The 226,411-nt window shown below is 63.0% G+C and carries 208 protein-coding genes, 1 other RNA gene and 1 pseudogene (2 of these 210 only partly in view); 97 read left to right on the top strand and 113 right to left on the bottom strand.

The window, feature by feature from the left end; all coding sequences use genetic code 11:
• The 3 genes in view from folC to GYH29_RS11595 are tightly spaced (at most 3 nt apart) and all read right to left on the bottom strand, a layout consistent with a single transcriptional unit that may run on beyond the window.
• A protein-coding gene (folC, locus tag GYH29_RS11585; RefSeq protein ID WP_107731842.1) for a bifunctional tetrahydrofolate synthase/dihydrofolate synthase crosses the window boundary here: on the bottom strand, positions 1-321 show its 5' end (the start). It extends 948 nt beyond the left edge of the window; only the first 321 of its 1,269 coding nucleotides appear in the window; its start codon is at positions 319-321; the stop codon falls past the left edge of the window.
• On the bottom strand, positions 318-761 hold the full coding sequence (locus tag GYH29_RS11590; protein ID WP_043590671.1) for a protein YgfX: 444 nt from the start codon (positions 759-761) through the stop codon (positions 318-320). Before GYH29_RS11590 ends, folC begins: the two co-directional genes overlap by 4 nt.
• Positions 762-764: 3 nt before the next feature.
• A complete protein-coding gene (locus GYH29_RS11595) occupies positions 765-1,118 on the bottom strand; it encodes a hypothetical protein (protein WP_019102281.1) in 354 nt (117 codons plus the stop codon).
• A gap of 123 nt (positions 1,119-1,241) precedes the next feature.
• Here GYH29_RS11595 and GYH29_RS11600 point away from each other — a divergent pair, with 123 nt between their 5' ends.
• Positions 1,242-3,152 (top strand): ATP-binding cassette domain-containing protein, encoded by a 1,911-nt coding sequence (locus GYH29_RS11600; RefSeq protein ID WP_161523796.1) that lies wholly within the window; start codon positions 1,242-1,244, stop codon positions 3,150-3,152.
• A complete protein-coding gene (locus GYH29_RS11605) occupies positions 3,149-3,709 on the top strand; it encodes a C40 family peptidase (protein WP_019102279.1) in 561 nt (186 codons plus the stop codon). Before GYH29_RS11600 ends, GYH29_RS11605 begins: the two co-directional genes overlap by 4 nt.
• Before the next feature lie 660 nt (positions 3,710-4,369).
• On the opposite strand, the gene GYH29_RS11610 is transcribed toward GYH29_RS11605, so the two are convergent.
• The 8 genes from GYH29_RS11610 to GYH29_RS11645 all read right to left on the bottom strand — a co-directional run bounded on the left by GYH29_RS11610 (position 4,370) and on the right by GYH29_RS11645 (position 14,522).
• Positions 4,370-5,725 (bottom strand): glycosyltransferase, encoded by a 1,356-nt coding sequence (locus GYH29_RS11610; RefSeq protein ID WP_161523797.1) that lies wholly within the window; start codon positions 5,723-5,725, stop codon positions 4,370-4,372.
• Between the two features lie 128 nt (positions 5,726-5,853).
• Positions 5,854-7,491 carry a methyl-accepting chemotaxis protein gene (locus tag GYH29_RS11615; protein ID WP_081574562.1) on the bottom strand — a complete coding sequence of 546 codons (1,638 nt, stop codon included), beginning with the start codon at positions 7,489-7,491 and terminating at the stop codon, positions 5,854-5,856.
• Between the two features lie 466 nt (positions 7,492-7,957).
• Complete coding sequence (locus GYH29_RS11620) at positions 7,958-9,028, bottom strand: protein-glutamate methylesterase/protein-glutamine glutaminase (protein WP_019103205.1); 1,071 nt, start codon at positions 9,026-9,028, stop codon at positions 7,958-7,960.
• A complete protein-coding gene (locus GYH29_RS11625; RefSeq protein WP_019103204.1) occupies positions 9,003-9,884 on the bottom strand; it encodes a CheR family methyltransferase in 882 nt (293 codons plus the stop codon). The genes GYH29_RS11620 and GYH29_RS11625 overlap by 26 nt, the downstream gene beginning before the upstream one ends.
• Positions 9,885-10,427, bottom strand: coding sequence for a chemotaxis protein CheW (locus GYH29_RS11630; protein ID WP_019103203.1), 543 nt, complete (start codon positions 10,425-10,427; stop codon positions 9,885-9,887). It abuts the gene before it with no gap.
• A gap of 13 nt (positions 10,428-10,440) precedes the next feature.
• On the bottom strand, positions 10,441-12,102 hold the full coding sequence (locus tag GYH29_RS11635) for a methyl-accepting chemotaxis protein (protein WP_019103202.1): 1,662 nt from the start codon (positions 12,100-12,102) through the stop codon (positions 10,441-10,443).
• Positions 12,103-12,130: 28 nt separating this feature from the next.
• On the bottom strand, positions 12,131-14,230 hold the full coding sequence (locus GYH29_RS11640) for a chemotaxis protein CheA (protein WP_019103201.1): 2,100 nt from the start codon (positions 14,228-14,230) through the stop codon (positions 12,131-12,133).
• The gene (locus tag GYH29_RS11645) at positions 14,217-14,522 is read right to left on the bottom strand and encodes an STAS domain-containing protein (protein ID WP_019103200.1); all 306 of its coding nucleotides are present in this window, start codon (positions 14,520-14,522) and stop codon (positions 14,217-14,219) included. The genes GYH29_RS11640 and GYH29_RS11645 overlap by 14 nt, the downstream gene beginning before the upstream one ends.
• 159 nt (positions 14,523-14,681) lie before the next feature.
• Here GYH29_RS11645 and GYH29_RS11650 point away from each other — a divergent pair, with 159 nt between their 5' ends.
• Both GYH29_RS11650 and GYH29_RS11655 read left to right on the top strand, forming a co-directional pair.
• Entirely contained in the window at positions 14,682-16,376 is a 1,695-nt protein-coding gene (locus GYH29_RS11650) for a methyl-accepting chemotaxis protein (RefSeq protein WP_019103199.1), read from the top strand.
• Positions 16,377-16,422: 46 nt separating this feature from the next.
• Positions 16,423-18,168, top strand: a complete 1,746-nt coding sequence (locus GYH29_RS11655; protein ID WP_019103198.1) for a methyl-accepting chemotaxis protein — start codon at positions 16,423-16,425, stop codon at positions 18,166-18,168.
• Between the two features lie 93 nt (positions 18,169-18,261).
• On the opposite strand, the gene GYH29_RS11660 is transcribed toward GYH29_RS11655, so the two are convergent.
• Positions 18,262-19,011 carry an endonuclease/exonuclease/phosphatase family protein gene (locus GYH29_RS11660; RefSeq protein WP_043590664.1) on the bottom strand — a complete coding sequence of 250 codons (750 nt, stop codon included), beginning with the start codon at positions 19,009-19,011 and terminating at the stop codon, positions 18,262-18,264.
• Between the two features lie 444 nt (positions 19,012-19,455).
• Between GYH29_RS11660 and GYH29_RS11665 the strand changes: the two genes are divergently transcribed.
• From GYH29_RS11665 to GYH29_RS11675, 3 genes are all read left to right on the top strand, one after another.
• Complete coding sequence (locus GYH29_RS11665) at positions 19,456-21,102, top strand: methyl-accepting chemotaxis protein (RefSeq protein ID WP_052051982.1); 1,647 nt, start codon at positions 19,456-19,458, stop codon at positions 21,100-21,102.
• 434 nt (positions 21,103-21,536) lie between these two features.
• The gene (locus tag GYH29_RS11670) at positions 21,537-21,926 is read left to right on the top strand and encodes a hypothetical protein (RefSeq protein WP_118267728.1); all 390 of its coding nucleotides are present in this window, start codon (positions 21,537-21,539) and stop codon (positions 21,924-21,926) included.
• A 533-nt stretch (positions 21,927-22,459) separates the two neighbouring features.
• Positions 22,460-22,654: a hypothetical protein gene (locus GYH29_RS11675; protein WP_019102482.1), complete on the top strand. Its 195-nt coding sequence runs from the start codon at positions 22,460-22,462 to the stop codon at positions 22,652-22,654.
• Between the two features lie 149 nt (positions 22,655-22,803).
• Here the strand turns inward: GYH29_RS11675 and GYH29_RS11680 are convergent, their stop codons facing one another.
• Both GYH29_RS11680 and GYH29_RS11685 read right to left on the bottom strand, forming a co-directional pair.
• The gene (locus GYH29_RS11680; RefSeq protein WP_161523798.1) at positions 22,804-24,423 is read right to left on the bottom strand and encodes a methyl-accepting chemotaxis protein; all 1,620 of its coding nucleotides are present in this window, start codon (positions 24,421-24,423) and stop codon (positions 22,804-22,806) included.
• A 122-nt stretch (positions 24,424-24,545) separates the two neighbouring features.
• A complete protein-coding gene (locus GYH29_RS11685) occupies positions 24,546-26,165 on the bottom strand; it encodes a methyl-accepting chemotaxis protein (protein WP_161523799.1) in 1,620 nt (539 codons plus the stop codon).
• Between the two features lie 172 nt (positions 26,166-26,337).
• Here GYH29_RS11685 and ggt point away from each other — a divergent pair, with 172 nt between their 5' ends.
• The 6 genes from ggt (at position 26,338) to aac(6') (ending at position 30,981) form a co-directional block, all read left to right on the top strand.
• The gene (ggt, locus tag GYH29_RS11690; protein ID WP_019099901.1) at positions 26,338-28,095 is read left to right on the top strand and encodes a gamma-glutamyltransferase; all 1,758 of its coding nucleotides are present in this window, start codon (positions 26,338-26,340) and stop codon (positions 28,093-28,095) included.
• Between the two features lie 200 nt (positions 28,096-28,295).
• Positions 28,296-29,057, top strand: a complete 762-nt coding sequence (locus GYH29_RS11695; RefSeq protein WP_019099900.1) for a substrate-binding periplasmic protein — start codon at positions 28,296-28,298, stop codon at positions 29,055-29,057.
• 273 nt (positions 29,058-29,330) lie between these two features.
• Positions 29,331-29,705: a DMT family transporter gene (locus GYH29_RS11700; RefSeq protein ID WP_019099899.1), complete on the top strand. Its 375-nt coding sequence runs from the start codon at positions 29,331-29,333 to the stop codon at positions 29,703-29,705.
• Positions 29,702-30,022 carry an SMR family transporter gene (locus GYH29_RS11705; RefSeq protein WP_019099898.1) on the top strand — a complete coding sequence of 107 codons (321 nt, stop codon included), beginning with the start codon at positions 29,702-29,704 and terminating at the stop codon, positions 30,020-30,022. Before GYH29_RS11700 ends, GYH29_RS11705 begins: the two co-directional genes overlap by 4 nt.
• 300 nt (positions 30,023-30,322) lie before the next feature.
• On the top strand, positions 30,323-30,454 hold the full coding sequence (locus GYH29_RS25040; RefSeq protein WP_254894676.1) for a hypothetical protein: 132 nt from the start codon (positions 30,323-30,325) through the stop codon (positions 30,452-30,454).
• 83 nt (positions 30,455-30,537) lie between these two features.
• The gene (aac(6'), locus tag GYH29_RS11710) at positions 30,538-30,981 is read left to right on the top strand and encodes an aminoglycoside 6'-N-acetyltransferase (RefSeq protein WP_081574553.1); all 444 of its coding nucleotides are present in this window, start codon (positions 30,538-30,540) and stop codon (positions 30,979-30,981) included.
• A 127-nt stretch (positions 30,982-31,108) separates the two neighbouring features.
• Here the strand turns inward: aac(6') and acnB are convergent, their stop codons facing one another.
• Positions 31,109-33,694 carry a bifunctional aconitate hydratase 2/2-methylisocitrate dehydratase gene (gene acnB / locus GYH29_RS11715; protein WP_161523800.1) on the bottom strand — a complete coding sequence of 862 codons (2,586 nt, stop codon included), beginning with the start codon at positions 33,692-33,694 and terminating at the stop codon, positions 31,109-31,111.
• A gap of 216 nt (positions 33,695-33,910) precedes the next feature.
• Between acnB and gcvA the strand changes: the two genes are divergently transcribed.
• A complete protein-coding gene (gcvA, locus tag GYH29_RS11720) occupies positions 33,911-34,804 on the top strand; it encodes a transcriptional regulator GcvA (protein WP_019101926.1) in 894 nt (297 codons plus the stop codon).
• 33 nt (positions 34,805-34,837) lie between these two features.
• On the opposite strand, the gene GYH29_RS11725 is transcribed toward gcvA, so the two are convergent.
• Positions 34,838-35,611 (bottom strand): substrate-binding periplasmic protein, encoded by a 774-nt coding sequence (locus GYH29_RS11725; protein ID WP_052051980.1) that lies wholly within the window; start codon positions 35,609-35,611, stop codon positions 34,838-34,840.
• Between the two features lie 199 nt (positions 35,612-35,810).
• Here GYH29_RS11725 and GYH29_RS11730 point away from each other — a divergent pair, with 199 nt between their 5' ends.
• Positions 35,811-36,818 (top strand): class 1 fructose-bisphosphatase, encoded by a 1,008-nt coding sequence (locus GYH29_RS11730; RefSeq protein ID WP_019101924.1) that lies wholly within the window; start codon positions 35,811-35,813, stop codon positions 36,816-36,818.
• A 63-nt stretch (positions 36,819-36,881) separates the two neighbouring features.
• On the opposite strand, the gene GYH29_RS11735 is transcribed toward GYH29_RS11730, so the two are convergent.
• Positions 36,882-37,430 carry an NADAR family protein gene (locus tag GYH29_RS11735; protein WP_039755177.1) on the bottom strand — a complete coding sequence of 183 codons (549 nt, stop codon included), beginning with the start codon at positions 37,428-37,430 and terminating at the stop codon, positions 36,882-36,884.
• Positions 37,431-37,860: 430 nt separating this feature from the next.
• On the opposite strand from GYH29_RS11735, the gene GYH29_RS11740 reads away from it, so the two are divergent.
• Positions 37,861-38,097 (top strand): helix-turn-helix domain-containing protein, encoded by a 237-nt coding sequence (locus GYH29_RS11740; protein WP_019101921.1) that lies wholly within the window; start codon positions 37,861-37,863, stop codon positions 38,095-38,097.
• A 17-nt stretch (positions 38,098-38,114) separates the two neighbouring features.
• Here GYH29_RS11740 and GYH29_RS11745 read toward each other — a convergent pair whose 3' ends face one another.
• From GYH29_RS11745 to GYH29_RS11760, 4 genes are read right to left on the bottom strand one after another with little or no spacing between them, the layout of a single operon-like run.
• Positions 38,115-39,263, bottom strand: a complete 1,149-nt coding sequence (locus GYH29_RS11745) for an osmoprotectant ABC transporter ATP-binding protein OsmV (protein ID WP_019101920.1) — start codon at positions 39,261-39,263, stop codon at positions 38,115-38,117.
• On the bottom strand, positions 39,263-39,922 hold the full coding sequence (locus GYH29_RS11750) for an ABC transporter permease (RefSeq protein ID WP_019101919.1): 660 nt from the start codon (positions 39,920-39,922) through the stop codon (positions 39,263-39,265). The genes GYH29_RS11745 and GYH29_RS11750 overlap by 1 nt, the downstream gene beginning before the upstream one ends.
• Before the next feature lie 10 nt (positions 39,923-39,932).
• Entirely contained in the window at positions 39,933-40,853 is a 921-nt protein-coding gene (locus GYH29_RS11755) for a glycine betaine ABC transporter substrate-binding protein (RefSeq protein WP_019101918.1), read from the bottom strand.
• Between the two features lie 53 nt (positions 40,854-40,906).
• Positions 40,907-41,623 (bottom strand): ABC transporter permease, encoded by a 717-nt coding sequence (locus tag GYH29_RS11760; RefSeq protein WP_161523801.1) that lies wholly within the window; start codon positions 41,621-41,623, stop codon positions 40,907-40,909.
• Positions 41,624-42,099: 476 nt separating this feature from the next.
• Between GYH29_RS11760 and GYH29_RS11765 the strand changes: the two genes are divergently transcribed.
• Positions 42,100-42,981, top strand: coding sequence for a LysR family transcriptional regulator (locus tag GYH29_RS11765; RefSeq protein ID WP_232060583.1), 882 nt, complete (start codon positions 42,100-42,102; stop codon positions 42,979-42,981).
• Between the two features lie 39 nt (positions 42,982-43,020).
• Positions 43,021-43,794 (top strand): 3-oxoacyl-ACP reductase FabG, encoded by a 774-nt coding sequence (gene fabG, locus GYH29_RS11770; protein ID WP_019101915.1) that lies wholly within the window; start codon positions 43,021-43,023, stop codon positions 43,792-43,794.
• Here the strand turns inward: fabG and GYH29_RS11775 are convergent.
• The 6 genes from GYH29_RS11775 to GYH29_RS11800 are packed head-to-tail and all read right to left on the bottom strand — an operon-like array spanning position 43,791 to position 49,930.
• Entirely contained in the window at positions 43,791-44,222 is a 432-nt protein-coding gene (locus tag GYH29_RS11775) for a GNAT family N-acetyltransferase (protein ID WP_019101914.1), read from the bottom strand. The genes fabG and GYH29_RS11775 overlap by 4 nt on opposite strands.
• Positions 44,219-45,139, bottom strand: a complete 921-nt coding sequence (locus GYH29_RS11780; RefSeq protein ID WP_019101913.1) for an EamA family transporter — start codon at positions 45,137-45,139, stop codon at positions 44,219-44,221. The genes GYH29_RS11775 and GYH29_RS11780 overlap by 4 nt, the downstream gene beginning before the upstream one ends.
• Entirely contained in the window at positions 45,136-46,413 is a 1,278-nt protein-coding gene (locus tag GYH29_RS11785; RefSeq protein ID WP_161523803.1) for an aspartate aminotransferase family protein, read from the bottom strand. Before GYH29_RS11785 ends, GYH29_RS11780 begins: the two co-directional genes overlap by 4 nt.
• Positions 46,397-47,887, bottom strand: a complete 1,491-nt coding sequence (locus GYH29_RS11790; protein ID WP_019101911.1) for a hypothetical protein — start codon at positions 47,885-47,887, stop codon at positions 46,397-46,399. The genes GYH29_RS11785 and GYH29_RS11790 overlap by 17 nt, the downstream gene beginning before the upstream one ends.
• Positions 47,888-47,929: 42 nt before the next feature.
• Positions 47,930-48,931, bottom strand: coding sequence for a heme oxygenase-like domain-containing protein (locus GYH29_RS11795; protein ID WP_161523804.1), 1,002 nt, complete (start codon positions 48,929-48,931; stop codon positions 47,930-47,932).
• A 9-nt stretch (positions 48,932-48,940) separates the two neighbouring features.
• The gene (locus tag GYH29_RS11800; RefSeq protein WP_198001670.1) at positions 48,941-49,930 is read right to left on the bottom strand and encodes an iron-containing redox enzyme family protein; all 990 of its coding nucleotides are present in this window, start codon (positions 49,928-49,930) and stop codon (positions 48,941-48,943) included.
• Between the two features lie 597 nt (positions 49,931-50,527).
• Here GYH29_RS11800 and GYH29_RS11805 point away from each other — a divergent pair.
• A complete protein-coding gene (locus tag GYH29_RS11805) occupies positions 50,528-52,117 on the top strand; it encodes an ABC transporter substrate-binding protein (protein WP_408610195.1) in 1,590 nt (529 codons plus the stop codon).
• A gap of 51 nt (positions 52,118-52,168) precedes the next feature.
• Here GYH29_RS11805 and GYH29_RS11810 read toward each other — a convergent pair whose 3' ends face one another.
• Positions 52,169-52,642 carry a hypothetical protein gene (locus tag GYH29_RS11810; protein WP_161523806.1) on the bottom strand — a complete coding sequence of 158 codons (474 nt, stop codon included), beginning with the start codon at positions 52,640-52,642 and terminating at the stop codon, positions 52,169-52,171.
• Positions 52,643-53,090: 448 nt separating this feature from the next.
• Here GYH29_RS11810 and GYH29_RS11815 point away from each other — a divergent pair, with 448 nt between their 5' ends.
• Entirely contained in the window at positions 53,091-53,363 is a 273-nt protein-coding gene (locus GYH29_RS11815) for a hypothetical protein (protein ID WP_043590637.1), read from the top strand.
• 31 nt (positions 53,364-53,394) lie between these two features.
• Positions 53,395-53,694, top strand: a complete 300-nt coding sequence (locus tag GYH29_RS11820; protein WP_043590636.1) for a DUF1484 family protein — start codon at positions 53,395-53,397, stop codon at positions 53,692-53,694.
• 56 nt (positions 53,695-53,750) lie between these two features.
• Here the strand turns inward: GYH29_RS11820 and GYH29_RS11825 are convergent, their stop codons facing one another.
• Complete coding sequence (locus tag GYH29_RS11825) at positions 53,751-54,761, bottom strand: arginine deiminase-related protein (protein WP_019101903.1); 1,011 nt, start codon at positions 54,759-54,761, stop codon at positions 53,751-53,753.
• Between the two features lie 103 nt (positions 54,762-54,864).
• The gene (locus tag GYH29_RS11830) at positions 54,865-55,980 is read right to left on the bottom strand and encodes a succinylglutamate desuccinylase/aspartoacylase family protein (protein ID WP_043590635.1); all 1,116 of its coding nucleotides are present in this window, start codon (positions 55,978-55,980) and stop codon (positions 54,865-54,867) included.
• Between the two features lie 120 nt (positions 55,981-56,100).
• Here GYH29_RS11830 and GYH29_RS25045 point away from each other — a divergent pair, with 120 nt between their 5' ends.
• Entirely contained in the window at positions 56,101-56,574 is a 474-nt protein-coding gene (locus GYH29_RS25045) for an Lrp/AsnC family transcriptional regulator (protein WP_019101901.1), read from the top strand.
• On the opposite strand, the gene GYH29_RS11840 is transcribed toward GYH29_RS25045, so the two are convergent.
• From GYH29_RS11840 to GYH29_RS11855, 4 genes are all read right to left on the bottom strand, one after another.
• Positions 56,566-57,294 carry an ABC transporter permease gene (locus tag GYH29_RS11840; protein ID WP_019101900.1) on the bottom strand — a complete coding sequence of 243 codons (729 nt, stop codon included), beginning with the start codon at positions 57,292-57,294 and terminating at the stop codon, positions 56,566-56,568. The genes GYH29_RS25045 and GYH29_RS11840 overlap by 9 nt on opposite strands.
• A 10-nt stretch (positions 57,295-57,304) precedes the next feature.
• A complete protein-coding gene (locus tag GYH29_RS11845; RefSeq protein ID WP_019101899.1) occupies positions 57,305-57,979 on the bottom strand; it encodes an ABC transporter permease in 675 nt (224 codons plus the stop codon).
• Positions 57,980-58,177: 198 nt separating this feature from the next.
• The gene (locus GYH29_RS11850) at positions 58,178-58,936 is read right to left on the bottom strand and encodes a transporter substrate-binding domain-containing protein (protein ID WP_081574541.1); all 759 of its coding nucleotides are present in this window, start codon (positions 58,934-58,936) and stop codon (positions 58,178-58,180) included.
• A gap of 247 nt (positions 58,937-59,183) precedes the next feature.
• Positions 59,184-59,945 (bottom strand): dimethylarginine dimethylaminohydrolase family protein, encoded by a 762-nt coding sequence (locus tag GYH29_RS11855; protein ID WP_161523807.1) that lies wholly within the window; start codon positions 59,943-59,945, stop codon positions 59,184-59,186.
• Between the two features lie 278 nt (positions 59,946-60,223).
• Between GYH29_RS11855 and GYH29_RS11860 the strand changes: the two genes are divergently transcribed.
• Positions 60,224-61,132 carry an aspartyl/asparaginyl beta-hydroxylase domain-containing protein gene (locus GYH29_RS11860; RefSeq protein ID WP_019102598.1) on the top strand — a complete coding sequence of 303 codons (909 nt, stop codon included), beginning with the start codon at positions 60,224-60,226 and terminating at the stop codon, positions 61,130-61,132.
• 6 nt (positions 61,133-61,138) lie between these two features.
• Here the strand turns inward: GYH29_RS11860 and GYH29_RS11865 are convergent, their stop codons facing one another.
• The 7 genes from GYH29_RS11865 to GYH29_RS11895 all read right to left on the bottom strand — a co-directional run bounded on the left by GYH29_RS11865 (position 61,139) and on the right by GYH29_RS11895 (position 66,941).
• Positions 61,139-62,122 carry an amidohydrolase family protein gene (locus GYH29_RS11865; RefSeq protein ID WP_043590632.1) on the bottom strand — a complete coding sequence of 328 codons (984 nt, stop codon included), beginning with the start codon at positions 62,120-62,122 and terminating at the stop codon, positions 61,139-61,141.
• Positions 62,123-62,368: 246 nt separating this feature from the next.
• The gene (locus tag GYH29_RS11870; RefSeq protein ID WP_043590630.1) at positions 62,369-62,932 is read right to left on the bottom strand and encodes a 3-hydroxyanthranilate 3,4-dioxygenase; all 564 of its coding nucleotides are present in this window, start codon (positions 62,930-62,932) and stop codon (positions 62,369-62,371) included.
• Positions 62,933-62,974: 42 nt separating this feature from the next.
• A complete protein-coding gene (locus GYH29_RS11875) occupies positions 62,975-63,391 on the bottom strand; it encodes a RidA family protein (protein ID WP_019101631.1) in 417 nt (138 codons plus the stop codon).
• The gene (locus GYH29_RS11880) at positions 63,388-64,167 is read right to left on the bottom strand and encodes a 2-keto-4-pentenoate hydratase (RefSeq protein WP_043590628.1); all 780 of its coding nucleotides are present in this window, start codon (positions 64,165-64,167) and stop codon (positions 63,388-63,390) included. Before GYH29_RS11880 ends, GYH29_RS11875 begins: the two co-directional genes overlap by 4 nt.
• On the bottom strand, positions 64,164-65,183 hold the full coding sequence (gene dmpG, locus GYH29_RS11885) for a 4-hydroxy-2-oxovalerate aldolase (protein WP_081574539.1): 1,020 nt from the start codon (positions 65,181-65,183) through the stop codon (positions 64,164-64,166). Before dmpG ends, GYH29_RS11880 begins: the two co-directional genes overlap by 4 nt.
• 10 nt (positions 65,184-65,193) lie before the next feature.
• Entirely contained in the window at positions 65,194-66,132 is a 939-nt protein-coding gene (locus tag GYH29_RS11890; protein WP_081574538.1) for an acetaldehyde dehydrogenase (acetylating), read from the bottom strand.
• A complete protein-coding gene (locus GYH29_RS11895) occupies positions 66,129-66,941 on the bottom strand; it encodes a 2-keto-4-pentenoate hydratase (RefSeq protein WP_081574537.1) in 813 nt (270 codons plus the stop codon). Before GYH29_RS11895 ends, GYH29_RS11890 begins: the two co-directional genes overlap by 4 nt.
• A 171-nt stretch (positions 66,942-67,112) precedes the next feature.
• On the opposite strand from GYH29_RS11895, the gene GYH29_RS11900 reads away from it, so the two are divergent.
• The 3 genes from GYH29_RS11900 to GYH29_RS11910 all read left to right on the top strand — a co-directional run bounded on the left by GYH29_RS11900 (position 67,113) and on the right by GYH29_RS11910 (position 71,046).
• Positions 67,113-68,090, top strand: coding sequence for a LysR substrate-binding domain-containing protein (locus GYH29_RS11900; RefSeq protein WP_043590620.1), 978 nt, complete (start codon positions 67,113-67,115; stop codon positions 68,088-68,090).
• Between the two features lie 125 nt (positions 68,091-68,215).
• The gene (locus GYH29_RS11905) at positions 68,216-69,679 is read left to right on the top strand and encodes a 2-hydroxymuconic semialdehyde dehydrogenase (RefSeq protein WP_019100651.1); all 1,464 of its coding nucleotides are present in this window, start codon (positions 68,216-68,218) and stop codon (positions 69,677-69,679) included.
• Positions 69,680-69,699: 20 nt separating this feature from the next.
• Positions 69,700-71,046, top strand: a complete 1,347-nt coding sequence (locus GYH29_RS11910) for an MFS transporter (protein ID WP_198001671.1) — start codon at positions 69,700-69,702, stop codon at positions 71,044-71,046.
• 10 nt (positions 71,047-71,056) lie between these two features.
• Here GYH29_RS11910 and GYH29_RS11915 read toward each other — a convergent pair whose 3' ends face one another.
• A complete protein-coding gene (locus GYH29_RS11915; protein ID WP_146176135.1) occupies positions 71,057-71,527 on the bottom strand; it encodes a hypothetical protein in 471 nt (156 codons plus the stop codon).
• Positions 71,528-72,041: 514 nt separating this feature from the next.
• On the opposite strand from GYH29_RS11915, the gene wecB reads away from it, so the two are divergent.
• The 13 genes from wecB to prmB all read left to right on the top strand — a co-directional run bounded on the left by wecB (position 72,042) and on the right by prmB (position 85,379).
• Positions 72,042-73,232, top strand: a complete 1,191-nt coding sequence (gene wecB / locus GYH29_RS11920) for a non-hydrolyzing UDP-N-acetylglucosamine 2-epimerase (RefSeq protein WP_174243639.1) — start codon at positions 72,042-72,044, stop codon at positions 73,230-73,232.
• A 2-nt stretch (positions 73,233-73,234) separates the two neighbouring features.
• Entirely contained in the window at positions 73,235-74,836 is a 1,602-nt protein-coding gene (locus GYH29_RS11925; protein ID WP_198001672.1) for a glycosyltransferase family 2 protein, read from the top strand.
• Positions 74,833-75,846 (top strand): hypothetical protein, encoded by a 1,014-nt coding sequence (locus tag GYH29_RS11930; protein ID WP_019100656.1) that lies wholly within the window; start codon positions 74,833-74,835, stop codon positions 75,844-75,846. Before GYH29_RS11925 ends, GYH29_RS11930 begins: the two co-directional genes overlap by 4 nt.
• The gene (locus GYH29_RS11935; protein WP_019100657.1) at positions 75,843-76,808 is read left to right on the top strand and encodes a hypothetical protein; all 966 of its coding nucleotides are present in this window, start codon (positions 75,843-75,845) and stop codon (positions 76,806-76,808) included. Before GYH29_RS11930 ends, GYH29_RS11935 begins: the two co-directional genes overlap by 4 nt.
• Complete coding sequence (locus GYH29_RS11940; protein ID WP_019100658.1) at positions 76,805-78,682, top strand: polysaccharide deacetylase family protein; 1,878 nt, start codon at positions 76,805-76,807, stop codon at positions 78,680-78,682. The genes GYH29_RS11935 and GYH29_RS11940 overlap by 4 nt, the downstream gene beginning before the upstream one ends.
• Positions 78,683-78,743: 61 nt before the next feature.
• Positions 78,744-79,541: a YaiO family outer membrane beta-barrel protein gene (locus GYH29_RS11945; protein ID WP_157222003.1), complete on the top strand. Its 798-nt coding sequence runs from the start codon at positions 78,744-78,746 to the stop codon at positions 79,539-79,541.
• On the top strand, positions 79,538-80,323 hold the full coding sequence (locus GYH29_RS11950) for a hypothetical protein (RefSeq protein ID WP_019100660.1): 786 nt from the start codon (positions 79,538-79,540) through the stop codon (positions 80,321-80,323). The genes GYH29_RS11945 and GYH29_RS11950 overlap by 4 nt, the downstream gene beginning before the upstream one ends.
• 103 nt (positions 80,324-80,426) lie before the next feature.
• Positions 80,427-80,684 (top strand): hypothetical protein, encoded by a 258-nt coding sequence (locus GYH29_RS11955; protein WP_019100661.1) that lies wholly within the window; start codon positions 80,427-80,429, stop codon positions 80,682-80,684.
• A gap of 181 nt (positions 80,685-80,865) precedes the next feature.
• Positions 80,866-81,435, top strand: coding sequence for an aminodeoxychorismate/anthranilate synthase component II (locus tag GYH29_RS11960; protein ID WP_161523810.1), 570 nt, complete (start codon positions 80,866-80,868; stop codon positions 81,433-81,435).
• A complete protein-coding gene (locus tag GYH29_RS11965) occupies positions 81,435-81,830 on the top strand; it encodes a lysozyme inhibitor LprI family protein (protein ID WP_161523811.1) in 396 nt (131 codons plus the stop codon). Before GYH29_RS11960 ends, GYH29_RS11965 begins: the two co-directional genes overlap by 1 nt.
• Before the next feature lie 57 nt (positions 81,831-81,887).
• Complete coding sequence (trpD, locus tag GYH29_RS11970; protein WP_161523812.1) at positions 81,888-82,916, top strand: anthranilate phosphoribosyltransferase; 1,029 nt, start codon at positions 81,888-81,890, stop codon at positions 82,914-82,916.
• Positions 82,917-82,985: 69 nt separating this feature from the next.
• Positions 82,986-84,362 carry a phosphomannomutase/phosphoglucomutase gene (locus tag GYH29_RS11975; RefSeq protein ID WP_043590612.1) on the top strand — a complete coding sequence of 459 codons (1,377 nt, stop codon included), beginning with the start codon at positions 82,986-82,988 and terminating at the stop codon, positions 84,360-84,362.
• 102 nt (positions 84,363-84,464) lie between these two features.
• Positions 84,465-85,379 (top strand): 50S ribosomal protein L3 N(5)-glutamine methyltransferase, encoded by a 915-nt coding sequence (gene prmB / locus GYH29_RS11980; protein ID WP_019100666.1) that lies wholly within the window; start codon positions 84,465-84,467, stop codon positions 85,377-85,379.
• A 118-nt stretch (positions 85,380-85,497) separates the two neighbouring features.
• Here prmB and GYH29_RS11985 read toward each other — a convergent pair whose 3' ends face one another.
• The 4 genes from GYH29_RS11985 to GYH29_RS12000 form a co-directional block, all read right to left on the bottom strand.
• The gene (locus GYH29_RS11985; RefSeq protein WP_161523813.1) at positions 85,498-86,232 is read right to left on the bottom strand and encodes a hypothetical protein; all 735 of its coding nucleotides are present in this window, start codon (positions 86,230-86,232) and stop codon (positions 85,498-85,500) included.
• Positions 86,233-86,238: 6 nt separating this feature from the next.
• The gene (locus tag GYH29_RS11990; protein WP_019100667.1) at positions 86,239-86,790 is read right to left on the bottom strand and encodes a neutral zinc metallopeptidase; all 552 of its coding nucleotides are present in this window, start codon (positions 86,788-86,790) and stop codon (positions 86,239-86,241) included.
• A gap of 206 nt (positions 86,791-86,996) precedes the next feature.
• Positions 86,997-87,626 (bottom strand): LysE/ArgO family amino acid transporter, encoded by a 630-nt coding sequence (locus GYH29_RS11995; protein WP_043590608.1) that lies wholly within the window; start codon positions 87,624-87,626, stop codon positions 86,997-86,999.
• Between the two features lie 69 nt (positions 87,627-87,695).
• Positions 87,696-90,086: an EAL domain-containing protein gene (locus tag GYH29_RS12000; protein ID WP_152596893.1), complete on the bottom strand. Its 2,391-nt coding sequence runs from the start codon at positions 90,084-90,086 to the stop codon at positions 87,696-87,698.
• Positions 90,087-90,275: 189 nt separating this feature from the next.
• Here GYH29_RS12000 and GYH29_RS12005 point away from each other — a divergent pair, with 189 nt between their 5' ends.
• Both GYH29_RS12005 and GYH29_RS12010 read left to right on the top strand, forming a co-directional pair.
• Positions 90,276-91,166, top strand: coding sequence for a LysR family transcriptional regulator ArgP (locus GYH29_RS12005; protein ID WP_161523814.1), 891 nt, complete (start codon positions 90,276-90,278; stop codon positions 91,164-91,166).
• 87 nt (positions 91,167-91,253) lie between these two features.
• Positions 91,254-91,682, top strand: coding sequence for a cytidine deaminase (locus GYH29_RS12010; RefSeq protein WP_019100671.1), 429 nt, complete (start codon positions 91,254-91,256; stop codon positions 91,680-91,682).
• A 7-nt stretch (positions 91,683-91,689) separates the two neighbouring features.
• Here the strand turns inward: GYH29_RS12010 and GYH29_RS12015 are convergent, their stop codons facing one another.
• On the bottom strand, positions 91,690-92,583 hold the full coding sequence (locus GYH29_RS12015; RefSeq protein ID WP_161523815.1) for a TraB/GumN family protein: 894 nt from the start codon (positions 92,581-92,583) through the stop codon (positions 91,690-91,692).
• A 258-nt stretch (positions 92,584-92,841) separates the two neighbouring features.
• On the opposite strand from GYH29_RS12015, the gene GYH29_RS12020 reads away from it, so the two are divergent.
• Both GYH29_RS12020 and GYH29_RS12025 read left to right on the top strand, forming a co-directional pair.
• Positions 92,842-94,386 carry a tyrosinase family protein gene (locus GYH29_RS12020; RefSeq protein ID WP_081574528.1) on the top strand — a complete coding sequence of 515 codons (1,545 nt, stop codon included), beginning with the start codon at positions 92,842-92,844 and terminating at the stop codon, positions 94,384-94,386.
• 58 nt (positions 94,387-94,444) lie between these two features.
• Positions 94,445-95,200, top strand: coding sequence for a copper chaperone (locus GYH29_RS12025; RefSeq protein WP_161523816.1), 756 nt, complete (start codon positions 94,445-94,447; stop codon positions 95,198-95,200).
• Positions 95,201-95,299: 99 nt separating this feature from the next.
• On the opposite strand, the gene GYH29_RS12030 is transcribed toward GYH29_RS12025, so the two are convergent.
• On the bottom strand, positions 95,300-96,919 hold the full coding sequence (locus GYH29_RS12030; protein ID WP_019100676.1) for an NAD(P)/FAD-dependent oxidoreductase: 1,620 nt from the start codon (positions 96,917-96,919) through the stop codon (positions 95,300-95,302).
• Positions 96,920-97,183: 264 nt separating this feature from the next.
• Positions 97,184-98,818: a methyl-accepting chemotaxis protein gene (locus GYH29_RS12035; RefSeq protein WP_019100677.1), complete on the bottom strand. Its 1,635-nt coding sequence runs from the start codon at positions 98,816-98,818 to the stop codon at positions 97,184-97,186.
• A 260-nt stretch (positions 98,819-99,078) separates the two neighbouring features.
• On the opposite strand from GYH29_RS12035, the gene GYH29_RS12040 reads away from it, so the two are divergent.
• The 5 genes from GYH29_RS12040 (at position 99,079) to GYH29_RS12060 (ending at position 104,286) form a co-directional block, all read left to right on the top strand.
• On the top strand, positions 99,079-100,512 hold the full coding sequence (locus tag GYH29_RS12040; protein WP_081950282.1) for an efflux transporter outer membrane subunit: 1,434 nt from the start codon (positions 99,079-99,081) through the stop codon (positions 100,510-100,512).
• Entirely contained in the window at positions 100,509-101,024 is a 516-nt protein-coding gene (locus GYH29_RS12045; RefSeq protein ID WP_043590600.1) for a MarR family winged helix-turn-helix transcriptional regulator, read from the top strand. Before GYH29_RS12040 ends, GYH29_RS12045 begins: the two co-directional genes overlap by 4 nt.
• Entirely contained in the window at positions 101,011-103,170 is a 2,160-nt protein-coding gene (locus tag GYH29_RS12050) for an FUSC family protein (RefSeq protein ID WP_161523817.1), read from the top strand. Before GYH29_RS12045 ends, GYH29_RS12050 begins: the two co-directional genes overlap by 14 nt.
• Entirely contained in the window at positions 103,160-103,357 is a 198-nt protein-coding gene (locus GYH29_RS12055) for a DUF1656 domain-containing protein (protein WP_019100681.1), read from the top strand. The genes GYH29_RS12050 and GYH29_RS12055 overlap by 11 nt, the downstream gene beginning before the upstream one ends.
• 71 nt (positions 103,358-103,428) lie before the next feature.
• The gene (locus tag GYH29_RS12060; RefSeq protein ID WP_019100682.1) at positions 103,429-104,286 is read left to right on the top strand and encodes an HlyD family efflux transporter periplasmic adaptor subunit; all 858 of its coding nucleotides are present in this window, start codon (positions 103,429-103,431) and stop codon (positions 104,284-104,286) included.
• A gap of 209 nt (positions 104,287-104,495) precedes the next feature.
• On the opposite strand, the gene GYH29_RS12065 is transcribed toward GYH29_RS12060, so the two are convergent.
• The 8 genes from GYH29_RS12065 to GYH29_RS12100 form a co-directional block, all read right to left on the bottom strand.
• Positions 104,496-105,008 (bottom strand): phosphatidylglycerophosphatase A family protein, encoded by a 513-nt coding sequence (locus GYH29_RS12065; RefSeq protein WP_019102384.1) that lies wholly within the window; start codon positions 105,006-105,008, stop codon positions 104,496-104,498.
• Positions 104,992-105,942, bottom strand: a complete 951-nt coding sequence (thiL, locus tag GYH29_RS12070; protein WP_019102385.1) for a thiamine-phosphate kinase — start codon at positions 105,940-105,942, stop codon at positions 104,992-104,994. The genes GYH29_RS12065 and thiL overlap by 17 nt, the downstream gene beginning before the upstream one ends.
• An 80-nt stretch (positions 105,943-106,022) precedes the next feature.
• Positions 106,023-106,469, bottom strand: a complete 447-nt coding sequence (nusB, locus tag GYH29_RS12075) for a transcription antitermination factor NusB (protein WP_019102386.1) — start codon at positions 106,467-106,469, stop codon at positions 106,023-106,025.
• Positions 106,470-106,535: 66 nt separating this feature from the next.
• Entirely contained in the window at positions 106,536-107,006 is a 471-nt protein-coding gene (gene ribH / locus GYH29_RS12080; protein WP_043590598.1) for a 6,7-dimethyl-8-ribityllumazine synthase, read from the bottom strand.
• Positions 107,007-107,085: 79 nt separating this feature from the next.
• A complete protein-coding gene (ribBA, locus tag GYH29_RS12085) occupies positions 107,086-108,192 on the bottom strand; it encodes a bifunctional 3,4-dihydroxy-2-butanone-4-phosphate synthase/GTP cyclohydrolase II (protein WP_019102388.1) in 1,107 nt (368 codons plus the stop codon).
• 111 nt (positions 108,193-108,303) lie between these two features.
• On the bottom strand, positions 108,304-108,966 hold the full coding sequence (locus GYH29_RS12090) for a Dph6-related ATP pyrophosphatase (RefSeq protein WP_232060586.1): 663 nt from the start codon (positions 108,964-108,966) through the stop codon (positions 108,304-108,306).
• A complete protein-coding gene (locus tag GYH29_RS12095) occupies positions 108,963-109,580 on the bottom strand; it encodes a riboflavin synthase (RefSeq protein WP_019102390.1) in 618 nt (205 codons plus the stop codon). The genes GYH29_RS12090 and GYH29_RS12095 overlap by 4 nt, the downstream gene beginning before the upstream one ends.
• 97 nt (positions 109,581-109,677) lie before the next feature.
• The gene (locus tag GYH29_RS12100) at positions 109,678-111,921 is read right to left on the bottom strand and encodes a TonB-dependent receptor domain-containing protein (RefSeq protein WP_052051973.1); all 2,244 of its coding nucleotides are present in this window, start codon (positions 111,919-111,921) and stop codon (positions 109,678-109,680) included.
• Positions 111,922-112,033: 112 nt separating this feature from the next.
• Between GYH29_RS12100 and GYH29_RS12105 the strand changes: the two genes are divergently transcribed.
• The 3 genes from GYH29_RS12105 to GYH29_RS12115 all read left to right on the top strand — a co-directional run bounded on the left by GYH29_RS12105 (position 112,034) and on the right by GYH29_RS12115 (position 115,273).
• Positions 112,034-113,644, top strand: coding sequence for a peptide chain release factor 3 (locus GYH29_RS12105; protein ID WP_019102237.1), 1,611 nt, complete (start codon positions 112,034-112,036; stop codon positions 113,642-113,644).
• A gap of 20 nt (positions 113,645-113,664) precedes the next feature.
• Positions 113,665-114,531: a mechanosensitive ion channel domain-containing protein gene (locus GYH29_RS12110; RefSeq protein WP_019102236.1), complete on the top strand. Its 867-nt coding sequence runs from the start codon at positions 113,665-113,667 to the stop codon at positions 114,529-114,531.
• A gap of 97 nt (positions 114,532-114,628) precedes the next feature.
• Positions 114,629-115,273, top strand: a complete 645-nt coding sequence (locus GYH29_RS12115; RefSeq protein ID WP_019102235.1) for a TetR/AcrR family transcriptional regulator — start codon at positions 114,629-114,631, stop codon at positions 115,271-115,273.
• 69 nt (positions 115,274-115,342) lie between these two features.
• On the opposite strand, the gene aroF is transcribed toward GYH29_RS12115, so the two are convergent.
• The 4 genes from aroF to pheA all read right to left on the bottom strand — a co-directional run bounded on the left by aroF (position 115,343) and on the right by pheA (position 118,706).
• Positions 115,343-116,359 (bottom strand): 3-deoxy-7-phosphoheptulonate synthase, encoded by a 1,017-nt coding sequence (gene aroF / locus GYH29_RS12120; RefSeq protein WP_161523818.1) that lies wholly within the window; start codon positions 116,357-116,359, stop codon positions 115,343-115,345.
• 22 nt (positions 116,360-116,381) lie between these two features.
• Entirely contained in the window at positions 116,382-116,951 is a 570-nt protein-coding gene (locus GYH29_RS12125) for a hypothetical protein (RefSeq protein ID WP_181248042.1), read from the bottom strand.
• A gap of 18 nt (positions 116,952-116,969) precedes the next feature.
• Positions 116,970-117,551, bottom strand: coding sequence for an LOG family protein (locus GYH29_RS12130; protein ID WP_174243640.1), 582 nt, complete (start codon positions 117,549-117,551; stop codon positions 116,970-116,972).
• An 81-nt stretch (positions 117,552-117,632) separates the two neighbouring features.
• Complete coding sequence (gene pheA, locus GYH29_RS12135) at positions 117,633-118,706, bottom strand: prephenate dehydratase (protein ID WP_043590587.1); 1,074 nt, start codon at positions 118,704-118,706, stop codon at positions 117,633-117,635.
• Between the two features lie 200 nt (positions 118,707-118,906).
• On the opposite strand from pheA, the gene GYH29_RS25110 reads away from it, so the two are divergent.
• The 3 genes and pseudogenes from GYH29_RS25110 to GYH29_RS12145 all read left to right on the top strand — a co-directional run bounded on the left by GYH29_RS25110 (position 118,907) and on the right by GYH29_RS12145 (position 120,521).
• The gene (locus GYH29_RS25110; protein ID WP_332086351.1) at positions 118,907-119,257 is read left to right on the top strand and encodes a transposase; all 351 of its coding nucleotides are present in this window, start codon (positions 118,907-118,909) and stop codon (positions 119,255-119,257) included.
• Positions 119,244-119,614: pseudogene (locus tag GYH29_RS25115) on the top strand (transposase); the annotation flags it as partial. The gene GYH29_RS25110 and the pseudogene GYH29_RS25115, both read left to right, overlap by 14 nt.
• A 108-nt stretch (positions 119,615-119,722) precedes the next feature.
• Positions 119,723-120,521, top strand: a protein-coding gene (locus GYH29_RS12145) for an IS5 family transposase (RefSeq protein WP_161523837.1) whose coding sequence is annotated in 2 segments (ribosomal slippage) — positions 119,723-119,986 and positions 119,988-120,521 — 798 coding nt in all. Because the reading frame shifts where the segments join, the coding sequence is not laid out codon by codon here.
• Positions 120,522-120,852: 331 nt separating this feature from the next.
• Here GYH29_RS12145 and GYH29_RS12150 read toward each other — a convergent pair.
• Together GYH29_RS12150 and GYH29_RS12155 are read right to left on the bottom strand one after the other, a co-directional pair.
• Positions 120,853-122,061: an MFS transporter gene (locus GYH29_RS12150; protein ID WP_161523819.1), complete on the bottom strand. Its 1,209-nt coding sequence runs from the start codon at positions 122,059-122,061 to the stop codon at positions 120,853-120,855.
• A 127-nt stretch (positions 122,062-122,188) separates the two neighbouring features.
• On the bottom strand, positions 122,189-123,643 hold the full coding sequence (locus tag GYH29_RS12155) for an aminoacyl-histidine dipeptidase (RefSeq protein WP_161523820.1): 1,455 nt from the start codon (positions 123,641-123,643) through the stop codon (positions 122,189-122,191).
• A 440-nt stretch (positions 123,644-124,083) separates the two neighbouring features.
• Here GYH29_RS12155 and bluB point away from each other — a divergent pair, with 440 nt between their 5' ends.
• From bluB to trpC, 3 genes are all read left to right on the top strand, one after another.
• Positions 124,084-124,722, top strand: coding sequence for a 5,6-dimethylbenzimidazole synthase (bluB, locus tag GYH29_RS12160; protein ID WP_019102227.1), 639 nt, complete (start codon positions 124,084-124,086; stop codon positions 124,720-124,722).
• 59 nt (positions 124,723-124,781) lie between these two features.
• The gene (locus GYH29_RS12165) at positions 124,782-125,294 is read left to right on the top strand and encodes a prolyl-tRNA synthetase associated domain-containing protein (protein WP_118267783.1); all 513 of its coding nucleotides are present in this window, start codon (positions 124,782-124,784) and stop codon (positions 125,292-125,294) included.
• A 79-nt stretch (positions 125,295-125,373) separates the two neighbouring features.
• Entirely contained in the window at positions 125,374-126,180 is an 807-nt protein-coding gene (trpC, locus tag GYH29_RS12170; protein WP_118267785.1) for an indole-3-glycerol phosphate synthase TrpC, read from the top strand.
• Between the two features lie 8 nt (positions 126,181-126,188).
• Here the strand turns inward: trpC and GYH29_RS12175 are convergent, their stop codons facing one another.
• The 3 genes from GYH29_RS12175 to GYH29_RS12185 all read right to left on the bottom strand — a co-directional run bounded on the left by GYH29_RS12175 (position 126,189) and on the right by GYH29_RS12185 (position 130,569).
• Positions 126,189-127,103: a lipase secretion chaperone gene (locus tag GYH29_RS12175; protein WP_019102224.1), complete on the bottom strand. Its 915-nt coding sequence runs from the start codon at positions 127,101-127,103 to the stop codon at positions 126,189-126,191.
• Positions 127,100-128,029 carry an esterase/lipase family protein gene (locus GYH29_RS12180; RefSeq protein ID WP_019102223.1) on the bottom strand — a complete coding sequence of 310 codons (930 nt, stop codon included), beginning with the start codon at positions 128,027-128,029 and terminating at the stop codon, positions 127,100-127,102. The genes GYH29_RS12175 and GYH29_RS12180 overlap by 4 nt, the downstream gene beginning before the upstream one ends.
• A 278-nt stretch (positions 128,030-128,307) precedes the next feature.
• Positions 128,308-130,569, bottom strand: coding sequence for a patatin-like phospholipase family protein (locus tag GYH29_RS12185; protein ID WP_161523821.1), 2,262 nt, complete (start codon positions 130,567-130,569; stop codon positions 128,308-128,310).
• Positions 130,570-130,730: 161 nt separating this feature from the next.
• On the opposite strand from GYH29_RS12185, the gene GYH29_RS12190 reads away from it, so the two are divergent.
• The gene (locus GYH29_RS12190) at positions 130,731-132,188 is read left to right on the top strand and encodes a PilZ domain-containing protein (protein WP_232060394.1); all 1,458 of its coding nucleotides are present in this window, start codon (positions 130,731-130,733) and stop codon (positions 132,186-132,188) included.
• An 80-nt stretch (positions 132,189-132,268) separates the two neighbouring features.
• Here GYH29_RS12190 and GYH29_RS12195 read toward each other — a convergent pair whose 3' ends face one another.
• The 9 genes from GYH29_RS12195 to GYH29_RS12235 all read right to left on the bottom strand — a co-directional run bounded on the left by GYH29_RS12195 (position 132,269) and on the right by GYH29_RS12235 (position 145,236).
• On the bottom strand, positions 132,269-133,471 hold the full coding sequence (locus tag GYH29_RS12195; RefSeq protein ID WP_019102934.1) for an acetyl-CoA C-acyltransferase: 1,203 nt from the start codon (positions 133,469-133,471) through the stop codon (positions 132,269-132,271).
• 194 nt (positions 133,472-133,665) lie between these two features.
• Positions 133,666-136,041: a 3-hydroxyacyl-CoA dehydrogenase/enoyl-CoA hydratase family protein gene (locus tag GYH29_RS12200; RefSeq protein WP_081574511.1), complete on the bottom strand. Its 2,376-nt coding sequence runs from the start codon at positions 136,039-136,041 to the stop codon at positions 133,666-133,668.
• 475 nt (positions 136,042-136,516) lie between these two features.
• A complete protein-coding gene (locus GYH29_RS12205) occupies positions 136,517-137,971 on the bottom strand; it encodes an OmpP1/FadL family transporter (protein ID WP_043590578.1) in 1,455 nt (484 codons plus the stop codon).
• A gap of 190 nt (positions 137,972-138,161) precedes the next feature.
• A complete protein-coding gene (locus GYH29_RS12210) occupies positions 138,162-138,539 on the bottom strand; it encodes an acyl-CoA thioesterase (protein ID WP_019102937.1) in 378 nt (125 codons plus the stop codon).
• A gap of 126 nt (positions 138,540-138,665) precedes the next feature.
• The gene (locus GYH29_RS12215) at positions 138,666-141,119 is read right to left on the bottom strand and encodes an acyl-CoA dehydrogenase (RefSeq protein ID WP_161523822.1); all 2,454 of its coding nucleotides are present in this window, start codon (positions 141,117-141,119) and stop codon (positions 138,666-138,668) included.
• A gap of 90 nt (positions 141,120-141,209) precedes the next feature.
• A complete protein-coding gene (locus GYH29_RS12220; RefSeq protein WP_019102939.1) occupies positions 141,210-141,857 on the bottom strand; it encodes a TetR/AcrR family transcriptional regulator in 648 nt (215 codons plus the stop codon).
• A 203-nt stretch (positions 141,858-142,060) separates the two neighbouring features.
• Entirely contained in the window at positions 142,061-143,248 is a 1,188-nt protein-coding gene (locus GYH29_RS12225; protein ID WP_161523823.1) for an O-succinylhomoserine sulfhydrylase, read from the bottom strand.
• Between the two features lie 131 nt (positions 143,249-143,379).
• The gene (locus tag GYH29_RS12230) at positions 143,380-143,991 is read right to left on the bottom strand and encodes a M15 family metallopeptidase (protein WP_161523824.1); all 612 of its coding nucleotides are present in this window, start codon (positions 143,989-143,991) and stop codon (positions 143,380-143,382) included.
• 21 nt (positions 143,992-144,012) lie between these two features.
• Complete coding sequence (locus GYH29_RS12235) at positions 144,013-145,236, bottom strand: D-amino acid dehydrogenase (RefSeq protein ID WP_161523825.1); 1,224 nt, start codon at positions 145,234-145,236, stop codon at positions 144,013-144,015.
• Positions 145,237-145,369: 133 nt separating this feature from the next.
• Here GYH29_RS12235 and GYH29_RS12240 point away from each other — a divergent pair, with 133 nt between their 5' ends.
• From GYH29_RS12240 to GYH29_RS12285, 10 genes are all read left to right on the top strand, one after another.
• Positions 145,370-146,950, top strand: coding sequence for an ABC transporter substrate-binding protein (locus GYH29_RS12240; protein WP_019104303.1), 1,581 nt, complete (start codon positions 145,370-145,372; stop codon positions 146,948-146,950).
• Positions 146,938-147,888 carry a succinylglutamate desuccinylase/aspartoacylase family protein gene (locus GYH29_RS12245; protein WP_161523826.1) on the top strand — a complete coding sequence of 317 codons (951 nt, stop codon included), beginning with the start codon at positions 146,938-146,940 and terminating at the stop codon, positions 147,886-147,888. The genes GYH29_RS12240 and GYH29_RS12245 overlap by 13 nt, the downstream gene beginning before the upstream one ends.
• Before the next feature lie 214 nt (positions 147,889-148,102).
• Positions 148,103-148,291, top strand: a complete 189-nt coding sequence (locus tag GYH29_RS12250) for a DUF1843 domain-containing protein (RefSeq protein ID WP_043590571.1) — start codon at positions 148,103-148,105, stop codon at positions 148,289-148,291.
• A gap of 72 nt (positions 148,292-148,363) precedes the next feature.
• A complete protein-coding gene (locus GYH29_RS12255; protein WP_161523827.1) occupies positions 148,364-148,984 on the top strand; it encodes a DUF1842 domain-containing protein in 621 nt (206 codons plus the stop codon).
• Positions 148,985-149,023: 39 nt separating this feature from the next.
• Positions 149,024-149,626, top strand: a complete 603-nt coding sequence (locus tag GYH29_RS12260) for a DUF1842 domain-containing protein (RefSeq protein ID WP_039756881.1) — start codon at positions 149,024-149,026, stop codon at positions 149,624-149,626.
• Between the two features lie 223 nt (positions 149,627-149,849).
• Positions 149,850-151,316 carry a GDL motif peptide-associated radical SAM/SPASM maturase gene (locus GYH29_RS12265; RefSeq protein ID WP_043590567.1) on the top strand — a complete coding sequence of 489 codons (1,467 nt, stop codon included), beginning with the start codon at positions 149,850-149,852 and terminating at the stop codon, positions 151,314-151,316.
• A 219-nt stretch (positions 151,317-151,535) separates the two neighbouring features.
• The gene (locus tag GYH29_RS12270) at positions 151,536-152,537 is read left to right on the top strand and encodes a substrate-binding domain-containing protein (protein WP_161523828.1); all 1,002 of its coding nucleotides are present in this window, start codon (positions 151,536-151,538) and stop codon (positions 152,535-152,537) included.
• 205 nt (positions 152,538-152,742) lie between these two features.
• The gene (gntK, locus tag GYH29_RS12275; RefSeq protein ID WP_019104565.1) at positions 152,743-153,270 is read left to right on the top strand and encodes a gluconokinase; all 528 of its coding nucleotides are present in this window, start codon (positions 152,743-152,745) and stop codon (positions 153,268-153,270) included.
• Position 153,271: 1 nt separating this feature from the next.
• The gene (gene gntU / locus GYH29_RS12280) at positions 153,272-154,609 is read left to right on the top strand and encodes a gluconate transporter (RefSeq protein ID WP_161523829.1); all 1,338 of its coding nucleotides are present in this window, start codon (positions 153,272-153,274) and stop codon (positions 154,607-154,609) included.
• A gap of 75 nt (positions 154,610-154,684) precedes the next feature.
• Positions 154,685-155,590 carry a GGDEF domain-containing protein gene (locus tag GYH29_RS12285; RefSeq protein ID WP_118267800.1) on the top strand — a complete coding sequence of 302 codons (906 nt, stop codon included), beginning with the start codon at positions 154,685-154,687 and terminating at the stop codon, positions 155,588-155,590.
• A 143-nt stretch (positions 155,591-155,733) separates the two neighbouring features.
• Here GYH29_RS12285 and GYH29_RS12290 read toward each other — a convergent pair whose 3' ends face one another.
• Positions 155,734-156,585: a DAHP synthetase I family protein gene (locus tag GYH29_RS12290; RefSeq protein ID WP_161523830.1), complete on the bottom strand. Its 852-nt coding sequence runs from the start codon at positions 156,583-156,585 to the stop codon at positions 155,734-155,736.
• A 379-nt stretch (positions 156,586-156,964) separates the two neighbouring features.
• Here GYH29_RS12290 and dhbC point away from each other — a divergent pair, with 379 nt between their 5' ends.
• Genes dhbC through GYH29_RS12310 form a run of 4 tightly spaced genes read left to right on the top strand, consistent with a single transcriptional unit; the run spans position 156,965 to position 161,461 of the window.
• Positions 156,965-158,149 carry an isochorismate synthase DhbC gene (gene dhbC, locus GYH29_RS12295; RefSeq protein WP_161523831.1) on the top strand — a complete coding sequence of 395 codons (1,185 nt, stop codon included), beginning with the start codon at positions 156,965-156,967 and terminating at the stop codon, positions 158,147-158,149.
• Positions 158,146-159,792, top strand: a complete 1,647-nt coding sequence (locus GYH29_RS12300; RefSeq protein WP_019101764.1) for a (2,3-dihydroxybenzoyl)adenylate synthase — start codon at positions 158,146-158,148, stop codon at positions 159,790-159,792. The genes dhbC and GYH29_RS12300 overlap by 4 nt, the downstream gene beginning before the upstream one ends.
• A complete protein-coding gene (locus GYH29_RS12305; RefSeq protein ID WP_161523832.1) occupies positions 159,789-160,670 on the top strand; it encodes an isochorismatase family protein in 882 nt (293 codons plus the stop codon). The genes GYH29_RS12300 and GYH29_RS12305 overlap by 4 nt, the downstream gene beginning before the upstream one ends.
• On the top strand, positions 160,667-161,461 hold the full coding sequence (locus tag GYH29_RS12310; protein ID WP_161523833.1) for a 2,3-dihydro-2,3-dihydroxybenzoate dehydrogenase: 795 nt from the start codon (positions 160,667-160,669) through the stop codon (positions 161,459-161,461). The genes GYH29_RS12305 and GYH29_RS12310 overlap by 4 nt, the downstream gene beginning before the upstream one ends.
• A 431-nt stretch (positions 161,462-161,892) precedes the next feature.
• Here GYH29_RS12310 and GYH29_RS12315 read toward each other — a convergent pair whose 3' ends face one another.
• From GYH29_RS12315 to cysD, 3 genes are all read right to left on the bottom strand, one after another.
• A complete protein-coding gene (locus GYH29_RS12315; RefSeq protein WP_019102171.1) occupies positions 161,893-162,897 on the bottom strand; it encodes a BMP family lipoprotein in 1,005 nt (334 codons plus the stop codon).
• A 301-nt stretch (positions 162,898-163,198) separates the two neighbouring features.
• The gene (cysN, locus tag GYH29_RS12320) at positions 163,199-164,635 is read right to left on the bottom strand and encodes a sulfate adenylyltransferase subunit CysN (RefSeq protein WP_081574496.1); all 1,437 of its coding nucleotides are present in this window, start codon (positions 164,633-164,635) and stop codon (positions 163,199-163,201) included.
• A complete protein-coding gene (gene cysD, locus GYH29_RS12325) occupies positions 164,635-165,561 on the bottom strand; it encodes a sulfate adenylyltransferase subunit CysD (RefSeq protein WP_019102169.1) in 927 nt (308 codons plus the stop codon). Before cysD ends, cysN begins: the two co-directional genes overlap by 1 nt.
• 208 nt (positions 165,562-165,769) lie before the next feature.
• Between cysD and GYH29_RS12330 the strand changes: the two genes are divergently transcribed.
• On the top strand, positions 165,770-167,926 hold the full coding sequence (locus GYH29_RS12330) for an HDOD domain-containing protein (protein WP_161523834.1): 2,157 nt from the start codon (positions 165,770-165,772) through the stop codon (positions 167,924-167,926).
• A 98-nt stretch (positions 167,927-168,024) separates the two neighbouring features.
• On the opposite strand, the gene GYH29_RS12335 is transcribed toward GYH29_RS12330, so the two are convergent.
• From GYH29_RS12335 to GYH29_RS12345, 3 genes are all read right to left on the bottom strand, one after another.
• Positions 168,025-169,383 (bottom strand): aspartate aminotransferase family protein, encoded by a 1,359-nt coding sequence (locus GYH29_RS12335; RefSeq protein WP_161523835.1) that lies wholly within the window; start codon positions 169,381-169,383, stop codon positions 168,025-168,027.
• 152 nt (positions 169,384-169,535) lie between these two features.
• Positions 169,536-169,748 carry a sigma factor-like helix-turn-helix DNA-binding protein gene (locus GYH29_RS12340; protein WP_019100111.1) on the bottom strand — a complete coding sequence of 71 codons (213 nt, stop codon included), beginning with the start codon at positions 169,746-169,748 and terminating at the stop codon, positions 169,536-169,538.
• A 189-nt stretch (positions 169,749-169,937) separates the two neighbouring features.
• Positions 169,938-171,176, bottom strand: a complete 1,239-nt coding sequence (locus GYH29_RS12345) for a TIGR03862 family flavoprotein (RefSeq protein ID WP_081574492.1) — start codon at positions 171,174-171,176, stop codon at positions 169,938-169,940.
• 240 nt (positions 171,177-171,416) lie between these two features.
• Here GYH29_RS12345 and GYH29_RS12350 point away from each other — a divergent pair, with 240 nt between their 5' ends.
• From GYH29_RS12350 to GYH29_RS12365, 4 genes are all read left to right on the top strand, one after another.
• Positions 171,417-173,045: a methyl-accepting chemotaxis protein gene (locus GYH29_RS12350; RefSeq protein WP_019100113.1), complete on the top strand. Its 1,629-nt coding sequence runs from the start codon at positions 171,417-171,419 to the stop codon at positions 173,043-173,045.
• Positions 173,046-173,131: 86 nt separating this feature from the next.
• Positions 173,132-174,511 carry an ATP-dependent RNA helicase DbpA gene (gene dbpA, locus GYH29_RS12355; RefSeq protein ID WP_161523836.1) on the top strand — a complete coding sequence of 460 codons (1,380 nt, stop codon included), beginning with the start codon at positions 173,132-173,134 and terminating at the stop codon, positions 174,509-174,511.
• Between the two features lie 66 nt (positions 174,512-174,577).
• The gene (map, locus tag GYH29_RS12360; protein ID WP_254894682.1) at positions 174,578-175,405 is read left to right on the top strand and encodes a type I methionyl aminopeptidase; all 828 of its coding nucleotides are present in this window, start codon (positions 174,578-174,580) and stop codon (positions 175,403-175,405) included.
• Positions 175,406-175,561: 156 nt separating this feature from the next.
• Complete coding sequence (locus GYH29_RS12365) at positions 175,562-176,419, top strand: flagellin N-terminal helical domain-containing protein (RefSeq protein ID WP_019100116.1); 858 nt, start codon at positions 175,562-175,564, stop codon at positions 176,417-176,419.
• 42 nt (positions 176,420-176,461) lie between these two features.
• On the opposite strand, the gene GYH29_RS12370 is transcribed toward GYH29_RS12365, so the two are convergent.
• The gene (locus GYH29_RS12370; protein ID WP_161523837.1) at positions 176,462-177,259 is read right to left on the bottom strand and encodes an IS5 family transposase; all 798 of its coding nucleotides are present in this window, start codon (positions 177,257-177,259) and stop codon (positions 176,462-176,464) included.
• 345 nt (positions 177,260-177,604) lie between these two features.
• Between GYH29_RS12370 and rnk the strand changes: the two genes are divergently transcribed.
• Complete coding sequence (gene rnk, locus GYH29_RS12375; RefSeq protein WP_019100117.1) at positions 177,605-178,009, top strand: nucleoside diphosphate kinase regulator; 405 nt, start codon at positions 177,605-177,607, stop codon at positions 178,007-178,009.
• Between the two features lie 60 nt (positions 178,010-178,069).
• On the opposite strand, the gene GYH29_RS12380 is transcribed toward rnk, so the two are convergent.
• The 3 genes from GYH29_RS12380 to dnaB form a co-directional block, all read right to left on the bottom strand.
• A complete protein-coding gene (locus GYH29_RS12380; RefSeq protein ID WP_019100118.1) occupies positions 178,070-178,678 on the bottom strand; it encodes an alpha/beta hydrolase in 609 nt (202 codons plus the stop codon).
• Complete coding sequence (locus GYH29_RS12385; RefSeq protein WP_019100119.1) at positions 178,678-178,986, bottom strand: (2Fe-2S) ferredoxin domain-containing protein; 309 nt, start codon at positions 178,984-178,986, stop codon at positions 178,678-178,680. Before GYH29_RS12385 ends, GYH29_RS12380 begins: the two co-directional genes overlap by 1 nt.
• A 176-nt stretch (positions 178,987-179,162) precedes the next feature.
• A complete protein-coding gene (gene dnaB / locus GYH29_RS12390) occupies positions 179,163-180,572 on the bottom strand; it encodes a replicative DNA helicase (RefSeq protein WP_039753396.1) in 1,410 nt (469 codons plus the stop codon).
• 156 nt (positions 180,573-180,728) lie between these two features.
• Between dnaB and GYH29_RS12395 the strand changes: the two genes are divergently transcribed.
• Positions 180,729-181,067: a nuclear transport factor 2 family protein gene (locus tag GYH29_RS12395; protein ID WP_161523838.1), complete on the top strand. Its 339-nt coding sequence runs from the start codon at positions 180,729-180,731 to the stop codon at positions 181,065-181,067.
• Between the two features lie 115 nt (positions 181,068-181,182).
• On the opposite strand, the gene GYH29_RS12400 is transcribed toward GYH29_RS12395, so the two are convergent.
• The gene (locus GYH29_RS12400) at positions 181,183-182,355 is read right to left on the bottom strand and encodes a BaiN/RdsA family NAD(P)/FAD-dependent oxidoreductase (protein WP_161523839.1); all 1,173 of its coding nucleotides are present in this window, start codon (positions 182,353-182,355) and stop codon (positions 181,183-181,185) included.
• Between the two features lie 118 nt (positions 182,356-182,473).
• Here GYH29_RS12400 and GYH29_RS12405 point away from each other — a divergent pair, with 118 nt between their 5' ends.
• Positions 182,474-183,058: a superoxide dismutase gene (locus tag GYH29_RS12405; protein WP_019100123.1), complete on the top strand. Its 585-nt coding sequence runs from the start codon at positions 182,474-182,476 to the stop codon at positions 183,056-183,058.
• A 59-nt stretch (positions 183,059-183,117) separates the two neighbouring features.
• Here GYH29_RS12405 and GYH29_RS12410 read toward each other — a convergent pair whose 3' ends face one another.
• The 3 genes from GYH29_RS12410 to GYH29_RS12420 are packed head-to-tail and all read right to left on the bottom strand — an operon-like array spanning position 183,118 to position 186,681.
• Complete coding sequence (locus GYH29_RS12410) at positions 183,118-184,731, bottom strand: GMC family oxidoreductase (protein ID WP_107732616.1); 1,614 nt, start codon at positions 184,729-184,731, stop codon at positions 183,118-183,120.
• Positions 184,728-185,252, bottom strand: a complete 525-nt coding sequence (locus GYH29_RS12415) for a hypothetical protein (protein WP_019100125.1) — start codon at positions 185,250-185,252, stop codon at positions 184,728-184,730. The genes GYH29_RS12410 and GYH29_RS12415 overlap by 4 nt, the downstream gene beginning before the upstream one ends.
• Position 185,253: 1 nt before the next feature.
• Complete coding sequence (locus GYH29_RS12420; RefSeq protein ID WP_081574487.1) at positions 185,254-186,681, bottom strand: coniferyl aldehyde dehydrogenase; 1,428 nt, start codon at positions 186,679-186,681, stop codon at positions 185,254-185,256.
• A gap of 102 nt (positions 186,682-186,783) precedes the next feature.
• Between GYH29_RS12420 and GYH29_RS12425 the strand changes: the two genes are divergently transcribed.
• On the top strand, positions 186,784-187,968 hold the full coding sequence (locus GYH29_RS12425) for a vWA domain-containing protein (protein WP_161523840.1): 1,185 nt from the start codon (positions 186,784-186,786) through the stop codon (positions 187,966-187,968).
• A gap of 158 nt (positions 187,969-188,126) precedes the next feature.
• Positions 188,127-188,261, top strand: a complete 135-nt coding sequence (locus GYH29_RS25050; RefSeq protein ID WP_269473790.1) for a hypothetical protein — start codon at positions 188,127-188,129, stop codon at positions 188,259-188,261.
• 76 nt (positions 188,262-188,337) lie between these two features.
• Here GYH29_RS25050 and GYH29_RS12430 read toward each other — a convergent pair whose 3' ends face one another.
• From GYH29_RS12430 to GYH29_RS12445, 4 genes are all read right to left on the bottom strand, one after another.
• Positions 188,338-191,274: a DNA translocase FtsK gene (locus GYH29_RS12430; RefSeq protein ID WP_408610147.1), complete on the bottom strand. Its 2,937-nt coding sequence runs from the start codon at positions 191,272-191,274 to the stop codon at positions 188,338-188,340.
• A gap of 190 nt (positions 191,275-191,464) precedes the next feature.
• Positions 191,465-191,812, bottom strand: a complete 348-nt coding sequence (locus tag GYH29_RS12435) for a hypothetical protein (protein WP_019100131.1) — start codon at positions 191,810-191,812, stop codon at positions 191,465-191,467.
• A 223-nt stretch (positions 191,813-192,035) separates the two neighbouring features.
• Positions 192,036-192,662 carry a YbhB/YbcL family Raf kinase inhibitor-like protein gene (locus GYH29_RS12440; RefSeq protein WP_114152391.1) on the bottom strand — a complete coding sequence of 209 codons (627 nt, stop codon included), beginning with the start codon at positions 192,660-192,662 and terminating at the stop codon, positions 192,036-192,038.
• A 95-nt stretch (positions 192,663-192,757) separates the two neighbouring features.
• Entirely contained in the window at positions 192,758-193,957 is a 1,200-nt protein-coding gene (locus tag GYH29_RS12445; RefSeq protein ID WP_269473811.1) for an amino acid aminotransferase, read from the bottom strand.
• A gap of 222 nt (positions 193,958-194,179) precedes the next feature.
• On the opposite strand from GYH29_RS12445, the gene GYH29_RS12450 reads away from it, so the two are divergent.
• Positions 194,180-194,458, top strand: a complete 279-nt coding sequence (locus tag GYH29_RS12450) for a hypothetical protein (protein WP_019100134.1) — start codon at positions 194,180-194,182, stop codon at positions 194,456-194,458.
• A gap of 216 nt (positions 194,459-194,674) precedes the next feature.
• Here GYH29_RS12450 and GYH29_RS12455 read toward each other — a convergent pair whose 3' ends face one another.
• Complete coding sequence (locus tag GYH29_RS12455; RefSeq protein ID WP_019100135.1) at positions 194,675-196,063, bottom strand: sodium-dependent transporter; 1,389 nt, start codon at positions 196,061-196,063, stop codon at positions 194,675-194,677.
• Between the two features lie 185 nt (positions 196,064-196,248).
• Positions 196,249-197,421, bottom strand: coding sequence for an acetylornithine deacetylase (gene argE, locus GYH29_RS12460; protein ID WP_019100136.1), 1,173 nt, complete (start codon positions 197,419-197,421; stop codon positions 196,249-196,251).
• A 159-nt stretch (positions 197,422-197,580) separates the two neighbouring features.
• Between argE and ffs the strand changes: the two genes are divergently transcribed.
• Positions 197,581-197,679: signal recognition particle sRNA small type (ffs, locus tag GYH29_RS12465), an RNA gene on the top strand.
• Between the two features lie 271 nt (positions 197,680-197,950).
• The gene (locus tag GYH29_RS12470) at positions 197,951-198,274 is read left to right on the top strand and encodes a helix-turn-helix domain-containing protein (protein WP_019100137.1); all 324 of its coding nucleotides are present in this window, start codon (positions 197,951-197,953) and stop codon (positions 198,272-198,274) included.
• 125 nt (positions 198,275-198,399) lie between these two features.
• Here the strand turns inward: GYH29_RS12470 and GYH29_RS12475 are convergent, their stop codons facing one another.
• Positions 198,400-198,849: a universal stress protein gene (locus tag GYH29_RS12475; protein ID WP_019100138.1), complete on the bottom strand. Its 450-nt coding sequence runs from the start codon at positions 198,847-198,849 to the stop codon at positions 198,400-198,402.
• Between the two features lie 117 nt (positions 198,850-198,966).
• Between GYH29_RS12475 and GYH29_RS12480 the strand changes: the two genes are divergently transcribed.
• From GYH29_RS12480 to xerC, 4 genes are all read left to right on the top strand, one after another.
• A complete protein-coding gene (locus GYH29_RS12480) occupies positions 198,967-199,404 on the top strand; it encodes an acyl-CoA thioesterase (RefSeq protein ID WP_039753400.1) in 438 nt (145 codons plus the stop codon).
• Between the two features lie 12 nt (positions 199,405-199,416).
• Positions 199,417-199,830, top strand: a complete 414-nt coding sequence (locus tag GYH29_RS12485) for a tellurite resistance TerB family protein (protein WP_039753403.1) — start codon at positions 199,417-199,419, stop codon at positions 199,828-199,830.
• Between the two features lie 65 nt (positions 199,831-199,895).
• The gene (locus tag GYH29_RS12490) at positions 199,896-200,750 is read left to right on the top strand and encodes an AAA family ATPase (RefSeq protein ID WP_039753405.1); all 855 of its coding nucleotides are present in this window, start codon (positions 199,896-199,898) and stop codon (positions 200,748-200,750) included.
• Position 200,751: 1 nt separating this feature from the next.
• Complete coding sequence (gene xerC, locus GYH29_RS12495) at positions 200,752-201,636, top strand: tyrosine recombinase XerC (protein ID WP_161523841.1); 885 nt, start codon at positions 200,752-200,754, stop codon at positions 201,634-201,636.
• 156 nt (positions 201,637-201,792) lie between these two features.
• Here the strand turns inward: xerC and GYH29_RS12500 are convergent, their stop codons facing one another.
• The 3 genes from GYH29_RS12500 to orn all read right to left on the bottom strand — a co-directional run bounded on the left by GYH29_RS12500 (position 201,793) and on the right by orn (position 204,585).
• Positions 201,793-202,281: a CinA family protein gene (locus tag GYH29_RS12500; RefSeq protein ID WP_373454791.1), complete on the bottom strand. Its 489-nt coding sequence runs from the start codon at positions 202,279-202,281 to the stop codon at positions 201,793-201,795.
• 23 nt (positions 202,282-202,304) lie between these two features.
• Positions 202,305-203,954: a glucose-6-phosphate isomerase gene (gene pgi, locus GYH29_RS12505; protein ID WP_107732620.1), complete on the bottom strand. Its 1,650-nt coding sequence runs from the start codon at positions 203,952-203,954 to the stop codon at positions 202,305-202,307.
• Between the two features lie 85 nt (positions 203,955-204,039).
• A complete protein-coding gene (gene orn, locus GYH29_RS12510) occupies positions 204,040-204,585 on the bottom strand; it encodes an oligoribonuclease (RefSeq protein ID WP_019100145.1) in 546 nt (181 codons plus the stop codon).
• An 81-nt stretch (positions 204,586-204,666) separates the two neighbouring features.
• Between orn and GYH29_RS12515 the strand changes: the two genes are divergently transcribed.
• From GYH29_RS12515 to GYH29_RS12535, 5 genes are all read left to right on the top strand, one after another.
• Complete coding sequence (locus tag GYH29_RS12515; RefSeq protein ID WP_019100146.1) at positions 204,667-205,911, top strand: M48 family metallopeptidase; 1,245 nt, start codon at positions 204,667-204,669, stop codon at positions 205,909-205,911.
• A 1-nt stretch (position 205,912) separates the two neighbouring features.
• The gene (locus tag GYH29_RS12520; RefSeq protein WP_107732621.1) at positions 205,913-206,239 is read left to right on the top strand and encodes a 4a-hydroxytetrahydrobiopterin dehydratase; all 327 of its coding nucleotides are present in this window, start codon (positions 205,913-205,915) and stop codon (positions 206,237-206,239) included.
• The gene (gene rsgA, locus GYH29_RS12525; RefSeq protein WP_019100148.1) at positions 206,236-207,111 is read left to right on the top strand and encodes a ribosome small subunit-dependent GTPase A; all 876 of its coding nucleotides are present in this window, start codon (positions 206,236-206,238) and stop codon (positions 207,109-207,111) included. The genes GYH29_RS12520 and rsgA overlap by 4 nt, the downstream gene beginning before the upstream one ends.
• Before the next feature lie 114 nt (positions 207,112-207,225).
• A complete protein-coding gene (gene phbB, locus GYH29_RS12530; RefSeq protein WP_039753408.1) occupies positions 207,226-207,966 on the top strand; it encodes an acetoacetyl-CoA reductase in 741 nt (246 codons plus the stop codon).
• 106 nt (positions 207,967-208,072) lie between these two features.
• Positions 208,073-208,555, top strand: a complete 483-nt coding sequence (locus GYH29_RS12535) for a GAF domain-containing protein (RefSeq protein WP_118267830.1) — start codon at positions 208,073-208,075, stop codon at positions 208,553-208,555.
• Positions 208,556-208,915: 360 nt separating this feature from the next.
• Here GYH29_RS12535 and GYH29_RS12540 read toward each other — a convergent pair whose 3' ends face one another.
• From GYH29_RS12540 to GYH29_RS12550, 3 genes are all read right to left on the bottom strand, one after another.
• On the bottom strand, positions 208,916-209,152 hold the full coding sequence (locus GYH29_RS12540; RefSeq protein WP_118267832.1) for a hypothetical protein: 237 nt from the start codon (positions 209,150-209,152) through the stop codon (positions 208,916-208,918).
• A gap of 101 nt (positions 209,153-209,253) precedes the next feature.
• On the bottom strand, positions 209,254-210,321 hold the full coding sequence (locus GYH29_RS12545) for a DNA-binding protein (RefSeq protein ID WP_118267834.1): 1,068 nt from the start codon (positions 210,319-210,321) through the stop codon (positions 209,254-209,256).
• Positions 210,322-210,495: 174 nt separating this feature from the next.
• Positions 210,496-211,164: an OmpA family protein gene (locus GYH29_RS12550; protein ID WP_118267836.1), complete on the bottom strand. Its 669-nt coding sequence runs from the start codon at positions 211,162-211,164 to the stop codon at positions 210,496-210,498.
• Positions 211,165-211,379: 215 nt separating this feature from the next.
• Here GYH29_RS12550 and GYH29_RS12555 point away from each other — a divergent pair, with 215 nt between their 5' ends.
• The gene (locus tag GYH29_RS12555; RefSeq protein WP_019100154.1) at positions 211,380-212,645 is read left to right on the top strand and encodes an Hsp70 family protein; all 1,266 of its coding nucleotides are present in this window, start codon (positions 211,380-211,382) and stop codon (positions 212,643-212,645) included.
• Between the two features lie 113 nt (positions 212,646-212,758).
• Here the strand turns inward: GYH29_RS12555 and GYH29_RS12560 are convergent, their stop codons facing one another.
• From GYH29_RS12560 to GYH29_RS12570, 3 genes are all read right to left on the bottom strand, one after another.
• Complete coding sequence (locus tag GYH29_RS12560; protein WP_081574475.1) at positions 212,759-213,121, bottom strand: hypothetical protein; 363 nt, start codon at positions 213,119-213,121, stop codon at positions 212,759-212,761.
• A 252-nt stretch (positions 213,122-213,373) separates the two neighbouring features.
• Positions 213,374-214,375 carry a hypothetical protein gene (locus GYH29_RS12565; RefSeq protein WP_019100156.1) on the bottom strand — a complete coding sequence of 334 codons (1,002 nt, stop codon included), beginning with the start codon at positions 214,373-214,375 and terminating at the stop codon, positions 213,374-213,376.
• A gap of 112 nt (positions 214,376-214,487) precedes the next feature.
• A complete protein-coding gene (locus tag GYH29_RS12570) occupies positions 214,488-215,216 on the bottom strand; it encodes a pseudouridine synthase (protein WP_019100157.1) in 729 nt (242 codons plus the stop codon).
• A gap of 267 nt (positions 215,217-215,483) precedes the next feature.
• Here GYH29_RS12570 and GYH29_RS12575 point away from each other — a divergent pair, with 267 nt between their 5' ends.
• Positions 215,484-216,995 carry an amidase gene (locus GYH29_RS12575; RefSeq protein ID WP_161523842.1) on the top strand — a complete coding sequence of 504 codons (1,512 nt, stop codon included), beginning with the start codon at positions 215,484-215,486 and terminating at the stop codon, positions 216,993-216,995.
• Here GYH29_RS12575 and GYH29_RS12580 read toward each other — a convergent pair.
• The 6 genes from GYH29_RS12580 to GYH29_RS12605 all read right to left on the bottom strand — a co-directional run bounded on the left by GYH29_RS12580 (position 216,985) and on the right by GYH29_RS12605 (position 221,667).
• Positions 216,985-217,575 (bottom strand): PqiC family protein, encoded by a 591-nt coding sequence (locus GYH29_RS12580; RefSeq protein WP_161523843.1) that lies wholly within the window; start codon positions 217,573-217,575, stop codon positions 216,985-216,987. The two genes, GYH29_RS12575 and GYH29_RS12580, sit on opposite strands and share 11 nt — an antisense overlap.
• Entirely contained in the window at positions 217,572-219,200 is a 1,629-nt protein-coding gene (locus tag GYH29_RS12585; protein WP_161523844.1) for a PqiB family protein, read from the bottom strand. The genes GYH29_RS12580 and GYH29_RS12585 overlap by 4 nt, the downstream gene beginning before the upstream one ends.
• Positions 219,190-219,822 (bottom strand): paraquat-inducible protein A, encoded by a 633-nt coding sequence (locus GYH29_RS12590; protein ID WP_081574470.1) that lies wholly within the window; start codon positions 219,820-219,822, stop codon positions 219,190-219,192. The genes GYH29_RS12585 and GYH29_RS12590 overlap by 11 nt, the downstream gene beginning before the upstream one ends.
• Complete coding sequence (locus GYH29_RS12595; protein WP_161523845.1) at positions 219,804-220,430, bottom strand: paraquat-inducible protein A; 627 nt, start codon at positions 220,428-220,430, stop codon at positions 219,804-219,806. The genes GYH29_RS12590 and GYH29_RS12595 overlap by 19 nt, the downstream gene beginning before the upstream one ends.
• The gene (locus tag GYH29_RS12600; protein WP_161523846.1) at positions 220,430-220,720 is read right to left on the bottom strand and encodes a helix-hairpin-helix domain-containing protein; all 291 of its coding nucleotides are present in this window, start codon (positions 220,718-220,720) and stop codon (positions 220,430-220,432) included. The genes GYH29_RS12595 and GYH29_RS12600 overlap by 1 nt, the downstream gene beginning before the upstream one ends.
• Before the next feature lie 182 nt (positions 220,721-220,902).
• Positions 220,903-221,667, bottom strand: coding sequence for a sulfite exporter TauE/SafE family protein (locus GYH29_RS12605; protein ID WP_196783762.1), 765 nt, complete (start codon positions 221,665-221,667; stop codon positions 220,903-220,905).
• A gap of 115 nt (positions 221,668-221,782) precedes the next feature.
• On the opposite strand from GYH29_RS12605, the gene GYH29_RS12610 reads away from it, so the two are divergent.
• On the top strand, positions 221,783-222,703 hold the full coding sequence (locus GYH29_RS12610; protein WP_039753440.1) for a LysR family transcriptional regulator: 921 nt from the start codon (positions 221,783-221,785) through the stop codon (positions 222,701-222,703).
• An 85-nt stretch (positions 222,704-222,788) separates the two neighbouring features.
• Here the strand turns inward: GYH29_RS12610 and purL are convergent, their stop codons facing one another.
• On the bottom strand, positions 222,789-226,411 hold the 3' portion of the coding sequence (gene purL / locus GYH29_RS12615; protein WP_161523848.1) for a phosphoribosylformylglycinamidine synthase. Its footprint extends 337 nt past the window's final position; 3,623 of the gene's 3,960 nt are visible here — the last part of the coding sequence; the start codon falls outside the window, past its right edge — the gene reads right to left on this strand; the stop codon is at positions 222,789-222,791.

A 226,411-nucleotide genomic window follows, 5' to 3' on the forward strand; every position in this document is an offset into this window, starting at 1 on the left:
GGCGTCTATCGCCTCGAAGCTGGCGACAATGCGCTCGTCGCTGGCCGGGGCCAAATCAATGGCGATGCGCTCGTTGTAGCGCAGGATATGAGGAGAGGTGTAAGTGCCCACCTTGAAGCCGGCGCAACGCAACATCGCGGACAGCATCGCGCAGACCGAGCCCTTGCCGTTGGTGCCGGCCACCATCACCACAGGGCAAGACGGTTGCAGATTCATTGCGGAGCGCACCCGCTCCACGCGGGCCAGGCCCATATCGATGGCGGTGGCGTGCAGGCTTTCCTGCCAGCTCAGCCACTCGGCCAGAGTCTTGTGTCCAGTCATTTCGTCTCAGTATCGTCCGCGGCTTGAAACCACAGCAAATAAGTCCGCAAGCGGCGGCGGCCGTCCGCCGGCGCCGAATCCGGCCACAACATCACTGCGCGCCGACGGCCGCCGATGCGCACATTCAGCACCGTCAGCCACGGGGTGACAAAGCAGTCGTCTAGCATGCTGGCCGGCAGAGGGGACTCGCGCCACAAGCGCAAACGCCCCAGGCCGTCCACTTCCAGCCGTCTGAAACGGCCGGCGTCGCCCCAGCCGTCGGCGTGCAAGGCCCGCCAGAGCAAGAAGGCCGCAACCGGCAACACGGCCAGCCAGGCCGGCGGCAGGTGGCGGATCACCGCCCAGCTCAGCAGCGCGGCGGCGGCCGCCGTCAGCGCCAGCCAGAGGCGGGAGGGCCTCAGTTCGAAGCCGAAAGGCTCCAGCCGCTGCCGCCGGCTCATTGCTTAGAGATCCAGCGCCGGGTTGTTGCTGATGTCGGCGTCCACGCTGTCTATCACCGTGGAATGGATCTCCACGTCGAACCACTCCCAGAAGGCCTTCAAGGACAGATCCTTGGGCCATGTTTCTTCGTCCTCGTACCAGGACGCCAGTTCCATCTTGAACAATTGTTCATAGATTTCGTCGATGTAGGCGACGCCCTCTTCCGGCTCGTCGAACTCCGGCAGCAGGATCACGGTGCAGTCGGTGCGCAGGCTGTCCAGCGCCAGATCCATGTCGTTGTCCGGGGCCTGGTTCAGCCAATCCAGGAACGGTTGTTTCGGTTTGATCACGGCCACCGAGCGGTCAACGAAGTACATAGCATGCCTTTCATTCAAGTTTGGCCGGCATTGTAACAGCACAAACCGCGCGGCGCTAAGCGTGGAAGCGTGACCGGCATGTTACAATCCGTGCATTTTTCCATACAGAAAACAACACGCACCATGGCTCTGATTACCGTCGAAAAAGCCTGCCTGGCTTTTGGTCACCACGCATTGCTGGATAACGTCGATTTTGCGCTGGAGCCGGGCGAAGTGGTCGGCTTGATCGGCCGCAACGGCGCCGGCAAGTCCTCGCTGCTCAAAAGCGTGGCCGGCGCGGTGGCGCTGGACGACGGCCGCGTCAACATCAAGGGCGACGTCAAGGTAGCCTATGTGCCGCAAGAGCCGGAGCTGGCCCCGGAGCACACGGTGTTCGAAGCCGTGGCCGAAGGCCTGGGCGACTTGAAAAGCCTGCTCACCGAGTACCATCAGGTCACCCATCAACTGACCCAGGCGGACGCGGACCACGAACAGACGCTGACGCGGATGGAGCATATCCAGCACGAACTGGAAGCCCGCGGCGGCTGGCAGTTCGACGCGCTGATCTCCTCCACGCTCTCGCATCTGAACCTGAACCCGGACGCGCGGATCAGCGAACTGTCCGGCGGCTGGAAAAAACGCGTGGCTTTGGCGCGCGCGCTGGCCGCCAAGCCGGACGTGCTGCTGCTGGACGAGCCCACCAACCACCTGGACGTATCCGCCATCGAATGGCTGGAAACCCTGATCAAGAGCTATGGCGGCAGCGTGCTGCTGATCACCCACGACCGCCGCTTCCTGGACAACGTCGCCACCCGCATCGTGGAGCTGGACCGAGGCATTCTGCGCAGCTATCCGGGCAGCTTCTCCAGCTACCATGTGCGCAAGGCGGAAGAACTGGCCATAGAGGAAGAGCAGAACCGCATCTTCGACAAATTCCATGCCCAGGAAGAAGTGTGGATCCGCAAGGGCATCGAGGCGCGCCGCACCCGCAACGAAGGCCGCGTGCGCCGGCTGGAAGCCATTCGCCGCGAGCGTTCGGCGCGGCGGGAGCGTGTTGGCCAAGTCAACTTTCAGCTTAACGCCGGCGAGCGCTCCGGCAAGCTGGTGGCGGAGCTGGAGCACATCAGCAAGGGCTTTGAGGGCAAAACCCTGATCCGCGACTTCACCACCCGCATCCTGCGCGGCGACAAGATCGGCCTGATCGGCCCCAACGGCGCCGGCAAAACCACGCTGCTCAAACTGATTCTGGGCCAGCTGGACGCGGACAGCGGCAGCGTCAAGCAGGGCAGCAAGCTGGAAATCGCCTATTTCGACCAGTTCCGCGAGCAACTGGACGAAGACAGCAGCGTGGCCGACATCATCAGCCAGGGCAACGACTTCGTGGAAGTCGGCGGTGTGAAGAAACACGTGATGAGCTATCTGGAAGACTTCCTGTTCTCGCCGCAACGCGCGCGCAGCCCGGTGCGTTCCTTGTCCGGCGGCGAACGCAACCGCCTGCTGCTGGCTCGGCTGTTCACCCGCCCGGCCAATGTGCTGGTGCTGGACGAGCCCACCAATGATCTGGATATCGACACGCTGGAACTTCTGGAAGACGTGATCGCTCAATATTCGGGAACCGTGTTCCTGGTCAGCCACGACCGGGCTTTCCTCGACAACGTGGTCACCCAGGTGATCGCCTTCGAAGGCAACGGACGGCTGGAAGAATATCCAGGCGGTTACCAGGACTGGATCGACACCAAGGCGCGCATGGCGGCGATGAAACCCGCGGAAAAGCCCCGGGAAGCCGCCGCTCCGCAGGAAAAGGCCAAGGACAAGCCCAAATCCGCGCGCAATAAACTGTCCTACAATGAGACGCGAGAACTCGCCGCGCTGCCGGACGAGATCGCCGCGCTGGAAACCGAGCAAGCCAGCCTGAATCAGCAATTGCTGGACCCCAACTGCTACCGCGACACGCCCAAGGAGGCCATCGCCTGGCAGCGCCGGGTGGAGGAAATCGACGAATTGCTGATGGACAAGCTGGCGCGCTGGGAAGAACTGGAGTCAAAGCAACAATGAGCAAAACCCTGCCGCCTTCGCCTTCTTCGCCGCTGGACCGGCGCGCGCTGCTGCGCGGCGCCGCGCTGCTGTCGCTGGCCGGCTTGCTGGCCGCCTGCGGCACCACGCCCTCCAAGGTGGCGGGCGGCCGAAAACCCCGTCCCTCCGGCGACCTCAGCCTCTCCGGATTGAAAGCCGACGGCGCCAGCCGGGAAATCCTCATCTACACGCTGGGCCTGCTGGGCCTGGACTACAAGTTCGGCGGCACCAACCCCGAGGCCGGTTTGGATTGCAGCGGCATGGTCGGCTACATCTACCAGAACGCCGTCGGCGTCACGCTCCCGCGCACCGCCGCCGAAATCGCCAGCGTGGCTCGCCCCATCCCGGACAGCCGTATGCGGGTTGGAGACCTGGTGTTCTTCAACACCATGAATCGCCCGTTCTCCCATATGGGCATCTTCATAGGCGACGGCAAGTTCGTGCACGCGCCGCGCACCAATAGCTCCATCCGCGTGGCGCGGCTGGACAACAGTTATTTCGCGGCCCGGTATGAGGGCGCGCGCACGCTGTTCAGCTAAGAAGCTGTTCAAAGTCTGCTGCGCTTCGGCGATACGGTGTTGAAACTCGCTTCGAAATGCTCATGTACCGCATGTACATTCCGCTTTCTCAGCCGGTTTCGCCTTGTCTCGCTCTAGCTCGCTAGACTTTGAAAGCCGCATAAAGCTTGCTGCGCTTCGGCGATACGGTGTTGAAACTCGCTTCGAAATGCTCATGTACCGCATGTACATTCCGCTTTCTCAACGGGTTTCGCCTTGTCTCGCTCTAGCTCGCTAGACTTTGAAAGCCGCATAAAGCCTGCTGCGCTTCGGCGGGATTTTAGACAAAGGCGCTGAAACCCGCTTCGAAATGCTCATGTACCGCATGTACATTCCGCTTTCTCAGCGGGTTTCGCCTTGTCTCGCTCTAGCTCGCTAGACTTTGAAAGCCGCATAAAGCTTGCTGCGCTTCGGCGATACGGTGTTGAAACTCGCTTCGAAATGCTCATGTACCGCATGCACATTCCGCTTTCTCAGCGGGTTTCGCCTTGTCTCGCTCTAGCTCGCTAGACTTTGAAAGCCGCATAAAGCCTGCTGCGCTTCGGCGGGATTTTAGACAAAGGCGCTGAAACCCGCTTCGAAATGCTCTTGTACCGCATGTACATTCCGCTTCCTCGGCGGGTTTCGCCTTGTAGAGCCTCGTCACCCCTCCGCCAAGGCCGGCCTGGCGCCGGTTTTTTCCGCCGCGCGTCCGGGTTTCCCCAGCAAGGCCTCCTCCACGCAGTCCAGCGCCCGCGTCGGCTCCGCTTCGGCCGCCATGCGCGCGGCCAGTTCGCGGCAGGCCCGGTCCGCGCCCGGCCCGCTCAGCAAGCGGGCCAGCACGCGTTCCATCCGCCGCGCGGACACGCGCTGCGCCAACAACACCTCGGCCACGCCCAAGCGCTTGGCGCGCTGGCCGTTGTCGAACTGATCGTAAGCGTAAGGCACGATCAATTGCGGAATTCCGGCGCGCATCGCGTCCGCCATGGTGCTGACGCCGCCGTGATGCGTCAGCGCCGCCACCCGCGGCAACAGCGCGGCGAAAGGCGCGTGCGCCTGCCACAGCACGCTGGCCGGCAAAGCCGGCGGCAACTGCGCCTCGTACGGCGTGATGAAGATCCCGCGCCGGCCCAGCTGCCGCAAAGCCCGCAGCGCGGTGCCGAAGAAGGCCGCCGCGTGCCGATGCCCAGTGCCCGGCGTGAACACGATGGGCGCATCGCCAGCGGCCAGAAAGGCCTCCAGCTCGGCGGACAGCCCCGCGCCCTGCTGCGCGGCGGGCAGCAGGAAATCCCCTTCGAAGAACGGCCGCGGCCAATCCGGCTGCAAGGCGGCGAACCAACGGGGAAACAGGCCCACCGAGGCGTTGGGGGCTCTCAGCATATGCTCGAAAAAATGCGGCTCCGCCGGCAGGCCGCGCTTTGCGCGGGCCGCGTTCAGGCCGGGCAAGGTCTGAGCGTTGAACCAGCGATGCAGCGCCCACCACAACAGGCCGGCTCCGGCCGGCGGCAACCAACCGGGAATCCGCAACGAGCCCAGGGTGAGCAGGTCGTGGCGGCTGCACAGATTGGACGGCGCGAGATAGGCCGTCACAATGCGCAAATTCGGCCGCGTTGCTCGCGCCAGCGCCGCCATCGGCACCAAGACGGGGTGGCACAAGACCACGCAGTCCTCATCCGCCGGCAGATCCCTCACCCGCTCCCGCAAGGCGTCCAGATCCGGAACCAAGCTACCCCAGAGCACACCCCAGCTCTTACGCTCATGCCATAGATCGGGGTTGTCCAGCGCCGCCTGTTCCCGCTCGATGCTACCGAACAGCCAGTACGGCAAGCCGGCCGCCCGCGCAGCTTCCTCCTGCAAGGCCGGCGCCAGCATTCGCACCCGGTGGCCGCGCTCGCTCAAGCCGCGCGCCAGCGTGACGAAGGGCTGCATGTCCCCGCCAGTGCCGCTGGAGGCCACGATGATCAAAGGACCGCGCGCCGGGTCCGCGCCGGCATGCGACAACGACAACTCCCGATCCATGACCCGCCTCCTTCCTTTGGGACGACAAGCCACATTACGTCAATGTCATTTATTTGGCAAAAAGAAAACCGCCTCGAGGGCGGTTGCGTACACACAGTACTGCGCGCATCGTGACTTTGAACAGGCGCTTATAGCGTGAACTGCTGCACCACCCCGCGCAGCGACACCCCGCGCTCCAACAGATTCTCCACGCCTTGCTGCGCCTCTTCCGCCGCAAGCCGGTTTTCCTCGGCCGAGCTGCTGACCGACTCCACGCTGCCGGCCAGGTGCTGGGAGGCGTTGGCCTGCTCTCGCACCGCCGCGGAGATATCGCCCATGCCGCGCGACACGCCCTGAATCTGAACCGAGAAGCCCTGCAAGGTGTCCTGGGCCTCGCCTGCGTGATTGACGCTGGCATCCACGCGGTTCACCGCCGCGCGCATGCCGGAGATGGCGGAAGCGGAATCCTGCTGCACGGAATCAATCATCGAACCGATCTCCACCGTGGCGTTGGCCGTGCGCTCGGACAGCTTGCGCACCTCATCGGCCACCACCGCGAAACCGCGGCCCTGTTCGCCGGCCCGCGCCGCCTCGATCGCCGCGTTCAAGGCCAAGAGATTAGTCTGATCCGCGATATCCTTGATCACCGCCACAATCATATTGATCTCATTGGTGCGCGAATCCAGTTGATCCAGTTTGCCGGCCAGCTGGGTCACTTCCTGCTGCACCGTCCGCATGCCCTCCACCGCGTTCTGAATATATTGCACCGTGGTCTGGGTCTGTCCTTCGAACGAAGACATCAGCTTGGCCGCGTCCTCGGCGATTTCCGAGACATGGGCGATGCTCACCGCCAGCTCTTCCACCGCCGCCGCGCTGCCGCGCACATCTTCCGCCTGCTGGCCGGAACGCGCGGCCACGCCGCCCACCAGTTGATCTATATGCTGGGACTCGCTCTGCACCGCGTCGGATTCGCCGCGGATCTCCAGCAGGCGCTGACGCAGCGCCTCCATGAAAGTATTGAACGAAGACGCGATTCGGCCCACTTCGTCTCGGCTGCGCACCGGCATGCTGCGCGCCAGGTTCCAGTCGCCGCCAGCCAGCTGTTGCAAGGCCACGTTCAACTCATTCACCGGCCGCACCATGCGATTGGCCAACAGCAAGGCCACCAGCTGGGACATCAGCAACAGGCCCAGGCCCACCGCCCCGCTTTGCCACAACACCTGAGTGCGCAAGGCCTCCACTTTTTGCAAGGAGGTGTCCACCCCCACCACGTAGCGCATGCCGCTGGCCGAGGTAAACGGCACGAACACCGAACGGAACAGGCCGAACTCGCCCTGGTACTCCTCGTACTGGACGCTGCCGCTATTGAAGGCCGCGGCCAGGCCGGCAGGCACATCTTTGTACTCGGCAAGGAACCACTGTTGGTACTGGCCGGACTTCACCTCGTTCGGGCTGGCGGAAGAACTGGTATACAGCACCCGGCCGCCGCGCTGAATGGTGGAATACGCGTAAGCCAAGCCGCTGTCCCTCGCAAAATCGGTCAGTTGCTTGGTGGTGACCTGACTATTGGGATTGCTGTCCGGCAATTGATCGTGGAAATTCTCGCCCACCATCTGACGCGCCGCGTAGGCGGCGGTCAGCAAGGTCTGATCCACGCCTTTCATTTCGGAGTCCACGGTGCTGCGATAGGCGTAGATCGAATAAACCGCCACAATCAGCAAGCTCACCAAAGTAAAAGCGGCGGATAGTTTGGCCCGCAAGCCCCAGTCCTTGTTCAAGACACTCATACGGATGCATTCCCTCGACATTCATTCCAAAAACAACTCCCCGCCGGCGGTGCATCCGGGACGCGCCGGACCGGCGCCGCAAGTCCAGGCAGTGGATCATTCAGTAATCGACAAGAGGCGATGACGACGCCGCAAAGTGATGCGGAGCGAGCGGGGAAAGATAGACAGGCGGCGGCGCAAGGACAGGCAGCCCGTTGCGGCGGCGAGCGCTGAATATGGAAAGTGATGATAACGCCAATTAAACGCGAATCAATGCGGCTGGCTTTGGTAGTTTGCACATAGCAAGTGCATAATCGCTTTTTCTCCAGATAAAGCGACCCAGCTCCGCTTTGTTTTTAAAGGATATTTTACAAATAAGCCCCAGCAAGCAATGGCGTTTACGTAAAAACACCTATCGTCGCTGTATCTATCTTCAGGCCCTGCGTATCCCAGCCGCCCGGCGGGTGGCAAATAGCCTCACGGGTTCTCAGGCGCGCAAACCCTGCAACAACCTCGCCAACCGCTCCAAGGACATCACCTCGTCCACCCCGCCGCGGGCGATGGCCGCCTGCGGCATGCCGAACACCACGCAAGAGGCCTCGTCCTGCGCCAGCGTGCGCGCGCCGGCGTCATGCATCTCGCGCATGCCGCGCGCGCCGTCGTCCCCCATGCCGGTAAGAATCACCCCCACCGCATTCGCCCCTGCGCTCACCGCCACCGAACGAAACAGCACGTCCACCGACGGCCGGTGCCGCGACACTGGCGGCCCGCCCTTGACCTCGGCCACAAACTGCTTCTGCCGGCGGTGCAGCAACAAATGCTGGCCTCCCGGCGCAATCAACACCGTGCCGGCGCTGACCACGTCGCCGTTCCTCGCCTCCCTCACCTCCACCTGGGCCAGTTGGTTGAGGCGGCTGGCGAAGATGGACGTGAAGCCCTCCGGCATATGCTGCACCACCGCCATGCCCGGGCAGTGCGGCGGCAAGCGTTGCAGCAGGAACTCCAGCGCCTGGGTGCCGCCGGTGGAAGCGCCCAGCGCGATGACGCGCTCCGTGCTCTGGGCCGGCCGGCGGCGCTCCGGCGGCGCGTCCAGGATGGCGTCGGCGGTCAGCTTGGGCGCTGGATAACCGGACGGCGCCGCTTGCTTCAACGCTTCCACCCTCACCCCCGCAGCCGCGTACACCTCCTCCACCAGCCGTTTGGCGTTCTCGGCGAAATTCGTCTTCGCGTTGACCAGCGGCTTGAGCAACACGGACACCGCGCCGGCGCTCATCGCCTCCAGCGACACCCGCGCGCCCTCGGTGGTCAAGGCCGAGCAAACAACTACCGGCGTGGGACGCTCCGCCATCACCTGACGCAAAAAGGTCAACCCATCCATTCGCGGCATCGCCAGATCCAGAATGATCACGTCCGGCCAGCGGATTTTCATCCGATTCATCGCGTAAATGGGATCCGGCGACGCGCCCAGCAGCTTGATGTCCGGCGCGGTGGCCAGCATTTGGCTCAGCATCTCGCGCGCCACCGCGGAGTCGTCAACTATCAGAACACTGATGCTCATCGATTCGTCCGCTCGCAAGATGGGAGTCCAGTCGATAACGCGACGGCGCCTCTTGCGCCAGAGGCAGCGCCAGGTGCCGGATGGATTCCGAATGTCCGATGATCAAATGCCCGCCCTGCCGGAGTTTGTCGCATAACGAGAGCAGGACTCGCAGCTTGGTGGCCTCGTCGAAGTAAATCAGCACATTGCGCAGGAAAATCACATCGAAATGGCTATGGGCGAAGTGGGAAGCGTGCAGCAGGTTCAGATTGGAAAAGTTCACCTTCTTCGCCAACTCCGGCGCCACCCTCACCATGCCTGCGTACTCGTCGCGGCCTCGCAGGAAATAACGCCGCCACAGTTCCGGCGGGGTCTTGCGCGCGCGCTCCACCGTGTAGACCGCGCGCCGGGCCAGGTGTGTGACCCGGGTGTTGATGTCGGTGGCGTACACCCGCCAATTGCCCTGCAAGCCCAGCGCCTCGGCCAGAATCATCGCCACTGTGTACGGCTCCTCCCCGGTGGAACAAGCCGCGGACCACACCCGAAACTCGCCCTTGCCCTGCAAGCGCGCCGCTTTTTGCCGCAGCCAGAAAAAATGTTCCGGCTCACGGAAAAAATAGGTTTCGTTGGTGGACAACAGATTGATCGCGTACTGCCGCTCCGCCTCGTTGGCCGGGTCCGAAATCAAGCGCCAGTAAGCCGCGTAGCTGTTCAGGCGCAAATGGCGAATACGCTTGGCCAGCCGCGACTGAATCAGCGAGCGCTTGCTCACGGGCATGGAAATGCCGGCGGTCTGGTAGATAAAGCGGCGCAACTGGAAAAACTCCCCATCCGTCAGCAAGGGCGTGGCGGCCAGCGACTCCTCCAGGGCAAGCATCTATAGCGCCTCGATGTCGTCGCTCAGAAACTGCTGAGTCACCGCCTCCGCCATCTCGCTGAGCTCGGACACTGACAGCGCCTGGCGCACATTCAGCAAAATGGCGAAGCGCTGATTGATGGTGGCGATGCCCTGGATGAAGTCGCTGCGGATATTGGAGCCGAAACTGGGCGAGGGGTCGATCTCGCTTTGCGGGATCTCCAGCACCTCGCACACCGAATCCAGCAAGATGCCGATGTCCGCGTAACCGCCCTCCAGCCCCGGCAGCGAAAGAATGGCCACGCAGGTGGACGCCTTCAAAGCGGTCTGGCCGCGGCCGAAGCGCACCGACAAATCGATCACCGGCACCACCGCGCCGCGCAGATTGATGATGCCGCGCACGAAATTGGGCATCATCGGCACCTCGGTGATGCCGTCGAACTCGATGATCTCCCGGATGAAGTTGATCTGAATGCCGAACAAATCCTCGCCCAGAATGAAAGTGACGCAATGGAATTTCTGGCCGCCACCGTCCTGGCCGGCCGGCTGTTCGCTGTTTCTCATCGCCGCGCTCCTCTCAATACTTGGAGAACTTGTCCTCGTCCACGCTCAGGTCCATGTCGTCATCGTCTTCCATCGGCGGCGGCGGCGCGGCCTTGCCGGCGTGCAAGTGCCCTATGTGCACCATGCGGGACTTGCGTCCGCGGGTATTGCGCAGCTTGAACTGCTGCATCAGCTCCTGCAACTGCATCGCCGCGGAGCTCAACTCCTCGGAGGTGGAGCTTAGCTCCTCGGCCGAAGTGGCCGAGGACTGCATGCCGCTGCTGATCTGCGTCACCGCGCTGTTGATCTGATCAATGCCGGAGCGCTGCTCGCGCGAGGCGGCGGAAATCTCCTGCACCAGGCTGGCGGTCTGATCTATGCCGGGCAGCATCTCTTGCAATAGCGTGCCGGCCTTCTCGGCCACGCTCACGGAACGGCTGGCCAGATCGCCTATCTCCCTGGCCGCCACCTGGCTGCGCTCCGCCAGCTTTCTCACCTCCACCGCCACCGTGGCAAAACCTTTGCCGTGCTCGCCGGCGCGCGCCGCCTCGATCGCCGCGTTGATGGCCAACAAATCCGTCTTGTTGGCGATATCGTTGATCACCGTGATCCGCGACGCGATCTCCTTCATCGCGTGCACCATATCGCTGACCGCGCTGCCGCCCTGAGTTGCGCTGGACGCGGACTTGGACGCAATGCCCTCGGTTACGCGCGCATTGTCCGCGTTCTGCGTCACCGTGGCCGCCATCTCCTCCACCGAGGCGCTGGTCTGCTCAATGCTGGACGACAGCTCGGACGAGGTTTGCGCCAGGGAATTGGCGGTGGACGACACCTCCTCGGACGCCGAGCCTATCGCCTCCGACATTGCGCTGACCTCGGACAGCGTCTCTGACAAACGGTGCGCCATGGACTTGATCGAATACAACAGGCTGGAGTTATCGTCCGGATGCAGCTTCACCGGCACGGACAAATCCCCTGCCGCCACCCGGCTCACCACCTGCACCGTATAGGACGGGTCCCCGCCCAGTTGCTTGAGCAGGCTGCGCGTCACCATCACCCCCAACGCGATGCTCAACAATATCGCCGCCACCGCGATGCCCACCAACATCCGCAAAGCGTCCGTGCTGATGACCTTGGTTTCCACCAACGAGTTGTCGGCCAGCTTGGCGTTCAGGTTCACCAGTTCGGTCAGCACCGCGTCTACGGCCTGAAAGGCTGGCCAGCCCTTCTCCGCCATCAGCTTCAGCGCCAGCTTGTTGTTCTCGCCGTCGCCGCGGTCGGTGTAAGACAACCGTTTCACCTCGGTGGCGTAGGGCTGGTAAATGGCCCAGGCGGCGTCAAAGCGACGCAGCGCGTCCACCTCCGGCGGCGTCAAATCCGTCTTGCGGTAAGTGTCCAGGCTGGCGTTCATGCTTTTGTCAAAGCCCGCCATTTCCAGCTCCACCGCGTCCATCATCTTAGTGTCGCTCTCGGCGATATAACGGTACAAAGAACGGTTGCTCGCCATGGCGTAGCGCGCCGCGTTGCCGATATCTTTTATCGGCGTCAGCTGATTATCGAACAGATTCACCATCACCATGGTGATGCGCTCGGTGGCGGTGTAGCTGACAAAGCCCAGCGCCAGCAAAAAGCACAGCACCACGCCAAACGAAAGACCCAGCTTGGTCTTGACCTGCGCATTGTGAAACCACTGCATGGCCTACCTCCCGGCGCGCGCAAGCGCGCTAAATAACGTCGCTCGCCTGCGCCTCGCTGGACTGGCGAATCCGCCTGCGCTCGCGGCGGCAGGCGTGATGAATCAACTGCGGAATATCCAGCACCAGCGCCGGCTTGCCGTTGCCCAGGATAGTGGAGCCGCTGATGCCGCGCAGCGATCGGAAAATCTCGCCCAAGGGTTTGATCACCGCCTGCACTTCTCCCATCAAACGGTCCACCACCACGCCGGCGCGGTTTTCCCCGTAATGCACAATCACCACGTACTCCGGCTGCGCGGCCGGCGGCAGATTGAACAGCTCGCGCAAGGACACGAACGGCAGCCAATCGCCGCGCACATTGATCTGACGCGCGTTCTGCCGCATGGCCTCCTCCGGCATGTCCACGCACTCGATCATCATGTCCAGCGGCATCACCAGCGACGAATCGTTCACCTCCACCCGGAAGCCGTCGATGATGGCCAGGGTCAGAGGCAGCCGCAGCCGGAACGTCGTACCCTGGCCCGGCAGGGAAAAGATTTCGATCTCGCCGCGCAAGAGCTCGATATTGCGCTTCACCACGTCCAGACCCATGCCGCGGCCGGACAGATCGCTCAAAGCGTGTGCGGTGGAAAAGCCGGGCAGGAAAATCAGCTGCAGGGTTTCCTGCTCGCTCAACTGGCGGCCCTCGCTCAGCAAACCACGCTCCAGCGCCTTGGCCAGCACCTTGCCGCGGTCTATGCCGCGGCCGTCGTCCTGAATCTCCACCACCACCGAACCGGCGTCGTGAAAAGCGTTCAACGTCACCTTCCCCGTTTCCGGCTTGCCCGCCTCCCGCCGCTCCGCCGCCGTCTCCAGCCCATGATCCACCGCGTTGCGAACCAAGTGCATCAGCGGATCGGTCAAGCGTTCCACCATGGATTTGTCGATCTCGGTGTCCGCGCCTTGAATCGTCAGCTGTATGGATTTACCCAATTGCCGCGACACCTCCCGCACCATGCGCGGGAAACGGCAGAACACCTCATCCACCGGCACCATGCGCAAAGTCAGCGCGTCGTCGCGTATGCTTTCCACCAGCGTGTTGATGATGGCCACGGACTCCAACAGCTCGGCGTCGCAGCGGCTCTGCGCAATCAGCTTGGTGCCGGCGGACGCGATTACCAGCTCGCCCACCCGGTTGATCAGCCGATCAAGCTTGCCGGCCTCCACCCGGATATAGTGACTGTCGCCGCGGCCCGCCCTGCCCGCCGCCGCCCCCGGCTCGCCGCGCGCCTCGCTCTCCGGCCGCGCCAGCCAGGGCGCCTCGCGCACCCGCTCCGCCTCCGCCGCCGTCAAGGCCCCTCGCGCCATCCAGCGCGACAGCTGCGGCTCTATCGAATCGCCCAGGCGCTCCGCCAGCGAGCGGAACGCCGCCAGCGGCGCGTGAGGCGGCAGAATGCCCAGCAAGCTGCCCTCGGCCACAAACTCGAAAGCATCGCAAACCTGCTCAAGGCTGGCCTTGGACTCCAGGCTCAACTCCAGGCCGATGAAACAATCCGTCGGCTCCAACTCGGCGAAGGCCGGCAGCGGCGGCCAGACCAACTCCACCTCGCGCAGCGCGCCCAACTGGCTGAGAAAGCGCAGACAGGACAGCGGATCAAAGCCGTCTCGGAACAAATCGGGATAAAAACGCAGCGACAATTGCCATAGCGGCGTGGCGGCGGCGTCCAGCGCGTCTTCGCCTGCCACCGCGCAGGCCGCCCCGTCCAACAAGAACAATTGCAAACGCTGTAGCAGCGGGGCCCCGTCCGGCCAAACCGGTTCCGCATCCAGCGCGGAGGCCTCCACCGCCTCCAGCATTCGTCGTAAATGATCGTTGCAGCTCAATAGCAGGCTGACCAAGTCCTCGCCCAACGCAAGCTTGCCGCGACGCAGCCGTTCCAGCACGCTCTCCATCGCATGGGCGAAAGCCACCAGCGCGTCGAAACCGAAAGTGCCGGCGGAACCCTTGATGGTGTGCGCGGTGCGCAGCAGCAGGTTGAAGGTTTCGGCGTCGGCGGGAAACGCCGCCGGGTCCAGCAGCGCGCCTTCCAGCGCGTCGCACAGCTCGCGGGATTCCTCCAGGAAAATCGCCCTGGCCTTACTCCAGTCCATCCTCGCCTCCCGCCGGCGGCGCGGCCAAGGCCACGCCCAGCAACTGAAACGCCTCGCTGACCAAGGGGTTGTCCGCCAGCAGCTCCAGTTGCCTCAGCTGCCGCCCAAACGCCAGCAGCAACTGCAAGGCGCAGCCGTCCACTTCCGTCACCCCGGCAAAGCTCAGCGACACCGCCTCGTGCGCCAGCAACGGCAACAGATCGCTTTTCAGCTGCTCCGCCGTGTAAATGCTCAATTCGCCGCTCAGGCTGGCCTTGGCCCAACCCTCGCCGATTTCGACATGCAAGGTCATTCCGCCCCCAGACCAAACGCCAAGCGGGTGTTAACTCAATGTTTTTACTTAAGTGTCAATACTAAAAGTAGTCAAGAAACAGATTGTTTTATAAAAAACAGTAACCAGGCCTGGCGCGCGGCGGCGCGGACACGGCAAATGCAGCATGGCGGGAGGCCTATGAAACTGAGCATCAAATCTCTGCTGACAGCCAGCGCCGGCGTCTTCGCCCTGCTCTTGCTGCTGCTCCTGCTCTGCACCCTGCGCCTGCGGCATGAATTGGGCCTGCAAGCCCAAGCGGAATCGCAACGCAATCAAAGCTATCTCCTCGCCAACGAGCTGCGGCAAAGCTCGGACGATCTCACCCGTCTGGTTCGCACCTACGCGGAAACCGCGGACCCGCGCTATGAACGGCAATACTGGGCCGTGCTGGCCATCCGCAACGGCCAACTACCGCGCCCTCAGCACTACAACCGCATTTATTGGGACTTCATGGCCGCTGACGACAACAAGCCGCAACCGGACGGCCAAGCCGTCCCGCTGCAACAACTGATGCGGCAGGCCGGCTTCACCGACGCCGAATTCGCCAAACTCAAGGAAGCTCAGGCCAATTCCGACCGGTTGGTGAACACCGAAACCGTGGCCATGAACGCGATGAAGGGCCGCTTCGCCGACGGCCAGGGCGGCTTCTCCCGGCAAGGGCCGCCCGATCCCGAGCTGGCCCGGCGCATCCTGCACGACCGTCAATACCATCAGGACAAGGCCGCCATCATGCAGCCGGTGGACGCGTTCTATCAGTTGATGGAGCAGCGCACCAACCAGGCCGTCTCCCAGGCTCAAACCCAGGCCGGCTTATGGCTGGCCATCGTCATCGGGCTGATGCTGGCCTGCTGCGCGCTGGGCCTGCTCATGTTCTGGACCATCTACCGCCGCCTGTTCGCCATGCTGGGCGACGAACCGCTGCGCGTCACCCAACTGATGCGGGCGGTGGCCGCCGGCGATCTAGCCGCCGCCGCTCCGCCGGGCGGCTACCCGGCGGACAGCCTGGCGGAGGCCATACTCCAGACCGTCACCACGCTGAGCCGTGCGATAGCGGACTCCCAGCGCGGCGCCGGCCATCTGTCGATGATGTCGGCTCAGATCAGCCACAGCTCCCAGCAACTCTCCCTCAATACCAGCGAACAGGCGGCCGGTCTGGCCGAGGCCGCTTGCTCGCTGGAACAGATCTCCTCCGCCATCAACCAAAGCAGCCACAACGCCACGCTCACGGAAACCATGGCGGCCCAGGCCGCGGACGACGCGCGCCAGGGCGGCGAAATCGTCGACCACACCGTGCGCAGCATGGAGCGCATCGCCGAGCACATCTCGGTGATCGACGACATCGCCTATCAAACCAACCTGCTGGCGCTCAACGCCGCCATCGAAGCCGCCCGCGCCGGCGCGCAAGGCAACGGCTTCACCGTCGTGGCCCAGGAAGTGCGCAAGCTGGCGGAGCGCAGCCAGGTGGCCGCCCGGGAAATCAGCGGCATGACCGCCAGCGGAGTCCAGCTTGCCGGCCAGGCCGGCGCGCAACTCGCCGCCATCGTCGCCTCCAGCGGCAAAACCGCCAGCCTGATCCGGGAAATCGCCATCGCCGCCAATGAGCAAGCGCAAGGCGTAGGCCAAATCAACGCCACCATCCAGCAACTGAGCGCCGCCACCCAGCAAAACGCCAGCCTGGTGGAAGAACTCGCCGCCATCTCGGCGGATAGCCGCGGCCATGCGGACCAAGTGCACGCCCAGATGCGGCGCTTCCACGCCGCCGCCCCCGCTCCCCAAGGAGGAGAAACCAGCGCCGCCGGCCGCGTCCACGCGGGCCATGGACCCCGACATTGACCGGCCACCACCACATCGTTCAGCTGCACTGTGAGGACATCTCCACATGAAAAACCTACGCGCCAACCAGGCCATCACCGGCCTGCTGCTTCTCATCGCGCTCACCTTCATCGGCGTGATCTACACCTTCGTTTCCATGCGCCAGGCGGTGGACGTGATGAGCGCCGCCAGCGAAAGCCGCTACCACTCCTACCTGCTGGCCTCCGAGCTGCGACAAAGCTCGGACGACCTCACCCGGCTGGGCCGCACCTACGTCGTCACCGGCGACCCCGGCTATGAGCAGCAATACAACCGCGTGCTGGACATCCGCAACGGCAAGGCGCCGCGCCCGCAGGAGTACAACCGCATTTACTGGGACTTCGTCGCCGCCGGCCAGGAAAAACCCCGGCCGGACAGCGAAACCGTGCCCTTGCAAACCCTGATGCAACAAGCCGGTTTCACCGACGCCGAGTTCGCCAAGCTCAAAGAAGCTCAAGCCAACTCCGACGGCCTGGTCAAACTGGAAGTGCGGGCGATGAACGCGGTCAAAGGCAAGTTCGCCGACGCCCAGGGCCAATACACCGTCAGCGGTCAGCCGGACATGGAACTGGCGCGCAAACTGGTGCACAGCAAGGAATACCACCAGTTCAAAGCCCAGATCATGAAGCCCATCGACGACTTCTTCGTGCTGCTGGATCAACGCACCAACGCCGCGCTGGCGCAGGCCAAGGACAGGCTGTCCAACGCCCAGCTGCAGTTCCTCACCGCCATCGTGCTGCTGGTGGGCGAAATCCTGCTGCTGATCCTGCTGGGCCGCCGCCAGATCCATACCCAGCTGGGCGGCTCCGTCACCGATATCGAAGGCGTGCTGCAAGAAATCGCCTCCGGCAACCTGGCGGTGGATGTGCCCAAAGCGCCGGAAGCCAGCGCGCTGGGGCAAATCGGCGTCATGAACCAGCGGCTGCGCCGGCTGATAGGCGAAGTCAACAACAACGCCGGGGAACTAGTCAGCGCCGTCGGCTCTCTGCACCAAACCACCAGCCGGATCAGCGAAGACGCGGACCAGGTCAACCAAGCCATCAGTTCCAGCGCCGCCACCATTGAGCAGATCACCGTCAGCGTCACCCATGTGGCCGACACCACCGCCGACGCCAACGCCATCATCTCCCAGGCCAACAGCAGCGCCGAACGCGGGCGCCAGGCCGTACACCAAGTGTCCGCCGAAGTGGGCAAACTCTCCCAGGCCATGTCCACCCTCAGCGACACCCTGCATTCGCTGGGCAACCGCTCCGAGGAAATCAGCTCCATCGTCAACGTGATCAAAGACATCGCCGATCAAACCAACCTGCTGGCGCTCAACGCCGCCATCGAAGCCGCACGCGCCGGGGAAATGGGCCGCGGCTTCGCCGTGGTGGCGGACGAAGTGCGCAAGCTGGCCGAACGCACCGCCCAGGCCACCACCGAAATCACCAATATGACCCAAGGCATGCGCCAGCAAACCGCCGGCACCGTCGCCAGCATGCAGCAGGCCCGCACCACCGTGGACCAGAGCGTGGACCTGGCCCAGGGCGCGGCCAGCGAGATCGAAAACATCGGCGGCCTGATGCGGCAAGTGGTGGATACCTTTACCCAGATCACCCACGCCACCCGCGAGCAATCCACCGCCGTCGGCAACATCGCCCACACCACCGAACACATCAACGGCATGACCCGCAGCACCTCGGAAGTGGCCCAAGGCGCCAGCGCCACCCTCAGCGAACTGAACGACCACGCCAGCAAGCTCAAAAACGTAGTGGAACGCTTCCACCTTTGAACCCGGCCCTACGCAAAGCAACAGGGCTCCGCAATGCGGAGCCCTTCTTGTTGGATATCGTCTCTGGACGCGCGGCAGATCGTGAGCCGATGATCAAACCGGTACCAGGCTGGCGGACAGCGGCAAATGATCGGACAAGCGCGACCACGGCGCGCCCTTCAGCACCTCCGCCCCCAAGGGCTTCAGCCCGCGCACATAAATCCGGTCCAAGGGCAGCATCGGCATCCGCGCCGGAAAGCTGCGCGCATGGCGGCCAAACAACTGATCGAACACCTCCACCAAGCCCAAGCTGTCCATCAGGTGGTCGGAGGCTTCCTCACGCCAATCGTTGAAATCACCGGCCAAAATCAGCGGCGCATCCTCCGGCACGTTCTCGCGCACATAACGCGCCAGGTCCAGGAACTGCTTGCGCCGGTCTCGCGCCAGCAAATTGAAATGGCCGCACAGCGTCACCACCGGCCGCTTCCAACCCGCAGGCGTCAGTTGGCAATGCAGCAGGCCGCGGCTTTCGAAGCGGTTGACCGAAATATCGCGGTTGCACCAGGTATTGATGGGGAAACGCGTCAGCAAGGCATTGCCGTGATGGCCGTGCTCATACGCCGCGTTCAGGCCGTAAGCCGCCTTGTGATCCAGCCGGCGCGCCAGGAAATGATGCTGCGGCAGCTTGGGCCAGCTGGCGTGCTGCAAGGCGCGCTCAATGTTCTTGCCTTGCACCTCCTGCAAGAACAGCACATCGGCGTCTATGGACTCCAGCGCGGAAGCCATATCGCCCAGCCGCACATGGCGGTTCAGCGGCGACATGCCCTTGTGGATGTTGTAAGTGGCTACGGTAATGGCTTTCATACGATATGCTTCTTTATCGGGCGGACGCTCGGCCCGCCGCTTCTTAAGAGCCTGTTCACGATCTCGCGAGCCAGAGCGAGACAAGGCGAAAACGAGCGAAAAAGCGGAATGTACACGTGGTACATGAGCATTTTGAGCTTGTTTTTAACGCCGTATCGCCGCAGCGCAGCAGATCGTGAACAAGCTAACTCAGACCACCGGCCGCAAGCCCCGTTCCCCGCGCCATTGTCCGCCGCCTCAGTTTCAAAGATAAGCGCTGACGGCGTAATTTCAATCTTCACGCCCGCGGATGCCTGTAACTGAAAATCATTCTCCTAATACGTATTGCATGACTGCAAAATATCCAACATCCAGCATTGCAAGATGAATACAGCTGCACTACACACTTATAACAGTAGCTAGAAAACAATGTGTGGTTATCGGCGGAAGTTTAGGGAGCGAGCGATGGGAAACTTTCTTGCGCAGTTCAGCATCAAGGTCAAGATCTTTGGGCTGATCGTGCTTGGCGTGCTGGCCAGCGTGATTATTGGGGGAGTGGGCGTCAGAAGCACGTCGGATATGAACGACCTCACTGTCGATATGCACGACAATTTATTGATGTCCGTCTACTGGGTGGCGGTGGCCAACCAGAACGCCATCTACATCAGCCGCGCCGATTACCGCTTCATCGCCGAATCCGACAAAAAGCAAATGGATCAAGTCACCGCCAACCGAGCCAAATTCTTGGCGGAAATGAACCGGCTGATGGACCTCTATCGCAAAACCGTACTCACCCCGCCGGAAGTAGAAGCGCTCAAGCGCTTTGACGCCGCCTGGCCGGCCATGGAGGAAGCCTGCAAAAAAGTGCGCGACCTCAGCTACAGCGACACTGGCGACGGGGTCAATAACAAGAAAGCGCTGGAACTGATGTCCAAGGAGTGCCGGCCCAAATTCCAAGTGGTCGACGACATCATGAGCCAGATCGTCGACATCAACATCAAAGTGGCCGACCAGGCCTTGAAAGACGCCGCGGCCAAATATGAACGCGCGCGCAACACCGTCATGGTCGTACTAGCCGCCGCCGTGATCGTGCTGCTGGCCTTGGGCGTGATGATTCAAAACGGCATCGTCGGCAGCCTGAAAAAAGGCATGGCGGCGCTGTTCCAGCTGGGCAGCGGCGACCTGACCGGCGAGATCGAAGTACAGGGCAAGGACGAAGTGGCCCAGATGATGCAATCGCTGTCCGACACCCAGAAAAAACTGCGCGTCACCGTGGGCGACATCATCAACTCCGCCTCCAGCGTGGCCGCCACCGCCGAGGAACTGGCCGCCTCCACCGAACAAGTCAGCGCCAGCATCGGCCAGCAGGTCAACGCCACCTCCAGCGCCGCCGCGTCGATCGAAGAACTGACCGTCAGCATCGACCAATGCTCCAACAATGCCTCGCTGGCGGACTCCCAAGCCAGCGCAGCCGGCAGCCAGGCCAAGATAGGCAACAAAGAAGTTCAGGACTCCACCCATCAGGTGCGCAAGGTCAACGACAGCGTGGCCGCCTCCGCCAACAACCTGGAATCCTTGTCCGAGCAGGCGCAGATGATCAGCAGCATCGCCACCGTCATCAAGGAAGTGGCCGATCAGACCAACCTGCTGGCGCTCAACGCCGCCATTGAGGCCGCGCGCGCTGGCGAACAGGGCCGCGGTTTCGCCGTGGTGGCCGACGAAGTGCGCAAGCTGGCCGAGCGCACCACCGGCTCCGCCACCGAAATCACCCAGATGATCGCCAAGATCCAGGCCGGGGCCAAGGAGGCGGTGGACAGCATGCGCAGCAGCCGCCACATCGTCAGCCAAGTAGTGGAATCCTCGGAACACGTATCCACCACCATCAGCTCGGTGGAAGAAAGCGCGGAAGGCGTGGTAGGCGCCATCAGCGACATCGCCATGGCGATGCAGGAACAGCGTCAGGCCAGCACCGAACTGGCCACCCGCGTGGAAGCCATCGCCCAGATGTCCAAGGAAAACGGCATTGCAGTAGATGTGTTCTCTCAAGCCACCCGCGAACTGGCGGTGGTGGCGGAGAGGTTGCAGCAGACCACGCTGGCCTTCAAGCTCTAAGCCAGCGATTCAACGGCTTCATCCTCCGCCCCGCCGGCCTGGTCCGCGGGGCGGTTTTTTTTCATCCTTGCCGTCCCTGCATTGACAGCCAACACCCGCCTCGCCAACAATAGCCCCGCGCCGCTGCAATTGCGGCGTTCGGGCTTGGACTCCCGATATACGGTATCCCGGCAGACCGCGGCCTCCCCGCGCTCTGTCTCGCTATTGCTTTGCCCATTCGGGCGGGCCGTGGCGAGGGCACCTCGCGGTGCGCCGGTTTTGGGATAGCGTCCGGTAGTCCAACCTTGTCATGCGCCCGCCTAGCCGCGCCCCGCGGCCAGGCCGGCATCCGCTTGAGGAGGTAGCAATGTCGACATTCATTAGCCGCGTATCCCGCTCCGTTTCCCCGTCTTCCCCCGCATCGGCGCTTGCCTGTTTCAACCAGGAGGCCCGCCATGAGTAAATCCAAAGAAGAACTGCGCGCCTTCTACCGCCTGCTGGAGGCCCGCGAAGCCAAACTGCCCTTTGTCGGCCCCTCGCCGGACCGCAGCCATCCGCATTACTGGCGTGTGCCTCTGTGCCGGGACTTTTCGGAGGCCTACGCGCTGGGCGAACGCCATGGCCAAGCGCTGGTTCAGCTCTTCCGCCAACACCCGGACCACGCCGGCCACGGCCTGCTCTCCCGCATCGCCCATGATATGAACTTGTTCGATTTCAGCCCGCAACGCGGCACATGGGCCGGCTTCTTCGACCATCTGGAAGTGCTGATCGCCGTCAGCATCCACATGCACGAGAGCGACGCGGAGGCGCAAGCCCAACGGCCCTCGAACGTGTTTACGCTCTAGCGAGCGCAGGCGAAAACGGCGGAGACATCCGGATGAATAGGCGGTAAATGAGAATTTCGAAGCCGTTTTCAACGCCCTTGTCTCAACAACCCCGCCGACGCGCAGCGGAACGTAAACAAGCGCTTAGCGCCCGGACTTTCCTTGTCCGGGCCGCTCAGCCGCGCCACAATGGGGAATGTGACAATAGCTGGCGTGGGCAATCTATGGTAAAAAGCCTGCAATCCTTGCTGGAAAGCACAAGCAAGGCGGCTGCGCGAGTCACCTGTTTGATCCATTCACCCTCCCTCTTGGTGCCGGATAAAAACCACAGGCGGGTGACTCGCTCAGCCGAAATGCTTGTCATTTCCACCTGCCCCTCCCCAGATTTTCCACGCTCCTAGGAACGTACCGCTGAAGCGCAGCGGAGATTGCACAGGCTCTAACTGCATTCGCGTTCATCCCCCCACTGTCAACGACCTGAAAGGTCCGGTGTTTATTCTCCGCCAGGCCGTACCATGGGGGTTCGATTCATCAATCCGTAAAGGAGAGTCTGAATGGCCAAAATCAAACGCGCCGCAAAAAAACTGGCGGCGTTGGCGGACAAGGTACGCGGGCAGAAGAAGGCCACTAAATCGGCTAGAAAGCTGGCCGCCAAGGTGCTGAAGCACCCGATGACCGACAAGCCGGCCAAGAAGAAGGAACAAAAACGCGCCAAGCGGGACAAGGCCGAAAAGCAGCAAGCTGAATAAGCCTTAAGCGCAACACTGCCAAGGCCTTGAATAGGCCTGCGGCTTCGTCCAAGGGCGGTGCCGGCGTTTCCGCCGCGCCGCCCTTGGAATGTCTTTACGATCTCGCGAGCAAGGCCTGAGTGTCCGATCAAATCGGAACTTCTGCATCTTTAGACCTGATAAGCCGACACCGTCTGCAAAATCACCCGCGCTTGCTGGCTCAACTGCCCGGCGGCGTCCGCAGAGCCGCTGGATGCCGAAGAGTTTTCCTCCGCCATCTGGGCGATCTGCTCCACGCGCTGGGCAATGGTGTTGCTGGCCACGCTCTGCTCCGCGATGCTGTTGGAAATGTCGCGCACCAATTCCATCGCCTTGCCGCTGCTGTTCCGTATCTGGTCTATGGCGTCGTTGGCGGCGCGGGTGTTGGCGGTTTCCTGATGCACCTGCTCCACCACTTTTTCCATGCTTTGTACCGCTTCCATCGTGCTGCCCTGCATCTTGTTGATGATGGCGGCAATTTCAGTGGTGGAACTGGCGGTGCGTTCCGCCAGCTTGCGCACTTCGTCCGCCACCACGGCGAAGCCGCGTCCCATCTCGCCGGCGCGCGCCGCTTCGATTGCCGCGTTCAAGGCCAGTAGATTGGTTTGATCCGCGATGTCCTTGATCACCCCCATGACCGAGGCGATAGTGGCGCTGTCTTCTTTCAATTGTCCAATGCGCTGCGCGGCGTCGGTGATCGCGCCGGCCACCTCGGTGATGCCGCGCACGGTGGCGGAGATCACTTGGCCGCCTTCAGTCGCCATCTCGCCGGCCTGCTGCGACTGACCCCGTGCCTCTTGGGCACTAGAGGCAACATGGTTGATACTCACCGTCATCTGCTCCACTGCCGCCGCCATCGCGGCGGCGGATTCGCTTTGCATCTCCGAACTGCGAGCAATCTCATGGGTGTTGTTGGCCAGGCCGGACATCGCGCCGTCAATGGCGCCGATGCTGTCGCGAATGTCACGAAAGCTGCGTTGCAGATTCTCCAGCAATTGGTTGAAGGCGGACGCGGTTTCTCCCACCTCGTCCATGCGCCCCACCGGCGCCCGCAAGGTGAAGTCTTTTTGCTGGTTCACATTGAACATGGTGGAGCGAATCTGATGCAGGCTCAGACGGATATGGCTGAACAGGAGCCAGCCCAGGCCTCCGCTCAGTAACAAACAGGCCGCGATCACCGCGACTGAGCTGCCGAAGGCCATGCTGTAAGCGGCGGCATTGTCTTTTGAAAGACTATCAGCCAATGCGTAGTTGAAGTCGATATGGTCGTTGAGATCCTTGGCCAGCACCTTGGCGGAGTCCGGGAGCGGCCCCGCCACCAGCATCGCTTGCGCCTCCGCGCCCGGATGCTCGCGTGAAGCTTTCAAAAAGCTCTCCCGGTTATTACGGTAGGTTTGCAGATCCGCCCGGTCCTGCTGCAACAGCTTGCGGTCCGCGTCATTGGACAGCAGGTCTTTTTCATAAACGGCCAACACCTGATCCAGCGCTTTATCGCTTTCGGCGATCTGCGCCTCGGCCTCCGCCTTGCGTTTGGCGTCGACGGCGATGCCGTGGCGATACGCGGCGACGCGTATCTTGGTTAAGGCCTGCAAGCCCTGATCCAATGCCTTGATACTGGGGAAGGTATTGACCTTCAGATAATCAAACCGCTCATTAGCGCTGTGCAATTGCCACAGGCCGTAACTGCCGACGCCGATCAAGGCCAGCATGGCCACCATCATGGTCAACATAAGCCGCTGTGAGATATTCATCCTTATTCTCCGTTTCTTCACCCGATGCCGCATGTAGCTTTGTTATAGGCATAGCGAGAAAACAGAATAAAGTACTAAATAAGAATATCCACTTAATATGCAAAATCAGCAACGGCGCGGCTTTAGACTTGATATTGGGTCACGGTGTCCAGGATGTTTTTGGCCTGCTGTTGCAATTGCTCCGCCGCGTCCGCCGAGGCGCTGGAGGCGGACGCGTTCTCTTCCGCCATCTGCGCGATCTGCTCCACCTTCTGAGCAATGGTATTGCTGGCGCTGCTTTGCTCGTTGATGCTGCCGGAAATGTCCTTGACCAGCTCCATCGCCTGGCCGCTGCTGTCCTGAATCTTTTCAATCACATTGCTGGCTTCGCGGGCGTTGTCGGTTTCCTGATGCACTTGTTCCACCACTTTTTCCATGCTTTGCACCGCTTCCAACGTGCTGCTTTGCATCTTGTTGATGATGGTGGCGATTTCCGTGGTGGAGCTGGCGGTGCGTTCGGCCAGTTTGCGGACTTCGTCCGCCACCACCGCGAAGCCTCGGCCGGTTTCACCTGCGCGCGCCGCCTCGATCGCCGCGTTCAGGGCCAAGAGGTTGGTCTGATCGGCAATGTCCTTGATTACTCCCATGACCGAGGCGATGGTGGCGCTATCCTCCTTCAATTGCCCAATGCGATGCGAGGCGTCGCTGATTGCGCCCGCCACCTCGGAAATGCCGAGCACGGTGGCGGAAATCACCTGCCCGCCCTCGTTGGCCATGCTGCCCGCCTGCTGCGCCTGGGTGCGCGCCTCCACCGCGTTGCTGGCCACATGGTTGATGCTCACCGTCATCTGTTCCACCGCCGCCGCCATGGCTCCGGCGGATTCGCTCTGCACCTCCGAGCTGCGCGCAATCTGATTGGTGTTGGCCGCTAGGCCGGAGGTGGCTTTGTCTATCTCGGAAATGTTGTCGCGTATGCCCCGGAAGCTGTGTTGCAGGTCTTCCAGCAAGCGGTTGAACGCCGCGGCGGTGCGGCCGATCTCATCCTTGCGCAAGACCTGTGCGCGTAGGCGGAAGTCCTTGCTGGCGCTGACCTGATCCAGGGTTTCGCCTATCTGGTTGAGGCTGCTGCGGATGCTGCGGAACAAGGCGATGCCCAGCGCGCCGCTGAGGATCAAGGCGGCCACGATGGCGACCAGCGAGGAGACGAAGGCCTGCTCGTAGGCCACGGCGTTGTCCGCGGACAGTTGCTTGGCCAGCTTGTAGTTGTAGTCGATGTGGTCCTTGATGTCCTTGACCACGGCCTTGGCCACGGGCAGCAGCGGCCCGTTCACCAGTTCCTTGCGGGTGGTTTCCGGCGACTGCTCGCGCGAAATCTTGAACACGGCGTCGCGCTGCTGGCGGTAGACATGGATATCCGCACGGTCCTTTTCTATCAGCCGCCGGTCCTCGTCGTCGGACACTAGGTTTTTCTGGTAATGATCCAGCGCCGTGTCCATCTGCTTGTCCAGCTGCGCAATGTTGGCTTCTATGTCGGCCTTGACCTTGGCGTCTTCAGTGATGCCGTGGCGATAGGTCAGCACCCGCATATCGGTTTGCGCTTGCAGCGCCTGATCCAGCGTTTGGATGCTGGGAAAAGAGTTGGTTTGCAGATAATCGAAGCGTTCGTTGGCGCGGTGCAGTTGGAGCAGCCCGAAGCCGCCGACAATGAACAAGCCGAGCAAGGCAACCGCCAAGGTCAGCAGCAAGCGTTGGGATATGCTCATGGTAGCCCCCTAGGTTCGTCACTTATGAAACTCGATTCTTTATAGGCGTGGTTCCTTGGAATTTTCAAATCATTTGGCATGGAAAATCAGGCTTTTGCGACTTGCGCCGGCACCGTAGAATGTTCTCGCAATCACAACATTCATAAAACGCAAACAACAAAGGAGAATCACCATGACGCCATTCCGTACCCGCCCAAGACTGCTGCTAAGCGCGCTGGCCTTAAGCCTGAGCCTGGGCTTCAACGCCCCGGCCCTGGCGCTGAGCCCGCCGGCGGCGCCGCAGGTCAAATACGATTACGACTACGATGTTTTCCACCCGGTCTACGCTCGCAACGGCATGGTGGCCACCGAGCAAGGCCTGGCCACCCAAGTGGGGCTGGACATTCTGCGCCAGGGCGGCAATGCGGTAGACGCCGCGGTGGCCGTGGGCTTTGCGCTGGCGGTGACGCTGCCCAACGCCGGCAACCTGGGCGGCGGCGGCTTCATGGTGCTGCACGACGCCAAGAGCGGCCGCAATATCGCGCTGGATTTCCGCGAGATCGCGCCGGCCAAGGCCAGCCGCGACATGTATCTGGACGCTCAGGGCAAGGTGGTTGACGGCCGCTCTCTGTACACCCACCTGGCGGTGGGCGTGCCCGGCACCGTGGCCGGCCTGGCCCACGCCCAGCAGCGCTGGGGCACCCTGCCGCTGGCCAAGGTGATCGCGCCGGCGGTGAAGCTGGCGGAGCAAGGCTTCGCGGTGTCGCAGACGCTGGCGGAAATGCTGGAGGTGGAAAAAGACAATCTGGGCCGATGGGACAGCAGCCGCGCGGTGTTTTTCCGCGACGGCCGCCCGCTGCGCGCCGGCGAAAAACTGGTGCAGCGCGATTTGGGACAATCTCTGCGCCTGATCGCGCAACAAGGGCCGAAAGCCTTTTATCAGGGCAGCATCGCCGACAAGATCGTGGCGGAGATGGCGCGCCACGGCGGCCTGATCAACAAGGCTGACCTCGCCGGCTACAAGGTGGAGGAGCGCGCGCCGGTCAACGGCAGCTACCGCGGCTACCAAGTGGTGTCCATGCCGCCCCCCAGCTCTGGCGGCATCCACATAGTCCAGATCCTGAACCTGCTGGAACGCTATCCGCTGGCCGATTACGGCCCCAACAGCGCGCAAACCATCCACTATCTGGCCGAGGCGATGAAACTAGCCTACGCCGACCGCTCGGAATACCTGGGCGACCCGGCCTTCGTCAAAGTGCCGCAGGCCGGGCTGACCTCCAAGCGTTACGCCGACCAATTGGCGACGACGATAGACCCGGTCAAGGCCCGGCCCGCCGCCGAGATCAAGCCCGGCAAGCCGCAGCCCTATGAAAGCGACCAGACCACCCACTACTCCATAGTGGACAAGCAAGGCAACGCGGTGGCGGTGACTTACACGCTGAACCTGAACTTCGGCAGCGGCATCGTTGCCGGCGGCACCGGCATTTTGCTCAATAACGAGATGGACGACTTTTCCGTCAAGCCCGGCGTGCCCAACGCCTTCGGCCTGATCGGCGGCGACGCCAATGCGGTGGCGGCCGGCAAGCGGCCCTTGTCGTCGATGTCGCCGACGCTGGTGCTGAAAAACGGCAAACCCTGGCTGGTGACCGGCAGCCCTGGCGGCGCGCGCATCATCACCACCACCTTGCAAACCATCGTCAACGCCATCGATTTCGGCATGAACCCGGCCGAAGCCGCGTCCACGCCGCGGGTTCACCACCAGTGGCTGCCGGATGAGCTGCGGGTGGAAAAAGGCCTGAGTCCGGACACGCTGCGGCTGTTGCGCGAGCAAGGCTACAAGATCTCGCTCAAGCCCAGCATGGGCCGGACCCAGACCATACAACTGCGCGACGGCGGCTTGTATGGGTATTCCGACCCGCGCAACCCGGACGGCGCCACGATGGGCTATTAAGAACTTGCTCACGATCCGCCGCACAAGATCGTAAACGCGTTCCAAGTCGCGCCGGCCAGGCGGCTCCCCGCTATCAGCGTCAAGGAAGCGCCTGGCCGGCCGATAAAGCGTTAAACCGGCATGAAAACTCAACCATAATGTAACAACGCATCCGAACCTGGCCGCCGGTCCAACGCCGTTCATTGGGGAGAAGCCCGCACATGCTGAAATTGCTGAGCAGCGCCGCGCTGGCCTTGTCGTTGCCGCTCCATGTCGACGCGGCCACCCTGCACTTCGTCACCCAGGATTTCCCGCCCTTCATCGAAGTAACCGAAAAACCCCAGCCGCAGGGACTGATGGTGGACACGCTGGTGGCGGTATGCCAGCGGCTGAACTGGAGTTGCGAAGTTCAGGCCATGGTGTGGCGCCGCGCTTTGTTGCTGGCAGAGGAAGGCAAGGTGGACGGCATCTTTCCAGTCCAGGACACGCCGGAGCGCAGGATATCGCTGGCCTTGAGCGCGCCGGTGTACAACAGCAGCTACGGCCTGTTCGCCACCGCCAGCTCCACCTTCCGCTACCAGCAAGCGCAGGATCTGCAAAACCACCGCATTGCGGTATACGGCCCGTCGGTGACGCAGAACGCCTTGGACAAGCTGATTGCCGGCCTGCCCAATATGAACATTTCAGTGGAAAACAACCAGGAAACAGTGTTAAAGAAATTGGCCGCCATGCGTTACGGCTCGGACGCGGTGGCTTTTGCCAATGAAGACGTTACTCGCTATATTATCCGCCGCGAAGCGCTGAGCGGCCTCCGCCCGCTGGCCACCATCCAACCGCTGACCTACCTCTACGGTTTCCCGTTAAAGTCAGTCAAACCGGGCATGGTGGCGGATTTCAACCAAGCCTTGAACGCGCTGTGCCACGACGGCACGCTGCCCCGTCTGGCGCGCCGCTACAACGTCCGGCTGGCTGCTTGCAAATAGCATTTGAAAGTTTTTGCTATCAATTAAATTGAACATCCATTAGCGATGTGTTATATTTGTTCAAAATTTCAAACAGCCACCATAAGCGCCACGCCATTTTTGGCGCTTATCTTGCGCTTCAATGCGATAAACAACCCTTCTGCCCCAAACGGTTTTACGGGGCGGTCTAAGCGACCGACTGTCTTTGCTGACGGCGTCATCCGCGCTTTTCGCGGAGCGTTGTTGCGCCTCTAGCGCATGTGGCTTCCGGATTTCCAATCACAGGAGCGTAGCATGCAAACTCAATCTTCTCCCCACCCCTGGCTGGGCTGGGCTTTTCTGCTGGTAGCCATCGGCACCGAGATTCTAGGCACGTCCTTCATGGCTTACGCCGCACGCACCGAAAGCTACTGGGGCTACGGCGTGATGGCGGCGGCATTGGCGCTGTCCTATTACTTCCTGTCTCTCGCCATCCGCACCATCTCCGTGGGCGTGGCTTACGCCGCCTGGGAAGCCCTGGGCCTGGCCGGCCTGGCGCTGATCGGGGTCTATCTGTTTGGCGAAACCTTGCTGACTCAGGAAATCATCGGACTGGGTCTGTCTGTGGTGGGCATTGCCTGCGTGGTGTCCGGCGAAGCCGATGAACAAGCCCAGGAGCAAAACGCATGAAAACCGTATTCTATTTATTCGTGGTGTCCTCGGCCCTGATCGAAGTGGCTGCCAACCTGATGCTGGAAAAGTCCAACGGCTTCCGCAACAAGGCCTGGGGCTTCGGCGCCATCGCCATGGTTTGGGTGGCTTTCACCCTTCTTGGCCAGGCGGTGCGGGGCATCGACCTTGCCGTTGCTTACGCGCTGTGGGGCGCGCTGGGCATCATCGGCACCGCCATCGGCGCCCGCGTCTTTTTTGGCCAGCGGCTCAAGCCGCTGGGCTGGGTGGGCATGGCGGTGGTGATTTCCTCGGTGGTGGTGCTGACCACCGCCTGATAAACCTCGGCGGCGCTTCGTGACGCTGTTAGAACGTGTTTACGATCTCGCGAGCTAAAGCGAGACAAGGCGAAAACGGCTGAGAAAGCGGAATGTACGAGTGGTACATGAGCATTTTGAAGACGGTTTCAACGCCGTATCGCCGACGCGCAGCAGATCGTAAACAGGTTCTTATGACGCGCCGCCGCGCTCGACCTGTCCTATCTGAGTATGGCGACGCGCGCCATAACGGTTTAGGGTACGGGCTCCATCCAAGCAATGAAAGGCTGAGACATGCAACAGTATCGAGTTGTGAGCAGCATGAGCCAAGAGTCCTTGGAAAACACCCAAGCCTTGCTCACCCTCTGCGAGCACTGCGCCAGCGATGTCGGCATCCTGGCCATCCATGGCGAAACAGATCAACCTTGCGAGCTGTGCGGCGAAGCCGATTGACACGCCGCCTTCGACCACACAGCGGGCCGGCCATGCCGGCCCTTTGTTTTTCCCGGCGCCTCCGCGCCGGCACGGGAATACCGATGCCGATTCAAAAACTGGACCGCGCCGCCCTGCCAGACTGGGCGGCGCTGCGCCAACAACTCTGGCCGCACCATGCCCCCACCAGCCACTACCAAGACGGCGAGGCCATTCTCGCGTCGGGCCACCTTGCCGCCTTCCTGGCGCGAGACGCCGCCGGCCAGGCCGTGGGCTTCGCCGACGCCGCGATCCGGCACGACTATGTCAATGGTTGCGCCAACAGCCCGGTCGCCTTCCTGGAAGGCATTTTCGTGTTGCCCGCCTGCCGGCGAAACGGCATCGCCCGGCAATTGGTGGCGGCGGTGCAGGCCTGGGGCTTGGAACACGACTGCATGGAACTGGCGTCCGACGCGCCGCTAAGCAATGTCGATTCGCAGCGCATGCACGCCCGCTTGGGTTTCGAGGAGACGGAGAGAGTGGTGTTCTATCGAATGCCGCTGCGCTGAATCAGGCTTGCATCCAATAAAAATACCCCGCTAGCGCGGGGTATTCTTTTGGGGGTATGTCTGGGGGTATCCAATGATACACCCCGGACACCTCGCCAGGGATCCGACAATCAAATCATTGATTTGCTTACACCTTCACGGTATCCGCCAGTTCCTGATAGTCGGCGATCTCGTTGAAGTTCATATAGCGGTACACTTCGCCGGCCTTCTGATTGAGCACGCCGATGTCGGCCATGTATTCCTCCTTGGTCGGGATGCGGCCCAGACGGGAGCAGATCGCGGCCAGTTCGGCGGAACCCAGGTACACATTGGAGTTCTTGCCCAGACGGTTGGGGAAGTTGCGAGTGGAGGTGGACATTACGGTAGCGCCCTCCTTCACCTGCGCCTGGTTGCCCATGCACAGCGAGCAGCCCGGCATTTCCATACGCGCACCGGCGGTGCCGAAGGTGCCGTAATGGCCTTCCGCGGTCAGCTGTTCAGCGTCCATCTTGGTGGGCGGCGCCACCCACAGTTTCACCGGGATGTCGCGCTTGCCTTCCAGCAGCTTGGAGGCGGCACGGAAGTGGCCGATATTGGTCATGCAAGAACCGATGAACACTTCGTCGATCTTGGCGCCGGCCACGTCGGACAGGGTTTTCACGTCGTCCGGATCGTTCGGGCAAGCCACGATGGGCTCGTGGATGTCGGCCAGATCGATCTCGATCACCGCCGCGTATTCCGCGTCGGCGTCGCCCTTCAGCAGCTGCGGATTGGCGATCCAGGCCTCCATCGCCTTGATGCGGCGCTCCAGCGTGCGCGCGTCCTGATAGCCGTTGGCGATCATGGTCTTCATCAGGGTGATGTTGGAGGTCATGTATTCGATGATGGGCGCTTTGTCCAAGTGCACCGTGCAACCGGCGGCGGAGCGCTCGGCGGAAGCGTCGGACAGCTCGAAAGCTTGCTCCACCTTCAAATCCGGCAGGCCTTCAATTTCCAGAATGCGGCCGGAGAAGGCGTTTTTCTTGCCGGCTTTGGCCACGGTCAGCAGGCCTTGCTTGATCGCGTACAGCGGGATGGCGTTGACCAGATCGCGCAGGGTCACGCCCGGCTGCATCTTGCCCTTGAAGCGCACCAGCACCGATTCAGGCATGTCCAGCGGCATCACGCCGGTGGCGGCGGCGAAGGCCACCAGGCCGGAGCCGGCCGGGAAGGAGATGCCGATCGGGAAACGGGTGTGGCTGTCGCCGCCGGTGCCCACGGTGTCCGGCAGCAGCAGGCGGTTCAGCCAGCTGTGGATCACGCCGTCGCCCGGACGCAGCGACACGCCGCCGCGGGTGGAGATGAAGGCCGGCAGTTCTTTGTGCATCTTCACATCCACCGGCTTGGGATAAGCGGCGGTGTGGCAGAAGGACTGCATCACCAGATCGGCGGAGAACCCCAGGCAGGCCAGATCTTTCAGTTCGTCGCGGGTCATCGGGCCGGTGGTGTCCTGCGAGCCGACGGTCGTCATCTTCGGTTCGCAGTAAGTGCCCGGGCGCACGCCCTGGCCTTCCGGCAGGCCACAGGCGCGGCCAACCATTTTCTGAGCCAGGCTGAAACCCTTGCCGGAATCAACCGGGGATTTGGGCAGACGGAACTCGGTGGACGCCGGCAGGCCCAGCGCTTCGCGCGCCTTGCCCGTCAGGCCGCGGCCGATGATCAGGTTGATGCGGCCGCCGGCGCGCACTTCGTCCAGAATCACTTCGGACTTGAGCGTGAAGTCCGCGATCTTCTGGCCGGCCTTCTCGATCTTGCCTTCATACGGGTAGATGTCGATGACGTCGCCCATCTCCATCTTGGACACGTCCACTTCGATCGGCAGCGCGCCGGAGTCTTCCTGAGTGTTGAAGAAGATGGGAGCGATCTTGCCGCCCAGGCACACACCGCCGAAGCGTTTGTTCGGCACGTAGGGGATGTCTTCGCCCGTGCCCCAGATCACGCTGTTGGTGGCGGATTTGCGGCTGGAGCCGGTGCCGACCACGTCGCCCACGTAGGCAACCAGGTGGCCTTTTTTCTTCAGGTCCTCGATGAACTGCATCGGGCCGCGCTTGCCGTCTTCTTCCGGAGTGATGCCGGGACGAGCGTTCTTCAGCATGGCGAGATAATGCAGCGGGATGTCCGGGCGGCTCCAGGCATCCGGCGCCGGGGACAGGTCGTCGGTATTGGTTTCGCCGGTGACCTTGAACACGGTGACGGTGATTTTCTCAGCCACCTCCGGGCGGCTGGTGAACCATTCAGCGTTGGCCCAGGACTCCACCACCTGCTTGGCGAAGGCGTTGCCCTTGTCCATTTTTTCCTTCACGTCGTGGAAGGCGTCGAACATCAGCAGGGTTTTCTTCAGGCCGTCCGCGGCGATCTGGGCCACGGCGGCGTCGTCCAGCAGGTCGATCAGCGGCTTGATGTTGTAGCCGCCCAGCATGGTCCCCAGCAACTGGGTGGCCAGTTCGCGGGAGATCAGCGGGGATTGGGCGTCGCCCTCGGCCACGGCGGCCAGGAAGGAAGCCTTGACCTTGGCGGCGTCGTCCACGCCCGGCGGCACGCGGTGGGTGATCAGTTCGACCAGGGTGCTTTCTTCGCCCTTGGGCGGGTTTTTCAGCAGTTCCACCAGCGCTTCCACTTGCTTGGCGGACAGCGGCAGCGGCGGGATGCCCAGCGCGGCGCGCTCGGCCACGTGTTGACGGTAAGCTTCCAGCATGACTTTGGACCTTTATGGCTTGGGTTGTTGGCAGCGTCCCCGGCAAGGCCGGGACTCCGACGCTGCGGGACATGGGGTAAGGCGATTGCTGCGGCCACCAAGGCCGCGCTGCGACACCCATTGGCGCGGCCTTGATTTCATGCCTGAAGATTACGCTGTTAGCCGTCCGCTTTCAAACGAGTTATCGCAACATAGATTGTGAGTTAAAATCACAGCATGAGCACTTACCCCCCTCTCAACACCCTGCGCATTTTTGAGGCAGCGGCCCGGCTGGAAAGCTTTTCCGCCGCCGCAGGCGAACTCTTCGTCACCCACGGGGCTGTGAGCAAGCAGATCAAGCAATTGGAGGATTGGCTGGGCGTGCCGCTGTTCGAGCGCAGCGGCGGCAGGGTCAAGCTGACCGACCCCGGCTGGCGCTATCTGGTGCAAGTGCAAGACGGCCTGGACCTGATCGCCAACGCCACTTCCCAACTGCTGCAAGCGGACAGCCGGCGCCGGGTCAGCATCAATTCCACGCCCACCTTCGCCATGTACTGGCTGCTGCCGCGGCTGAGCCGTTTTCGCGGGCAGTTTCCGGAGCTGGAACTGCACCTGGCCACATCGGACCGCGACATCAGCCGGTTGGACAGCCCGTTCGACATCGCCATCCGTCGCGGCCCCGGCGATTGGCCCGGCCACATCGCCAAGCCCTTCCTGAAAGAATGGGAGCTGCCGCTGTGCAGCCCGGCGCTGCTAGCCGGCGCGCCCATCGCCAGCCCGGCGGATTTGGCCCGCCACACCCTACTCTACGCCGACACCCGCCCCACCGCGTGGCCGCGCTGGCTGACCTTGGCCGGGGTGCCGGAGCTCAAACCGGCCAGCGCCCTGCACTTCGATAGTTTCTCGCTGGCCTTGCAAGCGGCGATGGATGGCTTGGGCGTGGTGCTGGGCCCCATGCCGATGGCGCAGGCGCAGATAGACGCCGGCGTTCTGCTCTCGCCGTTGCCGGCGCCGGTGGCCACGGTGCGCGATTACTGCTGGGTGGCGCCGCGCGCGGCGGCGGAGGACGCCGCCGTCGCCGCATTCTGCCGCTGGCTGGAAAGCGAGGCAGCCCGCCCCGACACGGCCTGAACCCGTATCGAAGCCGCGCGAACATGGGTGAAATCAATGTCCGGAGCCGGGTTGCAGGCCAATCAGCTTGACATCCATAGGCGCAACGTCGCGCGGCAGCCATTTGTTGTAAATGCGTTTGAAGCTCCCGTCTTTCTTGACGGCGCTGAACGCGGCCTGCCAGCGCTTCACCTCCGCCGCCGAGGTGCCGCGCGAAAACGCCAGATACAACTCCAGCGTTTCCAGCACTCGCACCACTTCCACTGCGTCCGGCGGCTGGTGGATATCTTTCAGCACCGATGCGACGACGAATCCGCCTTCCGACCACATATCGTAGCGGCCCACCAGCAGCTTCTGCGCGGTGATCTGCGGAGTGGGCGCCAGGTCCACCTCCACAAAACCGGCCGCAATCGCCGCGTCGGCGAAAATGCTGCCGCGGTAAGCGCCCACCGGCCGGTGATAGATGCCGTTGCCCAAAGCCAGTAAGCCGGCCGCTTCGCCTTTACGCGCCAGCAACACGGTCTGAGAAATGGCGATGGGCCCCAGCAGCGTCATCTGTTTCTCCCGTGTGTCGTTTCGACCCACGGTGAACAGCATTACCCCCGGCGTAGTCAGCAACTCCTTATACCCGCGCGCCCAGGGCACCACGTCGATGGCGCTGTTGTCGTGCATCCGCGCCTGGATTTCGCGCACCACTTCCACCGCCATGCCGTCCGGCACGCCGTTGTGTTGGAAAGTGATGGGAGGCCAGTCCTCGGTGTAAATGGTGATCGCCCGCGCCTGCCAAGCCGTCAGCAGCAATAGCAGCGCCAATAAACCCTTAGCCATGATCTTTCCCCGTGCCGCGTGAACCCGCTTTTATTCATAGCCGTTTCACGCGCCGCCTGCCGGCCATTTCCGCCGCCCGCCGCGCCGCCAGGGGCATAACGACCGCAAGACGCTTATCCGTTATAATAAGGCGGTCAAGCCGGCGCAGCCGGCATATCGAGCATTTGTTTCGCGCACCCACCCAAAGCTAAGGATTGCCATGAGCCGCATCACCCTCTCCCGCTTTTTGATCGAACAGCAACGCAAGGCAGGCACGCTGCCGCCTGAGTTGCGCTTGCTGATCGAAACCGTAGGCCGCGCCTGCAAAGCCATCAGCTACTCGGTGAACAAGGGCGCGCTGGCCGACGTGCTGGGCGAAGCCGGCACCGGCAACATACAGGGCGAGGCGCAGAAAAAGCTGGACGTGATCGCCAACGACTACCTGCTGGACGCCAATGAATGGGGCGGCAGCCTGGCGGCGATGGCCTCAGAGGAAATGGAGCTGCCTTACCACATCCCCGGCGAATACCCGAAGGGGGAGTACCTGTTGATGTTCGATCCGCTGGACGGCTCATCCAATATCGACGTCAACATCTCGGTGGGCACCATCTTCTCCATCCTGCGCTGCCCCCAGGGCATCGACCACGCCACCGAGAGCGCCTTCCTTCAGCCCGGCACCGAGCAAGTGGCGGCCGGCTACACCGTGTACGGCCCGCAAACTTTATTGGTGCTGACCTTTGGCAGCGGCGTCCACGGCTTCACGCTGGACCGCGAACAAGGCTCTTTCGTGCTGACCCACCCGGACATGAAAGTGCCGGAAAGCACCGGCGAATTCGCCATCAACATGTCCAATATGCGTCACTGGGACGCGCCGGTGAAACGCTATGTCGACGAACTGCTGGCCGGCAGCACCGGTCCGCGCGGCCGCGATTTCAACATGCGCTGGGTGGCGTCCATGGTGGCCGAGGTACATCGCATCCTGACACGCGGCGGCATCTTCATGTACCCGCGCGACGCGCGCACCCCGGACCAGGCCGGCAAGCTGCGCCTGATGTACGAAGGCAACCCGATGGCCTTCGTGGTGGAACAGGCCGGCGGCGCGGCCACCAACGGCCATCAGCGCATCATGGACATCCAGCCGCAGAAGCTGCACGAGCGGGTGGCCGTGTTCCTGGGCTCCAAGGAAGAAGTGGAACGCGTCACCGCCTACCACGCCGAACAGCGGTAAGCGCGCGCCAAAAGAAAAACCCCTGTCAAAACCGACAGGGGTTTTTCTTGCTTGCCGCCCACGCTAGCGCAGGCGCTCGCGCACTTCCATCAGCGCGAAGCCCAACAGATTGCTGCCGTCCCACATGTCCGGCAGCCGGGCCTGCGGGTCGTCCTCGGCCCAGCCTATGCCCCAGACGCAATCCACCGGGCTGGCCTCCACCAGAATAGCGTCGCCGGTGGCGCGCAGAAAATCGCCCAGCGCCGGGTTTTGCTCAAACTTGGCCAGATTGCCCCGCATCACCACTTCGCAGCAGCACTGCTGCCAAAAGTCGCTGTCGAAGCCCCGCACCTGACGTCCCAAGGCCTTGGCCTCGGCCGGCGTGGCCGCGGCCAGTATCCTGCTCCGAATCTCCGCGTCTTCGAACAAACGCGCCTTTTCCGCCATCATGTAATGCTCGGCGCTGGCGTACCCTACTCCGTCAAGTTCAAAACCAGCGGGGAACCACTGGCTCAGACAGCTCTTGCAAACACTGCCTTCATGTTTAGGTCTATGCCCCCAGAAAAACAGAAAATCCAGGGTTTCGCCGGCCGCAGCCCGCTTGCGCAACTCACTTACTGTCCGGATCGCCATGGTCCGCGTCCTCCACTTCCTGCGCGGCCATATGCCGCAAAAATGCCAAGAGCCCCTCTTTGTCCGCTGTCGCCGCGGCGCTGAACATCTGCATGGCCATCACTATAAAGAGCCGGAATCGGGTTAGACAAGCGCGGCGCGCAGCCGACCCGCGCGTGAATCCACCGGTTTCCACGTAAACAGACAAAAACAATGATTAATTACCGCATGACGATGATTTGGCCGCATCCGCCCATATTCCGGGCGCAGTGGATATGCAACACCGCCCTACCAACATAGGACCGACCACCCCGCTTGCCCATGGGTAAAACTACTCAGCGCAAGCGCAACCGTCCGCATTGCCATGAAGCGGCGTAGCGGAGTATGTTTTCCCCCATAAGGCTGATAAGCCGCTGTTGGAAAAGACATTACAAGCCCTGGGGAGACCGGCATGGCTATCGTGATCACGCTGGACGTCATGCTGGCTCAACGCAAGATCAAATCCAAGGATCTGGCGCGGGCCATCGACATCACGCCGCATAATCTGTCGCTACTGAAACTGGGCAAAGTCAAAAGCCTGCGCCTGGATACGCTGGACGCGCTGTGCCGGCAGTTGGGCTGCCAGCCCGGCGATTTACTGACCCACGTGCGGGAAGCGGACCCGACGGACGGAGAGCCGTCGGTCTGATTCTCCGCCCGCCCGCGTCAGCGGGCCGTCTGACGCGGACCGCGCGCCGAGGTGCGGCCCGAATTCAAATAGCCGGCGATGTAGTCTTGCGACACCTCGCCGTTGTAGCGGCCGTCGTCATCCAGCACCGGCATCCAGGTCAGGTTGTGCTCATACAAGCGGGACAGCACCACGCGCAGGTTCTCGCCCGCCGCCGCTGTCACGCTCACCGGCTTGATCTTGTCCGCGCACACGCCGTCCGCGCCGCGCGCGTCGCGACGACGGACAAAACCCAGCGGCTGGCCGTCTTCGTCCACCACGGTCAAGTGCATCAGGTCGTTGTCGTCCATCAGGGCGTAAGCCGCCGCCAGCGGCGTATCCAGCCGCGCGGTCAGCGTTTCCTGCTGATCGGCCACTTCGCCGGCCTGTACCAGCAACAGGCGCTTGAGCGTGCGGTCCTGGCCAACGAAGCTGGCGACGAAATCGTCCGCGGGACGCGCCAGAATTTCGTCGGAGCCGGCACACTGCACCATGCGGCCCTGACGGAACACCGCGATGCGGTCTCCCAGCTTGATCGCTTCGTCGATATCGTGGCTGACCAGCATCACGGTCTTGCCCAACTGCCGCTGCATTTGCAGGAACTCGTTCTGAATCTGCTCACGGTTGATCGGGTCCACCGCGCCGAAGGGTTCGTCCATCAGCAAGACCGGCGCATCGGCCGCCAACGCGCGGATCACGCCGATGCGCTGTTGCTGGCCGCCGGACATCTCGCGCGGATAACGCTGCAGGAAGCGGTTGGGGTCCAAGGCCACCATGCTCATCAGTTCGCGCGCGCGCTCGCGGCAGCGCTTCTTGTCCCAGCCCAGCATCCGCGGCACAACAGTGATGTTGTCCTCAATGGTCATATTGGGGAACAGGCCGATTTGCTGGATCACATAGCCGATCTGGCGGCGCAGCGTCACGCTGTCGATGCCGGCGGTGTCCTCGCCGTTGATCAAGACCTTGCCAGACGTGGGTTCGATCAAGCGGTTGATCATTTTCATCGTGGTGGTCTTGCCGCAGCCGGACGGGCCCAACAACACGCAGATCTCGCCTTCCGGCACATGCAGATTGACATTGTCCACCGCCTGGAAGACCTGGCCGTTTTTCTGGGTAAATTGCTTGCAGAGGTTTTGCAGTTCAATCATCAACGAATTCCTTTCGGGGTCAGCGCGCGCTGAGCGCGCAGCAACAACCAATCCATCGCGACGGCGAGCACGCTCACCGCCACCGCGCCGGCAATCAGCTTGCGAATGTCGCTCTGGCTGATGCCGTGCAATATCAGAGTGCCCAAGCCGCCGGCGCCGACGATGGCGGCTATCGCCATCACGCCGATGTTCAGCACCACCGCGGTGCGGATGCCGGCAAAGATCAGCGGCGTGGCCAGCGGCAGTTCCACCCAGCGCAAGCGCTGCCAGAAGGTCAGCCCCAGGCCTCGACCGGCCTCGCGCACACCGGGTTCAAGATGCGTCAGCGCGGTATGGGTGTTGCGCACGATGGGCAACAGGGAATACAGGAAGGCGGCGGTGATGGCCGGCACCGCGCCGATGCCCTGCCCGATCATGGAAAACAGCGGCACCATCAAGCCGAACAAGGCGATGGCCGGAATGGTCAGCACCACGGTGGCCAGGCCCAGCACCAGGCCGGCCAGCGCCTGGAAGCGCACGATCAGCACGCCCAAAGGCACGCCCAGCAGCACCGCCAGCCCAACGGCGATGCCCACCAGTCTCAGGTGCTGCTCGGCCAAAACCGCGATTTGCGGCAGGTTTTGCCAGATGAACTGGCAGGTTTGCAATAGGGTTTCCATGCGGCCTCCTTTAGATCAGGCCGCGCTGGCGCAGGAACTCGCTGGCGACTTCCTTCACCGGACGGTGTTCGATGTCCACCTTGGCGTTGAGCTCGGACATGGTGTCGTTGTCCAGCAAGGCCGCCAGCTTGTTCAGTTCGTCGGCGAGGCCGGGGTTGCGTTCCAGCGTGTCGCGGCGCACCACCGGCGTGGCGGCGTAGGCCGGGAAATAACCCATGTCGTCCTGCAGCACCACCAGATCAAAGCCTTTTACGCGGCCGTCGGTGGTGTAGACCAGGCCGGCGTCGACGAAGCCGTCGCGGATGGCGTTGTACACCAGGCCCGGATCCATCTGGCGGATTTGCGGGCGGCTCAATTCCATGCCGTAGAGCTGCTGCATTGGCTTGAGGCCGTCAGGACGTCCGGCGAACTCCATGTCGAAACCCAACTGCCAGCGCTTGGAGCCGCCGTTGTTTTCATTGACCCGCCGCGCCAGATCGGACAGCGTGCGCACGCCCTCGGCCTCGGCGCGCTCGCGTTTCATCGCCAGCGCGTAGGTATTGTTGAGCGGAGCCGGGTTCAGCCAGATCAACCCCAGGGGTTCGTCCAGCTTCTTGACCGTGGCGTAAGCCTCCTCGTTGCTCATTTTCTTCTGGATGCCGTGATGAATGATCAGGCCGGTGCCGGTGTAGTCCCACACCAGATCCAGTTGGCGGTTCTCCAGCGCGTTGCGCAGGATCACCGTCGCCAGGTCCGCCTTTTGCGTGACCTGGTAACCCTTGCTGCCCAGGTACTGCGCGGTGATATCGGACAGCAGGTGCTGTTCGGTGAAGTTCTTGCTGCCCAACACCAGGCCGGCGGCAAAGGCCGGCACTGCGCTCAGCAAGGCCGCCAGCGTCAGCGCGCGGCGCGCCAGCTTGCGCCAGGGCGAGAAGAAAAGTGCTTGTGTCATAGATGTCCTCCGTGCGAGCGCCCGCCGGAACGGGCGACAGGGGGGTATTCGAATCAGGCCAGGCCGCGGGCGGCGGCCAGACGGCCCAGGCCGGCCAGCGTCATGTCCAGCGTCAGCGCGATCAGCGCGGTGCCGCCGGCGCCCAGCAGCAGCGCGGTATGGTTGTTCAGATAGATGCCGGGGAAGATCAGCTCGCCGTAGCTGCTGGCGCCAATCAGGAAGGCCAGCGGCGCGGTGCCCACGTTCAAGGCCAGCGCCACCCGCACACCGGTCAGTATCACCGGCAAGGCGTTGGGCAGCTCCACCCGCCACAACCGTTGACGCGGGGTCATGCCCAGCGCGTCGGCGGCTTCCAGCAGCGCCGGCTGCAGGCCGGCCAGGCCGGCGTAGGTGTTGCGCACAATGGGCAGCAATGACGCCAGGAACAGCGCCACGATGGCCGGCGCGTCGCCGATGCCGATCAGGGCCATCGCCAGCGCCAACACCGCCATGGGCGGCAACGTGTTGCCGATATTGAAAATCTGCATCCAGTGCTCGGCGCTGCCCCGCAGCCGCTGGCGGCTGAGCAACACGCCGCAGGGCAAGCCCACGGCCAGAGCCAGCGCCATGGAGACGCCCACCAGATAAAGATGTTGCCGGCCCAGGTAGATCAGATCTTCCCGGTACTCGGTCCATACGGCTGGGCTTACACCGTAAATCAATCCCGCCGCCGCTACGGCGACCAGGATCAGCCCGATCATGCTGCGCTTGCTAAACGCTCTTTTGTGCATCTGCGTCCTCCTTGGCGAAAGCAATGGCCGGCAAGGCCACGGCGATCCGCTGTAATGATCGCGACAACTAGAGAGCTGCCAGTAAATAGACATCCGGCGCGGGCCGGACATGAGGTGCGTTTAAACGCGAGGCTCGACGGCGCTAAACCATCGATTTTGAGTGGCGCGGTGTGCGCCTGATGAAAAACCTAATAAGTTATAACACTGTTTGTATCGAACATGCAAATTTTCTAATGTTCACGACAACACTTAAAGAGCAAGGGCAAGGCATTGAAAAAGCAATCTTTCTTTTTGTTCACATCAAACAAAATAGATAATTTGGCCGCTCTCCTTCGCCCAGCCCTATAAGGTACGCGCGCGTTGGGCCCGCTCGCGCCGTCCCAACGGCCACTTGCCGCCGCTCGGCCCCGAAGCCAGAATGCGCTGTTTCGTCCGTTGCAACAATCACGGCAAAAAATATGGATCGATTGCATTTGATGACTGTATTCATCGCGGTGGCGGAAGCGGAAAGCTTCGCCGGCGCGGCGCGTAAACTGGGCATGTCGCCGCCGGCGGCTACGCGCGCGGTGGCGGCGTTGGAGGCGCGGCTGCAAGCCCGCCTACTCAACCGCAGCACCCGCCATGTGCGCGTTACCGAGGCCGGCCAGCGGTATCTGGAAGACGCTCGCCGCGTGATCGCCGCGGCGGACGAGGCCGACGAAGCCGCCTCCGGCGGGAATGCGCCGCCGCGCGGCTTGCTGACCATCACCGCGCCGGCGCTGTTCGGCCTGCGCTACGTGATGCCTGGGATCAACGACTACCTGCTGCGCCATCCCGAGGTGACGGTGGACGCCTTGCTGCTGGACCGCGTGGTCAACCTTCTGGAAGAAGGCGCGGACGTGGCCGTCCGCATCGGCGAGTTGCCGGACTCCAACCTGAGCGCCCTGCGCGTTGGCCAAGTGCGGCGGGTGGTCTGCGCGGCGCCGGCCTATCTCGCCGAGCGCGGCGCGCCGCACACGCCGACGGACTTGCAGCGGCACTCGCTGATCGCCTCTCGCGGCGTGGGCTCCAGCCACGAATGGCGTTTCAGCGACGGCGGCAAACCGCTGAGCGTGCGTCTCAAGCCCAGGCTCACCGTCAGCAACAACGAGGCGGCCATCGCCGCCGCGGTGGCGGGCCTGGGCCTTACCCGCCTGCTGTCTTACCAAGTGGCGCCGCTATTGGCCGCCGGTCAATTGCAACAGGTGCTGGCCGAATACGACGACGCCAGCCAGCCCATCCATATCTTGCATCAAGAAGGCAGGCTGGCCTCGGCCAAAACCCGGACCTTCATCGACTTGATGGCGGAGCGGCTGCGCGGCCACCCCGAGCTGCGCTAACGCCATCGACACCGCCATCCCCCCACAAGGAGATTCATCATGTTGACCCCGCTCAAGGACAAAAGCGTACTCATCACCGGCGGCACCGCCGGCATCGGTCTGGGCCTGGCCCGGGCCTTCGCCCGAGCCGGCGCGCGCGTGGCCATTAGCGGCCGCAGCCGGGACAAGCTGGACGCCGCGCTGGCCCGCCTGCGCGCCGAAGGCCTGAACGCGTCCGGCCATATTGCCGACGTGGGCCGGCCCGAGGATGTCGCCCGCCTGATGGCGGACACCGCGACGCAAAACGGCTTGGACGTGCTGTGCTGCAATGCGGGCGTGTTCCCGTCCGCGCCGCTGGAGAGCATGAGCGCGGAGGAGTGGGACCAGGTGCAGCACACCAATGTGCGCGGCAACTTCCTCTGCGTGCAGGCGGCGCTGCCCTATCTGCGTCAAGCTGAATACGGCCGCGTTATCCTGACCTCCTCCATCACCGGCCCGGTCACCGGCTACGCCGGCTGGAGCCATTACGGCGCCAGCAAGGCGGCGCAACTGGGCTTCATGCGCAGCGCGGCCCTGGAGCTGGCGCGCGACGCCATCACCATCAACGCGGTGCTGCCGGGCAATGTGCTGACCGAAGGTTTGCGCGAGCTGGGCGAGGACTACCTGGACAAAATGGCCGCGGCGGTGCCGCTGCGGCGGCTGGGCAGCGTCGACGACATCGCCAACGCCGCGCTGTTCTTCGCCAGCAAGGAGGCGGGATTCATCACCGGCCAGACCCTGATCGTTGACGGAGGCCAGGTCTTGCCTGAGTCGCTGGACGCGCTGGCCGGCTAGCCCTGATAGACATCCGGCCGGTGCAGCTCCATATAGCGTTCCGGATGCTCCAACGCGGCGAAGCCGAACGGCCGGTACACCGGATGCGCGTTGGAAGTCACCAATACGATGCGCCGCAGCCTGGCCAAGGCCGGCTCGGCGACGACGCATTGCATCAACTGCCGCGCATAACCCCGCCCGCGGCATTCCGGCACCACGAACACATCGCATAGATAACCGAAGGTGGCCAGATCGGTCACCACGCGGGCAAAGCCCACCTGCCGTCCGTCCAGATACGCGCCGAAGCACAGCGAGCCGGCGATCGCCTGCTCCACGGTGGCGCGAGGAATGCCCTTCGCCCAGGGGGCGTGATCATGCAGAAAAGCGTGGATCAGCGCCACGTCCAGCCTGTGCTTGTCGGTGGAGATGTCCAGTTCCGGCTTTCTCATCGCGGCGCGGCTCCCTTGCTCAGGTGGACCCGCGCGAGCCAAGCGCGCAAGACGCCCAGTTTGCCCGCGTAGGTGTTCAGCGCCAGCGCCGCCACGATCAAGGCCGACGCGACGATGCTGAGCGCGTCGTAGCGCTCGTTCAGGATCAGATAGCCGCCCAGCAGGCCGAACACCGGGCTGAGCAGCGAAAACGGCGCCACCAGCGTGGCCGGATACAGGCTGAGCAGTTTGCCCCAACTGCCCAGCGCGAACAGCGTGCCGATCAAGGCCAGGAACAACAGCGCCAGCGTGGCGGTCCAGCCGAAGCCGGCCAACGCGGCCCAAGCCGCCGCCGGGCCACCCTCCAGCGCGAAGGACAGCAGCAGCAGAGGCAGCGGCGGCACCAGGCTCATCCATACGGTGAAGGCGAACATGTCCACTTTGCCGGCCCGCTTGAGCTCCACATTGCCCCAGGCGAAGCCGGCCGAGCCGATCAAGGCCAGCGCCAGCGGCAGCAAGGGCAAGGCGTCATGATAACGAGCGTAACCTAATAGCAGCACGCCTAGCAGGGCCAGCGCCATCACCGCCTTTTGCAGCAGGGATCGCGTCTCGCCCAACAACAGGCTGGCCAGCAGCAAAGTGATGAACACCTGCAACTGGGCCAGCACCGACACGATGCCGGCCGGCATGCCCAGCTTGATGGCGGAGAACAGACAGGCGAACTGGATCACGCCCAGGCACAGCCCGGCGCGCAAATACCAGCGCCAAGGCAAGGACGGCCGCGAAAACCACCAGGCCCCGGCGGCGAACACCACCACGAAGCGCAAGGCCGCCAGCAAAAGCGGCGGGCACTCGGTCAAGCCTATCTTCACCACGATGAAGCTGAGGCCCCAGATGGCCGCCACCAGCACCGCCAGCAATACGTGTCCTATCTTCATGATGTCGTCGCCTCTTGCTCCAGCGCGGCGATCGCGCGCCGGCAAGCTTCCAGGAAATAATCCAACTCTGTCTCCGCCACGTTCAGCGGCGGCAGCAAGCGCAACGCGGCGGCGTCGTGCGCCGCCGGCGCCGTCAGCGCGCCCTCTTGCAGCAATTGCAACCACAGCAGGCCGGCCGCGCCCTCGCCCAGCCGCTCTTGCGCCGCCGGGCCGGCGCGCAGCGCCAGCATCAACCCCACGCCCTCCAGCTCAAAGCCCTCCAGCCCGGCTCCGCGCCAGCGTCGCCGCAAAGCTTCGCCGCGCTCCCACGTTCGCGCCGGCGCGTCCAATTGGCGCAGCAGGCTCAGCATGCGCAGTCCGCAGCACAACGCCAGCCGGTTGCCCCCAAAGGTGGAACCGTGGATCTTGGCGCAGCCGGGGCGGGCGAACACCGCCTGGTAAATATCTTCGCGAAACAACAGCGCCGACACCGGCAGCACGCCGCCGCTCAGGCCCTTGGCCGCAATCAGCATATCCGGCGCCGGCGCGCCCAGCGCCTGGTAAGCAAACCAGGCGCCGCAGCGGCCCAGGCCGGACAAGGCCTCGTCGTAAATCAGCCGCGCGCCGTGGCGGCGGCACAGTTCAGCCAGCTCCGACAAGGCCTCGCCGCGCCAAGCGCGCGCCCCGGCGCTGCCCTGCACCGGCTCCAACAGCACCGCGGCCACGTCGCCGCGCGACAGCTCGGCCGCAGCCGCGGCCAGATCACCCCAGGGCAGCACCGCACAGTCCTCGCTCCTCGGCAGCCCCTGCCGCCAGAAATCGCTGCCCGCCAGGCTGGTGGCCTCCAGCGTAAGACCGTGGAAGCCGCCGTCGAAACTCAGCGCGCGCCTGCGGCCGCTGGCCATGCGCGCCAGCTTCAGCGCGCCCTCAACCGCCTCGGCGCCGCTGCTGGCGAACAGGGCCTTGCCGTCGGCGAAGCCGGCCAGCGCCAGCAGCTCCGCCGCCAGATCGCCGGCCAAGCCGGAAAACCCCAGCGGATGGAGATTGGGCGCGGGATCGAACAGGTCTTCGGCCAAGCCGGCCAGCAAGGCTTGCGGCCGATGGCCCAATACCGCCGCGCCGTAGCCGGCGACGAAGTCCAACCAACGCCGGCCATCCTCCAGCCGCAGCCAGCAGCCCTCTGCCTCCAGCGGCCGGGCGTCCAGCCCGCATTGCCGCAACACGTCCAGCCAAGCCGGGTTGACGCTGGCCGCGTAGGCCGTTTGCGTCGCCTCGCGCTCAGCCGGCGACGGCATAGCTGTCCAGCGAGCAGACGGCCAATTGCGACTGCGGGCCGTAAAAATCCGCCACCTGGTCCATCGCCCGCAGATTGAGCTCCAGCAGATACGCCAGATTGGCTAGCGCGCGCTGCTGCGTCAGCGGCGACAAGGCGCTGATTTCACGGAAAAACAACCGCGACAACGCCGCGTGATTAAGCTCGACGTTGAGATCGTCGTGGCGCTTGGCCACGCGCTGGTAATCGGCGCGAAACTCCACCAGCGATTCCAGCCGCTCGTGCACCGGGTTGTCCACGCCCAGCATGCCCTCGGTCACCATGATGGAGCTCAGATAGCCGATTGGATCGTAGCGGCCCAGCACGGTGAAGGCGTCGACATAGGCCTGAAACAGCGGCAAGGGCAGCGCCTGATCCAGCCAGGCCGGCGGCACCCCCAACGCTTCGCAGGTGGCGCGCTCGTAGACCTCATGGCCCAGCTCTTCCTGGAAGTAACGGTAAACGCGTTGCTTCAGCGGGCTGCGCAGCCGCTTGGTCATCAACGGCGCGATGATTTCGACGAAGCGCTGAGTGACATGGTATTGCTCGATGAACAAGCCTTGCACCAAGGGGCCGAAGCCGGCGTCCTCGGCGTTCACCCGGCTTACGTAGCGCGATTCGCCCAGCTGGGCCAGGCCGTCCAGCGCAAACTGCTCGGCGCGGCGCATGAAGTTGACGCCGCTGTCCACCGTGGACGTCGGCTCCCGGCTGAGCAGCCTACGCCGCGCCTGAGGCTTGGGCGCCAGCAGCAGCAAGTCCGCCAGACACAGCAAATAGGCTTCCAGATGCGCCGGGCAGTAGAAGCCGTCGCTGGCGGGGTCTTCCTCCGCGCGAGCCTCCCGGCGGCTGAGCCCGACAAAGCCGGCGCCGTCGGCAAAGCCGTTGAGCACCCGCCGCCACAGCGTCAGCGCCTGCGGGAGGTTGTCGGCCAGATACAGCTTTTGCAGGTAGAAGGTTTGCAGCGCGAAATTGTCACGCCACTCCGGCGCGCCCACATCGTCAATGCAAAAAGCGTCGGCCCGCGGCGCCGGCTCATCCAGCAAGCGCAGCATGCTCAGCACCACCGGCGCGTAAGCGCCGCGCGCGTCCGCGGCGGTGGCCGCCAACATTTTGTCGACGCAGCGCCGGATCAAGGCGTCCCACTGCCTGCGTTGCCGCGCCAGCGCCGCCGGGTCCGCCGGCGCGTCGCGGATCAGAGACAAGGCGTCTAGCTGCTCCGCCAGCGACAGCTGCCAGGACGGCGCCGACCCGGCGTGGATGTCGAACCAAATCTCCGCGTCCGGATTGGCCATGGCCAGCACGCTGTCCAGCACCCGGCCGCCTTCCACGCCGGAAAACTGGATTTCGTACTCCTTGGCGTCCGCCGCCAGCACCACGGTCTGGCCGTCGTCGGCCAGGTGAGCGCTGAACGGCACCAGATGCGGCGCGCGATAATGGGTGACTTGCCAGGCTTCCATCGCTCTCTCCTTGACTGCCGTCTCGGGGGCTACTGCGGGGGCTTACAAATACAGCCGCGGCATCAAAGCGTCCGGCCGGCTGTAGTAATCAACGATTTCCTCATCCTGCAAGGCCATGGTTTCTATGGTCAGCACCAGGTTTTTCTCCACTACCAGCTGCTCCTCGCGGCTGATGGCGCTGATGTCCTGCAACAACTCTGCGGTGATGTCGTCGTGCCCCAGCGTGTCGTTGAGGTAGGCGTGGCGCAGCAGCGGCTCCCAAAAGCCCTTGTCCAGCCCGGCGCGCTCGCAGCAACGCACCAGCGCGCGGTTGAACTCGTCGCCGGGCATTTCGAACAGAAACAACACGCTCTTGAACGACAACAAATGCTGACGCGCGAACACACCCAGCGCCGCGCACAAGGCGAAGGTGGACGGCAGCGGCTGCAGGTGGTCCAGCCCTTCCACCTCCATGTCCACGCTGGCCAGGCTCTCCGCCAGCATCTGATCGTGATCCAGCTCCGACACCAGGAAGCGCTGGATGCTGCGTTGATTCTGCCGGCTGTCCGCGTGCGACAGCGCCGAAGCGATCAGGCCCGGCGCCGCGCGCACCAGGAAGTAATACTCCAGCGCGTAGCCGATCAGCACATTGCGCAGCGCGCTGCCGTCGGACAACATGCCGTAAAGCCGGGAGTGGCCGCGCTTGCGCATCGCCCGCTGCGCCAGATTGCGCAGCCGGGTGTTGAATTCGCAGCCGGACAGCGCGTCGTCCGGCAATTCAAAGCTCGCCTCGGTCACTAGGCCCAGGCGGTCCAGCTCTTCCAGCAGGCCGGGAATCGTCCCCGCCAGTTCGGGATGCGCGGCGCGCAACGCGGACATGCTGGCCGGCGCGCGTTGCAGGTCGTCCAGCAAGGCCAGCAATTGCAGGCGGCCCTCGTCGGCCACTTGCAAGTCGCAGGACTGCTCGCGGTACAGCAGGGCTACGCCGCCGTCCTGCTGCTGGATTTCCACCCCGGGCCGCAGCGCCGGGCAATGAAACAGATCATGAGTGCCGGGTCCGTGCATATTGCCTCCTCAGTAATGCTCGATGCGGCGCAGCAGGGTGTCGGCGTGCAGATAGTGCCGCCAGACCGCGCTGTAGAAAGCGTCGTAGAGTTCGACGAACAAATGGGTTTGCGCCAGCAGGCGCCGCGCCGTCTCCTGGTCCACCACCGGAATCTGCGCGAAGATCTTGCGGGTCAGGCTGCCGTGCTCGCCCTTCAGATTGATGTCCGAGTGCGCCTTCACCGGGCGCAGAAACTCCGCGTCCACGCCCAGGCGGTAAGCGGCGTCCAGGAAGGAATCCTGACGGATGTCCTTGCCTTCCAGAATGCCCAACGTGGTGAAGAAGAACAGCGGATCGTTGTGCGACCAATACGCCAGCGCGTTGCACAGCGCCATGGTCTGCGGCAGGGGCACGGTGTGCGCCAGGTCCTCGCGGCTGACGCCGATGCGGTTCAAGGCCTGCAACAGCAGTTCGTCGTGGCCGTATTCCTCGGCGAAGAAAGCGTTCATCGCCAGCCGCACCTGAGTATTGGGCACATAGGACAGCACCGGCGCGTCGAAATAGCTTTCGCGGAACAAAAAGTGATAGTTCTCTATCACCATGCCGTGGAACACCCGCTCCGGAATATCGCCCGGCTGGCTGGCGTTCTGGCAGTGGGTCCAGAACGGATTGCGGTACAGCGTCTGGTACAACAGGCGGTTGGACAGATCCTCCACCTCCAGCAGCACCTCCAGCCCGGTCTTGCCGCGGGCCGGCGCCAGCGGGCGGATGACGCCGTAGTTTTCCAGGCTGACCAGCAGGCGCCGCACCTCGTCGGCGGATTGACGCGGCAGGATGCGCTCCGCGTCCAACTGGCTGCAGCCCCGCGCCAGCCGCGCCATCAGCGCGCTAACCTCCTCCGCGTTGGCTAGGCCGGCGGAAATCTCCAACTCCTCGTCGCCGGCGGTCTTGACCACCAGCGGCGTCTGCGAAATCACATCGCCGTTCAGGCAAAAACGAAGATCGGACGGATGGGACACGAGGACGTCTCCTCTTAAAGATGAGCGCGGCCGCCGGCAAGCCGGCGGCGCGGAATCCGGATCGGTCAGGGCCTTGCGCCTGAAACGGCAGCCCCGCCATACCCGATTACAAGTGAACCGGTACCAGGACCGGACGCGGATTGCGGGGTTTGACCACGACCACCGCTTCTTGCGTGCTGGCTTGCATTTGGCTCTCCTTGGCTTAAGAGAAAACAAAAACGCCCTTTTGCAGGCAACCCTATCTTATGCCTGCCGCCGCCCCGCAGAAACGGCAAAAAACTGACACAAATAACTGTTTTTAAATGCCATTCGTAAAACAAGGTGACCTCATCGAAACGGCGTATTGCGAATGCGGACGCGGCCGCGCCGCAGCGCACGATTGACGCCGGGCGAACAATCTATATGCTGGCAAGGTCTTCCATTCCCTCCTTCGCCACTCGTCCCTGCGTTGAATTTCACCCAAACGCATGCCGGTTCGCCAAACGGCGGGAATTGGACAGACTGACAAATAGAAAGCCCTCAAGGGCCTGCAATGCACTCTCGAAGAAGGCGCTCGCCGCCCTTCATCGCTCTGCAAATAGGGAAATAGAAATGAAAATGATCCAACCGCAACTGTTGGCCGCGGCCTGCTGCGCCGCTTTCGCCGTATCCGTTCAGGCCGCCGGCACTCTGGTTTACTGTTCCGAAGCCAGCCCGGACGGCTTCGACTCCGCCCAGTTCACCTCCGGCACCACCTTCGATGCCGCCGGCCACGCCATGTTCGACCGCCTGGTGGGCTTTGAGAAAGGCTCGACCAAGGCCATTCCCAGCCTGGCCACCTCCTGGAGCGCCTCGCCGGACGGCAAGATCTACACCTTCAAGCTGCGCCAGGGCGTGAAGTTCCACACCACCGACTATTTCAAGCCGACGCGCGACTTCAACGCCGACGACGTGGTGTTCACCTTCATGCGCATGTTCGACAAGAACCACCCCTTCCGCAAAGCCTACAACACGGAATTCCCCTACGCGGTGGACACCGGACTGGCCAGCAACGTCAGCGCGGTGGAAAAAGTGGACACGCAAACGGTGCGCTTCGTGCTGAAGGCACCGGACGCCGACCTGGCGATCAAGATCGCCATGCCCTTCGCCTCCATCCTGTCCGCGGAATACGCCGACCAACTGCTCAAGGCCGGCCGCGCCGCCGACATCAACCAAAAGCCGGTGGGCACCGGCCCCTTCATCTTCAAGCGCTACCAGAAAGACGCGCAGATCCGCTACGCCGGCAACAAGGCGTACTGGGACAAGGGCGCGGTCAAGGTGGACAATCTGGTGTTCGCCATCGCCACCGATCCCTCGGTGCGCTATCAGAAGATGAAAGCCGGCGAATGCCAGATCATGTCCTACCCGCGCCCCAGCGACTTGGTGGTAATGAAGACCGACCCCAAGCTGAAGATGCTGACCGCGCCCGGCTTCAATATCGGCTACCTCAGCTACAACATGGACAAGCCGCAGCTGAAAAAACGCGAGGTGCGTCAAGCGCTGGACATGGCCATCAACCGCCAGGCCGTCATAGACGCGGTCTACCAGGGCCAAGGCCAAGCCGCCAGCAATCCCTTCCCATCCTCGCTGTGGTCCTACAACAAGAGCCTGAAGAACGCGCCCTACAACGTGGCCGCCGCCAAGGCGCTGCTGGCCAAGGCCGGCTATCCCAACGGCTTCGAGCTCAGCCTGTGGGCGATGCCGGTGCAACGGCCGTACAACCCCAACGCCAAGCTGATGGCGGAGATGATCCAGTCGGACTGGGCCAAGATAGGCGTGAAGGCCAAGATCGTGTCCTATGAATGGGGCGAATACCTGAAGCGGATGAAGCGCGGCGAGCACGACGCCGGCCTGATGGGCTGGACCGGCGACTACGCCAGCCCGGACAACTTCCTGGGCGTGCTGCTCAGTTGCGAGGCGGTGAACGGCTCCAACTACTCGCGCTACTGCGACAAAGAGTTCGACACGCTCGTGGTCAAGGCGCGCACCCTGAACGATCAGGCCGAACGCGCCAAGCTGTACTCGCAGGCGCAAACCATCTTCAAACGCGACCTGCCGTGGACCACCATCGCCCACTCCATCGTCAACCAGCCTATGCGCAAGGAAGTGACCGGCTTCAAGATCAGCCCGTTCGGCGACTATGAGTTTACCGGCGTAAGCGTGAAGTAAGTCTCTACAGGGCGCCGTCCAGCGGCGCCCTGAAACCCATCTAGGCCACGCTTACATGCCGGCCGCAGCCAACAACTCCGATAGCGTCAAACCGCTCAACTGCATCATCGCGGCGATGATGGCGATCAATACCGCAAGCAGCGCCAGCGCGAACAAGAGTCCAATGCCGGCGGCTCGCCATTTAGAAAACACCGAGCCACCGCTTGCGCCGTGCGCGGCCAGCGCCGTCTCAAAACGTTGCTTGGCCAGCATTTGCATGACCACCGTCTGCGCAACGGTAAAAACCATGCCGGGCACGCTGTCGGGCAAAACCAGGCTAAGCGCCAGCATCACAAACGGCAGGCCGACACCCAAACCCCATACCTTCTTCAACTGATCGCGCTGCCCCAGCATCTTGCAGTTTTCCGCCATCAGCCAGGCGCCGGCCAAGCCGGAGCCAATAAAAGTAGCAATCGCCACCGCCGCCGGACTGTTCAATTTATATGTCGGCGCAGTGTGGTCAGCGGTGAAGCCAATATCCGCCATGTCTTTTCCTCTTAAAAAATGACGAGAATATTAACAGTTTCTTGGCTACGCCGTGGCGGCTCATGCTAGGCAAGCCGGATTTGAGCTTGGCTCTCGACATGCGAATTCCACTGCGCGTCGAAGACAAGCATCTCCATGCTTTCACCCTGGACAATCCACACCACCATCAGCTTGACGCTCCAGCCCCGCCTCAGTACCCTTTGTGTCGCGCAGCGCCCAATCACGCCGCGCAGGGTTTGGAAGCCCAGAAATCTCTAGATCGCAGACTCATTTGTGTCAGTTTTGGCACAACCACGTCTGCTGCCACGCTGTGCCCATTCGGATAGGCCGTGGCGGGGAGTTCCTTGTGAACTACCGGTCTTTGATCTAGGGTACCGGTCTTCCAACCTTGTCACGCGCCTGTCCAAGCATCGCCGGACAGGTTTCCAACGCTGACTTGGAGACCGCAATGACTCCCTTTTCCCCCTCGACTTTTGCCAAACCACCCCCAGCCGCCCAACTGCGCCAGCTGTCCCAAACCCTTGACGCTTGCGCGCTGGCCTTGAACTGCTTCTCCCAATTACGGTCCACTCTGACCGCGATCCAAGCCCAAACCACGCCCTCCTCCCATCAGCATCTATTGGCATGTCTGTCCCTCGAGGTGCTGGACAACTACGCCGCCCAGCTGCGGCACATCAACGCCACGGCCCAAAACGAACACCAAAGCCTGTCCCCAACGTAATTGCGCATGCCAAAGTGGAAGGAGAATAGCGATGGAACGCCACTTACCCGTGATAGAGGAATTGAAGCAACTGAATCAGGATTTGCTCAACGCCCAAGCCGACCAAACCCTCTTGTCCCATCTGGGCCGGCAGTGCGCGGAGATGGACGCCTGTCTGCTGCAAAGCCAGATAGAGCTGCGCGCCGCTCATATCGGCTTGCAAGCCATCCTGACCCTGCTTCAACGCCGCGATGAGCCGCTGCTGTTCAGCAGCGATGAAGCGGTGGCGCTGCTGGAGCCGGTGCAACAACGCCTCAGCCATGGCTTGAGCTGCCTGGAACGCTTGGTATAAGCCCTCGCTCCCGCACGGCCAGCGCAGAGCGGCGCTGGCCGTTGCCGGGGCAGCCGTTAGCGGACGCGCGGCAGGAACAACTCGGCCAGCATGCAGCGGCAACTGCCGCCGCCCACCGCTTCTATGGTGGGGATGGGGTTCACTACCGGCTGGCCGTGGCGCTCCAGCACTTGTTGCTGTGCAGGCGTGAAGCCGTTCCAAGCCTGCTCCGACATCGCGATCAGCGGCTGGCCGCCGGCCCCGCGCAGCTGCAGGATATTGCCGCAGAAGCTGCGTTCCACCTGGGCCAGGCTGATGTCTATCACGTCGTGATGCTCGCCCAGCGCGCTCAGCACTTGCCGCCGCTGCTCCGGCCGGTGCAGACTTTCGGAACAGATCACCGCGAAGCCCTCGCCCACGCTCATCATCACATTGGTGTGGTAGATGGGGACGCCGCGGCTGTCCACGGTGTCGAACAGGTGTACCGCCTCCAGACCGCGCCGGCGCGCGTAACGATACAAGGCGCTCGGGTGGCAGCGCTGTGAACGCGCCGCGTACACACGCTTGCGCGGGTGATCGAACACCATCACCCCGGTGCCCTCCAAAATCAACTCCTCTTCCAGCGGATGGCCGGCCCACACCACTTGCTCCACGTCGTAACCATGGTTCAACAGCAATTGGCACAGCTCTTCCACTCGCCGCTCCCGACGGCGGTTTAGCGTGTGCATCGGATAGACGTGCAGGCTGCCGTCGGCGCTGGTGGTGAACCAGTTGTTGGGAAACACGGCGTCCGGCGTCGGATAGCCGTCCGGGCTTTTCTCCAGCACCAGCACTTCTACGCCGTGATCGCGCAGCCGCTGCGCCATGGCGTCGAATTCGGCCAGCGCCAGCGCGGTGACCTGGGCCGCCGGCAGTTGCAGCCGGTGCTGGAACACGTTGTCTGCCCCGGTTTGTTCATTGAAGGCGAAGTCGTGAGGACGCACCATCACAACAGCGCGGGCCAGTTGGCCTTGTCTCGCGCGGAGCCAGAGCGGCTCCAGATTTTCTTGCGGCGCCGCATCTGCGGCGGCGATAGCTTGGGCTTGCATGGTAGGCGACTCTTGGGTGGGTGGTTGCATGGCCGCCCGCGGGCGGCAAATCATTCTACTGACAGTACGCGTTCCGGCCATGCCGGAAACATGACGCTAACGTTCAAGCAAGCGACACGCGCGCGCTGGCGTCTGCCCGACCCAGAATGCGACACAATTCCATGCCGGCCTGGGCGTAGCGCAGCGGGTGGCTGACGTAGAGCAGGCCCTCAGCCGGGCTGAGCACCGGCGTGACGCGGTTTTCCAACGGGTCTATCAGTTCCAGTAGCGGTTGGCCGCGCTTGACCTCCGCCCCAACCACGCAATGGCGCAGCACCAGGCCGGGCGTGGGCGCGCTCACGCTGGCCATGCCTCGCCAGGTCCACGGCGCGGGCACCGGCGGCGGCATAGCCGGCGCGCAGCCGCCTATATGGCCCCGGAGTTGAAGATAGGCGTACAGCGCCTCCGCGTCCCGCCGCGCCTGACCATGATCCAGATCGCCTTGCCCGCGCAGCTCCACCGTGGCCGCCACGCAGCCTAGCGGCAGCGGTTGCGCCGGCCCCAGTTCGCCGGCCAGCCGCCACCAACTCTGGCCGCAGGACTCCTCAAAAGTCGTGCCGCCCGGCTCGTCATTCAGCACCACCGCGGCCACGCCCAGATAGCGCGCCAGCGGCTCCAGCGCCGGCCAGAACGGCGCGTCGGCGTATAAATGCAGCAGCGCCTGGCTGTCGCAATGCAGGTCCAGCACCAGATCGCTGTCCAGCGCCATCCGGCTTAGCTCCAGACGCAAAGCGTCTAGTTCCGTGACCGGCGCTTGCGCGTCCAGCGCGGCGCGCATCCGGGCGCGCACCGTCCGTAGATTGGCGTCGGCGTCGTTGCCCAGGCAGTCTTCCAGACCGGAGCGCAGCAGCGGGTGGAAATCGGTGAAGCGGCGATTGAAGTTTTCGCCGCTGCGCAGCTCGAAACGCCCCGGCTGCTGATGCAGCAAGGCTTGGGCCAGGCCGATGGGATTGGCCGCCGGCGCCAGCACGATTTCGCCGCGCAGCAGGCCGGCCGCCTCGGCCTGGTCCAGCAGCCGGCGCAGATGGTGGATCACCAGCATGCCGGGCAGTTCGTCGGCGTGCAGGCTGGCCTGCAAATAGGCCTTGGGCCCGTCGCCGCGCCGGCCGTAGTGCAAACTCAGCAGTTCGCGCCGCATGCCTATGCTGGCCTGCGGCAAAACCCGGCTGACGATTTCCATAAAGCGCCCTCCTTTTTCATGCCGTTCAATTGAAAAACCCATGGTGGTTGCGCCGCCTTGACACCACCGCCCGCCAAGGCTCAAATCAGCGGACAGCCCCACCTCATCCCGAAGCCCGCCATGAATGAGAAGAAACCCAGCCTGGACCGCATAGACCTGAAAATTCTCGCCGCCTTGCAAGAAGACGGCCGCATGTCCTTTCAACGGCTGTCCGAGCAGGTCAACCTGACGCCGCGCCCCTGCCTGGAGCGCGTTCGCCGCCTGGAAAAAGCCGGCGTGATCCGCGGCTACCGCGCCGTGGTGCAATTGCCGGCGCCGGTTTACCCCGTCATCGTGGCGGCTCAGGTGGCGCTGGCCGATCACGCCTTGTCGCAACAAGCCTTCATCAAGGAGCTGCAGCGCAGCGAGGCCGTGCTGGATGCCTGGCTGGTGGCGGGCAGCTTCGATTTTCAGGTCCGCATCGGCTGCCGCGACATCCAGCAGTACCGCGAGCTGGCCGAACAATGGCTGGCCAGTTCCGCCTTCAAGATCGACAAGATCATCACCATCACCGAGCTGCAGGAGATCAAGCGCAGCGCCGGCCCTCTAGGCTGAGCGCGGCTGCAGGAATTTCAGCCAGCGCCGCTCCGCCTGGCGGAAGCTCGCCAGCAGCGCGAAGGTGCAGCCCAAGTAGATCGCCGCCGCCATCAGGAACGGGAAAAACGGCGCGTAAGTGGCCGCGTACAAGGCGCGCGCCACGCCGGTGACGTCCAGCAGCGTCACCGTGGACGACAAGGCGGTGGCGTGCAGCAGAAACACCATTTCATTGCTGAGCACCGGTATCGCGCGCCGTAGCGCGCCGGGCAGCACGATGCGGCGTATGGTTCGCGCCCGCGACATGCCGAAGGCCTCCGCCGCCATGATTTCCTCCCGCGGATAGGCGGCGAGCGCGCCGGCCAGAATCTCCTGGGCGTAGGCCGCGGTGTTCAACACATAAGCGAGCACGGCGCAGAAGGTGGCGTCGCGAAACAGCAGCCAGAACGGGTCTTCCGCCTGCCAGCCGTCTATCACCCAACTGAATTGCGACACGCCGTAGTAGATCAGCATCAATTGCATGAACAAGGGCGTGCCGCGAAAGAAATAACTGAACGCGGCCACCGCCCATCGCAACGGCGCCGGGCCGTAGACCCTGAGCAAGGCCAGCAGCACCGCCAACAGCATGCCCAAGCCGCCGGAGATCAGGAACAGTTTTGCGGTAACCGCCAGGCCGCTCCATTGGCCGCCGTCTCCCCACAGATAGCCGGGCAAAGCGCGCAGGATTTCGTCGAGCGTCATTATTTTCCCCTCAGAGCAAGCCGCGGCTGTAGCGCAGCCCCAGCCAGCGGAACACGCCCCCGGAAGCGGCGGTGAACAGTAAATAGACCAGGCAGACCAGGAAATAGAACAGGAAAGGCATCTGGGTGGCGCGGCCGGCCTGCTCGGCGAGCCAGGCCATGTCTTCCAGGCCGATCAACGACACCAGCGCCGCCGATTTCATCAACGCCAGCCAGTTGTTGTTGATGCCGGGCAAGGCGTGGCGCAGCATCTGCGGAAACAGGATGCGCCGGAACAGCTGCCACGGCCGCATGCCGTAAGCGACACCGGCCTCCAACTGGCCGCGCGGCACCGCCAGGAAGGCGCTACGGAAAGTTTCAGTGTAATAAGCGCCGAAAATGAAACCTATGGTCAGCACCCCCGCCAGGAATTTGTCGAACTCCACCGCCGGCAACCCCAGCGCCCCCAGCAACAGGTTGAAAACCTTCTCGCCGCCGTAAAACAGCAACAACATCATCACCAGTTCCGGAATGCCGCGAATCACCGTGGTGTAGGCGATGGACGCCGCGCGCAGCCAGCGCGGGCCAAACAGCTTGACGCAGGCGTTGGCGAGGCCGAACAGCAGCGCCAGCCCCAGCGCGGCCAGCGCCACGCGCAGGCTGAGCCAGGCCCCGGTCAGCAACAGGGGCAAATAGGACGCCACCATGGCCGCCCTCCTTGTGAAACGGCCGGCGGACGCCGGCCGGGAAAACGGACGTATGCACGAGGATCAGAGCCTAGCGAGCAAGGGCGAGACAAGGCGAAGACTGCGAAGAAAGCGGAATGTCCGTTTGGTACATGAGCATTTCGAAGCAGTAATCCCCGTAGCAAGTCTCACGAAGCGCCGTAGACTTTGAACAGGTTCTTAGTGGTAAATATCGAAGCCGAAGTATTTCTTGCGCACGCCTTCGTACACCCCGTTGGCGCGGATGGCGGCGATGGCGCGGTTGATCGCCGCCTTCAGTTCCGGATCGCTCTTGCGCACAGCGATGGCCACCGGGATGGATTCGCCCAGTTTGGAGCCGGCGAAAGCGAACTGCTTGCCGCGCTCGGTGCGTAGAAAGCTGGTTTCGGCTTGGATATTGTCCTGCAAGGCAGCGTCTATGCGGCCGGAGGCCAGGTCCAGATAGACGTTGTCCTGATTGGCGTAGGTAACAATCTTCACCTTGCCGCCGCCCCAGTTAGCCTTGGCGTACTGCTCGTGCACCGAGCCGGACTGCACGCCCACGGTCTTGCCGGCCAGCGACTGCGGCGTGGGCCGCAACGGGCTGCCTTTGCGCGCCACCAGCTGAGAGGCGGACGCGTAGTATTTGTCGCTGAAGTCCACCTGTTTCAGCCGTTCAGCCGTCACGTTCAGCGAGGCGATGACGGCGTCGAACTTATTGGCGTTGAGCGCGGCTATCATGCTGTCGAACGGCTGCTTGACGAAGACGCAGCGGGCCTTGAGTTCGGCGCAGACGGCTTTGGCGATGTCCGGATCGAAGCCGGTGATCTCCCCGTTGGGGGCCAGCACGTCGAACGGCGGGTAGCCGCCGTCCACGCCCCAGCGGATCTGCTTGATGTCCTTGGCCAGTACAGGGCCTGCGCTTAGCGCCAGCAAAAGCGCGATCTTGATGGTTTTCATCTTTTTCTCCTTGTAGAGCCTGTTCATGGCCGGCTGCGCGTCGGCGACAGGTTCTGAATCTCCCCGGCTCTGCGGCCGGTGGCGAATGAAACGGCGCTGCTTTTAGAACGTGTTTACGATCTCGCTAGACTAGAGCGCGACAAGGCGAAAACGGCTGAAAAAGCGGAGTGTACATACGGTACATGAGCATTTCGAATGCCGCTTTCAACGCCGTATCGCCGACGCGCAGCAGATCGTAAACAGGTTCTTAGAAACGCAAGGACATGCAGGTCAAGCCCCCGTCCATCTTGCGGATTTCGCTGGTGTCGGTCTCGATGATGGGCAGGCCCAGCGTCTTCAGCTTGCGCAGCGTGTCCGGGTAACCGCTTGGGGTGATCAGGGTGTCGTTGATCCACAAGGTGTTGCCGGCGTATTCCTCGTCCTTGGCCAGCACGATCTGCTGATAACCGCGGAATACCGGATCGTCAGCGCGGTCCTCGGACAGGATCAGCGTGTTGCGGCCCACGTAATTGACGATGGACTTCAAATGCAGGCCGGCGCTGACATCCACCGCGGTGACGACGTAACCGAACTTCTCCACCGCGGCGGCAAACTGGCTGATCCCGGCCTCGTTGGTGCGGCTGGTCAGGCCGACGAAGAAACGCTTGTCTATCATCAAGACATCGCCGCCGTCCATGCGCGCGTCGCCGTTCATCCACACTGCGTGGCGGAAGCGAGATACCAAGGGCGCGATGCTGCTCACCTCGCCGCGGCGTGCCGGCGCGCCGGGCTGGGTGATCACCGCCAGCTCCGGCATCAACACCGCGGTGTCTTCAACGAAATGGGCATCGGGGAAATCGGGCTGGGCCGGCAAGGTGCTGACGGTCAAACCCAGGCGCAGCAGGATATCCACGTAATCGCGGAATTGGGAGCGAGTCAGCGCCGGGTCCGGCGCGCCGATGTTGGCTGTAGTCAAGCCGCCGGCCACGGTGTCGGCAGGCAGACGGGTGATCGCATGGGTGAAATGCATGGGCAGGCTCCTTGATCAGGCGGCCCAGCAACCAAATGGTTGATGGGGGCGGCGCGTGGCCGTTCTCGCTCGAACCATTCTAGGCAGCGCCCTGGGCCCGCGTCGGTCGTATGGGCCGGCGGCGACAGCCGGTTTCGGCTGTTTTGGAGCAGAGGGCAGCCGCTTTGCGTGGCGGCCGCCAAACCCGGCCATATCCTACTCAACTAAACCAATGGCCAGTCGTTTAAATCCTGTTTTTGTTTGAAATTAAGCATATTATTTCAAGGGCTAGAGCAAAAATGCCGTATATCAAACTATCCATCCTCCTTCTTTTTGCGCTCTGCACCATCTACATCCATTATCGCGGCCGTCAACGCTTGGGGTTCTGGCGGCAATTGACCGACCACTCTACCTTCATGGCGCCGATCAACTGCTTCTGCTATCTGTTCTCCACTCTACCCGCGCGCCCCTATTTGCCGCTGCAGCGCTTTCCGGAGCTGCAGGCGCTGAACGATAACTGGCAACGTATCCGCGCCGAGGCGCTGGCCTTGTCCGACGATGGCGCGATCAAGGCATCCGATCGTTACGACGACCTGGGCTTCAATTCTTTTTTCAAGACCGGCTGGAAGCGTTTCTACCTGAAGTGGTACGACCAGCCGCACCCGTCGGCGGCCAAGCTGTGCCCGTACACGACCGCGCTGCTGCAAAGCATTCCCTCGGTAAAGGCGGCGATGTTCGCCAGCTTGCCGCCGGGCAGCCGGCTAGTGCGCCACCGAGACCCCTTCGCTGGTTCGGTGCGCTTCCATTTGGGCTTGTCCACACCGCAAAACGAGGCCTGCTACATAGAGGTGGACGGTGAACGCTACAGCTGGCGCGACGGCGAGGCGGTGATGTTCGACGAAACCTATCTGCACCACGCGGAAAACGCCACCACTGAGCAGCGCATCATCTTGTTCTGCGATATCGAGCGCCCGATGCGCTTCCAGCTTGCGGCCTGGGGCAACCGCCTGATCAGCCGTCTGCTGCTGGGCGCCGCCAGTTCCCCTAATCAGGACGGAGATCGCACCGGCGCGCTCAACCGCCTGTTCCGCTATGTGCAGGCGGTGCGGCTATTCGGCAAGCGCATCAAGGCGCAGAGCCGCCTTGGCTACTATGCGCTGAAATGGCTGTTGTTCGGCGGCTTGTTGCTGGGCTGGCTGCTGAGCTGAAGCGCCCTATAGATTGAAGAAAGCCCGCGCATTATCCGTCAGCAGCCGCCGGCGGATCTCCGTGTCCGCCACCGTGTCGCGGATCAGGCCGCCCACCGTCTGCTCGCCCAAGGGAAACGGCGCGTCCGAACCCAGCATCACCCGCTCCGTGCCCATCGTGGCGATCAATAGCCGCAACGCGCCCGGATCGAAGATGGCGGAATCCACGTAAAAGCGGTCCAGATAGCTGGACGGCCGCCGCGGACAGTCTTCGCGCACGATGTCCCGCTGCTCCCAGGCGTTGTCCACCCGCCCCAGCAGATAGGCAAAGCTGCCGCCGCCGTGAGCGAAGCAGATTTTCAGGCTGGACGGCAGCCGTTCAAAAGCGCCGGACAGGATTAGCGACAGGATGGCCAGCTGGGTTTCCGCCGGCATCGACACCAGCCAGGGCAGCATCCAGCGCTTCATCCTCGCGCCAGCGCCCATCATGTCCCATGGGTGCACCAATAGCGGGATGTTCTCGGCAGCGCAGTGAGCCAAAAACGTCAGCAGGCCTTCGTCGTCCAGATCCCGCTCACCGACATGATTGCCGATCTGCACGCCGACATGGCCGGCCTCGCAAGCGCGGCTGGCTTCGCGGCAGGCGGCGTCAATGTCCTGCAGCGGCACTTGCGCCAGCACTTTCAGGCGTTGCGGCGCAACGGCGGCCATCTCCAACGCGCGGTCGTTCATCAGCTGCGCCCACGGCAAGGCGCGCTCTATCGGCGCGGCGTAGGCGAACATCACTGGCGTCGCACACATGATCTGCGTATCGACTCCCTGCTCGTCCAGCCAGGCCAGCCGGCGCGCGCCGTCCCACAGCGCATCGTGCACCGGCCGGAACGGCTGGTCGCCTACCATGATCTGCCCGTTGCGACCGGAGGTTTCCAGCCAAGGCCCGCGCCGCGGGTCCAGCCGGGCCGCCTCGGCCTGGCTGATCCGCGGAAAAAAATGGGAGTGGATGTCTATCATGGCGGCGTTTCTCTAGTTAACGGCGTTTCTTCAAGAACCTGTTTAAGGCTCGCGAGCTAAAGCGAAACAAGGCGTTTTCAACGCCCATTTCAATCCATCCCGCTGAAGCGCAGCAGGAATGAAGAGCCGCTGACAAAACTCAGTTTTACGGCTGAGGCAAGGCGCGCCGACGCAGACAGTGCAATGAGTACGACAAGTCGGGGCAACGCAGCATCAGGGAGTTTGTTAGCGGGTCTAAACAGGTTCTCAATGGTTGGACCGCTGCCTCAGTCCATGCCAGGCGGCGTAATCCTTGCCTGGGTGCACGGTGCCGCAATGGCGGCAACGGCGTTCGTCCTCGCTCCGCGCGTAAAACAGCTGATAAGCCTTGGGCAAGTCGTCCACCAGGCTTTCCAGCTGCTTGGAGAAGCGCCAGACCTCAGTGGCGCAAACCGGACAGTACCATTGCAGGCTGTCGTGCTCGCCGGCCGGCCGCGGCTTCTCCACCAACAGGCACAGGCCGGGTTCCGGCCGTTGCGGCGAGTGGATGACATGGGCCGGCAGCAGGAAGGCGTCGCCCTCGCGCAGCTCGATGCGGTCGAAACGCCCGCGGTCCCAGATCTCCAGATAGGCGTTGCCCTGGATCTGGTAGAAGATTTCCTCGGTGGGGTTGTCGTGAAAATCGGTACGGGTATTCGGCCCTCCCACCATATTGATGATGTAGTCGCCGTCCGGCCAAACGGCCGCGTTGCATACCGGCGGCTTGAGTCGGCTTTGATTGCCTTGCGCCCAGTGCAGCAGATTGAGCGGCGCGCCATATTGCAGTTCCATCTCCTATCTCCTTCTCTTGCGGTCAATTCCGTCTAAATCCGTCTAAAGCGGTTTGTAGGCGATCGCCTTGATTTCAATGCGCAAATGCGGATGCGGCAGCTGATGCACCGCCACCGTGGTCCGCGTCGGTCCCGTCTCGTCGAAGTACTCGGCGTAAACCTGGTTGTATGCGGCGAAATCGTTCATATCCACCAGGTAGGCGCTGATTTCAACCACATCGGCCAGTCCGGCGCCAGCCGTGGCCAGGATGTCGCGGATATTCTCGATCACTGCCCGGGTTTGCAGAGCGATGTCCAGCCGGGTCGCGCCCATGGCGTCGGCTTCGGCGCCGGCTATGCTGTTGTCCGGCCGCCGCGAGCTGGTGCCGGAGATAAAGAGGAAATCCCCGGCCCGCTTCAGGTGCGGGAAGCGGCCACGCGGCGTGGCCTTGCCGCTGACGGTGGTGGCTTGGGTGCTCATGCGGCGCTCCCGCTGGTTACAAATTCGCAGCGCCCCAGCCCGGCGATCTCCACGCCGATATGCAGGCCGGCGCGCAGCGGCTCGGCCGCGGTGGCGGCACCGGCCAGCAGCAAGGAGCCGGCCGGCAGCGTGCGCCCCGCCGCGTGCAGCAACGCGGACACTTCCATCAGCGCGCGCAAGGGCTGGCCCAGGATGGCGGCGCTGCTGCCCAGCTGCACCGGGCGGCCGTCGAAGCGCAAGGTCACGCCCAAATTGTCCAGCGGCGCGTCCGGCGGGCTCAGCGGGCCGACGACGAAATGAGATGAAGAGCAGTTATCCGCCACCACGTCCTCCAGGCTGAAACGGAAGTCGCGGTAGCGCGAATCGATGATTTCCAACGCCGGAGCCACGCCGGCCAGCGCCAGCCCGGCCTCGGCCAGGGACAGCGGCCGCGAGATCTCCTGCGCGGTGATGAAGGCGATTTCCGGCTCCACCCGCGGATGGATCAGGCGGCCCAGCGTCAGCTCGCCGCCGTCCGCCAGTTGCATCGCGTCGGTCAGCTCGCCCCAGATCAGCGCGTCCACGCCCATCTGCACGCGCTTGGCGCGGCTGGTGAAGCCCAGCTTCAAACCCAGCGCGCGTTCGCCGCGCTGCTGGCGCAGGCCGATGCCGGCCTGCTGGATGCGGTAGGCCTGCGCCAGATCGAAGGGCTGCCGCGCGCTTAGTTGATCGACGGCTTCGCCGGTTTGGGTCGCTATGTCCAGTTCGCGAGCGCAGCTTTGAATGAAGTCGGTCATGCCGTGCCTCCTTTGGCCTTGAGCAAGTCCAGCGCCACGTCGACTATCATGTCCTCCTGCCCGCCCACCATGCGACGGCGTCCCACTTCCAGCAGGATGTCCAGGGTTTTCAAACCGTATTGCCGCGCAGCCGTTTCCGCGTGGCGCAGGAAGCTGGAGTAGACGCCGGCGTAGCCCAGCGCCAGTGTTTCGCGGTCCACCCGCACCGGCCGGTCCTGGGTTGGACGCACCAGGTCGTCGGCGGCGTCCATCAGCCGGATCAGGTCGCAGCCGTGGTTCCAGCCCAGCCGCTCGGCGGCGGCGATGAACACTTCCAGCGGCGCGTTGCCGGCGCCGGCGCCCTGGCCGGCCAGCGAGGCGTCGACGCGGCGACAGCCTTCTTCCACCGCCACAATGCTGTTGGCCACGCCCAGCGACAGATTGTGATGGGCGTGCATGCCGGTTTCCGTTTCCGGCCTCAAGGCCTCGCGCAAGGCGCGGAAGCGGTCTCTCACCTCCTGCATCAACAGGGCGCCGCCGGAATCCACCACGTAGACGCAGTTGGCGCCGTAGCTTTCCATCAGCTTGGCCTGCTCCGCCAGCCGCTGCGGCGTGGTCATGTGCGACATCATCAGAAAGCCGACGGCGTCCATGCCCAGTTCCCGCGCGTAGCCGATGTGCTGTCTGGCGATGTCGGCCTCGGTGCAGTGGGTGGCGACGCGGACGATGCGCGCGCCGGCGTCGTAAGCGTTGCGCAAGGCGCCGACGGTAGCGATGCCGGGCAGCAGCAAGGTGGCGATCTTGCTCTTACTCACCGATTCGGCCGCTGCGGCGATCCACTCCACGTCGCTATGGGCGCCGAAGCCGTAGTTGAAGCTGGAACCCTCCAGCCCGTCGCCGTGCGCCACTTCGATGGAATCCACGCCGGCGGCGTCCAGCGCCGCGGCGATGGCGCGCACCTGGGCCAGCGAATAACGGTGACGGACCGCGTGCGAGCCGTCGCGCAGGGTCACGTCGGAAATATACAGTTTGTCCATGCCGTGCTCCTCAAGCTTGCTGCAGGCGGGCGGCGACGCGTTCGCCGCAGGCCATCGCCGCCGATGTCATGATGTCCAGATTGCCGGCGTAGGCCGGCAGATAGTGGGCCGCGCCTTCCACCTCGATGAAAACCGACACCTTGAGCCCGCCGCTCCGCGCCAGTTCCGGATAGGCCGCCAGCGCTTCCGCCGGCAGCGCCTCGAACTGCACTTCCTGTTTCAGCCGGTAGCCGGGCACGTAGGCGCTCACCTTGTCCGCCATCGCGGCCACCGAGCGCGCGATCGCGTCCCGGTCCGCCGGCGCGGTCAGACAAAACACCGTGTCCCGCATCATTAGCGGCGGCTCCGCCGGATTGAGGATGATGATGGCCTTGCCGTGACGCGCGCCGCCAACACCCACAATGGCCTGGGCGGTGGTTTCGGTGAATTCGTCGATATTGGCGCGGGTGCCGGGACCGGCCGATTGGCTGGCGATGGAGGCGACAATCTCGCCGTAGAACACCGGCGTCACCGCGGCTACCGCCGCCACGATCGGGATGGTGGCCTGGCCGCCGCAAGTGACCATATTGATGTTGGGCGCGTCCAGGTGCGCGTCCAGGTTCACCGCCGGCACCACATAGGGGCCAATGGCGGCGGGCGTCAGGTCTATCACCCTGACCCCGCGCGGGCGCAGCAACTGCTCGTGGCGCGCGTGAGCGCCGGCCGAAGTGGCGTCGAACACCAGGCGGATGTCGGCGGCGCCGGGCATGGCCAGCAGCCCTTCCACGCCCTGGTGGCTGGTGGCCAGGCCCAGGCGTCGCGCGCGGGCCAGGCCATCGGAATCGGGATCGATGCCTATCATGGCGGCCAGTTCCAACTGCCGGCCGTGGCGCAGGAGTTTGACCATCAGATCGCAACCGATATTGCCGGAACCGATAATGGCCGCTTTGACGCGAGCGGGATGGTTCATGAGGAGGCTCCCTGAAGTGAGGCGAAACGGGCCGAGACTTCGCCCAAGCCCTGGATGCGGGCGGTGAACACATCGCCGGCTTTCGCCGGCGCCATCGGACCCAGCGCGCCGGTCAGCACGATGTCGCCGGCCTTGAGCGGCTCGCCGCGCCGCGCCATCGTGTCCGCCAGCCACAACGCGGCCAGCAGCGGGTTGCCCAGACAGGCCGCGCCGACGCCCACCGAAACCGGCTCGCCGCGCAGTTCCAGCGTCATGCCGCAGCCGAGCAGATCGACATCGGCCAGCCGCCGCGGCCGGTTGCCCAGCACGAACAGGCCGCTGGACGCGTTGTCGGCGATGGTGTCGCTGATGCGGATATCCCAGCCGGCGATGCGGCTGTCCACGATCTCCAAAGCCGGCAGCACCGCGTCCACCGCGCGGAACAGATCGGCCAGCGTGTGCTTGTCATGGTCCAGGTCGCGGCCCAGCAATAACGCCACCTCCGCCTCTATCTTGGGCTGCAGCAGCCTGCGGCTGTCGATCTCCTCGCCGTCGCACAGCGCCATGTCGGCGAACAGACGGCCGAAATCCGGCTGGGACACGCCCAATTGCCGCTGTACCGCCAGCGAGGTCAGGCCGATCTTGCTGCCGACCAGCCGCCGCCCCTGAGCCTGGGCATGCCGGACATTCAGCGTTTGCACCTGATAGGCGGCGTCGACGTCTCCCTCGCCAAGCAAGCCGCGCACCGGAGCGCAGGGCTGGCCGGTTTCGGCGGCGCGACGCAACTGCTCGGCGGCGGCTTGCAATGTGGATGATGAAGCTGGGCTCACGGTTCTCTCCTTATCAAGCGGTCCGGCGCGGCCAAACCGGCCGTTCAAACAGGGACGCGTTCCAGTCTATGGGGCGCGGCAATAAGGAGAAAATGAATATGCGGGCTTCTGCTATTCCCTAAAGTTATGCCATAGTCTTGATCGTCCCGTCCCAACCGCACAGGAGCGCCAATGGATCCTCTCACGCCTTTTTCCGTGCAAGACATGGTGCTGAACCGGCTCAAGCTGCGGCCGCTCTTGGTGTTCGATCGGGTGCTGCGCTGCCAGTCCATCGCCCGCGCCGCGCGCGAGCTGAACCTGACCCAGCCGGCGGTGACCAAGGCCATACGCGAGCTGGAACAACAACTGGACACCGTGCTGTTCCTGCGCGGCAACCGCGGCGTGACACCCACCGAATACGGGCTGCTGCTGGGCGAGCGCGTCAAGGCGGTGATCGCCGAGCTGCGCTATCTGACCGACGAGATCAACGCCTTCAAGGGCGGCATTTGCGGGCATGTGATCGTCGGCACCCAGATCTCCGCCAGCGCCAGCCTGCTGCCGCAAGCCATCCTACGGCTGAAGGCGCACGCGCCCAAGCTGCTGGTCACCGTGCGCGAGGGGCCACAGGATTATCTGTTTCCGGCGCTGGCCGCCGGCGAGCTGGACCTGGTGGTGGGCCGCCTGCCGGACCCGGAAGCGCCGCTCACCCGCAAGCTGCCGCTGCGCCATCAGCCGCTATACCTTAACCGGCTGTGCATCGTCGCCGGCGGCCACCATCCGCTGCTGGCCGCGCCGCCGTCCAGCCTGGCCGAACTGCGCGACTGGCCGTGGATCCTGCCGCCGCCGGATTCGCCGGCCCGCCTGGTGGCCGAGCAGTTCTTCCACAATGCCGGCCTCGCGCTGCCGGACAATCTACTGGAGTCGCTGTCCTTGCTGACCAATGTCAATCTGCTGGTGGACTCGGACTGCCTGGGCCTGATGCCGCGGCTGGCGGCGCGCCGCTTCGCCGCCGCCAAGCTGCTGGCGGTGCTGCCGTTGGACGAGGTGGGGCCGCCCACCGCCGTCGGCTACTCGGTGCGCGCCGACAAGCCGCTGCCGCCGGCGGCCAGGCAGATGATAGACAGCTTGAAACTGGCCGCAGCCCAGCTGGACGCGGCGGATCAGGTATAAGCGCAGGGAATAGCAAGACTCGATTTATTCATTTTCACGAGGAGGCCCGCGTTTCCTACACTCGCCGACATGGCGCCGCCCCATACCTCGGCGGCGTCCAAACACCGTTGACGAGGATAGAAACCATGAGCCGTCCCGCCCTGCTGCCGCTGTACATCAATGGTCGATTCGAAGAGGAAGGCGCCCGCTTCGACAACATCAGCCCGGTGGACGGCCGCCTGTTGAGCCAGGCGGTAGAAGCCGACGCCGCTCAGGTGGCCCGCGCCGTCCAGGCCGCCAGCGACGCGCTGCAAGGGCCTTGGGGCCGCTACAGCGCGCCGGAACGCGCCGCCTTGCTGCACAAGGTGGCCGACGGCATCCAGGCGCGCTTCGACGACTTCGTCGCCGCCGAGGTGGCGGACACCGGCCGCCCGCTGCATTTGGCGCGCACGCTGGACCTGCCTCGCGCCATCGCCAATTTCAGAACTTTCGCCGACCTCGCCGTCGCCCAGATCGACGATTGCTGCGAAACACCGCAAGCAGACGGCGGCCTGCTGTTCAACTACACCGTGCGCAAGCCGCTGGGCGTGGTGGCGGTGATCGCGCCGTGGAATCTGCCGCTATTGCTGCTGACCTGGAAGCTGGGCCCCGCGCTGGCGATGGGCAACACCGTGGTGTGCAAGCCGTCCGAAGAGACCCCGTCGTCGGCCGCCTTGCTGGCCGAAGTGATGGACAAGGCCGGCATCCCCGCCGGCGTGTTCAATCTGGTGCACGGCTTCGGCCCCGGCTCAGCCGGGGAATTCCTGACCCGCGCGCCGCAGATCAGCGCCGTGTCCTTCACCGGCGAATCGCGCACCGGCAGCGCCATCATGAAGGCGGTGGCCGACGGCGTGAAGGATATTTCCTTCGAGCTGGGCGGCAAGAACGCCGCCGTGGTGTTCGCCGACGCCGACTTCGACACGGCGGTGGCCGGCGTGGCCCGCTCGTCCTTCTTCAATACCGGACAGGTATGCCTGTGCACCGAGCGGGTCTATGTGGAACGTCCGATCTTCGATCGCTTCGTCGCCGCGCTGAAAGCCCGCGCCGAGGCCCTGAAGCCGGGCTATCCGGACGAGGACGGCGTGGACCTGGGCCCGCTGGTTTCGCGCCAGCACCGCGACAAAGTGCTGTCTTACTTCGCGCTGGCGCGCGAGGAAGGCGCGGTGGTGGTCACCGGCGGCGAAACACCGCGCTTTGGCGACGCGCGCGATCAGGGCGCTTATGTGCGCCCGACGATCTGGACCGGCCTGCCCGACCACGCCCGCTGCGTACGCGAGGAGATCTTTGGCCCGGTCTGCCACATCGCGCCGTTCGACGACGAGGAGGAAGTCCTCCGCCGGGTCAACGACAGCCCTTACGGCCTGGCCTGCGCGCTGTGGACCCAGCGGCTGGACCGCGCCCACCGGCTGGCGCGGCGCGTCCAGGTCGGCATCGTCTGGGTCAACGCTTGGTACGCGCGCGATCTGCGCACCCCCTTCGGCGGCAGCAAACTGTCCGGCCTCGGCCGCGAGGGTGGCCGCCATTCGCTGGATTTCTACTCCGACATCAGCAATGTCTGCGTCAAGCTGTGATGCGCCGGGAGAACGCCGCCATGCCCGCCACACTGGATGTTGACCGTTTTATCGACCAAAACCGCCTCGGCCCCTTCCACGCCGTCTTGCTGACGCTGTGTTTCCTGGTCATGTTCGCCGACGGCTACGACCTAGCGGCCCTGTCCTACATCGCGCCGGCGCTGATGGAACAATGGGGGCTGAGCAAGCCGCAACTGGGCCAGGCGCTCAGCGCCGCGCTGTTCGGCCTGGCCGGCGGCGCCATGCTGGGCGGGCCTCTGGCCGACCGCCTGGGCCGCAAACCCGCGGTGATCGCATCGACGCTGCTATTCGGCGTCGGCAGCCTGCTGACCGCGGCGGCGGACTCGCTGAGCACGCTGACCGTCTATCGCCTGCTCACCGGCATCGGCCTGGGCGCGGCCCTGCCCAACACCATCACCCTGCTGTCCGAGTACAGCCCGGCGCGGCGGCGCGCACTGCTGGTCAGTTCCATGCTGTGCGGTTTTCCGCTGGGCGCCGGCGCCGGCGGCTTGTGCGCCGGCTGGCTAATCCCCTCCTATGGCTGGCGCGCGCCGCTATGGCTGGGCGGCGTCTTTCCCTTGTTGCTGGCGCTGGCGCTGTACCGCTGGCTGCCGGAATCGGTGCGCTATCTGGTGGCGCGCCGCCGCTCCGTCGCCGATATTCGTCAGCGGCTGCGCCGTCTCGCCGCCACGCCGGAACTGGAACGAGCCGCCGCCTTCCGCCTTGGCGGTCCCAGTGAAGACGCTCCGCGCAACGGCCTGCGCGCGGTGCTGAGCCGGCCCTTGGCCGCCGGCACCTTGCTGCTCTGGCTCAGCTGTTTCATGAGCATGCTGATCTATTACCTGGTAGTAAACTGGATGCCGCTACTGTTGAAAGAAGCCGGCCTCTCGCTGAGCCGCTTCGCCTGGATCAGCGCGCTGTTTCCGCTGGGCGGCGGCGTAGGCTCTATTTTGCTGGGCTGGTGGATGGGCCGTGCCGAACCGCACCGCCTGTTGGCGGCCAACTTCGTCGCCTCCGGCATGCTGGCCTGGGCGATTGGCGCCGCCGTCGCTCAAGGCGAGCAAGGCGGGCAGCTGGGCTTGCTGGTGTTCTGCATGGGCTTCGCTTCCGGCGGTGGACAATCGGCGCTGGCTTCGCTGTCCGCCGCCTTTTATCCAACCCATTGCCGCGCCAGCGGGGTGGGCGGCATGTACGGCGTCGGACGCGGCGGCGCCATCTTCGGCGTGCTGGCCGGCGCGGAGTTAATGCGCCAGCAGGCGCGGCCGGACTGGATTTTCAACGCGCTGCTGCTGCCGGCGATTATCATAGCCATCTCCCTCTTGCTGAAGCGGCGACGCTACGCCCCCAGCCTGACGCGAGAAATCTGAACCGCCGCCCTTATCTCGCCGGCGCGGCCCCGTCCGCTCCAAACGCCAGGTCTCCCTCGTTGAAACTCATTTCCATTGCCTCCCCGGCGGCGTCCCGGCAACTTACCGCGAAATCCGGCCGCTCCGGACTCTTGCTGCCGGGGTGCAGCCTGACCGACGTCACTTCCATGCAGTCGCGCACTAGCGCCGCTTGGCGCCCCACATCCGCCAACGCCGGCGCCCAACCGCAAAAGGCGCCGCCCGCGAAGGACTCGGAACCGCACAACTCCCCCGCAGCTTGTTCGGCCCCCGGCAGCACTACGCCGGCGATTTCCTTCAACTCCGCCTCGTTCCTAGATGCGGCCTGTTGCTGGCTGGGCCAAGCGGTATAAGCCAATACGCCTGCTCCGGCCAGCAAAGCGGCAAACACCACGCCCACATGCGTCCATTGCAGGCGGGAAGCTTGCCCCGGTTCCTGCCGCGGCAGCGGCTGAGGGTACATTTCCTGATAAGGCGCCTGGCACAACGGACACGCGTAATGCGGCGCTCTCTGATCGCGCGGAGAATCGCCGCGCGAGTATCCGCAGTGTAAGCACAGTTTCTTTTCCATTGGCACTTCTCCCCAGGTGGAAGTCAGTCACGCTCGCCGGCGCTTTTAGAGCTGCTTCCCAAATGATTGACGCCCCCATGCGTACGTCCTGACATGCTAACAAAGAAATGCCATTGCAGTTTCACATCGCCGTCGCGACTCTTGCACTAGCGCTTTGGCCAGGTGCAATCCAATCGGATTGCTTGCCGGCGCGCACTCATCTGACCGGGGCTCGCAATGGCGCTCCAGCAGGCTTGTGAATAGCGGCTCAACTCGCGCCAATATTAAACCATTTAATTTAAACAAATATTTAACTTTGTTTCTTATAAGAGTTGTGCTAGCTTAATTTAAACAATATGAAACAGTAGTTTCAACAAAATACAAAAAGATCTGCTGAATGCTCGTGAATTGCCTTGATGGAGATAATATGTTTACCGTACTAACAATCTTTGGCACCCGTCCGGAAGCCATCAAGATGGTGCCCGTGATCCACGCACTACAAGACTGCCCGGGCGTGGCGTCTAAGGTCTGTGTGACCGGCCAACACCGCGAGATGTTGGATCAGGTATTGGACTTTTTCGAAATCCGCCCGGACATCGACCTGAAGCTGATGCAACAGGGACAGAGCCTGGCGTCTTTGACCGCCAGGCTGGTGGACGCGCTAGACAAAGTCCTAGAGGAAGTCCAACCCGACGTCGTGCTGGTGCACGGCGATACAGCCACCACGCTTGGCGCCAGTCTGGCCGCGTTTTACCGCCATATTCCGATTGGACATGTTGAAGCGGGATTGCGCACCGGAGACTTGTCTTCGCCTTGGCCTGAGGAAATGAACCGTCGCGTCACCGGCATTCTTGCGTCTTGGCATTTCGCTCCGACGGAGGCTTCCCGACTCAACCTGCGGAATGAAAAGGTCGACCCTGATCGGATATTCATCACCGGCAATACCGTTGTCGATACCTTGCTGTTGGCGGTGAAGAAGCTGGAACAACAGCCGGATCTCAAGGCCGGCATCGCCTCCCAGTTTGCCTTCCTGCCCCCGGAGGCCAGAGTGATACTGGTCACCGGCCACCGCCGGGAAAATTTGGGGGAGAGGTTTGAAAGCTTCTGTCGCGCGCTGGTGCGGCTGGCCGAGCGCTACCCCGACGTGGACATCGTCTACCCGGTGCACCTCAATCCCAATGTGCGCAAACCGGTGTACGCGCTGTTGTCCCAGGTGAGCAACATTCATTTGATCGACCCGCAGCAATACCTGCCCTTCGTCTATCTGATGGCCCGTTGCCACCTCATCATCACCGACTCCGGCGGCATACAGGAAGAGGCGCCTGCGCTGGGCAAACCGGTGCTGGTCACCCGGGACACAACGGAAAGACCAGAGGCGCTTGCGGCCGGCACCGCCATGCTGGTGGGCACGGAAACCGAGCTCATCGTCCAACACGCCAGCGCCTTGCTGGATGACGAGGTGGCTTATCAACGCATGTCTCAAGCCCATAATCCCTATGGCGACGGCGACGCCGGCAGACACATCGCCGCCATTCTCTCGTCACTGCCGCGTCGGCGGCAGGCGGCGAACACAGCCAGTCGGACCGTCGATGCGCTCGCTCCCGTACCCGGGAGATAAGCATGCCCCCGCGACTCCTACTCTGGTTGATCCTGCTGATGTGCTGTTACCCCGCCTGGTCCGCCGTGGACCCGTCCAAACCGGCCGCCAGCCACCCGCATCGCCACGGCGCGGCCACGTCTACGGAGAGCCAGGCCGCCATGGCGGCTCTGCCCATGGACCCAGACGAACACCCCTCCTCTGTCAGCCCCACAGTGAGCATCCAGGGGGCCTCGGACAATGTCGATCTGCGCCATACCCAGCAGTTGATCCTGGACCAGATCGAAGAAGCCCGTCGCCGCACCGTCAGCCAGGAGGACGACCCCCTGCTGCGGCGCGACACCGCAACGCCGTTCATCTGGCCTTTGCGCGCGCTGAGCTTCGTGCTGTACGGCGTGGTGCTCTTGGTCGTGGTGTACGCGGCGCGGCATATGGCGTTCACTTTGAACCGGCTGTTCGGCCATCAGCGCCACCCCTATCTGGACATTGAAACCGCGCAATGGCCCAAAGTCACGGTCTTCATCGCGGCGCACAATGAAGAGGCCGTGATTGCCGATGCGATGGAAGCGTTGCTTGAGTCCGACTATCCGCCTGGGCAAATGATCATCATGCCTGTCAACGACCGCTCCACGGACGGCACGCGCGCCATCATAGACCGCATCGCGGCGCGCAGACCGGACGCGATCAGGCCGTTTCACCGCACCCAGGGCAAGCCTGGCAAAGCCGCGGCGCTGAAAGATGCGACGGCATTGATCGACACCGATATTTTCATCGTCTTCGACGCCGACTACCTGCCAAGCCGCGGCCTGCTCAAGCAATTGATCGCGCCGTTCTTCGATCCGGAAGTCGGCGCCGTGATGGGCCGCGTGGTGCCCTTGAACCCGGGCGCCAACCTGTTGACCCGCATGCTGGACATGGAGCGCGCGGGCGGCTACCAGGTGGACCAGCAGGCCAGGATGAATATGAAGCTGGTGCCGCAGTACGGCGGTACGGTCGGCGGCATTCGCGTCGCCGCGCTCAACAGCGTGGGCGGCTGGCACGACGACGTGCTGGCGGAAGACACCGATTTGACCTACCGCCTGCTGATCGGCGGCTGGCTCACGGTCTACACCAATCGCTCCGAGTGCTACGAGGAGGTGCCGGAGAGCTGGCCGGTTCGCATCCGGCAATTGATGCGCTGGACGCGCGGCCATAATCAGGCGCTGGCGCGACATGTCGGCCGTCTGCTGAGCACCCGAGGAGTGCAACGGCGGGAAAAACTGGACGGGCTTCTGCTGTTGGGCACTTACGCCATGTCCCCGCTGCTGCTGCTCGGCTGGGCCATCACCTTGGTGCTGTTCTTTTTCGACAGCATGCTGCCGTCCCCCGGCCTCCTGCTGATCCTGGCCCTGGTCTGCTACAGCGCGATGGGCAATTTCGCCGCCTTTTTCGAGATCGGCGCCGCCTGCTATCTGGACGGCAACGGCAAAAGACTGCGTATTTTGCCTTTCGCCATTCTTGGCTTTTTGGTCAGTCTGGTCACCATTTCCCGCGCCACGCTGCAGCAGTCGCTGGTCGAACCCTTCAAGAAAAACAGAACGCTGCATTGGGATAAAACCAAGCGGTATCGGAGACAGCCGGGATGATGGCCATACTTTACGTGCTCGGCGTGGCGCCGCTGATCGCGCTGCCGCTCTTGCCCGGTCTATTGGAGTTGCTGCGCAAGACCGACGCCTCCGCGCTGGGCATCAACCGGCTGCACACCGGCACCGCCGACGTCTTCGCCCGCAACTACCGGCAACGGCTGGAAACGCTGGACTTGGGCGAGCGGCGGCAGGACTGGAACGCTCGCCTGGACGCCATCGGGCCGGAAAACCGCCCGGTCGTGGACGAGGAGGTCTTGGCCGCGGGCGAGTTGCGCATTCCGGCGCGCTTCAGTTTCCTGAAAGAAATCCATTGCGACGACAACGTCGTCACCGGTCCGGGCGTGATCCTGCGCAGCGTCTTGGCCGACGGCGATCTGAACCTGGGACGGAGCAGTTCGATTCTGCGTTGGGCCGGCGCCCGTAACGTCCGCATCGAGCCGGACAGCCTGTTGTTCGGGCGCACCGTGGCGGAGGACACCCTGGATATTTCGGGACCTGTCCGCTTCCAGCGCCTTCAAGCGGCAACCATCCGCATGGGAGAAACCCCGCGCCATCAGCCCCCGGCCACGCCGCTGCGTGAGGTGGATATCGAAAGTTTGGAAACGCCCCACCCCTTTAACTCGGAAATGCGCCGCGCGGTAATGGACGGCGATTTCCTGCTACCGGAAAACAGTTTGCTACGCGGACACTTGGTGGTGCGCGGCGGCTTGAGCATCGGCCCCGGCTGCCGGATCGAGGGCAGCGTCAAAGCCAGCGGACCCGTCCGCCTAGCCAGAGGAGTGGTCGTGGACGGCGCCGTTGTTTCCGATGACTCCATCATCTGCCGCGAGAACTGTCTCTTGCTGGGCCCGGTTGTTGCCGACCGGATTGTCGTCATTGGCGCCCATTCCGTATTGGGCGCGCCGGACTCGCCCAATACCGTTTCCTCGCGCTTGGTGCTGCTCACGCCGCCCCTGATCGCTCACGGCACTATCTGGGCCCGCATCCGCGGCAAGGTGCGCGGCCGATGAAGCATCTATGTTTACTGCTGGCCTTGTGTTGCGGAACAAGCCAGGCCGCGGACAGCGCATTCAAGCTGCCTGGCTACCAGGACGAGGACGGCGCCATTCTGCTGCAAGCGCATGGACGGCATGTCGACCCCTATTTCGCCATGAAAGCCTTGCTGACGGCCGAGGAGCTGGGGCTGTCCATCGCTCCGGCCACGGACGCTTGGGTGGCGTGGCTGGCGCCCAGGCAGGAGCGCAACGGCAGCTTTCCCCGCTTCGAGCGCCAAACGGACGGTGCCTGGCGCCGAACGGCCGACGCCGACGCCGACGACTCCACGCTGGCCATGTGGATTTCCCTGCTGAGCCGGCGGTATGGGCAACAAGACATGCCCCCGCCGCTTCAGGCATCGCTGGCGCGCGCCAGGCGGGCGCTGTGGCGACTGAGGCAAACCCGCAGCGGCATTTATGACTATGCCGCGGGCGTCAAGCTGGGCTACCTGATGGACAACGTCGAAGTTTACGCCGCGCTGCGCGACGACTGCGCCAGAACAGGCGCCAGTTGCCGGAGGATGCGACAGTTGGCCGCGGCGCTTCCCAAAGCGTTTTGGGAGACGAAAACCCGACGCTGGCGCGTAGCCAGCCGCGACCTTCCCCCTGTCGCCTTCTACCCGGAAGCCGCCGCGCAACTGTTCCCCCAAATGGAGGGCATGCCGGCGATGCCGGGGCAAGCCTCCTTCGACGCCTGGCTGCAGGGCGAAGGCCGGCCCTGGCTTGCTCAGGACAAGGCGCATCTGGACTTCCCATGGGGCGTGCTGGCCCTGGCCGCGTTAAGAGACGGCCGGGAGGACGCCGCGCGCGCCTGGTTGCAGAAGGCGGCGCCCGCGCGAGGAACCCCGCGCTGGAATGTGCTGGAGGAGGCGGTTTTTCAAGGACTGGAGCGCCGTCTGGCCACAACGGCGGAGCAAGAACAAAGGTTGGAAAAATGAATAAGATTCGATCCTGTCCCCGCTGGGTGTTCATCATCCTGCTGCTGGGGCTAATACTGGCGGCAAGCGCGATCTGGCACAGCTTGCGCGCAAGGCAAACGCCGCAGCCCCAGGCTTTCATCGCCTTGCTGCTGCCGGACAAACCGGCCAGCGGCAAATACTCGCTGGCATGGCAAGACGCCGCCAGCGAAGGCGGCGTGGCGATGATGCAAATCACCGCCAGCCAACTGGTGGACATGGAACCGGAGCAACGCGCCCGTCTCCGCGGCATCATCTTGCCGGACACGATACACCGCTATGTCGATGCGGCGCTGACCGGAGTGCTGGAGGAGTACGTGCAGGCCGGCGGCGCTCTATGGATCAATTACGACGCCGCCAGCGAAAACGCCGGCGGCCGCTTTTTGGACAAACCGGCGCTCTCGCGCCTGGTGGGCGTGGATTATCTGCTGTACCGGGAGTTGGGCAAGCAGATGGTGCGCAGAGATTTGATGTTGATGCCGCCCTCCGCCGTTGCCGAGCTGGGCATCACCCCCGGCCGCTTCCAGCCCTATCCGGACGGCAAATCCGCCTTGCTGCAAGCCTCGACCTACGGTTACGACCAGGCGGCGTTCAGCTACCTGGCGACCCGCGGCAGCTTCCCGGGACGCGTGCTGGCTCAAGGGCCGGACGGCACCTTGATTGCCGGCGTGCGCGATTACGGCCGCGGCAAGGTCTTGTTCGTCAACCTGCCGGTCACTTTTCTCAAAATACGCACCGACGGTTTGTGGCTGCAGTCCTACCTGCACTTCTTCAATAGCCAAGTTCTACATCTGCCCCAATTGGCCTCCGTGCCGGACGGCGTGGGCGGGCTGGTAATGAACTGGCACGTCGACGACGCCAACGCCATTCCCTATCTGGACTTGCTCAAAAAACTGGGTTTTCTTGAGCAAGGCCCTTATTCCGTCCATTTCACCACCGGGCCGGACACCAATCAGCCCGGAGACCACCGAGGCATGGACCTCGCCCATAACCCGAAGGCTCAGGACTGGGTTCGTCGCTTGAGCGAGCGGGGTTACGAAATCGGCGCGCACGGCGGCTGGGCTCACAACTACTTCGCCTTCAACATCAATGAGCATAACGGCAAACGCTGGGAACCCTATCTCGCCAACAACAAGAAAGATCTTGAAAAACTCACCCAACAACCTCTCACCGAGTATTCAGCGCCCAACGGCCACCATCCGGACTGGGTAACCACTTGGCTGCGCCAGCACGGCGTGCTGGCTTATTACTACGTGGGCGACCTGTCCATGGGGCCCACTCGAGCCTATATCGATCCAGCCAACATGCATGGCCGGCCCTGGGCCTTCCCGGTATCGGCCAACGGCGGCATCGCCTCCTTCGAAGAAGCCGTGCGCAATAAACTGCCCAGCGCCCAGATGACGCTTTGGCTGCAGGACATGACACGTTTCGCGGTGCAACAGCGGGTGGCGCGCCTGGTTTATTTTCATCCTCCGGGTGTCTATTTCTATCAGCAAACCGTCCGCGAATGGCTGGCCCAAACCCGGACTTTGGGCAAGCAGGGCGTGTTTCATTGGTACACGATGACCGAGCTGTCCCGTTTCCTGTCCCAACGAGAACTGACCCAATGGCAAGCCGCGCCGGCGGAGGGCCGGGACGCGTCCTGGATCAGCATAAGCGCGCACAACCCAAAGACCTTGGCGCGGCAAAGCTGGCTGCTGCCCAAAACCCCAACGCCGCCCATGCTGAGGTCCGGCCAAGCCGATATCGAAGCGCTGCCGGACGCTTGGCGAATCACCGCCCGATCCGGGCAGGACCTTAGATTTGAATACGTGCAAACAGCGAGCAACACTTTGGAGAGCAGCCATGCTCAGTAAACGATTAGCGCAAATCTGCCTTTTGGCCCTGTCTCTTGCCGGGCATGCCCGCGCCGACGAAATGGCGGCCCCTGATACGCCGGAAACGGCGTCCGCTCCCGCAGATGTCGAGACAGAGTCCCCGCCGTCAGCGCCGGAGCCGTACTCATGGGCGCGCAGCATCGAGATCGGCGCGCAACACTCCCGTCTCACCGGAAACAACCCCGCCTGGGATGGCGTTTATCTGTCCGGTGTCTGGCAAACCGACGCCGGCAACGTCTTCGATTGGACCGCGGAGCAGGACAGCCGCTTTGGCGAACGGGGCATGGCCTTGAACGGCGGCTGGAACCACGACATCAACCCGGACTGGTACGGCAGACTGGAGTTGGGGCGCAGCAGCAGCGGCACCTTCTGGCCCGGCACCCACTACGGCGCGGCCATCAACCGGAAATGGCTGCCCAACCGCAATCTAGTCACCACCTTCGGCCTGGCCTACAACGACAATCGCCAAGGCTATAGCGACCGCATTCTGACCTTGGGCATGGTCTATTACTTCGACGCGCCCTGGGTCGTGGAAGGCGGCGTGCACCGCACCTTGAGCAACCCCGGCAGCGTAAGCTCCATGCAGGGTTACGGCGCGGTGACTTATGGGCGCGACCGCTGGCGCCTGATCACCCTGGCCGTCAACGCCGGCGGCGAGGGTTATATGCCCATCGGAGTCGACCAGCCCAAGCAGAGCTTCGACAGCCAACTCTATCAACTGAGCTGGAGGGAGTGGATAGGCAAGCATTGGGGCATCCATGCCGCCGTTGAACGCTATCACAGCCCCTATTACGAGCGTACCGGCATCACTACCGCCGTGTTCTGGAACCTGCCATGAGCCTTCAAGAACGTCTGAAACATTTCAAGGCGCTGCGTCACACCGGCCATGGGGGGGAGCTCATCTCCCTGCACCGGGCCATGCGCACTGAATCCTTCCAACGTCTTCGTTGGCTGGAGATCATCGGCATTCCGCTGCTGTTCAACCTGTTGCTGCTCGCCTTCCTGCCGCAAACGCTTGCGCTATGGAGGTTCGTCACGCAATCGAGCATAGAGGTAACCGGCGTGCCGGCCCAGCTCTCCAGCCTGGAGATACTGAACGGGCAAATACCAGGTTTATGGCTGCCCTGGCTGGATCTGCCGGCCTCGGTGCCCTCGTTTTGGCAATGGTGGGGCAACGGTCTCGCCGGCCTACTGCTGCTATCGCTGTCGTTTTTGATCAGCCCGGAAAACATGCCGATGCGCTACTTGCTGCGCTTGTTCGTCATCATCCATGGCTGCTCCTGCGTTTACTTCGCCCTATTGCCGGCGGCCTTCAACCACTCTCTTCCCGAATATCACAGCTCCTGCCTGACATTTGTGCTGACCTTGCTGTTTTTGATGCCCTGGGTGCACGCGCTGACCTTTCACGTGCTGGAAAAACCGCTCTGGCACAAGTTTGCCCTCACCGGGGTCTCCCTGGCCTATCTGCTGCTTGAGGCTCCGTTGCATTACTTTGCCGCCGCCCTGGTGCTGCACTACGGCTCGCTGCTGTTCATGCCCCTGCTGTTCATACTGGGCAGCCTGATGATGGAGGTCATGATGATGATTGCGCTATACGCCTGGGCGATGAGTTGGGAGTAAAAACGGCAAATCCCCTGATGCGAAATATATCCGCGGCCTCTCATTCAAACCGTGCGGCGCGCGTATCCTGTGGCGTGGATCGCAATCAAGACAGGGAGGACGCATGGGTTTCAGCGCAGATGAAAAAAACAAGATGGTGGCTTTGAGAGGCGTGGGCGCCACCGTTGTGTCCAGACTGGAGCAAATCGGCTTTTCTTCCTTGGCGCAGTTGGCGGACCAGGACCCGGCCTTGCTGACGCGCCAGATCGCCGACATGATGGGCTCCAGCTGCTGGCACAACAGCCCGCAAGCCAGGGCCGCCATCCAGGCCGTTGTCGATCTAGCGCGCGGAACGCGGCCGGGCCAAGGCAACCAACCTTGACCCGATTGCCAGATAGACGAGCCGCCAAGCTAGCTGCGCACTTTGGTCTGATCCGGTATATTGATTCTCATGCTCCAATCGCCTCCTCGTGCAGCCAGCGCTCAAGCGCGCGGACACAGCTGGAGGCGTCAAATAGCTGGCAAACCCTTTAAGGCCAGTGAAATCAAAGGTTCAAGCCAAAATGCTATTGATGATCGACAACTACGACTCCTTCACCTACAACCTGGTGCAGTACTTCGGCGAGCTGGGTCAAGAAGTCAAGGTGTACCGCAACGATGAAATCTCCTTGCAGCAAATCGAAGAGCTGCAGCCTAAATACCTGGTGATCTCGCCCGGCCCCTGCACGCCCAACGAGGCGGGTGTGTCCGTGCCGGCCATCCAGCACTTCGCCGGCAAGCTGCCCATCATGGGCGTGTGCCTGGGGCATCAGGGCATAGGCCAGGCTTTCGGCGGCCGCATCGTCCACGCCAAACAACTAATGCACGGCAAGGTATCGCCGGTTAAACACCGCGATGTCGGCATGTTCCGCGGCCTGCCCAATCCAGTGACCTGTACTCGCTACCATTCCTTGGTGATCGAACGCGAGACGCTGCCGGACTGTCTGGACGTCACCGTCTGGACCGACGACGGCGAAATCATGGGCGTGCGCCACAAGACGCTGCCGATCGAGGGCGTGCAGTTTCACCCGGAATCCATCCTCACCGATCACGGCCACGCAATGCTGGACAACTTCCTGAAAGAGTTCGCCTGATGAAGAGAATGTTGATGCTGAGCACCGCGCTGGCTTTGTCCAGCGCGGCGCAGGCCGGCGCGCTGGACGACTGCATGCGTACGGAAGCGCAGACTCCGGTGGTATCCACCTGCCTGCAACAGCGGCTGAGCAAAGCCGAAGCCGAACTAGCCCAAAGCGAAAACAGGGCCTCCGCCGCGATGCGCGAGCTGGACCAGATCACCGGCAACCGCTACCGCGCCCGGCTGGCGCTCAGCCAATCCAAGCGCGCCTTCAAGACCTATCTGGACAAGCAATGCCGTTGGGTGGCCAGCAGCTACGCCAGCGGCAACGGCGCGGACCAGGCGCAAGCCGCCTGCCGCGCCGACCTGATCGAGCAGCGCCTCTCCCAGCTGGCGGCGCACGCCGGCAATTGAATTTTTGGACGGCCCGCCTCCGCGCGGCGCCGCCCACGCAAGCAAAAGGACTCCCCGATGATTACCCCGCAGGCCGCGCTGAACCGGCTGATCGACGGCAACGAACTGTTTTATGACGAAATGCTGGACTTGATGCGCCAGATCATGCGCGGCGAACTGACGCCGGCGCAAACCGCGGCCATCCTGATCGGCCTGCGCGTCAAAGTGGAATCGGTGCTGGAAATCGCCGCCGCCGCTACCGTGATGCGCGAGTTCGCCACTCCGGTGCCGATCAGCCAGCGCGACCACTTGGTGGACACCTGCGGCACCGGCGGGGACAAATCCCACACCTTCAACATCTCAACCACCTCCGCCTTCGTCGCCGCGGCGGCAGGCGCCCGCGTGGCCAAACACGGCGGTCGTTCAGTGTCCTCCAGTTCCGGCAGCGCCGACGTGCTGGAGTCGCTGGGCGTCAAACTGAGCTTGAGCGCAGAGCAAGTGGGCCGTTGCGTCGACGAAATCGGCATCGGATTCATGTTTGCGCCCAACCATCACACGGCGATGCGCCACGTGGCGCCCATCCGCAAGGAGCTGGGCGCCCGCACCATTTTCAACATCCTGGGGCCGCTGACTAATCCGGCCGACGCCGAGAAGCAGTTGATGGGCGTGTTCCACCCGGACCTGGTGGGCATCCAGGCGCGGGTGCTGAAGCAGTTGGGCAGCCGCCACGCGCTGATCGTGCACGGCCTGGACGGCCTGGACGAGCTGACCTTGTCCGGCCCCAGCATGGTGGCTGAACTAAAGAACGGGCAGATCGAGGAATACCAGCTGGATCCGCGCGAACTGGGCCTGGATTTCGCCGAGCTCAAGCAGCTGCGGGCAGATACCGCCGCAGCTTCGCGCGACATTCTGTTGGCGGTGCTTGACGGCCAAGCCGGCCCCGCGCGCGACATCGTCTGCCTCAACGCCGCCGCAGCCATCTACACGGCAGGCGTTTCCCCTACCCTGGCCGACGGTGTTACCATGGCGCGCGAAGCGCTCGACTCCGGACAAGCCCGCGCCAAGCTGGACCAATTGATCAGCCTGAGCGCCGCGCTGGCCGCCTGAGCCCCCAATTTCCGACGCGGAGCGCCGCCGCTCCGCGCTCATCCTTCATTTCGATTGCATAAGAACGCCATGAGCAAACTGTCCAAAGACATCTTCAAGGCCTATGACATCCGCGGCATCGTCGGCAAGACCCTGACCAATGACGTAGCCCGCCAGATCGGCCAGGCCGTCGGCTCCGAAGCCAAGGCCCGCAAAGTGAAAACCATCGTGGTAGGCCGCGACGGCCGCCTGTCCGGCCCGGACCTATGCCAGGCCCTGGCCGAAGGCATTCAGGCCGCTGGCGTCGACGTGATCGACGTCGGCCGCGTCGCCACCCCAATGCTGTACTTCGCCGCCCATGAGCTGGGCTCGATGTCCGGCGTGATGGTCACCGGCAGCCACAACCCGCCAGACTACAACGGCTTCAAGATGATGTTGGCCGGCAACACCCTGGCCGGCGACGACATCCAAAAACTGTACCAGCGTATCGTCGACGGCGATCTTTCCAGCGGCGAAGGCGCTTACGGCACCCACGACATCGCCGAAGCCTACTTGGACCGCATCACCTCCGACATCAAGCTGGAGCGCCCGCTCAACATCGTGGTGGACTGCGGCAACGGCGTGCCCGGCGCTTTCGCCCCGGTGCTGTTCCGTCGCCTGGGCTGCCGCGTGCGCGAACTGTTTTGCGATGTGGACGGGAATTTCCCCAATCACCACCCGGATCCGGCCAAGCCGGAAAACCTGCAGGACGTGATCGACGCGCTGCAGAAAACCGACGCTGAAATCGGCCTGGCCTTCGACGGCGACGGCGACCGCCTGGGCGTGGTGACCAAGGAGGGCACCATCATCTGGCCGGATCGTCAGTTGATGCTGTTCGCCGCCGACGTGCTGGAACGCAATCCCAAGGCCAAGATCATCTACGACGTGAAGTCCACCCGCCTGCTCAAGCCGTGGATCAAACAGAACGGCGGCGTGCCGGTGATGGCTCGCACCGGCCACAGCTTCATTAAGGCCAAGATCAAGGAAACCGGAGCACTGCTGGCCGGCGAGATGAGCGGCCACGTATTCTTCAAGGAACGCTGGTACGGCTTCGACGACGGCATGTACGCCGGCGCTCGCCTGCTGGAAGTGCTGTCCCGCGTGGAAAACCCGAGCGAGCTGCTTAATGCGCTGCCCAATGCGGTGTCCACCCCCGAACTGAACCTGAAGATGGCCAAGGAAGGCGAGAACCACGAGCTGATCGCCAAGCTGCAGGCTTCCGCCAGCTTCGACGGCGCCGAGGAAGTCAACACCCTGGACGGCTTGCGCGTGGAGTACAAGGACGGCTTCGGCCTGGCGCGCGCCTCCAACACCACGCCGGTGATCGTGCTGCGCTTCGAGGCCGACAACGACGCGGCGCTGGAGCGCATCAAGGGCGACTTCCGCCGCGTGCTGGGCACCGCCACCGACGCCAAGCTGCCGTTCTGACGCCCGCCGTTCAAAGTCATTGCCCGCGCTCTCCGCGAGCGTGAATCAACACCGCCGGGGACATGGCCGCAGCCATGTCCCTGTTGTATTGAAAGGAAAACCATGTACGCCCAGGCTGCATCCAGCTTCACCACCTTGCGCGACCTGCTGCGCTTCGCCGTATCGCGTTTTAACGACGCAGGCCTGTTTTACGGCCACGGCACTCAGAACGCCTACGACGAAGCAGCCTATCTGACGCTGTCCGCGCTAAAGCTGCCGATGGATCAGCTCGAGCCCTTCCTCGACGCCAAGCTGCTGCCCACCGAGGTCCAGGACGTGGTCGACATGATCGAGCGCCGCGCCGAACAGCGCGTGCCGGTGGCTTATCTGACCCACGAAGCCTGGCAAGGCGACTTCAACTTCTACGTGGACGAACGCGTGCTGGTGCCGCGCTCCTTCATCTACGAGCTGCTGGGCGAGCCGCTGCAACCGTGGATCGAACACCCGGAACTGGTCCAGCGCGCGCTGGACCTGTGCACCGGCTCCGGCTGCCTGGCCATCCAACTGGCGCACCACTATCCGGACGCGGAAATCGACGCGGTGGATATTTCCCTGGACGCGCTGGAAGTGGCTGCCATCAATGTGCAGAACTACGGCCTGGACGAGCGCGTGCAGCTGATCCACACCGATATGTTCGAGGGCCTAGAGGAAAAGTACGACCTGATCATCTCCAACCCGCCCTACGTCGACGCCGAATCGGTGGACGCGCTGCCACCGGAATATCTGCACGAGCCGGAACTGGCTTTGGGCTCCGGCGAAGACGGCCTAGACGCCACCCGCGAAATCCTGCGACGCGCGCCGGACTTCCTGAACGACAAGGGCGTGCTGCTGGTGGAGATCGGCCACAACCGCGACATGCTGGAAGAGTGCTTCCCCACCCTGCCCTTCATGTGGATGGAAACCGAGAGCGGCGACGGCTTCGTATTCCTGATCACCCGCGAGGATCTGGTGGCCGGCCTGGCCGCTGACGCTCAGTAAAGCCTGTTCAAAGTCCACTGCGTTTCAGCGCATAGTGGATGAGCGCATGTAAAACGCCAAGCTTCGCAAACGAAAAACCGGCGGCCCCCGCAAGGGGGCCGCCGGTTTTTTGCGACCGCTAGCCTTTGGACTGAGCCGCTCCCGGATGCAATTCGCGCCAAATCTGCTCCGCGCGCTCTGTCGCCGCCGCTTTCTGCCCGGCGTTCAACTGCCGATAGTCCTTGGTGGTCAGGAACCAGTCCGCGCTCAACGTGTCTCCGGCCCGCCGCGCCACCAGATTCCAGGCCGCGGCCTCCAAGGGCTGCCGTTCCAGCAGATAGCTCTCGGAGATCATCGCCGCCGCATGGCGGTTGCCCAGCCGGTACGCCTGCTGCAAAGCGGCGCGCGCCTCCTCGCGGTAACGCATCTCGGGCTCAAAGCCCGGCCGCTGCGGCTTGCCATCCAGCTCGAACAGATAGCGCTCTGCCAAGTGAGTCAAGGCCTGGACATTGCCGGCGGCCGCCAACTTCCGCAGCTCGGCCAGCGGCATCCGGTAGAAGCGCTCGTCGATGACGTAGCCCAGTTGGCGCAAAGCCTGCTTGCGCTGGCGTTCGGTCTTGCTCTCGGGCAAGGGCTCCGCCGGAGCAGCGGCCGGAGCCGGCCCGTCGCCCACCGCGAAGCTCAGCCCCTGGTAAGCCCTCGCCGGCACCTCCCCCTTGGCCGGCTGCGACGCGGCTCCGGCAGCCCCGGCGACCAAAGCCGCCGGGGCTGGAACGCTCAGGCCAAGCCGCGCACGAACCGGTTCAGGCAGACTGACCCAGGCCAGGCCCAACAGAGCCAGCCCGCCGGCCAGCCCCCACGCTTGCTTGCCCATCGTCGATTAGATCGAGTTCAGGCAAGCGTTGAGCCCGTTGGCGTGGCCGTAGCGCGAATAGTAATCGCGTTGAGACGGCGTGCCGTGCTCGCCGTAATCGGCGGCGTTGCGCGCCGAAGCCACCGCGTTCTCGATAAAGCTCGGATAGCGCAGATTGGTTTCGGCGTACTTGGCGAAAGTCCCTCCCACGCAATCGGCCTGCAACTCCTGCATCGGCGCCTGGCGGTAGATATTGTGGGTGAACTGGATGGAATGGCCCCATTCATGCGCCAGGATGAACTTGGCCACATAGTTGCCGTAGCTGTTTTCCTGTTGCTGCAGGAAGCCGGTGCCCACGCTGATGGTGTAAGGCCCGCACGCCATCGCGCTCAGTTGAGGTTCGCGGCAAGCGTACTGGTTGACGTAGACCGTCGGCCGCGCGTAGCCGCCGAGAAAACCGCGAATCTCGTTGGCGCTGGACTGGATGTAACTGTTGTTCACCGGAGCGGCCGCAACCTGGACGGATGCGCCGGCCAATACAGAAACCCCAATCAAACCGGCTTGGATCAGACTTCTCATGACTAACTCTCCTTATGTTGTTCACAACGGAGATTTAGTTATGGTAAATGATTTGGTATTTACAAAATTATTTTGCAATTCCAAATACATAAATACGTGGTGAAAAATTACCTTGTCACAACAAACTACATATGAAAAAGTGACGGGTTGCTTAAAAGCAAGCCATCACTTTCAAAAAACAAAGCGCCAACTCCCATCCCAGCCGCTCAGGCCATCCCCTCGAAACCGTAATTGCGCAACAACATGAACGCGGTGAACAGCATTACCAGGCCAATGACGCAATCCAGCACCCGCCAGCTTTGCGGACGCTGAAACAGGGGCGCCAGCTTGCCGGCGAAGCAGCCGATCGCGCCGAACCACAGCACGGAGGCGCTGAGGCTGCCCAACAGAAAGGATGGCGCGGCACTCTCTCCATAAATGGCGGACACGCCGCCGATCAGCACCACGGTGTCCAGCCAGGTATAGGGATTGAGCAAAGTCACCGCCAGCACGGTGCGAATAGCGCGCTTGCGATCTTTCTCCACGCCGCCCGCCAGCGATATCGCCCCAGGCGTCAAGGCGGAACGAAAGGCTTTATAGCCCAGCCACAGGACGAAGCCCGCGCCCAGCCAGGTCACCGTGACAATGAAGCCGGGAATCGCATTGAGCAGTTTGCCCACGCCCATTACCCCGCAGGCGATCAGAAACACGTCCGCGACAATGCAGATCGCCACAATGGGCAGGATGTGGCTGCGGCCTATGCCCTGCCGCAATACGAAGGCATTCTGCGGCCCAATGCCGACAATCTGCCCGATGGATAGCCCAAGGGCAGACAGATAAACGCTAAAGTTGAACAAGAGCCGCTCCCGGAAATTTTCAACACAGACTAAAGGAGCGGCATAGCAAAGTAAAACTAATAAAAATTATTATATATAAGTGGAATTAATACTTGCTCGCCGCTCCCAATCCGCCATCCACTCCGGTAACTGCTTAGGGTCCACCGGCGGTGAAATCTCGTACCCCTGTCCGTCCAGGCAGCCTATTTCCAGCAGACGGTCCCAGATCGCCCGGCTTTCCACCCCCTCCACCACCAGTTTGCGCCCAGTGTAGTGGGCAAAGGACACCATGCTGCGGATGATGGCCTCGTTGCCCGGCGTATCCAGCAGCAGCCGGACAAAGCGCTGGTCTATCTTGATGGTGTCGAAGGGCAGTTGCTGTAAATGCACCAGCGAGGATGCCCCGGTGCCGAAATCGTCCAAGGCGATGGACAGGCCGAGATCGCGGCAATGCTCCAACTTGGCTGTGATCTGCTCCGCCTCCTGCTGGGTCACGCTCTCCAGCACTTCCAGCTCCAGGTAGCCGGTCGGCAGCGGGTAAGCCTGCAACAAAGCCTGGATGCCAGGCACAAAGCCCTCGTGCTTCAAAGTGATGGCGGAAAGATTGACGCTGACCGGAATGTGACGGCCGTCCGCCAGCCATTCGCCTGACTGACGCAGCGCTTCGCGCAGCACCCACCAATCCAGCTCCCGCATTAAGTCGGTGTTCTCTATCGCGGGAAAGAAGGCCCCCGGCATTTCCAAGCGGCCATCACGACGCCAGCGCACCAGCGCCTCCACGCCTTCGATTCGGTTGTTGCGCAGATTGATCTTGGGCTGATAAAACAGCGCCAGCTCATCGCGGGCGATGGCCTGCGCGAAAGCGTTGCGCACCGCGTGCATGTGCTGGATCTCTTCATCCATGGTCACATGGTAATAACGGCAATGGCCGCCGCCCGCCTCCTTGGCCCGGCTCAACGCCAACTCGCCGCGCCGCAACAGCGCGGAGGCGTCGCTGCGGTCGCTCACCGGCTCCACCACAATACCCATGCTGCAGCGGGTGTGAATCACCACGCCCATGCAGTCCACCGGCTGCTGCAGGCTGCCCATCAGACTATCCACCAGTTGGTCCAGCCGTTCGTGGCGGTCGCTGCAAGCAACGAAGCGCGAAGCGCCCACCCGGCCGACGTAGCCGTAGGGATAGATGCAGCGCCGTAGCCTATTGGCCACCTCGCACAACACCGCGTCGCCGCCCTCGTGTCCCAGGCGAGCGTTGATTTCGTGAAAACCTTCGATGGACAGCACCAGCACCGCCAGTTGCGCGTTGGCGCGCCGGATCTGCAACTGCTTGTTGATGTGCTCTTTCATCAGGTGACGGTTGGGCAGGCCGGTCAACGGGTCATGAAAGGACAGGAAAGCCAGTTCGGATTCGGCGCGATGGCTGCGCTCCAGCGCGTCCTGGCGCTCCAGCGCGCGACTGATCTCCCGCGCCATGGTGTCCACCAAGGCCACTTTGGTGTCGTCGAAAAAGCCCGGCAAACCAGAATACAGCGACAGGGTGCCGATCACCTGCTCGCGCAAGGTCAACGGCGCCACCAGCGCGCTGCGCACATTCCGGGCGTTGAGCACCCGCATCCACGGCTGCATCGACGGATCTTCGCCGCAATCGTTGACCACCTGCACCGCCAGGCCGCGGATAGCCCGACCGCTGGGCCCGCGTCCATGCAGGCTATCGGAATGCGCAGAGACTTGCAGCCAGGGGATGAAGGCTTCGGCGTGAGCGCCGGCCATCGCGGCGGGACGCACGCTTTGCGATTCGGCGTCCAGCAGGCCAACCCAGGCATGGGAGAAATCGCCCTCGCGGACGCAAACGTCGCAAATCGCCTGAAACAGCTCGCGACGCTCGGAACAGCGCACCAGGGCCATGCTGACGCCGCTGAGAGTGGCGTACAAACCGGACATGGTCTGCAAATGGCGGTGCTTGCTGTCCACCGCTTCCTGCAAGGACTGCTGGTGGCCGTGCAACTGCAGCATCTGGTCCAGCAAAATGCGCTTGCGCAGCAGCCTAGACAGCGCGGCGAGCTCGTCCAGATCCAGCCCGGCCTCGGCCAGCCGCGCCAGGAAATGCGCCTGACAGCGCTCGTAAGCGCCCACCACCCACATCAGCCCCACGCCCAGCTGGCGCATCAAGCGCCCCTGCTCCACCACGCGCCAGGCGGCGCGGCCGCTCACAGGACGGGTCAGCATCCGCTCGCAATACTGCAACAAGGCGTCCACCAGGGAGTCGATGCCGCCCGGCAGGCGCTCGCTCAGCAGCGCCAGCGTGTCCGGGCATTTCAACGCGTACCAGTAAAACTCCTTGCCCAAAGCCTCCTTGCGCGACAACAAGAGCGGAGCATGGACGGTAAGCTTCGCCATATGATCCGCCCGAACCCCGATAAAACGGCACATGCCATCCAATAGTGCCTTATTATCTGCTTGCATCTTCAACATGCCTGTCATTGGCCATGAGCCGCCGGCGCCAGCCGATCAGAACCGTCGCCGCCAGCCGCTCTAATTATTTTTATGCCGCCACCGCGTGCAGGCAAACCTTTGCACCGTCCGTGTTCGGACGAAGCAGCACAACATGCCATAGGTGGCGGCGATAAGGCAAGAAACACCGTGGAATTATCACGGCGAGGACGTCAATACATGCTTGATCCTAAACAACTGGAAACCTTATCGGCCGTAGCCGAAACCGGGGGCTTCGACAAGGCGGCCAAAAAGCTGTTCCTGACCCAGTCCGCCATTTCCCAACGCATCCGTCAGTTGGAAGAACAGCTGGGCCAGCCGGTGCTGACCCGAACCATTCCGGCCGAGCCCACCGAGGCCGGCCGCCAGCTGCTGCAATACTTCCGCCAGATCAGCCTGATGGAAAACCATTTGATGAACACCCTGTTGCCCAGCGGTCCGCGGCAGGAGTTCACCACTCTCGCCATCGCCGTTAACGCGGACAGCCTGGCCACCTGGTTTTTGCCGGCGGTGCGGCCGGTGCTGGACAGCCAGCCAGTGCTGCTGGACATCATGGTGGATGATCAGGACTATACCCACGAGTTGATGCGCGCCGGCCATGTGGTCGGCTGCGTCAGCAACCGGCCGCAGCCGATTCAGGGCGGAGACAGCTTGTTCCTCGGCCACATGCGCTATCTTTGCGTCTCCACCCGCGATTTCGCCCGCCGCTATTTCCCGGACGGCGTCACCGAGTCCGGGCTGGCCGCCGCGCCCACCATTCTGTACAGCCGCAAGGACGATGTGCATCGAGAGTTTCTCTTGCACACCGTGTCCTATCACGGCGGCTTTCCCTATCTGACCGTGCCCACGCCGCAGGGCTTCGTCGAGATCACCCGCCAGGGCCTGGCTTACAGCCTGCTGCCCGAGCTGATGCTGGACGACGACATCGCCGCCGGCCGGCTGATCGATCTGTTTCCGCAACAGCATCTGGACATTCCCTTGTATTGGCACCACTGGAGGGTGGAGTCGGAATTGTCTCAGGCGCTGGCCGACGCGATGGCGCGGCATTGCCAAGCGCACCTGCGCCAATGATCAGTCGAGGCCGCTTGCGCCAGGCCGGATATTGACAGCCCGGCCGCGCCCGGCGCAACATGCCACGCCAATAGCAACGGAGGCAATATGACCGGCAACGCACCCAACAACGAGCAATGGGCCGAGTTGGAAATGGCCGCCCGCCTGGCCGCTCGCCAGGCTTATGTCCCTTACAGCAAGTTCGCCGTCGGCGCCGCCATCCTGGACGGCGCCGGCAAGATCCATATCGGCTGCAACGTGGAGAACGCCTCTTACGGCCTGACCAATTGCGCCGAGCGCACCGCGGTCTACGCCGCGCGCGCCAACCACGGCATCCAGGATGTGCTGGCGGTCTGCATCTACACGCCCACACCCACACCCACGCCGCCCTGCGGCGCCTGCCGTCAGGTACTGAACGAGTTTGGCCCGGCCATGCGTGTGCGCGCCATCTGCGACGGCGAGGACCTGATAGACACCACGCTGGAAGTACTGCTGCCGGGCGCCTTCGGGCCCAAGAACCTCAAAAACGCGAGCTAAAGCCCGCTCACGGCTCGCGCGGCGCCGGACTTACCTGGTAGCCGCGCTGCCGCAGCAGCTTGACCAGCCCCTGCGGTCCGGCCAGATGCAAGGCCCCCACCGCCACCAACAGCCGCCGTGAAGACGCCAGCTCATCAATGCGGCGCGCCATCGTCAGGTTGCGGCGGTCCAGCATCTCATGCTGAGTCCAGGCGCTGAGCCGCGGATAGCCCGGCAGCGCCACCATGGCCTGCAGGGCGTCCAGATCGCCGCACTCCCAGGCGGCGATCAGCTCGCGATAGTAACGCTCCGCTTCAGGCTTGTCCTCCCAATCCGCGGTCTGGCGCACCCATTCGCGCAAGGCCGCCGCCGACATCTCAAACAGCATGCGCCCCTGCTCGCCCGTCGTCTCCAACGCCAACACCGGGCGCAACGCCCGCCGCGCCATCTGCAGCAACATCGTCTCGCTGCCCTCCTGCGCCGCCTGACCCAGCCGCTGATAATCGTTCAGCGTCAACTGCATCAGCCACATCGCCGGGGCCAGGCTCTGCGCCTGCGCGCGCTCAACGCCGATCCGCTTCAACTGCGCCAGCAACAAGCGCCGGCTGTCGGGGCCCAACTGCCGCCACTGCCGGGCGGCGGCTCGCTGCGCCAGCGCCAGCACCTCGGTCGACGCGCCCGGCGCGTCCACATCCAGCTCCAATACCAAGGCCTCGCTCTGCGTCATCGCCTGTTTCAAGCCCCAGTCCGGCGCGTCGGAGCCGGGACGGCCCACATGCATGGTGCCGTACAGATAATGGGTGCGGCCTTGTTTGCTGAAGGTGAACAAAGGGCCGTAGGCCGGCTCCGCCGCGGCCAGCGCCGCCGACAAGAGGAAGCAGAGCGCCAAGCCGCCGCCCCACAGGAAATGCCATCGTTTCATGTCTGCCATCCGAATCAAAACCGCTCAAGGATACCAGTTCGACACGCCGGCTCCTCCCGTTTTCAAGTCCTTCCCACGCATACCGACCGCCACTTGCAAGCGCCGCTTCAAATAAGTAGTTGCCCCGAGACAAAAACCATTCTTTAGGACAGTTCGAAGCCGTCTCGGTTTGCTAATCCGAATACACCGCCTCACCGCCAGCCTTAGCTCCTCCCGCCACGGCCGCGCCGGAGCGGCGTTCGCATCAAGGAGAACGACATGGCTCGCGTCCGCAAAGACATCTTGAAGATGAGCAACCCCTGGGACCCCACCGTGCTGTGGTACGCGCGCGCAGTGGGGGAAATGCAGAAACGGCCGATCAAGGATCCCACCAGCTGGCGCTATCTGGCCGCCATTCACGGCTTCGACCCCCAGCTATGGCAGCAACACGGCTACCTCCAAGCCGGTGAAGCGCTGCCCAGCGCCGCCGACCAGAACACCTACTGGCGGCAATGCCAGCACCAGAGCTGGTACTTCATGCCCTGGCACCGCGGCTATCTGGCCGCCTTCGAAGCCATTGTGCTGGCGGAGATCGTCAAGCTAGGCGGCCCCGCCGACTGGGCCTTGCCCTACTGGAACTACAGCGACAGCGCCAATGCCAAGGCGCGCGACCTGCCCACCTGTTTCCAGTCCAAGACCTTGCCGAATGGCAGCGCCAACCCGCTGTGGCTGGCCCAACGCTACGGCTGGAACAATCAACCCAATCACATCACGCTGCGCCCGGAAACCGTACAGCTCACCGCTTTGAAAGACGCGCAGTTCGTCGGCACTGCCAGCGGCATCCCGCCGGGCTACGGCGGGCCGCAAACGCCGTTCTGGCACGGCGGCGGCAATAGCGGCGGGCTGGAAAACCTGCCGCACAACCCGGTGCACACCAATATCGGCGGCCGCAACGGCTTGATGTCGGACCCGGACCTGGCCGGCCTGGACCCGGTGTTCTGGATTCACCATTCCAATATCGACCGGCTATGGCAGGTATGGCTCAACCGCAACCCCGCCCACCAGAACCCCAGCAGCGACAATTGGCTGGAGGGCCCGGTCAACCGCAAGTTCGCGATGCCGCGCCCCAACGGCAGCGGTTACACCTTCGTCGCCAAGGATGTGCTCAACACTCAGGCGCCCAATCTGAACTATGTCTACCAAGACGTTTCGGATCCTCTCGGCGGCGCCAGCCGCGTCGCGCAGCGCATGCAGACGCTGGCGGCCATCCATCCCGACATCGCGGCGGCAAGCACCATGGCGAACAATCCGAAAACCGAACTGCTGGGCGCCAACGCGGCGGCGATCAAACTGGGCAACAGCACCGTTCACGCGCAGATGCAACTGGACAACGACGCGAAGAATAAGGTGCTGAGCAGCTTCCAGGCCAGCCAGGCCGCCGCCGGCCAATTGAAGGCCCAGCCAAGCGCCGCGCCGCAAGAGCCGGACCGTGTTTTTCTCAGCCTGGAAAACATCCGCTGCAAAGTGGACGGCGGCACGTTCAACGTCTATGTCGGCCTGCCTCAGGGCGCCGACCCGGCGCAGCACCCTCAGAACCTGGCCGGCACCATAGCGTTGTTCGGCGCGCGCAAGGCCTCTTTGGCCGAGCACGGCGGCAACGGCGTCAGCCAGACGCTGGAAATCACCGACATCGTGGACCGCATGTGCCAAAACCAAACGCTGGACACGGCGCCGATGGGGGTGCAACTGGTGCCGGTGTCCGACATAGAGGACGACGACGAGGTGACGATAGGCCGCATCAGCGTCTACCGCCACGGCCAGTAAGCGCTCATTCCCGGCCGCCCTCGCGGCCGGGCCTCCTCCTTCCGCCACCGGGAGCCTCATGCCAGTCAAAACCCTTGTCGCGGCGTTCAGGGACTTGCCCTGGCCGCTGTGCTGCGCCAGCGTCCTGGGCTGGCTCGGTCTGATCGGCCTGGAGCGGCAACTGGCCGCGCCCGGCTATTGCGGAGTCTGGACGCCCAGCCGCCCCGGAGGCGGCTGGGAGGCGGTGTTGAGCGCGCTGTGGTTGAATCCGCCGGCGCTGCTGCTGCCGTCCTGGTCGCTGATGCTGCTGGCGATGATGTCGCCGTTGCTGGCCGATCCGCTGCGGCTGCTGTGGCTGCGCAGCCTGGCGCGCAAACGGGCGCAGACCTTGGCGTTGTTTCTCGGCGGCTATGCGCTGGTCTGGCTGGCGGCGGGGCTGCCGCTGCATCTGTTCGGTCTAGCGCTGTTGACTTTCAGCCCCTCGCCCTGGCTGGCCTTCGCCGTCGCCTGCGGCACGGCCTGGCTGTGGCAAGCGTCTCCGCCGCGCCGACATTGCCTTCAAGCCTGCCACCATCAGCCCCAACTGCCCGCCTTCGGCTGGCCTGCGGCGGCGGCGGCCTTGCGCTACGGCCTGTCCAGCGGCGGCTGGTGCGTTGCCTCCTGCGGCGTATGGATGCTGCCGCCGCTGCTCGCGGGGCCAGGACACCTGCCGATGATGGCGACCGTCGGCCTTTGGCTGTTGCTGGAGCGGCGCCGGCCGGACAGCACTCCAACCACCCCGTTCATTCCAAAGCCATTACGGCCCGCAGCGCGTAAACGCCTGCCTGCGATCTGAGCGCCGGCGCTAAATTCAACTCATAAGCCAACGGCCCGCATAAGCGGGCCGTCAGGGCGTAAAGCCGGCGCAGCCGGCTCAGAAACTTGAAAACCGGTTTTATCGGCGTTCGTCCAAAATGGCCTGCGCCACCGCCTCCGCCACCTTGATGCCGTCCACCCCGGCGGACAGAATCCCCCCGGCGTAGCCTGCGCCCTCGCCGGCCGGGTATAAGCCGCGCACGTTCAAGCTCTGGCAGTCATCTCCGCGAGTGATGCGCAGCGGCGAGCTGGTGCGGGTTTCCACCCCGGTCAGCACCGCGTCGTGCATATCGTAGCCGCGGATCTTCTTGCCGAACTCCGGCAGCGCTTCGCGCATCGCCTCGATGCAATAATCCGGCAAGGCCCCGGCCAGGTCCGTCCAATGCACGCCGGGCTGATAGGATGGCGGCACCGAGCCCACCTGAGTGGACGGCCGACCAGCCAGAAAATCGCCCACCAGCTGCGCCGGGGCTTCGTAAGTGCCGCCGCCCAGCACATAGGCGCGGCTCTCCAGTTCGCGCTGGAAGGCGATGCCGGCCAGCGGATCGCCCGGGTAGTCGTCCGGGCTGATGCTGACCACCAAACCGGAATTGGCATTGCGTTCGGCTCGCGAGTACTGGCTCATACCATTGGTCACCACCCGGCCCTCTTCCGAGGTGGCGGCCACTACCTGACCGCCCGGACACATGCAGAAGCTGTACACCGCGCGGCCGTTGCTGGCGTGATGCACCAGTTTGTAATCCGCCGCGCCCAGGAGCGGATGCCCGGCGTATTTGCCCCAGCGCGCCTTGTCGATCAAGGTCTGCGGATGCTCGATGCGGAAGCCCACCGAGAACGGTTTGGCCTCCATGTACACACCGTGACCGTGCAGCATCTCGAAGCTGTCGCGCGCGCTGTGGCCCAACGCCAGCACGATGTGATCGGCGCGGATCTGCTCGCCGCTGGCCAGGGTCAGGCCGCGCGCCACTTTGCGCCCGTCCGGGCCGTCTTCCATATGGATGTCGACGACACGCTGCTGGAAACGGATTTCACCTCCCAGCGCCTCGATATCGGCACGCATTTTTTCCACCATGCTCACCAAGCGGAAGGTGCCGATATGCGGCTTGGCCACGTAGAGGATTTCCTCGGGCGCGCCGGCTTTGACGAACTCGGTCAGGACTTTGCGGCCCAGATGACGCGGATCCTTGATCTGGCTGTACAGCTTGCCATCGGAAAAGGTGCCGGCTCCGCCTTCGCCGAACTGCACATTGGATTCGGGGTTCAACACGTTCTTACGCCACAGGCCCCAGGTATCCTTGGTACGCTCGCGCACCTTCTTGCCGCGCTCCAGCACGATGGGCTTGAAGCCCATCTGCGCCAACAGCAGCGCGGCGAAGATGCCACAGGGCCCAAACCCCACCACTACCGGGCGGCGTTCCAGGTTTTCCGGCGCTTGTCCCACATAGTGGTATTGGGTATCCGGCGTCGGCATCACATGCTTGTCGGACTTGAAGCGGGCCAGCAGGCGCGCTTCGTTGGCCACGTCGATGTCGACGATGTAGGCCAGGTTCATCATGCCCTTGCGCGCATCGTAACTGCGCTTAAAGACGATGACCTGGCGGATATCCTGCTCCGGCACGCCCAGATAAGCCGCGATCGCGACGTTAAGTTCTTCCGGGGCGTGGTCCAGCGGCAGTTTCAATTCGGTAATGCGCAACATCTTGAATTCCAGTACGGGTTGGTGTCTATTCAACGAGGCGGTATTGTAGCTGCAAACCGCTCCCGTCCCTATCACCTAGACGCAAACTTCCCGTAAAAGCCTGTTCAGCATCTACTGTGCTTCGTGAAGCGTTGCACGGCGAGTACAAGCTCGAAATGTTCATTTACCTCTCGACCATTTCGCTTTTTCGCTTGTTTTCGCCTTGCCTCGCCCTGGCTCGCGAGACTTTGAACAGGCTCTAAAAATCCACGCTCCCTTCCGGCGCTACACCTGGAAACCGGCCACCGTCTGGCGCAGGCCGCCGGTCACCTCGTCCATGCTCTGGATGCCGCTGGACGCCTGGGTGGCGGCGGCGGCGTTGCCCGCGGCCACTTGGGCGATCTGCTCCACATGGCGGGCGATGTCCTGGCTGGCAATGCCTTGCTCCTGCAGGGCATGGGAAATATCGCGCACCACCTGCACCACTTGACCGGCGCTGCCCCGTATCTGCTGAATCATCTCCCCGCCCTGCTCGGCCAGCGCCAGCCCGGCGCGCACCCGCTCCACGGTCTGGCTCATATTGGCGCGCGACTGGTCGGAGCTGAGCTGGATCTCGTCTATCATTCCGGCGATCTCTTCCGTGGCCTGCGCGGTGCGTTCGGACAGCTTGCGCACCTCATCCGCCACCACCGCGAAGCCGCGGCCGGTTTCACCCGCGCGCGCCGCCTCGATGGCCGCGTTCAAGGCCAGGAGATTGGTCTGGTCCGCGATATCCTTGATCACCTGCATGATGCTGGAGATGGTGGCGGTCTTGTCCGCCAGCGCAGAAATCGCGCCGGCGGTCAGGTCCACCGTCTCGCTGATGCCCTTCATCTCCGCCACCGCCTTGGCGATCACCTCGCCCCCTTCGTCCGACAAACTGCCGGACTGCTGCGATACCTGGCGCGCATCCTGAGCGTATTGCGAGATGTGATTGATGCTGACTGTCAGCTCTTCGATCGAAGCCGCCATCGAGGTGGCGCTTTCGCTTTGCTGCTGGGAGTTGTCCGCCACCGCCTGCGCGCCGGACACCACCTCCTCGCTCAAACGCCCCAGCTCACCGGCGCTGGCCACGATGTCCGCCACCATCTGCCGCAAAGCCTGCTGCATATGAGCGATATTGGCCATCAAACTGTCCTTGTCGCCCGCCCGGACCGGCACGGGCACATCCAGCCGTCCACCGGCGATTTCTCGCACCACGGCCGCGGTCTGCGCCGGCTCCGCGCCCAGCTGCCGCGTCACGCTGCGGAACAGCCACCAGCCCAAACCGCCACACACCGCGGCAATCAACAGCACCTGGACCGCCACGCCCAGCAGTTGCACACGCAAAGCCGCCCATACGTCGTCCATATACAAGCCGGTGCCCACCACCCAGCCCCAGCGCGGGCTGGACTGCAAATACGCCAGTTTGGGTTGCGGCTCCGCCGAGCCGGGTTTGTCCCAGACAAATTCCGCAAAGCCCTTGCCCTGCCCCTGACGCAGGGTCTGGTCGAACTTGTCGCCCAGGCTGCTGCCGCTGGAATCCTTGACCGCGTGCATGTCCTTGCCCACCAACTTGGGATTGACCCCGTGCGCCAGCCAGATCAGCCCCTTGTCCAAGGTGAAGAAATACTCCTTGCCGGCAAAACGCAGCCGGGTCAGCGCCAGCAGTGCCTGCCGCTGCGCCTCTGCCTCCGGCAAAACACCGGCGGCTGCCTGCTCCTCGTAATTGGCCACCAGGCTCAAGGCGTTTTCCACCTGACCGCGAATCAAATCCTGCCGATCGGCCATCATTTGCTGGTGCATGCTGCGCAGCACCAGGCCGCCCAGCAGACAAGTCAACGCAATCACGCTAAAAATCAATAACAACAAACGCTGCTTCAAGGAAAGGCCCGCTCGCATGGTGTCTCCAAAAATCGCCGACGATGCGGCAAACCGGGCGCAAGCTCGCCGCGCGGCCCGGTTTATCCGCCGTATTTATTAAGCAAACCCAAATAATACACTCGTCATTACTCTGCCGACCATATTTAATGCCATGCGCTTGATTTGCGTCAGTCGGAGATGGCATGGCCAGGAATATGGGGAGTATGGCTTTGCCGCGCTCATCAAATTATGTTTTACAAATGTAATATCAACAAATAAAATATACATAGATGTAAAACATGGATGAACAGATGAAGCCGTTTCCCGCCACCCTCGCCCTTGCCGGCGCGCTCATGCTTAGCGCCTGCGCCCAAATGGACGCCGTCAAACCTGCATCTCAGCTTAAAACGCCGCCCGCATTGAACGCGCCCTGGGCCGGGATGCCCTCCGCGGACTGGTGGCGGCAATGGCGGGATCCTCAGCTGGAACAACTGATCCGCCTGGCCTTGCAAGACAATCCAGGCCTGCGCGGCGCCGAAGCGCGGCTGCGCCAGGCCCAGGCGCTAAGCGAGGTCAGCGCCGCGGCCGCCGAACCGCAAATCAACGCTCAATGGCAAAGCACCCGACAGTTGCACGCTGAAAAAAATCTTGTGCCGCCGGCGGGCCACGGCAACTACGACTGGCAAACTCGCGCCGCCGTCAATCTCAGTTACGATCTGGACGCGTGGGGACGCGAACGCCAAGCCTTGGCGGCATCGCTGAGCGACGCGCAGATGGCCGCCGCCGACGCCCGATTGAGCGCGCTGAACCTGGAAACCGCCGTCATCCGCACTTATCTGCAACTGACCGAGCAATACCTGCAAAAAGACCTGGCCTCAGCCGCGCTGCAACAACAGCAGGCGCTGCTGGATCTCAGCCTGCGCCGCAAGGCCGCCGGACTGACAGCGCAACCGGAAGTGGAACAGCAACGCGGCAGATTGCCGACAGCCCGCGCCCAGCTGGAACAGATCGACGAACGCATCGCCACCCTGGGCAACCAACTAGCCGCGCTCAGCGGCCAAACGCCCGATACCCAAAACCGTCCGCAACGTCCAACGCTGCGCCTCGATCAACCGCTGGACCCGCTCGCCGCGGTGCCGGCCCAATTACTGGGCCGACGGCCGGACCTGAGCGCGCAACGCTGGCGGGTAGAGGCCGAGGCCGCCCGCATCAAGGTCGCGCGCGCCGCCTTCTACCCCAACATCAACATCAGCGCCTTCGTCGGCTATCAGGCGATAGGTTTTGCCGATCTGCTGTCTCCTGCCGCGGCTTTACGCGGCTTCGCGCCGGCGATCAGCCTGCCGATATTCGAAGGCGGCCGCCTGCGCGGCCAATTGCGCGCCCAAACCGCCGCCTACGACCAGGCGGTGGAAAACTACAACGCCGTCTTGATCAACGCCTTGAGCGAAACCGCCAGCGCCATCGTCCACGTCCGCTCCTCTGACCAGCAGAGCCGGCAGGCCGATCAGGCGCTAGACGCCGTCAGCCGCGAACGGGCATTGGCCGAGCAGGCTTACCGCGCCGGACTCAACGATCAGAGCGCGGTGCGACAGCTGCGGCTGAGCGAACTATCCGCCCGGCAAAAGCGCGCGCAGGCCCAAGCCCAGCGCCTGGACAGCTACGCCGCGCTGATGGCCGCTCTGGGCGGCGGCATTGAACCCCAAACCCCCATCGCCGACGGAGAAGTCAAATGAGTCACTTCGAAGAAACCCGCAAGCGCCTGCTACGCGTCAAGACCAGGATTCCGGAGTTCCCGCTATCGCTGCTCACACTGACGCGGCTGAACTATCACGTGCAAAAGCGCATCCAGGACCTGACCAACGCCGCCCTGCGCAAACACGGGCTGACCGAAAGCAGCTACTTGGTGCTGGCGGTGCTCTACGGCTCCGAACAAGAAACGATGACGCCAGGCTCGCTGGCGGAAACCTGCTCGCAAAAACCGGCCAATATGACCCGCATCTGCAACGATCTGGAAAAGCAGGGCCTGATCCGTCGCGGCGGCCTCAGCGACGACCGCCGCGCGGTCGCCGTCACCCTCAGCGAGGCCGGCCGCGATCGCATCCGCAAACTGCTGCCCGATGTATGGGGCAATCTGGGCAATACCTTCGACGGCTTCAGCGCCGAGGAGATGCAACAGCAGGAGCAGTTCTATCTGCGCCAGCTCGGCAATCTGAACCGGGCGGTATCCAACGATGACCACGGCTAGCCTCGCCGCCCGGCGCCGTTTGCTGGGCCGAGCGCTACGCGGCGCCGGTCAAGACTGGCTGCGGCTGGAGGGCGAGCGCTGGATCTTCATCCTCAAAACGCTGCTGGCCGGCTTCGCCGCGTTGTGGTTGGCTTTCCGCCTGGGCTTCGACTCGCCGGGCACCGCGCTGATCACCGTGCTCATCGTCGGTTCGCCGCAAAGCGGCCTGGTGCTGGAAAAAGGCTTTTACCGATTGCTGGGCACGCTGGCCGGCTGCGCCGCGGCCCTGATCCTGGTCGGCATGCTGGCCTCGCAGCCAATCTTGCTGTTGGCGGCGCTGTCGCTATGGATAGGGCTGTGCGCCGGCTGCGCCACCTTGTATCGCAATTCGCGCTCCTACGGCTTCGTGCTGGCCGGCTATACCGCCTGCATCATCGCGCTACCGGCCATAGGCCATCCGCTGACGGTGTTTGATCTGGCGGTGACCCGAGTCTCGGAAATCTCGCTGGGCCTGATCTGCAGCGCGGTGGTCTACGACATCGTGTTTCCGCGCTATCAGGCCGAACAGGTGGTTAGCAATGTGCGCGGCCGCTATCTGCGCTTCATTCTGCTGTGTCAGGACGCGCTGGCTCAGAAACTGCATGCCCGCGACCTGGAACAGGCCCAGCTCAAATTCGCCGCCGACATCGCCGCGCTGGAGGCCGGCCGCGCCACCGCTTTCTTCGAAGCCGGCAACGTGCGCTCGCGCAGCAACCAACTGCACGCCTTCAACGCCACCTTCATGGCCGCGCTGACCACTTTTCACACTCTGCATCGGCAAATGGAGCGGCTGCGCCGCGACGCCGATTCGCCGCTGCCCAGCCTGCTGCTGCCCTTGTTCTCCGAAGTGGCCGCCGTGCTCAGCGGTCCCGACGGCCCTGCGCGCAACGCCTCGGAAGCCCAGGACACGGAGAAGCAGTTAGGGCGCCTCCGCGCCGGCTGGCCGCGCCGCATCGAGGCCGCGCGCGCTCACTTGCCAGGCGGCGAGCAAGCCGAGCACTGGCGCATAGACTTTGACACCGCCACCGAGCTTCTGACCCGCTTCATTGAGGAAATGCACGCCTTCGTCGGCGTCTACCACGGCTTCGCCAGCAAGACGCCGCAGCAAATCAGCTCGCTGGCGGCCTATGTGCCGGGCACCCCGTTGCCGGTGGCAGTAGCCGGCGGCGTGCGCGCGGCGCTGACCCTGGGCACCTTGTCCATCGCCTGGTACTGGCTGGCCTGGCCCAGCGCGCTGGAAGCCGTGCTGCTGGCTACCGTGCTCTGCGGCCTGGCCGCCTCCTCGCCGCGGCCGGTGCTGATGGTGAAACAGTTCCTGACCGGCTTCGCGCTGGGCACCCCGCTGGCCTATATCAGCTTGTTCTGGCTGCTGAGCCAGGGCAACGGCTTTCCAATGCTGATGCTGGGCCTGCTGCCCTTTCTGGCGCTGGGCAGCTATCTGAAATGCCTGCCCAAGTACGCCGGCGTCGGCGCCGGCATGACCATCGTGCTGGCCAATGCGATCAACCCGCAAAACCAGATGAATTACGACATCGTCGCCTTTCTCAACAACGGCATCGCCCGCATTCTGGGATTGGCGCTGGCTGCGGCCTTTTTCCAACTGGTGCTGCCCGAACACACCATGGGTTCGCCGCGTCACATCGCCGCCGCCTTGTGGCGGGAGGCGCGCCGCGCCTGCGACGCCAAGCTGCCGCACTTGAAGCAACGCTACGAGAACCGCATCCGCGACCTGCTCAATCTGCTGAACACGCTGAGCCCCGCCCAGGCCGAACTCAAGCAGGCGATCACCGCGCAGGCCATCACCCTGTTGGAACTGGGGCTGGCGGTCATCAATCTGCGCACCCTGACCGCGGAATCGCCGTCTCCGCAGTTGCGCGCCGATCTGGAACATACCGTGGCGCAACTGGCGCGCTATTTCGCCTCGCCGTCGCCGGAGCGGCTGCAACAAGCCATCGCCACCATGCGGGCGGCCGGTCCGGTTCTGCGCGCCCATCTGGCGCTGGCGGAGCCCGAACGCGCCGCGCGGATTCAACGCGCGCTGGCCGATCTGCACCTGATCCACACCTCATTGCTGGATGTGGCCGAAGCCGCCGCAAGCGCAGCGCAAGGAACTGACCATGACTCGTGAAATCGCCGTGTTCGGCATTCTGATTCCCACCCTGCTGCCCTTATTCCTGTTCAGCCTGCTGTGTCAGGCCGGACTGGACTGGCTGCTGGGCCGAGCCGGCGTCTACCGCCGGGTATGGCACCCGGCCTTATTCCGCCTCAGCCTGCTGATCTGCGTGTTCAGCGGCCTGGCGCTATTGCTCTATTGAACGCACCGCTCGCCCAGGCCTGGCCCGCAGGGCTTTGAACAAGCGCTGAAACCCTATTTCGGACAATCAAAATGCAAACCAACACCCTCATCCGCTATCTGACCACCTTGCTGCTGCTGGCGCTCGCCGTCTGGCTGGGCAAGGCGCTGTGGGACCACTACATGCACTCCCCATGGACTCGCGACGGCCGCGTGCGCGCCGACGTGATCACGCTCTCCGCCGACGTGGCCGGCCTGGTGACCCAGGTGGCCGTCAAGGACAATCAACCCGTGCATAAAGGCGACGTGCTCTTCGTCGTGGACCGCGTCCGCTACGCGGCGGCGTTGGCCCAGGCTGAAGCCGCGCTGGACGGCCAGCGCACCGAGAAAAACCGCCGCGGCAAGGAGGCGGCGCGACGCGACAGCCTGGACAGCGCCGTGGTTTCCGCCGAAAACCGCGAAACCGCGAGCTTCGCCGCCGCCGCCGCCGGCTCCCAATATCAGGCGGCGCTGGCCGCCCGCGATCTGGCCCGCCTGAATCTGGAGCGCACCGTGGTGCGCGCCCCGGCGGATGGCTACGTGACCAACCTCAATGTCCACGTCGGGGACTTCGCCGCCGTCGGCGCGCCCAAACTGGCGCTGATAGACCGTAATTCTTATCGGGTGGAAGGCTATTTCGAGGAAACCAAGCTGCCCTTGCTCAAGCTCGGTGCCAAGGTGGAGATCACCCTGCTCAGCGGCGGCCCGACATTGCGCGGCCACGTCGCCAGCATCGCCCGCGGCATCACCGACCGCGACGCGGGCACCGGTCGCGAACTTCTGGCCGACGTCAACCCCACCTTCAACTGGGTGCGGCTGGCGCAGCGGGTGCCGGTGCGCATTGAGCTGGACACACTGCCGGCTGGACAGGTTCTGGTGGCGGGCACCACTTGCACCGTGGTAGTACGTTGAGTGCGCTGCGGCTATGAAAAAAGGGGCCGACGGCCCCTTTTCATTTCCATACTGAACAGACTCTTACAGCCTATTCAAAGTCTCGCGAGCAAGAGCGAGACACGGCGAAAACGGCTGAGAAATCGGAATGGTCGAGTGGTACATGAGCATTTTGAGCTTGTACTCACCGTGCAACGCTTCACGAAGCGCAGCAAACTTTGAACAGGTTCTTACAGCAAACGCCACACTCCCCACTGCACCGCCAGCGCGAACAAGGCCGCTAGCAGATCATCCACCATCACGCCGAAACCGCCGCCCACATGACGGTCCAGCCAGCGGATAGGCCATGGCTTGAGAATGTCGAAAAAGCGGAACAAGACAAAAGCCAGCAGCCAGGCCAAGGGCGTGGCCGGCGCGAAGGCCAACACCAGCAGCATGGCGACGATCTCGTCCCAGACGATGCCGCCGTAGTCGTGCACGCCCAGCGCCCGGCCGCTGTAGCCGCAGATCCAGATCCCGGCGATGAACAGCGGCAGACACAACGCCGCCAGCGCCAGACCTTGCACGCCCAGCGCGTGCAGGACAAAAAACAAGGGATAGGCGGCCACCGTGCCCCAGGTCCCAGGCGCCTTGCGTGCCAGGCCGCTGCCGAAACCGAAAGCCAGGAAGTGGGCGGGGTGGCTCAGAACAAAGCGCCAGTTCGGCTGCAGCTTCAGGGTTTCCGTTTCATTTGAAATGGTCATAGCCAGTGCTTTCCAGTTGAATGATGTTGCCGGCGCCGTCCAGCAGGCTGACGCCCTGGCCCGCCGCGATGCGGCCGATGCGGCTCAGGCGACAGCCAGCCGTCTCGGCGCAGGCCTCGATCTGAGTTCGATGCGCGGCCGGCGCGGTGAATACCAGTTCGTAATCGTCGCCGCCCGCGGCCAGGCAATCCAGCCATTGCCCACGCCCGGCCTCCGCCAGCGGGTGCGACGGCAAGGCGTCCGCCCATACTTCCACCGCCGTCTGAGAAGCGGCGGCGATATGGCCGAGGTCCGACAGCAGGCCGTCGGACACATCGGCGGCGGCATGCGCCAGCGGCAGCAAAGCCAGGCCCAGGGCGATGCGCGGCTCCGGGTATTCCAGCTTGCGCCAGGCCGCCTCGCGCAAACCGTCCGGCAGCGGCGCGATCTTGCCCAGCCGGCTGCGCACCGCCATCGCCCCCAGACCCAGCTCACCACTAACCCAAACGTCGTCGCCCACGCGGGCGGCGGCGCGGCGCAGCGCCTGGCCTCGCGGAGTCTCCCCCCCCACGGTTACCGACAGCGTCAACGGGCCGCGCGTGGTATCGCCGCCGATCACATCGACCCCGTAACGCTCCGCCAAGGCGAAAAACCCCCGGGAGAAGCCGGCGGCCCAGGCCTCGTCCATCGCCGGCAGAGCCAGCGACAACACCACCCAGCGCGGCGCGGCGCCCATCGCCGCCATATCGGACAAATTCACCGCCAGCGTTTTATGACCCAGCGCTTCCGGCTCGACGTCGGCGAAGAAATGACGCCCCTCCACCAGCATGTCCACCGATACGTGCAGATCGCAACCCGGCGTCGGCCGCAGAATGGCGGCATCGTCTCCAACGCCCAGGACCGCGCCGCCGGCCGGACGCGTGAAATAGCGGCGGATCAATTCAAATTCATTCATCACGATCTTTCTGCTCGGCCGATGCAAAAACACCCGCGGTCGCGGGTGTGTTCCAATCTGACAGCGCCGGCGACAAGGCCTCAGTTTTGGCGACGCGCCTTCTGCGACGCCACTTCGTCGGCGCGCACTTCGGCGGCCAGCTTGTCCAGCACGCCGTTGACGAATTTATGACCATCGGTGCCGCCGAAGGTCTTGGTGATTTCGATGGCTTCGTTGATGATCACCGGATACGGGGTTTCCGGATGCTGGGTCAGTTCCAGCGCGGCCATCAACAGCACGGCGCGTTCCACCGGGCTGACTTCGTCTTCGGCGCGCTCGTAGTAGCGGCCGATCTGGTTGGACAGCGTGCCGACGTCTCTGAGCACACCGTACAGGATTTCGCGGAACAGGGCCTCATCGGCCTTGGCGAAGTATTCATTCTCGCGCAGATGCTTTTCGATCAGGGAGGCCGGACGATCCGGGTTCAACTCCCATTCGTAAATGCCTTGGATGGCAAATTCGCGGGCGCGGCGGCGAGCGGTTTTCATAGAGGTGTTCCTTGTAAAGAGCGGTGAGCCGGGCACGCCCGGCTCCGGTATCTTGGCGGGAGCCGATCAGCCGCGCAGGATGCGCTTCCGCAGATTCGCCATCTCCACCGCCACGGCAGCGGCCTCGCGGCCTTTGACTTCCATGCGCACTTCGGCCTGCTCGTCGGTTTCGGTGGTCAGAATCGCGTTGGCGATCGGGATGTCGAAGTCCAGGCCCACGCGGGTCACGCCCGCGCCGGATTCGTTCGACACCAGTTCGAAATGGTAGGTTTCGCCGCGGATCACCGCTCCCAGCGCCACCAGCGCGTCGAAGCGGCCGCTCTTGGCCATGGTTTGCAACACCAGCGGCGCTTCCAGCGCGCCCGGCACCGTGGCCAGGGTCACGTCCTCGGCGGCCACGCCCAGCCGGGCCAGCTCGCCCAGGCAGGCATCGCGCAAGCCTTCGCAAACCGGGGTGTTGAAACGCGACATCACAACGCCGATTTTCAGGCCCTTGCCCATCAGATCGGGTTCTATACGCTGGATAGCTTGAAGCATCTTGTTCCTCGCGGCGGAATCACTACGGAAAACCGGAGATTCTACCTCAATCCCCGGACCTTATCCATTGCGCCGCCGCTCATTCCTCGTCCACGTGGAAGGCCCGCGGCTGACAAAACCCGGTCACTTCCAGGTCGAAGCCGGTCATGGACGACAAGCTCACCGGGGCGGTCATCAGCTTCATCTTGCCCACGCCCAGCGCCTTGAGCATTTGCGCGCCGATGCCGAAGGTCTTGCTGTCCCAACGCTGCTTCTGCTGCTCCAGGCCCAGCGCGCGCTGCGCCAAGTCCTCGCCGGTTTCATCGCGGTACAGCAATACCACGACGCCGTGGCCGGCTTCCTCTATCATTTCCAGCGCATTCGGCACTGTCCAGGAATGCTGGCTGCACAAGGGCGCCAATACGTCGATCACGGACAAGGGTTCGTGCACGCGCACCAGGGTTTCGCGCTGCGCCTCAATCTCGCCCTTGACCAGGGCCAAGTGAGTGGCGCGGGTGGTGATGTCGCGGAACACATGCAAGTCGAACGCGCCGAACGGGGTGTCCACCGGTCGTTGCCCCACCTTCTCCACCAGCGATTCCGTGCGGCTGCGGTATTGGATCAAGTCAGCGATGGTGCCCACTTTCAAGCCATGCTCGCGCGCGAACTCCACCAGTTCTGGCAGGCGGGCCATGGTGCCGTCGTCGTTCATGATTTCGCAGATCACGCCGGCCGGCTCCAAACCCGCCAGCATCGCCAGATCGCAGCCGGCCTCGGTGTGGCCGGCGCGGATCAACACGCCGCCTTTTTGCGCTTTCAGCGGGAAGATATGACCCGGCTGCACCAAGTCCGCCGGCTTGGCCAACCGCGCCACCGCGGCTTGCACGGTGCGGGCTCGGTCCGCCGCGGAAATGCCGGTGGTCACGCCTTCGGCGGCCTCGATGGACACGGTGAAGTTGGTGCTGTACGGAGTGCCGTTATTGCTAACCATCAACGGCAGGTTCAACTGCTGGCAACGCTCCTCGGTCAAGGTCAGACAGATCAGCCCGCGGCCGAACTTGGCCATGAAGTTGATCGCCTCCGGGGTGACGAACTCCGCCGCCATGACCAGGTCGCCTTCGTTCTCGCGGTCCTCGGCGTCCACCAGCACCACCATCTTGCCGGCCTTGATGTCGGCGATAATGTCCTGAATCGGGGAAATAGTCATACCATCTTCCTTCGTAAGCACTTGTTTTTGGCGCGGGCCGCCGCCCGCCTGAATTCATTTTCAAAGCCTGTTCAAAGGCTCGCACTTGCTCGCGAGACTCTGAACAGGCTCTCAGCCGGGCAATAGGTCCAGGCTGACATAATCTCCATGGCGATGGATGTCGCCGTCGCGCAAGCGCAAGGGCTGAGCGAACAAAGGCCCGTCCATTGCCAGGGTGTGAAACTCGCCGGCCTCGGCGCAAGGGTCCAGGCCTTCCGCCAGCATCCGGTCCACCAGTTCGTGGCTCAGTTCGCGGCCCAACCACTGCTCGCTCGCCAGCCGGGTGTTCACCACCACGATGCGGGCGCTGAAGCCCGCGTCGATGAACTCCCGTACCAAGGCGGCGCGCGGCTGCTGCCACAACGGCAGCCATGCCTGCAGGCCGGCCGCGGCGCAGACCTTCTCCTCCCACTCGCGGTGAGCGTCCAGATCGATGTCGCCGAACACCGCGGCCTCGCAACCGTCGGCGCGGGCCTCGTTCAGCCGGGCGATGAACTCGGCCTCATAGCCGTCCCAACTTGCGCGCCCCACTCGCAAGGGCAACCCCAGCGCCGCCGCCTGCAGCTCCAGCACCTCCGGGCGCAAGCCGTGCGAGCGCGAACGCTCGCCGCGCTCGTCCGCCATCGTCAGCAAGGCTTGCGGATGGGCGCCGGCTCGCACCGCGCGCCATAGCGCCAGGCAGGAGTCCTTGCCGCCGCTCCAGGAGGCCAGCACGCGCCGGCCGGCCAGGTTCACGCCGCGGTCCCGCGCTGGGCCAGCACCCGTTCCACCGTCTCCACGATGGCCTGGGTCTGCGGGTCCACTTCGATATTGATCAGATCGCCCACTTTGCGCGACTTGATGATGGTGCGCTCCAGGGTTTCCGGAATCAGGTGCACGCAGAAGCGATTGTCCGCCACCTCGCCTATGGTCAGGCTGATGCCGTCAATACCGATATAGCCCTTGGCGAACACATATTTGATGTGTTCCGCCGGCAATTCGAACCATACGGTTCGGTTATTGGGCAGATCGATCACCCGGGCCACCTTGGCCATGCACAGAATATGACCGGACATCGCATGGCCGCCGATCTCGTCGCCAAAGCGGGCGGCGCGCTCGATATTGACCAGACTGCCGGTTTGCAACAGGCCGAGGTTGGTGACGCGCAGGGTTTCGCGCATTAGATCGAAGGAAACTTGATCGCCGTTGATGGCGGTGACAGTGAGGCAGCAGCCGTTGTGAGCCACCGAGGCGCCCAGCTCCAGGCCGGGCAGCAAGGCCGCCGGCAAACGCAGCGTATGGGTACGGAAGTCCTGCTTCTCCGTGATGGCGATCACTTCCGCCACCCCTTGGACGATACCGGTAAACACGAAGACGCTCCTTTGCGAGGGATTTGGAGCGCCATTGTAACGCAAGGAGGGGCCTGCGGCCCCTCCTAGTCTTAAATCAAACGCAAGCCGCGTTCCCTCAGAAACGCCAGGACACGCTGGTGCGGATCGCCCGCCCCATGCCTTCCGCGCCCTCGGTCAGGTAAGGGATGTATTGAGTGTTGAACAGATTGTCCACCGCCAATCGCGCCTCCAGCCCCTTGAACCGGTCCTTGGGCTGCCAGCCCAGTGACAGGCCGAACAACGAATAGCCGTGCTGCGCGGGATAAGCATAAGGAGAATTGACCAATACCCGGTCCTGCTTGCGCACGAACTTGCCCTGCCCGCTCAAGGACAGGCCGATCTTGCTCCAGCGATAGCCAAGATTGGCCACCGCCTTGCGCGGCGGGATATTGGTGATGGGCTCGTCCCTGCCCCACGGGTCCATCAGGCTATGATTGCGTTCGCCTTTGGTCGACGACAAGGACAAGCTGCCGAACCAGCCGCCGGCCTGATAACGCCCTTCCAGCTCAAAGCCCTGAATCACATAGCCAGGCATATTGCGATAGAAGCCAATCACTGGCGGCAGCGGCGCTCCCGGCGCATCTCCCCGGTTTGGTCCCAGGCGCTGCGCGATATCGTTTTTGACGGTTTGACGATACCAAGTCAGCGCTGCGGACAGATTGTCCCCGGACGTGAGCACATTGCCGCGCTCGAACTCTAGTCCCAGCTTGACCGCGTTCAACGTTTCCGGCTGTAACTGGCGGCTAGTCGCCGTCGTGCTGCCCAAAGTCTGGGTATCGTATACCTCGTCCACGCCCGGCGCGCGCCAGGTGCGGGTATAGCCGGCGTCCAGCGTCCAGCCCGGACGGAAGTTCCAACGCGCGGCCAAGCGCGGCGACCAGCCGGAATACGCCAACCCGCTGTAATCGTGTCCCTTGGCTGGATCGTTATACGCGGAAGCCAGGTTTTCCCGCCCCTGTATCCATACATGGTCGTAGCGCAGAGAAGGCGTCAGCGTCAGGCTTTCCAAGGGCTGCCACTGATGCACCCAATAGGCGGATCGCACGGTTTCCTCGCCCGGAGGCTGGTAGCGCGGATTCAGATAACCATAGTTGTAAGCCGGATCCTTACGCTTATCCGGGCGGTAAAACAACGCATCCAGCGTCTTGTGCGCCCAGCTCACGCCCATAGTGACTTCCTGACGCGCCCAGCCGGAACCGAAGCGGGCGATATTGCGCAGTTCAAGGCGCCGGTCGCGCTGAGTCACCCAACTCTCGTTCCCAAACAAGGATGAGAAGGCGTAGATACTTGCCGTCGGCGGCCGGGTATCGTGCTGATAACGCCGCGACTGCGCATAGCTAAGCTGCAAATCCAGCCAGGGCGAATCGCTGACGAAGGTCCAATCCGCGCTCACCGTCTCATTTTGCTGCTCGCGCCACACACTTTGGCGAAGCCAAGCGCCTTCCCAACCGTACTTCTTGATGTCGGCGGCGTTTGGCGCCGGGATATCCCCGCGCTTGGCCGCCCACGGCGTGCGCCGCTCCTCCTCCTGGCTCACCCAACCCAAGCGCAGCCGATGGCCGGGCGCCGGACGCCAGGCCAGCTTCAGCATGCCGCCCTCCAGATCATTGCCGGAAAACATCATGCCCGTGCCATCGCCCTTCTTGCCGTCGCCGGCGCGCGATCGGGTCATATAGGCCAGGATGTCGGCCTTGCTGCCAGGGCCGCCCGCATAGGCGGCCAGAGACTGGCCGAACTGATTGCCGTTGTCCTGATACATCAGCTTGGCGAAGCCGCCCACTGACTTGCCCGGCCGCAGCAGCTCGGCCACGGTCTTGGTTTCCGCCTTGACCACAGCGCCGAACGCGCCGTTGCCGTAGAACGGAGAATGTCCGCCCTTGAGGACCTCCACCGAACCCAGCAACTCCGGATCGATAAAAGACGTCCCCTGCTGATACTTGTCGAAGCCCTGCGGCGCGCCGTCCAGGGACACCTGCACATGCTCGACCGACTCAAAACCCCAAACATTGATGGTCTGACCGCCGGGGCGCTGCGAGCCGCCGGCATTGACACCGGGCAACGCGTCCAGCACTTCGGCCAGGGAACGCGCTTGCGGCCGCTCGATTTCCTCGCGGTCCAACTTATTGCTGCCCACCCGCGCCTGCGGGCCGTCGGCGGTGACGTGAACGGTATCCAGGCGCGCCGGCGCTTCGGCGGCCCAGACGCTTGGCGCAGCCAGGCAAGCCAGGCTCAGAACCAGAGCTTTGGGACGGAAGCGCGGCGGATTGGGGGCACGGAAAATAGAATCGGGGCAAGGCGGAGAAAGACGAGAGCAAGGCATCACGGTTTTATTTTGTTAATGATAATCATTATCAATACTAACATAAAACTTCCACCGTAAGGCAAGTCCGGTAAAATACCCGGCTTTATCGAATTCCAATACAAGCAATCCCATGTCCGCCGAACTCGCCCGCATCGCCGAAGAAGTGTCCCACCGCCGCACCTTCGCCATCATCTCCCACCCTGACGCCGGTAAGACCACGCTCACCGAAAAGCTGTTGCTGTTCTCCGGCGCCATTCAGATGGCCGGCACCGTCAAGGGCAAGAAAGGCGGCAAGTTCGCCACCTCCGACTGGATGGAGATCGAGAAGCAGCGCGGCATCTCGGTGGCGTCCTCGGTGATGCAGTTCGAGTACCGCGACCACACCGTCAACCTGCTGGACACCCCGGGCCACCAGGACTTCTCCGAAGACACCTACCGCGTGCTGACCGCGGTGGACAGCGCCTTGATGGTGATCGACGCCGCCAAGGGCGTGGAGGAGCAGACCATCAAGCTGCTGAACGTCTGCCGGCTGCGCAGCACGCCCATCGTCACCTTCATGAACAAGTACGACCGCGAGGTGCGCGACAGCCTGGAGCTGCTGGACGAGGTGGAGAGCGTGCTGAAGATCCGTTGCGCGCCGATCACCTGGCCCATCGGCATGGGCAAGGCTTTCCGCGGCGTTTACAGCCTGCTGAACGACGAGGTCATCCTGTTCGAACCGGGCGCGGAAAAACTGATCACCGACGTGGAAGTGATCAAGGGCATAGACAACCCGCGCCTGGACCAGCTGTTCCCGCTGGAAATGGAACAACTGCGCATGGAGATCGAGCTGGTCAAGGGCGCGTCCAATGAGTGGAATCTGGACGAATTCCTGGCCGGCGAGCTGACGCCGGTGTTCTTCGGCTCCGCCATCAACAACTTCGGCGTGCGCGAAATCCTGGACGCGCTGATCAACTGGGCGCCGGCGCCGCAGCTGCGCGACGCCACCGTGCGCGAAGTCGCGCCCACCGAAGGCAAGTTCTCCGGCTTCGTGTTCAAGATCCAGGCCAATATGGACCCCAAGCACCGCGACCGCATCGCCTTCCTGCGCGTGTGCTCCGGCCAGTTCGAGCGCGGTATGAAGATGAAGCACCTGCGCCTGAACCGCGACATCGCCGCCTCCAGCGTGGTGACCTTCATGTCTCACGACCGAGAGATCGTGGAAGAGGCCTTCGCCGGCGACATCATCGGCATTCCCAACCACGGCAACATCCAGATCGGCGACAGCTTCTCCGAGGGCGAGGAGCTGACCTTCACCGGCATCCCCTTCTTCGCGCCGGAACTGTTCCGCGGCGTGCGCATCAAAAACCCTTTGAAGCTGAAGCAGCTGCAAAAAGGCTTGCAACAGCTGGGTGAGGAAGGCGCGGTGCAAGTATTCAAGCCGCACAGCGGCGGCGACCTGATCCTGGGCGCGGTGGGCGTGCTGCAGTTTGAAGTGGTGGCCTCGCGACTGGCGGCCGAATACGGCGTGGACGCGGTGTTCGAATCCGCCAGCATCTGGTCGGCGCGCTGGTTCAGCTGCGACGATCGCAAGAAGCTGGACGAGTTCGTCAAGGCGCTGCAGATCAACATCGCCACCGACGCCGGCGGCAACCTCGCCTACCTGGCCCCCAACCGCGTCAACCTGCAACTGACTCAGGAACGCTGGCCGGACATCGTATTCCACGAAACCCGCGAACACGCGGTCAAACTCAACGACTGAAGCTGAAACCGACCCCCGCCATGGAGCCCAAGGCCACCCTGTTCGACTTGATAAGCTATCTGCGCGACAACTACTCGCACGAGATAGCGCGCTCGCTGATCCTGATCGCCGCCCTGCTGATCATCCGCCTGGTGGTGGACCGGCTGCTGGCGGCCAACAACAGCATAGCGATCGAGTCGAAACGGCGCTGGTCGGTGAACACCCGCAACATCCTGTTCGTCTCCGGCCTGGCCGGCATCGGCCTGATCTGGGCCAGCGAGCTGCAAACCATCGCGGTGTCGATGCTGGCCTTCGCCGCCGCGCTGATCCTGGCCACCAAGGAATTGATCATGTGCCTGTCCGGCGGCCTGGTCCGCCAGACCTCCAACAGCTACAGCCTGGGCGACCACATCGAAGTGGGCGCGGTGCGCGGCCGGGTGGTGGACATCGGCCTGCTGTCCACCACGGTGATGGAGATCGGCCCCAACCACAGCTCGCACCAGATGACCGGACGGGCGCTGACCTTCCCCAACAGCCTGCTGCTGTCCACGCCGGTAATACGCGAAAACTACATGGGCGACTACGTGATGCACATCGTCAACGTCCCCATGGCCTACACCGTGCCGCCCATCCGCGCCGAGCGCCTCTTGATGGCGGCGGCGGAAGAGTCCTGCCAGCCTCACCTGGAAGTGGCGCGCCAGCACATGGAAGACATGGCCAAGCGCAATCTGGTGGACATTCCGTCGGTGGAGCCGCGCATCGCGCTGCAACCGATGGACGAAAAACGCTATCAGTTGATCTTGCGCATCGCAATTCCGGCCCGCGACCGGCATCGTATCGAACAGACCATCTTGCACAACTTTCTGGCGCAATGCTTTCCGGAGCAGGACGCCGCCGCCCTCGCCTGAGACGACAGGCGGTCCGGGCGCAAATAATTAGAGCAAGAACTCCAAATTTGCGTTAGAATGGCGCATCGCGAATGTCATTGAACAGCCCAAGCGCATCATGAGCAAAAACAGAATCAAAACCTACGACCGCATCATCCAGGAGAGCCTCAAGCTGTTCAATGAACAGGGCGAGCGCAGCATCACCACCAATCACATCGCCGCGCATCTGGGGATCAGCCCGGGCAACCTGTACTACCACTTCCGCAACAAGGAAGAGATCGTCTATCAAATTTTCCTGATGTACCGCGAGTTCATCAATCAGCGCCTGGCGGTGCCGGAAAACCGAGAAATGACGGTGGACGATCTGGTTAACTACCTGGATACCGCCTTCCTGGCAATGTGGCAGTTCCGCTTCATGTTCTACGACCTGCCGGGCATGCTGGCGCGCAACCCGCAAATGCAGTCGGAGTACCATCAGTTCGTCAACACCGAATTGAAAAACATCCTGGCCGAGCACTTCCGCGAATTCATCCGCCTGGGCTTGCTGGAAATGGACGAGGAAGACATCGAACCGGTCAGCATCAATATCTGGCTGGTGGTGAAGTTCTGGTTCGCTTTCGAACAAACCGCGCGCCCCAAGGCGCCGATCACCGAGGAATCCGGCCACCGTGGCGTGCTGCAGGTGCTGGCCCTGCTCAAACCCTATGTGCAGGATCAGTATATGGGCGCCTTCCGCGCGCTGTGTGAACGCCACAAGGTTTGATCGCCGACACCGGAAAAAGCAAAGCCGCGTAAACGCGGCTTTTTTCATGCATCGACGCTTGGAATCCAATTACAGACTGCGCCCCAAGGCCTCCGCCAAGGGCCGCAGCTCCGCCATCAGCGCGGCCAGCCCCTCCGGCGTCAAGGCCTGATCGGCTTCGCACAAAGCGGCCTCCGGCTGCGGGTGCATGTCCAGCAGCAGGCCGTCCGCACCGGCGGCCAAAGCCGCCTTGGCCAGCGCCGGCACCAACCAGGCTTTGCCAGCGGCGTGACTGGGGTCGACAATCACCGGCAAATGGGTTTCGCGCTTGAGCAAGGGAATCGCGCTGACGTCCAGCGTGGCGCGATAGGCCGGCTCGAAACTACGAATGCCGCGCTCGCAAAACACAATGTTGTGATTGCCGCCGGCGGCGATGTATTCGGCGGCCATCAACCAGTCGCCCAAGGTCGCGGCAACGCCGCGCTTAAGGATAACCGGCTTGTTCAAGCGCCCCACCTCCTTCAACAGTTCGACGTTTTGCATGCTGCGCGAACCAATCTGGATGATGTCCACGCCCTGCTCCAAAAACACGTCCAGCATGCGCACATCGGCCAACTCGGACACCACCGGCAGCCCCTCGGCGCGGCCGGCTGCGATCAACTGCTCAATGCCCTCAACCCCCAGGCCTTGGAAGCCGTAAGGGCTGGGATGCTGCTTGAACACGCCGCCGTGCAGCAACCGGCAACCGGCGGCCCGCGTCGCCGTTGCGGCCTGCGCGATCTGCTGTGCCGACTCCACCGCGGACGGTCCGGCAATCACCTGCAAGGCTTCGCCGCCAAAGGACAGACCTCGCGCCTGCACCACGCTGTTCTGCGGGTGAGTCTCCCGGGAGACGATGCGGTACTCGCGCACCACCCGCATCGCCCGCTCCACCCCCGGCATCGACTCGAACATTTCCGGCGACAAGCTGCGTTCGTCCCCCACCGCGCCGATGATGGTGCGCTCCGCGCCGCGCGACACATGCTCGCTGAGCCCCGCGCCTCGTATCTTGGCCACCACGGCCGCCACTTCGTTTTCCGGCGCCAGCCGGTTCATGATGATGATCATCCGCTATCCCGTTCAAAACCCTTCATGACCGCCTGCGCCAACGCCCAGCCAAACGACGCCCCAGCCGCGACCAGAACGACGGCCGCTGCGCGCCGCGCCGGACAAACCCGGCCAGCGCATGCGCCAGCCGCCACGGAGCCGAGGCCCGCAAGCGCTCGAAGATTCGCTCGCGCCAGTAAACGAAGCCATTATACAGCCGCACAAACCAGGACACTCGCATCAGCGTCGGCCGGGTCAGCGTAAACAACCGCGCCGCCAGCGCGGTGCCTCCCACCTTGGCCAGCAGAATAATCAGCACGCCCAGCAGCGCGTGCCCCCGCCCGATCAGGAACAGCGCCGCTAGTTTGACCGGCAGCAACAAGGCCGCCGGCAGCGCGAATATCGCCAGGGCAGCCCACGGCGGCAAGACGGCGATGCGCCGCTCCAGCGCAGCCAGCGGCGGCCAGGCCGCCAAGCGCCCCAGCGCGGCGGACAGCTCGTCCCAGGCGTACTCTTCGAACAGGATGATCAAGGCCGCCAGCAAGGCCAGCGGCCAGGTCAACACCCGTTTCAGCCGGCGCCAGCCCTGCGCCGCCGTTTCTCTCGCCCGCATCTTGACTTCAGCGCCGACTCAAGCCTTGCCCAGGTCCAGCCACTTGGCGACCTCCCGCGGCTGGTAAGCGCGCATATCCGACAACAGCGCAGGCAAGTCTTCGTTGATGCGGAACAGATCCATATTGCCGGGACGGGCGAAGCCCTCCGCCACCGCGTGCTCCATCATCCGATGCAAGGGCTGATAATAGCCGGCGGCGTCCAGCAGCCCCACCGGCTTGCCGTGCAAGGACAACTGACCCCAGGTCAAGATCTCGAATAATTCGTCGAAGGTGCCGAAGCCGCCCGGCAGCGCGATGAAGCCGTCGGACAACTCCGCCATCAGCGCCTTGCGCTGGTGCATGGTTTCGGTGACATGAATTTCCGTCAAGCCGGTATGCGCCACTTCTTTGGCCTTGAGAAACTCCGGAATCACGCCGATGACTTTGCCGCCAGCCGCCAGCGCGGCGTCCGCGGCCACGCCCATCAGGCCGACCTTGCCGGCGCCGTAGACCAGAGTGATGCCCTGTTCGGCCAAGGTGCGGCCAAAGTCCCGGGCGGCCGCTTCGTATTCCGGCTTGATCCCCTTGTTGGAGCCGCAAAACAGGCAGATAGCTTTCATTCTTATTTTTCCCCTATCAAACATTAACGTCAAAAACACAACGGGCCGCTGCGCGGCCCGCTTGCATCCTCATCCTAAAATTCAAAGCACCGCGAGCGGATAAGAGCCCAGCACTTTGACAAAGGAAGTGCACTCGGCGAGCCCCGCCAGCGCCTGCTGCACATTGGCGTCGTCTCGATGCCCTTCCATATCAATGAAGAACACATAGTCCCATAAACCCGCGCGCGACGGCCGCGACTCGAACTTGCTCATCGACACCCCGTTGCCGGCGATGGGCGCCAGCAACTGGTGGACCGCACCCGGACGATTGGGCGCCGACACCACCACCGAGGTCTTGTCCTGGCCTGTCACGCCCACGTCTTGCAGCCCCAATACCAGGAAACGGGTGGTGTTGTTGGGCTCGTCCTCGATATTGGACGCCAGCTTCAACAGCGCGTAGCGCTCAGCCGCGGCCTGACCGGCGATCGCCGCCGCGCCCTCGTCTTCGGCCGCCAGCCGCGCCGCTTCGGCGTTGCTGGCCACCGACACCCGCTCCACCGCTTCCGGCAGATTCTTGTTCAGCCACTCATGACACTGCGCCAGCGCCTGAGCATGCGCGTAGACGCGACGGATGCCGTCCAGGCCCTCCACTTTGCGCAGCAAATGGTGGTGAATGCGCAGCACCACTTCGCCGCAAATCTTCAACGGACTGGTCACCATCAGGTCAAGCGTGCGGCCCACCGCGCCTTCAGTGGAATTCTCCACCGGCGCCACCACGTAATCCAGACCACGCGACTCCACCAAACGGAAAGCCTCGTCGATCGAACTACAGGCCACCGTGCGCGCGGCATGGCCGAAGTGCTTAAGCGTAGCCAACTGGCTGAAGGTGCCTTCCGGCCCCAGGTAAGCGATGGACAGCGGCTTTTCCAGCGCCAGGCATTCGGACATCACCTCGCGGAACAAGCGCGCCACCGACTCGCCCGGCAAGGGACCGGGATTCAGTTCCTTGACGCGGCGCAGCACCTGCGCCTCGCGCTCGGGCCGATAGATGATGCCGCCGCCTTTGATCTCGCCGATCTCACGCGCGTGAGTGGCGCGCTGGTTCAGCAGATTGAGGATTTCCACATCGATGTTGTCGATGGCGTCGCGGTGCTGTTTAAGTAAATGTTCCGACACGGCTTCCAGTCTTTCTCTATTGCATGCATCCTGTAGAGACGCGCGCGTCCAAGTTTGAACACGCGGCTCCCGAAACACCCAGTTTCCGCGAGATGAGCCACGCTCGCAAGCCTTTGTCGCGATAAAACGCAAGAGACCAACCAACTCTTAGAACCTGTTCAAAGTCTCTGAGTAGTAGCGTAGTGTGAGAAAATCCAGAGGTGAGAAAAAGCTACCCAAGTGATATCAGTCGCGAACAATTTGAAGTGATCAGACCACTTCTGGAAAGTGCGCGTAAAAGAACAAGCCCCCGTCGAGTGGACTTGTATGAAGTATTTTGTGCCGTGCTGTACCTGCTCCGAAGCGGCTGCCAATGGCGAATGCTTCCTGAAGCGTTTCCCAAATGGCGTACCGTCCATTCGTACTTCACCATGTGGAGTGAGCCGCGTGAAGGGGGCAGCCTGCTGGAGCAGGCGCTAAAAAAATCAGGTTGGCGCGGCCCGAGAGAAACTGGGGCGGAGCGCTTGCAGCAGGTTCTTGATCGTGGACGCGCAGAGCGTGAAGAACACTGATACCGCAGGATTAAAAGGCTACGACGCAGGTAAGAAGGTCTCGGGTATCAAGCGCCATATTGTGGTGGACACGCAGGGCCTGCCACATGCGGTGGCCGTGACTACAGCGGAGGTAACGGATCGCAGAGGGGCGCTACAGGCGCTACGGCAATGTAAATCCAGATTGATTGGGGCTCAGAGCCTGCTGGCGGATAGTGGCTATGTTGGCAAACCCTTTGCTCAAGGCGTGAGCGAGATTCTGGGGCGGACGTGACGGTGCAGATTGCCAAACGGAGCGAGCTGCACACCTTCAAGGTGATGCCCAAACGCTGGGTTGTTGAGCGCAGCTTCGCTTGGTTGGAAAAGAGCAGAAGGCTGTGGAAGAACTGCGAGCGGAAGCTCAATACCAGCTTGCAGTTCATCCATCTGGCCTTCTTGGGGCTCTTAGAACCTGTTTACGATCTTTTTGTGAGCGATAATGGGCGAGTGAAGAGAAAATCCTACCCAAGCGACATTAGTCGAGAAAAGTTTGCTCAGATAGAGCCGCTGCTGCGTGGCGTCCGACGTAACACTAAACCGGTACAGCTGGATCTGTATGAAGTGTTCTGCGCAGTGCTCTATCTTCTGCGCACAGGTTGTCAGTGGCGCTATCTACCGCCTGACTTTCCCAAGTGGCAGAACGTCTATGCGTATTGGCGCAAATGGACCGAACCTGACTTGTACGGCGTAAGCGTGTTGGAGCTGGCATTAAAAAAATCAGGTTGGCGTGGCCCGAGAGAAACTGGGGCGGAACGCCTCAAGCACGCTCTTGATCGTCGACGCGCAGAGCGTGAAGAACACTGATACAGCGGGGTTAAAAGGCTACGACGCGGGTAAGAAAATATCAGGCATCAAACGCCATATCGTAGTGGATACCCAGGGCTTACCGCACGCGGTAGCAGTGACTACAGCGGAGGTGACGGATCGCAAAGGAGCCCTCAAAGCGCTGGCACGTTGCCAGAGTGGGCTCAAGCGGGTGCAAAGCCTGCTGTGCGACAGCGGCTACATAGGTCAGCCCTTTGCGCAGGGAGTGCGGGAGATTCTGGGTGGGTATGTGACGGTACAGATCGCGAAGAGAAGCGAGCTGCATACGTTCAAGGTGATGCCCAAACGATGGATTGTTGAGCGCAGCTTCGCTTGGTTGGAAAAGAGCAGAAGGCTGTGGAAGAACTGCGAGCGGAAGCTGAATACTAGCTTGCAGTTCATCCACTTGGCTTTCTTGGCTCTATTGCTCCGGAGATCGTAAACAGGCTCTTAGCTCGCGAGATCGTAAACACGTTCTTACTCAAAAGACTTTGAACAGGTTCTTAGAATCTCTTCAAAGCCTCGCGACTTACGTCGAAGCAAAACGAAAAGCACTGGGCAAGTGGAATGCATACGCGCCCCATGGGTATTTCGAAGCGGGTTTCAACGCCTCTGTCTAACTCTCCCGCCGACGCGCAGCAGCTCGTGAACAGGTTCTTAGCCAAAACAAGTCCATACCCGGTTGGCCAGGTCCACCACGAAATCGGCGCGCAGATACATCCCGGTCAAGCAGGCCAACAGCAGCGCCGCGCCGACGGACAGCAGCAAGGCTCTCATGCGTCCTCCTTGGCGAAACTCGCCGACGGCGTTTCGCGCACCGGCAGATTGGCCGCGGCGGCCAGCAGGCCCAGGGCTATCGCCAGCACCCATACCAGATCGTAATTGCCGAGCAAATCATAGAGCGCCCCACCCAGCCACACCCCCAGGAAACTGCCCACCTGGTGCGAGAAAAACACCGCGCCGGACAGCAGACCCAGGTGACGCACGCCGAACATGCCGGCTATCACCCCATTGGTCAACGGCACCGTGGACAGCCACAAAAAACCCATCGTGGCGGCGAACACCGCCACAGAAACGCCGCTGAGCGGCAGCAATTGAAAAACCGCGATCACCACGCTGCGCATCAGGTAAATGAAACTGAGCAGGCTGGGCTTTGACCAACGGCTGCCCAGCTCGCCAAAGGCCATGGTGCCGAATATATTGAACAGGCCGATCAAGGCCAGCGCCAGACTAGCGGTGCCGCCGCCCAAGCCGTGGTCGCGCAGATAGGCCGGCAGATGCACGCCGATGAACACTACCTGAAAGCCGCAGACGAAATAGCCGGCCATCAGCAGACGGAAGCCGCGTTCCGCCCAGGCGGCGGCGAAGGTGTCCGCCATCCCGCGCAACAAATGCTGGGCCGCGGCGGTTTGCGCCGGCCGGTCCTCGCGCGCCAGCCAACCGGACAAGGGCAGCATCAGTGCGGCGCAAGCGGCCAGGATCAGCAACGCCGGCAGCCAGCCCAGGCCGTCGATCAAGCCTTGCTCCACCGGGATCATCGCAAACTGGCCGAAAGACCCCGCCGCCGCGACGATGCCCATCGCGCGCGAACGGTAAGCCGGCGACACGCTGCGCGCCACCACGCCAAAAATCACGCTATAAGTGACACAGGACAAGGCCAGACCGAGCAAGACGCCGGCCGACAGAGAAAACAGCAAGGGTGTGCCGGACACCGTCATCAAAGCCAGGCCGGCGACATAAAGCAAGGCGCCGCCCAGCAGCACCTTGCCGGAACCATGCCTGTCCGCCAGCGCGCCGGCGAAGGGTTGAGCCAGGCCCCATACCAGGTTTTGCAGGCCCAGCGCGAAGGCGAAGGCTTCCCGGCTCCAGCCGAAGGCCTGGGTCATCGGCGGCATGAAGAAACCAAAGCCATGGCGTATGCCCATGGCCAGCGACACAATCAGGCCGCCGGTCAGCAGCAATCGCTTGATGGAATCGTTCATCGCTAGTCTCCATGCGAAATAACAGCGGCGCGGCTGTTGTGATCATAGGGCAAAACCGGCTCGACCAATACAAAACCGGCCAGCTAACGCTGGCCGGTATTCGCTTCAAACCTTAGCTAACAGAGATTCAGCGCGCCGGCACCGCAGCCAACACCGCCTTCAGCAAATGCCAGGCCTTGCCCACTGACTCCACCTCCACCCGCTCGCCCGGCGCATGCGCACCGCGGATGTTGGGCCCGAAGGACACCATGTCCATATCCGGATACTTGGAACCCAAGATGCCGCACTCCAGGCCGGCATGGATCACTTGCACCTGAGCCTCGTCGCCGAACTCGCGTGCATAGACTTGCTGGAACAAGGCCAGCAGCTTGGATTGCGGGTTAGGCGCCCAGCCCGGGTAGCCGCCTTCCATCTCGACTTTGCAACCGGCCAACAGGAACAGGCTTTCCACCTCGCGCGCCAGCATCCAGGTACCGGAATCCAGCAAGGAGCGCACCATCAGGTTGGCGAACAACTTGCCCTCTTCCACCACCACCACGCCCAGGTTGTTGGAGGTTTCCACCACGCCCTGGACGCGCTGGCTCATGCGCTTGACGCCATGCGGCGCCGCGTGCAAAGCAGCGAAGATCGCGCCTTGATCCGCGCGCGACATCACCTTGCCCAGCTCGATCCGCTCCTGCACCACGGTGACGCCCTCGTCGACGCCAGCCAGTTCAAAACGCATCAGGCTCTGGAACGCATCCAGCTTGGCCGCCACCTTGTCCGCATCCGCGGCCGGGAAAGCCACTACGGCGAAAGCCTCGCGCGACAAGGCGTTGCGCGCGGTGCCGCCCTTGAACGAAGACACGCGCAGATCGGTTTCCGCTTCCAGCTCGCGGATCAGACGAATCAGAATCTTGTTGGCGTTGCCGCGACCCAGATGAATATCGGCGCCGGAATGACCGCCGAGCAGGCCTTTGATCACCAGGCTGGCGGATTGATAGCCAGCGGGCACCGCCTCGCTCGCATAGCTGCGGCTGACGTTGACATCAACGCCGCCGGCACAGCCCATGTAGAACTCGCCCCACTCTTCGGTATCGATATTAATCAGATACTGGCCTTGCAAAAGGCCGGTACCCAAGCCCAGCGCGCCGCCCATGCCGGCTTCCTCATCCAGTGTCAGCAACACCTCGATCGGCCCGTGCGGCACGTCCTCGCTATTCAGCACCGCCATGCCCAGCGCCACGCCGATGCCGTTGTCGGCGCCCAGCGTGGTGTTTTCCGCCACCAGCCAGCCGTCTTGCAGCACCGGACGAATCGGATCCTTGAAGAAGTCGTGCTCGGTGCCGGTGTTGGCCTGGCACACCATGTCCAGATGGCCTTGCAACACCACGCCGATGCGGTTTTCGTAGCCTGGGGTCGCCGGTTTGCGAATGATCAGGTTGCCGACCTCGTCCACCACGGTGTCCAGGCCGCGCAGTTCCGCCCACCCCTTCAGGTAATCGCGCAATTGCTGCTCATGCTTGGACGGACGCGGGATTTCACACAAGGTCTGGAAATGCTCCCAGACGACTTTGGGTTCTAGTTCTGCAATTCGGGTCACGGAAAGTCCTCTAAATCATCAAGATGCGATAGCGGTTCGGGCTATGGCCGAACGCGCCGCGCCCGGCGCGGCAACGTTGGAATTCAGACTGTCCACTTTATCACGCCCGCATGCGCGGCGTCATGTGGGAAACTCATGCCAAAAGCGTCTAATCCGCTGAATCGCTTGACCGAAGTCATGAGTCCTCCTGCAAGCGGCGCCATGCTATTTGCCAGCTGTGACAAAGCCGCTATCCTCCGACACTGAAAATCCCTCTCGTCCGTTTGCCAAAGCCTGTTCAAAGTCTCGTAATCTGGAGCAAGACAGGATGAAACCGCTTGAAAAGAGAAATGGCCATGCGATGCATGAACATTTGAGCTCATGAACATTTGAGCTTGTGTTTCACACCGTATTGCTGAAGCGCAGCAGATCTCGAACAGGTTCTTTAGAAAGGCCTCCCCATGCACCGCTATCCCGATCAAGACATCGCCGCCATCTACCGGGTGATAGAACAACGGCGCGACATGCGCCATTTTCTGCCGGACCCGGTAGACCCGGCCCTGCTGCGACGGCTGCTCGAAGCCGCCCACCACGCGCCCAGCGTCGGCTATATGCAGCCGTGGCGCTTCATCCGCATCGCTAACCGCAGCCTGCGCGAGGAAATAGGCAAACTGGTGGACGCCGAGCGCCTGCGCACCGCGGATCAATTGGGCGAGCGCCAGGCGGAATTCCTGCGCCTGAAAGTGGAAGGCATCCGCGACTGCGGCGAAGTGCTGGTAGCCGCGCTGATGGATGGCCGCGAACGCCATGTGTTCGGCCGCCGCACTCTGCCGGAAATGGACTTGGCCTCAGTGGCCTGCGCCATCCAGAACCTGTGGCTGGCGGCCCGCGCCGAAGGCCTGGGCATGGGCTGGGTGTCCTTGTTCGATCCGGCCGCGCTCTCCGCGCTGCTGGGCATGCCGGAGGGCGCAAAACCCATTGCCGTGCTGTGTCTTGGCCACGTCGCCGAGTTTTACGCCCAACCCATGCTGGAACAAGAGAAGTGGGCCAGCCGCCAGCCTCTGGAGCAATTGGTGTTTGAAGACCGCTGGCGCGACTGAGCCAAAGCTAGCGGCGCGGCCATTGAAGCCCCCGCCGCCGTCATGCTAGCCTGCGAAGCATGGAACATGCTCTGTACGACTTTCTCGACCAGCACCAGATCCGCCGCCAGCGCTTCGACCATCCCCCGGTCTACACCTGCGAAGAAGCCGCGCGCCTAGCGCCCGGCCTGCCCGGCGCGGAATGCAAAAACCTGTTTCTATGCGACGCCAAGGGCCGCCAGCATGTGCTGTTGGCGGTGCCTGCCGACGCTGGGGTCGACATCAAGGCCCTGGGCGAATTGCTGGAACTCAAAGGCCTGCGCTTCGCCTCGCCTGACCGCCTGCAACGTTGCTTGGGCCTGACGCCGGGCTCGGTGACGCTTTTGGCCGCCATCAATGACCGCGACCGCCAGGTCGCCGTCGTCATTGATCAGGCGCTGAGCTGCCGGGACGCCATCCTTTGCCATCCGCTGGTCAATACCAGCACGCTGGCGTTGCCCATGGACGAGCTGATGCGCTTTCTGGACCTGACCGGCCACCCGCCGCGCATCGTCGAAGTGCCCCGCAGACAAAACCCAGCAGAGCAGGACTGAACGACGCGGCTTGTCAACGCCACGGCTGTTCCTGCATGATGGTCGTTTCTTTGGACTTGGCCGGATTGCAGACTCAAGCATGTCAGACATACTCAACACCATCATTTCCACCAAACGCGAAGAAATCGCCGCAGCCTTGCCGCAGCGGCCTCTGAGCGCGGTGCGCGCCGCCGCGGAAGCGCTCAGCGGCGATCGTCGCGATTTTGTCGCCGCGCTGCGCGCCAAACACGCGCTGGGCCAAGCCGCGGTCATCGCCGAGATCAAGAAAGCCAGCCCGAGCAAAGGCGTGATCCGCGAGGACTTCCGTCCTGCCGACATCGCCGCCAGCTACGCCGAACACGGCGCAGCCTGCCTGTCGGTACTGACCGACCGCCAGTATTTCCAAGGCGACGCCGCCTATTTGCAGGCCGCCCGCGCCGCCTGCCGCCTGCCGGTGCTGCGCAAGGACTTCATCGTCGACCCCTATCAGGTGTACGAAGCCCGCGCGATGGGCGCCGACTGCATTTTGCTGATCGCCGCCGCGCTGGAGTTGCCGCTGATGCGCGAGTTGGAATCCCTTGCGATGGAACTGGGCATGGCGGTTCTGGCCGAAGTGCACGACGCAGACGAACTGGAACAGGCTCTGCAATTAAGAACAGAACTGATCGGCGTCAACAACCGCAATCTGCGCAGCTTCGAAGTCAGCCTGGCCACCACGCTGAAACTGCTGCCTCAAATTGAGAACGGCCGTATCGCCATCACGGAAAGCGGCATCGCCACCATCGACGACGTGCGGCTGATGCGCAGCCACCAGGTCCACACCTTCCTGGTGGGCGAAGCCTTCATGCGGGAAAAAGAGCCGGGAGAAGGTCTCTCCCGGCTGTTTCAGAACGAAGAAAACCGCTAAGCCGCCGGCTATTGCGGCGGGACGATAGCGTCCAGCCGCAATTGCTCCTGCGGATTGAAGCGCTGGGCGCGCCAGCCAGCCAAGGCCTGCCGCCTCTGCGCGGCGTCCAAACCGGCAACCGTTTGCAAGCGCTGCGCCTCTAAGCGGTAAGCTTCCACCCTGGACTGCCACTGCGCTTGCTCGCGATCCAACTGCGACAAACGATCGGCGGCGGCCTGGCCCACCATGCCGGCGCGCAAGGCGTACAGCTCCTGTTCGCCGCCGCCCTTCTTCCGCAAAGCCTCCTCCGCCTCGGCCAAGGTCAAGTGCTTGACCGGTTCCAAGCGCGCCGCGCGCAGATCAGCCGGCAAGCCCGCCTCCAAGGCCTTGAGCCGCGCGGCTTTCTGCTCGGCGCTCAGGCTGACGTCGGCGGCAATGCGCAACCGTTTGACGGTGAAGTCGTCGTAAACGTCTTCCTCTCCAAACAAGCCGGCCACTTCCCTCTCCGACAGGAACTGCAAACGCAGCGCCCTCATCTGCTGCAAACGCTCGGCCACGCCGCCCGCCGCCGCCTTGCCATCGCTCAAAGCACGACGATAGGCGACATAGCGGTCGAACAACTCCAGCGCCTGCTTCAGGGCCGCTCCGTTCAATTGCGCCTGCAAGGCCTGTTGCACCGCCTTGCGGACCGCGGGCAGATCTCGCTCCCCCAACGCCGCCAATTGGTAATCGAACAAGCGTCTCAGTTCCGCGTCCACCCTCAGCGCCCCGCTCGCCTCCGCGCTCGCCCGGCCGTCGACCTGAGTGCCGCGCAACGACGGCGCCGCCTGCGGCGCGGAGCCGCCGGCCTGGGCCGCCGCCTCATCAGCGCCAGGCCGCCCCAGCCAGACCAGCCCGCCCAACAACAACGCGCAAGCCCAGCCTACCCAGGCGCGCCGCATCATAGCCCCGTATTCTTCAAGCGGTTGGCCTGTTGCCGATACAAACTCACCGGACTGACCTCGAACAAGCTGACCAGGCCGAAACTCTGGTTGATCTCATTCATATGGTTCATCCGGTAATTGTCGCGGATCACCTGCCCCAGCCGCGCCGAGCAAGCGCTGACCAGGCCATCGGTGGGCGTGGAACCAAAAGCCAGGCCCAGCACCCCCATCGGCACCGATAGCGGGTCCAGAATATTGGTGACGGTGGCCGAGCCGGTCCAAGAGTAATAACGGATGCCGTTGACCTGGTAATCCCCCTCGCCGCAAGCGCTGGCCGGGACCCCTTGCGGGAATTTGGCGCTAAAAGCGGCGGAGCCCGCGGTGGTCAAGGAATCCAAGGCGCCCACCGGATATTGCGGCTGGCCTGAAGTACCGGCGAAGAACTGAATGACCGTGCCCAAAGCCTTCGCCACGGCAACCGCCACGGCCTCGGACACCGAGCCCGAAGGCGCCACGCCTCGTACGATGTCGGCCACCACCGACCCCTTGTTGACGCCGCCCACCGATGTAACCGATGCCACCAGGTCCGGCCTCACCCCAGCCACGTAGCGTGCCGTTGGCGCGCCCTGGCTATGCCCGATCAAGTTGACCTTGGCGGCGCCGGTAATGGCAATGATTTTTTGCACCTGCTGCAACAACTGCTCTCCGCGAGCCTCGTTGCTGTTCAGCACGGACACTTCGGCCACGAACACCTGCGCGCCGTCTGAACGCAAAGCCGCCGGCACTTGGTAGAAGTAATCCACTCCCAGCAATTGGCCGAAGCCGAACAAACCATGCACCAGCACGATGGGATAGCGGGTCTGGGTATAGCCGCCAGCGGCGTAAGCCACGGACAGCGGCAGCCATAGTCCCAGACACAGCAATGCTCCGTGAAGCAACTTCTTCATGGTGTTTCTCCTCTAGTCGATGAAATACGGGCTGAGTATTTGCTCTTATTTGCATGCCCAAGATTGTTAATAGGGGAAAGCTGCTGAAAACACCAGAATTATTCAAACGTTTGTATTTTTACGTCACATATCAACAACAGAAAATACAACAACTTATAAATTCAACCGTCCAAAAGATTAGAAATCAGCTGACTAAACAAACAGCAGCCAATAAAAAACGCTATATGGCTGCAGCCATATAGCGTTTTTGGTTTGCCCAAGCTCAGCTCGGATTTCGTTCAGTAGTCGGAACCCAAGTACAGATAGGCAGTGGGCTTGCCGCCCTTCGCCGTGCCGACGCCGACGAAGAACGGCCCGATAATGGTATCCGCGGCCAGGAAAACCGAGCCGGCGGGGATCCAGTTAGTATCTTGCGACGTTAAATCTTCAGCCCGCACTCGGCCCCAAATCTTGCCTAGCTCCATCGAGATGCCAGCGTAAACGCCAGATCCAATGGCGGACGGCAGGCTGGACGCTCGCCAATACAGCATGGAGCGGAAAAGAGACGAGCGATCGCCGATCAGTTCGGATTCCTGATAACCGCTCAGGTTCAAAAAGCCGCCCAGCGATCTGGGCAAGGTCTGAGCATCCTCTCTGTCCTTGAGATTCAAAGCTCCCTTGTTCTTGGCGCTCAACCTTATTGTGATGCTGCCCAGCGTCTTGGCGTACTCCAAGGTCGTATTGTAACTGGTCAGATTGACATCGCTTCCCCAGGACGGAATGCTCTTGGTCAACCGGCCACTGAAGAAGTAGCCGGAGCGCGGCCAGCGCGGGTTGTCGAACTGGTCGACTATCAGGCTGGTGCCCACCCCGGTATCCCGAAAGTTTGACGGCACGAAGCCGGGAAACCAAGATACTCTCGAACCGAAGTGATTATCGTCCCGGTACGCGCCAATCCGCCATTCGCCGTACTGCCCCAAAGCCACGCCGCCATCCAGACGCACGCTGCCCACATCATTATTCCACTCCGTGTTCAACGAATGGTCAGCGTTATAAATCGGCAGAAAGTCCTGTCGATAGCCCAAGGACGCGGCGCCGAATACCGGGCTGCCCTCGTACAGCGGCTGGTACCACTCGGTCTTGAACAGCTTGTTCTGGCCTATGGACGCATCGTTGCGCCAGGCGCCGCCGGCGCTGTTGGCGTTGCGCCATTCATGCGAGGCCAAAAAGTTGAAATTGCTCTCGCCCGGCGTCGCGCTGTTCAGGTTCAAGCCAAAACGCAGGAAGTTAGGGCCAATGCTGCGTTCCAGCGGCGACACCGTCATCACATTGCGGCCGGACACATTGTCCACGCGGTAGGTCAGCCGGTCGTAATCGCCTCCGGCGAACACGCCGCGCAAGCGGGACTGGGCGCTGCTGATCGGCTCCACCACAGAGGAGAAGGCCAGCGATTTGGCCAATTGCTCCGGCTTGGTGAACTGACCGGGCTTGCCCTCCACCTGGATTTTGTCGATCAAGGGGAAATGCGGCCGTACCAGCCGGCGTTTCCACGCCGCGTACTCCTCTTCGGATACCGAATAGGCCGACAACTGCTTGGCCAGCGCCTTGGCCGCCTCCTCCCCTCGCTGAGTGATGGCTTGGTGCTCGCTGAAGGAGGCCGAGGTATAGCCACTCAGATCCGGCTTGATCACCAGATCGCGCTTGTCCAGCTTGCGCAGTTGTTCCTTGGCGTTGCGGCTGACCATCAGATTGGAGGTCTGTGCCACCACGTCGAACAGGCTGTTGATCTCTTTCGCCTTCATCAGCGGCGTGGACACATCCACAACGATCACCCGGTCCGCGCAACGGCCTTTAACATCCTGAATAGGCAGATTGCGCGCCAAACCGCCGTCCACCAGCAAGCGGCCCTCGTCATCCTCGATCAGATCGAACAATCCCGGCACCGCCATGCTGGCACGCAGCGCTCGCGCCAGCGAGCCTTGGGAAAACACCACCGGCTCACCGGTTGCCAGATTTGTGGCAACGGCGCGGAACGGGATGGGAAGCTGATCGAAACTGCCCACCACGCGGTCACGGGTCAGCTTATGGATGTACAGCTCGATTTCCTGCGAGTTGATCGCACTGCGCGGCACTTTCAGCCCGTCTTTTTTCAGACCGAAGGTGATGTCCAGATAGTTCTTGTAATCATCGCGCTTGCGGTCGTACGGCACGTCCGCCCGCGTCGGCTTGCCGGACAACAAGGCGTCCCAATCAGCGGCGTCGAACTCGTGTTCCATCTGAGCCAAAGGCAAGCCATTTGCATAAATACCACCAATCAGGGCTCCGGCGCTGGTTCCCGCGATACAGGTGATGGGAATCCGCAAACGCTCCAACTCCTTCAGCACGCCCAGGTGGGCAAAGCCCCGCGCGCCGCCGCCGCCCAACACCAAACCCACGCCCTGCGGCGGATAAACGCCAAGCTCTTCCGTGCCGTCCGCCCTAGCCGTTTGCGACAAAACCCCGAGCAACAGCAGCGCAGCCAGCGACTGTCGCCGATTCCTGCGATTGTTATTTGTAAGCATATGGGTAAATAATGAGAATTACCGTTTCACCCACGCCTGCGCGTGGCGTAAGATATAGCGATATGCCAATGAAAACATAATTTCCTATAAAGCCGGGCTAAATGTTTGACTTCAAATCACTTGTCAGTTCCCTACTGAACAAAAACACGACTGCCTCCGAAGTGGCGCAGTCCGCAACCCTATTAGTGCGCGACCTGCCTGAAGCCGAGTATTTCGGCGCCCTAGTGGAAATCATCAAAGCCGTCGCCAAAATCAATACCGACACCGAGATATCGCTGAAAGAGCGCGTCAAAACCTTGGTCTACGTCGACGACAAGGCCAACAATATCCACCGTCAGCTGTGCCAGGACTATTTACAGTCCAAAGGCGGCAGCAAAGGCTATCTTCCCACCATTCTGGCCTATTGGCACGAACTGTCCACCGCCTATCAAATCTGCCTGCGGCTGTACAAAAGCCACCCCAACGCGGTGCCGGAAGACGAAATCCGCATCGTCACCATCCGCGGCCTGCATCATCAGATGCGGCTGATCGCCTGGAATTCGCTGCGCTATCTGAAGCCGGAAGGCGCAGCGTGGCAAAACGGTTTCCGCTTTTTCAGCCAGGCGGAGGAAAGCGGCTTTTCCCGGCAGCCTATCAAGCTTTATCTGAACAGTCCGGATGAATTCAGCTGCGAGCAGTTGTTAATTCAGGCCGGAATGCTGTTCCTTGCGCAGACCGACAATATGCTGCACAAGGAAATCGTCGCGGTCGACCAATTGCTGATGATGCTGAGCCAGGGCATTCCGCTAGACAAGCAACCTCCGGTGGAAGAACCTATTTTCGTGTACAACCTGTCGATGCCCGAACCACCGCAGGCCATGCTGCGCGGCATGGCTGGCAAATGGCACCGCTATTGGTCCGCTTACGAAATCACCAGCCGGCTGGCGGATCTGATGTTTGACCTGGACAGACGCACCCCTCCCGCTCTGGAGGCCATGGACGGCAACCTGGAACGCGAGGAATGGGCCATTCTATGCGAAAAACTGGCCATTCGCTGGTCTACCGACGGCGGCAAGTCACTACGCAAGTCCGAACGTTCCCTTCACGCGTCCAACGCCCATGTCAGCATCGGCTTTGAACGCGTCGCCTATCAGGTCAAGGTTCAGGACGTGCCAACACAGGATACCGAGCGCGCAAGCGACTGGCGCATCAACGACATCAGCTCCACCGGCATGGGCCTCACCTTCATCGGCAAGGCGGTTGAGCAACTGGCCATCGGCCGCGTCATCCTGGTCAAAGCGGACAACCACCCTCAACTGCTGGGTGTGATCCGCCGCATCCTGCGCCAGAGCAACGGCACCAAGGTAGGCATAGAAATCCTGGGACAAAATCCCGTCGGCGTATCGCTGCTGGATCCGGAGCACTCGGACTCTCCGCCCTCCACCGCCATCTACATCACCCAGCCCAACTCCCGCAAAGGCCAACGCTACTTTCTGATGCCCAAGGCGCTAACGCAGCCGGACAAGCAACTGGTGCTGGCGGCGCAAGGCAAGTCCTACCAGATCCGCCTCAAAGCCCCGCAGCACGAATACGAAGACTGCAGCCACAGCGACTTCGACACCCTGTCCAAAGTGGATTAAGCCTCGCCCGCCGCCCGACGGCACTCAATAAAAAACCGGCTTGCGATTGCAAGCCGGTTTTTTAAGCGGGTAAATCCTGCTTACAGCACTTCAATGATCCCGGCGGCGCCCATGCCGGTGCCGATGCACATGGTCACCATGCCATAGCCCTTCTGGCCGGCGTCGCGCATGCCATGCACCAAGGTGGCGGTGCGGATAGCGCCGGTGGCGCCCAGCGGATGGCCCAGTGCGATGGCGCCACCGTGCGGATTCACCTTGGAAGTATCCAGCTCCAGGTCACGGATCACCGCCAAAGCCTGAGCCGCAAACGCCTCGTTCAGTTCAATCCACTTCAGATCGTCCTGCTTCAAACCGGCCTGGTTCAAAGCGGCGGGAATCGCCTCTTTCGGGCCAATGCCCATGATTTCCGGCGGCACACCCTTGACCGCGAAAGTGACATAGCGACCCAGCGGCGTCAGCTTGAACTCCTTGAGCACGCGCTCGGACACCAGAATCACCGCGCCGGCGCCGTCGGACATCTGCGAAGAGTTGCCGGCGGTGACCGAGCCCTTGGCGTCGAACACTGTCTTCAGCTTGGCAAGGCCCTCCAGCGTGGTCTCGCGACGCGGACCTTCGTCGGTGTCCAGAACTCGGGTTTTAACGGCCACTTCGCCGGTTTCCAGGTTGGGCGTGCGATACGTCGCCTCCAGCGGAGTAATCTCGCTCTTGAACTTACCACCGTCAATCGCGGCCAGCGCGCGACGGTGCGACTCCACAGCGAACGCGTCCTGATCTTCACGCGACACGCCCCACTGCTGCGCCACTTTCTCGGCGGTCAGACCCATACCGTAAGCAATGCCGTAGTTTTCGTCCTTGGCGAAGATTTCCGGGTTCAACGACACCTTGTTGCCCATCATCGGCACCAGAGACATCGACTCGGCTCCCGCGGCGATCACCACGTCGGCCTCGCCCAAGCGGATGCGGTCGGCGGCCATCTGCACGGCGTTGATGCCGGACGAGCAGTAACGGTTAATCGTAATACCGCCCACGGTATTGGGCAGACCGGCCAACAGCACGCCGATACGCGCCATGTTCAGACCCTGCTCCGCTTCCGGGAAGGCGCAACCCACCACGCAGTCGGAAATCAGTTTCGGGTCCAGATTCGGCACTTGGGCCAGCGCGCCGGTAATCACGTGCGCCAGCATATCGTCCGGGCGCACATGACGCATCATGCCGCGCGGAGCCTTGCCCACCGGCGTGCGGGTGGCGGCGACGATGTAAGCTTCTTGTACTTGTTTGCTCATTTTCAATTCTCCTGTCGGTCGCCTGATCGGCTTTGCGGCGATCAAGCGGCCTTTCATCTGGCTATTGACCGCGCTTGCGGGAGGATTCGTCGCGAGCGGGCCGAGATCGAAGCGAGAAGCGCAGCCGTACATGGGGTACGGCGAGCATCACAGCATTCGATATCGGCTCGCGCAGCAGAATCGTCCCCAAGCACTTAGTTGCGCAGCGGCTTGCCGGTGGTCAACATATTGGCGATGCGGTCCTGGGTCTTGGAGTTTTTCAGCAAGGTCATGAAGGCCTTGCGCTCCAGGTCCAGAATCCATTGCTCGTTGACCAGAGTGCCCGCCTCGACATCGCCGCCGGTCATCACGTCAGCGATCAGGCCGGCGATGAAGAAGTCATGCTTGGAAATGAAGTTGCCTTCCAGCATATTCACCAACTGGCCCTTGATCGACGCGGCGCCGCTGCGGCCGGCCACCGGGAAGCCCTTGACCTTGAGCGGCGGGCGATAGCCGGCTTCGGCCAGCGCGATCGCCTGCTGCTTGGCCACGTGCAACAGCTCGTAGGCGTTGAACACCACTGGGTCGCCGTTGCGGAAAAAGCCGATTTCCTGCGCCTCGAAGCCGCTGGTGGCCACTTTGGCGGTGGCGATGGCCATGAAGTAATCCTTCAATGCGGCCAACACATCGCCACGCGCTTCTTGCGCGGCACGCAGAGCGAACTCCTTGCAGCCGCCGCCGCCCGGCAGCAGGCCGACGCCGACTTCCACCAGACCAACGTAGGACTCCAGCGCCGCCACGGTCTTGTCGCAGTGCATCGCGAACTCGCAACCGCCGCCAAACACATAGCCCTGGGTAGCGGCCACCGTCGGCACCTGGCAGTAGCGCAGGCGCATCGAGGTTTCCTGGAAGCGGCGCACCGTAGCGTCGATCGCGTCCCAATCGCCCATCATGAAGGCCGGCATCATAGACTGCAGGTCGGCGCCGACGGAGAACGGCTCCTCGGTCTGCCAGATCACCAGGCCCTTGAAGCGGTCTTCGGCGATGTCGATGGCTTTATTCAGGCCTTCGATCACAGCCGGGCCGATGGCATGCGCCTTGGATTTGAACGACACCACCAGGACCTCGTCGCCGGTGGTGAAGGCGCGCACGCCCTCGTTCTCGAACACGGTCTCGCCCAGCGGAGCCGACACCTCGCCCAGCACCTTGGCCGGCGCCAGTTGACGCTGGTACACGTCCAGCGCGGAGCGGCCCACCAGCGTGTTGCCGGCAGGGTCGAAGGAACCTTCGGCGAAATGCACGCCGGCGCGGTCTCCCTGCAATACCCAGGCCGGCAGCGCGGCGGCGCTCAGCGCCTTGCCGGCTTTCACGTCCTCGTCCAGCCACTTGGCCACTTGCTGCCAGCCGGCGGCCTGCCAGGTCTCGAACGGGCCCACGCTCCAGCCGAAGCCCCAGCGGATGGCGAAGTCAACGTCGCGCGCGCAGTTGGCGATATCGGCCAGATGATGGGAGATGTAATGGAACACATCGCGGAAACATGCCCACAGGAATTGCGCCTGCGGATGGCTGCTCTCGCGCAGTTTCTGGAATTTTTCCGCCGGGTTGGCGATCTTCAAGATTTCCTTGACCGCGTCGTCGCCCTTCTCGCCGGAGCCAACGTATTCGCCCTTGGCCGGGTCCAGCACCAGCATGCGCTTGCCGTCTTTTTTATAGATGCCGGCCTTGGTCTTGGCGCCCAGCGCGCCGGCGGCGATCAGCTTCTGCATCCATTCCGGAGTCTGGAACAGGCCGTGCCACGGATCTTGCGGCAGGGTGTCCTGCATGGTTTTGACCACGTGGGCGAAAGTGTCCAGGCCCACCACGTCGGCGGTGCGGAAAGTGGCCGACTTGGGACGGCCCAGGCGCGGACCGGTCAGATCGTCCACCACGTCGAAGCGAATGCCGAACTTGTCGGCGTTGGCGATGGTGGCCAGCATCGAGAATACGCCGATGCGGTTGGCGACGAAGTTGGGGGTATCCTTGGCGCGCACCACGCCCTTGCCCAGGCTGGACACCAGGAAGCGCTCCAGATTATCCAGAATGTGCGCGTCCGAGGTCAGGCAGGGGATGATTTCCACCAGGTGCATATAGCGCGGCGGATTGAAGAAGTGCACGCCGCAGAAACGCGGACGCACATTGTCCGGGCAGCTTTGCGCCAGCGTGTTGATCGACAAGCCGGAAGTATTGGTGGCGAAAATGGTGTGCTCGCCCAGATGCGGCGCCACCTTGTGGTACAGGTCCGCCTTCCAGTCCATGCGTTCGGCGATGGCTTCGATCACCAAGTCGCAATCCTTCAAGAGGTGCAGGTGGTCGTCGTAGTTGGCCGGCTGAATGTGGTTGACGGCATCCTTGTTGGCCAAGGGGGCCGGCTTCTGCTTTTTCAAGCCTTCCAGCGCCTTGAGCACGATGCCGTTCTTGTCGCCTTCCTTGGCCGGCAGATCGAACAGGATGGTCGGAACTTTGGCATTCACCAGATGAGCGGCGATTTGAGCCCCCATCACGCCAGCGCCTAGCACGGCTACCTTGCGTACGTTGAACTTGGTTTGAGACATGGTTTCCTCGTTTTGTTGAAACACAACATGAGACAGGCCCCTCTCGCCTGCTCAGCCTGCTTCAAGGACGGGCGTTGTTCGTCCTTGCGCTGAGTCGGCGGCGCGCCGCCGCTGCAGCCGGCACAACTTGACCGGCCGGGAAGTGATTATGGTGAAGCCCGGCCCGTCCGGAAGCCTGGCGCTGGAAAAGTCGCCCCATCGCCGCGGACATCCGTCAATCTACTGAAAAACCGCGCCGGCAGCCACTCTGGCGGCGGCTCAAGCGCAGCTGGAAAAAGCCTGTATTGAAAAATATCAAACACTCGCTTTTCTCCCAAATAAGTCTAACCCAATTTGGGCAAAAAAACAGGGGGTACGTGGAAAAATTGAGGGAGAAAACAAGCGGAAAAACCGGGGCGCCGCAAACGCAAAAACCGGGCGAGCGCCACAGCGCCCGCCCGACCCGAAATCCGCGCGCCCAGCGGCGCCGATTCAATTAAAACCGATAGTTGTACTGCAGACCGATCAACTGCAGATAGGTCTTGTAGCTACCCCTCACCGTGCCGCCGTTGCCGGTGCAGGCGCCGTTGTTACCAGAAGGGCTGCATGCATCAGTGTAGTTCACATTGGCATTTGCAAAGTTGATAAAGCTATAGGCGACGTCGACCGAGCTTTGCTTGTTGATCTTGTAGTTGGCACCCAGCGACAACCACAGACGATCGCTATCCGGGATAGCAGGATGACGATCATTATCGGACTTCAACGGCGACTGCTCCCAAGCCACGCCGCCACGGAACAGCCAGGCATCGTTGTACAGGTAGTTGGCACCTAGGGACACGCGCCAGGTGTCACGCCAGTTCTGATGAATTGTGATATCTCCCTGAGATACGCCATTCACCGTACCCTGCTTGATAACGATATCCTTCATTTGCGAATTGGCCACCCAGGTCACATCGCCCATCACCGCCCACTTCGGATTCAACTGATGGAAGAAGTTAGCCGACGCGGTCTCCGGAGTCGTAACATCCACAGTTGCACTTGTATCAGGGTGCTTTTTTGAGCTCAAATAAGCCTGAAGATTGGGAATGCCGAGCCCAGCTAAGTTACCCTTCACATTAGAAAAATCCCAATCCGCCGTTCCTTCTAGCTTCTGCTTGATCGCTGAGCGATAAGCAAGGCCGAATCGGGTATTCTCATCCAGAGTAAACATATAACCGATGTTCCAGCCAAAGCCCCAGTCGTCACCGGAGATTCGAGCAGTCCCATCCCCAGACACGCCCAAGGCATTAAGCTGCCCCTGCACCAATGCACCACCAACGACATTGGGATTCATTCCATTCGCGCCAGCCAACAACTGACCAATTCCTGTACGCACATCCGCAGCCTGCTGCAAAGTCGCGTCAAGGTACTGAGCCGAAATACCAAAACCAAATGCATGGCGGTCATCCAACTTGAATGACATGCTTGGATTAATATTGAAGGACTTGAGATCTACGTTCTGCAAGGCATAACGCCCCGCCCAGCCACTGTCATAATCTAACTTGGCACCATACGGAACAAAGACACCCACACCTAAATTAATCTTTTCGTTTAGCTTGTGCGATAGATAAAAGTTAGGTGCAACTACCACCGAAGGCGCAAAAGAGCCCCCATTACCACCTCCGGTGGGTTGATTGGCAAAATTGGTAGAGCCATTGTCGGTATATTCGGAATGCGGCACCACAAAGGTAAGACCGCCGGCAAACTGCGTGCCCTCCAGCCGGGACAGGCCGGCCGGGTTGCTGAAAATGGTGGAAGGATCGTTGGCCTCGGCGCCGTTGGCGTGCGCGGTGCCCTGGCCGGACACGCTCTGCGAACCAAACTGATAACCCGAGGCCACGGCCTGGGTGGACATTAGACCGAATGTTGCGCCCATGACCATCACGGACAGGCTGAGGTGCTTGAGTTTCATGTTCTCCCTCTCTCTTTGGCTTTGCTATATATAAGTGTTCTTAGGTATTAGACGACCAATAACAAGCACTGGTCATATTTGATGCTACCAGAGAATTAGAGCAATTCCACAAGGTTTTGGAGTGTTTGTTCCAAACAAACGTTTAATGAGACATTTCTGCAACAAGCACGCAAAAAAGCATTGAAATAGGCTAAATATCGCCCAAAAGACGCGATTTTCCATCGCAATCCACCGCCACATAGGTGGCGACCACCTCAGTGATCGCCTCATGCGAGCCGTCGATGCGCTCCGCTTCCACGGTGATTTTCAGGGTGATGGATTTCTGGCCGATTCGCAGCCGTTCCACATAAAGGTCCACCACGTCGCCCAACAGGATGGGCGCGGCGAATTGGAAAGTATTGACAGCCACCGTGGTCACCGGGCCGCGCGACAAACGCTCGGCGTCCAGACTGCCGGCCATGTCGATCTGATTCATCAACCAACCGGCCTGGACTCGGCCGTAAGCGTTGGTGCTGGTTGGCAGCGCGCGCACGCGCAACGTGGGAATCCGGACTTCAGGGCGGTCCATGCTCACTCCTTTGTTCTTGTTCGTCGCTCGGCTTTGGCGACTTTCGTCATTTCACGCCAGCGGCCGTCATCACAGCCGCTGGCGTGAAATGCCGGGACGAATCCCGGCAAATCTTACCCCTTATGCTCAGAAGATCAAGCGTTGCAGCAGCTTGTCGTCATGTTGCTCCAGCATCTTGTCGAAGTCGTCCACCATGATCACGTCGCGTTTGAGCTTGCGCGCGCGGCTGACGGCATCGAACTCGGCCTGGGTAAGCAAACCGGCCGCCAAGGCTTCCGCCAGGCGCTCTCGCGCGGTAACGGAAACAAACTTGCCGTCGCGCGCCAGTTTGCGCAGCTTTTGCTCCAGCGGCTCGGTGGCCAGTACCGCTTCCAGCGCGTGGGCCAGCACGCCCACGGCGTCGCCCTCTTCTTTCGACAGATACATGCCGCGCGTCAGCCGTTCGCGCGTTGCGCCCGGCTCCATCATCGCGCGCGCCACTTGGGTGCCGACGCGATCGGACGCCGGCTTGAGCGTCAGACCCCACGGGAAGATCAGCTTGCGCAGCACCGCCGCCAGCATGCGGCTGGGCAGATTGGCCAGGAAGCCGTCCATCGCCTGCTGCACGTCGTACAAGGCGTTTTCCACCGACCACTGCAGCACCGCCAGGTCTTCCTTGGGCGCGCCGTCGCGCTCGAAGCGCTTCAGGCAGGCGGAGGCGATGTAGAGGCCGGACAGCATGTCGCCCAGACGCGCGGACAGTTTCTCGCGGAATTTCAGGCTGCCGCCCAGGCTGAACATCGCCATATCGGACAGCAAGGCGAAAGCGCTGGAGAAACGAGTCAACCGACGATAGTAAACCCCCACCTCGCCGCCGCGCGGCGCGCCGGCGAAACGGGCGCCGCTCAGGCCCAGCCACAGAGAGCGGACCACATTGCTGATCACAAAGTTGATGTGACCGGTGATGGCGGCGTCGAACTCCTTCCCGTCATTGGCCATCGCCGCCTTCATCTCGCGCAGCACGAAGGGATGGCAGCGGATCGCGCCCTGGCCGTAAATGATCATCGAACGGGTCAGGATGTTGGCGCCTTCCACGGTGATGCCGATTGGAATCGCCTGATAGGCGCGCGCCAGGTAGTTGCGCGGCCCCAGCACCACGGCCTTGCCGCCATGGATGTCCATCGCGTCGTTGATGGCTTTGCGCATGCGCTCGGTGTTGTGGTACTTGAGGATGGCCGACAGCACCGACGGCTTCTCGCCGGTATCGAGGCCGGTCAGCGCCAAGTCCTGAGAGGCTTCCATCTGATAGGTGTAGCCGCCGATGCGCGCCATCGCCTCGTCCACGCCCTCGAACTTGCCGATGGGCAGGCCGAACTGGTCGCGGATGCGCGCGTAAGCGCCCGTGACGAAGGTGCTCATCTTGCCTGAAGCCACCGACATCGCCGGCAGGGAGATGCAACGCCCCACCGACAAGCATTCAACCAGCATGCGCCACCCCTGGCCGGCAAACTCGCGGCCGCCGATGATCCAGTCCAGCGGAATGAACACATCCTTGCCCCAGGTCGGGCCGTTCATAAAGGCGGCGCCGCCGGGGAAGTGGCGACGACCTATGGCCACGCCTTCGTGCTCGGTTGGGACCAGCGCGCAAGTAATGCCCAGGTCTTCCTTATCGCCCAGCAGATGCTCCGGGTCGTACATCTTGAACGCCAGGCCCAGGATGGTGGCCACTGGAGCCAGAGTGATCCAGCGCTTTTCCCAACTGACGCGCAGGCCGAGCACGTCGTCGAAACGCTCGCCGGTGCGCGGATGGGTGTAGCTGCCGCGGCAGACGATGCCGTAGTCGGGGATGCTGCCGGCGTCCGAACCCGCATAAGGGCTGGTCAGCGCGAAGCACGGGATTTCCAGGCCCTTGGCCAGACGGGCCAGATAATAGTCCTTCTGCTCCTCCGTGCCGTAGTGTTGCAGCAGCTCGCCCGGCCCCAGAGAGTTGGGCACCATCACCGACACCGCGGCGGTGCCGCCGCGGGTGGCGATCTTGGTGACCACCTTGGCGTGGGCGTAATTGGAGAACTCCAGACCGCCGTACTGCTTCTTGACGATCATGCCCAGGAAGCCGTTGTCCTTGATGAACTGCCACACTTCCGGCGGCAGATCCTTCAGCTCGTGGGTGATCTTCCAGTCGTCGATCATCGCGCACAGCTGTTCGGTGGGGCCGTCGATGAAGGCCTGCTCTTCCGGCGTCAGCTTGGGATCGGGGAAAGACAGCAGACGATTCCAGTCCGGCTTGCCGGAGAACAGGTCGCGATCCCACCATACCGTGCCGGCATTGATGGCTTCCTGCTCGGTCTGGGACATCGCCGGCGTGATTTTCTTGAACACGCCGAACACCGGGCCGGTGAACACGGCGCGGCGCAGCGGCGGAAGATTGAGAACGGCGGCGACCACCGCGAAAACAGCCCAGGCCGCCGGCGGCAGCGGGCAGTGGAAGATAAACTGGAGCGCGGCGAGCCAGGCGGCCAGCCCCACGGTCCAGGCCAGAACAGGCGCGCGGAAATACGCCAGCGCGCCCAGCAGCACGACCAGAACAACGGCAGATATCATTTTGTTTTACCCTCGTGTTGACCCTTCCATTCCGGCGGCAACAGCAAGGGACGCGGCCGCGATCGGCACGTCCTGCCCTGCGCTCCGGAATCAGCCTTCCATGGGCGCGACCAAGCCAGCCATGACAAAGGGCACGAGGTATTTGACGATCATGTCCGGATCCCGCGCGCTGACGATCTGACTTCGAGTAAAGATCTTCAACACATCGTTGCCTGCAAAGGCATTGAACATGACGCTGAACGCAAGATGCATTCTCCAGGCCAACTGCTCCGTGTCCAGCAAGGGCAAGGCGCGCTGAAACGCGCGACTGTAACGCTGGACGAACACGCTGTACTGCTGGGAGATGGTTTCACGCAACAGACGATGGTTTTCCACCAAGGTGCGCGACAACAAGCGCACGAACATCGCCCCGCCGCGCGACGGGTCCTTGGACAGCGACAGGCAAGGCCGTATGAACGACAGCACCAAGCCTTCCACCGACAGTTTCTCCTCCGAGGCCTCCGCCTCCAGCTTATCCAGTTCCGCCAGGCAGTCCGCTATCAACGGGGCCAGCCTGCGCATGAACACGGACTCGAACAACGCATCCTTGGAGCCGAAGTGATAATTCACCGCGGCCAGGTTTACCTCGGCTTGCTGGGTAATCATGCGCAGCGAGGTCGCTTCGAAACCGTGCTCCACAAACAAGCGTTCTGCAACGTCCAGAATGCGGGTGGCGGTATCGGGGCGGCTTGCTTCCATGTTTTCCAGTGCCTTTTTTGTATTTGCTGGTTTTATGGTCTTGCTCATTTCAGCTTTCGAACAAGCGTTTCAAACTTACGTTTTAATTTGATGAATGTCAAGACATGTCTCGACAGCGCTCGGGCCAAACTCAACAGGGCGGCAACAAAAGCGGCAGTCCGTATTTTAGACTGCCGTTTGAATGAAACACATGTTGAAAGCGTTTAGTCAAGGCCGCGCGCCAAATCCCGCTTCAGGTCTTCGACATGCTCCAAGCCCACCGCCACCCGCAACAGGCCTTCCACGATGCCGGCCTTGGCCCTGGCTTCCGGCGTGATGCGCGCGTGGGTGGTGGACGCCGGATGGGTGATGGTGGATTTGACGTCGCCCAGATTGGCGGTACGGGAAATCAACCGCACCCGGTCAACCACTCGCCAAGCCTCCTCCCTGCCGCCCTTGACCACGAAGGACACCACCGCGCCGCCGCCGCTTTGCTGGCGAAGCGCCAGCTCGTGTTGCGGATGACTGGCCAGCCCCGGATAGAACACCCGCTCCACCGCCGGCTGGGCTTCCAGCCAGCGCGCCAACTCCAGCGCGCTGGCGCTGTGCTTTTCCATCCGCAAATGCAGGGTTTCCATGCCGGAGAGCAGCGTCCAGGCATTAAACGGGGCCAGCGTGGGGCCGGCGGTACGCACATGCAGATAAATCTGTTCGATCAACGCATCGCCGCCAACCACCGCACCGCCCATCACCCGGCCATGCCCGTCGAGATATTTGGTGGCGGAATGCATCACCAGATCCGCCCCCAGTTTCAACGGCTGCTGCAAGGCCGGAGAACAGAAGCTGTTGTCCACCACCAGCAAGGCGTCGTGCTGATGCGCAATCTGGGCGATGGCGGCGATGTCGGCGATTTCCGTTAAAGGATTGGACGGCGTTTCCAGAAACAACAAACGGGTATTGGGCCGCGCGGCGTCGCGCCAGGCTTGCAGGTTTGTGGCGTCGACAAAGGTGGTTTCCACGCCAAACTTGGCCAGCAGGCCGGCGAACAGATTGGTGGTGGAGCCAAACAGGCTTTGCGAAGACAAGATGTGGTCGCCGGCCTTGAGCAGGCTCATCATGATGGCCTGGATAGCCGCCATGCCAGTGGCGGTGGCGATGGCGCGCTCGCCCCCCTCCATCAGCGCCAAGCGCTGCTGAAAGGCGGCGACAGTGGGATTGGTGAAGCGGGAGTAGGTATAGCCGTCCAGCTCGCCCAGAAACATGGCCGCGGCCTGTTCCGCCGAATCGTAGGTGAAGCTGGAAGTCAGATGCAGGCTTTGGCTATGTTCGCGATATTCGCTGATTTCGCGACCGCCGCGGATTGCCAGTGTTTCCGGGTGCCAACAGGCTTGTTCGGTATTGTCGGATGCCATTGAAGAGTCTCTACGGGTGCTTCAAAGATAAAGCCAGCGCCCATATTGCCTGAAAACCCACCGTTTGCTAAATGCCTGCCGGGCATAAAGCCGCCGGCCCGGCGGCATTAGGCAGGCCAGCATCCACTTAATTATTCGATCAACAGCATATGAGCGCGTACCCAATCCCGATCCGCCGCCTCGAAGTGCCACCACTCGGTGGCGATGCCGCTGAAGCCCGCTTGGCTCATGCAATGGCGCAACAGCAAGCGATTGGCCAATTGCGCCTCGCTCAGCCTCCCCGTCCGCCGCAACTCCGACTCGCGCTGCGGCTGCGCCAGCTCGGTGAAGTCGTCAAAGCCGGTGCCCATGTTCAGTTCGCGCCCGCCGTCATCCTCCACGCTTAGGTCCACAGCCATGCCGAAGCTGTGAATCGAGCCGCGCGCGGGGTCGGCGACGTAGATGCGTTGCGGCGTGTCCTTGACGATGTCCCACAACACTCGCTGCACCCTCCCCGGCCTCAGCGCGTCGAAAACCCGCAATTGGAAACCCGGCCGTTGCCTGCGCAACTCGCGCGCGGCCATGGCCAGGCGCTCGGCGGCGCGGCGATGCAACAGCGCCGGCGCCGCGTCGCCGTAAAGATTCCGTCCCACAAAATTATTGGGGCAGGCATAGCGCAGGTCCAGTCTTACCCCGTCGATATCCGCAATCGACAGGTACTCCGGATGCGCCGCCAACTCCTCCATGGCGATGACCGCTTTCATTCTCTTCGCACTCCCCTTCATTCATCCTCCAGCCATCTCCCGCGCCAGCCGCTCGGCGCTGCCCAGGGCCAAGGTAAAGCCCAAGGCGCCGTGTCCGAGATTCAGCCAGAGATTAGCCGGCCCGCCAGGCGCGCGCCCTATCATGGGCACCCCGTCCGGCGTGGCCGGCCTCAAGCCGGCCCATTCCATAGCCTGTTCCAAATAGCCCGCTCGCGGCCAATCGCGCTTCACTTGCCGGCGCAAGCCGGCCACGCGCCGCGGATCCGGGCTTTCGTCGTAGCCAACCAGATCCGCCGCCGCCGCAACCCGCAGGCGCCCGTCTATCGGCGCGTACAAGGTCTTGCGTTCGAAGTCTGTGACGCTTAGAACCGGCAAACACTCTCCCGCGGGCATGTCCAGGCTGTAACCCTTCAGCGGATAGAGCGGCAGCCGCAGGCCCAGCTTGCGCGCCAACGCCGCGCCGCCGACGCCGGCGGCCAGCACCAGATGCAGGCAGGGCAAGGCCTCATCGGACAGCAAGACTTGCCGCACTCGCCCCTGAGCCATTTCGAAACCGCTAACTTCCCGACCAAAGCGGAACTCGACATCCAGGCCTTCCTCAAGCATCCGCCGCTGCATGGCCAGGCAGAACAGCCGACAATCCGCCACTTCCTCGTCAGGAGTATGCACGCCGCCGGCTATCGGCCCGCTTAGTCCGGCCAAGGCCGGCTCCAAATCATGGCAAGCATCCGTATCCAGCAGTTGCTGGCACGCACCCAGCTCGCTCATCGCCGCCACGCCTTGACGCGCATGCTCCAGCGCCGCCGCGCCGCGGTACAGTACCAGCTTGCCGTTGCGCCGCCAGGCAAAGTCGCCCAACCCCTCCTCGCGCAGCCCTTCAAGCAACACGCGGCTTTCTTGCGCCAAACGCCACAACTGAGCGCTGCCGGCGCGATTGGCTTTACGGTTGCAAGCGCGATAAAAGCGCCACAACCACTGCCATTGGGCCGCGTCCCAGCGTAGACGCAAACGCATCGGCGCATCCGCACTCAACAACCAGGCCAGCGCCTTGGCCGGCACGCCCGCATCGGCCAGCGGCGCGACATAGCTATAGCTTAGCTGACCGCCGTTGGCGTGGCTGGCGCCGGCCGCCGCCTCGCCGCGCCGCTCCAACACCGTGACCGGCCAGCCCGCCCGCGCCAGCCGCCATGCGCTGCACAGGCCGATAACGCCGGCGCCCACGACAAGCACTCTCGATCCCCCCATCACCGCCCCCTCGCAAAGTCCGTCGAAACCGCGAAGCCGGCCCGCGCCGGGAACCAATTGCCAAGGTCTTGGACCGACAGCGGTAGATGACGGACAATTCGCATGCCGCGAACAAGAATTCAGGATAGCGTAAATGACAAAATCGATCCTCTCCCTTTCCCTGTTGCTGGCCGGCGCTTTGCCTGCCGCCGCGCTGGCGGCCAAGCCGCTGGTCTTTTGCGCGGAAGCCTCGCCGGAAGGCTTCGACCCCGCGATGTGGGACACCGCCTCCACTTACAACATCGTCAAGCCCGTCTTCCAGGGGCTGACCGAATTCAAGCGCGGCGGCGTGGCGCTGCGCCCAGGGCTGGCGGAAAGCTGGAGCGTGTCGGCGGACGGGCTGGAATACACCTTCAAACTGCGCCGCGGCGTCAAATTCCATCACACCGAGTATTTCAAGCCCAGCCGCGACTTCTCCGCCGACGACGTGGTTTTCACCGTCAACCGTTGGATCCGGCCGGACCTGCCGTTCAATCAGGCGTTCAAGACCCCGCTGACCGGCCCGGACGGCTACGGCCTGGTCAAGCTGATAGCCTCGGTACAAAAGCTGGATCCTCACACCGTCAAGATCCGGCTGAAGGAGCGCAACGCCACCTTCCTGACGTTCTTCGCGATGGGCTTCGCCGGCATGCAGTCGGCTGAATACGCCCAGCAGCTGCTACAGGCCGGCAAGCCCGCGCAGATCAACCTGCTGCCCATCGGCACCGGCCCCTACCGCTTCAAGAGCTACGCCAAGGATTCGACCGTGCGCTATGAGGCCAATCCTCAATACTGGGGCGCGCCGCAAAAAACCCGCAGCCTGATCTTCGCCATCGTCACTGACCCGCAAGTACGCATCCAGAAGCTAAAGGCGGGCGAATGCCAAGTGGCCGCGGCGGTGCGCGAGTCCGATCTGGACACCTTGAACACCGACAAGAACATCAAGATCGCCGCCACCGGCGCCAGCAATATTTCCTACCTGGCCTACAATCTGAAACGGCCGCAGTTCGCCAAACGCGAAGTGCGCGTGGCGCTGGACATCGCCATCAACCGCGATGCCCTGTTCAAGGCGATGTTCCCCAAGGGCGGCGCCACTCAGGCGGTCAACCCCTATCCGCCGTCCACCTGGAGCTGGAACCCCAAAACCCGTAATGAATACAACCCGGCCAAGGCCAAGGCGCTGCTGGCCCAAGCCGGCTACCCCAACGGCTTCACCCTGGATTTATGGGCGCTGCCGGTGCAGCGGCCCACCAATCCCAACGGCAAACTGATGGCGCAGATGATCCAGCAGGACTGGGCCAAGATAGGCGTCAAGGCCAATATTCGGTCCTACGAATGGGGCGAGTACCTGAAACGCGCCGCCGCCGGCGAACACGATGTCTATATGTCGGGCCTGACCAGCAACTCCGGCGATCCGGACGACTTCCTCTGGAACGCCCTGTCCTGCAGCGTCAGCAAGGGCGGTCAGCGCTTCTGCAATCAGGAGTTCGATAAGCTTCTGCTGCTCGGCCGGCAGGCCACAGAGCAGAAGCAACGCACTCAGTATTATTTGAAAGCCCAGGAAATTTTCAAATACGAACGCCCCTGGATCACCATGGCCCATTCGCGCATTTACATTCCAATGCGCAACAATGTGCAGGGTTTCGTGATGAATCCCAATGGCTCTTTTGACTTCGAGGACGTATGGCTCAAATAAACCCGGCCTGGCCCACCCATTTCGCCAGCCACCGTTACCAGAGTTTGCGGGCCGGCCCGCGCCTGATCGTCACCGGCGCCGTGCACGGCAACGAGGTTTGCGGCGCGCTGGCCATCCGTCGCGTGATGGCCGAACTGGAACAAGGCGCGCTGGCGCTCCGCGCCGGCCGGCTGACCCTGGTTCCGGTGGTCAATCTGCTGGCTTTCCAGCTAGGTCAGCGCGGCGGCGAGCGCAACCTGAACCGCAATCTCTCGCCCAGCAACGCGCCGGACGATTTCGAAGATCACGTCGCCAACTGGCTGTGCCCCTTGCTGTCGGAACATGAGGTTTTGCTGGACCTGCATTCCTTCCAGTCCCGCGGCCAGCCTTTCGTCTTCCTCGGCCCGCGCGACAACGCCGGCGAGCTCGAACCCTTCGCCCTGGCCGCGCGGGAAGAGGCTCTGGCGCAGCGGCTGGGCGTGACCCGCGCAGTGGACGGCTGGCTGTCCACTTACGCCCTGGGCGTGAGCCGCCGCGGCAAGACGGCCGGCGGCGATGCCCGCTACGGCGTGGGCACCACCGAATACATGCGCCAACAAGGCGGCTGGGCGCTAACGCTGGAATGCGGCCAACACGACGACCCCGCCGCGCCGGATGTCGCCTACCAAGCTATCGCCAATACGCTGGCCCATCTGGGCATGGTGGACGCGCCGCCCCCCACGCCGGCTCCTCTGGAAGCGCTGAGCCTGTATGAAGTGGTGGACAAACTTGACGATGGCGACCGTTTCGCCCGCGACTGGACCAGCTTCGATCCGGTGAGCAGAGGCGAACTCATAGGCTGGCGCGCCGACGGCAGCCCGGTGACGGCCATAGACGACGGTCGCATCGTCTTCCCCAACCCTCAATCGCCAAGCGGCCAGGAGTGGTTCTATCTGGCTCGCCCCTCCAATCGGTTTTAAGCCTCTCTTCCTTGCTCCGGGCTGCGTTAGCGCGGCTCGGTACTTCCACTTAAGTATTTGTTCTTCATAAAAACTGGCCTTAAGTCCAGTTTGTCTCCGCCCCCAACTGCTACACCGATAAACACTGCCAAGCATTGTCCGGCAGCCCTTTGCGGGCGGCCCGCTCTCTTCCGTCCGTCATCTCGTTAATCAGCGCTAAGGAACAGGTCGACTCATGAGCCATCTTCCCACGCACCAAACCCTGCCTTACGGCGTCGCCATCCACCAAGCGATTGCGGAAGGCAATCTGGCGCAGATGAAAACCCTGCTGGAACAAGGCGAACAGCACTTGCGCCAATACGGCGATCTGCACGCCGCCGTCGATCAGTTGAAGCAGGAAATCTCCCGCCTGGAACGACGCTAAGAACACTCTCGCGATCCAGCGAGCCCGCTCGGCTCGCCAGGCAGGAACATCACCTAACTCTCCGGAGGTTTTATGTCAGACACCGCGCAAACCGATATCGGCTTGTTTCCCGTCAGCTACCTCATCGGCACCGGCAAGGACGGCGCGCAACGGCTTACGCTGAACCTGCTGGTCGCGCCGCCGCGCAGCGCCGTCACCGGCGACGCCCACATCACCCAGGCCACCAATCCGCCGCTGGACGTTCACTCCCACGTTCACGGCGACTACTCCTACCTGACGGTGATGCCGCCCAGCGAAGGCCGCATCTTGATTACCGCCCAAGGCCACGGCGGCAACACGATCAACTTCAAACTGCACTTGGTTCTGAGCCAGGACTGGAAACAGGGCGTGGCCAATTACAGCTATCTGAACGGTTCCGCGTGGGTGGAAGTGGAAAACGCGCCGGCCAAGCTCAACCCGGAACTGAAATCGCGCTATTTCCCGTTGCCGCTGGAACCCGGACCGGTGATTCTTCCCAACCCGCCCATCAATGCGCTGTACGGCGTGCCGATTCAAAGCGCCATCGCCAGCGGCGACCTGGCCCACATGAAAACGCTGGCCTCCTACGCCCGCCAGCAATTGGACGCTCAGCCGCAACTGCGCAAGGAACTGGACGCGCTGAAATCGGAAATCGCCAAGCTGGAACGCAAATAGGCTAGCGCCGTCTCTCCCCCATCCGCCAAGGAGTGCTCCATGTCAGCAACAGGATTGTTCCATACCCGTTACATCGTTTCCGCCCCGGTGCTGGGCGCACCGGTCCTGACCCTGGACCTGCTGGTCAACACGCCGCAGAAAAAGGTCAGCGGCCACGCCAGCATTTTCCAAAGCGTCAGCCCGCCGCTGCAATTCCAGGCCAATGTCTGGGGCCATTACAGCCAAGCAAAACTGGACCCGTCCGCCGAGCACCACATCGTGCTGTCGCTGGACGGCAGCCCCAGTTCGCCCAATAGCCAGATCGCCGAAACCTTCCACCTGCAAGGCATCCTCGATCAGGACTGGCAGGACGGCCACGCCAGCTACCGCTTCTTCTACCAGAACGCTTGGCATACCGTGGCGCACGCCATCGTGACCGAGGCCCCGGTCGTGCATCCGGAGCCGCGCTCAGGCAGCAAGCCCTACCCCCACCCCATTCCGCTATACGCCGCCGCGCTGCAACAATCACGCGCCAGCGACAATCTGGCGCAGATGAAGTCGCTGGCCGGCCAGGCGGAGGAGCAACTGAAGCAGCACGACAATATCGAAGCCGCGCTGAAACAGCTGCATGCGGAAATCGCCCGCCTAGAAGGCCGGCATTGAACGGCGACGCAAGCTAAGAGCATGTTTTTGATCTCGCGAGCCAAGGTGAGGCAAGGCGAAAACGGCTGAGCAAGCGGCGTATACACACGGTACATGAGCATTTTGAAGTTGCACTTGCCAAGCCACGTTTCACCATGCGTAGCAGATCGTAAACAGGTTCTAAGCAGTTCAAAGTCCAGGGGCGTCCAGCGGACGCTCCTCGCCCCCTTCCAAGGACCCGCTCATGCTCGATGACCGCCCCGCCGTCCGTCCCGCCCGTTATCTGGACGACGAAGACTTCAAGCGTTACGTCCCGGTGCACGTGGTTTGGGAAATCACGCTGGCCTGCGACCTGAAATGCCTGCACTGCGGCTCCCGCGCCGGCCACCGCCGCCCCAACGAGCTATCCACCGCCGAATGCCTGGAGGTCATAAACGCGCTGGCGGCGCTGGGCACGCGCGAGATCACCCTGATCGGCGGCGAAGCCTATCTGCGCAAGGACTGGACCCAATTGATCCGCGCCATCCGAGGCCACGGGATGTATTGCGCGATCCAGACCGGCGGCCGAAATCTGAACCCGGCCCGCCTGCAACAGGCGATAGACGCCGGCCTCAACGGCGTCGGCGTATCGCTGGACGGCCTTGCGCCCTTGCACGACAAGGTACGCAATGTGCCGGGCGCTTTCGACAAGGCGGTGGACGCCTTGCGCCGCGCCAAGGCGGCCGGCCTCGCCGTCAGCGTCAATACCCAGATCGGCGCGGCCACCATGCCGGACTTGCCGGCGCTGATGGACCAGATCATCGAACTGGGCGCCACCCACTGGCAGATCCAGTTGACGGTGGCGATGGGCAATGCGGTGGACAATGACGAGCTGCTACTGCAACCCTACCAACTGCTGGAACTGATGCCCTTGCTGGCGCGCCTTTACCGCGAAGGCGTGGAGCGCGGCCTGCTGATGAATGTGGGCAACAATATCGGATACTACGGCCCGTACGAGCGCCTGTGGCGCGGATTTGGCGACGAGCGGGTTCACTGGAGCGGCTGCGCCGCCGGCCAGACCGTGCTGGCGCTGGAGGCGGACGGCACCGTCAAGGGCTGTCCATCGCTGGCCACCGTCGGCTTTTCCGGCGGAAATGTTCGCGATATGAGCCTGGACGACATCTGGCACCACAGCGAGGGCATCCACTTTGGCCGCCTGCGCTCGGTGGAGGATCTGTGGGGCTATTGCCGCGGCTGCTACTACAACGACATCTGCCGAGGCGGGTGCACCTGGACCTCTCACTCCCTGCTGGGCAAGCCCGGCAACAACCCCTACTGTCATTACCGCGCGCTGGAGCTGGAAAAACAGGGCCTGCGCGAGCGCATCGTCAAGCTGCAGGACGCCGCGCCCGCCTCCTTCGCCGTTGGGCGATTCGACTTGATCACCGAAGACATCGCCAGCGGCCAGGAGGTCAGCCGAATCAGCCGCAGCGGCCAAGTCATCGCGCTGACTTGGAAAAACAAGGGCAAAACCGCGCCGCGCGAAGGCAAGCCGCCTGCCAAGCTGGCGCTGTGCCGGCAATGCCAGCAATACATCCATCCCGACGAAACCTGTTGCCCACACTGCTCGGCGGACATCGCCGCCGCCGACCGCGACTACCAGCAAGAGCAGGCAAAACGTCAGCAGGTGATCAACAATCTGCGTCGCTTATTGGGCTTGCCGGCCGATTAAACCCCGCGTCGCCGGCGCCGAAACGCGGTTTTATGCCAAAAAACTTGGCTCTACGGTCACGGTCATCCACTAGCCATAGCTCATTTGACGGGAATCGGTCTACAATCGCGGCTTGCCTGACTCACCACGCCGCCATGGGAGCCGATGTCCGCATGACCTGTTTCGCGCCGTTCGCCCTATCTCTGGAAGCCGCCGCTTCCGCCTCGCCGGACCCGTGCCATGAGCGATAAGCCAAGGCGCCCGTCGCTGCAGGACATCGCAGACCGGGTAGGCACTTCCAAAATGACGGTCAGCCGTTACTTACGCAACGCCAGCCTGGTATCGGACGCCACCGGCCAGCGCATCTCCGGCGCGATGGAGCAATTGGGTTATATCCCAAACCGGGTGCCGGACCTGCTGGCCCGCGCCAAGAGCCGCGCCATCGGCGTATTGTTGCCGTCGATGTCCAATCAAGTGTTCTCCAACCTGGTTCACGGCGTCGAATCCGTCACCCGCGAAGCCGGCTACCATACGCTGTACGGTCATTACTGCTACGACGTCGAACAGGAAACCCGGCAAGTGGAGCAGTTGCTGTCCTTCCAGGTGGATGGGCTGATTCTGTGTGAAACCCTCCACTCGGAGCGCACCTTGCGCATGCTGCAAGTGGCGGCGATTCCGGTGGTGGAGGTGATGGAACTGCCGTCCCAGCCCATTGACCTGGCTGTGGGCCTGGACCATCAGGCCGCCGCCGAAGACATGACCCGAGTCATGATCGCTCGCGGCAAGCGACGCATCGCCTACCTGGCCGCCCGCCTCGACCGCCGCACCCGGCTGCGCGCCGCCGGCTATCGGACGGCAATGGAACAAGCTGGACTGGTTCCGCTGGAGATACAGACCGAGCAACACTCCAGCTTTCAGCTAGGCGGCGAGATGTTGCGCCAAGCCATGGCCGCCGCGCCGGACCTGGACGGCGTGTTCTGCACCAACGACGACATCGCCGCCGGCGCCTTGCTGGAAGCCCAGGCCATGGGCATGGCGGTGCCGCAGCGTATCGCCGTCGCCGGCTTCAACGCCTTGGATATCGGCTCCGCCTTGCATCCGCGGCTGGCCAGCGTGGTCACGCCGCGCGAAGCGATTGGCCGGCTGGCGGCGCAACGCTTGCTAGGCCGCATTCACGGCCAGCGTTACGCTGACCCCGTTGTTGACCTGGGTTACAGCCTGAGCCTGGGCGGCAGCGTCTAGGCCGGTGCCGGAATACGACACTCGCCCCTCAAAAAAACCTTTATTTATCAAGACAAAAACTCCAAAGCGCCGCAGCCGAGTCAAGGCCGGCGCTCAAAACGCTTGCCTGCGCGCAGCAAAGCCGACATATTGTTATCGGCATAATGTTACCGGTAACAACTACGATCCGCCTTAAAACAATTCAACAACTCATTGGAGTGGCTTCATGAATTCCACACCACATCAGGTTTACGTGCTGATGGGCGTTTCCGGCTGCGGCAAATCCGCGCTCGCCGCGCAACTGTCCCAGCGCCTGACATGCGCTGTGCTGGACGGCGACTTCCTGCATCCTCGCGCCAATATCGACAAAATGGCCGCAGGAACGCCGCTGGATGACGCCGATCGCCACCCCTGGCTCAGCGCGCTCAGCGACGCCGCCTACGCCATGCAACGCAGCAACGCGCTGTCCATCATCGTGTGCTCCGCGCTGAAACGGCGTTACCGCGACCAGCTGCGCGCCGGCAACCCGCAGTTGTCCTTCCTCTATTTGAAAGGCGATTTCGAGCTGATCCTGCAACGTCTGCAAGCCAGGCAAGGCCATTTTCAAAAAGCCGACATGCTGGCCTCTCAATTTGCCGCTCTGGAGGAGCCTGGGCCAGACGAAACCGATGTCCACACTCTGGACATCCGCCCCGAGCTGAACAGCGTCGTCGCCGGCGCGCTGCGCCTGATCCAGTCCCGCCAGGAGCGCTGACATGTCCATTGCAACCCTAGTATTGACCGCGCTGGGCTCGGTCGCCCTGCTGTTGTTGCTGGTGATGAAGGCTCGTTTGCATGCGTTCATCGCGCTGATGCTGGTCTCAATCGGGGCCGGCGTGGCCTCAGGCATGCCGGTGGAAAAAATCGCCGACACCATGCAAAAAGGCATGGCAGGAACCCTAGGCTTTCTCGCCGTGGTGGTGGCTCTGGGAGCGATGTTCGGCAAGATACTGCATGAAACCGGAGCGCTCGATCAGATCGCCGGCCGGCTCTTGAGCCGCTTTGGCGAACGGCGCGCGCACTACGCACTGGGCGTGGCCGGACTGGTCTGCGCGCTGCCGCTGTTCTTCGACGTCGCCATCGTGCTGCTCATCGGCGTGGTGTTCGCAGTGGCCCGCCGCACCGGCGGCAATGTGGTCAAGCTGGCTGTGCCGCTATTCGCCGGCGTGGCAGCCTCGGCGGCCTTCCTGCTACCCGGCCCCACCCCCATGCTGCTGGCCTCGCAGATGCAGGCCGACTTCGGCTGGATGATCGTCATCGGGCTGGCCGCGGCAATTCCCGGCATGTTGCTGGCCGGCCCGCTGTTCGGCAGCTTCATCAGCCGGCACGTCAGCCTGGCCCTGCCGGACGACATCAGCGAGCCGACGCTGGAGCGCGACCGCATGCCCTCCTTCGCCTTCAGCCTGACGTTGGTGCTATTTCCGCTAGTCATGGTGGCCTGCAAAACCCTGGGCAGCCATCTGGCGACGCCGGGCTCGGCCGTCTTCCATTGGCTGCAGTTCATCGGCCATCCGTTCAGCGCCATCCTGGCCGCCTGCCTGACCGCCATCTATGGCCTGGCTGTTCGTCGCGGCATGGACGCGGAACAGGTCATGCGCATCTGCAACGCCGCGTTGCAACCGGCCGGCATCATTCTGCTGGTGACCGGCGCCGGCGGGGTATTTAAACAGGTATTGGTGGATTCCGGTGTGGGGCCGGCGCTGGGCAACGCGCTGATCGGCGCCGGCCTGCCCATCGCCGTCGCCTGCTTCGCGCTGGCGGCCGCGGTCAGAATCATTCAAGGATCCGCCACTGTCGCCTGCCTGACCACGGTGGGACTGGTGCTGCCGGCCATCGAGACCATGGGCTTGTCCGGCGCCCAGCTGGCCGCGCTGTCCATCTGTATCGCCGGCGGCTCCATCGTACTCAGCCACGTCAACGACTCCGGCTTCTGGCTATTCGGTAAATTCACCGGCGCCAACGAGGCTCAGACCCTGAAAACCTGGTCGCTGATGGAGACGATTCTGGGCACTACCGGCGCGCTGGTGGGCATGGCGGCCTTCGCCATGTTGTGACGCATAGCGTGCGCCTTGGCAAGCACGGCAAGCGGGTACGATACTCACTGAAACACGCTCGAGTAGCCCACCTTCATGACGGACGCCCTCTGCATCAAACTGCTTGCCATGCTGGACGACAGCGCGGCCCTGGTCGCGCTGTTCGACCAATACGACATGCTGCGCTACGCCAACACCGCCTTCCGCCAAAGCTTCTTCCTGACCCAGGAGGAATGCCTGAGCTGGGCGGAACTGATGCGACGAAACTACCTGCAGAAACAAGGCTCTCGGATAGAAACCGACAATATCGAAACCTGGTTGCGCTCCGCCTGTTCGCGCCGCGGCAAGCTGCCTTATCGCGCTTTCGAGGCTGATTTATGCGACGGCCGATGGATGTGGATGACGGAAACGATGAGCGCGGACGGCTGGATGCTGTGCCAAGCCAGCGACATCACCGAGCTGCGGGCCGACAAACGCGAGCTGCGCCAAGCCCGCGATGTGGCCTTGCGCGCCGCACAAACCGACCCAATGACCGGAATCAGCAACCGCACCCATTTGATGCAGTTGCTCCAACTGTTGCTGCAGCAAAGGCGTGAGCACTCCGCGCCGGTCTGCCTCGCCATCCTCGACCTGGACCACTTCAAACGCATCAACGACCTGGAGGGCCATCCAGCCGGCGATCAGGTGATCTGCGGCTTCGTCCAGACCGTGCGCGCTCAGCTACGGCAAAGAGACGGCTTTGGGCGTTTGGGCGGCGAGGAATTCATGCTCTTGCTGCCGCAAACCTCGCTGCTTGAGGCGGAACAATGCTGTGAGCGGATTCTCGCCGCCGCACGGCGGGACCGTCCGCTGGCAGCCAAGCCGGAACTGGGCTACACCTGCTCGATCGGGCTGACTGAACTGCGGCCAGACGACGACATCGCCAGTTGCTACGCGCGCGCCGACGAAGCGCTTTACCACGCCAAGGGCAGTGGACGCGATTGTTTAAGCAGTAGCCGCTAAGCGCTTGTTTACGATCTGCTACGCGTCGGCGATACGGCGTTGAAAACGTCTTCAAAATGCCCATGCATCGTATGTACACTCTGCTTTTTAAGCCGTTTTGGCCTTGTCGCGGCTTAGCTCGCGAGACCGTGAACAGGCTCTACTCAGCCGGCCGCGGCCAACAGATCATACATTCTCCAGCGCTCAAAACGCCGCTGCGCCGCTGCCACGCTGGACGCGGTCAGCGTCAGGCCGCGGCAAGCCGGTGCCCAGTCTTCGCCGCGTTCCGGAGCGTCGTCGAAGGCCAGTAAGTGCGGGGTGTCTCCCGCCGCCATGCCCGGCCCCAACAGCACCGCGCCGTCCGGATTGCCGGCGCTTTCCACCAGGCCCACCCGCCCCTCGATCAACAGCATCGGGAATCGATGGCTGGCGGCCACCGCCTGGCGAGCGTCGCGCGCGATCTGCAGCTTGTCTGCGTCGCCAGGCTCCAGCAGCACCGGGCAAGGCAGAGCCGATGCCAGTTCGCGGTGAATCTGGCTCTCGATCACGGTTGGCGGCAGCAACACCGCGCTGACTAGATCGCTCAGATACGCCATCTCATTGAGTTGAATCAAGACATGCGCCAAGGGAACGCCCGCGGCCAAACATTGCAGATAAGCCCTTCTTTGCTCCAACAACGCCTGCCTTCCGCGCCCGCTCGCCGCGCCGGCAAGAGGCTGAACCAACACGCTCCAGCCTTCCTCTTTCGACTGCCATGCGCCCAACTGTCCAGCCTGCTCCAACAACGCCGGCAGCGGCAAACGCAACAACAGCAGGCGCTGAGAGCCGGTTCCGGTCAATGCCGCCTGGGCCGCGCGACGGCCGCGCGTCACCGTCTCCCGCGCTCTATCGTCCGCCATCGCGTCGGCCATCAGTTCGCGCGGCGAGGGTAAACGCCGCAAACCCATCGGCTCCGCCGCCTGCGCACTATCGGGAACGCCATCCATGCTGTCGCTGCCTTCGGAATACATTGTCATTCTCCATCCTGCGCCTGCCATGCAAGCGGTTCAATTGGCGGCTACGATATTTTTATTGAGAATGATTGTCAATTGCGTTTTTACCAAAATTAGTCCAATCCACCGGCATGAGGCACCCTCTTCCACCTCCGCATAAGCTGCCTTCACCCCCCCCTAGCGTCCCCAACCCCTTCACACAGCAACCAAAAATTGACAAAAGCATTGGCGGTAATGCCCTAAGCCTAGTCCCTGTCCAGCAAAGTCCTAGAGAAAAAATGTGGAATCAATATCATCTGCACGCAATATCACCGTATTGCAATGGATAACGATTATCATTTATATTCGCCATCGACGCTCAGACGAGCCCTCCCCCACCTACCCAGTGGACTCAGGAATAGCGATGAACCAAACCTCACTCGACCCAGCCTATAGCGGCGAACACAATCTGTTGGCCGCCTACCAGGCCGATTCCGCCTTCTTCTTCGCCTCGCCATGCCACACTCTGCTAGCCGAAGGCATCCAGCAAGTCATTACAGACACCGACCCCAGCGCCGCCATCGCCGCCGCGCTGGCTTCCCAGCCGGACCCGGCCCAGGCCGTAGTGGTCGGCGCCATTCCCTTCATGCCGGAACAACAACCCTGGTTGTTCGTGCCGCGGCGCGTGCGCCGCGCCGACGCGCTGAAACAGGAACAGCGCAGCGCTCTGCGCCAACCTTTGCAGGCCGATTGCCAATTGACCCCGCAGCCGGCGCCGGCCGCTTACTGCCAAGGCGTCAGCGACGCGCTGGCCCGCATCGGCAGCGGCGCGCTGGACAAGGTGGTACTGTCGCGCACCTTAGAACTTTCCGCCCAACAAGCCATAGATCAGCGTCAATTGCTGCTCAATCTGGCCAGCCAGAACCAGCACGGCTACACCTTCGCGGTGCAACTGAGCGCGGACGACGCGCCGCGCCGGGCGCTAATGGGCGCCAGCCCTGAGCTGCTGCTGGCGCGCTACGGCCGGCAAGTGATCACCAATCCGCTGGCCGGCTCCGCCGCGCGCAGTCCGGACCCGACTGAAGACCGCCGCCGCGCCGAGGCCCTGCTGGAATCCGGCAAGGACTTGTACGAACACAAGCTGGTGATCGACGCCGTGGTCGAGGCCTTGGCGCCGTATTGCCGCAATCTGCAAGTGCCGGCCGGCCCGTCCCTGGTGTCTACCGCCACCATGTGGCACCTGTCCACCCGCATCAGCGACGAACTTATCGACCCGACCGTGGGCTCCTTCGAGTTGGCCCGCGCGCTGCACCCCACCCCGGCGGTATGCGGCTTCCCGGCAGACCCGGCCCGCAAGCTGATCCGCGAGATCGAACCCTTCGACCGCGGCTTCTTCACCGGCATGGTGGGCTGGTGCGACGGCAACGGCGACGGCGAATGGGCGGTCACCATCCGCTGCGCCGAAATCTCCGAGCGCACGCTGCGTCTGTTCGCCGGCGCCGGCATCGTCACCGGCTCGCTGCCTGAAAGCGAACTGGCTGAAACCGCTGCCAAGTTCCGCACCATGCTGCGCGCGATGGGCCTGGCAGACTTGGCGGAGGCGGCATGAGCGAGCAACAACTAGACTGGACCCCTTGGCCGGAAGACTTTGCCCGCCGCTACCGCGAGGCCGGCTATTGGCAGAGCCAGACCCTGTTTTCCATGCTGGCGGCCCAGGCCGAGCAACAGCCGGAAAAACTGGCCCTGGTGGCCGGCAAGCAGCGGCTGAACTACCGCGAACTCAAGCTCTACGCCGAACGCCTGGCCGCCGGCCTGTATGCCCGCGGCCTGCGCCCCGGCCAGCGCGCCGTGGTGCAGTTGCCTAACTGCGCCGAGTTCTTCATCGTCGCTTTCGCGCTGTTCCGTCTCGGCATGCTGCCGGTGTTCGCGCTGCCGGCGCATCGCCGCGCCGAGGTATCTTACTTCTGCCAGCACACCGACGCCGCGGTCTACATCTGCGCCGACCAGCACGGCGGCTTCGACTACCGCGCGCTGGCTGCCGAGCTGCTGCCGCTGGCGCCCTCGCTGCAACACGTGATCGTGGCCGGCGACGCCGGCGACTACACCCCGCTCAACAGCCTCTACCTGATGGACCAGCCGCTGCCCGCGGAGCCGGACGCCAGCGGCCTGGCCTTCTTCCAGCTTTCCGGCGGCAGCACCGGCGTGCCCAAGCTGATTCCGCGCACCCATGACGACTATCTGTACAGCTTCGCCGCCAGCGCCGAAATCTGCGGCTTGAGCCGCGACAGCGTCTACCTGTGCGTACTGCCGGCCGGCCACAACTTCCCGATGAGTTCGCCCGGCAGCTTCGGCGTGTTCCACGCCGGGGGCACCGTGGTGCTGGCCTCCGGCCCCAGCGTCGACGAATCCTTCGAGCTGATCGAGGCCGAGTCCGTCACCATCGCCGCGTTGGTGCCTCCGCTGGTGCCGCTGTGGCTGGACGCCGCCGCCAAGCAGCCGGGCAAGCTGGCCAGCCTGCGCCTGCTGCAAGTGGGCGGCGCCAAGTTCGGCCCCGAGCTCGCCGCCCGCGTCGAGCCTGCGCTGGGCTGCAAGCTGCAACAGGTGTTCGGCATGGCAGAAGGCCTGGTCAACTACACCCGGCTCGACGACGGCCCGGAACGGGTGCTACACACCCAGGGCAGGCCAATCAGCGCAGACGACGAAGTGCGCATCGTCGATGACGAGGACCAGCCTGTGGCGCCGGGCGAGGTCGGCCATCTGCTGACGCGCGGCCCCTATACCATCCGCGGCTACTGGCGCGCCGCCGACCACAATCAGCGCGCTTTCACCGCCGACGGTTTCTACCGCACCGGCGACCTGGTGAGCATGAACGCCGACGGCTATCTGACGGTGGAAGGCCGCGCCAAGGATCAGATCAACCGCGGCGGCGAAAAGATATCGGCCGAGGAAGTGGAAAACCACCTATTGGCCCACCCGCTGGTGCGCGACGTCGCCATCGTGGCGATGAGCGACCCCTATCTGGGCGAGCGTTCCTGCGCCTTCATCATCCCACGCGAGCAACAGGCGATCCGCCTGCCCCAAGTGGCGGCCTTCCTGCGCGAGCGCGGCCTCGCCGCCTACAAGATTCCGGACCGGCTGGAGCTGGTCGACACCCTGCCGCAAACCAGCGTCGGCAAAGTCAGCAAGAAAACCCTGCGCCAGATGCTGGAACAGAAACTGGCCGCACAGCCCACCCAAAGGTCACAAGCATGAGCATTCCCCGCATCGCCCCCTACGCCATCCCGTCCCAACTGCCGGACAACCGCGTCAACTGGACGGTGGCGCCGCAGCGCGCCGCGCTGCTGATCCACGACATGCAGGAATATTTCCTGGATTTCTATGATCGAGACGCCGAGCCTGTGGCCACCGCGCTGCGCAATATCGCCGCCATCCGCGCGCGCTGCCGCGAGCTCAACATCCCCGTGTTCTACACCGCCCAGCCGGCGGAACAAGCCGACAGCGACCGCGGCCTGCTCAACGATATGTGGGGCCCCGGCCTGCCGGCGCGCCCGGAACGCCACCCCATCGTGGCCAGCCTGAGCCCGGCCGACGACGACACCGTGCTGACCAAGTGGCGCTACAGCGCCTTCCAGCGCTCGCCCTTCCTCAACCTGCTGCGCCAACAAGGGCGCGATCAGCTGATCATATGCGGCATCTACGCCCACATCGGCTGCATGAGCACCGCGCTGGACGCCTTCATGTACGACATCCAGCCCTTCTTCGTCGCCGATGGCCTGGCCGACTTCTCCGCCGAACGCCACGCGATGGCGCTGGAATACGTCGCCCAGCGCTGCGGCGTGACACTGGACAGCCAGCGCCTGCTGAATCAACTGGCCGCTCCGACCAGCGCCGCGCCCAGCGCTGAAGCGCTGCGCGCCGCCATCGCCGAGCTGTTGCAACAGCCGGCCAGCGACATCGGCCTGGACGACAATCTGCTGGACTGGGGTCTGGACTCCATCCGCCTGATGAGTTTGCTGGAACAGTGGCGCGCGCTGGGCGCGGAAATCGACTTCATCGAGCTGGCGCAGCAACCCAGCGTCAACGCCTGGCAGGCGCTGCTGGCGCGCCAGCTGGACAGGGTGGCCGCATGAGCGCCAGCTATCCGGAATTCCACGGCCGGCTGGCCGTGGTCAGCGGCGCGGCCCAGGGCATAGGCGCGGCGCTGGCGCGCTCCCTGGCGGACCAGGGCTGCCGCGTGGCGGCCCTGGACCTGCGCGCCGACGGCCTGCAGCAGCTGGCGCTGCACGCGCCGGCTCACGCCGACGGCCGCATCATTCCGCTGCCGCTGGACATCCGCGACGGCGCGTCGGTAGAACAGGCGGTGGCGCGCATCGAGGACGAGATCGGCGCCATCGACATGTTGGCCAATGTCGCCGGCGTGCTGCGCCTGGGCACGGTGGAGCAACTCAGCGACGAGGACTGGCTGCAGAGCTTCGCCGTCAACACCCACGGCGTGTTCTTCCTCAGCCGCGCGGTGGCGCGGCGCATGCAGGCGCGCCGCCGGGGCGGCATCGTCACCGTCGGCTCCAACGCCGCCGAAGTGCCGCGCACCCAGATGGCGGCCTACGCCGCGTCCAAGGCCGCCACCACCCAGTTCAGCAAATGCCTGGGCCTGGAGCTGGCCGAGTTCGGCGTGCGCTGCAACATCGTGTCGCCCGGCTCCACCGACACCGCGATGCAGCGCCAGCTGTGGAGCGACGACGCCATCCCGCCGGCCATCCTGCAAGGCTCGCTGGAGCAGTACCGCACCGGCATCCCGCTGCGCCGCATCGCCACGCCGCAGGATGTGGCCAATGCCGCGCTGTTCCTGCTGTCGGATCAGGCGCGCCACATTACGCTGCATAATTTGTACGTGGACGGTGGCGCGACGCTGGGGATCTGAGAGCCTGCTCACAATCCTTTTTAGCATGTTGAAACCTTGTTAGGTGCGCAAGAAGCCACGTACCCGACGTGCCTAGAACCCCTTCAAGCCTGCCGTCGGGTGGCAGGCCCGAGGTCTTAAGCGGCTGCTTGTTCGAGCACCGCGACGTTAGCGCGGTGCGAGTTCAGCCGCGCCTCGGGCCTGACGGGCCCCGGCGGGAAGCCGTAGGCCAGGCTTGCAGGGCGGCCTTTGGGGTAAAGGGGAATTTGGCCGAGCAAATTCCCCTTTCCGTTCGCCGGGCGGAACCGGCCCTGAGTCATCATCCGCGCAGCGGATTCAACCCTAAAAATCGCAAACTGTTTCGAATAAATTCACTTTGGCAAAGAAAAACGGGCAAGACCAGATGGTCTTGCCCGTTTTCACGTCGCCGCGCCTAGCGCAGCCCCGACGAATCAGTTCACCGGGCAGCGATTGGCGGCGCGGTAATCCACCACCTTGATCTTGCCGCTGACGATGTCCTTGCGCGCCTGCAGAATCTTCTTCTCCATCTCAGGCGTGATCAACGAACGGTTGTACTGGTCCAGCGCCCAGTCCACACCGTTTTCCTTCAGGCCCATCAGCTTGACGTCCGGCTTCCACGCGCCGTTCTTGGCGTCGCGCATGGTTTCGTACACCGCGTTGTCCACGCGCTTGACCATGGAGGTGAGCACCACGCCCGGCTGCAGATAGTTCTGGTTGCTGTCCACGCCGATGTAGAACTTCTTCGCGCCCTTGGCCGCCTGGATCACGCCCATATTGGACAGCGCCGCCGCGGCGAACACCACGTCCACACCGCGATCGAACTGGCTCTTGGCCAGTTCGCCGCCGCGCGCCGGGTCGTTGAAGGCGGCATGGGTGGTGCCTATCATGTTCTGCATCACCACCGCCTTGGGGTTGGCGTACTTGGCGCCCTGGGCGTAGCCGCAGCCGAAGGCGCGGATCAGCGGCACGTCCATGCCGCCCAGATAGCCCACCTTGCCGCTCTTGGACTTGAGCGCGGCGGCCATGCCCACCAGGAAGGAGCCTTCCTGCTCCTTGAAGGCGATGCTCTGCACATTCGGGCCCTTGGCCACAGAATCCACCAGGGTGAACTTCACCTTGGGGAACTCCTTGGCCACGGTCTCGATGGACTGGGTGTAGGCGAAGCCCACCGCCACCACCAGGTCGGCGCCCTTGCGCGCCATATTGCGCAGCATCTGCTCTTTCTGAGCGTCGTTGCTGACCTGGCCTTCGCGGTAGTTGATGTGGAATTCTTTCTTGAAACGTTCCGCGCCGTTGAATGCCGCTTCATTGAAGCTCTTGTCGAACTTGCCTGCCTGATCGTAGATCACGGCGACAGTGAAATCCTTGGCTGCAACCGGGCCTGCCAGCAAGATGGCAGCGGTTGCGCCTGCGATGTGTTTCAGCGCAAACGTCATGTTTTATCTTTTCTATGTGGATTACAGTCGATGCGACAGCGCCGCGGACGGCGCTGCCGGCGCTTCAAGCGAAAGACGGAGGGGGAAACCGAGTGGACCGCGGCTGCCTAAGCAGACGGGACGAAACAGAACCACGCCGCTGCGAAAAACGCAGCGGATACAACGCGCCAATTGAAGCTGCCGGATTGTAGGCAGACCGCCGCCGGCTGTAAACCGGCGTGGCCGATTCCTGCAACAACAGGTCGAAAAACGGACAGCCCGCCGTGGAACGGAGGGCTGTCCACTGCTACATGACACTAGCTCAACGCGGAAACAGCTGGCCGATGTCCTTGGCCTCCCAGTGCGGGAAGTATTTGCGCACCAGCGCGTTCAACTCCAGCTCGAAGGCGCGCAAGCGCTGCAACTCGTCCTGCGGCGCGGCAGCCTGCTCCGCCCTGGCCTCCGCGATCATGCCCGCGCCGGCGGTAGCGTTGCTCAAGCGGTCTATCACGATGAAGCCGCCGGTGCCGCGACAGGCCGCGTAGGCGTCTATCACCGCCGGCGCGTTCAGACTGATGCGGCACAGCGCGATCTCGTTCAGATGCAGCGCCTCCGACGGTCTCTGCTCCAGCGTGTTGACGTCCACTTGGTGCAGGATGGCCTCCACGCGGCCGGTGACGAACTTGCCGGCCAGCTTGAAGCCGTACTCCTTGCCGGCGCGCAGCGGCGCGTCCTGCATCCACACCAAGTGCGCGTCCAGGCTGCCGGTCACCGCCGGCGGCGCTTGATCTGCGCGCACGATCATATCGCCGCGCGACACGTCGATCTCGTCCTCAAGCGTCAGCGTGATCGCCTCTCCGGCGCCGGCCGCGGCCAACTCGCCCTCGTAGGCCACCAGCGCCTTGACCTTGCTGCGACGGCCGGACGGCAGCGCCAGCACTTCGTCGCCGGGACGGATCTCGCCGGCGGCGATGGTGCCGCAGAAGCCGCGGAAGTCCAGATTGGGCCGGTTCACGTACTGCACCGGAAGACGGAAGGCTTCCAGCGCCACGTCGCTGCTCACTTCCACCGTTTCCAGCAGCTGCATGAGCGTCGGCCCCTGATACCAGGGCGCGCCCTCGCCGCGGCTAACCACATTGTCGCCGCGCAGCGCGGAAATCGGCACGAAGCGGATGTCCGGGATCTCCAGGCCCTCGGCAAAGGCCAGGTACTCATCGCGAATACGCTCGAACACCGCCGGGTCGTAATCCACCAGGTCCATCTTGTTCACCGCCACAATCACATGACGAATGCCCAACAGGCTGACAATGAAGCTGTGGCGGCGGGTCTGAGTCTGCACCCCGCGCCTTGCGTCGATCAAGATGATGGCCAGATTGCTGGTGGACGCGCCGGTGGCCATATTGCGGGTGTACTGCTCGTGGCCCGGGCAGTCGGCAATGATGAATTTGCGCTTGTCGGTACTGAAATAGCGATAAGCCACGTCGATGGTAATGCCCTGCTCCCGCTCCGCTTGCAAGCCATCCACCAGCAAGGCCAGGTCGATGTCCTGGTCGGTGGTGTTGTACTTCTTGGAGTCTCGCTCTATCGCCGCCAGTTGATCCTCGAAAATCAGTTTGGAGTCATGCAGCAGCCGGCCGATCAGGGTTGATTTGCCGTCGTCGACATTACCGCAGGTGATGAAGCGCAGCAGATCCTTGTTTTCGTGCTGGCGCAGGTATTCCAGAATATCGCCGGCGATCAGATCGGATTGGTGGGTCATCAGAAATATCCTTCCATCTTTTTCTTTTCCATCGAGCCGGCGCTGTCGTGGTCTATCACCCGGCCCTGGCGCTCGGAGGTGCGGGTCAGCAGCATCTCCTGGATGATGTCCGGCAGCGTGGCCGCCTGGGACTCCACCGCGCCGGTCAGCGGATAACAGCCCAGGGTACGGAAGCGCACCTGTCTGGTTTCAATGCCGGCCTTCTCCTCCGGACTCAGATATTCCAGTATCCGCTCATCATCTATCATGATCAGCGTGCCGTCGCGCTCTATCACCGGCCGTTCGGCGGCGAAGTACAGCGGCACGATCTCGATATTTTCCAGGAAGATGTATTGCCAGATGTCCAGCTCGGTCCAGTTGGACAGCGGAAACACCCGTATGCTCTCGCCCTTGTCTATCTTGCTGTTGTAGATGTTCCAAAGCTCCGGGCGCTGGTTCTTCGGGTCCCAGCGGTGATTGCGGTCGCGGAAGGAGTAGACCCGCTCTTTAGCGCGGCTCTTTTCCTCGTCGCGGCGCGCGCCGCCGAAAGCCGCGTCGAAGCCGTATTTGTTCAAGGCCTGCTTCAGGCCCTCGGTCTTCATCACGTCGGTGTGCTTGGCGCTGCCGGCGGTGAACGGGTTGATGCCGGCGTCCACGCCATCCTGGTTGACGTGGACGATCAAGTCCCAGCCGTACTCGCGCGCCTGCTTGTCGCGCAGCGCGATCATTTCCTTGAACTTCCAGGTGGTGTCCACGTGCATCAAGGGGAACGGCGGCTTGCCCGGCGCAAAAGCCTTCTTGGCCAGATGCAGCATCACCGCCGAATCCTTGCCTATCGAATACAGCATCACCGGGTTTTCGAATTCCGCGGCCACTTCGCGAATGATGTGAATCGACTCCGCTTCCAACTGTTTGAGGTGAGTCAGCCTCTGATGACCGATGTCCATGCTTCCTGCCCATCCTGTAGATGCGTTCAAATCTACCGAAAGCCCATCGGCGCATCAAAACCGATAGGTTATATCAATATGCTCTTAGCAAATCAAAAATTAGTCCAAAGGGCAATAAGAATACCTAGCCAAACGCGGTGGAATCTTCGGCTCGCGCCTCAATAACTGTCTACATTAGTACAAATACGCAAGCCGCACGGAGACAGCGATGAGCGCCGCCGCAGAGCCGGAATACCAAATCGTCGCCACGCTGAACTGCCCGGATGGCTTGTCGGTGCTGCTGGCCAGCCGCGACGGCGAGGCTCTGGCGTTGATGGAGTCCAAGTCGGAGTTGCCGGACACGCCGCCGCGCCCGGCCTTCCGCCATCCCTTGCTGCAAGCCTGGCAGGGACAAGTCCGCCTCGACGGCAAACACTACGTCGTCTACCGACAGGACACGCTACAGCCCTTGCGCCTGAAAACGCTGCAGGCGCTGCCGCTGGCCGAACGCATCGGCCTGGCGTGCGACATCCTGGAACCGCTGATCCACCTGCACGCCAGCGGGAAATGCCTTGGGCGGCTCTACCCCGAAACCGTGTTGGCCGACATCCATCAACGCGTCGCGCTGCTAGGCGAGCACGCCTGCCAAGCGTTGAGCCCGGAACGCTTGCGTCAGGAACTGCTGCAGGCCGAGCAATTGCTGCGCTGGCTAATCAGCGCCGGCGCGCCGGAACGAGAGTGCGACCCGGAATTGGAGCAATGGCTGGCCGCGCTGCGCGACCCGGCGGCCGACGCCGGCGCCTGCCGCCGCGCGCTGGCCGGCCTGCAAGACTGGCTGGCCCGCCATCAGCGCTTTAATCGCCAGGAAGGCGGCCGCGCCGCGCTGGACCACCTGCTGCAACGCATGCGCCACGCGCCGGACTTTCCGGCGCTGTCCCAGGCCATCGCCGCCATCAACAAGAGCAACAACGCCGACAGCGAGCGCCTGCAAGCGCTGTCCAGCGCCATCCTCAAAGACGTGTCGCTGACCAATAAACTGCTGAAGGTGGTGAATTCCGCCAATTTCAGCCAGTACGGCGGCGCGGTCAGCACCATTTCCCGCGCCATCGTGATCCTCGGCTTCGACACCATACGCAATCTGGCGCTCAGCCTGCTGCTATTCGAACACCTACACAACCGCGCCCATGCCGACGAGATCCGCGACGTGGCGATCAAGACCCTGTTCACCGGCCTGCTGGCCCGCTCGCTGGCGTCGGCCTGCGGCGTGCGCGAGGCGGAAGAGGCCTTGATTTGCGGCATGCTGCAAAACTTGGGCGAACTGCTGTGCGTCAATTATTTCCGCGACGAATACCGGCAAATCCAAATGCTGATCGACGCCGGCGCCGGCGTCGACCAAGCCGCGCACCAGACGCTGGGCGCCCATTACGCCGACCTGGGCGCCGCCACCGCCGCGCTCTGGCGCTTCCCGGAACGGATTCTGACCGGCATGGAGCCGATGCCGGCCGGCGCGGTGCGTCAGCCGCAAACCAGCGAGATGCGGATGAAGGCCTTAAGTTCGCTGTGCCGAGAACTGGTTTGCCAGCTGACTCAGAGCGGCATTGATCAAGCCGACGCCAGCCGCAAGCTGCTGCAACGCTACAGCCGGGCGCTGGCGCTGGAGTGGGCGCCCCTGGAGCAGCAGCTGGCGCAGGCGCAGACCCTGCTATCCGCCTATCTGGCGGAGCTGGGGCCGGAGGCCGGCCAGGGGCCGCGTTCACAGGCCTTGCGCCAGGCCAGACTCAACAAGAGCGCGCCGCCGCCCGCCGCCAGCGCGCCTCCGCCAACGGCGCCGGACCCCACCCGGCTGCAAGCCACGGCCGGCTCCGCCGGCCGGATCGCCGTGCTGTCCGCCGGCGTTCAGGACATCACCAACACCCTGCTGGGCGATTACAAACTCAATGACCTGCTGCGCATCATTCTGGAAACCATGTACCGCGGCCTGGGCTTCGACCACGCGCTGATCTGCGCGCGCAGCGGGACCGACCTGCCGCTGCAAGCCCGCTTCGGTTTCGGCGAAAAGGTGGAATTGCTGCTGCCGGCGCTACGGGCCGACATCGATAGCGGCGACAGCCTGTTCCGCAAGGCGCTGGAGCGCAACGCCGACATGCTGATAGACGACATCGACGCGCCGGCCATCGCCCAGCACATCCCGGCCTGGTATCGCCAAATGAGCGTGGCCCACACCTTCGTCTTACTGCCGCTGTCCTTGGACAAACGCAAGCTGGGCATACTCTACGGCGACCGCCGCCAAGCGGGATCGTTGGCCATCGCGCCGGAGCAACTCAGCCTGCTGAAAACCTTGCGCAATCAGGCCTTGCTGGCCATTCGCCAGCAAGCCGCGCGCTAAGAACCTGTTTATGATCTGCTGCGCGTCGGCGGGATTTTAGACAGGCGCGCTCAAAAGCGCGCCTTGCCGCTGCGTCTCAGCGAGGTGTTCCAGCGACTCTAAACCACCTCGCCGGCAAAACCGTCCAAGGCCTCCAGCAGGCGATCAACGTCGGCAAATTCGGTGTCCGGACACAGCAACAACATATTGTGGAAAGGGGTGATCAGGAAACCGCGGTTGAGCAGGTAGAGATGAATCACCCGCTCCAGCGCCTCATCCTGCATCGCGCCCGCCTCGCCGCCGTTGCGCGGCGGGCGCGGGGAAAACTGGAACTCGCAGCGCGCGCCGACGCGGCTCACGCACCACGGCAGCCGCCAGCGCTCTATCCAGTCCTGCAAACCGTCCGCCAGATGCTGAGCCAACGCGAACATCCGCTGGTAGGCGGCGTCGCTCATCACCTCGGCCAGATTGGCGCGCATCGCCGCCGCGGCCAGCATATTGCCGCTCAGCGTGGTGCCGATGCCGGAATGACCGGGCGCGGCGGAGCGCTTTGCGCGCTGCGCCCGCTCCGCCAGTTCCGCGCTGAACCCATAGACCGCGCACGGCAGCCCGCCCCCCAGCGGCTTGCCCAGCACCAGCGCGTCCGGCTTCAAGCCGTAAGCCGCGCAGTAACCGCCCGGCCCGCTGCTGATGGTATGGGTTTCATCCAGTAGCAGATAACTGCCGTAGCGGCGGATCAAATCCTGCGCCGCGCTCCAGAAGCCAGGCTCCGGCAACACCATGCCGATATTGGTCATCACCGGCTCGGCCAGCACGCAGGCCACCCGCTCGTCGCTCAGAGCCCGATCCAACGCCTCCAGGTCGTTGAACTCCACTACTCGGGTATACGCGGCCGGATCATGCGTCTGCCCCAGCAAACTGGCTCGCCGCCTTGGCCGGCCGTCGATCAGATCGACGAAGGCGTCGTCCACCGTGCCGTGGTAACAGCCGTTGAACACGATGATCCGGTCCCGGCCGCTGGCGGCGCGCAGCCAGCGCAGCGCGAAGCGATTGGCATCACTGGCGCTGAGGGCGAATTGCCAGTGCGACAGACCGAAGCGTCGCGCCAGTTCCTCCGCCACCCACACCGCATCCGGCGACGGCAGCATCGCGGTCAAACCGCGCGCGGCCTGATCAGCGATGGCGCGCGCCACCGGCTCCGGCGAATGGCCGAACATCGCGCCGGTGTCGCCCAGACAAAAATCCAGATATTCATGGCCGTCCACGTCGCGCAGCCGTGCGCCCCGAGCCTCTTCCACATAGAGATTGAACGGGGTGGACCAATCCGCCATCCAATGCAATGGCGCGCCGAACAGCAAATGCTCGCCGCCGGCGGCGGATAGCTGCCGCGAACGCGGACGCCGCTCGGAAAACATCGCCTGCTCCTGCCGGTGCAGGGCTTGAGCCTTGTCGAAATCGACGCCGTGACGCAAAGCCATGAAGCTCTCCTTAGGAGGGGAAGACTGCGCGTCAGTATATCCAGATGTGGTGAACGGAGGCAGCGTCGCCAACGCCTCCCGGCACAAGGAACAGCCCGAACGCGACGAAGCCCGGCCAAGACCGGGCTTCGTCGCCGCCGTGACGGCGAGCTTTACAAGGGCAGATGGCCCGCCAGCGAGTTGATTTTTTGCAGCGCGCGGCGGAATCGGCTGTGCGCGCGGGACACGGTGGATTCGCTGATGTCCATTTGCTGAGCCGCGAAGTAACCGGTCATGCCCTCCACCTCCATCAGCCACACCGCTTCGCGTGAGCGTTTTTTCAGGCCGATCAGATCGGCCACCTGGTTGAAATCGTCAAGCTTCATCGCGCTGTTCTCCTCAGGCGTTCGCCTTCGCATCATGACAATCATGCAGTGGGCGGCTTTCTCGACAACGACGTGGCCGCGCGTTCCGCGCGACACTATCCAGTATAGAGGCTTGCAAAAAAAATGCAGGCAACGCTCCGTAGAAACACGCAGTCGCCGCCTATTGCGCTGGCGTGGACGCAACAGGCCTCAGCCCTGCCTCATCCAGCGCAGCACGCCGCCCGCGGCGGCGCGTCCGGTGGAAAAGCAGGCGGTCAGCAAATAACCGCCGGTGGGTGCTTCCCAGTCCAGCATCTCGCCGGCGCAGAACACGCCCGGCATCGCCTGCAACATCAGGTTCTGGTCCAACGCGCCGAAAGTCACGCCGCCCGCTGTGCTGATCGCCTCATCCAGCGGCCTCGGCGCCAACAGGCGCAGCGGCAGCGCCTTGATGCCCTCGGCCAGCTTGGCCGGGTCGTTGAAAACCTCCTTGTCCAGGCATTCGCGCAACAAGCCCATGCGCACGCCCTTCAAGCCCAGCCGGCTTTGCAAATGGCTGGACATCGAGCGCGAACCACGCGGCCGCGCCACTTCGCCCAGGATGCGCTGCAAGCTCCAATCCGGCATCAGGTCCAGATAGCACAAGGCCGCGCCGCTGCGCGCGATTTCATCGCGGATGGCGCCGGAGCAGGCGTAGATCAGATTGCCTTCCACGCCGCCGGCGGTGACGACGAATTCGCCGCGGCGGCTGAACGGGTGGCCGACGGCCGGATGGAACTGCAAGGTCACCGACTTCAACGGCGCGCCGGCGAATTTGTCAGCGAAATACTCGCTCCAGCCGGCGTCGAAACCGCAATTGGACGGCTGTAACTTGGACACCTCCACGCCACGCTCGCGCAGCATCGCCGCCCAGCTTCCGTCCGACCCCAGCTTGCGCCAGCTTCCGCCGCCCATGGCCAACACCACGGCGTCGGCTTCGGCCAAGCGCTCGCCGTCCGGCGCCGACAGGCGCAGGCGGCCGCGCTCGTCCCAGCCCAGAAAACGGTGACGCACATGAAAGCTCACCCCCGCCTCGCGCAAACGCGTCAGCCAGGAACGCAGCAGCGGCGCCGCCTTCATCTCCTTGGGAAACACCTTTCCGGAACTGCCGATGAAGGTTTCTATCCCCAGGCCGTGCACCCAGGCCCGCACATGTTCGCCGTTGAATACGTCCAGCATCGGCCGCAGCTCGGCGCTGCGCGCGCCGTAGCGCTGCACAAAGCTGGCGTGGGGTTCGGAATGGGTGATGTTCATGCCGCCCACGCCGGCCAGCAGGAATTTGCGGCCGACCGACGGCATCGCGTCGTAGACATCGACCCGCACGCCCGCCGCCGCCAGTTGCTCGGCGGCGGCCAGGCCGGCCGGTCCGCCGCCGATGATGGCTACGCGGCGTCCGCTTGTGTCACCCATATACTGCGCTCCTTGAAATCCATGGTGATGAAGATGCCCAACTGCGGCGAGGGCGGGATTTTCACAGAAAACCGCCTCAAACCCAAGCCTAATCGTTTTAACTATAAGTTTGATTTAAACCAACATTCCTACGTCATCAAATCACTACCATCGCGCTGCGACCCATTTCAATAAACCTATAGCGGCAATCGCGCGATTCTACAAACACACCAGGAGAACGGACCCGCCGTCCGCACACGCATGCGCAAATTTTCCGATTGGCCGATCTGGCTGAAACTGACCATGGCGGTATGGTGCTGCCTGGTCCTGGCCTGGAGCGGGCTGATTGCCTGGGAAACCAGCGTCAGCCGCGACATCGCGGTGGAGCAGGCGCAAGACCTGGCCCACAGCATGAACGAAATGACCATGGCCGGACTCACCGGCATGATGATTACCGGCACCGTGGGCCAGCGCGACGTTTTTCTGGACCAGATCAAGGAACTCTCCGCGGTGCGCGACCTGCGCGTGATCCGCGGCCAGGCCGTCAGCAAGCAGTTCGGCCCCGGCAACGCCGGCGACAAAAGCCTGAGCGGCGACACGGTGGAACAACAGGCCTTGCGCGACGGCAAGCCCCATATCCAGATCGAATCCACCCCGGCGCTGGGCGAACACCTGCGCGTGGTCTACCCTGCGTTGGCGTCGCGCAACTACTTGGGCAAGAACTGCATGATGTGCCACCAGGTGGCGGACAAGACGCCGCTGGGCGTGGTCAGCATGCGCATCTCACTGGAAAAACCCTACGCCTCGGTCAGCCGTTTTCGCGATCAAAGCATTCTGTTCGCCATCCTGGCCTCGCTCCCCCTGATGGCGGTGGTGTTCCTGCTGGCTCGCCGCCTCGTCACCCGGCCCTTGCAGGCGATGTCGACCGGCCTCGCGGAGCTGGCTCAGGGCGAAGGCGATCTCACGCGGCGGCTGCCGGTGCGCAGCCGCGACGAAATCGGCGATACCGCGCAACGCTTCAACCAGATGCTGGCCGCCATCGCGGAGCTGGTGCGCCATGTAGGCGCTTCTGCCGGCGCGGTGTCGCAGTCCTCGCGCCAGTTGGCCGACGGCGCCGCCCACCTGGCGGAAAGTTCTCACAGGCAAAACCGTCAATCCCAATCCGCGGCCGACGCGGTGGAGCAACTGGCCAGCCATATCGGTGAAATCGCCGGCAAGGCGGAGGATGTCAGCACCGAGGCCGACCAGAGCCTGCAACGCTCCGAGGACGGCCGCTCCAGCCTCAGCCAGCTTCAACGCGAAATCAGCCAGGTGGAGCAAGCGGTGCGGTTGATGGCTCAGGCGGAAACCGAACTGGCCAGTTCCACCTCCAGCATCACAAATATGACCAAGGAAGTGCGCGAAATCGCCGAACAGACCAATCTGCTGGCGCTGAACGCGGCGATTGAGGCCGCGCGCGCCGGCGAGCAAGGCCGCGGTTTCGCTGTGGTTGCCGACGAGGTGCGCAAGCTGGCGGAGAAATCGGCCCGTTCCGCCAGCGAGATCGACGCAGTGACCGGCGCGCTGAACCAGAAAACCGACGCGGTGCGCGCCGCGGTCAACGCCGGCCTGTCCTCGCTGACCGCCAGCCGCCAGTCCGCCGACAGCGTGTCCAGCGTGCTGGACGCCGCCAACCAGTCCGTAGCCGAGGTGCGCCAGGGCCTGCGCCAGATCGTCGCCGTCACCGAACAACAGCGCGCCGCCAGCCAATCCGTGACCGGCAGCATCGACGCCATCGCGGAGATGGCTCAAACCAACGACCAAGAAATCGGGCAAACCGTGAACGCCGCCGAGCAACTGGAGCAATTGGCGCAACGGCTGACGGAATCGGTATCGCGCTTCACAGTCTGAACGGCGCCGGCGGCGGACATCCGATTTGGCCGTTGGCCGCCGGCCTGTTACACTCGCAGCCCGATACCGTAATACGCCAAGTCATTGTGAAAAAAGCCGCTTTCTCTATCCTGCCCCTGCCCGCCGCCCTATTGTCCAATCTGGACAGCCTGGGCTACCACAGCATGACCGCCATCCAGGCCGCCAGCCTGCCGGCGATCCTGGACGGCCAAGACCTGATCGCGCAGGCCAAGACCGGCAGCGGCAAAACGGCGGCTTTTGGGCTGGGCATCCTCGCGCGACTGAATCCGCGCTGGTTTGGCGTGCAGGCACTAGTGCTCTGCCCTACCCGCGAACTGGCCGACCAAGTGGCGCAGGAAATCCGTCGGCTGGCGCGCAGCATAGACAATGTCAAAGTAGTGACCCTGACCGGCGGCAGCCCGATGGGACCGCAGATCGGCTCGCTGGAGCATGGCGCCCACATCGTGGTGGGCACCCCTGGCCGGCTGCAGGACCACCTCTTCCGCGGCTCGCTGAGTTTGTCCGGCGTCGGCACCCTGGTGCTGGACGAGGCCGACCGCATGGTGGACATGGGCTTTATCGAGGAAATCGTCGGCATCGTCCGCGCCTGCCCGCGCCAGCGCCAAACCTTGATGTTCTCCGCCACCTACCCGGAAGACATCCGCAAGATCAGCGCGCAATTCATGCGCCGCCCGCAGGAAATCCACGTGGAGTCGCTGCACGGCGGCGAGCGCATTGAACAATGGTTCTACAAGATCAAGCCGGAACAGCGGCTGGAAACCGTCACCACTATTCTGCAACACCTGCGTCCGACTTCCGCGCTGGCCTTCTGCAACACCAAGGAACGCTGCAAAGAGCTGGTTCGCGACTTGCAGGCACGAGGCTTCAGCGCGCTGGCGCTGTACGGCGACCTGGAGCAGCGCGAGCGCGACCAGATCCTGCTGCGCTTCGCCAACAAGAGCGCCACCGTGCTGGTGGCCACCGACGTGGCCGCGCGCGGCCTGGACATCAAGGAACTGGACTTGGTAATCAACGTCGACGTCACCCACGACCCGGAAATCCACATCCATCGCATCGGCCGCACCGGCCGCGGCGAGTCGATGGGCCTGGCGCTGACCTTGGCCGCCGACAACGACGACAAGCGGCTGGCGCTGATTGAAAGCTATCAGCAGGCGCCGCTGACCTGGGCCAAGCTGGACCAGCTGACCCCGGCCCCTGGCGGTCCACTCCTGCCGCCCATGGTCACGCTGGAGATCGCCGGCGGCAAGCGTGAAAAGCTGCGTCCCGGCGACATCCTCGGCGCGCTGACCGGCGACGCCGGCTTTGCCGGCGCCCAGATAGGCAAGATCAATATCTTTGAATTCGCCAGCTTCGTGGCGCTGGACCGCGCCATCGCCGAGCAAGCGCTGGAGCGCTTGTCCGCCTGCAAGATCAAGGGCAAGCAGTTCAAGATGCGCCTGATTTGAACGCCAACGCGCCCCCGGCCCGACAAGCACTGCCGGGCCGGGGGCGTTTTTGCTAGAATACGTCTCATTAGCCGCAGACACGCACATCACCAGAATCCCATGAGCATCCAACTAAAAACCGCCCAAGACATCGAAAAGATGCGGATTGCCGGCCGCCTGGCGTCGGAAGTCCTCGACTACATCACCCCCTTCATCAAGCCCGGCGTCACCACCGAAGCCATCGACAAGCTCTGCCACGACTACATCGTCAATGTGCAGGGCGCGATCCCGGCGCCGCTGAACTACGCGCCGGACGGCCACAATCCGTATCCCAAATCGGTGTGCACCTCGGTCAACCACGTGATTTGCCATGGCATCCCGAACGACAAGCCCCTGAAAAGCGGCGACATCATGAATCTGGACGTCACCGTGATCAAGGACGGCTACCACGGCGACACCAGCCGCATGTACCACGTGGGCAACGTCAGCGAACATGCCCGCCGCCTGTCCCGCGTCACCTATGAATGCATGTGGCGCGGCATCGACAAGGTCAAGCCGGGCGCCACGCTGGGCGACATCGGCTACGCCATCCAGCAGCACGCGGAAAACTCCGGTTACAGCGTGGTGCAGGAATTCTGCGGCCACGGCATCGGCACAAAATTCCACGAAGAGCCGCAAGTACTGCACTACGGCCGCCCCGGCACCGGGCTGGAATTGCAGGCCGGCATGATCTTCACCATCGAGCCGATGATCAACCAAGGCAAACGCCACCTGCGCATGCTCGGCGACGGCTGGACCGTGGTCACCAAGGACCGCAGCCTGTCGGCGCAGTGGGAGCATACCGTGCTGGTCACCGACAGCGGCTACGAAATCCTGACTCAGTCCGCCGGCACGCCGCCCAAGCCCGGCAAATAAAAGAAATGCTCAATCATCAGCCCGGCGCCGCCGGGCTTTTTCACGCCCATGCCCGCGCCATCCGTCGCGACGCGAATTTACCCGAAACCCGGCTTGCCCTGCCCCACGCGCTTTCTTACACTGAAGAAGTGAAACCACATCCAGCGGGAGCCGGCCATGGCACTGACCATCAATAGCAATCTGAGCGCGCTGCAGGGGCAGAACCAGCTGAACCAGACCCAGAAAGCCAAAGACAAGCTGCTGGCCCAACTCTCGGCCGGCAAAACCACCAACAACGCCGCCAACAACCCGGCCAACGCCGCCATCTCGGAAGCGCTGCTAGCCCAGATCAACGGCAACAATCAAGCGATCAACAACGCCAACGACGGCATCTCGCTGGCTCAGACCGCCGACGGCGCTCTCAACCAGCTACAAAGCAACACCCAGCAAATCCAAGAACTGGCGATTCAGGCCGGCAACGGCGCGCTCAGCCCCAGCAATCGTCAGGCGTTGCAGCAGCAAGTCGACCAACTGACCCAGGCCAATTCCGCCATTGTGCAAAGCACCGAATTCAACGGCACCCCTTTGCTGAACAGCAACGCCACCACCACCTTTCAGGTGGGCCCCAACGGCAGCGCGGACAACCAAGTGAACATATCCGGCGTCAATCTGGCCGCCGCGCCGGCCAGCGGCGGCTTGAACAGCTACAACGCCAATCTGAACGCCACCGGCACCATAGACATCAGCACCCAGGCCGGCGCGCTGGCCGCGCAGCAAAGCACTAACACCGATCTGAACACCTTGGCCAATACCCGCAGCACCCTGGGCTCGATCAGCAACCGTTTCGAGGCCAGCATCAACAACCTGCAAACCGCCTCGGTCAACACCGCCGCCGCCAATAGCCGTATCAGCGACACCGACTTCGCCGCCGCCACGGCGCAACTGGCCGCCAAGCAAATCCTTGGCCAGACAGGCCTCGCCGCCCAGGCACAGGCCAATATCGGCCCCCGCGCGGCGCTGTCGCTGTTGGGCTGAACGCTTAGAACGTGTTTACGATCTCGCGAGCTAAGAGCCTGTTTACGATCTCCGGAGCAATAGAGCCAAGAAAGCCAAGTGGATGAACTGCAAGCTAGTATTCAGCTTCCGCTCGCAGTTCTTCCACAGCCTTCTGCTCTTTTCCAACCAAGCGAAGCTGCGCTCAACAATCCATCGTTTGGGCATCACCTTGAACGTATGCAGCTCGCTTCTCTTCGCGATCTGTACCGTCACATACCCACCCAGAATCTCCCGCACTCCCTGCGCAAAGGGCTGACCTATGTAGCCGCTGTCGCACAGCAGGCTTTGCACCCGCTTGAGCCCACTCTGGCAACGTGCCAGCGCTTTGAGGGCTCCTTTGCGATCCGTCACCTCCGCTGTAGTCACTGCTACCGCGTGCGGTAAGCCCTGGGTATCCACTACGATATGGCGTTTGATGCCTGATATTTTCTTACCCGCGTCGTAGCCTTTTAACCCCGCTGTATCAGTGTTCTTCACGCTCTGCGCGTCGACGATCAAGAGCGTGCTTGAGGCGTTCCGCCCCAGTTTCTCTCGGGCCACGCCAACCTGATTTTTTAATGCCAGCTCCAACACGCTTACGCCGTACAAGTCAGGTTCGGTCCATTTGCGCCAATACGCATAGACGTTCTGCCACTTGGGAAAGTCAGGCGGTAGATAGCGCCACTGACAACCTGTGCGCAGAAGATAGAGCACTGCGCAGAACACTTCATACAGATCCAGCTGTACCGGTTTAGTGTTACGTCGGACGCCACGCAGCAGCGGCTCTATCTGAGCAAACTTTTCTCGACTAATGTCGCTTGGGTAGGATTTTCTCTTCACTCGCCCATTATCGCTCACAAAAAGATCGTAAACAGGTTCTTAGAGCCTGTTTACGATCTCGCAGGCAAGGGCGATACAAGGCGGAAATGGCTGAGAAAGCGGAATGCACACACAGTACATGAGCATTTTGAAGGGGATTTCAACGCCGTATCGCCGACATACAGCAGATTGCAAACAGGCTCTTACGCCGCATTACAAGCCCGGCCCAAAGCCTAGTATTCCTGGCGATTGAGCCGCCAAGCCTTGTTACATGCGGTTACAAGCGATATCATTGGCACACACGCTTTTGCGCACTAAATCATCGGGCACCCTGCGGTGCCCTTTGTCTATCTGAAGGAGTTGCATATGTCGACAAGCCCGGCCATCACGGTGTCCTCTTTGGACTATGAGCGCCTCGCCGCGCTGCTGGAGGATTGCGAGAGCGGCCACCCCACCGCGGCCGCGCTGGAAGCCGAGCTGGAGCGCGCCGATGTGGTGGAGCCCTCCGCCATGCCCGCCGGCATCATCACCATGAACAGCTGCGCGCGGGTCAAGCTGGACGACGCCCAGGAAAAAACCCTGACCCTGGTCTACCCCCGCGAAGCAGACAGCGAACAGGGCAAGATCTCGGTGCTGGCGCCCATTGGCGCCGCCTTGCTGGGTTTGTCCGTTGACCAAAGCATCGACTGGCCAACGCCGGCCGGCAGCATCCGCCTGAAGGTGCTGGAAGTCACCTACCAGCCAGAAGCCGCGGGCGAACTGCACCGCTGATAAAAAAAACCGGCCATCGCATGGATGACCGGTTTTTTTGCGCCAGAGTCAGGCGACGCCTTACCAGCAGCGTTGAATCGTTTGCGCCAGCTGCACCAGCCGGCCATGGAAGAAATGGCCCGCACCGGGAAACACCACAACCGGCAAGCCTTGCGGCCGGGCCCAATCCATCACCGCAGCCAGCGGAATCACCTCATCCTCCTCACCGTGAATCACCAGCGTGTCGGCCGGCACCTCCGGCGTAGGCGTCTCGTACTTACCCACCGCCACGCCCATCAGCAGTAATTTATCCGCCTCAATGCGCGCGCGGGTGCGCGCGGCGACAAAGCCGCCAAAGGAAAAACCCGCCAACGCCAAGGGAAGATTACCCTGCTCGCGGCGAGCATGATCCACCACCGCAATGACATCCTCCACTTCGCCGATACCGTAATCGTGCTGCCCTTCGCTATCGCCCACGCCGCGCAGATTCGGGCAATAGCAGACATAGCCCAGCTGCGACAAGGCCTTGGCCGCGGTCTGCACCACCTTGTTGGTGTTAGTGCCGCCCTGCAGCGGGTTAGGATGGCAGATGACCGCGACACCGCGCGTCTCACCCTGTGCAGCCACCACGATGGTTTCCAGGCCCCCGGCCGGACCGGCCACCACTTGCTTGTTCATTGCCTTCAACATCAGATCTTCAACCTTTCCACCACGCGCCCGCCCACCATATGCTCGGCGACAATTTCGTCGATGTCTTCCTTATCGACGAAGGTGTACCAAGTCTCTTCCGGGTACACCACCATCACCGGGCCGTCGTCGCAACGCCCAAGACAGCCGGCCTTGTTGACGCGGATCTTGCCCTCGCCGGACAGGCCCAGCGCCTTGACCTTGTCCTTCATGTAGCCCAACAGTTCGCTGGAACCATGATTGTTGCAGCAATCCTCGCAGCCGGCGCGCTGATTGCAGCAAATGAATACATGCTTGTCGAAAAAGCTCATCGGTATCTCTCGTATGCTCAGTCTCAGAACCATCTCAGAACTGTTCACGATCTCGCGAGCAAGAGCGAGACAAGGAGAAAACGGCTGAGAAAGCGGAGTGTACACACGGTACATGAGCATTTCGAAGTCGTTTTCAACGCCGTATCGCTGAAGCACAGCAGATCGTGAGCAAGTTCTTAGGAGTCGCTGTCTGCCCAGCCGCTGACGCCCAAGGTGGCGGCGTTGTCGAACTTGGCGTACTTGCCGACGAAGGCCAGCCGCACCGCGCCGGTGGGGCCGTTACGGTGTTTGCCGATGATGGCTTCCGCCAAGCCCTTCACTTCCTGATTCTCCGGGTTGTAATACTCTTCCCGGTACATGAAGACGATCAAGTCGGCATCCTGCTCAATAGCGCCGGATTCCCGCAAGTCCGACATCATCGGCCGCTTGTTGGGGCGCTGCTCCACCGCTCGAGACAGCTGCGACAAGGCTATCACCGGCACTTGCAGCTCCTTGGCCAGGCCTTTCAGACCGCGCGAAATCTCGCCCAGCTCGGCGGTGCGGTTGTCACCGCGGCCCGAACCCGACATCAGCTGCAAATAGTCGATCACGATCAGACCCAGCTTGCCGCCGTGCTGGCGCGCCAGCCGGCGCGCGCGCGCGCGCACTTCCAAAGCGGTTAGCGCCGCGGTTTCGTCGATGTACATCGGCGCCTCGGACAGCTTGCCTATCGCGTAAGTCAGCTTCTGCCAGTCGTCGTCGCCCAGTTTGCCGGTGCGCAGCGTATGCTGATCCAGCCGCCCCACCGAACCCAGCATACGCATCACCAGCTGCGCGCCGCCCATCTCCATGGAGAACACCGCCACCGGCAGATGCTGCTCCACCGCCACGTGCTCGGCGATATTCATCGAGAACGCGGTCTTGCCCATGGACGGACGACCGGCGACGATGATCAAGTCGCCCGCTTGCAGGCCGGAGGTCTTGGCATCCAGATCGATGAAGCCGGTAGGCACGCCGGTGACCTCGTCCGGATTCTCGCGGCTGTAAAGCATGTCGATGCGCTCGACCACTTCTTTCAGCAAGCCCGGCATCTCCAGGAAGCCCTGCTTGGCCTTGGCGGTGGATTCGGCGATCTGGAACACCTTGCCCTCTGCCTCGTCCAGCAGCTGCGAGGCGTCGCGCCCCATTGGCGCGTAAGCGGCCTCGGCGATCTCGGTGCCCACCAACGCCAGCTGACGCATGATGGAGCGCTCGCGCACGATCTCGGCGTAGCGGCGGATATTGGCGGCGGACGGCGTGTTTTGCGCCAGCGTGGCCAGATAGGACAGGCCGCCGATATTGCCCAGCTCGCCGTTCTTGTCCAGGCTTTCGGAAACGGTGACCACGTCGGCCGGACGCGCCAGTTCCACCAGCTTGGCCACATGTTTGTAGATCAACCGGTGGTCGTGGCGGTAAAAGTCCGCCTCGGACACCACGTCGGCGATCTTGTCCCAGGCGCTGTTGTCCAGCAACAAGCCGCCCAGCACCGATTGCTCGGCTTCGATCGAATGAGGCGGCGTGCGGATCGCCGCCATCTCGCTGTCAAAATTCTCGTACGATTCAGTCATGTAGACTCGGAGTAATGGCGCGGTCTGGCCGCGCGAATGAAGCAAGCCTGGATCAGGCAAAACCAGATTTTAACCCGAAACCGCCGCTGGCTGAGCATGCGTTGACAAGCGCCCCGCGCGGCCCCAGCATCGAAAGCTCTCTCAGCAGGAACCGCCATGACGCCCGCCGCCCTAGTCCAACAACAACTCGACGCCTACAACCAACGCCAGCTGGAGCCCTTTCTCGCCGTCTACGCCGACGACGTGACGGTGTACCGGCTGCCCGGCGCGGAACCCAGCCTGCGCGGCAAAGCCGCTCTGGGCGATTTCTACGCCACCCAGCGCTTCGCCCTGCCCGGCCTGCACGCGGAGCTGGTCAAACGCATCGAGTTCGGCAACAAGGTGATCGACCACGAACGCGTCAGCGGCGTTGCCGAGCAGCCCTTCGAGGTGGCGGCCGTTTATGAAATCATTGACGGCAAGATCCAGAACGTGTGGTTTCTGGCGGCGGACTAAGAGCGGCTAACAAAAATCAGTTTTACTGCAGGGGCAAGGCGCGCCGACGCAGGCAGTACTTGAAGTACGGCAAGGCGGCGCAACGCAGCATCAGGGGTTTATCAGCCACTCTAAGTCAGCAATGCATCCCGGCCACATAGCCCGACGACCAGGCCCACTGGAAATTGTAGCCGCCCAGCCAGCCGGTGACATCGACGACTTCGCCAATGAAGAACAGGCCGGGCACCGCGTTGGCCATCATGGTCTTGGACGACAGCGCCTTGGTCGACACCCCGCCCAGCGTCACCTCGGCCTTTTTATAGCCTTGGGTGCCGTTGGGCTTGACCCGCCAGCCGTGCAACCGCTCCGCCAACTGCAGGCGCTGCTTGGGCGATAAATCCTTCAGCCGCTTATTGCATCCCTCGCGCTCCAGCCAGGCCTCAGCGAAGCGCTTGGGCCAGCCGAACTCCGCCAGCGCGTTGGAAATCAATTGCTCGCTGCCGGCCTTTTGTTCCAGCCAAGAGGCGGCGTCCGCATCCGGCAGCAAATCCAGCTCCAGGGTCATGCCAGGCTGCCAATAAGACGATACTTGCAGGATGGCCGGCCCGGACACGCCCTTGTGAGTGAACAACACGTTCTCGCGGAAACGCCCCTTGCCGGCCCGCGCCTCCACCTCCAGCGACACGCCGGCCAGCGGCGCGAATGCTTCCGCGTCCTCCACGTGGAAGGTCAGCGGCACCAGGGCCGGCGTCAGAGGCGTCAGCTCCAGGCCGAACTGCTCGGCCAGCTGGTAGCCGAACGGCGTCGCGCCGATCTGCGGAATCGACAAACCGCCGGTGGCCACCACCAGCGAGGCCGCTCGAAAACTGCCGCCGTCGGTGTCCAAGGCGAAGCCGTCCGCTTCTCGACTCACTTTCAGAATCTGCGTTTCCATGCGCCTATCCACCCCGCCCAGCCGGCACTCTTCGTCCAGCATCGCGATGATGCGCTCACTGCCGTCGTCACAGAACAGCTGCCCCAGCTTCTTCTCGTGATAGCCGATACCGTGGCGCTCCACCATGGCGATGAAATCCTGAGGCGTGTACTGCGCCAGCGCCGAGCGACAGAAATGGGGATTGGCGGACAGATAACAGTCGAAACGAGCGTGGAGATTAGTGAAATTGCAGCGGCCGCCGCCGGAAATGCGAATCTTCTCCGCCAGCTTGCGCGCGTGGTCCAGCAACAATACGCGCCGGCCGCGCTGGCCGGCCGTGGCCGCGCACATCAGGCCGGCGGCGCCGGCCCCGATGACAATAACATCATACTGCAATGGCGTTCATCCTTACTTTACTTTTTTAGTCAACTATTGGCGACCAACGGCTTAATCCAGTAAACTTGCGGCTAAAGCATCCGCTTATGCGGCTTACTTTCTCAACAAGGAGAGCATAATGGAACACAAACTGCCGGAACTGCCGTACGCGCTGGACGCGCTTGCCCCGCACATTTCCAAGGAAACCCTGGAATTCCACTACGGCAAGCATCATCAGACCTACATCACCAACCTGAACAACCTGATCAAGGGCACCGAGTTCGAAAACGCCTCCCTGGAAGAGATCGTGAAGAAATCCTCCGGCGGCATCTTCAACAACGCGGCCCAGGTATGGAACCACACCTTTTACTGGCTGGGCTTCGCCCCCAACGCCGGCGAAGAGCGCAAGCCCACCGGCGCGCTGGCCGACGCCATCAACGCCAAATGGGGTTCCTACGACGAATTCAAGAAGGCCTTCACCCAAACCGCCATTGGCACCTTCGGCTCCGGCTGGGCCTGGCTGGTGAAGAACACCGACGGCTCGCTGGACCTGGTATCCACCAGCAACGCCGCCACCCCGCTGACCACCGACAAGAAGCCGCTGCTGACCTGTGATGTGTGGGAGCACGCGTATTATATCGATTACCGCAACAGCCGCCCGAACTATATGGACAGCTTCTGGAAGCTGGTGAACTGGGACTTCGTCGCCAAAAACTTCGCCTGATTCGCCGCTGCCTGGCAGCGACCTGCAAAAAGGGACCTCGCGGTCCCTTTTTTCTTGCCTCAGCCCCCCGCACCCCGCATGCGTTGCAATAGCGCCGCCACTGAACGCAGCGCGAAAGCGTAAACGGACAACTGCGGATTGGCGCCGACGCTGCTGGGAAACACGGAGCCGTCCACCACGGTCAGATTGCCCAGCTGCCAATGCCGTCCCCACTCGTCCACCACCCCGGAATCCGCGTCGCCCGACATCGCCAGCCCACCCATCACATGAGCGCTGACCACCTTGGCCAGCAAGGGCTTGAGCGCCAGCCCCGCTATCGTTGTCCTAGCCTCGCTCCAGCTACGGGCCAGGCCGGCCTGCTCGTGCACCGTCAGCACCTGCCGCGCGCCGGCCGCGAACTGAATCTCGGCCATGCTCAACCAGGCACGGCGCGCGCCCTCCCACACCACCTCGTTCAAGGGGTAGTCCAGCTCCGGCGAACCGTCGCCGCGCAAACGCACCTGGCCGCCGCGGCTTTCCGAGTGGAAACCATCCCGCAACAAGGCCAGCGTCGCGTGCAGATGCGGCAAGCGACGCAGCAAAGCCGGCTGCGCCGCGCCGAAACCCGGGAAAGTGATGCTGGCCAGCAAAGGATGGATGGGCGGCACTTCCAGCTTGTATCCCAAAGGGCCGTCCAAAGCGTGCTCATGCATGAAGTGGTCGCTGTACACCGTCTGCGGCGCGCCGTTGAACGGCTCTACCGGCTCGGGCATCAGCGCCGCGGATAGCAGCACGGGGTGTAGAAAGGTCCGTGTCCCGGTATGACCTCCGGGATCGATCAGGCCACTGCGCAGCAGGATGGCCGGCGAACCGATGGCGCCGGCGGCCAGCACCACCTGAGCCGCCGTCACCTTGAAACGGCGTCCGGTTTCGCTCACCCCGTCCGCTGCCAGAAAGTGTCCTTCCACCCCCTCCAGCCGAGTCCTGCCGGCATTGGCGCGCAAGCGGTCAACCCGCGCGCGGCAGATCAGCCTGGCGCCGTGTTCCAGCGCGGCGGGTATCGCCGTCACCAGCATCGACTGTTTGGCGTTGGTGGGACAGCCCATGCCGCAATAGCCCAGATTCCAGCAACCGCGCACATTGCGGCGGATGCGCTTGTAGGCAATGCCCAAAGCCTCGCAACCGCGGGCCAGCACCGCGTTATTGGGATTCGGATCAGGCAGCCAGTCGGCGATGCCCAGCCTCGCCTCGGCCTGCTCGAACCACGGCCGCATCGTCTCCTCGCTGACGCCGCCCAGCCGATGCCGCTCCCGCCACCAGTTCAAGGTGTCCGGCGGCGTGCGGAAGGAGCTGGTCCAGTTCACCACAGTGCTCCCCCCAACAGCTTTTCCCTGCAAGATGGAAATCCCCTTGTCCGCTGTTTTACGACAGGCGGACTCCTGATACAGCTCAGGATAGGCCTGGGCTTCCAGCAGGCGGAAGTCTCGCGAGCTGTACAAACCACCTTCTTCCAGTAGCAATACATCCAGCCCGGCCGCGGCCAATTGCTCGGCCGCCATGCCCCCGCCGGCCCCGCTGCCGACAATCACGACATCCGCCCGCAGTTCCAGATCAGGCAAGGTCGCGCCGTCCTGCGCCTTCCAGCCCGCGGCGACGCCGGCCGCCACCGGGTCGGGTATCGTAGCGCGGCTCACGGCAGCATCTCCATCACCGCCGCCGGCTGCCGATAGCCCAGTGCCGGCCAGCTAGCCGGATTGCCGTACCAGGCCGCGTTCAGCAATTGGTGCAAGGCCTGGTAACCACTACGCAACAAGGGAAACGCGCTGCCTCGCCAGCGCTGCAGAAAGGCGGCGACGTCCTCCGCCGACGCTTGCCTCCACGGCGTGGCCACGCCGGCGATCCAGCGGCGTCCCCAAGGGTTGCCAAGCAGGTCCAGCAACTGACGCAGCTCAGCCCGCATGGCGGGCGGCAAGCCGGCCACCGCGCGATCCACACCGCGCACCACGTCCTCTGGCGGTGCGACGCCCGGGCCCAAGACGGCCGGGGCGATCGCCGCCAACAACTGCGCGTCCAGCGGCGTCAGGGCGCGTAATTTCAAGGACGCGACCCAGCCCTCCGCCGGGCCTTCCGGCTGCGGCGAGGCCAGCAAGGTGGCCAGCGCCAAAGCCACGGCGCCGCCCAGGCCGGTTTTGAGCAACTGACGACGGCTCGGCATCTCAGCGCAACATCCATTTCAACAACCTCTCCACGCCGGCCCCGTAAGGCGCGCGCGTCAAGGCGGTGCCGGCCCAGCGGCTTTGCCGGAACACTGGCTTGAGCTTGGAAAACGCCATGAAGCCCTCCTTGGCGTGGCAATGCCCCATGCCGGACGGACCGACTCCACCGAAAGGCAGGTCCTCCTGCACCACCTGCAGGGCGATATCGTTGATCGCCACCCCGCCCGATACGGTTTCGCGCAAGGTCTTCTCAATGCGCAGCGCATCGTTGTCGAATAAATACAAGGCCAGCGGCCGCGGCCGCGCGTTGACGTAGGCCAACGCCTCGTCGAACTTGTCGTAACTCAACACCGGCAGAATCGGCCCGAAAATCTCCTCCCGCAGCAGGGTCGCGTCCTGCGGGCAGCCCAGCACCAGGGTGAGCGGGAATTTGCGGCTGGGCCGCCAGTCTTCCGCGGCCGGGTTAATCTGCTCCACCTCGGCGCCGGCCGCGCTCGCCTCTTCCAGCCATTGCAGCAGACGCTGGCAATGGCGCTCGTTGATGATGGCGCTGTAATCGGGATTGTCCGCCAAACTTGGGTACGCCCGGCGCGCCGCGCGGCGCAACTCTTCCAGCAAGGCCTCTCGGTCCTTGTCGTTGACCAGCACATAATCCGGCGCCACGCAGGTCTGGCCGGCGTTCAACATCTTTCCGGCGACGATGGCCTCCGCCGCGTGGCGTAAATCGGCGCCCCTGGCGACGATCACCGGCGATTTTCCGCCCAGCTCCAGCGTCACCGGCGTCAGGTTCTCCGCCGCCGCGCGCATCACGTGACGGCCCACCGAAGTCGAGCCGGTAAAGAACAAATGGTCGAATGGCAGCCGGGTGAAATCCTGCGCCAGTTGGGCGTCTCCATTGACCACAGCGATTACATCAGGCCCCAGATAGCGCTCGGTCAGGCGCTGCAGCAGCGCGCCGGTGGCCGGCGTGTATTCCGACATCTTCACCATGACCCGGTTGCCCGCCGCCAACGCGGACACCACCGGCCCTAGCGCCAAGAACAAGGGATAGTTCCATGGCACCACCACGCCGATGACGCCCAAGGGCTGCGGCATCACGCTATTGCCGGCCGGCTGGAACCACAGCGACACTCCGCGCCGCTCCGGCCGCATCCAGCGGCGCAACCGTCGGCGCGCGTAACGTATGGCCTCCAGCGAGGGGAACAACTCGGCCAGCCTGGTTTCCACCGCGCTGCGATGACCAAAGTCTTGACTGATCGCGTCGACGAAAGCCTGGCGGTTCTCCTGCAACATGCTCTCCAGGCGTTTGAGCCAATCCTGGCGAAGCTCCAGCGGCGGAAACGCGGAGGTCCGGCTGAGGCGATGCAGGCGGGAAAACTCCGCTTGCAGAAGATCATCCCGGCAAATGGGCATGGCGGCGGCATTCATTGTATTATCCCTAGGATAGCAGTATCCGAACGATTGTTTAGAGCCGTAGCTCTAAAACAAGAATATCATCGCCCACCCACGCTGTCACCCTCTTGCCGCGCCATGTTGATTGATTTTTTTTACGCCCTGCGCGACGCCGGCCTGCCGGTCACGCTGAAAGAATTCCTCACCTTGCTGGAAGCGTTGCAAAAGCGCGTCGCCTTTGGCGACGTGGACGCGTTCTACTATCTGGCGCGCACCACGCTCATCAAGGATGAAAAACACTTCGACCGCTTCGACCAGGTGTTCGGCAAGCATTTCAAAGGCCTGTCGCAGACACTGGACGAGCTGAAAACAGGCATTCCGGAGGACTGGCTGCGCAAACAGGTGGAAAAGCACTTGTCAGAAGAAGACAAGCGCCGGCTGGAAGCGCTGGGCTGGGAGCAATTGATGGACACCCTGCGCCAGCGGCTGCAAGAACAGCAGGAGCGACACCAGGGCGGCAATAAATGGATAGGCGCCGGCGGCACCAGCCCCTTCGGCGCCTTCGGCTACAATCCGGCCGGCATTCGCATCGGTCAGCACGAATCGCGCCACCGTCGCGCGGTGAAGGTATGGGATCAACGCGAATTCCGCAATTTCGACGACTCGGTCGAACTGGGCACCCGTAATCTCAAGATCGCGCTGCGCCGGCTGCGCGAATTCGCCCGCGACGGCGCAGAGGAAGTGCTGGACCTGGACGCCACCATCGCCGCCACCGCCGGCAAGGCCGGCATGTTGGACCTGCGCATGCAGCGCGAGCTGCGCAACGCGGTCAAAGTGCTGGTGCTGTTCGACATCGGCGGCTCGATGGACGATCACGTCAAGGCCTGCGAGGAGCTGTTCTCGGCGGTAAAGTCCGAGTTCAAGCATCTGGAGTATTTCTATTTCCACAACTGCGTCTACGAAGCCGTGTGGAAGGACAACGCCCGCCGCCACACTCAGACCTTCCCCACTTGGGACTTGATCCACACTTTCGGCTCCGATTACAAGCTGATCATCGTCGGCGACGCCACCATGAGCCCTTATGAAATCAGCTACCCCGGCGGCAGCGTCGAGCACATGAACCAGGAAGCCGGCGAAATCTGGCTGCGCCGCCTGCTCGGCCACTTCAAACACGCCGCCTGGCTCAATCCGGTGCCGGAGGCGCACTGGGAATACACCCAGTCGCTGCACATGCTGCGTCAGCTGATGTCCGGGCGCATGTACGGGCTGACACTGCAGGGCATCGATCAGGCCATGCGCGCGCTAAAGCGCAGCGCGCCTTGAATTTTAACTTTCCGACACAAATTATTACTTGAGCTTGCGGCGGCTTGTGTTCCAGAATGAAATCACAGGGGGCCGCCATAGACGAGTTTGCTTCCAGGCTTGTTCGCCGGCAATCGTCATCATCAATACTTCGTACTCAAGCCTCGGGGAGCCATGCCATGGAAATTTTGCTTTTATTCGCCCTCATCGCCGCTGTGGTCGTCGTCGCCAAGATGTTGAGCGGCCCGGTGGAAGACCAGGACCAACTGGCTCCGATCCACATCCGCAACGATCAGGACCAGCGCCGTCGCTGACCCCCGCCCAAAGCAGAAGAAAGAAAAAAGCGCGCCGCAACCGGCGCGCTTTTTCATTATGATCGCACAGAGATTTTCACAGCTCGCGCTGGGGCACCAGCACCGTCCGGTTGCCGTTGCTTTCCATCGGGCTGACGATGCCCGCGGCCTCCATTTCCTCAATCAGGCGCGCGGCGCGGTTATAGCCTATGCGCAGGTGGCGCTGCACAGAGGAAATCGACGGCTTACGAGTGCGCATCACAATTTCAACCGCCTCGTCGTACAACGGATCACTCTCGCTGGCCGCCTGCGCCTTCGCCGTGGCGGCGGCTGACTCCTCCTCCGCCTCGCTCTCGCCGGTCAGCAACCCTTCGACATAATCCGGCTCGCCAAACTGCTTCAGATGCTCGACGACGGCATGCACTTCGTCGTCGGTGACGAAGGCGCCGTGCACGCGCTGCGGGTAGCCTGTGCCCGGCGGCAGGAACAGCATATCGCCCTGACCCAGCAAGCTTTCCGCCCCCATCTGATCCAGAATGGTGCGGCTGTCCACCTTGCTGGACACTTGGAAGGCGATCCGCGTCGGGATATTGGCCTTGATCAGGCCGGTGATCACATCCACCGACGGCCGCTGAGTCGCCAGGATCAAGTGGATGCCGGCCGCGCGCGCCTTCTGCGCCAAACGCGCGATCAATTCCTCGATCTTCTTGCCGGCCACCATCATCAAGTCGGCGAACTCGTCCACCACCACCACGATGAAGGGCAGCGCCTCCAAGGGCTCCGGCGTTTCCGGCGTCAGGCTGAACGGATTTCCGATGCGCAGACCCACGGCCTCGGCCTCGCGCACCTTGTCGTTGTAACCGGCCAGATTACGCACGCCCAGCGCGCTCATCAGCCGGTAACGGCGCTCCATCTCGCCCACGCACCAATTCAGCGCGTTGGCGGCCAGTTTCATATCAGTCACCACGGGCGCCAGCAAGTGAGGGATGTCGTTGTACACCGACAGCTCCAGCATCTTGGGATCTATCATGATGAAACGCACTTCGTCCGGCCGCGCCTTGTAGAGCATGGACAGAATCATGGCGTTGACGCCCACCGATTTGCCCGAGCCGGTGGTGCCGGCCACAAGTAAATGCGGCGCCTTGGCCAAGTCCATCGCCACCGGTTGGCCGGTGATGTCCTTTCCCAGCGCCAGGGTCAGACGCGATCGCGGTTGCTGGAATACCTCGGAGGAGAATATCTCGGACAAGCGGATCATCTGACGCTTGGGATTGGGCAGCTCCAAACCCATGCAAGTCTTGCCGGGTATGGTTTCCACTACCCGGATCGCCGCCAGGCCCAGCGCGCGCGACAAATCTTTCATTAGATTGACCACTTGGTTGCCGCGCACGCCTACCGCCGGCTCCACTTCGTAGCGGGTGATCACTGGGCCGGCGTAGGCGTCCACCACGCTGACCTTGACCTTGAACTCGGCCAGTTTCTCCTCGATCACGATGCCGCGTTCCAGCAGTTCCTCTTCCGAGCAAGTCACCGTCGCCTCGTCCGCCGGGCGCAACAAATCCAGCCCCGGCAAGCCGTAATCATCGTATACCGGCCGCGGCTTGGGCGGAGCCGGCTCGGCCGCCAGCTCCACCTGCTGCTGCGCCTGTTGCGCCCAACTGCCGGACTCAGGCGCTGCGTCCCAAGGCAGTGCCTTCTCCGCCGGCGCCTCATCCGGCGCCGCGGCGACGGGGGGCTCGATCAAAACCCAAGGCAGTGGCTTGGCGGCCAGTTGCTGCGCCGCGGCAGCCACCGAAGGCGGCTCCGCCGGCACGCTCTCGCGCTGCACCACGGCCGGCTTTTCTTCGTCCTGCACCAGTACCGAACGGGTCTGCGGCCAGCGCCACGGCGCCGGCTCGGCAGCGCGCGGCGCATCCTCCTCTGCAAAAACCGGATCTGGCGTCCTTACGGCCATGACAGCAGGCGGCGGCTCGGACGGGCGGGTCTGCGATTCGGCTAAAACAGCAACCTCGGGCGTCGTAGGCCTTGGCTCGGACAAATCCACCGCAGCGGCAACTTCTGGCCCCGGCGGCGCGTCGAACACGGGGTTTACAAACGCCTCTGGCTCCGGGCGCGTCGCATCAAGTTCCACGGACATCTCTGCAAGCATATCGGGCATATCCACAGCTGCAACGATTTCCGGCTTAGCCAGCGTGTCGAGGCTATCGGGAACCGCAAAAGCGACGACCTCAGGCTCAACCGGCGGCGCTGATGGCCGCGCCGGCGCCAACCAACCGTGTTGAGCCGGCCGCGCGCTGGCTGGCAACTCATGCCGCACCACCGGAGGCGGCACGATTTGCGGCTCCGCCTCCTCCTGCGGCTTGACGGTCAGCGGACGCATGGCTGCCGGAAGGGGCGCGGCCATGCTTTTGCCCCTCTTGGAATGAATATGGCGCAACTGCTCGCGCACCTCGCTGGGCTCAATCATCGGCAAGGCGGACGCGCCCTGCTCCTTGATGCTCTGCGTCAGCACCCGGGAGGCCTGACGGCGGCGATAGTCCGACTGCAAATTATGCTGCAGCTCATGCAAGCCAATCACTGGCAGCTCCTTGGCCTGCGGCTGATCCGCCGACGGTTGCCGCACGCGCTTGCGATATTCTCGAGACAGTTCGAGCGTAGGCAACTCAGGCTTGGCTTGAGGCGGCGCAGTCTGTCGTTTCGGCAACACGATGGTTTCACGCTCAGGCATGGCCAAAGGCGCTTCACGCTCCGGAGAGGGCTGCGGCGCGGCGGGGCTTGCCGGCTCCGGCTCGGCGGCGGGAGCCTCTTCGCGGGACGCCGTCGGTTCGGTTCGCTGCCCGGTTCGGGACTCCGCTGCGCTCAATCCGGCGTCGGCCTCTTCAGCGAAGTAGTCCGGCTCATGGCGCTCCGACGGCGACATGCCCAACAAGCGATCCAGCTTTTGGGTCCATTCGGACAAGACGACACGGCCGGTATACACCAGCCAAGCCAGCGCACCCAGCATCAACAGCAGCACACACAGCACAAACCACACAGTTCACAACCTCTGACGATGTCGAAAATTAACGGCCGAGCCCAAATCCAATGTCGGCCCGACTGCGGCGATTGTACCGTTTTTTATAGTGTTCGCGGCAGGCGCTCGTCGACGATGAATGCCCGTAAGTGAAAAAAATTAAGCCGCAGCGTGACGCGGCGGCTTAATCCCTGCTGATGGCGAAATCAGACTAGGCGGCCAGTTGCAAGTACCCCTGCAGTTGGCCGTTGGCCAATAGGCGGCGCAGATGACTCCCCGGCGCAGGTCCGGCGTAGGCGACGCCGGCCTGTTTGCAACGCAAAACCTGCCCAGTGGCCAAAGTCACAAGCTCCATTTCCAAAACCCAGGCCTGAACATCGTCCACGCCTTCAACCTCCGGCTCCAGCGTTGCGGTCAGGCGATAACGGCCATCGCCCGAATTCACATCCAACAAACCCATCAGCCCCAGATTGTTGCGCACATCGGCGTCGTCCGCGTCAAAAGCCCCCGTCGCCAACACGGCGGCCGGCAGCTTGTCTTTAACAGTGTTTGCAACCATGACAGTTAATCCCCTTTGATGTTGTTATCGTTTGCCGCTTTTGGCCGGCCGCGGTTCAAAGCGCCGCATGGACGCGGCCGCCTAAGCAAATCAGCCGCGGAGACGGTAAACGCCGCAACATCATGCTGCATTTCATTGGCTCACTGCAATCCCTTGCCAGAAGCCTCTGCGTTGGGAGAGAGACAAACTGTCCTTTTTGCCACTTACTTACATTGCGGAACGGTTACAGCAAACGCGGATTCAGCGTATAGCGCCCGGTCAGGCTTGCCGATGCGAGCACATGGCCGTCGATGGCCGCCATGATGTTGGCCGGCGTCAGCGCCCCGGCCACCGGCAGGCTGGCCACGTCCAAAGCGTATACGGTGAAGACGTAGCGATGCTCTAGGCTGTCGTTCCACGGCGGGCAGGGACCATCGTAACCGTAATAGTCCCCCGCCATCGCCGCATCCCCGGCGAACCAGCCGGTGTAGTCATTGACGCCGTGACGCAAACCGCCCGGGGCTCCCGGACCGCTCTTGCCGCGCGCGACCACACCCGCGCTGTGGCCGCCCTCGGCGATCTCGTTCTGTCCCGCGGGGATATCCAATAGCAGCCAGTGATAGAAGTCCACTCGCGGCAGATCCGCCGGCACTTCCCTCCCCTCCTGATTGACGTCGTCTCCGCGCGACGGCACGTCCGGATCATGGCAGACCAACGCATACGAGCGCGTCCCCGCCGGCGCCCCGCTCCAGGTCAGATGCGGGTTGAGGTTGTCGGACAGCGCCACATGGCTGCCCGCGTCCGGCACGCAGAAGGCCAGGCGGCCCGGAATGCGTTCCCCGTCTTGAAAGCTGCGGCTGTGCAATTGCATGAATCTGCTCCTTGACTACGGCCGGCGATCGGCCGATTGAAAAAAGCCCCGACAGGCGGGGCTTTGGCGATGCTTGATAACAAAACCGGCCAGGCTTAGCCCGCTTTCACCACCTGAGCGATGGCGGAAGCCACATAGGCCAGGTTCTTGCTGTTCAACGCCGCCAGGCAGATGCGGCCGGTGGATACGGCGTAGATGCCGAAGTCGGCGCGCAGGCGCTCCACCTGGGCCGCGCTCAGGCCGGTATAAGAGAACATGCCGCGCTGCTGGGCGACAAAGGAGAAGTCCTGAGCCACGCCTTCGGCCTTGATCGCCTCGACCAAGCCGACGCGCATCGCGCGAATGCGATCGCGCATGCCGGCCAGCTCGTCTTCCCACAGCTGGCGCAGTTCCGGATTGGACAGCACCGCGGCCACCACCGCGCCGCCGTGAATCGGCGGGTTGGAATAGTTGGTGCGGATCACACGCTTCAGTTGGGACAGCACGCGCGCGGACTCTTCCTTGCCGGCGGTGACGATGGACAAAGCGCCCACGCGCTCGCCGTACAACGAGAAGCTCTTGGAGAAGGAGCTGGACACGAAGAACTGCAGGCCGGAGGCCGAGAACAGGCGCACGGCCACGGCGTCGGCGTCGATGCCGTCGGCAAAGCCCTGGTAGGCCATATCCAGGAAGGGAACCAGGCCGCGCTCGCGGCAAACTTGCACCACCTCGGCCCATTGCGCGTCAGACAGGTCGGCGCCGGTGGGGTTGTGGCAGCAGGCGTGCAGCACAATCACGGAACCGGCCGGCAGCTGCGCGAGGAAAGCGCGCATGCCATCGAAATCGACGCCGCGGGTGGCCGCGTCGTAATACGGGTAGTTTTCCACTTCGAAGCCAGCGGACTCAAACAGCGCGCGGTGGTTTTCCCAGCTCGGGTTGCTGATGTAGACCTTGGCCGCCGGATTCAGGCGCTTCAGAAAGTCCGCGCCGATTTTCAAGGCGCCTGTGCCGCCCAAGGCCTGAGCGGTCACCACCTGCCCTGCCTTGATCAACTCGCTGTCCACGCCGAACAACAGGTTCTGCACCGCGCTGTCGTAAGCCTGAGCGCCTTCGATCGGCTGGTAGCCGCGCGGCGGCATGGTTTCAAGACGAGCCTTCTCCGCGGCCTTCACCGCCGCCAGCAGCGGGATCTTGCCGTTGTCGTCGGAATACACGCCGACGCCCAGATTCACCTTAGTGGTGCGGGTATCGGCGTTGAATGCTTCGTTCAGGCCCAGGATAGGGTCGCGCGGCGCCAGTTCTACGGCGGAGAAGATCGAAGAGGTCATGCAAGGCTCCATTACTTTACGCAACAACCGGCCAAAAGCGCGCGCCCTGGCCGGCTGGACAAGAAAAACCGGATGGCCACAGTCTAACATGGAGAGCCGTTCTCCGGGCCGCCATCCGTCGCCGCAGCGTTTTGACAGCGCGACGCCCGGCCATTACCCTGACACCAGCCACCCAAGCATTCCGTTGCGGCAGCCACAGGAGCATGACTCATGAAAACAGGCATCTTGCTGTTCTGGCCCTCCTTCATCATCGCCATCTTGGCGACAGGGGTATTCTTTTCCATTTTCGACCCTGCCGAGCTCAGTCTGCACGGCAAAATCCTCTTCAACGACAAACTCTCGGCCTACTCGGTGTTTTTCCTGATTAGCTGGGCCTTCGGCGCGCTCAACACCAGCATTGTGCTGCTACTGGAAAAAAACGCCCGAGAAATAAATGGCTTCACGCCTCCGCCAGTGGTGATACCGGAAGACGACGTCGCCCAGCCCTGACCGCTTGCGCAAAAATAGAAAAGGAGCCTGTTGGCTCCTTTTCTGTTTGCGTTCCGCTCAGCATCCGAGGCGCGCCTGAGCCGCGGCTCAGAACGAGCCGACGATCTCGCGAGCTAAGGCGAAAAAGACCGAGAAAGCGAATGCACCCGTGGCACATGAGTATTTCGAAGCCGGTTTCAACGCCGCATCGTTGACGCGCAGATCGCGAACAGGTTCTCAGATCACGCCCAGGCCCTTGAGCATCACCACCAGAATCAACAGCGGCGACACATAGCGCAACACGAAGAACAGCGCCTCCAACAAGCCCTCGTTCTTCAGCTCGCCCTCATTGCTCAACGCCTGCTTCAACCGTTCGAAACCCCATACCCAGCCAACGAACAGGCAAAGGAAGATGCCACCCAAAGGCATCAGCAGGTTAGAAGTCACAAAGTCGAACAGATCAAACAAGGTCATGCCGAAAGGCTTGAAGCCGGACAGCGTACTGTTGGACAAGGCGCAGCCCGCCCCCACCAAGGCCAACAGCAGCAAATTGATCACGGTGGCCTTGACTCGGCTGATGCCGAAGCGTTCGCTGAAAACCGATACCGGCACCTCCAGGATGGACAACATCGCGCCGGTGGCCGCGATCGCGGCAAGCACGAAGAAGGCCACCATGAACACATTGCCCAGCGGCATGCTGGCGAATACCGCCGGAATTGTGATGAACAACAGCGACGGCCCGGCCGCCGGCTCGAAGCCGAAAGCGAACACGGCGGGGAAAATGGCGATGCCGGCCAGAATGGAAACAAACAAATCCGCGCACATCACCCTGAATGTGGTGACGGGGATGTTTTGATCATCGCGGAAATAGCTACCGTAGGTGATCATGGTGCCCATGCCAATGGACAGCTTGAAGAAGGCCAAGCCCACCGCGGTCAGCACCACCGCGCCGCTGATCTTGGAAAAATCGGGGGTAAACAGGAAGTCCAACCCTTTGGCCGCGCCGGGCAGCATCAGGCTGCGCGCGCCGATCACCAACAACAACAGGAACAACAAGGGCATCAGCTTCTTGGTCACCGCCTCAATGCCTTTGGACACGCCCATCAGCAGAATGCCGCCGATCAACAGTAAAACCAGCCATTGCCACAGCAAGGACTGCAACGGATCGGAAATCAGCGCGCTGAACGCCTGCGAGGTGGCCTTGGGGTCGCTGGACAATAAGCCTCCGCCCAAGGATTTGAACACGTAGGCGAACACCCAGGCCGCCACTTCCGAATAGAAGGCCATAATCAGGAAGGCGGCCAGCACGCCGAAGGCGCTGATCAGCCACCACGGCTGGCCGGCGGGCGCCAGCGTCTTCATCGCCGTTACCGCATCGGTCTTGGCTTTGCGACCCAGCATGATCTCGGCGATCATCACCGGCAGGCCCACCAGCAATGTGGCCAGCACGTACACCACCAAAAAACCGGCGCCGCCATTGGTGCCGGTCAGATAAGGAAACTTCCAGATATTGCCGAGACCCACGGCGGAACCGAGAGTCGCAGCCAATACGCCAAAGCTGGAGGTGAAGCCGTCTCGCGACTTGGCCGCGCCTCCCTGCCGCACAGATCCCACGTTCTGACTCATTTATTTTTTCTTTCTGACAACCGCCGCGCCAACGCCCCCAGCCCCTTTGGACCGGACGTTGAGCGGCTTCTAACGCCACCATAAAACAAGCCCGCCTAAGGGATCCCCCTGGCGGGCAACTTGAGTGTTCGGCTTGTCGCCGGCAGCGATTTTGCTGCTATTCGGCCATCAGCGCAAAAAAATCTTCATGCTTTTTGCGCCAGCTCATCCCCTAAACGCCGCAACCAGGCCACGCACCGCTCCAGTTGTTCAATCTCGATGTATTCATCGGGCCGGTGAGCCTGTTCGATGTTGCCAGGCCCCAGCACCACGCAGGCGATGCCGGCCTCGCTGAACAGGCCCGCCTCGGTGGTGTAGGCAACGCCCTTGCCGCCGTCGCAGCCGCACAAGCGCGCCACAGTGCGGCGCACCTCGCTGTTTTCCGACGACTCGAAGGCCGGGCTGTACACCACCTGCTCAATCTCTATCTCCGCCTCCGGCGCCACCTCCCTCATCTCCAACAGCAAGGTGGCCGCGTAGTCCCGGACAGAGCTGACAAAACGTTCAGGTCCGTCGCCCGGCAGCCAGCGGCACTCGAACATGAACTCGCAATCCTTGGGCACGATATTGCAAGCGGTGCCGCCATGGATGGTGCCGGTCTGCAAGGTGGTGAACGGCACATCATATAAGGCCTGGCGATGACCAAACGAAGCCTCCGCATCGGCCAGCTTGCGAATATGGGTAATCAGTCGCGCCGCGAACTCGATAGCGTTGACGCCTTGCGGCGTTAGGGAGGAATGCGCCGCGCGGCCTCGGACCTTGCACAGAAAATGGGCGATGCCTTTGTGCGCGATCACCGGCTGCATGCTGGTGGGCTCGCCGACGATGCAGCCGGACACCTTCACTCCGTCCGCCGCTAATCGGTCTATCAGACGCCCCACGCCCAGGCAGCCGACTTCCTCGTCGTACGACAGCGCGATGCCTATGCCCTGCCTTAAACTTCCGCGCTGGGCCAGCTCGACGAACCAGGGCGCCAGCGACAGCACGCAGGCGATGAAGCCCTTCATGTCGGCGGATCCGCGGCCATACAGCCGCCCTTCTCCTTTGTCAGTCAAAACGAAGGGATCGCTACTCCAGACCTGGCCATCCACCGGCACCACGTCGCTATGCCCGGACAAGACCACCAACGGCGTTTCGGGCGCACCGATGCGGGCAAACAGATTGGCCTTGCCGCCATCGTCGTTAAAGGTCAACGTCGACTCCACGCCCAGTTTCAGCAGATAAGCGCGCACCCATTCGATCAGCTGCAAATTGGAATGCCGGCTGGTAGTGTCGAAGCGGACCAGTTCCGCCAACAGTTCTTGCGCTGATTGAGTCATTACACACTCCCACGCTTGCCGCGGTATTTGAGATAGATGCCGCCCAGTCTGCCTGCGCGGCCAAGCTTCGGCAACCAACGCCGCCCCAGCCCCAGCGACAAAAACGCACGTCGCGCTTGGCAAAACGACTGCTTATCGTTAGAATGCGTCTTCTCTTGAGGCGGGTCTCCCCGCATTGCGCGATAGCGAACCTGGTCAGGTCCGGAAGGAAGCAGCCACAGTTATTTAGCGCAAGTGCCGGGGGTCAGGCTCGCCGCCCCTCCCTTTTTTTTCAGTCTCAAACGCCAAAACGCTTTACAAAAAAGCGACCACACAGTATCTTTTCGCGTCTCGCCCTTCAAATCCCATTGTCCTTGACAATAAGAATCCACTAACATTGCAAAAAACGAAGTTGGCACTTAACGGAACTTCATGAACTTTTTTGCATCAGAATTATTCCTGATGGATTTTTTTTGCTATTTTTAGGGTGCAGGGCACGAAACCTAAAAAATATTAGAACCAATATTCTTTGATACTGAGAGGAACACTCATGAAACTGTTTGAAAAGATCCCCAACCCGCGTGAAATCCGCCGCAAGCTCGGCCTGAACCAGCAAGAGTTCTGGAGCCGCATCGGCGTGACCCAGTCCGGCGGTTCCCGTTACGAAAGCGGCCGCAACATGCCCAAGCCGGTGCGCGAACTGTTGCGCCTGGTTCACGTTGAGCAGATCGACCTGTCCAAGGTTCGCCGCGAAGACTTCGAGATCGTCGAGTACCTGAAGGAAACCCACCCGGACCTGTACAAGAGCCTGCGCAAAGCGGTTCGCACCAAGCTGGAAGCCCAAGACGGCAGCGTGGAAGCCACCGCCGCTTGATCCTCTTCCGCGAGGAAAGCCAGCCCGCAGCAATGCCGGCTGGCTTTATTTTTACCCTCAGGATTGTCCGACAAGCAACGGCGCACCACATCCCGCTCTAGCCGCGCGCCCGCCATGCCATCAGCCTAGTCCCCGGGGTTGCGCACCAGCAACACAGGCACGTCCGCCAGTTTAAGCACGCCCTCCGCCACGCTACCCATCAGCAGATGCATCAAACCGCTCCAACCATGGGTACCCATCACTATCAAATCAGCACCCCAGGCGCCGGCGTCGTCCACCAGCACCGCGGCGATTTTATCTCCCCAGCTTTCCAGAATTTTGCAATCCGCCGTCACGCCCAACTCCTTGGCCTTGGCCCCGGCCTGCCCCAGCACCTGCTCTCCCGCCTGCTTGATCGACTTTTGCAGTTCGGTCGCGTCCAGAAACTCGGTCCCGCCCCAGCCGAACTGGGCCAAGTCCACCACATGCACTAACTTCAGACTGGCGCCCACTTCCTTGGCCAGGTGGCAAGCTTCGTGCAACGCCAGATTGGAGGTCTCGCTATCATCCACCGGTACGAATATGCGCTGATACATGACTCTGCTCCTTGTTGTATTTGCCTTACACTTGCAGTCTATCAAACCAAGACACTGTCCTGTTGACTCAGGTTAAGACAAACAACTCAGCCAAACCACTCGCCCAAAGCCCACATCATGTCCAGAATCCAGCTTGCCATGCCTGAGCGCTTCGCTTTCGAAACCCGCGTCGACATCCGAATCGGCGACGTCAACTACGCCGGCCACCTAGGCAACGACGCCGTATTGAGACTGGCCCACGAGGCGCGTCTGCGCTTTTTACAAAGTCTAGGCTATCCGCACGAACTCAGCATCGAAGGCCTGGGCATTGTGGTGGCGGACACTGCAATCTGCTACCGCGCGGAAGCCTTCCACGGCGAGATGCTGCGCTTTGATTTGGCGGTGGACGACATTGGCCCGCGCGGTTTCGATTTGCTCTATCAGGCAAGCAATGACAAAACCGGGAAAGAAGTGGCAAGATTGAAGACAGGCCTAGTCTTCTTCGATTACGAAAGCCGCAAGCTTGCCGCCATGCCCCCAGCGTTTCTGGAGCGGCTGAGCGTCACATCAGAATAAAGGAAAGGCGTCATGAGAAAATACGCACTCAATAGCCCGGAAGCAATGGCGCGCCTGCTGGCTATGTTTATGATCACGGATGGCAATATGGACCCGCGCGAACTGGAGCTGCTGGAAAAACTCCACGTCTACGACCTGATCGGGCTGCCGCGCAAGCAGTTCACCAAGGTGTTGGTGGATTATTGCGACGACGTCTCCGACGAAGCCAACGACGACGGCACCATCCACTTACTGGACGCGGAGCGCATCAACGGTTTGCTGGCCGAGGTGAGCGATCACCGAAAACGCATTTTGGCCTGCGTGCTGGCCATGGACATCAGCAAGTCCGACGGCACCATCAGCGAGCCGGAAATGGCGCTGCTAAGCCACATGATGAAAAGCTGGGGCATTTCGCTGGACGACCTGGAACGCGAATTCGCCCGTTGATCTCTTTCCCCGCCAAAGCAGCCGTTTGCGCGGCTGCTTTGGCCATTTCGAAGCCCTCCCCGCCCATGACGAGCAATACCCGATTTTCCGGAACAGACAACTATATCGCCACTGAAGACCTGATGATGGCGGTGAACGCCGCCATCACTTTGGAGCGCCCGCTCCTGATCAAGGGCGAGCCCGGCACCGGCAAAACCATGCTGGCCGAGGAAGTGGCCCGCAGCCTGGGCCGAGAACTGATTGTCTGGCCGATCAAATCCACCACCAAGGCCCAGCACGGCCTGTACGAATACGACGCAGTGTCGCGGCTGCGCGATTCGCAACTGGGCGACGCTCGCGTGCACGATATCCGCAACTACATCGTCAAAGGCAAGCTGTGGCAGGCTTTCGACGCCGCCTCCGCGCCGGTGCTGCTGATTGACGAGATCGACAAGGCCGATATCGAATTCCCCAACGATCTGCTGCGGGAACTGGACCAGATGGAGTTTTTCGTGCACGAAACCCAGGAATTCGTGCGCGCGCGCCAGCGCCCCATCATCATCATTACCTCCAATAATGAAAAAGAACTGCCGGACGCCTTCTTGCGCCGCTGCTTCTTCCATTACATCCGCTTCCCGGACCGGGACACCATGCAGGCCATCATCGACGCCCACTTCCCCGCCCTGCGCCAGCAATTGGTCAGCGAAGCGCTGGAGGTGTTTTTCACCATCCGCGAGCTGCCGGGCCTGAAGAAGAAACCCAGCACCTCGGAACTGCTGGACTGGCTGAAATTATTGTCGGCGGAAGGCATGGACGCCTCGGCGCTGAAGCAGCGCCATCAGGACAACGCCCCGCCGCCGCTGGCTGGCGCGCTGTTGAAAAGCGAGCAGGACCTGCAATTGTTCGAGCGCCTGATGCAGATGGCCAAACTGCGCCGCTAAGATGGAATCCCTGGAGCGCTTTGCCGCCTCGCTGGCGCTGGCCGGCCGCAGCAACCACACTTCCGCCGCCTACTTGCGCGATCTGGAGCAGCTGGCGAGCCTGCTTCACCCCGCCCCTCTGGAACGAGCCGAGCACTCCCAGCTGCGCAAAACCCTGGCCAAATTGCACGCTCAGGGCCTGCATAGCCGCAGCCTGGCGCGCAAGCTCTCCGCCTGGCGCCGTTTCTACCAATGGCTGCTGGACAGCGGACAGCGCGCGGACGATCCCAGCCAGGGCCTGCGCGCGCCCAAACAGGATAAGCCGCTGCCCAAGGCTTTGCCGGTGGACAGTACCGCGGCCCTGCTGGACCGCATCGACGACGCCGACGCGCTCTCCATACGCGACCGCGCCTTGTTCGAGCTGATTTACTCCTGCGGGCTGCGATTATCCGAAGCGGTGGGGTTGAATCTGGAAGACCTGGACTTTTCCGACGACCTGCTGCGCATCCGCGGCAAAGGCGGCAAGGAGCGCATCGCGCCGCTGGGCGCCGAGGCGCGCGTCTGCCTGCAGCGCTGGCTGGCGCAGCGCCAGGCCGCGCCGGACGAGCGCGCGGTGTTCATCGCCCGTCATGGCGGACGACTGGGCGGCCGCCAAGTGGAAAAACGCTTGCGCGACTGGGCGATCAAGACCGGCGCGCAGCAACACGTGCATCCGCACATGCTGCGCCATTCCTTCGCCTCCCACCTGCTGCAGTCATCCGGCGACTTGCGCGCAGTGCAAGAACTCTTGGGGCACGCCAATCTGTCCAGCACTCAGATCTATACCGCGCTGGATTTCCAGCACCTGGCCAAGATCTACGACAGCGCGCATCCGCGTGCGCGCAAGAAGCCGGAAAAAAAGGATTAAACGCCCTGCGAACCAAGAGCGTGTTCACGATGTAGCGAACCAAGGCGAAAATGGTAGAAAAAACAGAATGTGCAAGTGGTTCACAAGCATTTTGAGCTTGTTTTTAACGCCCCCCGTTTAAACTATCCCGGCAGCGCAGCAGACTTTGAACAAGCCCTAAGCCGAGCAGCTACGCTCGGCCACCAGCTCATCCAAGCGCTGCAAGGCGCGAATCACCGTTTGCGCGCGCACCTGGCCTCGATCGCCGTCAAAGCGGCAGCAGAACGCCTCGCTCCAACCGTCCGGACCGGCAATGCCGAACCAAACCAGCCCCACCGGCTTGGCTGCCGTGCCTCCGCCGGGACCGGCCACTCCGGATACCGCCACGCTCCAGTCCGCGCCGGACAGGCTCTGCGCGCCAGCGGCCATCTGTCGCACCACCGCCTCGCTGACCGCGCCGTGCTCGCGCAAGGCGCCGCCTTCCACCTTCAGTAGACGTTGCTTGGCCTCATTGCTGTAAGTGACCACGCCGTAGCCGAACCAGGCCGAGCTACCGGCGATGTCGGTCAGCGCCGCGGCGATCATGCCGCCGGTGCAGGACTCGGCGGCGGCGACGCTCTCGCCCGCCGCCAGCAAACGCTCGCCTAAACGGCGGGCCAACTCCAAGCTTTCTTGCATGGCGCTTTCTCTTAAGATTGCCGCGATTTGAAATGGCGAATCAAGCCGTTGGTGGAGCTATCGTGCGCCAGCGCGTCGTCATCGGCCGTCAACTCGGGCAGGATGCGGCGCGCCAGCTGCTTACCATACTCCACTCCCCATTGATCGAAGGAGTTGATCCCCCAGATCACTCCCTGCACGAACACCTTGTGTTCATACAGGGCCAGCAACATGCCCACGCTGTACGGACTCACTTCGTCTAGCGCCAGGGTGTTCGACGGCTGGTTGCCAGGAAACAGCTTCTGCGGCAGCAGCATGTCCACTTGCTCGCCCGACAGATGCGCCAGCTCGCGCATCGCTTCGGCCTCTCCCTTGCCGCGCATCAGCGCCTCGGTCTGGGCCAAGCAGTTGGCCACCAGCACCTGATGCTGATCGGCCACCGGGTAATGGCTGCGCATCGGAATAATGAAGTCGCAAGGCACCAGCCGAGTGCCCTGATGCAGCAACTGAAAAAAGGCGTGCTGGCTGTTGGCGCCCTCCTCGCCCCAGATCACCGGACCGGTGTCGAAATCCAGCGCCTCGCCATAACGACCGACGCGCTTGCCATTGGACTCCATATCCAATTGCTGGACATGGGCCGGCAGGCGCCTCAAGCCGTGGTCGTAAGGCATGATGGCGTGGGTGTGGGCGCGGTAGAAGGTGTTGTACCAGACGCCGATCAGCGCCAGCAGCACCGGCATATTGGCGGAGAACGGCGCGGAAAAGAAATGCAGATCCATCGCGTGGCCGCCCGCCAGGAATTCCTGGAAGCGCTCGAAGCCTATCGCTAGCATCACCGGCAAGCCGATGGCCGACCACGTGGAGTAGCGGCCGCCCACCCAGTCCCAAAAGCCGAACATATGCGCCGGATCGATGCCGAAAGCCTGCACCGCCGGCTGATTGGTGGACACCGCGACGAAATGACGCGCAATATCGGCCTCGCTCCCCGCCTGCAAAAACCATTGCCGCGCAGCCTGCGCGTTCAGCAAGGTCTCCGGCGTGATGAAAGACTTGGAGGCGATAATGAACAGGGTTTCGGCGGGGTCCAGCCGCTCCAGCGTGCGCGCGACATGCGCGCCGTCCACATTGGAGACGAAATGCACGTCCAGCTCCGGCGTCGCGTACGCGGCTAGCGCTTCCTTCACCATCAGCGGCCCCAGGTCGGACCCGCCTATACCCAGATTGACCACGTGACGGATGCGCCGGCCGCTGAAGCCTTTCCACTCGCCGCCGCGTACCTGCTCGCTGAATGCGCGCATCCGCGCGAGCACCGCTTGCACCTCGGTCACTAGCTCGCAACCGTCCAGCACCAGTGTCTCGCCGGCCGGCAAGCGCAAAGCTGTGTGCAACACCGCGCGGTCCTCGCTGACATTGATGCGCTGGCCGCTCCGCATTTTCTCCATCCAGCCGGCCAAATCGGCCTCCCGCGCCAACTCGAACAGCAACTCAAGCGTGCGTTCGGTGATGCGGTTCTTGGAGTAATCCAACAATAGGCCGTCCAGCTCCAGCGAAAAACGCTGAAAGCGCTGCGGATCGGCGTCGAACAACTCGCGCATATGCATGTGCCGGGTAGCGCGCTGATGTTGATGCAAACGGGCCCAGACCCGGGTGGAGTTGATGTCGGACGTGCGTTGCGAAGCCATGTATATTGCCGATGGAATGAAGTTCGCCAAAAACTAAAGGGGCAAGCCCCGTTTCGGAGCTGCCCCTGCGGGGCAGCGCCCCCGGTTACAGCTTGAGGAAATGCTCGCGGTAGTAACGCAACTCCTCGATGGACTCCAGGATATCCGCCAGCGCCTCGTGTTTGCCGCGTTTGACCACGCCGCGCGCCACTTCCGGCTTCCAGCGCTTGCACAGCTCTTTCAGCGTAGACACATCCAGGTTGCGATAGTGGAAATACTCCTCCAGCTTGGGCATCCAGCGCACCATGAATCGGCGGTCCTGATGGATAGTATTGCCGCACATTGGCGTAATCCGCGGCGGCACGTACTGAGCCATGAAGTCCAGCAGCATCTGCTCGGCCTCGGCTTCGCCCAAGGTGGAGGCCTTGACCTTCTCGATCAGGCCGCTTTTACCGTGGGTGTTCTTATTCCAGTCGTCCATGCCGTCCAACACCTCGTCGGGCTGGTGGATCACCAGCACCGGCGATTCCGCCACCACGTTCAGCTGGCTGTCGGTAACGATCATCGCGACTTCGATGATGCGGTCGGTCTCAGGATTCAGACCCGTCATTTCCATGTCGAGCCAGATGAGGTTCATTTGATCTTGTGTCATACTTGCCAATCTTTGCAAAACCCTGCCATTTTCCTTCATTGCCGCGCTGGCGGCAAACCTGACAGCAGATAACGGACTCCGATGACCGAGGCATTCAGCTCTCTCTTCCTGGCCGCGCTGGCGGCCACCCTCGCGCTAAAACTCTGGCTAGGCTGGCGCCATGCCCGCCACATCGCCCGCCATCGCGCGGAAGTACCCGCGGCTTTCCGCGATGCCATCACTTTGCAACAACATCAGTTGGCCGCCGATTATTGCATCGCCAAAACTCGCTTCGGCCTGTTTTCCGCCTTGTTGGACAGCCTAGTTATCCTGGCGCTGACCTTTGGCGGCGCTCTGCAATGGCTGGCCGGCATCGCCGCCGGCGCCAGCGCTTCGCCGCTACTGTCCGGCCTGCTGCTGATAGTGGGCGTGGCTACGCTGACCGGCTGCATCAGCTTTCCACTCAGCCTATACTCCACCTTCGGCATCGAGGCCCGCTTCGGCTTCAACAAAACCACGCCCAAGTTGTTCATCATCGACCAGATCAAGGGCCTGCTGCTAGGCGCAGCCATCGGCTTGCCGCTGGTGGCGCTGGTTCTGTGGCTGATGGACATCTCCGGTCCGCTATGGTGGCTGTGGGTGTGGCTGGTCTGGACCGGCTTCCAGCTACTGATGGTGGCGCTCTACCCCACGCTGATCGCCCCGCTGTTCAATAAATTCTCACCGCTGCAAGACCTGGAACTCAAGGCTCGCATCGAAGCGCTGCTGCAACGCGCCGGCTTCAAAAGCCAAGGCGTGTTCGTGATGGACGGCTCGCGCCGCTCCAGCCACGGCAACGCCTACTTTACCGGCTTCGGCGCCGGCAAGCGCATTGTGTTTTTCGACACCCTACTGGGACAGCTGGACCACGCCGAAATCGAGGCGGTACTGGCGCATGAGCTGGGCCATTTCAAACGCCGCCATATCGCCAAACGCATCGCGCTGGCCTTCGCGCTGTCACTGGGTTTCCTGTTTCTGTTGGGCCAGCTGCTGGATGCGCCCTGGTTCTATGCCGGCCTGGGCGTTTCCACACCCAGCACCGCGATGGCGCTCATCCTGTTCTTCACCGCGGTACCCGCCTTCACCTTCCCGTTCACGCCGCTGTCCAGCAGCCTGTCGCGCCGCCACGAATACGAGGCCGACGAATTTGCCGCCAACGAAACCGACGCCGGCAAACTGGTGTCAGCCCTGGTCAAACTCTATCGCGACAACGCGTCCACGCTGACGCCGGACCCGCTGCACTCCGCCTTTTACGACTCGCACCCGCCCGCCGCGCTGCGCATCAACCATCTACAAGGAAACCGCTGACATGAACCTGCTTGAACTGTCCTGCGAAACCCAACACGGCGCCAACCCGCTGGCCGCCAGCACCGTCAATCAATTGATGGGCTCGCTGCCCGGCTGGAACATCCGCGGCATCGAACTGACCAAAACCTTCCCCTTCGCCGATTTCCACGACACCATGGCCTTCGTCAACGCGCTGGCCTGGATCGCCCATCGCGAAGACCACCACCCGGACATGTCCGTGCATTACAACCGCGTCGTCGTCAACTTCAGCACCCACGACGCCGGCGGCCTGACATTGAACGACTTCATCTGCGCGGCCAAGACCGAAGCGCTGCTGGCTCGCCCATGACAGGTCAGACTGGACAAATCATCCGCAGCCACGGCCGCCGGTTCATCGTCGAATCCGAGGGCCAAGTTTACGATTGCACCACCCGCGGCAAGCGCGTCGATTTCGCCTGTGGCGACTGGGTGGACATTCTGGTGCAAAACAAGGAACAGGCGGTCATCGAGCGCTCGCAGGAGCGCCGCAGCCTGCTCTATCGCCAGGACGACTGGAAAACCAAGGTCATCGCCGCCAATGTAACCCGCATCCTGTTCGTGATCGCTGCGGTGCCCAGCCCCAACGAGGAGTTGCTGGGCCGCTGCCTGATCGCGGCGGAAGCCGGCGACATCGACCCCGTCATCGTGGTCAACAAGGCGGACTTGCCGGAAACCGCGAGCTTGCTGCTCAAACTGGACCTGTACCGGCGCCTGGGCTACCAGGTGGTCACCCTGTCCGCCAAGCAGGATGTCGCGCCGTTGCTGCCGCTGCTGCAAGGCCAGACCAGCGTTTTCGTCGGCCAGTCCGGCATGGGCAAATCCACGCTGACCAATGCGCTGCTGCCGGACGCCAACGCCCGCATCGGCGACATCTCCACCGCCTTGGACTCCGGCCGCCACACCACCACCCACGCCACGCTCTACCATCTGAACGCGGACAGCCACCTGATTGATTCCCCCGGCTTGCAAGAGTTCGGCCTCAAGCATTTGAAGGCCGCGGAACTGACCCGTTACTTCCCGGAAATGCGCCCGCTGATAGGTCAATGCCGCTTTCACAATTGTTCGCACCGCGTGGAACCGAACTGTGCCATCATGACCGCATGTGAATCCGGCGCCATCGTCAAGTCCCGGCTGTCTTTGCTGCAACGCCTAACGGATGAACTTTCACCATCCAAGCCGTGACGAAAGGTGTGCGTACTTTCCATTCACATACACGGGTAATTCACTTATCCTAAAAAACTGAAAGTCGTATCGCATAAGCATATCCAGACAGACAGCTAATAAGGAGCCAGCACTATGACTAAGCGAATCGCACTCGTAACCGGCGGCATGGGCGGCATTGGCACCGCCATCTGCAAAGCCCTGGCTGAAAGCGGTCACATCGTAGTCACCACCTACAGCAAGCCCGGCCGCGAGCAAGCCTGGCTCGCCGACATGAAGGGGCTGGGACTGAAGGATATCCACGCCTATCAATGCGATGTCACCGACACCGCAGCCTGCAAGGGACTGGCCGAAAAGGTGGCCAAAGACCTAGGGCCGATCGACGTGCTGGTCAACAACGCCGGCATCACCCGCGACTGCAGCTTCAAGAAGCAGACCAAGGAAGACTGGGACGCGGTGCTGCGCACCAATCTGGATTCGCTGTTCAATATGACCAAACCGGTGGTGGACGGCATGAGCGACCGCGGCTTCGGCCGCATCATCAACATTTCGTCGATCAACGGCCAGAAGGGCCAGTTCGGCCAGACCAACTACTCCGCGGCCAAGGCCGGCATGCACGGTTTTACCATGGCCTTGGCGCAGGAAGTGGCGCGCAAGGGCGTGACCGTGAACACCATTTCGCCCGGCTACATCGCCACTGATATGGTGATGGCGGTGGCGGAAGACGTCCGCAACAAGATCATCGCCCAGATTCCGGTGGGCCGCTTGGGCAAGCCCGAGGAAATCGCCGCCTTGGTGACCTTCCTCGCCTCCGAACAGGCGGGCTTCATCACCGGCGCCAACGTGGCGATGAACGGCGGCCAGCACATGATGTAAACCGGGCCGCCGCCCGCGATGCGACGCCGCCCCGCCGGGCGGCGTTTTCTTTTTGCCCGTCGGCTGTGTATGCTATCGCCTTCCCAAGCCACACCCCGACATACCCATGGCAGAACACCTGATCGTCCACGGCGCGGACAAACAAGAGCGCTACCAAACCCTATTGCCGCAGGCGCTGGCGCTGATTGAATCCGAGACGGATCAAATCGCCGCGCTGGCCAATCTCTGCGCCGCCCTACACAGCAGCTTTGATTGGCTGTGGACCGGCTTTTATCTAGTCAAGGACAAACAATTGGTGCTCGGCCCCTTTCAGGGCCCAATCGCGTGCACCCGCATCCCCTTCGGCAAAGGCGTATGCGGTAGCGCCTGGCAGGCCGGCGCCACCCTGGTGGTGGAAGATGTCGACGCCTTTCCCGGCCATATCGCCTGCTCATCCAGCGCGCGCTCGGAAATCGTGGTGCCGGTCCGCAACGCCGACGGCGAAGTGGTCGCGGTGCTGGACGTGGACTCCAGCGAACTAGCCAGCTTCGACGCGGTGGACGCCGAATACCTGGAACGCATCACGGCGGGACTTACCCACCTGCTTTAAGACCCGCTAACAAAACCCCTGATCCTGCGTTGCGCCTCCTTGTCGCACCACTTGTACTGCCTGCGTCGGCGCGCCTTGGCTCAGGTTCTCTGCGAGGTTTTGTTAGCGGCTCTAAGAACCTGTTTACGATCTCGCGAGCTAAGGCGAGACAAGGCGGAAACGAGCGAAAAAGCGGGATGCACAGGTGGCGCATGAACATTTCGAAGCGGTTTTCAACGCCGTATCGCCGACGCGCAGCAGATCGCAAACAGGCTCCAAGCGCTTGCCGCGCTTCAGTGATACGGTGCTGGAAATACCTTCCGGACCATGAAAAAGCGCGCCGACAGGCGCGCTTTTTCATTATCAGACCGGCTTAAGCGGCTAGAGCTGCAAACGGATTGAATCGCGCCCCTCCCGAGGCCGCAACCAAACTCGCCCCGCCAGCTCCAAAATCCAGAACACGACCAGACCAGACAGAATGGACAGATTTTTGCCCGTAACCATAGCCAGCAAGCCCTGCCAGAAAGATCCAGCGTCCGCCCAGCACAATCCACACCACACGAACAAGGCCAGCAAGGAGATCAGCGCCGGGGCGCGGTAGTATTCGCCGAAAGTCATATTGCCTCCAATAAAGACAATCCTATCTCGACAAACTAACAAAGCCCGCTACAAGCGACATCGTGGCAAGCACTTAGTAGAAACACGCGTCCGGAGCGCAATTAGCCCAATAGGGGCAATTGCAGCTGCCGGCCCAACCACTCGCGCAAGCCGGCCTCGTCCAACGTCAACAGCTCCTGACGCGAGACGGCCAGCAACTCCACCAGACGCGCCAGTTGCCGCTCGGCGCCCAGATTGATCTCTCCAGCCAGCCGGCTGTTCTCGCTGGCCATGTCCAGCAAGCGCGCCGAGGTCTGTTCTAATTGCACAGCCTGCCTCAGCGCGTCCTGCTCCAAGGCCGCGTTGCGCCCTTCCAGCCACTCCAGCCTCGCCTCCAGCCTGCCGTTGTCTCGCTCGCGCTCCGCGAGACGGTCGCGCCACTCCCCCTCCAGTCGAGTCCGCTCGCGCCGGCTTTGTTGCAAAGCCTCTTCCTGGCGGGCCTGCGCCTGTTGCATGGCTCGGCGCTCCTCTTCCATTTGCTCGTAAAGCCTCAGCCGCAAACCTTCCAGACGCTCATAAGCCAGGGACTCGCGCCTGGCGGCTTCTTCGCGCGCCTCCTGCACCTTCTGCTCCGCGCGCTCCTCAAGCTCCTGCTGACGCTGCTCAGCCTGACGCCGGACCTCGGCCATTTCCTTCCGGGTCTGCTCCAGCCTCGCCTCCTGCTCCCGCGCCGCCCGCTCCAACATCTGACGCCGGGTTTCCTCTCCCTGCAAGCGCCCTTCCAGGTCCGCCAGCCGCGCTGCCCGCAACTCTAGCTCACGCAAGGCGGATTGCAACTCGGCCTGGCGCGCAGCCAAGCTATCCTTTAGCTCTCGAGTCTCCGCCGCAGCCTGCGCCACTGCGGTTTCCGCGTCCTGACGCACAGACTCCAGCCGCCCATCCGCTTCGTCGCAGGCCCGCTGCCATACCTGTTCGAAAGCTTCGGCCAGGCCGGCCGGCCAATCCGGCCGCCGTGACGAGATCGCCACCCGTGACAAAAACTCTTGTCGCCATTCTTTCAAGGTGTTGTTGATCGTAGTGTTGGAGCCCGCGCCGATTCTAGCCCGAACCTCCAGCACTGTCGGCCATACACCCTCGCCCACCAGTTCGAACGCTGCTTGCCGGATGCGCGAATAAATGTCTGTCGCCATGCCTGAAAATGCTCGTTTATCGTGGTCGACATTCTAGCAAAGCGGCACTTTAAAATATATTACGTATTACATTTAAAATTTAACAATTCGCAATCGCACGCACCGCAAGAGCCGCGAAAGAAAAAGAGCGGTGCGCCGCCTGCGACGCCCGCCCCTCTTGTTAACTCTCCCACCTTAGCCGCGCGCGGCTTCCCCCACGAAGATTTCCACGCGCCTGTTCTTCGCCCGCCCCGCGGCGCTGGAATTGCTGGCCACCGGCTCATGCGACCCGCGGCCCGTGATGCTGACCCGCCCCTCGGCCACGCCGCGCGCGGTCAGATAGTCGCGCGTTGCGCGGGCGCGGTTCAGCGACAGCGGATCGTTGACCGCATTGGAGCCGGTATTATCGGTATGGCCAACAATCTTCACCGTGGTCACCGGATTCTGATTCAAGGTGGCGGCGAAACGATCGAGAATGGGCCGCAGATTGGGCTTGATATCGTAACGCCCCACGTCGAAAGACACATCGCTGGGAATATCCAGCTTCAGTTGATTGTCGGCGGTCTGGCTGACGCTAACACCGGAACCCTTGGTCGCTTGCTCCATCGCGGCCTTCTGCTCCTGCATGTGCTTGGACCACAAATAACCGCCGCCAGCGCCCAGCGCAGCGCCCAAGGCTGCGCCGGTGGCCGCGCTGCGCCCCGGATTGCCACCCGCGGTCAGCCCCCCCAGCACCGCGCCGGCCACAGCGCCAATTGCCGCGCCCGTGCCGGTGTCCCTCTGTGTTTCGGACATATTCGCGCACCCGGACAAGCCGCCACTCCCCAGCGCCAATGCAACAAACATCACGATCAGTTTATTCATGCCTGGATCCTTTCCATTCAGTCCATCACCCACCCCAGCTCCTGCTGGACGCGCTTTCAGCATATACCTAATTGCGCAGTGGACACTGCGCGCCCCGGCAAAAAGGCAGACGCAACCGGCGACACCCACGCGAAAAAACGCTTGATTCGACAGCTAAAGCCTTCCCTTGACACGTCAATCCGCGTACCATCGCGCCTCGCTTTACGGGAGGGAATATGAACACGCAGACTACGGCCCGCGCCTGCGGCATTGACTTTGGCACATCCAACTCCACCGTGGGGTGGCTGCGCCCGAACCAAGCCACGCTACTGACGCTGGAGGATGGCAAGATTACCTTGCCCTCGGTGGTTTTCTTCAACTACGAGGAGGATCATTCCGTCTTCGGCCGGCTGGCGCTGCAAGAATACATGGAAGGCTACGAAGGCCGACTGATGCGTTCGCTGAAAAGCCTGCTGGGCTCCAACCTGATCGATAGCCAGACCGAAGTGCAAGGCAAGGCCCTACCCTTCCGCCACCTGCTCAGCCTGTTCATCCAGGAGCTGAAACTGCGCGCCGACCGCGCCGCCGACCGCCCGTTCGAACAAGTGGTGCTGGGCCGGCCCGTCCACTTTGTCGACGACAATCCCAAGGCCGACGCCGAAGCGGAGTCGACGCTGGGCGAGATTGCGCGCCAGGTCGGTTTCAAAGAAGTGTCCTTCCAATTCGAACCGATCGCAGCCGCCTTCGACTACGAAGCCCGACTGGACCGCGAAGAGCTGGTGCTGATCGTCGACATCGGCGGCGGCACCTCGGACTTCACCCTGATCCGGCTGGCGCCCGAGCGCCATCGCCTGGACGAGCGCCGCGACGACATCCTCGCCACCGGCGGCGTGCATATCGGCGGCACGGACTTTGACAAGCAATTGAGCCTACACGGCGTAATGCCCCTGTTCGGTTTCAAAAGCCGCTTGCGCAATAACGCGGAGATGCCGTCCAGCCAATATTTCAACCTGGCCACCTGGCACACCATCAATTTCGCCTACACCCGCAAAGCCTGGATGGACCTACAAGACGTGCATCGCGATGCCGCGCACCCCCAGGTTCTGGATCGACTGTTCCGCCTGATCCAAGACCGCGCCGGCCACCGGCTGGCAATGCAGGTGGAAACCGCCAAGATCGCGCTGTCGGACGAGGACTTCCACCAGTTGGACCTCGGCCACATAGAAGCGGGCCTGCACTGCGAGTTGAGCCGTGATCAGTTCAACCAGAGCATCGACGCGATGCTGACCCAGATTGGCGCCACCGTGCGGCAATTGCTAACGGACGCCTGCACCCAGGCCGGCGACATCGACACCGTTTTCTTCACCGGCGGCTCCAGCGGCGTGCCGGCGCTGCGCGACAGCATCAAGCGCCTGCTGCCCCAAGCCCGTCACGTAGAGGGCGACCTGTTCGGCAGCATCGGCAGCGGCCTGGCGATCGAGGCGGCTAAACGCTACGGCTAAGCACCTGTTTACGCTCTCGCGAGCAAGGGCAAGATCTCAAACAGACGCCAAACCCATGCTTCAATAGAAAAAGGCCGGGCAATTTGCCCGGCCTTTTGCATATCCGTTCCGCCTCAAGCATCGGGCTTGCCGCCCGCCACCTTCTTGCCCTTGCGCCGCGCTTCAGGCGGCAACTCGAATTCGAACAGCTGCGCGGTACGCCCGGTTTGCGATTGACAGGCTATCATCAGCGCGCGATTGATCGCCTCCTTCTTGCTAACGCCCCACCACTCTATCATCTTGTCCAGTGACTTTTGCGCGTCGCGGCTCAACTCCACCGTCACCGACAACTCCTGCAGGCGACTGCGGCGCAATTCGCGGCTACGGCGCTTGCGCTCGGCCACGGTCATCGCGCGCTCGCCCAAGGGCTTGCGCCCCGGCTTTTTGCGGACGCCGCCAATCAGATCGAAGGTGTAGTGATCGCAAGGATCTTTCATGGCTTGAGTGACGGGTCACAGTCGTTGCTGAAGAGGGGCGCAAGGATAGCACAAAGCAAGCCCTGACGGGCATATCGCGCGTTCTGGCCGCAAAATATCCCATCGCGATACGGCCGACACAAAAAAACCCCGGCCTGGTGCCGGGGCAGACTCAATCAGCCGCCCTGAAGGCTGATCGAAAGCGACTCTACAGTTCCAGCATAGCCCTTGTTTCGGCTTTGCACAGCCCGCTTTGACGAAGCAGGATCTGTTTCAGTCGCTGCCGAACTCCCGTTCCAGTTCCGCCAAAGCCTGACGCGTCACCCGCACCGGCATCAAGGCCCGACGCAAAGGCTGAGCCTGCCCCAGCACCAGTTCCTCGAACTCCAGCTCGGTGGCGTCCTCGCCGGGCGCATCCTGCTTCACCCCCATGCGGTTCAAGTACAAGGTCCGCCATTCCAAGCGGAAATAATCCGCAGGATGCTCCAACACATGGCGCACGGTTTCCAACAGACCCTCGAGACTCAGCGCGCCTCGCGCCTCGCGCAACTGCGGCTCAATCTCTTCCATGCGTCGTTGCACTCCTTCGCAGGTATCAGGCAAGGGCGAGCCGTCCGAGGATCCATCCACCACGGTACCGGCCTCGCAACGCAGCACGCTCATACGCAACTGCAGCCGCGACATCTCGTTGTCCAGCGTCTGGCGCAACTGCTCCAGCAGGCTCAAGCGCCGAGCAATCACCGTGGTCAGCATCTCCTCGCTGCGCCGCGCGCTGCTCTCGCGCAGCAACTCGCGCGACGCGCAAGGCATCGCCAAGCGATGGCCGTCAAAGCTCACCACCTGCTGCGGCACTTCGCGCCGCAACTCCCCACCCTCCATCGCCACGCCCAAACGACCGGTTTCGCTGCGCGACATCGACAGCAAAGCCCAGGCCTCGTCGCCCTGACTGGCGGACAAGAAAAAGTTGCGCAGGGGCTCGCTCTGGCGCAGGCAGGATAGCAGGCTGGCCGGCCCGGAAAACAGCAAGCCCAGACGCGGGTCCTGTGCAAAACCGCGCAAGGACAGTTCCAGCGGCTCCGGCATTCGGTTCGGCAACTCGGACAGATAAGCTTGGGTAACTCGCATGCCCGGCGCCAGCGCCTCCAGATAGCCGGGAGTCAGGCGCAAGCGCTTGTCCGTGCCGTCGATCAGGCACTCTATCGCCTGTGTGAACTCCCGCTGCTGCTGCCGGCTTTCGGCATCCAGCCCCCATCTTTGCAACAAGCGCCCTAACATGCACCCCCCTCTAGGAACCTGTTCACAATCCGCTTCGCGAAGCGGCGAGCACTCCGTCTCGCGCTGCTCGTGAGATCGTCAACACGTTCTAACAGCCGGTCGCCCAGCCGGATTAAAATGATTCGTCGTCCCGCAGATAGCGCCATTGGCCAGTAGGCAGATTGCCCAACTTGACCTTGCCGATGCGAATCCGCTTCAGGCCCACCACGCGCAAGCCCACCAGTTCGCACATGCGGCGGATCTGGCGTTTCTTGCCTTCGCGCAGCACAAAGCGCAACTGGTCCTCGTTCTGCCAGGCCACAGTGGCAGGCAGCAATTTTTTACCATCCAGCTCCAGACCATGATTGAGCAGACGCAAACCTTCGTCGGAAAGTTCGCCCTCCACGCGCACCAGGTACTCCTTGTCCACGCTGGAGTTCTCACCAATAAGCTGCTTGGCCACTCGGCCGTCCTGGGTCAGGATCAGCAGGCCCACCGAGTCGATATCCAGACGGCCGGCCGGCGCCAGCCCTTTCAAATGCTGCGGAGAAAACCGGCGACGACTCTTGTCCTCCGTCCACTGGTTCTCCGGCTTGACCAGCACCACCGCCGGCTCATAGCCGTCCTCGGCTTGTCCGGACACATAGCCCATGGGCTTATTCAATAAGATGGTGACGCGCGAGGCCTGCGCGTCCTGGGCCTTCTTATCCACCTCAATCAGATTGTGCGGCAGCACTTTCTGTCCGAGAACGGCCACCTCGCCATCCACTTTCACCCACCCTTGTTCGATATAGCTATCGGCCTCGCGGCGCGAGCACAAACCCAACTCGGCCATGCGTTTCGACAGGCGCACTGGTTCCATCATTTCGTTCCGTAATAAAAAAAGCGGCTTGCGCCCGCTGCGGCGCCCGCCCCGTCTCTTCAACCCAAGACAGGCGACCGGGCAACCCGCAACCACCGGCAAGTCCGCTGTTGCATTTGGCCGTATTGTAGGGGATAGCGTCCCGACTGACCATGCATGGATGCGGCCTTTGCCCGCGAGGAACCCCAAAAACGCCGCGCACGCCTGGCATCCGGCCAACGATACCGTTAGCATAAGACGAACTTCCCGATCGCCACCGAGGCACGCATGAGCATTTTCAAAGACTACGAACAATACGACGGCATTGGCCTGGCTCAACTCATCGCTAGCGGCCAGATCAGCGTCGGCGAAGCCGTAGCCTCCGCCCAAGACAGGCTGGAACGATGGAACCCGGCGCTGAACGCGGTGTGCCTGCCGCTGCCGGAACAAGCCCAGGCCCAGTTGAAACAGGCGCAAGGCGCCGGCCCGCTCGCCGGCTGCCCGGTGCTGATCAAGGACTTGCTGGCCGACATCGCCGGCGTGCCCACCCGCAACGGCAGCCGCCTGTTCGACGGCTACGTCGCGCCGCGCGACGCCGACATCATCCAGCGCTACCGCCAGGGCGGCCTGATCTTCATCGGCAAAACCACCACCCCGGAACTGGGCCTCAGCCCCTACACCGAATCCGAGGTCTACGGCCTCAGCCGCAACCCCTGGGATCTGAGCCGGACGCCTGGCGGCTCCAGCGGCGGCTCGGCGGCCGCGGTGGCCGCCGGCATCGTGCCCATCGCCCACGGAGGCGACGGCGGCGGCTCCATCCGCATCCCCGCCTCCAACTGCGGCGTGTTCGGCCTCAAACCCACCCGCGGCAGAGGCCCGGCGGGCCCGGACTACAGCGAGGGCTGGCAAGGCCTGGTCTGCCAACACGCGTTGACACGCAGCGTGCGCGACAGCGCGGCGATGCTGGATTTGCTGGCCGGCGGTCCGCGCGGCGGCGAGGCTTATTACTGGCCTGCGCCGGAGCAAAGCTTCTTCGCCGCGCACCAACGCGAGCCCGGCAAGCTGCGCATCGCCTGGAGCAAGCGCCCCATTCTGGGCGGCGCGCTGCACCCGGATTGCGCGGCCGCGCTGGACGGCGCATTGGCCTTGCTGGCCGATCTGGGGCATGAGGTGGAAGAAGCGGCGCCGCCGTTGGCGTCTCCGGAGGAGTACAACCGCGCCATGTTGACGATCATCTGCGGGGAAATGGCGGGGCTGCTGCGCGACATCGAGCGCAGCACCGGCAAGCCGGCGCGTCACGAACAACTGGAGGCGGCAAGCTGGGCGCTGGCGCGCTACGGCGAGCGCCTCAGCGCCGGTGAGCTGGCCTGGGCGCGCGGTTTCGCCTGGGAGCAGGCCAGGGTCATGGAGAGCTTTCATCAGCGCTACGACGTGCTGGCGACCCCGACGCTGAATCAGCCGCCCGCCCTGGTCGGTGGCCTGGGGCCCAGCGCGGCCGAGGCCGCGATCTCGCGCTGGATGCTGGGCAAGCTGGGCTGGGACTGGACCTTGCGCTTCGGTCAGTTGATCCCGGCCACCTCGCGCCGCCTGATGGAATACCTGGGCTGGACCATTCCCTTCAATATGAGCGGGCAACCGGCGATGAGCGTGCCGCTGCACTGGAATCAGGCGGGGCTGCCCATAGGCGTGCAATTCGTCGCGCGCTGCGGCGACGATCTCACGCTGCTTCAGCTCGCGCGCCAGCTGGAACAGGCGCGGCCATGGGCGCACCGGCGTCCGCCGGCGCCGCCTAGCCCTTGAATCCCGCCAGGGCGGGCCCCAGCTCGTCAGCCACGCGGCGGCTCAGCTCGGTCACCAGCGCCTGCAGGCCGGCCACGGCCGCTGCCGCGTCATTCGTCGCCAAGGGCCGGCTCTGCAGGAAATAGCCGCTGGCCAGCGGCTTCTTGTCGCCCTGCGCCGGCAAAGCCTGCCAGGCCACTTCCAGCGAGGCGTCGCGCCCCGGGCGCAGCCGCAGCTGGCGCACGTCCAGCAACACGCGGACATCGCCGCCGCCCATGCCCGGTTGCGGGTAGGCGTAGACGCTGGCCAGGCCCAGCGCGCGGGACAGGTCCGCCGCCACGGCTTGCGTCAGCATGCGGTCCAGCGGCCCGGCCCAGCGTTGCAAATCCAGCAATTCGACATTGCCGGCCGCGTCCTCCGCCACTAGTTGCGGCCGCTCAAGCCCAACCGGCAGCGAGGCCGGACCCACCATGACGTTGACGCCTTGCGCGGGGATGGCCGCCGCCGGCAGCGCCGGACGCAGCTGGTGAAAGGTGGTGGGCGGCGAGGCGCAGGCGCTCAGCAGCGCCAGCATGATCAGACTCAACGCGATGCACTTCATTTTTTCTCTCCCTTGCCGCGTATCAACGCCTCCGGATGGCGGTCCAGGTAATCGGCCAGCGCGCGGAAGCTGCGCGCGGTTTCCGACACCTCTTGCGCGGCGGCGCGCACGTCCTGCTGCAGCGGCGAATCCGCCTGCATCGCCTGACGCGTGCTTTCCAACGTCTTTTGCAGATCCTCCAGCGTTTTCACCGCCTGCGGCAGCACCTTGCCGTCCATGTTCTCGGATAGTTTGCGCATGCCGTCCAGCGTCTGGTGCAGCGATTTCAACGATTGATTCAATTCCTCGCCTATGCTGTCGAACGACACCTTGTCTAGGCGGCGCGCAATGCGCTGCAACACCCGCTGCAGTTCTTCCAGATCGCCCGGCAGCGTAGGCAGCTCGGTCATGCCGTTGCGCACCAACACCTTGGCCGGCTTGGCCTCGGGGAAGAAGTCCAGCGCCACGTAAAGCTGACCGGTGATCAGGCTGCCGGAGCGCAACTGGGCGCGCAGGCCGTTGCGCACCAGCGACTCCACGGAAATCTTGGCCGACAGGCTATGGTCGCCGGACAGGGTGTTGAGCCGGCTGGGATAGGTGCGGATATCCACCGTCATGTCGAAGTCCTTGCGCGCCGCCGCGTATTCGATGCCGATGGCGGTGACCTCGCCAAAAGTGATGCCGCGGAAGTCCACCGGCGCGCCCACGGTCAGGCCCCGCACCGACTGGCGGAATTTCAGCCGGAAGGATTGGGTTTCGCGGTCGCGGTTTTGCAGCGCCTTCTCTCGGGTTTCGTTGAGCAGGAATAAGTATTTGGCGTCCGGAGCCTTGTCCGGCCCATCGCTAAGCGGAGTTTCAAAGGCGATGCCGCCCAAGGCGATCGCCGCCAATGACTGGGTGTTGACGCTCAAACCGTTGGCGCCGATGGCCACGTCGATGCCGCTGGCGTGCCAAAAGCGGCTATTAACAGTCACGAAGTGATCGTAAGGCGCGTTAATGAAGACCGACAGCTTCACCGCGCTGCCGGCCGGGTCCAGTTCATAACCCACCACCTGCCCCACCGGCACGCGGCGGAAATAGACCGGCGAGCCGGCGTTGAGCGAGCCCAGGTTGTCGGAACGCAACACGAACATTTTGCCCGGCAAGTCCGCGTTAATGATGGGCGGCACTTCCAGACCCTTGAACTCCGTGCGGCGCTCCTTGCTCTTGCCCACGTCCATGCCGATGTAGGAACCGCCCAGCACCGTGCCGAGGCCGGACACGCTGCCGCCGGAAATACGCGGACGAACCACCCAGAAGCGGCTGTCCGCCACCAGATAATCGTCCACCTTCTTGCTCAGCTCCGCGGTCACCAGGATGGATTGACGATCCGGGCTCACCGACACCGCCTTCACCTCGCCGATCTCCACGTCCTTGTACTTGATGCGGGTTTTGCCCGCCTCCAGCCCTTCCGCGTTCTGAAAGGCGATGGTGATGGTGGGCCCGCGCGACAATACCGCGTTCACCGCCAGCCAGCCGCCGATCACCGCCGCCACCACCGGAATCAGCCACACCAGCGACGGCGACCAGCGCCGCCGCTTCACCGGCACCGCGGCCGGCAAATCCTCGCCGGCTGCGGCCGGGTTTTCGGGTTGATCACTGCTCATCGTCTTCCTTTACCTGATCCCAGATCAGCCTGGGATCGAAACTCATCGCCGCCACCATGGTCAGCACCACCACCGTGCCGAAGGCGATTGCCCCCGGCCCGGCCTTGATCGACGCCAACGACTGCCATTGCACCAGCGCCACCATTAGAGCCACCACGTAAATATCCAACATCGACCACGGGCCTATCACCTCCACCACCCGATACAGCCGCGTCCGCTGCCGCGGCGCCCAACCGGAACCCAGCTGCACCGTCACCAACAATAACAACAAGGCCAAAATCTTCAACAGCGGCACCAGCACGCTGGCGGTGAACACCACCAGCGCCAGCGGCCAGGAGCCGGATTTCCACAAATACACCACCCCGCTCATGATGGTGTCGTTCTGCATGCCCATGATGGTGGAGGTTTCCATGATAGGCAGCAGATTGGCGGGCAGATAGGCCACCATCGCCGCCAACAGCAGGGCCCAGCTGCGCTGCAGGCTGTGCGGCTTGCGCGAGTGCAGAGCGGCATGGCAGCGCGGGCAGGATTGAGCGCCTTCGCCGGCGCGGCACAACAGCCCGCATCCGTGGCATAGCCACAGGCCGGACTGGGCGGCGGTTTTCACGCGGTAGCCCGACATTGCTGATAACGCTCCCACAAATCTTCCGGATTGAAACGGCTGGCGGTGGCCGCCATCAGCATGATCAAGGCGAACAAGGCCATCAGGCCCACGCCCACGTGCACGGTGGCCAGACTGACCAGTTTGACCAAAGACACCAGGATGCCCAACAGAAACACCTCCACCATGCACCACGGACGGGTCAATATCTTCAACCGCATCAGCCAGGGAAAGCCCCGCGGCACATGACCGAAGGCCAACGGCAGCCGCACATACAGCATGCTGCCCAGCTCCAGCGACGGCATCACAATGCCGGTGAACATCACCAGCATGGCCACCGACAGCATGCCCTGGCGCTCCAGCGCCACCACCGTCTGCCACAAGGTGGCCGCGCTGCGGGCCCCGGCGGCCTCCAGCGTCACCACCGGATAGACGTTGGCCAACAGAAAGGCGATCACCCCGGTCAACAGCAAGGCCAGTTCGGCGTCCTGCCGCTGCGCGCCGTAGCGGCGCACCAGCGCGCCGCAGCGCGGGCAGCAGGCCCGCCCCTCTCCCTCCAACCGCACCCGCATCAGCAAATCGCAATCGTGGCAGGCCGTCAGTTTGGAATCAGCATCCGGTCGCGACATCAGTAACCGCCCTTCGCCTTGCGCTCGGCGGTAAAGCTCCACCACAGCCGCGCCTCGCCGGTGTCCATGTAGTGCACCACCGACATCAAGGTATCCAGCACGCACGGGTCCTGCCGGGTTCCGGTCAATTCGCACAAACGGTGGTAAAGCCGCAAAGGCTCGGCGCCGCGCAACTGCGACGGCTGCTCAATGCCGAGCAGGCGCAGGTCGTCGGCCAGGCTGGGGCCGATATTGGGCAGCTCGCGCAGATGCCGCGCCCGCGCAGCGGGCGGACAACGTGATGGGTGCATAAACTCTCGGCGAGGGTCAGGACATCCCGCATGATAAAGGACGCCGCGCCAGAGTTCAAAAGCAGGCTTGGCCTCGATGCCTGCTCAAGGTCGCGGGGACAAAAACAAGGCGACCGGGAAAGCGGCGTTTAACGCCCTTCCCTAGCCGTACCGCCGAAGCACAGCCAGCCTTGCCCAGCGGATCAACCGTGGAAGATGTCCCAGCCCAGCTTGAGGATGAGCGTACTGGTCAGCAACAGGAACAACACCCGCACAAAGCCCGTGCCTTTCTTCATCGCCACCCAGCTCCCGACCATCGCGCCGGCCATATTGCAGGCCGCCATCGGCAGCGCGTACTGGAACAACACATGGCCGGCGGGAATGAAGAACAGCAGCGCCGCGCAGTTGGTGGTCAGGTTCACCACCTTGGCCGATGCCGAAGCGTGCAGAAAGTCGAAGGCAAAGAAGCGGATAAACAGAAACATCAGGAAGCTGCCGGTGCCGGGGCCGAACAGGCCATCGTAAAAACCGATCGCGCCGCCGATGGCCATGCCTATCGCCATCTCGCGCCGCCCTATCGCCACCGGTTTGTGCAGGGAACCGAAATCCTTCTTCCACAAGGTGTACACCGCCATCACCACCAGCAGCGCCAGCACCATGGGCCGCAACACCGCCTTGTCGATCAAGCTGACTGTGGCCGCGCCCGCGATGGACATGAAGAAGGCCGCCGCCGCCGCCGGCAGCACCAAGCGCCACGGCACCCGGACCCGCTTCAGATAAGAGCGCGCGGCGGACAGCGTGCCCATCGCCGCGGCCAGCTTATTGGTGCCGAACACCGTGGCCGGCGCCAGATTGGGCAAGGCGCTGAACAAGGCCGGAATCTGGATCAGCCCGCCGCCGCCCACCGCCGCGTCCACCAGGCCGGCGGCAAAGGAAATCACACACAGAAAACTCAAGGTCAACAGCATTCACTTCTCCCGGCTCCGTGCCGCTTACAGTTAGGACAAGATTCTATGCCTTGCCAGCGGCCCGTGCTTGCAATACCGTATTGCGAAAATCGCAATAAAGATGACTGAGGTGGGGATGAAATCGCTGTGGGAATTGCGCGTATTCTGCGCGGTGGTGGAAAGAAAAAGCTTTGTCGCCGCCGCGCGCCAGCTGGGCACCTCGCCCAGCAGCGTCACCCGCGCGGTACAGGCGCTGGAAGAAGCGCTGGGCGGCAGCTTGCTGGCGCGCTCGCAAAAACAGGTCAACCTGACCCTGGCCGGCGAAAGCTATTACGTCTCCGCGCGCAAGATGCTGGACCTGCAGGAAGAAGCCGAAGACGAGCTGGCCGCCTTGAGCGAGGCCCCGCGCGGCCTGCTGCGTTTTTCCGCGCCGGAGGCGATGAGCCACGCGCTGCTGCCGCCGGTGCTGGCGCGCATGGCCGACGCCAACCCGGAACTGCGCTTCGACGTGCTGTACAGCGACACCATCTTGGACCCGATCCGCGAAAAGCTGGACTTCAGCATCCGCGGCGCCTTCCCCGCCTCCAGCGAGCTGATCGGCTACCCGCTGTGGGATTATCAGCGCCACCTCTACGCCAGCCCGGACTATGTCGCCCGCCATGGCGCTCCGCAAACGCCGGAACAATTGCCGGAACACCGGGTGGTGATCCACTCCGCGCCGCGCGTGCTGAAAGCCTGGAACTTTATCTCCGCCGGCCATCAGCTCAGCCTCAATCTCACGCCCTGGCACCGCGTCAGCTCCGGCAGCGCCGTGCTCAACGCCGTGCTGGCCGGCCTGGGCGTCGCCCGCCTGGGAGACTGGCTGGCCGAGCCGCTGGTCCGCTCCGGCCAACTACTGCGGCTGTGCCCGGACTACCGCATCGTCTCCAGCCACGGCGACAACCCGCAAATGCACGCCGTCTTCGCCAACCGCCGCATCCCGCGCAAAGCCCGGCTGCTGCTGGAAGCCGTGCGCGCGGCCGCCCGCGACGCCGGCCACGGGCTTAAGGCGCGCTGAAACCATAAAAAAACGGAAGCCAAAGCTTCCGTTCGCATATAACGCCAGGCGGGGCCGGACAAACGGCCCGCCGTGAGCTTGCCGCTCAGCCCACCCAGCGGCGAGCGGTGGCGAACATCCGATACCAGCCGCCGTTCTCGCCCCAGTCCGCCGGATGCCAGCTGTTCTGCACCGTGCGGAACACCCGCTCCGGATGCGGCATCATGATGGTGAAGCGGCCATCGGCCGTGGTCACCCCGGTAATGCCGGCCGGCGAACCGTTGGGGTTCAGCGGATAAGTTTGAGTGGCGCGGCCGTCAAAATCGACGTAGCGCAACGCCGTCAGCGCCTGCTCCTGCGCGCCAGGCGCGAATACCGCGCGGCCTTCGCCGTGGCTGACCACCACCGGCAGCTGACTACCCGCCATGTCGGACAAGAAGATGGACGGCGAAGCCGTCACTTCCACCATGGCGAAGCGCGCCTCGAACTGCTCGGAAGCGTTGCGATGGAACTTCGGCCAGTGCTCCGCGCCCGGAATGATGGACGACAGATTGGACATCATCTGGCAGCCGTTGCACACGCCCAGCGCGAAAGTGTCGCCGCGGCCGAAGAAGGCCTCGAACTGCTCGCGGGCGCGCGGATTGAACAGAATGCTCTTGGCCCAACCCTCGCCGGCGCCCAGCACGTCGCCGTAGCTGAAGCCGCCGCAGGCGGCCAAGCCCTTGAAGTCCGCCAGCGACACGCGACCGCTGATGATGTCGCTCATGTGCACGTCCACGGTGTCGAAACCGGCTCGGTCGAAAGCCGCCGCCATCTCCAACTGACCGTTGACGCCCTGCTCGCGCAGCACCGCCAGGCGCGGACGCGCGCCGCTGGCGATGAAAGGCGCCGCCGGATCGGCGTGCACGTCGAAGCTCAGCTTGGCGCTCAGGCCCGGCGCTTTCGGGCTGGAGCGCAGCAGATGCTCGCTGTCGGCGCACGCCGGATTGTCGCGCAGGCGCTGCATGCGGGCGCTGGTCTCGGACCATTCGCGATGCAGATCGGAACGGCTCTCGTTGAACAACTCCACGCCGCGGTGCTTGATCACCAGGCGGTCCTTGTTGTTCACGCGGCCGATCACAAACAGCTCGCGGCCGATGCCGGCCTTCATGAAGCGCGAAATCACTTCCGGCGTGTCGGATTTCTTCACCTGCAACACCGCGCCCAGCTCTTCATTGAACAGCACCCGCATCAGGCGGCCATGGGTGGCGGCTTCCTGAGTGGGCTGAACGAAGTCGTCGATGATGCGCTGGGTGTTCTTGCGCTCGATCACGAGTTCCTGCAGATCGATGGTGACGCCGATATGGCCGGCGAACATCATTTCCGACAAGGTCACGAACAGGCCGCCGTCGGAACGGTCGTGGTAGGCCAGCAACATATCGTCGCGCAACAGCGTCTGCACGGTGTTGAAGAAGGCCGCCAACTGGTGCGGGCTCTCCACGTCCGGCGCCTTGCCTTCCATCGCCTTCCACACCTGGCCGTAGATGGAACCGCCCAGACGGCAGCGGCCGTAGCCCAGGTCGATCAGGATCAGATCGGTGTCTTTGTCCTCTTTCAGCTCCGGCGTGGCGGTTTTGCGCACGTCTTCCACCGGGGAGAAAGCGGAAATGATCAGCGACAGCGGCGCGGTCACGGCTTTCTTCTCGCCGGCCTCTTCCCACACCGTCTTCATCGACAAGGAATCCTTGCCCACCGGGATGCTGATGCCCAGGTCCTGGCTCAGCTTGGACACCGCGTCCACCGTGCGGTACAGGCGCGCTTCCTCGCCCGGGTGGCCTGCGGCGGCCATCCAGTTGGCGGACAGCTTGACGTTGCCCAGGTGGCCCACAAAAGAGGCGGCGATATTGGTCAGCGCCTCGCCTATCGCCATGCGGCCGGAGGCCGGCGCATCGAACAGCGCGGTGGGCGTGCGTTCGCCCATTGCCATCGCTTCGCCGCGATAGGTGTTGAAACCCATGGTGGTGACGGCCACGTCCGCCACCGGCACCTGCCAGCGCCCCACCATTTGATCCCGCGCGGTCATGCCGCCCACGGTGCGGTCGCCGATGGTGATCAGGAAGGACTTGTCCGCCACCGTCGGGTTGCGCAGCACGCGCAACGCGGTTTCCTTCAGTTCAAAGCGAGAAGCGTCGAAAATGCTCAAATCGCGCTCGCGGGTGGTCACGTCGCGGGTCATGCGCGGCGGCTTGCCCAGCAACACCTCCAGCGGCATGTCCACCGGATTGTTGTCGAAGTGGTCGTCGCGTACTTGCAGATGGCCGTCGTCGGTGGCCACGCCCAGCACCGCGAACGGGCAACGCTCGCGTTCGCACAGCGCGCTGAAGCGCTCCAGGTCCTGCGGCAGCACCGCCATCACATAGCGCTCCTGCGACTCGTTGGACCAGATCTGCATCGGCGTCATGCCCTTTTCTTCCAGATGCACTTTGCGCAAATGGAAGACGGCGCCGCGGCCGGCGTCGTTCACCAGCTCCGGGAAGGCGTTGGACAGGCCGCCGGCGCCCACATCGTGAATGGACACGATGGGGTTGGCCTCGCCCATCTGCCAGCAGCGGTCGATCACTTCCTGGCAGCGACGTTCGATTTCCGGGTTGCCGCGCTGCACGGAGTCAAAGTCCAGGTCCGCGCTGTTGGCGCCAGTGTCCATGGACGAAGCCGCGCCGCCGCCCAGGCCGATCAGCAAGCTGGGGCCGCCCAGCTGAATCAGCAGCGCGCCTTCCGGAATCTCGTTCTTGTGAATTTGCTGCTGCTGGATGTTGCCCAGGCCGCCGGCGATCATGATCGGCTTGTGATAGCCGCGCATCTCGCCTTCCACCTCTTCTTCGAAGGTGCGGAAATAGCCGGTCAGATTGGGGCGGCCGAATTCATTGTTAAACGCCGCGCCGCCGATCGGGCCTTCCAGCATGATCTGCAAGGCGGAGGCGATGCGCTCCGGCTTGCCGTACTGCGCCGCCGCGTCGCTGTAACGCTCCCACGGCTGCACAAAGCCCGGAATGTTCAGGTTGGACACGGTGAAGCCGGTCATGCCGGCCTTGGGACGCGAGCCGCGGCCGGTGGCGCCCTCGTCGCGGATCTCGCCGCCGTTGCCGGTGGATGCGCCGGCGAACGGCGAAATCGCCGTCGGGTGGTTGTGCGTCTCCACCTTCATCAGAATATCGGTGGGTTCGCTGTGGTAAGCGTAAGCGTGGCCTTCCGGCTGCGGGTAGAAGCGCTCGATGAAAGCGCCTTCGATCACCGAGGCGTTGTCCTTGTACGCCACCAGCGTGCCTTGCGGATTGGCGTCGTGGGTGTCCCGGATCATGCGGAACAGCGACTTTTCCTGCTCCTCGCCGTCGATGATGAATTTGGCGTTGAAGATCTTGTGGCGGCAGTGCTCGGAGTTGGCCTGCGCAAACATCATCAACTCCACATCGGTGGGATTGCGCCGCATCTTGGTGAAATTTTCCACCAGGTAATCCACCTCGTCCTCGGACAGGGCCAGGCCCAGATCGGCGTTAGCCGCCTCCAGGGCCGCGCGGCCGCCGGCGAGGATGTCCACCGACGTCATCGGCTGCGGATCTTGATGAACAAACAAACGCGCGGCGTCGTCCAGCGACGGCAGCACCGTTTCCGTCATCCTATCGTGCAAGAGGCCCGTCAAAATATGACGAGCCTCTTCATTTAAAGATTGTTTTGCGGACTTAACCCAGAAGG

The organism is Chromobacterium haemolyticum (assembly GCF_009936155.1).
In the GTDB taxonomy this organism is placed as follows: domain Bacteria; phylum Pseudomonadota; class Gammaproteobacteria; order Burkholderiales; family Chromobacteriaceae; genus Chromobacterium; species Chromobacterium haemolyticum.

Bases quoted from the DNA above. Each gene is read 5' to 3' on its own strand.
- GYH29_RS11590 (WP_043590671.1), bottom strand. From the start codon at position 761: ATGAGCCGGCGGCAGCGGCTGGAGCCTTTCGGCTTCGAACTGAGGCCC.
- GYH29_RS11595 (WP_019102281.1), bottom strand. From the start codon at position 1,118: ATGTACTTCGTTGACCGCTCGGTGGCCGTGATCAAACCGAAACAACCG.
- GYH29_RS11600 (WP_161523796.1), top strand. From the start codon at position 1,242: ATGGCTCTGATTACCGTCGAAAAAGCCTGCCTGGCTTTTGGTCACCAC.
- GYH29_RS11605 (WP_019102279.1), top strand. From the start codon at position 3,149: ATGAGCAAAACCCTGCCGCCTTCGCCTTCTTCGCCGCTGGACCGGCGC.
- GYH29_RS11610 (WP_161523797.1), bottom strand. From the start codon at position 5,725: ATGGATCGGGAGTTGTCGTTGTCGCATGCCGGCGCGGACCCGGCGCGC.
- GYH29_RS11615 (WP_081574562.1), bottom strand. From the start codon at position 7,491: ATGAGTGTCTTGAACAAGGACTGGGGCTTGCGGGCCAAACTATCCGCC.
- GYH29_RS11620 (WP_019103205.1), bottom strand. From the start codon at position 9,028: ATGAGCATCAGTGTTCTGATAGTTGACGACTCCGCGGTGGCGCGCGAG.
- GYH29_RS11625 (WP_019103204.1), bottom strand. From the start codon at position 9,884: ATGCTTGCCCTGGAGGAGTCGCTGGCCGCCACGCCCTTGCTGACGGAT.
- GYH29_RS11630 (WP_019103203.1), bottom strand. From the start codon at position 10,427: ATGAGAAACAGCGAACAGCCGGCCGGCCAGGACGGTGGCGGCCAGAAA.
- GYH29_RS11635 (WP_019103202.1), bottom strand. From the start codon at position 12,102: ATGCAGTGGTTTCACAATGCGCAGGTCAAGACCAAGCTGGGTCTTTCG.
- GYH29_RS11640 (WP_019103201.1), bottom strand. From the start codon at position 14,230: ATGGACTGGAGTAAGGCCAGGGCGATTTTCCTGGAGGAATCCCGCGAG.
- GYH29_RS11645 (WP_019103200.1), bottom strand. From the start codon at position 14,522: ATGACCTTGCATGTCGAAATCGGCGAGGGTTGGGCCAAGGCCAGCCTG.
- GYH29_RS11650 (WP_019103199.1), top strand. From the start codon at position 14,682: ATGAAACTGAGCATCAAATCTCTGCTGACAGCCAGCGCCGGCGTCTTC.
- GYH29_RS11655 (WP_019103198.1), top strand. From the start codon at position 16,423: ATGAAAAACCTACGCGCCAACCAGGCCATCACCGGCCTGCTGCTTCTC.
- GYH29_RS11660 (WP_043590664.1), bottom strand. From the start codon at position 19,011: ATGAAAGCCATTACCGTAGCCACTTACAACATCCACAAGGGCATGTCG.
- GYH29_RS11665 (WP_052051982.1), top strand. From the start codon at position 19,456: ATGGGAAACTTTCTTGCGCAGTTCAGCATCAAGGTCAAGATCTTTGGG.
- GYH29_RS11670 (WP_118267728.1), top strand. From the start codon at position 21,537: ATGAGTAAATCCAAAGAAGAACTGCGCGCCTTCTACCGCCTGCTGGAG.
- GYH29_RS11675 (WP_019102482.1), top strand. From the start codon at position 22,460: ATGGCCAAAATCAAACGCGCCGCAAAAAAACTGGCGGCGTTGGCGGAC.
- GYH29_RS11680 (WP_161523798.1), bottom strand. From the start codon at position 24,423: ATGAATATCTCACAGCGGCTTATGTTGACCATGATGGTGGCCATGCTG.
- GYH29_RS11685 (WP_161523799.1), bottom strand. From the start codon at position 26,165: ATGAGCATATCCCAACGCTTGCTGCTGACCTTGGCGGTTGCCTTGCTC.
- ggt (WP_019099901.1), top strand. From the start codon at position 26,338: ATGACGCCATTCCGTACCCGCCCAAGACTGCTGCTAAGCGCGCTGGCC.
- GYH29_RS11695 (WP_019099900.1), top strand. From the start codon at position 28,296: ATGCTGAAATTGCTGAGCAGCGCCGCGCTGGCCTTGTCGTTGCCGCTC.
- GYH29_RS11700 (WP_019099899.1), top strand. From the start codon at position 29,331: ATGCAAACTCAATCTTCTCCCCACCCCTGGCTGGGCTGGGCTTTTCTG.
- GYH29_RS11705 (WP_019099898.1), top strand. From the start codon at position 29,702: ATGAAAACCGTATTCTATTTATTCGTGGTGTCCTCGGCCCTGATCGAA.
- GYH29_RS25040 (WP_254894676.1), top strand. From the start codon at position 30,323: ATGAGCCAAGAGTCCTTGGAAAACACCCAAGCCTTGCTCACCCTCTGC.
- acnB (WP_161523800.1), bottom strand. From the start codon at position 33,694: ATGCTGGAAGCTTACCGTCAACACGTGGCCGAGCGCGCCGCGCTGGGC.
- gcvA (WP_019101926.1), top strand. From the start codon at position 33,911: ATGAGCACTTACCCCCCTCTCAACACCCTGCGCATTTTTGAGGCAGCG.
- GYH29_RS11725 (WP_052051980.1), bottom strand. From the start codon at position 35,611: ATGGCTAAGGGTTTATTGGCGCTGCTATTGCTGCTGACGGCTTGGCAG.
- GYH29_RS11730 (WP_019101924.1), top strand. From the start codon at position 35,811: ATGAGCCGCATCACCCTCTCCCGCTTTTTGATCGAACAGCAACGCAAG.
- GYH29_RS11735 (WP_039755177.1), bottom strand. From the start codon at position 37,430: ATGGCGATCCGGACAGTAAGTGAGTTGCGCAAGCGGGCTGCGGCCGGC.
- GYH29_RS11740 (WP_019101921.1), top strand. From the start codon at position 37,861: ATGGCTATCGTGATCACGCTGGACGTCATGCTGGCTCAACGCAAGATC.
- GYH29_RS11745 (WP_019101920.1), bottom strand. From the start codon at position 39,263: ATGATTGAACTGCAAAACCTCTGCAAGCAATTTACCCAGAAAAACGGC.
- GYH29_RS11750 (WP_019101919.1), bottom strand. From the start codon at position 39,922: ATGGAAACCCTATTGCAAACCTGCCAGTTCATCTGGCAAAACCTGCCG.
- GYH29_RS11755 (WP_019101918.1), bottom strand. From the start codon at position 40,853: ATGACACAAGCACTTTTCTTCTCGCCCTGGCGCAAGCTGGCGCGCCGC.
- GYH29_RS11760 (WP_161523801.1), bottom strand. From the start codon at position 41,623: ATGCACAAAAGAGCGTTTAGCAAGCGCAGCATGATCGGGCTGATCCTG.
- GYH29_RS11765 (WP_232060583.1), top strand. From the start codon at position 42,100: ATGACTGTATTCATCGCGGTGGCGGAAGCGGAAAGCTTCGCCGGCGCG.
- fabG (WP_019101915.1), top strand. From the start codon at position 43,021: ATGTTGACCCCGCTCAAGGACAAAAGCGTACTCATCACCGGCGGCACC.
- GYH29_RS11775 (WP_019101914.1), bottom strand. From the start codon at position 44,222: ATGAGAAAGCCGGAACTGGACATCTCCACCGACAAGCACAGGCTGGAC.
- GYH29_RS11780 (WP_019101913.1), bottom strand. From the start codon at position 45,139: ATGAAGATAGGACACGTATTGCTGGCGGTGCTGGTGGCGGCCATCTGG.
- GYH29_RS11785 (WP_161523803.1), bottom strand. From the start codon at position 46,413: ATGCCGTCGCCGGCTGAGCGCGAGGCGACGCAAACGGCCTACGCGGCC.
- GYH29_RS11790 (WP_019101911.1), bottom strand. From the start codon at position 47,887: ATGGAAGCCTGGCAAGTCACCCATTATCGCGCGCCGCATCTGGTGCCG.
- GYH29_RS11795 (WP_161523804.1), bottom strand. From the start codon at position 48,931: ATGCACGGACCCGGCACTCATGATCTGTTTCATTGCCCGGCGCTGCGG.
- GYH29_RS11805 (WP_408610195.1), top strand. From the start codon at position 50,528: ATGATCCAACCGCAACTGTTGGCCGCGGCCTGCTGCGCCGCTTTCGCC.
- GYH29_RS11810 (WP_161523806.1), bottom strand. From the start codon at position 52,642: ATGGCGGATATTGGCTTCACCGCTGACCACACTGCGCCGACATATAAA.
- GYH29_RS11815 (WP_043590637.1), top strand. From the start codon at position 53,091: ATGACTCCCTTTTCCCCCTCGACTTTTGCCAAACCACCCCCAGCCGCC.
- GYH29_RS11820 (WP_043590636.1), top strand. From the start codon at position 53,395: ATGGAACGCCACTTACCCGTGATAGAGGAATTGAAGCAACTGAATCAG.
- GYH29_RS11825 (WP_019101903.1), bottom strand. From the start codon at position 54,761: ATGCAAGCCCAAGCTATCGCCGCCGCAGATGCGGCGCCGCAAGAAAAT.
- GYH29_RS11830 (WP_043590635.1), bottom strand. From the start codon at position 55,980: ATGGAAATCGTCAGCCGGGTTTTGCCGCAGGCCAGCATAGGCATGCGG.
- GYH29_RS25045 (WP_019101901.1), top strand. From the start codon at position 56,101: ATGAATGAGAAGAAACCCAGCCTGGACCGCATAGACCTGAAAATTCTC.
- GYH29_RS11840 (WP_019101900.1), bottom strand. From the start codon at position 57,294: ATGACGCTCGACGAAATCCTGCGCGCTTTGCCCGGCTATCTGTGGGGA.
- GYH29_RS11845 (WP_019101899.1), bottom strand. From the start codon at position 57,979: ATGGTGGCGTCCTATTTGCCCCTGTTGCTGACCGGGGCCTGGCTCAGC.
- GYH29_RS11850 (WP_081574541.1), bottom strand. From the start codon at position 58,936: ATGAAAACCATCAAGATCGCGCTTTTGCTGGCGCTAAGCGCAGGCCCT.
- GYH29_RS11855 (WP_161523807.1), bottom strand. From the start codon at position 59,945: ATGCATTTCACCCATGCGATCACCCGTCTGCCTGCCGACACCGTGGCC.
- GYH29_RS11860 (WP_019102598.1), top strand. From the start codon at position 60,224: ATGCCGTATATCAAACTATCCATCCTCCTTCTTTTTGCGCTCTGCACC.
- GYH29_RS11865 (WP_043590632.1), bottom strand. From the start codon at position 62,122: ATGATAGACATCCACTCCCATTTTTTTCCGCGGATCAGCCAGGCCGAG.
- GYH29_RS11870 (WP_043590630.1), bottom strand. From the start codon at position 62,932: ATGGAACTGCAATATGGCGCGCCGCTCAATCTGCTGCACTGGGCGCAA.
- GYH29_RS11875 (WP_019101631.1), bottom strand. From the start codon at position 63,391: ATGAGCACCCAAGCCACCACCGTCAGCGGCAAGGCCACGCCGCGTGGC.
- GYH29_RS11880 (WP_043590628.1), bottom strand. From the start codon at position 64,167: ATGACCGACTTCATTCAAAGCTGCGCTCGCGAACTGGACATAGCGACC.
- dmpG (WP_081574539.1), bottom strand. From the start codon at position 65,183: ATGGACAAACTGTATATTTCCGACGTGACCCTGCGCGACGGCTCGCAC.
- GYH29_RS11890 (WP_081574538.1), bottom strand. From the start codon at position 66,132: ATGAACCATCCCGCTCGCGTCAAAGCGGCCATTATCGGTTCCGGCAAT.
- GYH29_RS11900 (WP_043590620.1), top strand. From the start codon at position 67,113: ATGGATCCTCTCACGCCTTTTTCCGTGCAAGACATGGTGCTGAACCGG.
- GYH29_RS11905 (WP_019100651.1), top strand. From the start codon at position 68,216: ATGAGCCGTCCCGCCCTGCTGCCGCTGTACATCAATGGTCGATTCGAA.
- GYH29_RS11910 (WP_198001671.1), top strand. From the start codon at position 69,700: ATGCCCGCCACACTGGATGTTGACCGTTTTATCGACCAAAACCGCCTC.
- GYH29_RS11915 (WP_146176135.1), bottom strand. From the start codon at position 71,527: ATGTACCCTCAGCCGCTGCCGCGGCAGGAACCGGGGCAAGCTTCCCGC.
- wecB (WP_174243639.1), top strand. From the start codon at position 72,042: ATGTTTACCGTACTAACAATCTTTGGCACCCGTCCGGAAGCCATCAAG.
- GYH29_RS11925 (WP_198001672.1), top strand. From the start codon at position 73,235: ATGCCCCCGCGACTCCTACTCTGGTTGATCCTGCTGATGTGCTGTTAC.
- GYH29_RS11930 (WP_019100656.1), top strand. From the start codon at position 74,833: ATGATGGCCATACTTTACGTGCTCGGCGTGGCGCCGCTGATCGCGCTG.
- GYH29_RS11935 (WP_019100657.1), top strand. From the start codon at position 75,843: ATGAAGCATCTATGTTTACTGCTGGCCTTGTGTTGCGGAACAAGCCAG.
- GYH29_RS11940 (WP_019100658.1), top strand. From the start codon at position 76,805: ATGAATAAGATTCGATCCTGTCCCCGCTGGGTGTTCATCATCCTGCTG.
- GYH29_RS11945 (WP_157222003.1), top strand. From the start codon at position 78,744: ATGGCGGCCCCTGATACGCCGGAAACGGCGTCCGCTCCCGCAGATGTC.
- GYH29_RS11950 (WP_019100660.1), top strand. From the start codon at position 79,538: ATGAGCCTTCAAGAACGTCTGAAACATTTCAAGGCGCTGCGTCACACC.
- GYH29_RS11955 (WP_019100661.1), top strand. From the start codon at position 80,427: ATGGGTTTCAGCGCAGATGAAAAAAACAAGATGGTGGCTTTGAGAGGC.
- GYH29_RS11960 (WP_161523810.1), top strand. From the start codon at position 80,866: ATGCTATTGATGATCGACAACTACGACTCCTTCACCTACAACCTGGTG.
- GYH29_RS11965 (WP_161523811.1), top strand. From the start codon at position 81,435: ATGAAGAGAATGTTGATGCTGAGCACCGCGCTGGCTTTGTCCAGCGCG.
- trpD (WP_161523812.1), top strand. From the start codon at position 81,888: ATGATTACCCCGCAGGCCGCGCTGAACCGGCTGATCGACGGCAACGAA.
- GYH29_RS11975 (WP_043590612.1), top strand. From the start codon at position 82,986: ATGAGCAAACTGTCCAAAGACATCTTCAAGGCCTATGACATCCGCGGC.
- prmB (WP_019100666.1), top strand. From the start codon at position 84,465: ATGTACGCCCAGGCTGCATCCAGCTTCACCACCTTGCGCGACCTGCTG.
- GYH29_RS11985 (WP_161523813.1), bottom strand. From the start codon at position 86,232: ATGGGCAAGCAAGCGTGGGGGCTGGCCGGCGGGCTGGCTCTGTTGGGC.
- GYH29_RS11990 (WP_019100667.1), bottom strand. From the start codon at position 86,790: ATGAGAAGTCTGATCCAAGCCGGTTTGATTGGGGTTTCTGTATTGGCC.
- GYH29_RS12000 (WP_152596893.1), bottom strand. From the start codon at position 90,086: ATGACAGGCATGTTGAAGATGCAAGCAGATAATAAGGCACTATTGGAT.
- GYH29_RS12005 (WP_161523814.1), top strand. From the start codon at position 90,276: ATGCTTGATCCTAAACAACTGGAAACCTTATCGGCCGTAGCCGAAACC.
- GYH29_RS12010 (WP_019100671.1), top strand. From the start codon at position 91,254: ATGACCGGCAACGCACCCAACAACGAGCAATGGGCCGAGTTGGAAATG.
- GYH29_RS12015 (WP_161523815.1), bottom strand. From the start codon at position 92,583: ATGAAACGATGGCATTTCCTGTGGGGCGGCGGCTTGGCGCTCTGCTTC.
- GYH29_RS12020 (WP_081574528.1), top strand. From the start codon at position 92,842: ATGGCTCGCGTCCGCAAAGACATCTTGAAGATGAGCAACCCCTGGGAC.
- GYH29_RS12025 (WP_161523816.1), top strand. From the start codon at position 94,445: ATGCCAGTCAAAACCCTTGTCGCGGCGTTCAGGGACTTGCCCTGGCCG.
- GYH29_RS12030 (WP_019100676.1), bottom strand. From the start codon at position 96,919: ATGTTGCGCATTACCGAATTGAAACTGCCGCTGGACCACGCCCCGGAA.
- GYH29_RS12035 (WP_019100677.1), bottom strand. From the start codon at position 98,818: ATGCGAGCGGGCCTTTCCTTGAAGCAGCGTTTGTTGTTATTGATTTTT.
- GYH29_RS12040 (WP_081950282.1), top strand. From the start codon at position 99,079: ATGGATGAACAGATGAAGCCGTTTCCCGCCACCCTCGCCCTTGCCGGC.
- GYH29_RS12045 (WP_043590600.1), top strand. From the start codon at position 100,509: ATGAGTCACTTCGAAGAAACCCGCAAGCGCCTGCTACGCGTCAAGACC.
- GYH29_RS12050 (WP_161523817.1), top strand. From the start codon at position 101,011: ATGACCACGGCTAGCCTCGCCGCCCGGCGCCGTTTGCTGGGCCGAGCG.
- GYH29_RS12055 (WP_019100681.1), top strand. From the start codon at position 103,160: ATGACTCGTGAAATCGCCGTGTTCGGCATTCTGATTCCCACCCTGCTG.
- GYH29_RS12060 (WP_019100682.1), top strand. From the start codon at position 103,429: ATGCAAACCAACACCCTCATCCGCTATCTGACCACCTTGCTGCTGCTG.
- GYH29_RS12065 (WP_019102384.1), bottom strand. From the start codon at position 105,008: ATGACCATTTCAAATGAAACGGAAACCCTGAAGCTGCAGCCGAACTGG.
- thiL (WP_019102385.1), bottom strand. From the start codon at position 105,942: ATGAATGAATTTGAATTGATCCGCCGCTATTTCACGCGTCCGGCCGGC.
- nusB (WP_019102386.1), bottom strand. From the start codon at position 106,469: ATGAAAACCGCTCGCCGCCGCGCCCGCGAATTTGCCATCCAAGGCATT.
- ribH (WP_043590598.1), bottom strand. From the start codon at position 107,006: ATGCTTCAAGCTATCCAGCGTATAGAACCCGATCTGATGGGCAAGGGC.
- ribBA (WP_019102388.1), bottom strand. From the start codon at position 108,192: ATGACTATTTCCCCGATTCAGGACATTATCGCCGACATCAAGGCCGGC.
- GYH29_RS12100 (WP_052051973.1), bottom strand. From the start codon at position 111,921: ATGCCTTGCTCTCGTCTTTCTCCGCCTTGCCCCGATTCTATTTTCCGT.
- GYH29_RS12105 (WP_019102237.1), top strand. From the start codon at position 112,034: ATGTCCGCCGAACTCGCCCGCATCGCCGAAGAAGTGTCCCACCGCCGC.
- GYH29_RS12110 (WP_019102236.1), top strand. From the start codon at position 113,665: ATGGAGCCCAAGGCCACCCTGTTCGACTTGATAAGCTATCTGCGCGAC.
- GYH29_RS12115 (WP_019102235.1), top strand. From the start codon at position 114,629: ATGAGCAAAAACAGAATCAAAACCTACGACCGCATCATCCAGGAGAGC.
- aroF (WP_161523818.1), bottom strand. From the start codon at position 116,359: ATGATCATCATCATGAACCGGCTGGCGCCGGAAAACGAAGTGGCGGCC.
- GYH29_RS12125 (WP_181248042.1), bottom strand. From the start codon at position 116,951: ATGCGGGCGAGAGAAACGGCGGCGCAGGGCTGGCGCCGGCTGAAACGG.
- GYH29_RS12130 (WP_174243640.1), bottom strand. From the start codon at position 117,551: ATGAAAGCTATCTGCCTGTTTTGCGGCTCCAACAAGGGGATCAAGCCG.
- GYH29_RS12150 (WP_161523819.1), bottom strand. From the start codon at position 122,061: ATGAACGATTCCATCAAGCGATTGCTGCTGACCGGCGGCCTGATTGTG.
- bluB (WP_019102227.1), top strand. From the start codon at position 124,084: ATGCACCGCTATCCCGATCAAGACATCGCCGCCATCTACCGGGTGATA.
- GYH29_RS12165 (WP_118267783.1), top strand. From the start codon at position 124,782: ATGGAACATGCTCTGTACGACTTTCTCGACCAGCACCAGATCCGCCGC.
- trpC (WP_118267785.1), top strand. From the start codon at position 125,374: ATGTCAGACATACTCAACACCATCATTTCCACCAAACGCGAAGAAATC.
- GYH29_RS12175 (WP_019102224.1), bottom strand. From the start codon at position 127,103: ATGATGCGGCGCGCCTGGGTAGGCTGGGCTTGCGCGTTGTTGTTGGGC.
- GYH29_RS12180 (WP_019102223.1), bottom strand. From the start codon at position 128,029: ATGAAGAAGTTGCTTCACGGAGCATTGCTGTGTCTGGGACTATGGCTG.
- GYH29_RS12185 (WP_161523821.1), bottom strand. From the start codon at position 130,569: ATGCTTACAAATAACAATCGCAGGAATCGGCGACAGTCGCTGGCTGCG.
- GYH29_RS12195 (WP_019102934.1), bottom strand. From the start codon at position 133,471: ATGAGCAAACAAGTACAAGAAGCTTACATCGTCGCCGCCACCCGCACG.
- GYH29_RS12200 (WP_081574511.1), bottom strand. From the start codon at position 136,041: ATGTCTCAAACCAAGTTCAACGTACGCAAGGTAGCCGTGCTAGGCGCT.
- GYH29_RS12205 (WP_043590578.1), bottom strand. From the start codon at position 137,971: ATGAAACTCAAGCACCTCAGCCTGTCCGTGATGGTCATGGGCGCAACA.
- GYH29_RS12210 (WP_019102937.1), bottom strand. From the start codon at position 138,539: ATGGACCGCCCTGAAGTCCGGATTCCCACGTTGCGCGTGCGCGCGCTG.
- GYH29_RS12215 (WP_161523822.1), bottom strand. From the start codon at position 141,119: ATGATATCTGCCGTTGTTCTGGTCGTGCTGCTGGGCGCGCTGGCGTAT.
- GYH29_RS12220 (WP_019102939.1), bottom strand. From the start codon at position 141,857: ATGGAAGCAAGCCGCCCCGATACCGCCACCCGCATTCTGGACGTTGCA.
- GYH29_RS12225 (WP_161523823.1), bottom strand. From the start codon at position 143,248: ATGGCATCCGACAATACCGAACAAGCCTGTTGGCACCCGGAAACACTG.
- GYH29_RS12230 (WP_161523824.1), bottom strand. From the start codon at position 143,991: ATGAAAGCGGTCATCGCCATGGAGGAGTTGGCGGCGCATCCGGAGTAC.
- GYH29_RS12235 (WP_161523825.1), bottom strand. From the start codon at position 145,236: ATGGGGGGATCGAGAGTGCTTGTCGTGGGCGCCGGCGTTATCGGCCTG.
- GYH29_RS12240 (WP_019104303.1), top strand. From the start codon at position 145,370: ATGACAAAATCGATCCTCTCCCTTTCCCTGTTGCTGGCCGGCGCTTTG.
- GYH29_RS12245 (WP_161523826.1), top strand. From the start codon at position 146,938: ATGGCTCAAATAAACCCGGCCTGGCCCACCCATTTCGCCAGCCACCGT.
- GYH29_RS12250 (WP_043590571.1), top strand. From the start codon at position 148,103: ATGAGCCATCTTCCCACGCACCAAACCCTGCCTTACGGCGTCGCCATC.
- GYH29_RS12255 (WP_161523827.1), top strand. From the start codon at position 148,364: ATGTCAGACACCGCGCAAACCGATATCGGCTTGTTTCCCGTCAGCTAC.
- GYH29_RS12260 (WP_039756881.1), top strand. From the start codon at position 149,024: ATGTCAGCAACAGGATTGTTCCATACCCGTTACATCGTTTCCGCCCCG.
- GYH29_RS12265 (WP_043590567.1), top strand. From the start codon at position 149,850: ATGCTCGATGACCGCCCCGCCGTCCGTCCCGCCCGTTATCTGGACGAC.
- GYH29_RS12270 (WP_161523828.1), top strand. From the start codon at position 151,536: ATGAGCGATAAGCCAAGGCGCCCGTCGCTGCAGGACATCGCAGACCGG.
- gntK (WP_019104565.1), top strand. From the start codon at position 152,743: ATGAATTCCACACCACATCAGGTTTACGTGCTGATGGGCGTTTCCGGC.
- gntU (WP_161523829.1), top strand. From the start codon at position 153,272: ATGTCCATTGCAACCCTAGTATTGACCGCGCTGGGCTCGGTCGCCCTG.
- GYH29_RS12285 (WP_118267800.1), top strand. From the start codon at position 154,685: ATGACGGACGCCCTCTGCATCAAACTGCTTGCCATGCTGGACGACAGC.
- GYH29_RS12290 (WP_161523830.1), bottom strand. From the start codon at position 156,585: ATGACAATGTATTCCGAAGGCAGCGACAGCATGGATGGCGTTCCCGAT.
- dhbC (WP_161523831.1), top strand. From the start codon at position 156,965: ATGAACCAAACCTCACTCGACCCAGCCTATAGCGGCGAACACAATCTG.
- GYH29_RS12300 (WP_019101764.1), top strand. From the start codon at position 158,146: ATGAGCGAGCAACAACTAGACTGGACCCCTTGGCCGGAAGACTTTGCC.
- GYH29_RS12305 (WP_161523832.1), top strand. From the start codon at position 159,789: ATGAGCATTCCCCGCATCGCCCCCTACGCCATCCCGTCCCAACTGCCG.
- GYH29_RS12310 (WP_161523833.1), top strand. From the start codon at position 160,667: ATGAGCGCCAGCTATCCGGAATTCCACGGCCGGCTGGCCGTGGTCAGC.
- GYH29_RS12315 (WP_019102171.1), bottom strand. From the start codon at position 162,897: ATGACGTTTGCGCTGAAACACATCGCAGGCGCAACCGCTGCCATCTTG.
- cysN (WP_081574496.1), bottom strand. From the start codon at position 164,635: ATGACCCACCAATCCGATCTGATCGCCGGCGATATTCTGGAATACCTG.
- cysD (WP_019102169.1), bottom strand. From the start codon at position 165,561: ATGGACATCGGTCATCAGAGGCTGACTCACCTCAAACAGTTGGAAGCG.
- GYH29_RS12330 (WP_161523834.1), top strand. From the start codon at position 165,770: ATGAGCGCCGCCGCAGAGCCGGAATACCAAATCGTCGCCACGCTGAAC.
- GYH29_RS12335 (WP_161523835.1), bottom strand. From the start codon at position 169,383: ATGGCTTTGCGTCACGGCGTCGATTTCGACAAGGCTCAAGCCCTGCAC.
- GYH29_RS12340 (WP_019100111.1), bottom strand. From the start codon at position 169,748: ATGAAGCTTGACGATTTCAACCAGGTGGCCGATCTGATCGGCCTGAAA.
- GYH29_RS12345 (WP_081574492.1), bottom strand. From the start codon at position 171,176: ATGGGTGACACAAGCGGACGCCGCGTAGCCATCATCGGCGGCGGACCG.
- GYH29_RS12350 (WP_019100113.1), top strand. From the start codon at position 171,417: ATGCGCAAATTTTCCGATTGGCCGATCTGGCTGAAACTGACCATGGCG.
- GYH29_RS12365 (WP_019100116.1), top strand. From the start codon at position 175,562: ATGGCACTGACCATCAATAGCAATCTGAGCGCGCTGCAGGGGCAGAAC.
- rnk (WP_019100117.1), top strand. From the start codon at position 177,605: ATGTCGACAAGCCCGGCCATCACGGTGTCCTCTTTGGACTATGAGCGC.
- GYH29_RS12380 (WP_019100118.1), bottom strand. From the start codon at position 178,678: ATGTTGAAGGCAATGAACAAGCAAGTGGTGGCCGGTCCGGCCGGGGGC.
- GYH29_RS12385 (WP_019100119.1), bottom strand. From the start codon at position 178,986: ATGAGCTTTTTCGACAAGCATGTATTCATTTGCTGCAATCAGCGCGCC.
- dnaB (WP_039753396.1), bottom strand. From the start codon at position 180,572: ATGACTGAATCGTACGAGAATTTTGACAGCGAGATGGCGGCGATCCGC.
- GYH29_RS12395 (WP_161523838.1), top strand. From the start codon at position 180,729: ATGACGCCCGCCGCCCTAGTCCAACAACAACTCGACGCCTACAACCAA.
- GYH29_RS12405 (WP_019100123.1), top strand. From the start codon at position 182,474: ATGGAACACAAACTGCCGGAACTGCCGTACGCGCTGGACGCGCTTGCC.
- GYH29_RS12415 (WP_019100125.1), bottom strand. From the start codon at position 185,252: ATGCCGAGCCGTCGTCAGTTGCTCAAAACCGGCCTGGGCGGCGCCGTG.
- GYH29_RS12420 (WP_081574487.1), bottom strand. From the start codon at position 186,681: ATGAATGCCGCCGCCATGCCCATTTGCCGGGATGATCTTCTGCAAGCG.
- GYH29_RS12425 (WP_161523840.1), top strand. From the start codon at position 186,784: ATGTTGATTGATTTTTTTTACGCCCTGCGCGACGCCGGCCTGCCGGTC.
- GYH29_RS25050 (WP_269473790.1), top strand. From the start codon at position 188,127: ATGGAAATTTTGCTTTTATTCGCCCTCATCGCCGCTGTGGTCGTCGTC.
- GYH29_RS12435 (WP_019100131.1), bottom strand. From the start codon at position 191,812: ATGGTTGCAAACACTGTTAAAGACAAGCTGCCGGCCGCCGTGTTGGCG.
- GYH29_RS12440 (WP_114152391.1), bottom strand. From the start codon at position 192,662: ATGCAATTGCACAGCCGCAGCTTTCAAGACGGGGAACGCATTCCGGGC.
- GYH29_RS12450 (WP_019100134.1), top strand. From the start codon at position 194,180: ATGAAAACAGGCATCTTGCTGTTCTGGCCCTCCTTCATCATCGCCATC.
- GYH29_RS12455 (WP_019100135.1), bottom strand. From the start codon at position 196,063: ATGAGTCAGAACGTGGGATCTGTGCGGCAGGGAGGCGCGGCCAAGTCG.
- argE (WP_019100136.1), bottom strand. From the start codon at position 197,421: ATGACTCAATCAGCGCAAGAACTGTTGGCGGAACTGGTCCGCTTCGAC.
- GYH29_RS12470 (WP_019100137.1), top strand. From the start codon at position 197,951: ATGAAACTGTTTGAAAAGATCCCCAACCCGCGTGAAATCCGCCGCAAG.
- GYH29_RS12475 (WP_019100138.1), bottom strand. From the start codon at position 198,849: ATGTATCAGCGCATATTCGTACCGGTGGATGATAGCGAGACCTCCAAT.
- GYH29_RS12480 (WP_039753400.1), top strand. From the start codon at position 198,967: ATGTCCAGAATCCAGCTTGCCATGCCTGAGCGCTTCGCTTTCGAAACC.
- GYH29_RS12485 (WP_039753403.1), top strand. From the start codon at position 199,417: ATGAGAAAATACGCACTCAATAGCCCGGAAGCAATGGCGCGCCTGCTG.
- GYH29_RS12490 (WP_039753405.1), top strand. From the start codon at position 199,896: ATGACGAGCAATACCCGATTTTCCGGAACAGACAACTATATCGCCACT.
- xerC (WP_161523841.1), top strand. From the start codon at position 200,752: ATGGAATCCCTGGAGCGCTTTGCCGCCTCGCTGGCGCTGGCCGGCCGC.
- pgi (WP_107732620.1), bottom strand. From the start codon at position 203,954: ATGGCTTCGCAACGCACGTCCGACATCAACTCCACCCGGGTCTGGGCC.
- orn (WP_019100145.1), bottom strand. From the start codon at position 204,585: ATGACACAAGATCAAATGAACCTCATCTGGCTCGACATGGAAATGACG.
- GYH29_RS12515 (WP_019100146.1), top strand. From the start codon at position 204,667: ATGACCGAGGCATTCAGCTCTCTCTTCCTGGCCGCGCTGGCGGCCACC.
- GYH29_RS12520 (WP_107732621.1), top strand. From the start codon at position 205,913: ATGAACCTGCTTGAACTGTCCTGCGAAACCCAACACGGCGCCAACCCG.
- rsgA (WP_019100148.1), top strand. From the start codon at position 206,236: ATGACAGGTCAGACTGGACAAATCATCCGCAGCCACGGCCGCCGGTTC.
- phbB (WP_039753408.1), top strand. From the start codon at position 207,226: ATGACTAAGCGAATCGCACTCGTAACCGGCGGCATGGGCGGCATTGGC.
- GYH29_RS12535 (WP_118267830.1), top strand. From the start codon at position 208,073: ATGGCAGAACACCTGATCGTCCACGGCGCGGACAAACAAGAGCGCTAC.
- GYH29_RS12540 (WP_118267832.1), bottom strand. From the start codon at position 209,152: ATGACTTTCGGCGAATACTACCGCGCCCCGGCGCTGATCTCCTTGCTG.
- GYH29_RS12545 (WP_118267834.1), bottom strand. From the start codon at position 210,321: ATGGCGACAGACATTTATTCGCGCATCCGGCAAGCAGCGTTCGAACTG.
- GYH29_RS12550 (WP_118267836.1), bottom strand. From the start codon at position 211,164: ATGAATAAACTGATCGTGATGTTTGTTGCATTGGCGCTGGGGAGTGGC.
- GYH29_RS12555 (WP_019100154.1), top strand. From the start codon at position 211,380: ATGAACACGCAGACTACGGCCCGCGCCTGCGGCATTGACTTTGGCACA.
- GYH29_RS12560 (WP_081574475.1), bottom strand. From the start codon at position 213,121: ATGAAAGATCCTTGCGATCACTACACCTTCGATCTGATTGGCGGCGTC.
- GYH29_RS12565 (WP_019100156.1), bottom strand. From the start codon at position 214,375: ATGTTAGGGCGCTTGTTGCAAAGATGGGGGCTGGATGCCGAAAGCCGG.
- GYH29_RS12570 (WP_019100157.1), bottom strand. From the start codon at position 215,216: ATGGAACCAGTGCGCCTGTCGAAACGCATGGCCGAGTTGGGTTTGTGC.
- GYH29_RS12575 (WP_161523842.1), top strand. From the start codon at position 215,484: ATGAGCATTTTCAAAGACTACGAACAATACGACGGCATTGGCCTGGCT.
- GYH29_RS12580 (WP_161523843.1), bottom strand. From the start codon at position 217,575: ATGAAGTGCATCGCGTTGAGTCTGATCATGCTGGCGCTGCTGAGCGCC.
- GYH29_RS12585 (WP_161523844.1), bottom strand. From the start codon at position 219,200: ATGAGCAGTGATCAACCCGAAAACCCGGCCGCAGCCGGCGAGGATTTG.
- GYH29_RS12590 (WP_081574470.1), bottom strand. From the start codon at position 219,822: ATGTCGGGCTACCGCGTGAAAACCGCCGCCCAGTCCGGCCTGTGGCTA.
- GYH29_RS12595 (WP_161523845.1), bottom strand. From the start codon at position 220,430: ATGTCGCGACCGGATGCTGATTCCAAACTGACGGCCTGCCACGATTGC.
- GYH29_RS12600 (WP_161523846.1), bottom strand. From the start codon at position 220,720: ATGCACCCATCACGTTGTCCGCCCGCTGCGCGGGCGCGGCATCTGCGC.
- GYH29_RS12605 (WP_196783762.1), bottom strand. From the start codon at position 221,667: ATGCTGTTGACCTTGAGTTTTCTGTGTGTGATTTCCTTTGCCGCCGGC.
- GYH29_RS12610 (WP_039753440.1), top strand. From the start codon at position 221,783: ATGAAATCGCTGTGGGAATTGCGCGTATTCTGCGCGGTGGTGGAAAGA.